The sequence below is a fragment of the Streptomyces sp. ICC4 genome (assembly GCF_003287915.1).
Taxonomy (GTDB): domain Bacteria; phylum Actinomycetota; class Actinomycetes; order Streptomycetales; family Streptomycetaceae; genus Streptomyces; species Streptomyces tritrimontium.
The window spans coordinates 3,956,031-4,184,359 of the sequence record NZ_CP030286.1 but is presented as its reverse complement, the minus strand read 5'-3'; the positions used below and the strand labels follow the sequence as shown (position 1 = coordinate 4,184,359).

At 71.3% G+C, this 228,329-nt stretch carries 193 protein-coding genes, 8 tRNA genes and 15 pseudogenes (2 of these 216 cut by a window edge); 110 read left to right on the top strand and 106 right to left on the bottom strand.

The window, feature by feature from the left end; translation table 11 throughout:
• The 10 genes from DRB89_RS19395 to DRB89_RS19350 all read right to left on the bottom strand — a co-directional run.
• On the bottom strand, window positions 1-187 hold the beginning of the coding sequence (locus DRB89_RS19395) for a DUF3616 domain-containing protein (protein WP_239516816.1). 1,151 nt of this gene lie to the left of the window's left edge; the window shows 187 of its 1,338 coding nt (coding positions 1-187); the start codon lies at window positions 185-187; its stop codon lies off the left edge, out of view.
• Between the two features lie 286 nt (window positions 188-473).
• Window positions 474-818 carry a metal-sulfur cluster assembly factor gene (locus DRB89_RS19390; protein WP_073913993.1) on the bottom strand — a complete coding sequence of 115 codons (345 nt, stop codon included), beginning with the start codon at window positions 816-818 and terminating at the stop codon, window positions 474-476.
• Window positions 815-1,276, bottom strand: coding sequence for a Fe-S cluster assembly sulfur transfer protein SufU (gene sufU / locus DRB89_RS19385; RefSeq protein ID WP_112449508.1), 462 nt, complete (start codon window positions 1,274-1,276; stop codon window positions 815-817). Before sufU ends, DRB89_RS19390 begins: the two co-directional genes overlap by 4 nt.
• Window positions 1,277-1,305: 29 nt before the next feature.
• Window positions 1,306-2,562 (bottom strand): cysteine desulfurase, encoded by a 1,257-nt coding sequence (locus DRB89_RS19380; protein ID WP_112449509.1) that lies wholly within the window; start codon window positions 2,560-2,562, stop codon window positions 1,306-1,308.
• Window positions 2,559-3,326 carry a Fe-S cluster assembly ATPase SufC gene (gene sufC, locus DRB89_RS19375; protein WP_112449510.1) on the bottom strand — a complete coding sequence of 256 codons (768 nt, stop codon included), beginning with the start codon at window positions 3,324-3,326 and terminating at the stop codon, window positions 2,559-2,561. The genes DRB89_RS19380 and sufC overlap by 4 nt, the downstream gene beginning before the upstream one ends.
• A gap of 7 nt (window positions 3,327-3,333) precedes the next feature.
• A complete protein-coding gene (locus tag DRB89_RS19370) occupies window positions 3,334-3,663 on the bottom strand; it encodes a bifunctional 3-phenylpropionate/cinnamic acid dioxygenase ferredoxin subunit (protein ID WP_112449511.1) in 330 nt (109 codons plus the stop codon).
• Window positions 3,663-4,841, bottom strand: coding sequence for a Fe-S cluster assembly protein SufD (gene sufD / locus DRB89_RS19365; RefSeq protein WP_112449512.1), 1,179 nt, complete (start codon window positions 4,839-4,841; stop codon window positions 3,663-3,665). Before sufD ends, DRB89_RS19370 begins: the two co-directional genes overlap by 1 nt.
• Before the next feature lie 59 nt (window positions 4,842-4,900).
• A complete protein-coding gene (sufB, locus tag DRB89_RS19360; protein WP_112449513.1) occupies window positions 4,901-6,316 on the bottom strand; it encodes a Fe-S cluster assembly protein SufB in 1,416 nt (471 codons plus the stop codon).
• A complete protein-coding gene (locus tag DRB89_RS19355) occupies window positions 6,313-7,074 on the bottom strand; it encodes an ArsR family transcriptional regulator (protein ID WP_112449514.1) in 762 nt (253 codons plus the stop codon). Before DRB89_RS19355 ends, sufB begins: the two co-directional genes overlap by 4 nt.
• Before the next feature lie 131 nt (window positions 7,075-7,205).
• Window positions 7,206-7,997, bottom strand: a complete 792-nt coding sequence (locus DRB89_RS19350) for a formate/nitrite transporter family protein (protein ID WP_162688649.1) — start codon at window positions 7,995-7,997, stop codon at window positions 7,206-7,208.
• Window positions 7,998-8,131: 134 nt separating this feature from the next.
• On the opposite strand from DRB89_RS19350, the gene DRB89_RS19345 reads away from it, so the two are divergent.
• The 4 genes from DRB89_RS19345 (at window position 8,132) to DRB89_RS19330 (ending at window position 12,047) form a co-directional block, all read left to right on the top strand.
• Window positions 8,132-9,058, top strand: a complete 927-nt coding sequence (locus DRB89_RS19345) for an ABC transporter ATP-binding protein (protein ID WP_112449516.1) — start codon at window positions 8,132-8,134, stop codon at window positions 9,056-9,058.
• Window positions 9,055-9,837 (top strand): ABC transporter permease, encoded by a 783-nt coding sequence (locus tag DRB89_RS19340; protein WP_112449517.1) that lies wholly within the window; start codon window positions 9,055-9,057, stop codon window positions 9,835-9,837. Before DRB89_RS19345 ends, DRB89_RS19340 begins: the two co-directional genes overlap by 4 nt.
• A 79-nt stretch (window positions 9,838-9,916) precedes the next feature.
• A complete protein-coding gene (locus DRB89_RS19335) occupies window positions 9,917-11,053 on the top strand; it encodes a hypothetical protein (protein ID WP_112449518.1) in 1,137 nt (378 codons plus the stop codon).
• Between the two features lie 4 nt (window positions 11,054-11,057).
• Window positions 11,058-12,047 carry a COX15/CtaA family protein gene (locus tag DRB89_RS19330; protein WP_239516227.1) on the top strand — a complete coding sequence of 330 codons (990 nt, stop codon included), beginning with the start codon at window positions 11,058-11,060 and terminating at the stop codon, window positions 12,045-12,047.
• A 50-nt stretch (window positions 12,048-12,097) separates the two neighbouring features.
• On the opposite strand, the pseudogene DRB89_RS19325 reads toward DRB89_RS19330, so the two are convergent.
• The 12 genes and pseudogenes from DRB89_RS19325 to dnaA all read right to left on the bottom strand — a co-directional run.
• A pseudogene (locus DRB89_RS19325) lies at window positions 12,098-12,613 on the bottom strand (amidohydrolase family protein); the annotation flags it as partial.
• A 185-nt stretch (window positions 12,614-12,798) separates the two neighbouring features.
• Window positions 12,799-14,127: a hypothetical protein gene (locus DRB89_RS19320; protein ID WP_239516226.1), complete on the bottom strand. Its 1,329-nt coding sequence runs from the start codon at window positions 14,125-14,127 to the stop codon at window positions 12,799-12,801.
• Between the two features lie 166 nt (window positions 14,128-14,293).
• Window positions 14,294-14,428, bottom strand: a complete 135-nt coding sequence (locus tag DRB89_RS19315) for a DLW-39 family protein (RefSeq protein WP_208809277.1) — start codon at window positions 14,426-14,428, stop codon at window positions 14,294-14,296.
• A 156-nt stretch (window positions 14,429-14,584) separates the two neighbouring features.
• A tRNA-Ile gene (locus DRB89_RS19310) sits at window positions 14,585-14,658 on the bottom strand.
• A gap of 118 nt (window positions 14,659-14,776) precedes the next feature.
• Window positions 14,777-15,406, bottom strand: coding sequence for a DUF3566 domain-containing protein (locus tag DRB89_RS19305; RefSeq protein WP_112447999.1), 630 nt, complete (start codon window positions 15,404-15,406; stop codon window positions 14,777-14,779).
• A 2-nt stretch (window positions 15,407-15,408) separates the two neighbouring features.
• Entirely contained in the window at window positions 15,409-18,042 is a 2,634-nt protein-coding gene (gyrA, locus tag DRB89_RS19300; RefSeq protein WP_112448000.1) for a DNA gyrase subunit A, read from the bottom strand.
• Window positions 18,043-18,082: 40 nt separating this feature from the next.
• Entirely contained in the window at window positions 18,083-20,149 is a 2,067-nt protein-coding gene (gyrB, locus tag DRB89_RS19295) for a DNA topoisomerase (ATP-hydrolyzing) subunit B (protein WP_112448001.1), read from the bottom strand.
• Between the two features lie 439 nt (window positions 20,150-20,588).
• Window positions 20,589-21,131 carry a DUF721 domain-containing protein gene (locus DRB89_RS19290; RefSeq protein WP_112448002.1) on the bottom strand — a complete coding sequence of 181 codons (543 nt, stop codon included), beginning with the start codon at window positions 21,129-21,131 and terminating at the stop codon, window positions 20,589-20,591.
• Window positions 21,128-22,264 carry a DNA replication/repair protein RecF gene (recF, locus tag DRB89_RS19285; RefSeq protein WP_112448003.1) on the bottom strand — a complete coding sequence of 379 codons (1,137 nt, stop codon included), beginning with the start codon at window positions 22,262-22,264 and terminating at the stop codon, window positions 21,128-21,130. Before recF ends, DRB89_RS19290 begins: the two co-directional genes overlap by 4 nt.
• Before the next feature lie 137 nt (window positions 22,265-22,401).
• Complete coding sequence (gnd, locus tag DRB89_RS19280) at window positions 22,402-23,277, bottom strand: phosphogluconate dehydrogenase (NAD(+)-dependent, decarboxylating) (protein WP_112448004.1); 876 nt, start codon at window positions 23,275-23,277, stop codon at window positions 22,402-22,404.
• Window positions 23,278-23,488: 211 nt separating this feature from the next.
• Complete coding sequence (gene dnaN / locus DRB89_RS19275; protein ID WP_112448005.1) at window positions 23,489-24,619, bottom strand: DNA polymerase III subunit beta; 1,131 nt, start codon at window positions 24,617-24,619, stop codon at window positions 23,489-23,491.
• Window positions 24,620-25,498: 879 nt separating this feature from the next.
• Complete coding sequence (dnaA, locus tag DRB89_RS19265; RefSeq protein WP_112448006.1) at window positions 25,499-27,310, bottom strand: chromosomal replication initiator protein DnaA; 1,812 nt, start codon at window positions 27,308-27,310, stop codon at window positions 25,499-25,501.
• A 359-nt stretch (window positions 27,311-27,669) separates the two neighbouring features.
• Between dnaA and rpmH the strand changes: the two genes are divergently transcribed.
• The 9 genes and pseudogenes from rpmH (at window position 27,670) to DRB89_RS19220 (ending at window position 34,163) form a co-directional block, all read left to right on the top strand.
• Window positions 27,670-27,807 (top strand): 50S ribosomal protein L34, encoded by a 138-nt coding sequence (rpmH, locus tag DRB89_RS19260; RefSeq protein ID WP_112448007.1) that lies wholly within the window; start codon window positions 27,670-27,672, stop codon window positions 27,805-27,807.
• A 22-nt stretch (window positions 27,808-27,829) separates the two neighbouring features.
• Window positions 27,830-28,204, top strand: a complete 375-nt coding sequence (gene rnpA / locus DRB89_RS19255; protein ID WP_112448008.1) for a ribonuclease P protein component — start codon at window positions 27,830-27,832, stop codon at window positions 28,202-28,204.
• Window positions 28,201-28,455, top strand: a pseudogene (gene yidD / locus DRB89_RS19250) (membrane protein insertion efficiency factor YidD); the annotation flags it as partial. The gene rnpA and the pseudogene yidD, both read left to right, overlap by 4 nt.
• Before the next feature lie 30 nt (window positions 28,456-28,485).
• A complete protein-coding gene (yidC, locus tag DRB89_RS19245; protein WP_112448009.1) occupies window positions 28,486-29,592 on the top strand; it encodes a membrane protein insertase YidC in 1,107 nt (368 codons plus the stop codon).
• Window positions 29,593-29,607: 15 nt separating this feature from the next.
• Window positions 29,608-30,117: a R3H domain-containing nucleic acid-binding protein gene (locus DRB89_RS19240; protein WP_112448010.1), complete on the top strand. Its 510-nt coding sequence runs from the start codon at window positions 29,608-29,610 to the stop codon at window positions 30,115-30,117.
• A 152-nt stretch (window positions 30,118-30,269) separates the two neighbouring features.
• Window positions 30,270-30,980, top strand: coding sequence for a 16S rRNA (guanine(527)-N(7))-methyltransferase RsmG (rsmG, locus tag DRB89_RS19235; RefSeq protein WP_112448011.1), 711 nt, complete (start codon window positions 30,270-30,272; stop codon window positions 30,978-30,980).
• A 284-nt stretch (window positions 30,981-31,264) separates the two neighbouring features.
• Window positions 31,265-32,356 (top strand): ParA family protein, encoded by a 1,092-nt coding sequence (locus DRB89_RS19230; RefSeq protein ID WP_112448012.1) that lies wholly within the window; start codon window positions 31,265-31,267, stop codon window positions 32,354-32,356.
• The gene (locus DRB89_RS19225; RefSeq protein WP_112448013.1) at window positions 32,353-33,444 is read left to right on the top strand and encodes a ParB/RepB/Spo0J family partition protein; all 1,092 of its coding nucleotides are present in this window, start codon (window positions 32,353-32,355) and stop codon (window positions 33,442-33,444) included. The genes DRB89_RS19230 and DRB89_RS19225 overlap by 4 nt, the downstream gene beginning before the upstream one ends.
• A 101-nt stretch (window positions 33,445-33,545) precedes the next feature.
• Window positions 33,546-34,163, top strand: coding sequence for a GNAT family N-acetyltransferase (locus tag DRB89_RS19220; RefSeq protein ID WP_112448014.1), 618 nt, complete (start codon window positions 33,546-33,548; stop codon window positions 34,161-34,163).
• Window positions 34,164-34,279: 116 nt separating this feature from the next.
• Here the strand turns inward: DRB89_RS19220 and trxA are convergent, their stop codons facing one another.
• The 5 genes from trxA to DRB89_RS19195 all read right to left on the bottom strand — a co-directional run bounded on the left by trxA (window position 34,280) and on the right by DRB89_RS19195 (window position 38,106).
• Complete coding sequence (trxA, locus tag DRB89_RS19215; RefSeq protein ID WP_112448015.1) at window positions 34,280-34,621, bottom strand: thioredoxin; 342 nt, start codon at window positions 34,619-34,621, stop codon at window positions 34,280-34,282.
• A gap of 56 nt (window positions 34,622-34,677) precedes the next feature.
• Complete coding sequence (trxB, locus tag DRB89_RS19210) at window positions 34,678-35,637, bottom strand: thioredoxin-disulfide reductase (protein ID WP_112448016.1); 960 nt, start codon at window positions 35,635-35,637, stop codon at window positions 34,678-34,680.
• 127 nt (window positions 35,638-35,764) lie between these two features.
• Window positions 35,765-36,712, bottom strand: coding sequence for a hypothetical protein (locus tag DRB89_RS19205; RefSeq protein ID WP_112448017.1), 948 nt, complete (start codon window positions 36,710-36,712; stop codon window positions 35,765-35,767).
• Window positions 36,709-37,410 (bottom strand): RNA polymerase sigma factor SigM, encoded by a 702-nt coding sequence (gene sigM, locus DRB89_RS19200; protein ID WP_112448018.1) that lies wholly within the window; start codon window positions 37,408-37,410, stop codon window positions 36,709-36,711. The genes DRB89_RS19205 and sigM overlap by 4 nt, the downstream gene beginning before the upstream one ends.
• A 24-nt stretch (window positions 37,411-37,434) precedes the next feature.
• Complete coding sequence (locus DRB89_RS19195; RefSeq protein WP_162688648.1) at window positions 37,435-38,106, bottom strand: discoidin domain-containing protein; 672 nt, start codon at window positions 38,104-38,106, stop codon at window positions 37,435-37,437.
• Between the two features lie 61 nt (window positions 38,107-38,167).
• Between DRB89_RS19195 and DRB89_RS44665 the strand changes: the two are divergent.
• From DRB89_RS44665 to DRB89_RS19175, 4 genes and pseudogenes are all read left to right on the top strand, one after another.
• Window positions 38,168-38,398 (top strand): annotated as a pseudogene (locus DRB89_RS44665) (AMP-dependent synthetase); the annotation flags it as partial.
• A gap of 115 nt (window positions 38,399-38,513) precedes the next feature.
• Window positions 38,514-39,074: a hypothetical protein gene (locus DRB89_RS19185; protein ID WP_112452349.1), complete on the top strand. Its 561-nt coding sequence runs from the start codon at window positions 38,514-38,516 to the stop codon at window positions 39,072-39,074.
• 25 nt (window positions 39,075-39,099) lie between these two features.
• Window positions 39,100-39,831 carry a response regulator transcription factor gene (locus tag DRB89_RS19180; RefSeq protein ID WP_112452350.1) on the top strand — a complete coding sequence of 244 codons (732 nt, stop codon included), beginning with the start codon at window positions 39,100-39,102 and terminating at the stop codon, window positions 39,829-39,831.
• Window positions 39,828-41,231 carry a HAMP domain-containing sensor histidine kinase gene (locus DRB89_RS19175; protein WP_112452351.1) on the top strand — a complete coding sequence of 468 codons (1,404 nt, stop codon included), beginning with the start codon at window positions 39,828-39,830 and terminating at the stop codon, window positions 41,229-41,231. The genes DRB89_RS19180 and DRB89_RS19175 overlap by 4 nt, the downstream gene beginning before the upstream one ends.
• Before the next feature lie 64 nt (window positions 41,232-41,295).
• Here DRB89_RS19175 and DRB89_RS19170 read toward each other — a convergent pair whose 3' ends face one another.
• Both DRB89_RS19170 and DRB89_RS19165 read right to left on the bottom strand, forming a co-directional pair.
• Entirely contained in the window at window positions 41,296-41,931 is a 636-nt protein-coding gene (locus tag DRB89_RS19170; RefSeq protein ID WP_112463357.1) for a TetR/AcrR family transcriptional regulator, read from the bottom strand.
• A 120-nt stretch (window positions 41,932-42,051) separates the two neighbouring features.
• Window positions 42,052-42,213, bottom strand: a pseudogene (locus DRB89_RS19165) (3-hydroxyacyl-CoA dehydrogenase family protein); the annotation flags it as partial.
• Here DRB89_RS19165 and DRB89_RS19160 point away from each other — a divergent pair.
• A pseudogene (locus tag DRB89_RS19160) lies at window positions 42,214-42,927 on the top strand (hypothetical protein); the annotation flags it as partial.
• A gap of 83 nt (window positions 42,928-43,010) precedes the next feature.
• The gene (locus tag DRB89_RS19155; protein WP_162688647.1) at window positions 43,011-43,283 is read left to right on the top strand and encodes a hypothetical protein; all 273 of its coding nucleotides are present in this window, start codon (window positions 43,011-43,013) and stop codon (window positions 43,281-43,283) included.
• Between the two features lie 93 nt (window positions 43,284-43,376).
• Here the strand turns inward: DRB89_RS19155 and DRB89_RS19150 are convergent, their stop codons facing one another.
• The gene (locus DRB89_RS19150) at window positions 43,377-45,872 is read right to left on the bottom strand and encodes a SpoIIE family protein phosphatase (protein ID WP_112463356.1); all 2,496 of its coding nucleotides are present in this window, start codon (window positions 45,870-45,872) and stop codon (window positions 43,377-43,379) included.
• 235 nt (window positions 45,873-46,107) lie between these two features.
• Between DRB89_RS19150 and DRB89_RS44660 the strand changes: the two are divergent.
• Window positions 46,108-46,247, top strand: a pseudogene (locus tag DRB89_RS44660) (alpha/beta hydrolase); the annotation flags it as partial.
• 84 nt (window positions 46,248-46,331) lie between these two features.
• Here the strand turns inward: DRB89_RS44660 and xdhC are convergent.
• The 3 genes from xdhC to DRB89_RS19125 are packed head-to-tail and all read right to left on the bottom strand — an operon-like array spanning window position 46,332 to window position 51,113.
• A complete protein-coding gene (gene xdhC / locus DRB89_RS19135; protein ID WP_112450621.1) occupies window positions 46,332-47,198 on the bottom strand; it encodes a xanthine dehydrogenase accessory protein XdhC in 867 nt (288 codons plus the stop codon).
• Window position 47,199: 1 nt separating this feature from the next.
• Window positions 47,200-49,599, bottom strand: a complete 2,400-nt coding sequence (xdhB, locus tag DRB89_RS19130) for a xanthine dehydrogenase molybdopterin binding subunit (protein ID WP_112450620.1) — start codon at window positions 49,597-49,599, stop codon at window positions 47,200-47,202.
• Window positions 49,596-51,113: an FAD binding domain-containing protein gene (locus tag DRB89_RS19125; protein WP_112450619.1), complete on the bottom strand. Its 1,518-nt coding sequence runs from the start codon at window positions 51,111-51,113 to the stop codon at window positions 49,596-49,598. The genes xdhB and DRB89_RS19125 overlap by 4 nt, the downstream gene beginning before the upstream one ends.
• A 388-nt stretch (window positions 51,114-51,501) precedes the next feature.
• Between DRB89_RS19125 and DRB89_RS44655 the strand changes: the two are divergent.
• Window positions 51,502-51,594, top strand: a pseudogene (locus tag DRB89_RS44655) (TIGR00730 family Rossman fold protein); the annotation flags it as partial.
• Here DRB89_RS44655 and DRB89_RS19115 read toward each other — a convergent pair.
• Window positions 51,561-52,355, bottom strand: a complete 795-nt coding sequence (locus DRB89_RS19115; protein ID WP_112453710.1) for a helix-turn-helix transcriptional regulator — start codon at window positions 52,353-52,355, stop codon at window positions 51,561-51,563. The pseudogene DRB89_RS44655 and the gene DRB89_RS19115 sit on opposite strands and share 34 nt — an antisense overlap.
• A gap of 144 nt (window positions 52,356-52,499) precedes the next feature.
• Between DRB89_RS19115 and DRB89_RS19110 the strand changes: the two genes are divergently transcribed.
• On the top strand, window positions 52,500-53,234 hold the full coding sequence (locus DRB89_RS19110; protein WP_112450618.1) for an SDR family oxidoreductase: 735 nt from the start codon (window positions 52,500-52,502) through the stop codon (window positions 53,232-53,234).
• Between the two features lie 486 nt (window positions 53,235-53,720).
• Here DRB89_RS19110 and DRB89_RS19105 read toward each other — a convergent pair whose 3' ends face one another.
• Complete coding sequence (locus DRB89_RS19105) at window positions 53,721-54,476, bottom strand: restriction endonuclease (protein WP_112450617.1); 756 nt, start codon at window positions 54,474-54,476, stop codon at window positions 53,721-53,723.
• A gap of 142 nt (window positions 54,477-54,618) precedes the next feature.
• On the opposite strand from DRB89_RS19105, the gene DRB89_RS19100 reads away from it, so the two are divergent.
• Window positions 54,619-55,764, top strand: coding sequence for a glutamate--cysteine ligase (locus DRB89_RS19100; protein WP_204358149.1), 1,146 nt, complete (start codon window positions 54,619-54,621; stop codon window positions 55,762-55,764).
• Window positions 55,765-55,997: 233 nt separating this feature from the next.
• Here DRB89_RS19100 and DRB89_RS19095 read toward each other — a convergent pair whose 3' ends face one another.
• From DRB89_RS19095 to DRB89_RS19060, 8 genes are all read right to left on the bottom strand, one after another.
• Window positions 55,998-57,659, bottom strand: a complete 1,662-nt coding sequence (locus DRB89_RS19095) for a BCCT family transporter (RefSeq protein WP_112450615.1) — start codon at window positions 57,657-57,659, stop codon at window positions 55,998-56,000.
• 199 nt (window positions 57,660-57,858) lie between these two features.
• Window positions 57,859-58,806, bottom strand: a complete 948-nt coding sequence (locus DRB89_RS19090) for a nitrilase-related carbon-nitrogen hydrolase (RefSeq protein ID WP_112450614.1) — start codon at window positions 58,804-58,806, stop codon at window positions 57,859-57,861.
• 108 nt (window positions 58,807-58,914) lie between these two features.
• A complete protein-coding gene (locus DRB89_RS19085; protein ID WP_112450613.1) occupies window positions 58,915-59,652 on the bottom strand; it encodes a class I SAM-dependent methyltransferase in 738 nt (245 codons plus the stop codon).
• Window positions 59,653-59,695: 43 nt separating this feature from the next.
• Window positions 59,696-60,550 (bottom strand): ECF transporter S component, encoded by an 855-nt coding sequence (locus DRB89_RS19080; protein WP_112450612.1) that lies wholly within the window; start codon window positions 60,548-60,550, stop codon window positions 59,696-59,698.
• Window positions 60,547-62,205, bottom strand: a complete 1,659-nt coding sequence (locus tag DRB89_RS19075; protein ID WP_112450611.1) for an ABC transporter ATP-binding protein — start codon at window positions 62,203-62,205, stop codon at window positions 60,547-60,549. The genes DRB89_RS19080 and DRB89_RS19075 overlap by 4 nt, the downstream gene beginning before the upstream one ends.
• Window positions 62,202-63,386, bottom strand: a complete 1,185-nt coding sequence (locus tag DRB89_RS19070) for an energy-coupling factor transporter transmembrane component T (RefSeq protein ID WP_112450610.1) — start codon at window positions 63,384-63,386, stop codon at window positions 62,202-62,204. Before DRB89_RS19070 ends, DRB89_RS19075 begins: the two co-directional genes overlap by 4 nt.
• A gap of 4 nt (window positions 63,387-63,390) precedes the next feature.
• Complete coding sequence (locus DRB89_RS19065) at window positions 63,391-63,555, bottom strand: hypothetical protein (RefSeq protein WP_275435583.1); 165 nt, start codon at window positions 63,553-63,555, stop codon at window positions 63,391-63,393.
• Window positions 63,556-63,620: 65 nt separating this feature from the next.
• Complete coding sequence (locus DRB89_RS19060) at window positions 63,621-63,818, bottom strand: Arc family DNA-binding protein (RefSeq protein ID WP_112463354.1); 198 nt, start codon at window positions 63,816-63,818, stop codon at window positions 63,621-63,623.
• Between the two features lie 547 nt (window positions 63,819-64,365).
• Between DRB89_RS19060 and DRB89_RS46345 the strand changes: the two are divergent.
• Both DRB89_RS46345 and DRB89_RS44650 read left to right on the top strand, forming a co-directional pair.
• Window positions 64,366-64,950: pseudogene (locus DRB89_RS46345) on the top strand (bifunctional metallophosphatase/5'-nucleotidase); the annotation flags it as partial.
• Window positions 64,951-65,099: 149 nt separating this feature from the next.
• Window positions 65,100-65,831 carry a 5'-nucleotidase gene (locus DRB89_RS44650; protein ID WP_239516224.1) on the top strand — a complete coding sequence of 244 codons (732 nt, stop codon included), beginning with the start codon at window positions 65,100-65,102 and terminating at the stop codon, window positions 65,829-65,831.
• Window positions 65,832-65,890: 59 nt separating this feature from the next.
• Here the strand turns inward: DRB89_RS44650 and DRB89_RS19050 are convergent, their stop codons facing one another.
• Both DRB89_RS19050 and DRB89_RS19045 read right to left on the bottom strand, forming a co-directional pair.
• Window positions 65,891-67,237 carry a HAMP domain-containing sensor histidine kinase gene (locus tag DRB89_RS19050; protein ID WP_112463872.1) on the bottom strand — a complete coding sequence of 449 codons (1,347 nt, stop codon included), beginning with the start codon at window positions 67,235-67,237 and terminating at the stop codon, window positions 65,891-65,893.
• Between the two features lie 124 nt (window positions 67,238-67,361).
• Complete coding sequence (locus DRB89_RS19045) at window positions 67,362-68,039, bottom strand: response regulator transcription factor (RefSeq protein WP_112449728.1); 678 nt, start codon at window positions 68,037-68,039, stop codon at window positions 67,362-67,364.
• 132 nt (window positions 68,040-68,171) lie between these two features.
• On the opposite strand from DRB89_RS19045, the gene DRB89_RS19040 reads away from it, so the two are divergent.
• Complete coding sequence (locus DRB89_RS19040) at window positions 68,172-68,846, top strand: PepSY domain-containing protein (RefSeq protein ID WP_112449729.1); 675 nt, start codon at window positions 68,172-68,174, stop codon at window positions 68,844-68,846.
• A gap of 184 nt (window positions 68,847-69,030) precedes the next feature.
• Here the strand turns inward: DRB89_RS19040 and DRB89_RS19035 are convergent, their stop codons facing one another.
• The 3 genes from DRB89_RS19035 to sigK all read right to left on the bottom strand — a co-directional run bounded on the left by DRB89_RS19035 (window position 69,031) and on the right by sigK (window position 72,102).
• Complete coding sequence (locus DRB89_RS19035) at window positions 69,031-70,674, bottom strand: AMP-binding protein (protein ID WP_112449730.1); 1,644 nt, start codon at window positions 70,672-70,674, stop codon at window positions 69,031-69,033.
• 160 nt (window positions 70,675-70,834) lie between these two features.
• Window positions 70,835-71,581, bottom strand: a complete 747-nt coding sequence (locus tag DRB89_RS19030; protein ID WP_112449731.1) for an anti-sigma factor — start codon at window positions 71,579-71,581, stop codon at window positions 70,835-70,837.
• Complete coding sequence (sigK, locus tag DRB89_RS19025) at window positions 71,578-72,102, bottom strand: ECF RNA polymerase sigma factor SigK (RefSeq protein WP_239516813.1); 525 nt, start codon at window positions 72,100-72,102, stop codon at window positions 71,578-71,580. Before sigK ends, DRB89_RS19030 begins: the two co-directional genes overlap by 4 nt.
• Before the next feature lie 470 nt (window positions 72,103-72,572).
• Between sigK and DRB89_RS19020 the strand changes: the two genes are divergently transcribed.
• From DRB89_RS19020 to DRB89_RS19000, 5 genes are all read left to right on the top strand, one after another.
• Entirely contained in the window at window positions 72,573-72,812 is a 240-nt protein-coding gene (locus tag DRB89_RS19020; protein WP_112449733.1) for a chaplin, read from the top strand.
• Window positions 72,813-73,087: 275 nt separating this feature from the next.
• On the top strand, window positions 73,088-74,758 hold the full coding sequence (locus DRB89_RS19015) for a molybdopterin-dependent oxidoreductase (protein ID WP_112449734.1): 1,671 nt from the start codon (window positions 73,088-73,090) through the stop codon (window positions 74,756-74,758).
• Between the two features lie 85 nt (window positions 74,759-74,843).
• Window positions 74,844-75,497 carry a fasciclin domain-containing protein gene (locus DRB89_RS19010; protein WP_112449735.1) on the top strand — a complete coding sequence of 218 codons (654 nt, stop codon included), beginning with the start codon at window positions 74,844-74,846 and terminating at the stop codon, window positions 75,495-75,497.
• An 82-nt stretch (window positions 75,498-75,579) separates the two neighbouring features.
• Window positions 75,580-75,906: a hypothetical protein gene (locus DRB89_RS19005; RefSeq protein WP_162688645.1), complete on the top strand. Its 327-nt coding sequence runs from the start codon at window positions 75,580-75,582 to the stop codon at window positions 75,904-75,906.
• Between the two features lie 213 nt (window positions 75,907-76,119).
• Window positions 76,120-76,773: an RDD family protein gene (locus DRB89_RS19000; protein ID WP_112449737.1), complete on the top strand. Its 654-nt coding sequence runs from the start codon at window positions 76,120-76,122 to the stop codon at window positions 76,771-76,773.
• A gap of 55 nt (window positions 76,774-76,828) precedes the next feature.
• Here DRB89_RS19000 and DRB89_RS18995 read toward each other — a convergent pair whose 3' ends face one another.
• The gene (locus DRB89_RS18995) at window positions 76,829-77,665 is read right to left on the bottom strand and encodes a trypsin-like peptidase domain-containing protein (RefSeq protein ID WP_112453588.1); all 837 of its coding nucleotides are present in this window, start codon (window positions 77,663-77,665) and stop codon (window positions 76,829-76,831) included.
• Window positions 77,666-78,101: 436 nt separating this feature from the next.
• Between DRB89_RS18995 and DRB89_RS18990 the strand changes: the two genes are divergently transcribed.
• The 7 genes from DRB89_RS18990 to DRB89_RS18960 all read left to right on the top strand — a co-directional run bounded on the left by DRB89_RS18990 (window position 78,102) and on the right by DRB89_RS18960 (window position 87,000).
• Window positions 78,102-79,493: a glycoside hydrolase family 16 protein gene (locus tag DRB89_RS18990; RefSeq protein ID WP_239516223.1), complete on the top strand. Its 1,392-nt coding sequence runs from the start codon at window positions 78,102-78,104 to the stop codon at window positions 79,491-79,493.
• 20 nt (window positions 79,494-79,513) lie between these two features.
• Window positions 79,514-81,073 carry a glycoside hydrolase family 64 protein gene (locus DRB89_RS18985; RefSeq protein WP_112452062.1) on the top strand — a complete coding sequence of 520 codons (1,560 nt, stop codon included), beginning with the start codon at window positions 79,514-79,516 and terminating at the stop codon, window positions 81,071-81,073.
• 130 nt (window positions 81,074-81,203) lie between these two features.
• The gene (locus tag DRB89_RS18980) at window positions 81,204-82,262 is read left to right on the top strand and encodes a LacI family DNA-binding transcriptional regulator (RefSeq protein ID WP_112452061.1); all 1,059 of its coding nucleotides are present in this window, start codon (window positions 81,204-81,206) and stop codon (window positions 82,260-82,262) included.
• A 164-nt stretch (window positions 82,263-82,426) separates the two neighbouring features.
• Window positions 82,427-83,731 (top strand): extracellular solute-binding protein, encoded by a 1,305-nt coding sequence (locus tag DRB89_RS18975; protein ID WP_112452060.1) that lies wholly within the window; start codon window positions 82,427-82,429, stop codon window positions 83,729-83,731.
• Between the two features lie 60 nt (window positions 83,732-83,791).
• The gene (locus tag DRB89_RS18970; protein ID WP_239516812.1) at window positions 83,792-84,667 is read left to right on the top strand and encodes a sugar ABC transporter permease; all 876 of its coding nucleotides are present in this window, start codon (window positions 83,792-83,794) and stop codon (window positions 84,665-84,667) included.
• Window positions 84,664-85,497, top strand: coding sequence for a carbohydrate ABC transporter permease (locus DRB89_RS18965; RefSeq protein WP_112452058.1), 834 nt, complete (start codon window positions 84,664-84,666; stop codon window positions 85,495-85,497). Before DRB89_RS18970 ends, DRB89_RS18965 begins: the two co-directional genes overlap by 4 nt.
• Window positions 85,498-85,551: 54 nt before the next feature.
• Complete coding sequence (locus tag DRB89_RS18960; RefSeq protein ID WP_112452057.1) at window positions 85,552-87,000, top strand: beta-glucosidase; 1,449 nt, start codon at window positions 85,552-85,554, stop codon at window positions 86,998-87,000.
• Between the two features lie 3 nt (window positions 87,001-87,003).
• Here DRB89_RS18960 and DRB89_RS18955 read toward each other — a convergent pair whose 3' ends face one another.
• The 5 genes from DRB89_RS18955 to DRB89_RS18940 all read right to left on the bottom strand — a co-directional run bounded on the left by DRB89_RS18955 (window position 87,004) and on the right by DRB89_RS18940 (window position 100,665).
• On the bottom strand, window positions 87,004-87,855 hold the full coding sequence (locus DRB89_RS18955) for a hypothetical protein (RefSeq protein ID WP_112463352.1): 852 nt from the start codon (window positions 87,853-87,855) through the stop codon (window positions 87,004-87,006).
• Window positions 87,852-88,508, bottom strand: coding sequence for a response regulator transcription factor (locus DRB89_RS18950; RefSeq protein ID WP_204357959.1), 657 nt, complete (start codon window positions 88,506-88,508; stop codon window positions 87,852-87,854). The genes DRB89_RS18955 and DRB89_RS18950 overlap by 4 nt, the downstream gene beginning before the upstream one ends.
• On the bottom strand, window positions 88,496-89,563 hold the full coding sequence (locus tag DRB89_RS18945; protein ID WP_343234716.1) for a sensor histidine kinase: 1,068 nt from the start codon (window positions 89,561-89,563) through the stop codon (window positions 88,496-88,498). Before DRB89_RS18945 ends, DRB89_RS18950 begins: the two co-directional genes overlap by 13 nt.
• A gap of 419 nt (window positions 89,564-89,982) precedes the next feature.
• A complete protein-coding gene (locus DRB89_RS43030; RefSeq protein ID WP_162688644.1) occupies window positions 89,983-90,504 on the bottom strand; it encodes an SMI1/KNR4 family protein in 522 nt (173 codons plus the stop codon).
• A 24-nt stretch (window positions 90,505-90,528) separates the two neighbouring features.
• A complete protein-coding gene (locus tag DRB89_RS18940; RefSeq protein ID WP_239516222.1) occupies window positions 90,529-100,665 on the bottom strand; it encodes a LamG-like jellyroll fold domain-containing protein in 10,137 nt (3,378 codons plus the stop codon).
• Window positions 100,666-102,057: 1,392 nt separating this feature from the next.
• On the opposite strand from DRB89_RS18940, the gene DRB89_RS44645 reads away from it, so the two are divergent.
• Window positions 102,058-102,933: a transposase gene (locus DRB89_RS44645; RefSeq protein ID WP_239516221.1), complete on the top strand. Its 876-nt coding sequence runs from the start codon at window positions 102,058-102,060 to the stop codon at window positions 102,931-102,933.
• An 80-nt stretch (window positions 102,934-103,013) separates the two neighbouring features.
• Here DRB89_RS44645 and DRB89_RS18925 read toward each other — a convergent pair whose 3' ends face one another.
• Window positions 103,014-103,355: a hypothetical protein gene (locus DRB89_RS18925; RefSeq protein WP_239516220.1), complete on the bottom strand. Its 342-nt coding sequence runs from the start codon at window positions 103,353-103,355 to the stop codon at window positions 103,014-103,016.
• A 365-nt stretch (window positions 103,356-103,720) separates the two neighbouring features.
• Between DRB89_RS18925 and DRB89_RS18915 the strand changes: the two genes are divergently transcribed.
• The 3 genes from DRB89_RS18915 (at window position 103,721) to DRB89_RS18905 (ending at window position 107,493) form a co-directional block, all read left to right on the top strand.
• Window positions 103,721-104,785, top strand: a complete 1,065-nt coding sequence (locus DRB89_RS18915) for an IS110 family transposase (protein WP_112450532.1) — start codon at window positions 103,721-103,723, stop codon at window positions 104,783-104,785.
• 1,281 nt (window positions 104,786-106,066) lie between these two features.
• On the top strand, window positions 106,067-106,327 hold the full coding sequence (locus DRB89_RS18910; protein ID WP_112450531.1) for a hypothetical protein: 261 nt from the start codon (window positions 106,067-106,069) through the stop codon (window positions 106,325-106,327).
• A 77-nt stretch (window positions 106,328-106,404) separates the two neighbouring features.
• The gene (locus DRB89_RS18905) at window positions 106,405-107,493 is read left to right on the top strand and encodes a DUF4238 domain-containing protein (protein ID WP_162688641.1); all 1,089 of its coding nucleotides are present in this window, start codon (window positions 106,405-106,407) and stop codon (window positions 107,491-107,493) included.
• A 132-nt stretch (window positions 107,494-107,625) separates the two neighbouring features.
• Here the strand turns inward: DRB89_RS18905 and DRB89_RS18900 are convergent, their stop codons facing one another.
• A complete protein-coding gene (locus tag DRB89_RS18900; RefSeq protein ID WP_112450529.1) occupies window positions 107,626-108,831 on the bottom strand; it encodes a VWA domain-containing protein in 1,206 nt (401 codons plus the stop codon).
• A 480-nt stretch (window positions 108,832-109,311) separates the two neighbouring features.
• Here DRB89_RS18900 and DRB89_RS18895 point away from each other — a divergent pair, with 480 nt between their 5' ends.
• Window positions 109,312-110,883, top strand: a complete 1,572-nt coding sequence (locus DRB89_RS18895) for a hypothetical protein (RefSeq protein WP_162688640.1) — start codon at window positions 109,312-109,314, stop codon at window positions 110,881-110,883.
• A gap of 248 nt (window positions 110,884-111,131) precedes the next feature.
• Here the strand turns inward: DRB89_RS18895 and DRB89_RS43020 are convergent, their stop codons facing one another.
• Entirely contained in the window at window positions 111,132-111,290 is a 159-nt protein-coding gene (locus DRB89_RS43020) for a hypothetical protein (RefSeq protein ID WP_162688639.1), read from the bottom strand.
• A 12-nt stretch (window positions 111,291-111,302) separates the two neighbouring features.
• Between DRB89_RS43020 and DRB89_RS18890 the strand changes: the two genes are divergently transcribed.
• Together DRB89_RS18890 and DRB89_RS18885 are read left to right on the top strand one after the other, a co-directional pair.
• Window positions 111,303-111,671: a hypothetical protein gene (locus tag DRB89_RS18890; RefSeq protein WP_239516219.1), complete on the top strand. Its 369-nt coding sequence runs from the start codon at window positions 111,303-111,305 to the stop codon at window positions 111,669-111,671.
• A 260-nt stretch (window positions 111,672-111,931) separates the two neighbouring features.
• A pseudogene (locus DRB89_RS18885) lies at window positions 111,932-113,146 on the top strand (IS256 family transposase).
• Here DRB89_RS18885 and DRB89_RS18880 read toward each other — a convergent pair.
• Both DRB89_RS18880 and DRB89_RS18875 read right to left on the bottom strand, forming a co-directional pair.
• On the bottom strand, window positions 113,127-114,344 hold the full coding sequence (locus tag DRB89_RS18880) for an IS256 family transposase (RefSeq protein WP_239516218.1): 1,218 nt from the start codon (window positions 114,342-114,344) through the stop codon (window positions 113,127-113,129). The pseudogene DRB89_RS18885 and the gene DRB89_RS18880 sit on opposite strands and share 20 nt — an antisense overlap.
• 299 nt (window positions 114,345-114,643) lie before the next feature.
• Window positions 114,644-115,366 (bottom strand): hypothetical protein, encoded by a 723-nt coding sequence (locus tag DRB89_RS18875; protein WP_112463350.1) that lies wholly within the window; start codon window positions 115,364-115,366, stop codon window positions 114,644-114,646.
• Window positions 115,367-115,463: 97 nt separating this feature from the next.
• Between DRB89_RS18875 and DRB89_RS18870 the strand changes: the two genes are divergently transcribed.
• Window positions 115,464-116,825: an aspartate aminotransferase family protein gene (locus DRB89_RS18870; protein ID WP_112450119.1), complete on the top strand. Its 1,362-nt coding sequence runs from the start codon at window positions 115,464-115,466 to the stop codon at window positions 116,823-116,825.
• Window positions 116,826-117,082: 257 nt separating this feature from the next.
• Window positions 117,083-118,027: a factor-independent urate hydroxylase gene (gene pucL / locus DRB89_RS18865; RefSeq protein WP_112450120.1), complete on the top strand. Its 945-nt coding sequence runs from the start codon at window positions 117,083-117,085 to the stop codon at window positions 118,025-118,027.
• A 63-nt stretch (window positions 118,028-118,090) separates the two neighbouring features.
• On the opposite strand, the gene DRB89_RS18860 is transcribed toward pucL, so the two are convergent.
• Entirely contained in the window at window positions 118,091-118,528 is a 438-nt protein-coding gene (locus DRB89_RS18860) for a histidine phosphatase family protein (RefSeq protein ID WP_239516217.1), read from the bottom strand.
• A gap of 211 nt (window positions 118,529-118,739) precedes the next feature.
• On the opposite strand from DRB89_RS18860, the gene DRB89_RS18855 reads away from it, so the two are divergent.
• The 4 genes from DRB89_RS18855 to DRB89_RS18840 all read left to right on the top strand — a co-directional run bounded on the left by DRB89_RS18855 (window position 118,740) and on the right by DRB89_RS18840 (window position 121,730).
• Window positions 118,740-118,958, top strand: coding sequence for a CbtB-domain containing protein (locus tag DRB89_RS18855; protein WP_112450122.1), 219 nt, complete (start codon window positions 118,740-118,742; stop codon window positions 118,956-118,958).
• A 31-nt stretch (window positions 118,959-118,989) separates the two neighbouring features.
• Window positions 118,990-119,742 (top strand): CbtA family protein, encoded by a 753-nt coding sequence (locus tag DRB89_RS18850; protein WP_112450123.1) that lies wholly within the window; start codon window positions 118,990-118,992, stop codon window positions 119,740-119,742.
• A 47-nt stretch (window positions 119,743-119,789) separates the two neighbouring features.
• Window positions 119,790-120,089 carry a hypothetical protein gene (locus DRB89_RS18845; protein ID WP_239516216.1) on the top strand — a complete coding sequence of 100 codons (300 nt, stop codon included), beginning with the start codon at window positions 119,790-119,792 and terminating at the stop codon, window positions 120,087-120,089.
• Window positions 120,090-120,221: 132 nt separating this feature from the next.
• Window positions 120,222-121,730, top strand: coding sequence for an alpha/beta hydrolase (locus tag DRB89_RS18840; RefSeq protein WP_112450124.1), 1,509 nt, complete (start codon window positions 120,222-120,224; stop codon window positions 121,728-121,730).
• Between the two features lie 4 nt (window positions 121,731-121,734).
• Here the strand turns inward: DRB89_RS18840 and DRB89_RS18835 are convergent, their stop codons facing one another.
• Window positions 121,735-121,953, bottom strand: a complete 219-nt coding sequence (locus tag DRB89_RS18835; RefSeq protein WP_112453648.1) for a hypothetical protein — start codon at window positions 121,951-121,953, stop codon at window positions 121,735-121,737.
• 148 nt (window positions 121,954-122,101) lie between these two features.
• Between DRB89_RS18835 and DRB89_RS18830 the strand changes: the two genes are divergently transcribed.
• Window positions 122,102-123,433: a WD40 repeat domain-containing protein gene (locus DRB89_RS18830; protein WP_162688638.1), complete on the top strand. Its 1,332-nt coding sequence runs from the start codon at window positions 122,102-122,104 to the stop codon at window positions 123,431-123,433.
• 28 nt (window positions 123,434-123,461) lie between these two features.
• Here the strand turns inward: DRB89_RS18830 and DRB89_RS18825 are convergent, their stop codons facing one another.
• Window positions 123,462-123,851, bottom strand: a complete 390-nt coding sequence (locus DRB89_RS18825; RefSeq protein WP_112450126.1) for a MazG nucleotide pyrophosphohydrolase domain-containing protein — start codon at window positions 123,849-123,851, stop codon at window positions 123,462-123,464.
• A 79-nt stretch (window positions 123,852-123,930) separates the two neighbouring features.
• Window positions 123,931-125,253, bottom strand: a complete 1,323-nt coding sequence (locus tag DRB89_RS18820; protein ID WP_343234591.1) for a beta-ketoacyl-[acyl-carrier-protein] synthase family protein — start codon at window positions 125,251-125,253, stop codon at window positions 123,931-123,933.
• 266 nt (window positions 125,254-125,519) lie between these two features.
• On the opposite strand from DRB89_RS18820, the gene DRB89_RS18815 reads away from it, so the two are divergent.
• The 10 genes from DRB89_RS18815 (at window position 125,520) to DRB89_RS18770 (ending at window position 135,873) form a co-directional block, all read left to right on the top strand.
• Window positions 125,520-126,218: an XRE family transcriptional regulator gene (locus DRB89_RS18815; protein ID WP_112463348.1), complete on the top strand. Its 699-nt coding sequence runs from the start codon at window positions 125,520-125,522 to the stop codon at window positions 126,216-126,218.
• Window positions 126,219-126,467: 249 nt separating this feature from the next.
• Window positions 126,468-127,469 (top strand): diiron oxygenase, encoded by a 1,002-nt coding sequence (locus tag DRB89_RS18810; RefSeq protein WP_112450743.1) that lies wholly within the window; start codon window positions 126,468-126,470, stop codon window positions 127,467-127,469.
• On the top strand, window positions 127,466-128,398 hold the full coding sequence (locus DRB89_RS18805; RefSeq protein WP_112450744.1) for an iron-sulfur cluster-binding domain-containing protein: 933 nt from the start codon (window positions 127,466-127,468) through the stop codon (window positions 128,396-128,398). Before DRB89_RS18810 ends, DRB89_RS18805 begins: the two co-directional genes overlap by 4 nt.
• A 65-nt stretch (window positions 128,399-128,463) precedes the next feature.
• The gene (locus DRB89_RS18800) at window positions 128,464-129,264 is read left to right on the top strand and encodes an arylamine N-acetyltransferase (RefSeq protein WP_162688637.1); all 801 of its coding nucleotides are present in this window, start codon (window positions 128,464-128,466) and stop codon (window positions 129,262-129,264) included.
• Window positions 129,265-129,268: 4 nt separating this feature from the next.
• On the top strand, window positions 129,269-129,838 hold the full coding sequence (locus DRB89_RS18795) for an alpha/beta hydrolase (protein WP_112450746.1): 570 nt from the start codon (window positions 129,269-129,271) through the stop codon (window positions 129,836-129,838).
• Window positions 129,828-131,066: an MFS transporter gene (locus tag DRB89_RS18790; protein ID WP_112450747.1), complete on the top strand. Its 1,239-nt coding sequence runs from the start codon at window positions 129,828-129,830 to the stop codon at window positions 131,064-131,066. The genes DRB89_RS18795 and DRB89_RS18790 overlap by 11 nt, the downstream gene beginning before the upstream one ends.
• Window positions 131,059-132,381: an ATP-grasp domain-containing protein gene (locus tag DRB89_RS18785; RefSeq protein ID WP_112450748.1), complete on the top strand. Its 1,323-nt coding sequence runs from the start codon at window positions 131,059-131,061 to the stop codon at window positions 132,379-132,381. Before DRB89_RS18790 ends, DRB89_RS18785 begins: the two co-directional genes overlap by 8 nt.
• Before the next feature lie 159 nt (window positions 132,382-132,540).
• Window positions 132,541-132,960, top strand: coding sequence for a helix-turn-helix transcriptional regulator (locus tag DRB89_RS18780; protein WP_112453728.1), 420 nt, complete (start codon window positions 132,541-132,543; stop codon window positions 132,958-132,960).
• Window positions 132,961-132,970: 10 nt separating this feature from the next.
• Window positions 132,971-133,387: a VOC family protein gene (locus DRB89_RS18775; protein ID WP_112450749.1), complete on the top strand. Its 417-nt coding sequence runs from the start codon at window positions 132,971-132,973 to the stop codon at window positions 133,385-133,387.
• 80 nt (window positions 133,388-133,467) lie between these two features.
• Window positions 133,468-135,873 (top strand): excinuclease ABC subunit UvrA, encoded by a 2,406-nt coding sequence (locus DRB89_RS18770; protein ID WP_112450750.1) that lies wholly within the window; start codon window positions 133,468-133,470, stop codon window positions 135,871-135,873.
• An 83-nt stretch (window positions 135,874-135,956) separates the two neighbouring features.
• Here the strand turns inward: DRB89_RS18770 and DRB89_RS18765 are convergent, their stop codons facing one another.
• Entirely contained in the window at window positions 135,957-136,367 is a 411-nt protein-coding gene (locus DRB89_RS18765; protein ID WP_112450751.1) for a hypothetical protein, read from the bottom strand.
• Window positions 136,368-136,582: 215 nt separating this feature from the next.
• Between DRB89_RS18765 and DRB89_RS18760 the strand changes: the two genes are divergently transcribed.
• A complete protein-coding gene (locus DRB89_RS18760) occupies window positions 136,583-137,782 on the top strand; it encodes a hypothetical protein (protein ID WP_112463347.1) in 1,200 nt (399 codons plus the stop codon).
• Window positions 137,779-139,242, top strand: a complete 1,464-nt coding sequence (locus tag DRB89_RS18755; RefSeq protein WP_112450753.1) for a hypothetical protein — start codon at window positions 137,779-137,781, stop codon at window positions 139,240-139,242. The genes DRB89_RS18760 and DRB89_RS18755 overlap by 4 nt, the downstream gene beginning before the upstream one ends.
• A gap of 30 nt (window positions 139,243-139,272) precedes the next feature.
• Here DRB89_RS18755 and DRB89_RS18750 read toward each other — a convergent pair whose 3' ends face one another.
• Complete coding sequence (locus DRB89_RS18750) at window positions 139,273-139,614, bottom strand: MerR family transcriptional regulator (protein ID WP_112450754.1); 342 nt, start codon at window positions 139,612-139,614, stop codon at window positions 139,273-139,275.
• Between the two features lie 615 nt (window positions 139,615-140,229).
• On the opposite strand from DRB89_RS18750, the gene DRB89_RS18745 reads away from it, so the two are divergent.
• Together DRB89_RS18745 and DRB89_RS44640 are read left to right on the top strand one after the other, a co-directional pair.
• On the top strand, window positions 140,230-140,670 hold the full coding sequence (locus tag DRB89_RS18745) for an STAS domain-containing protein (protein WP_112450755.1): 441 nt from the start codon (window positions 140,230-140,232) through the stop codon (window positions 140,668-140,670).
• A gap of 108 nt (window positions 140,671-140,778) precedes the next feature.
• Window positions 140,779-141,168, top strand: a complete 390-nt coding sequence (locus tag DRB89_RS44640) for a hypothetical protein (protein ID WP_112450756.1) — start codon at window positions 140,779-140,781, stop codon at window positions 141,166-141,168.
• Between the two features lie 421 nt (window positions 141,169-141,589).
• On the opposite strand, the pseudogene DRB89_RS18735 reads toward DRB89_RS44640, so the two are convergent.
• Window positions 141,590-142,720 (bottom strand): annotated as a pseudogene (locus tag DRB89_RS18735) (glycoside hydrolase family 27 protein); the annotation flags it as partial.
• A 381-nt stretch (window positions 142,721-143,101) separates the two neighbouring features.
• Here DRB89_RS18735 and DRB89_RS18730 point away from each other — a divergent pair.
• Both DRB89_RS18730 and DRB89_RS18725 read left to right on the top strand, forming a co-directional pair.
• On the top strand, window positions 143,102-143,743 hold the full coding sequence (locus DRB89_RS18730; protein WP_112450677.1) for a TetR/AcrR family transcriptional regulator C-terminal domain-containing protein: 642 nt from the start codon (window positions 143,102-143,104) through the stop codon (window positions 143,741-143,743).
• Between the two features lie 69 nt (window positions 143,744-143,812).
• A complete protein-coding gene (locus DRB89_RS18725) occupies window positions 143,813-144,751 on the top strand; it encodes a serine/threonine dehydratase (RefSeq protein WP_112450676.1) in 939 nt (312 codons plus the stop codon).
• A gap of 63 nt (window positions 144,752-144,814) precedes the next feature.
• On the opposite strand, the gene DRB89_RS18720 is transcribed toward DRB89_RS18725, so the two are convergent.
• Window positions 144,815-145,264 carry a universal stress protein gene (locus DRB89_RS18720; protein ID WP_112450675.1) on the bottom strand — a complete coding sequence of 150 codons (450 nt, stop codon included), beginning with the start codon at window positions 145,262-145,264 and terminating at the stop codon, window positions 144,815-144,817.
• Window positions 145,265-145,453: 189 nt separating this feature from the next.
• Here DRB89_RS18720 and DRB89_RS18715 point away from each other — a divergent pair, with 189 nt between their 5' ends.
• The gene (locus tag DRB89_RS18715) at window positions 145,454-145,810 is read left to right on the top strand and encodes a hypothetical protein (protein ID WP_112450674.1); all 357 of its coding nucleotides are present in this window, start codon (window positions 145,454-145,456) and stop codon (window positions 145,808-145,810) included.
• A 53-nt stretch (window positions 145,811-145,863) separates the two neighbouring features.
• Here the strand turns inward: DRB89_RS18715 and DRB89_RS18710 are convergent, their stop codons facing one another.
• The gene (locus tag DRB89_RS18710) at window positions 145,864-147,741 is read right to left on the bottom strand and encodes a hypothetical protein (RefSeq protein ID WP_162688636.1); all 1,878 of its coding nucleotides are present in this window, start codon (window positions 147,739-147,741) and stop codon (window positions 145,864-145,866) included.
• Window positions 147,742-148,211: 470 nt separating this feature from the next.
• Between DRB89_RS18710 and DRB89_RS18700 the strand changes: the two genes are divergently transcribed.
• The 5 genes from DRB89_RS18700 to DRB89_RS18680 all read left to right on the top strand — a co-directional run bounded on the left by DRB89_RS18700 (window position 148,212) and on the right by DRB89_RS18680 (window position 155,249).
• Window positions 148,212-149,552, top strand: a complete 1,341-nt coding sequence (locus tag DRB89_RS18700; protein WP_239516215.1) for a sugar ABC transporter substrate-binding protein — start codon at window positions 148,212-148,214, stop codon at window positions 149,550-149,552.
• A 50-nt stretch (window positions 149,553-149,602) separates the two neighbouring features.
• Window positions 149,603-150,496 (top strand): sugar ABC transporter permease, encoded by an 894-nt coding sequence (locus DRB89_RS18695; RefSeq protein WP_204358071.1) that lies wholly within the window; start codon window positions 149,603-149,605, stop codon window positions 150,494-150,496.
• Window positions 150,493-151,320, top strand: a complete 828-nt coding sequence (locus tag DRB89_RS18690; protein WP_239516214.1) for a carbohydrate ABC transporter permease — start codon at window positions 150,493-150,495, stop codon at window positions 151,318-151,320. The genes DRB89_RS18695 and DRB89_RS18690 overlap by 4 nt, the downstream gene beginning before the upstream one ends.
• 98 nt (window positions 151,321-151,418) lie before the next feature.
• Window positions 151,419-154,442 (top strand): glycoside hydrolase family 38 C-terminal domain-containing protein, encoded by a 3,024-nt coding sequence (locus DRB89_RS18685; RefSeq protein WP_112450671.1) that lies wholly within the window; start codon window positions 151,419-151,421, stop codon window positions 154,440-154,442.
• 126 nt (window positions 154,443-154,568) lie between these two features.
• Window positions 154,569-155,249, top strand: a complete 681-nt coding sequence (locus DRB89_RS18680; protein ID WP_112450670.1) for a DUF4328 domain-containing protein — start codon at window positions 154,569-154,571, stop codon at window positions 155,247-155,249.
• A 41-nt stretch (window positions 155,250-155,290) separates the two neighbouring features.
• Here DRB89_RS18680 and DRB89_RS18675 read toward each other — a convergent pair whose 3' ends face one another.
• Window positions 155,291-156,058, bottom strand: a complete 768-nt coding sequence (locus DRB89_RS18675) for a hypothetical protein (protein WP_112450669.1) — start codon at window positions 156,056-156,058, stop codon at window positions 155,291-155,293.
• Between the two features lie 176 nt (window positions 156,059-156,234).
• Between DRB89_RS18675 and DRB89_RS18670 the strand changes: the two genes are divergently transcribed.
• Window positions 156,235-157,272: a methyltransferase gene (locus DRB89_RS18670; RefSeq protein ID WP_239516213.1), complete on the top strand. Its 1,038-nt coding sequence runs from the start codon at window positions 156,235-156,237 to the stop codon at window positions 157,270-157,272.
• Here the strand turns inward: DRB89_RS18670 and DRB89_RS18665 are convergent.
• Window positions 157,269-158,129 carry a helix-turn-helix transcriptional regulator gene (locus tag DRB89_RS18665; RefSeq protein WP_112450668.1) on the bottom strand — a complete coding sequence of 287 codons (861 nt, stop codon included), beginning with the start codon at window positions 158,127-158,129 and terminating at the stop codon, window positions 157,269-157,271. The two genes, DRB89_RS18670 and DRB89_RS18665, sit on opposite strands and share 4 nt — an antisense overlap.
• A 150-nt stretch (window positions 158,130-158,279) precedes the next feature.
• Here DRB89_RS18665 and DRB89_RS18660 point away from each other — a divergent pair, with 150 nt between their 5' ends.
• The 3 genes from DRB89_RS18660 to DRB89_RS18650 all read left to right on the top strand — a co-directional run bounded on the left by DRB89_RS18660 (window position 158,280) and on the right by DRB89_RS18650 (window position 161,889).
• On the top strand, window positions 158,280-159,059 hold the full coding sequence (locus DRB89_RS18660) for an NAD(P)H-dependent oxidoreductase (protein WP_112450667.1): 780 nt from the start codon (window positions 158,280-158,282) through the stop codon (window positions 159,057-159,059).
• 273 nt (window positions 159,060-159,332) lie between these two features.
• Entirely contained in the window at window positions 159,333-161,357 is a 2,025-nt protein-coding gene (locus DRB89_RS18655) for an NADPH-dependent 2,4-dienoyl-CoA reductase (protein WP_112452972.1), read from the top strand.
• A 118-nt stretch (window positions 161,358-161,475) separates the two neighbouring features.
• Window positions 161,476-161,889 (top strand): PaaI family thioesterase, encoded by a 414-nt coding sequence (locus DRB89_RS18650; RefSeq protein WP_112463346.1) that lies wholly within the window; start codon window positions 161,476-161,478, stop codon window positions 161,887-161,889.
• 105 nt (window positions 161,890-161,994) lie between these two features.
• On the opposite strand, the gene DRB89_RS18645 is transcribed toward DRB89_RS18650, so the two are convergent.
• On the bottom strand, window positions 161,995-162,936 hold the full coding sequence (locus tag DRB89_RS18645; protein WP_112452594.1) for an SDR family oxidoreductase: 942 nt from the start codon (window positions 162,934-162,936) through the stop codon (window positions 161,995-161,997).
• Window positions 162,937-163,120: 184 nt separating this feature from the next.
• Here DRB89_RS18645 and DRB89_RS18640 point away from each other — a divergent pair, with 184 nt between their 5' ends.
• Both DRB89_RS18640 and DRB89_RS18635 read left to right on the top strand, forming a co-directional pair.
• Window positions 163,121-163,858: a TetR family transcriptional regulator gene (locus DRB89_RS18640; RefSeq protein WP_112452595.1), complete on the top strand. Its 738-nt coding sequence runs from the start codon at window positions 163,121-163,123 to the stop codon at window positions 163,856-163,858.
• A gap of 45 nt (window positions 163,859-163,903) precedes the next feature.
• Window positions 163,904-164,359 (top strand): SRPBCC family protein, encoded by a 456-nt coding sequence (locus tag DRB89_RS18635; RefSeq protein ID WP_112452596.1) that lies wholly within the window; start codon window positions 163,904-163,906, stop codon window positions 164,357-164,359.
• Window positions 164,360-164,427: 68 nt separating this feature from the next.
• On the opposite strand, the gene DRB89_RS18630 is transcribed toward DRB89_RS18635, so the two are convergent.
• Window positions 164,428-166,056: an alpha/beta hydrolase gene (locus tag DRB89_RS18630; protein ID WP_112452597.1), complete on the bottom strand. Its 1,629-nt coding sequence runs from the start codon at window positions 166,054-166,056 to the stop codon at window positions 164,428-164,430.
• A gap of 387 nt (window positions 166,057-166,443) precedes the next feature.
• Between DRB89_RS18630 and DRB89_RS18625 the strand changes: the two are divergent.
• A pseudogene (locus tag DRB89_RS18625) lies at window positions 166,444-166,968 on the top strand (DUF4142 domain-containing protein); the annotation flags it as partial.
• Between the two features lie 196 nt (window positions 166,969-167,164).
• On the opposite strand, the gene DRB89_RS43015 reads toward DRB89_RS18625, so the two are convergent.
• The 17 genes from DRB89_RS43015 to DRB89_RS18540 all read right to left on the bottom strand — a co-directional run bounded on the left by DRB89_RS43015 (window position 167,165) and on the right by DRB89_RS18540 (window position 187,898).
• Window positions 167,165-167,890, bottom strand: coding sequence for a hypothetical protein (locus DRB89_RS43015; protein WP_162688405.1), 726 nt, complete (start codon window positions 167,888-167,890; stop codon window positions 167,165-167,167).
• Between the two features lie 353 nt (window positions 167,891-168,243).
• Window positions 168,244-168,627, bottom strand: a complete 384-nt coding sequence (locus DRB89_RS18615) for a DUF6113 family protein (protein WP_112449408.1) — start codon at window positions 168,625-168,627, stop codon at window positions 168,244-168,246.
• Window positions 168,624-169,532 (bottom strand): N-acetyl-1-D-myo-inositol-2-amino-2-deoxy-alpha-D-glucopyranoside deacetylase, encoded by a 909-nt coding sequence (gene mshB, locus DRB89_RS18610; protein ID WP_112449409.1) that lies wholly within the window; start codon window positions 169,530-169,532, stop codon window positions 168,624-168,626. The genes DRB89_RS18615 and mshB overlap by 4 nt, the downstream gene beginning before the upstream one ends.
• An 81-nt stretch (window positions 169,533-169,613) precedes the next feature.
• On the bottom strand, window positions 169,614-169,808 hold the full coding sequence (locus DRB89_RS18605) for a hypothetical protein (protein ID WP_112449410.1): 195 nt from the start codon (window positions 169,806-169,808) through the stop codon (window positions 169,614-169,616).
• 347 nt (window positions 169,809-170,155) lie between these two features.
• Window positions 170,156-171,226, bottom strand: coding sequence for a dipeptide ABC transporter ATP-binding protein (locus DRB89_RS18600; RefSeq protein ID WP_112449411.1), 1,071 nt, complete (start codon window positions 171,224-171,226; stop codon window positions 170,156-170,158).
• Window positions 171,210-172,193, bottom strand: coding sequence for an ABC transporter ATP-binding protein (locus DRB89_RS18595; RefSeq protein WP_112449412.1), 984 nt, complete (start codon window positions 172,191-172,193; stop codon window positions 171,210-171,212). The genes DRB89_RS18600 and DRB89_RS18595 overlap by 17 nt, the downstream gene beginning before the upstream one ends.
• Window positions 172,194-172,205: 12 nt before the next feature.
• Entirely contained in the window at window positions 172,206-173,216 is a 1,011-nt protein-coding gene (locus tag DRB89_RS18590) for an ABC transporter permease (protein WP_112449413.1), read from the bottom strand.
• Window positions 173,209-174,132 carry an ABC transporter permease gene (locus DRB89_RS18585; RefSeq protein ID WP_112449414.1) on the bottom strand — a complete coding sequence of 308 codons (924 nt, stop codon included), beginning with the start codon at window positions 174,130-174,132 and terminating at the stop codon, window positions 173,209-173,211. The genes DRB89_RS18590 and DRB89_RS18585 overlap by 8 nt, the downstream gene beginning before the upstream one ends.
• Before the next feature lie 31 nt (window positions 174,133-174,163).
• Window positions 174,164-175,792: an ABC transporter substrate-binding protein gene (locus DRB89_RS18580; protein WP_112449415.1), complete on the bottom strand. Its 1,629-nt coding sequence runs from the start codon at window positions 175,790-175,792 to the stop codon at window positions 174,164-174,166.
• Window positions 175,793-175,953: 161 nt separating this feature from the next.
• On the bottom strand, window positions 175,954-176,877 hold the full coding sequence (locus DRB89_RS18575; RefSeq protein ID WP_112449416.1) for a GNAT family N-acetyltransferase: 924 nt from the start codon (window positions 176,875-176,877) through the stop codon (window positions 175,954-175,956).
• Window positions 176,878-177,000: 123 nt separating this feature from the next.
• A complete protein-coding gene (locus tag DRB89_RS18570) occupies window positions 177,001-178,053 on the bottom strand; it encodes a dipeptide ABC transporter ATP-binding protein (RefSeq protein ID WP_112449417.1) in 1,053 nt (350 codons plus the stop codon).
• Entirely contained in the window at window positions 178,046-179,101 is a 1,056-nt protein-coding gene (locus DRB89_RS18565; RefSeq protein ID WP_112449418.1) for an ABC transporter ATP-binding protein, read from the bottom strand. The genes DRB89_RS18570 and DRB89_RS18565 overlap by 8 nt, the downstream gene beginning before the upstream one ends.
• 11 nt (window positions 179,102-179,112) lie before the next feature.
• The gene (locus DRB89_RS18560; RefSeq protein ID WP_112449419.1) at window positions 179,113-180,060 is read right to left on the bottom strand and encodes an ABC transporter permease; all 948 of its coding nucleotides are present in this window, start codon (window positions 180,058-180,060) and stop codon (window positions 179,113-179,115) included.
• Window positions 180,053-180,985, bottom strand: coding sequence for an ABC transporter permease (locus DRB89_RS18555; RefSeq protein ID WP_112449420.1), 933 nt, complete (start codon window positions 180,983-180,985; stop codon window positions 180,053-180,055). Before DRB89_RS18555 ends, DRB89_RS18560 begins: the two co-directional genes overlap by 8 nt.
• A gap of 179 nt (window positions 180,986-181,164) precedes the next feature.
• Entirely contained in the window at window positions 181,165-182,805 is a 1,641-nt protein-coding gene (locus tag DRB89_RS18550; RefSeq protein ID WP_112449421.1) for an ABC transporter substrate-binding protein, read from the bottom strand.
• A gap of 451 nt (window positions 182,806-183,256) precedes the next feature.
• Window positions 183,257-185,161: a translational GTPase TypA gene (gene typA, locus DRB89_RS18545; RefSeq protein ID WP_112449422.1), complete on the bottom strand. Its 1,905-nt coding sequence runs from the start codon at window positions 185,159-185,161 to the stop codon at window positions 183,257-183,259.
• 331 nt (window positions 185,162-185,492) lie between these two features.
• Entirely contained in the window at window positions 185,493-187,898 is a 2,406-nt protein-coding gene (locus DRB89_RS18540; protein ID WP_112449423.1) for an ABC transporter family substrate-binding protein, read from the bottom strand.
• 368 nt (window positions 187,899-188,266) lie between these two features.
• On the opposite strand from DRB89_RS18540, the gene DRB89_RS18535 reads away from it, so the two are divergent.
• The 5 genes and pseudogenes from DRB89_RS18535 to DRB89_RS44635 form a co-directional block, all read left to right on the top strand.
• Window positions 188,267-188,488 carry a hypothetical protein gene (locus tag DRB89_RS18535; RefSeq protein WP_112449424.1) on the top strand — a complete coding sequence of 74 codons (222 nt, stop codon included), beginning with the start codon at window positions 188,267-188,269 and terminating at the stop codon, window positions 188,486-188,488.
• A gap of 96 nt (window positions 188,489-188,584) precedes the next feature.
• Window positions 188,585-189,409 carry a hypothetical protein gene (locus DRB89_RS18530; protein ID WP_112449425.1) on the top strand — a complete coding sequence of 275 codons (825 nt, stop codon included), beginning with the start codon at window positions 188,585-188,587 and terminating at the stop codon, window positions 189,407-189,409.
• A 1-nt stretch (window position 189,410) separates the two neighbouring features.
• Window positions 189,411-191,345, top strand: a complete 1,935-nt coding sequence (locus DRB89_RS18525; RefSeq protein ID WP_112449426.1) for a fumarate reductase/succinate dehydrogenase flavoprotein subunit — start codon at window positions 189,411-189,413, stop codon at window positions 191,343-191,345.
• Window positions 191,342-192,115 carry a succinate dehydrogenase/fumarate reductase iron-sulfur subunit gene (locus DRB89_RS18520; RefSeq protein WP_112449427.1) on the top strand — a complete coding sequence of 258 codons (774 nt, stop codon included), beginning with the start codon at window positions 191,342-191,344 and terminating at the stop codon, window positions 192,113-192,115. The genes DRB89_RS18525 and DRB89_RS18520 overlap by 4 nt, the downstream gene beginning before the upstream one ends.
• A gap of 78 nt (window positions 192,116-192,193) precedes the next feature.
• Window positions 192,194-192,979: pseudogene (locus DRB89_RS44635) on the top strand (serine/threonine-protein kinase); the annotation flags it as partial.
• A gap of 165 nt (window positions 192,980-193,144) precedes the next feature.
• Here DRB89_RS44635 and DRB89_RS44630 read toward each other — a convergent pair.
• Window positions 193,145-193,294 (bottom strand): annotated as a pseudogene (locus DRB89_RS44630) (transcriptional regulator); the annotation flags it as partial.
• Window positions 193,295-193,720: 426 nt separating this feature from the next.
• Here DRB89_RS44630 and cobA point away from each other — a divergent pair.
• Window positions 193,721-194,935: a uroporphyrinogen-III C-methyltransferase gene (gene cobA, locus DRB89_RS18505; RefSeq protein ID WP_112448043.1), complete on the top strand. Its 1,215-nt coding sequence runs from the start codon at window positions 193,721-193,723 to the stop codon at window positions 194,933-194,935.
• A 78-nt stretch (window positions 194,936-195,013) separates the two neighbouring features.
• The gene (locus DRB89_RS18500; RefSeq protein WP_112448042.1) at window positions 195,014-195,826 is read left to right on the top strand and encodes an RNA methyltransferase; all 813 of its coding nucleotides are present in this window, start codon (window positions 195,014-195,016) and stop codon (window positions 195,824-195,826) included.
• Window positions 195,827-195,902: 76 nt separating this feature from the next.
• On the opposite strand, the gene DRB89_RS18495 is transcribed toward DRB89_RS18500, so the two are convergent.
• Window positions 195,903-197,150, bottom strand: a complete 1,248-nt coding sequence (locus DRB89_RS18495; RefSeq protein ID WP_112453310.1) for a serine/threonine-protein kinase — start codon at window positions 197,148-197,150, stop codon at window positions 195,903-195,905.
• A gap of 552 nt (window positions 197,151-197,702) precedes the next feature.
• On the opposite strand from DRB89_RS18495, the gene DRB89_RS18490 reads away from it, so the two are divergent.
• The 3 genes from DRB89_RS18490 (at window position 197,703) to DRB89_RS18480 (ending at window position 199,528) form a co-directional block, all read left to right on the top strand.
• Window positions 197,703-197,888, top strand: a complete 186-nt coding sequence (locus DRB89_RS18490; protein WP_112448041.1) for a hypothetical protein — start codon at window positions 197,703-197,705, stop codon at window positions 197,886-197,888.
• Between the two features lie 291 nt (window positions 197,889-198,179).
• Window positions 198,180-199,154 (top strand): aminoglycoside phosphotransferase family protein, encoded by a 975-nt coding sequence (locus DRB89_RS18485; protein ID WP_239516811.1) that lies wholly within the window; start codon window positions 198,180-198,182, stop codon window positions 199,152-199,154.
• Window positions 199,155-199,219: 65 nt separating this feature from the next.
• Window positions 199,220-199,528, top strand: coding sequence for a zf-TFIIB domain-containing protein (locus DRB89_RS18480; protein WP_112448039.1), 309 nt, complete (start codon window positions 199,220-199,222; stop codon window positions 199,526-199,528).
• 128 nt (window positions 199,529-199,656) lie between these two features.
• On the opposite strand, the gene DRB89_RS18475 is transcribed toward DRB89_RS18480, so the two are convergent.
• The 5 genes from DRB89_RS18475 to DRB89_RS18455 form a co-directional block, all read right to left on the bottom strand.
• Window positions 199,657-199,728 (bottom strand) — tRNA-Val (locus tag DRB89_RS18475).
• 52 nt (window positions 199,729-199,780) lie between these two features.
• Window positions 199,781-199,852, bottom strand: a tRNA-Val gene (locus tag DRB89_RS18470).
• Between the two features lie 19 nt (window positions 199,853-199,871).
• Window positions 199,872-199,943: transfer RNA gene (locus tag DRB89_RS18465), tRNA-Val, on the bottom strand.
• Window position 199,944: 1 nt separating this feature from the next.
• Window positions 199,945-200,018: transfer RNA gene (locus DRB89_RS18460), tRNA-Cys, on the bottom strand.
• A 44-nt stretch (window positions 200,019-200,062) separates the two neighbouring features.
• A tRNA-Gly gene (locus DRB89_RS18455) sits at window positions 200,063-200,135 on the bottom strand.
• A 180-nt stretch (window positions 200,136-200,315) separates the two neighbouring features.
• Between DRB89_RS18455 and DRB89_RS18450 the strand changes: the two genes are divergently transcribed.
• Genes DRB89_RS18450 through DRB89_RS18440 form a run of 3 tightly spaced genes read left to right on the top strand, consistent with a single transcriptional unit; the run spans window position 200,316 to window position 203,105 of the window.
• Window positions 200,316-201,398, top strand: coding sequence for a chorismate-binding protein (locus DRB89_RS18450; protein WP_162688635.1), 1,083 nt, complete (start codon window positions 200,316-200,318; stop codon window positions 201,396-201,398).
• Window positions 201,395-202,222 carry an aminodeoxychorismate lyase gene (locus tag DRB89_RS18445; RefSeq protein ID WP_112448037.1) on the top strand — a complete coding sequence of 276 codons (828 nt, stop codon included), beginning with the start codon at window positions 201,395-201,397 and terminating at the stop codon, window positions 202,220-202,222. The genes DRB89_RS18450 and DRB89_RS18445 overlap by 4 nt, the downstream gene beginning before the upstream one ends.
• A gap of 58 nt (window positions 202,223-202,280) precedes the next feature.
• Entirely contained in the window at window positions 202,281-203,105 is an 825-nt protein-coding gene (locus DRB89_RS18440; RefSeq protein ID WP_112448036.1) for a GNAT family N-acetyltransferase, read from the top strand.
• Here the strand turns inward: DRB89_RS18440 and DRB89_RS18435 are convergent.
• Window positions 203,102-203,602, bottom strand: coding sequence for a DsbA family protein (locus DRB89_RS18435; RefSeq protein WP_112448035.1), 501 nt, complete (start codon window positions 203,600-203,602; stop codon window positions 203,102-203,104). The two genes, DRB89_RS18440 and DRB89_RS18435, sit on opposite strands and share 4 nt — an antisense overlap.
• 198 nt (window positions 203,603-203,800) lie before the next feature.
• Between DRB89_RS18435 and DRB89_RS18430 the strand changes: the two genes are divergently transcribed.
• A complete protein-coding gene (locus tag DRB89_RS18430; RefSeq protein ID WP_112448034.1) occupies window positions 203,801-204,244 on the top strand; it encodes a hypothetical protein in 444 nt (147 codons plus the stop codon).
• Between the two features lie 141 nt (window positions 204,245-204,385).
• On the top strand, window positions 204,386-204,556 hold the full coding sequence (locus DRB89_RS43740) for a hypothetical protein (protein ID WP_204357683.1): 171 nt from the start codon (window positions 204,386-204,388) through the stop codon (window positions 204,554-204,556).
• A 51-nt stretch (window positions 204,557-204,607) separates the two neighbouring features.
• Here DRB89_RS43740 and DRB89_RS18425 read toward each other — a convergent pair.
• Together DRB89_RS18425 and DRB89_RS18420 are read right to left on the bottom strand one after the other, a co-directional pair.
• A pseudogene (locus tag DRB89_RS18425) lies at window positions 204,608-205,162 on the bottom strand (CGNR zinc finger domain-containing protein); the annotation flags it as partial.
• Window positions 205,163-205,391: 229 nt separating this feature from the next.
• A complete protein-coding gene (locus tag DRB89_RS18420) occupies window positions 205,392-205,805 on the bottom strand; it encodes an SsgA family sporulation/cell division regulator (protein ID WP_030011909.1) in 414 nt (137 codons plus the stop codon).
• 177 nt (window positions 205,806-205,982) lie between these two features.
• On the opposite strand from DRB89_RS18420, the gene DRB89_RS18415 reads away from it, so the two are divergent.
• Both DRB89_RS18415 and DRB89_RS18410 read left to right on the top strand, forming a co-directional pair.
• The gene (locus DRB89_RS18415; RefSeq protein WP_112448032.1) at window positions 205,983-206,456 is read left to right on the top strand and encodes a TIGR02611 family protein; all 474 of its coding nucleotides are present in this window, start codon (window positions 205,983-205,985) and stop codon (window positions 206,454-206,456) included.
• Between the two features lie 58 nt (window positions 206,457-206,514).
• A tRNA-Val gene (locus DRB89_RS18410) sits at window positions 206,515-206,586 on the top strand.
• Window positions 206,587-206,664: 78 nt separating this feature from the next.
• On the opposite strand, the gene DRB89_RS18405 is transcribed toward DRB89_RS18410, so the two are convergent.
• Window positions 206,665-209,025 carry a hypothetical protein gene (locus DRB89_RS18405; RefSeq protein ID WP_112463870.1) on the bottom strand — a complete coding sequence of 787 codons (2,361 nt, stop codon included), beginning with the start codon at window positions 209,023-209,025 and terminating at the stop codon, window positions 206,665-206,667.
• Window positions 209,026-209,319: 294 nt separating this feature from the next.
• Between DRB89_RS18405 and DRB89_RS18400 the strand changes: the two genes are divergently transcribed.
• Both DRB89_RS18400 and DRB89_RS18395 read left to right on the top strand, forming a co-directional pair.
• Complete coding sequence (locus DRB89_RS18400; protein WP_239516212.1) at window positions 209,320-209,751, top strand: SRPBCC family protein; 432 nt, start codon at window positions 209,320-209,322, stop codon at window positions 209,749-209,751.
• Between the two features lie 38 nt (window positions 209,752-209,789).
• Window positions 209,790-209,861: transfer RNA gene (locus tag DRB89_RS18395), tRNA-Val, on the top strand.
• An 89-nt stretch (window positions 209,862-209,950) separates the two neighbouring features.
• On the opposite strand, the gene DRB89_RS18390 is transcribed toward DRB89_RS18395, so the two are convergent.
• Window positions 209,951-210,676, bottom strand: coding sequence for a 3'-5' exonuclease (locus DRB89_RS18390; protein WP_112448029.1), 726 nt, complete (start codon window positions 210,674-210,676; stop codon window positions 209,951-209,953).
• A 257-nt stretch (window positions 210,677-210,933) separates the two neighbouring features.
• On the opposite strand from DRB89_RS18390, the gene DRB89_RS18385 reads away from it, so the two are divergent.
• The 3 genes from DRB89_RS18385 (at window position 210,934) to thrS (ending at window position 214,898) form a co-directional block, all read left to right on the top strand.
• On the top strand, window positions 210,934-211,524 hold the full coding sequence (locus DRB89_RS18385; protein WP_112448028.1) for a DUF4365 domain-containing protein: 591 nt from the start codon (window positions 210,934-210,936) through the stop codon (window positions 211,522-211,524).
• The gene (locus DRB89_RS18380) at window positions 211,524-212,744 is read left to right on the top strand and encodes a hypothetical protein (RefSeq protein ID WP_239516211.1); all 1,221 of its coding nucleotides are present in this window, start codon (window positions 211,524-211,526) and stop codon (window positions 212,742-212,744) included. Before DRB89_RS18385 ends, DRB89_RS18380 begins: the two co-directional genes overlap by 1 nt.
• A 177-nt stretch (window positions 212,745-212,921) precedes the next feature.
• Window positions 212,922-214,898, top strand: coding sequence for a threonine--tRNA ligase (gene thrS / locus DRB89_RS18375; protein WP_112448027.1), 1,977 nt, complete (start codon window positions 212,922-212,924; stop codon window positions 214,896-214,898).
• Window positions 214,899-214,967: 69 nt separating this feature from the next.
• Here the strand turns inward: thrS and DRB89_RS18370 are convergent, their stop codons facing one another.
• A complete protein-coding gene (locus tag DRB89_RS18370; RefSeq protein WP_112448026.1) occupies window positions 214,968-215,633 on the bottom strand; it encodes a potassium channel family protein in 666 nt (221 codons plus the stop codon).
• A 67-nt stretch (window positions 215,634-215,700) separates the two neighbouring features.
• Here DRB89_RS18370 and DRB89_RS18365 point away from each other — a divergent pair, with 67 nt between their 5' ends.
• Window positions 215,701-216,261, top strand: a complete 561-nt coding sequence (locus DRB89_RS18365) for an HIT domain-containing protein (RefSeq protein ID WP_112448025.1) — start codon at window positions 215,701-215,703, stop codon at window positions 216,259-216,261.
• Between the two features lie 71 nt (window positions 216,262-216,332).
• Here the strand turns inward: DRB89_RS18365 and DRB89_RS18360 are convergent, their stop codons facing one another.
• Complete coding sequence (locus DRB89_RS18360) at window positions 216,333-218,003, bottom strand: hypothetical protein (protein ID WP_112448024.1); 1,671 nt, start codon at window positions 218,001-218,003, stop codon at window positions 216,333-216,335.
• A 220-nt stretch (window positions 218,004-218,223) separates the two neighbouring features.
• Window positions 218,224-219,510 (bottom strand): annotated as a pseudogene (locus DRB89_RS18355) (EF-Tu/IF-2/RF-3 family GTPase); the annotation flags it as partial.
• A 154-nt stretch (window positions 219,511-219,664) separates the two neighbouring features.
• Here DRB89_RS18355 and DRB89_RS18350 point away from each other — a divergent pair.
• Complete coding sequence (locus DRB89_RS18350; protein ID WP_112451174.1) at window positions 219,665-220,876, top strand: pyridoxal phosphate-dependent aminotransferase; 1,212 nt, start codon at window positions 219,665-219,667, stop codon at window positions 220,874-220,876.
• A gap of 101 nt (window positions 220,877-220,977) precedes the next feature.
• On the top strand, window positions 220,978-221,370 hold the full coding sequence (locus DRB89_RS18345; RefSeq protein WP_112463344.1) for a hypothetical protein: 393 nt from the start codon (window positions 220,978-220,980) through the stop codon (window positions 221,368-221,370).
• Between the two features lie 123 nt (window positions 221,371-221,493).
• On the opposite strand, the gene DRB89_RS18340 is transcribed toward DRB89_RS18345, so the two are convergent.
• Window positions 221,494-221,946, bottom strand: coding sequence for a hypothetical protein (locus tag DRB89_RS18340; RefSeq protein ID WP_162688634.1), 453 nt, complete (start codon window positions 221,944-221,946; stop codon window positions 221,494-221,496).
• Between the two features lie 143 nt (window positions 221,947-222,089).
• Between DRB89_RS18340 and DRB89_RS18335 the strand changes: the two genes are divergently transcribed.
• Genes DRB89_RS18335 through DRB89_RS18320 form a run of 4 tightly spaced genes read left to right on the top strand, consistent with a single transcriptional unit; the run spans window position 222,090 to window position 226,601 of the window.
• Entirely contained in the window at window positions 222,090-223,178 is a 1,089-nt protein-coding gene (locus DRB89_RS18335) for a substrate-binding domain-containing protein (protein ID WP_239516210.1), read from the top strand.
• Window positions 223,179-223,190: 12 nt separating this feature from the next.
• A complete protein-coding gene (locus DRB89_RS18330) occupies window positions 223,191-224,381 on the top strand; it encodes a toxic anion resistance protein (protein ID WP_112451178.1) in 1,191 nt (396 codons plus the stop codon).
• Window positions 224,378-226,000, top strand: a complete 1,623-nt coding sequence (locus DRB89_RS18325) for a VWA domain-containing protein (protein ID WP_112451179.1) — start codon at window positions 224,378-224,380, stop codon at window positions 225,998-226,000. Before DRB89_RS18330 ends, DRB89_RS18325 begins: the two co-directional genes overlap by 4 nt.
• Window positions 225,987-226,601 carry a hypothetical protein gene (locus DRB89_RS18320; protein ID WP_112451180.1) on the top strand — a complete coding sequence of 205 codons (615 nt, stop codon included), beginning with the start codon at window positions 225,987-225,989 and terminating at the stop codon, window positions 226,599-226,601. Before DRB89_RS18325 ends, DRB89_RS18320 begins: the two co-directional genes overlap by 14 nt.
• Window positions 226,602-226,671: 70 nt before the next feature.
• On the opposite strand, the gene DRB89_RS18315 is transcribed toward DRB89_RS18320, so the two are convergent.
• Window positions 226,672-228,329: the 3' portion of a phosphoenolpyruvate carboxykinase (GTP) gene (locus DRB89_RS18315; protein WP_112451181.1), read on the bottom strand. The gene runs 217 nt beyond the window's last position; only the last 1,658 of its 1,875 coding nucleotides appear in the window; its start codon lies beyond the right edge, outside the window; the stop codon is at window positions 226,672-226,674.

Here is a 228,329-nt window from a genome sequence, read left to right as displayed (position 1 = left end):
TGGAGGAGACGACGGTGACCCTGAGGAAGGCGGCGGACGTCCCGTCCTGCGCGATGTCCAGGGTCACGCCGGGGTCCGCGAAGGCGCCGACGGCCCCGGACAGGTGGCCGGCGGAGAGCGCGATGGTCGGATCGGCGGCGGCGTCCTGGGCGGCGTACGCGGGCGCGGTCAGCCCGGCGACGAGCAGGGCGGCGGCCCCGGCGGCTCCCACGGCACCCAGGCGGCGTGCCGGTGAAAGGCGAACGGTCACAGAAGGTCCTCTCGAGTGCGCCGTCGCGTTGTGACGGCCGTCGAGAAGATTCGGCCACCGTGGCCAACTCCCGGTGCACGCCGCCCGTCGGAGGGGAAAACAGAGGACCCCCGGCACACCCGTGCCGGGGGTCCTGTGTTCACTCGCCCGCTGACCGCGGTCCATCTCGGATCATCCGAAGATCGCCGGGGTCAGCTCGGATCAGCTGGTGATCAGCTGGTGATCAGACGTTGAAGCCGAGGGCGCGCAGCTGCTCGCGGCCGTCGTCGGTGATCTTGTCCGGGCCCCACGGGGGCATCCAGACCCAGTTGATGCGCAGTTCGCTGACGATGCCGTCCGTCGCCGACTTCGCCTGGTCCTCGATGACGTCCGTCAGCGGGCAGGCCGCGGACGTGAGCGTCATGTCGAGGGTGGCGATGTTCGCGTCGTCGACGTGGATGCCGTAGATCAGGCCCAGGTTGACGACGTCGATGCCCAGCTCGGGGTCGACCACGTCGTAGAGGGCCTCGCGGACCTCTTCCTCGGTGGCCGGCTTGATCGACGCCTCGGGCGTCGCGTTCTCGGTCATGCCGTCTTCCTCTCGGCGTCGCCCAGTGCCTGGGCGGTCGCGTCCTTCCACGCCATCCAGCTCAGCAGAGCACACTTCACCCGGGCCGGATATTTGGAGACGCCGGCGAACGCGACCGCGTCCTCCAGCACCTCCTCCATGGCCTCGTCGGGCTCCATCTTGCCCTTGGACTGCATCAGTTCCAGGAAGACTTCCTGGATCTTCCGCGCCTCGCCCAGCTCCTTGCCGACGAGCAGTTCGTTCAGTATCGACGCGCCGGCCTGGCTGATGGAGCAGCCCTGGCCCTCGTACGAGATGTCCGTGAGGGTCTCGCCGTCGTACTTCACGCGCAGGGTGATCTCGTCACCGCACGTCGGGTTGACGTGGTGCACCTCGGCGTCGCCGTCGCGCAGGCCACGCCCGCGCGGGTGCTTGTAGTGGTCCAGGATCAGTTCCTGGTACATCGATTCCAGCTTCACTGCGCCCTCGTCGCCTTCGTCGCTTCGTCTTATCCGAAGAAGTTCCGTACGTGCTCCAGCCCGTCGATCAGCGCGTCGACCTCGGCCGGAGAGGAGTACAGGTAGAAAGACGCTCGCGTCGTCGCCGGAATTCCGTACCGGAGGCAGACCGGGCGGGCGCAGTGGTGTCCCACGCGGACCGCGATGCCCTGCTCGTCCAGTACCTGGCCGACGTCGTGCGGGTGGATGTCGCCGAGCACGAAGGAGATCGCGGCGCCGCGGTCCTCGGCCGTGGTGGGGCCGATGATCCGCAGGTCCGGGACCTCCGAGAGACGCTTGATCGCGTACTCGGTGATCGCGTGCTCGTGCGCGGCGATCTTGTCCATGCCGATCGCGGTCAGGTAGTCCACGGCCGCGCCGAGGCCGATGGCCTGGGCGATCGGGGGCGTGCCGGCCTCGAACTTGTGCGGCGCCGGGGCGTACGTCGAGGAGTGCATCGAGACGGTTTCGATCATCTCGCCGCCGCCCAGGAAGGGCGGCAGGTCCTCGAGCAGCTCCTGGCGGCCCCACAGGACGCCGATGCCGGTCGGGCCGCACATCTTGTGGCCGGTGAAGGCCACGAAGTCGGCGCCGAGTGCCTGGACGTCGAGCGGCATGTGCGGAGCGGCCTGCGAGGCGTCGATCAGCACCAGCGCGCCGACCTCCTGCGCCCGCCGGACGATCGCGTCGGTCGGGTTGACCGTGCCCATGATGTTGGAGACCAGCGTGAAGGAGACGATCTTCGTCTTCTCCGTGATGACCTCTTCGATGTTGGACAGGTCCAGGCGGCCGTCATCGGTCAGGCCGAACCACTTCAGCTTCGCACCGGTGCGCTGCGCGAGCAGCTGCCACGGGACGATGTTGGAGTGGTGCTCCATCTCCGTGATGGCGATCTCGGTCTCGCGGTCGACCCGGTAGGGCTCGTCCGCCCAGCCGAGCATGTTCGCGACCAGGTTGAGCGACTCCGAGGCGTTCTTGGTGAAGATCACCTCGTTGCGGCTCGGTGCGTTGATGAAGGCGGCGACCTTGTCGCGGGCACCCTCGTACAGCGCCGTGGCCTCCTCGGCCAGCACGTGCACGCCACGGTGGACGTTGGCGTTGTGCTGCTCGTAGTACTCGTTCAGCGCGTCGAGCACCTGGCGCGGCTTCTGCGAGGTCGCCGCGTTGTCCAGGTAAACGATCTTCTTCCCGTCGTGGACCACACGATCCAGCAGGGGGAAGTCCTTGCGGATCGCCTCGATGTCGAGGAGGCCAGGCAGCTGTGTCACGCGGTCGCGCCACCCTTCGTGCTGTAGGACTCGTAGCCCTCGGCCTCCAGCTTGTCGGCGAGCTCGGCGCCGCCGGACTCGACGATGCGGCCCTCGGAGAAGACGTGGACGAAGTCGGGCTTGATGTAGCGGAGGATCCGCGTGTAGTGCGTGATCAGCAGGGTGCCGGTGTCGCCGGTGTCGCGGACGCGGTTGACGCCCTCGGAGACCTGGCGCAGGGCGTCGACGTCGAGGCCGGAGTCGGTCTCGTCGAGGATCGCGATCTTCGGCTTCAGGAGCTCCAGCTGCAGGATCTCGTGGCGCTTCTTCTCACCGCCGGAGAAGCCCTCGTTGACGTTGCGCTCGGCGAAGGCCGGGTCCATCTGGAGCTGCTCCATCGCGGACTTGACCTCCTTCACCCAGGTACGCAGCTTCGGCGCCTCGCCGCGGATGGCGGTGGCCGAGGTGCGCAGGAAGTTGGAGACCGAGACGCCGGGGATCTCGACCGGGTACTGCATCGCGAGGAACATGCCGGCGCGGGCGCGCTCGTCGACGGACATCTCCAGGACGTCTTCGCCGTCGAGGGTCACGGTGCCGCTGGTGATGGTGTACTTCGGGTGACCGGCGAGGGCGTAGGCGAGGGTGGACTTGCCGGAGCCGTTCGGACCCATGATGGCGTGCGTCTCACCCTGCTTGATGGTGAGCTCGACGCCCTTGAGGATCTCGCGGGCGCCGTTCTCGGCCTCGACGGAGACGTGCAGGTCGTGGATTTCAAGCGTTGCCATGGATACCTCAGGACTCCTGGGTGAGGGAGGCGCGTACGTCAACGAGGACGCTGCCCCCTTCGATCTTTACGGGGTATACGGGGACGGGGCGCGTCGCGGGCAGACCGGACGGCTTGCCGGTGCGCAGGTCGAAGGACGACCCGTGCAGCCAGCACTCGATCATGCAGTCTTCCACCTCGCCCTCCGAGAGCGAGACGTTCGCGTGCGAGCAGATGTCGTTGATCGCGAACACCTCCCCCCCGGTGGAGACGAGGGACACCGGCGTGCCGTCGAGTTCCACCCGCTTGGGGGTGTTCTCCTCCAGCTCGCTCAGCGCGCAGGCCTTGACGTAGGCCATCAGACGGACGCCTGCAGCTCGGTTTCGATCTTCGCGAGCAGGCGCTCCTCGATGTCGGGGACACCGATCTGCTGGACGAGCTCGCCGAAGAAGCCGCGGACGACCAGCCGGCGGGCCGTGTCGGCCGGGATGCCGCGGGACTGGAGGTAGAAGAGCTGCTCATCGTCGAAGCGGCCGGTCGCCGAGGCGTGGCCGGCGCCGACGATCTCGCCGGTCTCGATCTCCAGGTTCGGCACCGAGTCGACCCGCGCGCCGTCCGTGAGGACGAGGTTGCGGTTCATCTCGTAGGTGTCGGTGCCCTCGGCGGTCTTCTCGATGAGCACGTCACCGATCCAGACGGCGTGGGCGTCCTGGCCCTGCAGCGCGCCCTTGTAGACCACGTGCGACTTGCAGTGCGGGGCCTTGTGGTCGACCAGGAGGCGGTGCTCCTGGTGCTGGCCGGCGTCCGTGAAGTACAGGCCGAAGAGCTCGGCCTCGCCGCCGGGGCCCGCGTAGTTCACGCGCGGGTGGAGGCGTACGAGGTCGCCGCCGAAGGTGACGATGATCGACTTGAAGGTCGCGTCGCGGCCGATCAGGGCGTTGTGCTGGGAGACGTGGACGGCGGTGTCGTCCCAGTCCTGCACGGACACCACGGTGAGCTTGGCGCCGTCGCCGACGAGGAAGTCGACGTTGGCGGCGCGCACGCCGTCACCGGTGTGGTCGATGACGATGACAGCCTCGGCGAAGGCCTGGACGTCGAAGACGGTGTGGCCGAAGGTCGTGCCGCCCTCGCCGTGCAGCGAGACGCGCACGGGCTCGGTCAGCACGGTCTCCTTGGGCACGGTGACGACCGTGGCCTTGGCGAAGGACGAGAACGCCTGGGCGGCGATCCGGTCCACCGGGGTGCCCGCCTTGCCGATGCGCGCGTCGCCGCGCTCCACCGACTCGACCGTGACGCCCTCGGGCGCGTCGATCTGGGCCTTCATCGTGCCGTTGGCGACCGCGGTGCCGTCGTGCAGGCCCTTGAGCCGGGCGAGCGGCGTGAAGCGCCACTCCTCCTCGCGGCCGTTGGGCACGGGGAAGTCCGCCACGTCGAAGGACGGGGGGGCACTCATCCGGGTGGCGACGGTGGACTCGGCGGCCACCGCGATCGCGCCGGCGGTGGTCGAACCCGCCGGAATGTTCTGAGCCTCAGCCATGGCTGTCGTGTTGCTCTCTTCCTTAAAGAATCTGCTGCGGGACGTCGGGCGGGCCGGGACTATCCGACCGAGCCCTCCATCTGCAGCTCGATCAGCCGGTTCAGCTCCAGCGCGTACTCCATCGGCAGCTCGCGGGCGATCGGCTCGACGAAGCCGCGCACGATCATCGCCATGGCCTCGAACTCCGTCAGACCGCGGCTCATCAGGTAGAAGAGCTGGTCGTCGGAGACCTTGGAGACGGTCGCCTCGTGGCCCATGGACACGTCGTCCTCGCGGACGTCCACGTAGGGGTAGGTGTCCGAGCGGGAGATGGTGTCGACCAGGAGCGCGTCGCACAGCACGTTGGACTTGGAGCCGTGGGCGCCTTCGCCGATCTCGACCAGGCCGCGGTACGAGGTGCGGCCGCCGCCTCGCGCCACCGACTTGGAGACGATGTTGGAGGAGGTGTTCGGCGCCATGTGGACCATCTTGGAGCCGGCGTCCTGGTGCTGGCCCTCGCCCGCGAAGGCGATGGAGAGGGTCTCGCCCTTGGCGTGCTCGCCCATCAGGTAGACGGCCGGGTACTTCATGGTGACCTTGGAACCGATGTTGCCGTCGATCCACTCCATGGTCGCGCCCTCGTACGCCACGGCGCGCTTGGTGACCAGGTTGTAGACGTTGTTCGACCAGTTCTGGATCGTCGTGTAGCGGCAGCGGCCGCCCTTCTTCACGATGATCTCGACCACGGCGCTGTGCAGCGAGTCCGAGGAGTAGATCGGGGCGGTGCAGCCCTCGACGTAGTGGACGTAGGCGTCCTCGTCGACGATGATCAGCGTCCGCTCGAACTGGCCCATGTTCTCCGTGTTGATACGGAAGTAGGCCTGGAGCGGGATGTCGACCTTGACGCCCTTGGGGACGTAGATGAACGAGCCGCCCGACCACACGGCGGTGTTCAGCGAGGCGAACTTGTTGTCGCCGACCGGGATGACCGTGCCGAAGTACTCCTGGAAGAGCTCCGGGTGCGTCTTCAGCGCGGTGTCCGTGTCGAGGAAGATGACGCCCTGCTCCTCCAGGTCCTCACGGATCTGGTGGTAGACGACCTCGGACTCGTACTGGGCCGCGACACCGGCGACGAGGCGCTGCTTCTCTGCCTCCGGGATGCCGAGCCTGTCGTACGTGTTCTTGATGTCCTCCGGCAGGTCCTCCCAAGAAGCGGCCTGCTTCTCGGTGGAACGCACGAAGTACTTGATGTTGTCGAAGTCGATGCCGCTGAGGTCGGAACCCCAGTTGGGCATGGGCTTCTTGCCGAACAGCTTGAGGCCCTTGAGGCGGAGGTTCAGCATCCACTCCGGCTCGGACTTCTTCGCCGAGATGTCGCGGACGACCTCTTCGGACAGACCCCGCTTGGCCGTGGCACCGGCCGCGTCGGAGTCGGCCCAGCCGTATTCGTAGGTGCCCAGGCCATCGAGCTCAGGGTGAGCAATCTCCGTGGTCATGCGGGGTTCCTCCCGGCCGTTCTTGCAGATACTGATGTGTCGGTCTGTGCGGCGCCTGCGGCACCGACGCCGCTTCCGCTGCGCGGAATGAACGTCGTGCACACCCCGTCGCCGTGGGCGATCGTGGCGAGACGCTGCACGTGCGTCCCGAGCAGGCGGGAGAAGATCTCGGTCTCCGCCTCGCAGAGCTGCGGGAACTGCTCGGCAACGTGTGCGACCGGGCAGTGGTGCTGGCAGAGCTGTTCACCGCTGTGCGGACCGGGAGCGCTCTTCGCCGTAGCAGCGTACCCGTCTCCGGTCAACGCCTTGGCAAGGGCCTCGGCCCGGCTTTCGGGGGCGGCCGCCTCCACGGCCTCCCGGTAAGTCTCCGCCTGCGCCGCCAGTCTCGCCTTCGCGAAGGCGGCGACCGCCGCTTCTCCCTGCACACCGCCGCCGGCGGCCTGCGCGATCCAGCGCATGGCGTCCGCGGCGAGCGTGTCGTAGGACTGGTCGAAGGCGTCCCGTCCGCAGTCGGTCAGCGCGAAGACCTTGGCGGGCCGGCCCCGGGTGCGAGCGCCGTACACGCGCTGCTCTCGGGGTGCGACCACGTCGTCGGCGACGAGCGTGTCGAGGTGGCGGCGAACGGCGGCCTGGGTGAGGCCGAGACGCAGTGCGAGGTCGGCGACGGTGGAAGGACCGTGGTCCAGGATCGACCGCGCGACCCGGTTGCGGGTTGACCGCTCGCCGGTCGCGAGTTCGCCCTGGGGGGCCTCGCTCATCCGTTCGCCGTATTTCACAACGCCATTGTTGCGTAATTAGTCGCGACCCGACAAGCCGTGATGGAGACCACCTCTGGTGGCCTCCATCACTAAGGGTTACCTTATTTATGCACGGCGCCCTAAAGGGCGGCTTAAAGGGAAGCGGTCTCCCCACCCTCGCGCACGGCCCCGCCGGTGAACCAGTAAACGGCTCCCACCAGCAGTCCTCCGCCCACGATGTTCCCCGGAACGGTGAACATCAGATTCCGGAAAAGATCACCGAAGCCCGCTGAGCCATCCAGGATCGCGAGGCTGAAAAGGGCCATGTTCGCCACGCAGTGTTCAAATCCGACGGCCACGAACACGGCCACGGGCAGCCACAGCACGAAAATCTTGGCCGCGTCGCCGCGCGCACGGGTGAACATCCAGATGGCCAGGCAGACGAGCATGTTGCAGAGCACCGCGCGCCAGAACAGCTGGCCCCCGCCGAGCTCCATCTTCGCGTGCACCATCTCGGTGAGCATGGCCCGCGCGGAGGGCGAGGAGGTCACCCCGGAGGCGTGCACCATGGCCCCGAAGGCGAAGGCCCCGGCCAGGTTGCCGCAGAGCGAGAGCGCCCAGGACAGCGCCAGGTCCTTGGCGCCGGTCCGCCCGGACAGGGCGCCGACCAGCATGACCATCACGTTGCTGGTGAAGAGCTGGGCGCCGGCGAACATCACGATCGTCAGCGCGATCGGGAAGACCGCGCCCTCCAGCAGCTTCACGGCCGCCGAGCCCTTGGCCACGAACGGGGAGATCGCCACGAGGAGCAGCACCTCGCCGATCCCGATGTAGGCGCCCGCGAGCATCGCCGACACGAAGTAGCGGGGCGGATGACCGAGGTCATGGGCCTTGTGCTCGGCCTGCCCCGAGGTGGCTTCGACGTTCTGAGCGATGCTGTTCACCATTCGACGTTAGGGCCGCGGACCCTGCCCGGGGACTCCGAAAAGGTCATGAAAGCGCAGGTCCACGACCCCTCCGGGGCGGGACCTACGGCCCCGCCCCGGGGACTTCCCGCGGCTCCGTAGACTCAGGCCCCATGAGCAACGACCCCGCCGTGGAAATCCGCGGACTGGTGAAGCGGTACGGCCCCAAAGCAGCGGTGGACGGCCTGGACCTCACCGTCCGGAGGGCCTCGGTCACCGCAGTCCTCGGTCCCAACGGCGCGGGCAAGACGACCACTGTGGAAACCTGCGAGGGATACCGCCGCCCCGACGCCGGATCCGTCCGCGTCCTCGGCCTCGACCCCGTCACCCAGGGTGACGCCCTGCGCTCCCGCATCGGCGTGATGCTCCAGTCCGGCGGGGTCTACTCCGGCGCCCGCGCCGTGGAGATGCTGCGCCACATGGCCAAGCTCTACGCCGACCCGCTCGACGTCGCCACCCTGGTGGAGCGGCTCGGCCTGGGCGGCTGCGGCCGCACCCCCTACCGCCGGCTCTCCGGCGGCCAGCAGCAGCGCCTGGCCCTCGCCATGGCCGTCGTGGGCCGCCCCGAGCTGGTCTTCCTGGACGAGCCGACCGCCGGCCTCGACCCGCAGGCCCGCCGCGCGACCTGGGAGCTCGTACGGGAGCTGCGCGCCGACGGGGTCTGCGTCGTCCTCACCACCCACCACATGGACGAGGCCGAACAGCTCGCGGACGAGGTCGCCATCGTCGACGCCGGCAAGGTCATCGCGCACGGCACCCCCGACCAGCTGTGCCGCGGCGGCGCCGAGAACACCCTGCGCTTCACCGGCCGCCCCGCCCTCGACCTCGCCTCGCTGCTCAAGGCCCTGCCCGACGGCACCCAGGCCGCGGAGCTCGTCCCCGGCGTCTACCGGGTCGTCGGCGACGTCGACCCGCAGCTGCTGGCCACCGTCGCCTCCTGGTGCGCGCAGCACGGCGTGATGCCGGACAGCCTCGCGGTGGAGCGGCACACCCTCGAAGACGTCTTCCTCGAACTGACCGGTAAGGAGCTGCGCGCATGAGCGCCGGTACGTTCACCCCCCGTCCGGGGGCCGCGCCCGTGTCCCGCATGATCCTCGCGCAGACCGCGCTGGAGACGCGGATGCTCCTGCGCAACGGCGAGCAGCTGCTGCTGACCGTGATCATCCCCGCGCTGCTGCTGGTGCTGTTCTCCGCGGTCGACATCGTCGACCTGCCCCTTCGGGAGGGGGGCGCCGAGAAGTCCGTGGACTACCTCGCCCCCGGCATCCTGGCGCTGGCCGTGATGTCCACCGCCTTCACCGGCCAGGCCATCGCCACCGGCTTCGACCGCCGGTACGGGGTCCTCAAGCGGCTCGGGGCCTCGCCGCTGCCGCGCTGGGCGCTGATGGCGGCCAAGACCCTGTCGGTGCTGGTCACCGAGGTGCTCCAGATCGCGCTGCTGACGGCGATCGCCTTCGCGCTGGGCTGGTCCCCGCACGGCGACCCGTTCTCGGTGGCCGCGCTGATCCTGCTCGGCACCGCCGCGTTCTCCGGGCTCGGCCTGCTGATGGCGGGCACGCTCCGAGCCGAGGCGACGCTGGCCGCCGCCAATCTGGTCTTCCTGCTGCTGCTGGTCGGCGGCGGGGTCATCGTGCCCCTGGAGAAGTTCCCGGCCGGGGCGCAGACCGTGCTCGGGCTGCTGCCGATCTCGGCGCTCTCCGACGGACTGCGCGAGGTGCTCCAGCACGGGGCCGCGCTGCCCTGGGGCGACGCGGCCGTCCTCGCGGTCTGGGCCGTACTCGGTCTGGGCGCCGCCGGACGCCTCTTCCGCTGGGAGTGAATCCCTTCCCCTGAGCGTTCCCCCGGCAGGAGGATGGGCGCGTCCACACGACAGCGCACCACAGACGCCGGGGGGCGGCATGGCGCAGCGGGAGGCCGTTCTGCGGCTGGACGAACAGTGGGCGCGGATCCGGTCGGGGGCGGCGCACGCGGAGCCCGCGGAGGCCGACGCCCTGCTGGCCGAGCTGATCGGCGCGCTGCGCGAGCCGGCCCGCGGCGACGCCGAGTGCACGGCCCGGCTGGGCCTGCGGCTGAGCGACCTCGCGGCCCGCCGCTTCGGCGCGGGCGACCGGGCCGGGGCACTGGCCGCCATCGAGGAGGGGCTGCGGTTCTCGCAGCAGGCCGCCGGACACGCCCCCGAGTACGCGCGCTGGTACGCCCGGGGCCTGATCAACCAGGGGGTCTGGCTGTCCTGGCCGCTCAGCGACGGGGACCGGCTGCCCAGGCACCCCCTCGGCCCCGGCGCCGAGAGCGGTCCCAGCGCCATGGAGCGGGCGGCGGGCGAGCGCGCCCGGGACCTGACGCGCGGAGCCGTGGAGGTCTGGGCGGCCCTGGACCAGGAGGATCCGGTCAACCAGCGGGGCCTCGCCCAGGCGAAGGTCTTCCTCGGCGACCGGCTCGCGGAGCTGGGCCTGGCCGAGGAGTCCGTGGGATGGGCGGTCGACGCGGAGGGCGCCTTCCGGCGGCTGCTGCTCGCCGCTCCGGGCTCCGAGGAGTCGCAGGAGGCCGAGGAGGCCCTGGACCACATCGGCCGCCAGCTCGAACTGCGCCTGCGCTTCCTCGCCTTCGGTTCCCTGGCGGGCCTGCGCGCCCGCGGGCTGCTGCCCGAACGGCTGCTGCCCCAGGCCGTGGTGGCCGCCCGGATCCAGGGCGTGGCCGAGGAGGAGATCGCCGGCCGGCTGCGGCTGGAGGCCGACCAGGTCCGCACGATGCTGGAGGTGACCCCCTGGCTCGCGGTGTGGCGGATCGAGGTGCGCGGCTCCGACGGACTGTGGAACGTACAGTCACATCCCTGGCGCAGCGGTGCGGAAGTGCGAAACAGGACAGCCGAGGACGTAGCGTCCGAATTGGTACGGAGCTTCGCGGCGTCTCCCGACTACCCGGGCGACGGCGCGCATTGGCGGATCCGCGTCTGGTGGCATGCGGAAGGCGACCCCGCCGGGGCCCGGTTCCGGCTGGTCATCGGCCCGGACGCTCCTGCCGCCACCCCCTCGTGAAACTTTGCACAAGTGTCCGCGTACGATAAGGGCCGTGTTGACCCCCCTCGCATATCTCGCCCGCCGCTGGACTCCGTCGCCCCGGACCGTCCAGCGGGCCGCGTTCGCAGCGGTGCTCATGAGCGTCGTCATCGTCGTCACCGGCGGCGCGGTACGGCTGACCGGATCCGGTCTCGGCTGCGACACATGGCCCAAGTGCACCGACGGCAGCCTGATCGTGACCCAGGAGCAGGGCTTCCACGGGGTCATCGAGTTCGGCAACCGCATGCTGACGTACGTGCTCTGCGCGGCCGTCGGCTGGGCGATCACCGCGGCCCGCTGCGCCACGCCGTGGCGGTGCTCGCTGACCCGGCTCGGCTGGCTCCAGTTCGCCATCGTGATGGGCAACGCGGTCCTCGGCGGCATCACCGTCCTGACGGGGCTCAACCCCTACAGCGTGGCCGGGCACTTCATGCTCGCCACCGCGCTGATCACCGTCACGACGATCACCTGGCAGCGCACCCGCGAGGGTGACGGCCCCGCCCGTCCGCGCGTGCCCGCTCCGGTGCGGGCCCTCTCGCGGGCGCTGATCGCGGCCACCGTCGTCCTGGTCGCGGCGGGCACCGTGGTCACCGGCTCCGGCCCGCACGCGGGCGACAGCAGCGAGATCAAGCGGATGCCGTTCGACTGGGCGACGACCGCCCACGTGCACGCGGTCTCCGCCTGGCTGGTGTGTGCGCTCGCCGTCGCGATGTGGCTGCTGCTGCGCGTGGCCGACTCCCCCGTCGACACCCGGGCCCGCGCCCGCGACCTGCTGATCGTGCTGCTCGCGCAGGGCGCCATCGGCTACGTCCAGTACTTCACCAAGGTTCCCGAGGCCCTGGTCGCCGCCCACATGCTCGGCTCCTGCCTGGTGTGGATCGCGGTGCTCCGGGTCGCGCTGAGCCTGCGCGAGCGGCCGTCGGCGCAGGCCGGCATCCCGGCCCAGGGCGACGCCCAGCTCACCAACGCCTGAGCCGTCCGCTCCCGTGCGGGGCTTGCCGCGCGGGGCTTGCCGTGCGGGCGTCAGCCCCGCTCGTCGAGCCGGTAGACGCGGCGTGCGTTGCCCGCCGCGACCATCGCCGCCACCCGCTCCGCGTCCCGCCAGGACCAGGAGCCCTCGGCGACCCAGCCGCCCAGGACCCGGCCCAGCGCCTCCCGGAAGGCCAGGGCTCCGACCGCGTGCAGTTCGGGCAGCTGCCGTCCGCCGCCGCCGAACATCAGCTTTCCGAACGGGGCGATCTCCAGGGACTCGGCGAGCACTTCGGTCGCCCGCGCCCCCGAGGGCCCGAGGGCGGCGCCCAGATCGGCGTGGACGTGCGGAAAGAGTGCCGCCAGTCGCGCGGCCTGCCGGTGGTACGGGTATCCGCCCAGCATGACCACCCGCGTACCGGGTCCCGCCGCCGCCCGCAGGAACTCCGTCAGCCGCCTCGGCTCCCCCGAGTCCCCGCCCGTGTGCAGCTGGAGCGGCAGTCCGGACGCCAGCGCGCTCCACAGCAGGTGCCGCAGGAGTACGGGATCCCGTACGGCCCCGCCCGACCGCCCCGTACCCCTCCCCGTACGGGCAGCCGCCCGCGCCGGCCCGCGCGGGCTCCCTCGCGCCGCCGAGCCCGAAGGCCACCGCCGGGTTCGTCCTCGCGGCCCTGCTCTGCTTCGCCGTCGGGATCTGGGCCCTGACCCAGATCTAGTTCCGGGTCCGGGTCTGGGTCCGGGTCCGGGTCGGGCCCTCAGCTCGGCCGGCGCCGGGACAGCAGGATCCAGCCACCGAGCACGAGCAGCAGCAGCGTCCCCGTGCCGAAGCCGGCGCCCGCGACCACGCGCATCACCGAACGGTTCTCGGCGGCGTCGGCGGCCTCCAGGGCCGTGGTGCCCTCCTTGGCGGCGGCGCGGTCCTCGGTCCCGACCCCGAAGCCCCCGGCGGCGAGGCCCTCGGCGTAGGCGGGGGCCTTGCCCGCCGCGCCGATGACCTCCAGGCGCAGGGTCAGCGGCACGGGCGCGGCGTCCTCGGTGAACTCCCCGACCTTCTTGGCCATGGTCACGCTGACGTAGTACCAGCCGGCCACCCGGACCGGCTCCACCTTCCGGTCCGAGGAGAAGCGGTTCTCGTACGCCACCGGCGCGGTCCGCGGCAGGGTGACGCTCGCCTGCTTGCCGTCGTAGGTGGCGTCCTCGTTGTCGACCAGGCCCCGGTACGGGGAGTACAGCGAGACGCTCAGCCCGGACGAGGCCGAGCCGTACTCCTTCGTCATCTTGCCGGCGGACAGCTCGGCCCCCAGGCCCAGTTGCTGCCCCCAGTCGAGCGGCACCCGGTAGTAGCGCGTCTGGCCGGGCCGCAGCTCGTCGCTCCACACCCCGCTGCCCAGGGCCCGCGCGTCGTTGAAGCCGCTCCCGCCGGTCCGCGGCGCCGGATCGGTCCCCGGCAGGGTCGGGGACGCCGACGGCCAGACGCTGGGCGCCGTGGTGGGCGCGCTGCCGCCGCCGAGCCCGGGCTCGCGCTGGACGCGCAGCTCCAGCGGCCAGGCGGCCTGGTCGGCGCCCTTGGACGCCGTGCGGGTGACCTTGACGTAGTAGGTGCCGGGCTGTTGGCAGCCCGAGTCCTCGCGCAGCATCCGGAAGCCCACGGCGCTGACGGGCACCGCGTCGTAGCCGAAGCTCCCCCGGCCCGGGTTTCCCGGGCAGTAGTGGTTCTCGGTGTTCACGACCTCCACCTCGACCCCGTCGCCGTAGGCGACCTTGGCGCCCACGGGCGGCTGGAGCACCCCGGAGACGTACATGGTCGAGCGGTCGTCTAGGTAGAGCCGGTAGTAGCGCTCGCCCGGGGCGATCGAGTCCTTGTAGAGCGACCCGGGCTCCAGCAGCGGGGAGCCCGCCGTCGACGGCTTGCCCTCGACGGCCTTCGCCCCGTCCGCGCCCCGGTAGGAGGGCACCGGCTGCGGGGTCCCCGCCGCTCCGGCGGCCCCCGGCAGGGCGGCGAGCAGCCCCAGGGCCGCCACCACCGCGCCCGCACCCGTCCGCACCCCGCGCCGGCCTGCCGGCCCGCGGCCTGCCAGACGCACGCCTGTCCGCCCCCGGCGTACCTGCCCCAGCACCTGCTCCATCACGTACATCCACCCCGAATTTGCCAGCGCAAGCCAAATCTTTGCATGTCGCAATTTTTCGTCACAGAGCAGCACAAAGCCCCGACCGCAGCGGCAGTCGGGGCTTTGGGATCAACCTTGGGTCTCACACACCGGAACCAGAAGGCACGGAGTCAGTTGCCTCCGTCCACAGGTCCTGCTCGGCGCGGTCCGCCTGGATCTGGCGGTACACGAGGAGCCCGCCGATGGCGGCCAGTGCGACCAGGAGCAGCTTCTTCACCGCGCGACCTCGTCTTTCGTTGACGTAGGAGACTTCTGGCGCCCAACAATACACACCGACCGATATCCGTTCGGCGGCCTTTCGACCAGCAGGTGGAACCCAACTGGCCCTACGACAAAGACCCCCAGGCCAAGGGCCTGGGGGTCTTCGACACTGTGGGGCTAACAGGATTTGAACCTGTGGCCTCATCCTTATCAGGGATGCGCTCTAACCAACTGAGCTATAGCCCCATCCGCGCTGCGCGCTGACTTCTGAAGGTTAGCGCACAGACCCGGTGACTCCAAAATCGGTTCCGGTGACCCGTCTGCGCAGGTCACCAGCCCGTCTGCCGACCCACCCCGCAGGGGTCTACTCGTCCTCGGCGAGGGTCAGCTCCACACCGCCGACGAAGCCCGCCGACAGGTTGTAGATGAACGCGCCCAGGGTCGCCAGCGCCGTCATGAGCACCACGTCGATGACCGAGATCACCGACGTGAAGATCAGGACGCGCGGCAGCGACAGGAAGGTCTGGAGGTCGAAGCCGTTGCTCTCGTTCGAGCCGGTGGCCTCGCTGATCGTGCCGCCGACGCTGGAGAAGATGCCCATGGCGTCCATGACCATCCACAGCACCACCGACGCGACGATCGTGCAGACGCCCAGCGCGATCGACAGCAGGAAGCTGACCTTCATCACCGACCAGGGGTCGGCCTTGGCCACCCTGAGCCGCGCCTTGCGCGTCCTGGGCGCCGTACGGGCCCCCGTGCGCGGCTTGCGCTGCGCCCCCGGGTCCCCGCCGCCGCGCGGCGCCCCGGGGCCCGAAGGCGCCGAGTACGCCTGCGGCGGGTGGTAGGGCTGCTGCGGACCGGCCGGCGGCTGGTTCGGCTGCGGCGGCTGCGATCCTCGGGTGTCCGTCACGGTTCCCCCCTGGGAGTCCGCGGCGGCGCCACGGGCACCGTTCGCTCCAGTCTCGGCCGGTCCGGCGCCCGTGGCTCCACTCACGCTTACTCCTCGTGCTCCCCAGCCGAGGGCTCCGTGCCCCCGGCAGCCTCCGCGGCCTGTCCTTCGACAGCCGCGTCGGTCCCGATCTCGTTCTCGCTGTCGTCGACCTCGTCAGCTTCCTGACCGGCCTCCGCGTTGCGGGCGATACCGACGACGGCATCCCGCTTGCCCAGGTTGATCAGCTGGACGCCCATGGTGTCACGGCCGGTCTCCCGTACTTCGTTGACGCGCGTACGAATCACACCACCGCCGAGGGTGATGGCGAGGATTTCGTCCGATTCGTCTACCACGAGCGCCCCGACGAGCGACCCGCGGTCCTCCACGATCTTCGCCGCCTTGATGCCCAGGCCGCCACGGCCCTGGACGCGGTACTCCTCGACCGGCGTCCGCTTGGCGTAGCCGCCGTCGGTCGCGGTGAAGACGAACGTACCGGGCCGGACCACGCTCATGGAGAGCAGTTCGTCCCCTCCGCGGAAACTCATGCCCTTCACGCCCGAAGTGGCGCGGCCCATCGGGCGCAGCGCGTCGTCGGTCGCCGTGAAGCGGATCGACTGCGCCTTCTTGCTGATGAGCAGCAGGTCGTCCTCGGAGGAAACCAGCTCGGCGCCGATCAGCTCGTCGGCGATGCCTTCGGCGCCGTTGTCGCTCTCCCGGAGGTTGATCGCGATGACGCCACCCGACCGGGGAGAGTCGTAGTCCTTGAGCGCCGTCTTCTTCACCAGGCCGCCCTTGGTGGCCAGGATCAGGTACGGGGCGATCTCGTAGTCGCGGATCGCGAGGATCTGGGCGATCTTCTCGTCCGGCTGGAAGGCCAGCAGGTTCGCCACGTGCTGCCCGCGGGCGTCGCGGCCGGCGTCCGGGAGCTCGTACGCCTTCGAGCGGTAGACCCGGCCCTTGTTCGTGAAGAACAGCAGCCAGTGGTGCGTGGTGGACACGAAGAAGTGGTCGACGAGGTCGTCCTGCTTCAGCTTCGTGCCGCGCACGCCCTTGCCGCCGCGCTTCTGCGAGCGGTAGTCCTCGGTCTTGGTGCGCTTGACGTACCCGCCGTGGGTGATCGTGACGACGATGTCCTCTTCGGCGATCAGGTCCTCCATGGACATGTCGCCGTCGAAGGGCACCAGCTTGGAACGCCGGTCGTCGCCGAACTTCTCGACGATGGCCGCCAGTTCCTCGCTGACGATCTGACGCTGGCGCTCCTCGGAGGCCAGGATCGCGTTGTACTCGTTGATCTTCGCCTGGAGCTCGTCGTGCTCCGCGACGATCTTCTGCCGCTCCAGGGCCGCGAGGCGGCGGAGCTGCATCTCCAGGATCGCGTTCGCCTGGATCTCGTCGATCGACAGCAGGCCCATCAGGCCCTCGCGGGCGATCTCGACCGTGTTGCTGCGCCGGATCAGCGCGATGACCTCGTCGATCGCGTCCAGCGCCTTGAGCAGACCGCGCAGGATGTGGGCGCGCTCCTCCGCCTTGCGCAGGCGGAACTTCGTGCGCCGGACGATGACCTCGATCTGGTGCGTCACCCAGTGGCGGATGAAGGCGTCGATCGACAGCGTGCGCGGCACGCCGTCCACCAGCGCCAGCATGTTCGCGCCGAAGTTCGTCTGCAGGTCGGTGTGCTTGTACAGGTTGTTCAGCACGACCTTGGCGACGGCGTCGCGCTTGAGGACGATCACCAGGCGCTGGCCGGTCCGGGACGAGGTCTCGTCGCGGACGTCGGCGATGCCGCCGACCTTGCCGTCCTTCACCAGGTCGGCGATCTTCTGCGCCAGGTTGTCGGGGTTGGTCTGGTACGGAAGCTCCGTGACCACCAGGCACTGGCGGTTCTGGATCTCCTCGACCTCGACCACCGCGCGCATCGTGATGGAGCCGCGCCCGGTCCGGTACGCCTCCTCGATGCCCTTGCGGCCCACGACCAGGGCGCCCGACGGGAAGTCCGGGCCCTTGATCCGCTCGAGGAGCGCGTCCTGGAGCTCCTCGTGCGAGGCCTCCGGGTGCTCCAGCGCCCACTGGGCGCCGGCCGCGACCTCGCGCAGGTTGTGCGGCGGGATGTTGGTGGCCATGCCGACCGCGATGCCGGCGGAGCCGTTGATCAGCAGGTTCGGGAACCGCGCCGGCAGGACGGTGGGCTCCTGGTTGCGGCCGTCGTAGTTGTCCTTGAAGTCGACGGTCTCCTCGTCGATGTCCCGGAGCATCTCCATGGCCAGCGGCATGAGCTTGCACTCGGTGTACCGCATCGCGGCCGCCGGGTCGTTGCCCGGGGAGCCGAAGTTGCCGTTGGAGTCCACGAGCGGCATGCGCAGCGACCACGGCTGGGCCAGGCGGACCAGGGCGTCGTAGATCGAGGAGTCACCGTGCGGGTGGTAGGTGCCCATGACGTCGCCGACGACGCGGGCGCACTTGTAGAAGCCCTTCTCGGGCCGGTAGCCGCCGTCGTACATCGCGTACAGCACACGGCGGTGGACCGGCTTGAGGCCGTCCCGTACGTCGGGCAGCGCGCGGGAGACGATGACGGACATCGCGTAGTCGAGGTAGGAGCGCTGCATCTCGGTCTCGAGCCCGACGGGCTCGATGCGCTGGACGGGCTGCTCCTCCGCGGAGTTCTCTGCGTTGTGAGCGGGCTGGGTGATTTCGTCGGCCATAGCTGGTCAGAAGTCCTTTCAAGCAGTCAGCTGAGCCGACTCAGATGTCGAGGAAGCGAACGTCCTTGGCGTTGCGCTGGATGAAGGAGCGCCGGGCTTCGACGTCCTCACCCATCAGCACCGAGAACAGGTCGTCGGCCTGCGCGGCGTCGTCCAGGGTGACCTGGCCGAGCACGCGGTGGTCCACGTCCATGGTGGTGATGCGCAGTTCCTCGGCGTTCATTTCGCCCAGACCCTTGAAGCGCTGGATCGAGTCTTCCTTGATCCGCTTGCCGTTCTGCTTGCCGAGCTCCACGAGCGCGTCGCGCTCGCGGTCCGAGTACGCGTACTCGAAGTCGTCCCGGCCCCACTTGATCTTGTACAGCGGCGGGCGCGACAGGTAGACGTGACCGGCCTCGACCAGCGGCCGCATGAAGCGGAACAGGAAGGTCAGCAGCAGGGTGTTGATGTGCTGGCCGTCGACGTCGGCGTCCGCCATCAGGATGATCTTGTGATAGCGGAGCTTCTCGATGTCGAAGTCCTCGTGCACGCCGGTGCCGAAGGCGCTGATCAGCGCCTGGACCTCGGTGTTCTGGAGGATCTTGTCGATCCGGGCCTTCTCGACGTTCAGGATCTTGCCGCGGATGGGCAGGATGGCCTGGTACATCGGGTTGCGGCCGGACTTCGCGGAGCCGCCGGCCGAGTCGCCCTCGACGATGAAGATCTCGCACTTGGTCGGGTCGTTCGACTGGCAGTCGGACAGCTTGCCCGGCAGCGAGGCGCTCTCCAGCAGGCCCTTGCGGCGGGTGAGGTCGCGGGCCTTGCGGGCCGCGACGCGCGCCGTGGCCGCCTGGATCGACTTGCGGATGATGTCCGCGGCCTCGTTCGGGTTGCGGTCGAACCAGTCGTTGAGGTGCTCGTGCACGACCTTCTGCACGAAGGTCTTGACCTCCGTGTTGCCCAGCTTGGTCTTCGTCTGGCCCTCGAACTGCGGCTCGCCCAGCTTCACCGAGATGATCGCGGTCAGACCCTCGCGGATGTCCTCGCCAGCGAGGTTGTCGTCCTTCTCGCGCAGGAACTTCTTCTCCCGCGCGTACCGGTTGACCAGACCCGTCATCGCCGCGCGGAAGCCCTCTTCGTGGGTGCCGCCCTCGTGCGTGTGGATCGTGTTCGCGAAGGAGTAGACGCCCTCGGTGTACTGCGAGTTCCACTGCATCGCGATCTCGACCGAGAGCGTGCGCTCCTTGTCCTCGGCCTCGACGTCGATGACCGTCGGGTGGATGAGCTCGCCCTTGCGCGAGTTCAGGTACGTCACGAAGTCGACGATGCCGCCCTCGTAGTAGTACTTGACCGTGCGCGCCTGCTGGTCGTCGGTCTCCTCGGCGGTGTCCGCCCCGACCGTGGCCTTGGCCGACTCGCGCTCGTCCGTCAGCGAGAGGGTCAGGCCCTTGTTGAGGAAGGCCATCTCCTGGAAGCGGCGCGCGAGCGTCTCGAAGGAGTACTCGGTGGTCTCGAAGATGTCGCCGTCGGCCCAGAAGGTGACCGTGGTGCCCGTCTCGGACGTCTCCTCGTTCTTGGCGAGGGGGGCCGTCGGGACACCCAGCTTGTAGTCCTGGGTCCAGCGGTAGCCGTCACGCCGGACCTCGACCGCGAGCTTCGTCGACAGGGCGTTCACGACGGAGACGCCGACACCGTGCAGACCGCCGGAGACGGCGTAGCCGCCGCCGCCGAACTTGCCGCCGGCGTGCAGGACGGTCAGCACGACCTCGACGGCCGGCTTGCCCTCGGAGGGGACGATGTCGACCGGGATGCCTCGGCCGTTGTCGATGACGCGCACGCCGCCGTCGGGCAGGATCGTGACGTCGATGGTGTCGGCGTGCCCGGCGAGGGCCTCGTCGACCGAGTTGTCGACGACCTCCTGGACGAGGTGGTGCAGGCCACGCTCGCCGGTGGAGCCGATGTACATGCCGGGCCGCTTGCGGACTGCGTCCAGGCCCTCCAGGACCTGGATCTGGCTGCCGGTGTACTCAACGGGTGCGGCGGGGTCGCCGCCGTTCCGGCCGGCTGTGGACTGGTTGTCGTTGGGGTTGCCGGAATCGGCCACGAAGCGCCCTTTCTGGCACAGCACAGGCCGTACTCCGGGCCGGCAGGCATGCAAGCGGGAGCGGCTGCGTCGATCTGCGTTGTCAGCGGTGGTCAGCTTTACTCGACTGAATCCCGCGCGTGCGCGGGATTCTCGTTCAGTCTACCGGTATCACCCCCATGAATGGGCGTTTGCCGGTACCTGAGTCCGCATGTGCCGCCCGGAAACTCCTCTCTCCGACTCCCCATATCCAGGGAGGGGCTCAAAGAGGCTCACACGGGCATTGAGCGCTTCGGGCTGTCAACCTCCCGCTACCGTGAGGGACACCACCCGCGCAGCCGTTCGCACCGGGCGCGCGGATGTCGGGTCACTCGTACGGGCGCTCGCGCGGGCGCCGCCGTACGAGCCTCGGGTACAGCCGTACGGAGCCCCGCGGGAGGCTCGCACCGCGGGGACGGGTCCGGCCCGGGCGAGGGCCGGGGGGTCACCCGTAGGTGTCGCCGGGGCCCTTGCTGCCCGGGGCCCGCAACGGGCCGTACCGCTTCGGCCCGCCGCCCGGACCGTGCACCTTGATCATCCGGACCGTGCCCTGCCCCAGGTCCCCGTTGAGCCGCGCCACCAGCTGCGGGGCCAGCAGTTTGAGCTGCGCCGCCCAGGCCGAGGAGTCGCAGCGCACGACCAGCTCGTGGTCCTCGTACCGGTCCGGCACGCAGTGCGCCGCGATGTCCGGGCCGACGATCTCCGGCCAGCGCTCCATCACGCCCGCCACCGCCATCGGCATCTCCCAGCCGCGCTCCGTGCGCAGCCGGTCCAGCGCCGCCATCAGCGGCATCGGGTCCCGGCCGTCCGCGCGGGCGCCCGAGCGCAGGCCCGGCTGCTGCTGGCGCTTCCTGCCCGTCGCCGCGTTGCCCCGGGCGCGCGCCTGCTCCCGCGCCGCCGCCAGCGCCTGGCGCGCCAGGTCCACGCCCGAGGGCTCGGGGGCCTTGCGCACGGGCTCCTGGCCGCCGTCCCGCGTCGTATCGCTCACAGCCGCGTCACCTCGCCTCCGGACACCGCGAACCGCGTCCCGACCAGCACTCCCGGGACGTCGTCGTCGACCGCCGCCGTCACCAGCACCTGCTCGCCCGGCGCCACCAGCTCCGCCAGCCGCTCCCGGCGCCGCGTGTCCAGCTCCGCGAACACGTCGTCGAGGATCAGCACCGGCTCGCTGCCCTCCGAGCGCAGCAGCTCGTAGGAGGCCAGCCGCAGCGCCAGGGCGTACGACCAGGACTCGCCGTGGCTCGCGTACCCCTTGGCCGGCAGCTCGCCCAGGCGCAGCACCAGGTCGTCGCGGTGCGGGCCCACCAGGGTCACGCCGCGCTCGATCTCCTGCTTGCGCACCTCGACCAGCGCGGCGAGGAGCACCTCGTACAGCGCCTCGCGGGTGCGCGCCTCACCCCGGTCCACGGCCTCGCCGGCGGAGGCCTTGTAGGTCAGGGCGAGCGGGCCGCCGCCGGGCGCGAGCTGCTCGTACGCCTTGTCGGCGAGCGGAAGGAGCGTCGCGATCAGGTCGAGGCGCTGGGCGAGCAGTTCGGCGCCCACGCGCGCCAGGTGCTGGTCCCACACGTCGAGGGTGGACAGGTCCATCGAGCGGCCGCCGTGCCGGCGGGCCATCGCCGCGGACTTCAGCAGGGTGTTGCGCTGCTTGAGCACCCGCTCGTAGTCCGAGCGGACCGCCGCCATGCGCGGGGAGCGCGCGGTCACGAGCTCGTCGAGGAAACGGCGCCGCTCCCCCGGGTCGCCCTTCACCAGGGCCAGGTCCTCGGGCGCGAACAGCACCGTCCGGACGATGCCCAGCACGTCCCGGGGCCTGACCTGCGAGGACCTGTTGATCCTGGCCCGGTTCGCGCGGCCCGGGTTGAGCTCCAGCTCCACCAGCTGCTGCCGCTCGCCCTGGATCACGGCGCCCCTGATGACGGCCCGCTCCGCGCCCATGCGCACGAGCGGGGCGTCCGAGGAGACGCGGTGGCTGCCGAGGGTCGCGAGGTAGCCGATGGCCTCGACGAGATTGGTCTTGCCCTGGCCGTTGGGGCCCACGAAAGCCGTGACGCCCGGGTCGAGGGGAACCTCGGCCCGGGCGTACGAGCGGAAGTCGGCCAGCGAGAGATGCGAAACGTGCATGACGGCGCCGACCTCCCCCGGCTTCCTGCTGCTGTGCTCTGCTCTGCTCCGCTCCGCTCTGTGGAGCTGTGGAGCTGCGGAGCTCTGGTGCGGTGTGCTGATCCACAGACCTGTGGATCAGCGCACCGGGTTGTGGATTACTTCTTCTCGACCGCGTGGCCGCCGAACTGGTTGCGCAGCGCGGCGATCATCTTCATCTGCGGGGAGTCGTCCTGGCGGGACGCGAAGCGCGCGAAGAGCGAGGCGGTGATCGCCGGCAGCGGGACGGCGTTGTCGATCGCCGCCTCGACCGTCCAGCGGCCCTCGCCCGAGTCCTGCGCGAACCCGCGCAGCTGCTGCAGGTGCTCGTCCTCGTCCAGCGCGTTCACGGCCAGGTCCAGCAGCCAGGAACGGATGACCGTGCCCTCCTGCCAGGACCGGAACACCTCGCGGACGTCGGTGACCGAGTCGACCTTCTCCAGGAGCTCCCAGCCCTCGGCGTAGGCCTGCATCATGGCGTACTCGATGCCGTTGTGGACCATCTTCGCGAAGTGGCCGGCGCCGACCTTGCCGGCGTGCACGGCGCCGAACTCGCCCTCGGGCTTGAGGGCGTCGAAGACCGGCTGGACGGCCGCGACGTGCTCCTTGTCGCCGCCGTACATCAGCGCGTAGCCGTTCTCCAGGCCCCACACGCCGCCGGAGACTCCGCAGTCCACGAAGCCGATGCCCTTGGCCGCCAGCTCCTCGGCGTGCTTCTCGTCGTCGGTCCAGCGCGAGTTGCCGCCGTCGACGACGATGTCGCCGGGCGAGAGCAGTTCGCCGAGCTCGTCGACGGTGGACTGGGTCGCGGCGCCCGCCGGGACCATCACCCACACCACGCGGGGGGCCTGCAGGCTGTCCACAAGTTCCGACAGGCTGTGGACATCCGCGAGGTCCGGGTTGCGGTCGTATCCGATGACGGTGTGGCCGGCGCGGCGGATGCGCTCGCGCATGTTGCCGCCCATCTTGCCGAGACCGACGAGACCAAGCTCCATCAGGTGGTTCCTTAAGCGTTGTGGCCGTCTGTACCGGGGTGGCCCCCGCTGCCCGGGGACATCCCCCCGCCGAGCCTACGCCGGGGCGCCGTCCCCGGCCCCACGGGCGCTCCGGGCGGCCGCGCAGAGCGGCGTACGGGGCCGTCGGCGGGGTCTGTGGACGCCGTCGGGCCCGGCCCCGCGGAGCAGGACCGGGCCCGACGGGACGGACTCAGCCGGAGAGGCGGACCGGCATGATCAGGTACTTGTACGCCTCGTCCGCCTCGGCGTCGACCGCGGGGCGGCCGCTGAGCAGCGCCGGCTTGGTGGACGTCGTGAAGCTCAGCTGGGCGGCGGGAGAGTCGATCGCGCTCAGGCCGTCCAGCAGGAAGGTCGGGTTGAAGGCGATCGAGATGTCGTCGCCCTCCAGCTTCGCGTCGACGCGCTCCACAGCCTGTGCGTCGTCGGAGGAGCCGGCCTCCAGGATCAGCACGCCCTGCTCGAAGCTGAGGCGGACCGGGGTGTTGCGCTCGGCGACGAGGGCCACGCGCTTGACCGCCTCGACGAACGGGGCGGTCTCGATCACGGCGACGGAGTTGAACTCGGTCGGGAAGAGCGTGCGGTACTTCGGCAGGTCGCCCTCGAGGAGGCGGGTGGTGGTGCGGCGGCCGGCGCCCTCGAAGCCGATGAGGCCCTCGCCCTGGCCGGAGCCGGACAGCGCGATGGTGACCGTGTCGCCGCTGGTGAGCGCCTTGGCGGTGTCCAGGAGCGTCTTGGCGGGGACCAGGGCCACCGCGGAGGCCTCCGGGTCCTCGGGCTTCCACAGGAACTCGCGGACCGCGAAGCGGTAGCGGTCGGTGGAGGCGAGGGTGACGCGGTCGCCCTCGATCTCGATGCGGACACCGGTCAGCACGGGCAGCGTGTCGTCGCGGCCGGCGGCGATGGCGACCTGGGCGGCGGCGGAGGCGAAGACCTCGCCGGGCACGGTGCCGGTCGCGGTCGGCATCGTCGGCAGCGCCGGGTATTCCTCCACAGGCAGGGTGTGGAGTGTGAACCGGGAGGAGCCGCAGACCACGGTCGCCCGTACACCGTCTGTGGAAATCTCCACCGGGCGGTTGGGCAGGGCGCGGCAGATGTCGGCGAGCAGCCGGCCGGAGACCAGGACGATGCCGTCCTCCTCGACGTCCGCCTCGACGGAGACGCGGGCCGAAACCTCGTAGTCGAAGCCGGAGAGGGACAGCTTGCCCTCCTCGGCCTTCAGCAGCAGGCCCGCGAGAACGGGCACCGGCGGCCGGGCCGGGAGGCTACGGGCAGCCCAGGCCACCGCCTCCGCGAGTACGTCGCGCTCCACCCGGATCTTCACCGGAAACCGCCTCCTGCTGTTGCTCGCTCGTCTGCCGGCCTTCGTCGTCGGCTCGTCGATGCCTCGACCGATGCCGGGGACCAGTCTGACGTACGGCGCCGACAGTCGTCGCTGCTGGCGGTCAAGTCGGGAGCGAGGTGTCGGGGAGGGCGATCCACCGAGTTGTGCACAGGTCCTGCTTGAAAACCGAAACCGGGCTAACTCTCTATGGGGGTAGTAGTAGGGCCTGTGGAAACGGTGCATAACAGTGTTTTTGCAGGTCAGGCCGTGTTTTTTATCCCCACACCCTGTGGGTGGAGCCGGTGGAAAACCGGGGGTGTCTGTGGAGAACAAAAAGTTCTGCACAGGCCATCCCCAGATGACCCCGACTACTCCACAGGTGCGTCCCCAGGTTTCCCCCAGTACTCCACAGCCCAAACGTCGACTTCGGTGTGACCGCTTTCACTCGGGGCGGTGACAGGGGGCTCCGGGTTGCCGAACAGTGGACAACGCTGTGGGGAAGTCATCTGATCCTGTGCACAGCACCCGGGAAGCTGTGGACCGCCGGTGGACAACGCGGTGGACGGAGCTGTGGATGAAAATTCTGTCCACAGCCTGTGGATAGTCGTTGCGCACAAATCCACAGGGGTCTGACCAGCCCTGATGGTGCCTCACGCCTGGGGCCTGTGGACAGCCTTGTGGGTGGATCCGTCCGTCCCCACCCTGTGGACGGAAGAAAGTCGGCCAATCTGTGGATGAGTTGCTCCATTGGGGGCGTATTCGAACAGATCGGGGGCGCACGCACGACGAAGGGCGCCCCCGAAGTGACCCGGGAGCGCCCTGAGAAAGCGTTTGAGGAGGCCTCGGCGACGCCCGTACGGCCCTCGATGCGCGTCGGAGTCAGCCGTTCTTGATGCGGTTGGTGAGCTCCGTGACCTGGTTGTAGATGGAGCGCCGCTCCGCCATCAGAGCGCGGATCTTGCGGTCCGCGTGCATGACCGTGGTGTGGTCGCGGCCGCCGAACTGCGCCCCGATCTTCGGCAGGGAGAGGTCCGTGAGCTCCCGGCACAGGTACATGGCGATCTGCCGGGCGGTGACGAGCACGCGGCTGCGCGAGGAGCCGCACAGGTCGTCCACGGTGAGCCCGAAGTAGTCCGCGGTGGCGGCCATGATGTCCGTCGCGGTGATCTCGGGCGCGCTGTCCTCGCCGCCGGGGATCAGGTTCTTCAGGACGTCCTCGGTCAGGCCGAGGTCGACCGGCTGCCGGTTCAGGCTCGCGAAGGCCGTGACCCGGATCAGCGCCCCCTCCAGCTCGCGGATGTTGCGCGAGATGCGGGAGGCGATGAACTCCAGCACCTCCGGCGGGGCGTTGAGCTGCTCCTGGACGGCCTTCTTGCGCAGGATCGCGATGCGGGTCTCCAGCTCGGGCGGCTGGACGTCGGTGATCAGGCCCCACTCGAAGCGGTTGCGGAGCCGGTCCTCCAGGGTGACGAGCTGCTTGGGCGGCCGGTCGGAGGAGAGCACGATCTGCTTGTTGGCGTTGTGGAGCGTGTTGAAGGTGTGGAAGAACTCCTCCTGCGTCGACTCCTTGCTCGCCAGGAACTGGATGTCGTCGACGAGCAGGATGTCCATCTCGCGGTAGCGCTTGCGGAAGGCGTCGCCCTTGCCGTCGCGGATCGAGTTGATGAACTCGTTGGTGAACTCCTCGGAGCTCACGTACCGCACCCGGGTGCCGGGGTAGAGGCTCCGCGCGTAGTGCCCGATGGCGTGCAGCAGGTGCGTCTTGCCCAGACCCGACTCCCCGTAGATGAAGAGGGGGTTGTACGCCTTCGCCGGCGCCTCGGCGACGGCCACCGCGGCGGCGTGCGCGAAGCGGTTGGAGGCGCCGATGACGAAGGTGTCGAAGAGGTACTTGGGGTTCAGCCGGGCCGTCGGCTCGAGCGGGCCCGAGGTGGAGCCGCCGGACGGGGCCGAGGGCGCGGGCCGGCTGGGCGCCTGGCGCGCGGGCTGCTGCTCGTAGCCGCCCTGCTGCTCGTACTGGCGGGACTGGCGCTGCTGCTGGCCGTCATAGCCCTGCTGCTCGTACTTCTGCTGCTCGTAGGAGCCCTGGTCATAGGAGGAGGGCTCGGGCTGCTGGAGGTAGCCCGGCTGCGGGGAGGCGTACGGATCGCGGTCGGGGAAGCCGCCGAGGCGGGGCTGCTGCCAGCCGTAGTCGTCCTGCTGGCCGCCGCGGGGCCAGGCGCCGGGCTCGGGGCGCGGCTGCTGGTAGTCCGGGTAGGCGGGGCGGGCGTTCGGGAGCTGGTCGTCGCCGGGGCCCGTGTGGCCCGTGTGACCGGTGTGGCCCCCCGGCCCGGTGTGGCCTCCGGGGCGCTGGCTTCCGTACGGCTCGTAGGCGTCGCGCGCGGAGGGAGCGGACGGGGCCTGGGGCGCGGGCTCGCCGGCGGAATCGTCCACGGTGATGGCGATCCGGATGGGGCGGCCGCACTCGCGGCTGAGCGCGTCGCTGATGAGGGGGGCGAGGCGGCCCTCGAGGACGCGCTTGCCGTATTCGTTGGGGACGGCGAGCAGAGCGGTGTCGGCGACGAGGGCGAGCGGCTGGCAGCGCTCGACCCACTGCTTGTCCTTGGGCTCGATGCTGTTCTGTCCCTCCCCGAGGAGCTTCTCGAGCACCCTTGGCCACACTGCGGCAAGATCGGCAGGTACGTCAGCCACAGAGCACGCTCTCTCAGAGGGGGTCCCACGAATGTGTGGTTCTTTGGGACGGTCGGGACAAAAAATCCGGGGTCAGGCAACGGTAGTCAGGCCGACGGGTACGGTTCAAGTCGTTGTCCACAGCCTGTGCACAGTGTGGGGCACCGCAGCCTCGGTTTGACCGGATGGCGTAGCCGCGCGTACCGTAACGAGGTCGAGTTGTCGATGGCTGCTGCCGCCTGCCTACCGATGGGCGAAGATCACTGGTCGTGATCGTTTTGCGGTGCCACTCGGGCGAACACGCGAGTTTTCTCCTCGTGGGCGCACGGTGACAGCCAGGCGATGTCCCGCCTAAACGATTTATTCTCTGGAGCCCTCGAGTGAGCAAGCGCACCTTCCAGCCGAACAACCGCCGTCGTGCCAAGACCCACGGCTTCCGTCTCCGGATGCGTACCCGTGCCGGTCGCGCGATCCTCGCGAACCGTCGTGGCAAGGGCCGCAGCGCCCTCTCCGCGTAACTGACGGGCGGATCGTGACGTCGTGCTGTCTCCCGAAAATCGGCTGAGGCGGCGCGAGGACTTCGCGAGCGCGGTACGTCGAGGTCGTCGGGCTGGTCGCCCGCTCCTCGTCGTCCACCTACGTACAAGCGGTGCAACGGACCCGCACGAGCCGGGGGAGATCGATCCCTCGACGCGTGCGGGTTTCGTCGTCAGCAAGGCTGTCGGCGGCGCCGTCGTACGCACCCGGGTCAAGCGCCGGTTGCGCCATCTCATCCGCGATCGGCTGTCCGGGTTGCCCGAAGGTAGCCTGGTGGTGGTACGGGCTCTGCCCGGAGCGGGTGATGCCGGTTACGACGACCTGGCCCGGGACCTTGATGCCGCACTGCTGCGGCTCTCGGGAGGCGAGGCTCGATGAAGTACCCGCTGCTCGCATTGATCAAGCTGTACCAGTGGACCATCAGTCCGCTGCTCGGGCCGGTGTGCCGCTACTACCCCTCGTGTTCGCACTACGGGTACACGGCCATCGACCGGCATGGTGCGGTGAAGGGGACGGCTCTGACCGCCTGGCGGATCCTGCGGTGCAATCCGTGGTCCCCGGGTGGCGTGGACCACGTCCCACCCCGGAAACGCCCGCGTTGGCACGAGCAGCTGCGCAGTGCGTTGCGTAGATCTCGCAATGCTCAAGGAGCCTGATTAGTGGACACGATTGCCAGTTTTTTCAGCTTTATTACCACGCCTGTCTCGTGGATCATCGTCCAGTTCCACAAGGTGTACGGCGCCATGTTCGGCGCGGACAGTGGTTGGGCCTGGGGCCTGTCCATCGTCTCCCTGGTGATCTTGATCCGCATCTGCCTGATCCCGCTCTTCGTGAAGCAGATCAAGGCGACGCGCGGCATGCAGGCGATCCAGCCGAAGATGAAGGCGATCCAGGAGCGCTACAAGAACGACAAGCAGCGCCAGTCCGAAGAGATGATGAAGCTGTACAAGGAGACGGGTACCAACCCGCTCTCCTCGTGCCTTCCCATCCTGGCGCAGTCCCCGTTCTTCTTCGCGCTCTACCACGTGCTCGCCTCCATCGCCAACGGCACCCCGATCGGCAAGATCGACGGCCCGCTGCTGGAGAGCGCGCGTAACGCGCACATCTTCGGCGCCCCGCTGGCGTCCAAGTTCACGGACAGCGCGGACAAGGTCGCCGCTCTCGGCGCCTCGATCACCGACGTGCGGATCGTCACCGCGATCATGATCGTGATGATGTCGCTGTCGCAGTTCTACACGCAGCGCCAGCTGATGCAGAAGAACGTCGACCTCTCGGTCAAGACGCCGTTCATGCAGCAGCAGAAGATGCTGATGTACGTCTTCCCCCTGATCTTCGCGGTCATGGGCATCAACTTCCCCGTCGGCGTCCTCGTCTACTGGCTGACCACGAACCTGTGGACCATGGGCCAGCAGATGTTCGTGATCAGCCGGAACCCCACCCCGGGCAGCATGGCCCAGGACCAGTACCTGACGCGTCTGCTGAAGCAGGTCTCCTCGCACGGCGAGCTCAAGGGCCGGGGCAAGAAGAAGATCGTCGCGGGGATCGTGGCCAAGGGCCCGGACCGCAACGACAACGAGCGCAAGTTCATCACCGCTCTGACCAAGCAGGGCTTGGCCGCGCAGGCGGACGGCTCCGTGGCGAAGAGCGTCGAGGCGACCGTCGACGCCGATGCGGCAGGCGGCGGTCTCCAGAAGCGGCAGCAGCCCAAGAGGCAGTCGAAGTCGCAGCGCCAGACGCCCCCCAGCAAGCCCTCTCCCAAGAAGTAAGAAGGAGTCCCTCCCGTGACGGAAGGCACCACCACCGCCGCCGCTGAGAGTGGCGACACCCTGACCCGCCTCGAGCAGGAGGGTGAGATCGCGGCTGACTACCTTGAGGGTCTGCTGGACATCGCCGACCTGGACGGCGACATCGACATGGACGTCGAGGCGGACCGCGCCTCGGTCTCCATCGTCAGTGAGTCCGCGCGCGACCTGCAGAAGCTCGTGGGCCGCGACGGAGAGGTGCTGGAGGCTCTGCAGGAGCTGACCCGCCTCGCCGTGCACCGCGAGACCGGGGACCGCAGCCGGCTGATGCTGGACATCGGCGGGTTCCGGGCGAAGAAGCGCGAGGAGCTGGCGGCGCTCGGCGCCCAGGCCTCGGCGGACGTGAAGGCGTCCGGCGAGCCCCTGAAGCTGGCCCCGATGACCCCGTTCGAGCGGAAGGTCGTCCACGATGCGGTGGCGGCCGCCGGTCTGCGGAGCGAGTCGGAGGGCGAGGAGCCGCAGCGCTTCGTCGTCGTGCTCCCGGCCTGACCGGAAGCTTGAGTGTTCGGCCCCGTCTGTCTCGCAGGCGGGGCCGATGTTTGTCAGCCTGGCAGTGACGACGTGGCCCGCGGCACGGCACGGCCACAACCATGCGGTACGGAAGGACGGTCCCCGTGACGGAGGCAGCTGAGCTTCCCCCGATGCCTGAAGAAGCGCCCCCGGCACCCGAAGAGGCGCGCGCGGTGTTCGGTGAGTTTTTCCCGGAAGCTGTGCGGTACGTGGAGCTGCTGGCGGACGCGGGCGTGAAGCGGGGTCTGATCGGGCCGCGCGAGGTGCCGCGGCTCTGGGAGCGGCACGTGCTGAACTGCGCCGTGCTCGCCGAGGTGGTGCCCGAGGGCGTCACCGTGTGCGACGTGGGCTCGGGTGCCGGCCTCCCCGGCATCCCACTGGCCCTGCTGCGCCGTGACCTGAAGATCACGCTGCTGGAGCCGCTGCTGCGCCGCACGAACTTCCTCCAGGAGGCCGTGGAGCTGCTCGGGCTCGACCACGTGACGGTGGTGCGCGGGCGGGCCGAGGAAGTCCTCGGCAAGCTGCAGCCGGTGCACGTGGTGACGGCGCGGGCGGTGGCCCCCCTCGACCGGCTCGCCGGATGGGGCGTTCCCCTGCTGCGGCCGTACGGCGAGATGCTGGCGCTCAAGGGCGACACCGCCGAGGAGGAGCTGGTGTCGGCGAAGGCCGCGCTGGCCAAGCTCGGTGTGGTGAAGACCTCGGTGCTGCACGTCGGCGAGGGCATCGTGGACCCGCTGACCACGGTGGTGCGGGTCGAGGTGGGCGAGAGCCCCGGCGGTGTGAGGTTCGCGACGAAGCGGGCCAAGGCCGCCCGGGTGAGCCGCACCCGGCGGCGCCGCTGATCCCCGGCCGCCCGGTTCTCTGTGCGGGCGGCCCCGGATCCGGCGGAGTTTCGGGGCGTGTTGCGCCCTATAGGTATGGATTTCGGAGTGTCGTAGCGGCCGGATGACTCCGTCCGGGCATCGTGTTTCACGTGAAACGTCGCTCTCTGCTGCACGGAATCATCAGCCGCGGTCGTGCGGCTGCGTCCCCCCGTCACCGCAAGCACGAAGGGGGGACGGAGTTGTCCACATCGGTGGATTCATCCACAGGAGTGCGGGCCCCGCTGGTTCGCGACCCCGGTGACATGGCAGGCTCTGTTCATCGCGAGCCTGATGCCGAGGAGAGTGACACCGTGCGGTCAGACGCCAACCTTGCGGGGCCGATGGCCGAACCGGTCCCCGGTCCCCGCTCTGAATCGCCGGGTGAAGATGTTTCACGTGAAACATCGGCCCCGCCGCTAGTGGACAACGAAGACACGCCCATCGGCCGAGCCGCGCAGATCGCGGTCGAGGCGCTGGGCCGTGCGGGTGAGGGCCTGCCCAGGCCCGCACAGACCCGGATCATGGTGGTCGCCAACCAGAAGGGCGGCGTGGGCAAGACCACGTCGACCGTGAACCTGGCCGCCTCCCTGGCCCTGCACGGTGCGCGGGTCCTGGTGGTCGACCTCGACCCGCAGGGCAACGCCTCCACGGCGCTGGGCATCGACCACCACGCCGACGTGCCGTCCATCTACGACGTGCTCGTGGACAGCCGGCCCCTGATGGAGGTCGTCCAGCCGGTCGCCGATGTGGAGGGGCTCTTCTGCGCTCCGGCCACCATCGACCTGGCCGGCGCGGAGATCGAGCTGGTCTCCCTCGTGGCGCGGGAGAGCCGCCTCCAGCGGGCCATCCAGGCGTACGAGCAGCCGCTCGACTACATCCTGATCGACTGCCCGCCCTCGCTGGGCCTGCTGACGGTGAACGCCCTGGTCGCGGGCGCCGAGGTGCTGATCCCGATCCAGTGCGAGTACTACGCGCTGGAGGGGCTGGGTCAACTGCTGCGCAACGTCGACCTGGTGCGGGCCCACCTGAACCCGACGCTGCACGTGTCCACGATCCTGCTGACGATGTACGACGGCAGGACCCGGCTGGCCTCGCAGGTGGCGGAGGAGGTGCGCACGCACTTCGGCAAGGAGGTGCTGCGCACGAGCATCCCGCGGTCGGTCCGCATCTCCGAGGCCCCGAGCTACGGGCAGACGGTGCTGACCTACGATCCGGGTTCCAGCGGTTCCCTCTCCTACCTGGAGGCGGCGCGGGAGATCGCGCTGCGCGGGGCCGGCATCCAGTACGACGCCCAGCACCCTCATCTGAGTGCGGGCCTGAACAACACGCAGAGCATGGCGGAGGGGATCCAGTGAGTGAGCGACGTAGGGGTCTGGGGCGGGGGCTCGGCGCGCTGATTCCCGCGGCTCCCCAGGAGAAGACGCCGCCGGTGATCGGCGCCGGGTCGACGTCTCCGTCGGCGGTTCCGGTGCTGCCCTCGGAGCGGGGGATCGCGGCGGCGAGGCTGGCCTCGCTGGCGCAGGCCGATGTTTCACGTGAAACATCGGTGCCGATCGTGGCGGCCGAGCCGGAGCCGGCAGCGGATCCGGCGGCCGGCGAGGTGGCGGGTGCGACGTTCGCGGAGCTCCCGATGGACTCGATCACGCCGAACCCGCGGCAGCCGCGGGAAGTGTTCGACGAGGACGCGTTGGCCGAGCTGGTGACCTCCATCCAGGAGGTGGGCCTGCTCCAGCCGGTGGTGGTCCGGCAGGCGGCCCCGGGCCGCTACGAACTCATCATGGGCGAGCGGCGCTGGCGGGCGTGCCGGGAGGCGGGCCTGCAGCGGATTCCGGCCATCATCCGTGCCACGGACGACGAGAAGCTGCTGCTGGACGCGCTGTTGGAGAACCTGCACCGGGCTCAGCTGAACCCGCTGGAGGAAGCCGCCGCGTACGACCAGCTCCTCCAGGACTTCAACTGCACGCACGACCAGCTGGCGGACCGGATCGGGCGCTCGCGCCCCCAGGTCTCGAACACGCTGCGCCTGCTGAAGCTGTCGCCGCCCGTGCAGCGCCGGGTGGCGGCGGGCGTCCTGTCGGCGGGGCACGCGCGGGCCCTGCTCTCGGTGGACAACTCCGAGGAGCAGGACCGGCTGGCGCACCGGATCGTGGCCGAGGGCCTCTCGGTGCGCGCGGTCGAGGAGATCGTCGCGCTGATGGGGTCCGAGAATCCGGGCGCGGTGAAGTCGAAGGGTCCGCGGGCCGGGGCCCGGGTCGCCCCCGCGCTGAACGAGCTGGCGACGCGGCTGTCCGACCGCTTCGAGACGCGGGTGAAGGTGGACCTGGGTCAGAAGAAGGGCAAGATCACCGTCGAGTTCGCGTCCATGGAGGACCTGGAGCGGATCCTGGGCACGCTGGCGCCGGGCGAGGGCCGGGTGCTGGACCAGGGACTCTCCGGGGAGTAGCGCCCAGCCTGGGGGCGGGTCGTGCCGGTGCGAACCGGCGCGGCCCGCCCCTTTGCCTTGTTGCGGTTTCGGGTGATTCGAGCTGTGGATACGATGCGGTCATGGGTCGTCGGCTGGTACCGCTCACGCTGGACAACCTTCAGGACCTGCCCCGGCGTTGCCGGTCCTGTGTCTTCTGGGAGCTGGATCCCGTCACCGGTGCGGCTGCGGTGAAGGCGGGCACCTCTGCCCAGGAGAAGGAGGCGTGGATCTCCGCCGTGCTGCTCGAATGGGGTTCGTGCGGCCGGGTGGTCTACGTGGACGAGGTGCCCGTCGGGTTCGTCCTGTACGCCCCGCCGGCCTATGTGGCGCGCGCGACCGCCTTCCCGACCAGTCCGGTCTCACCGGACGCCGCACAGCTCATCACGGCGTGGATCATGCCGGGGTATCAGGGGCAGGGCCTGGGGCGGGTGATGGTCCAGGCGGTGGCGAAAGACCTGCTGCGCAGGGGGTTCCGGGCGATCGAGGCGTTCGGCGACGTCCGGTGGGAGCGTCCGGCCTGTCTCCTGCCGGCCGACCACCTGCTGGCGGTGGGCTTCAAGACGGTCCGGCCGCATCCGGTCCACCCCCGGCTGCGGCTGGAGTTGCGGTCCACGCTGTCGTGGAAGGAAGACGTGGAGCTGGCCCTGGACCGGCTGCTGGGCGCGGCCCGCAAGGAGCCGGCGCTGCGGCCGCTCTGACGCGGCTGCCGTATCGCTGTGGCGCTGCCGAGCTGCGGCGCCGCTGCGCGGGACATGCGAACGGGGCCGCCCCCGGCCAGGGGCGGCCCCGTTCGCATGTCACCGGTGCGGGTGCGTCAGACGGTCTTGACCTCGACGAAGTCCGCCAGGTCGCGCAGGATGGCGGCCTTCGGCTTGGCGCCGACGATGGTCTTGGCGACCTCGCCGCCCTGGTAGACGTTCAGCGTCGGGATGGACATGACGCCGTACTTGGCGGCCGTGGCCGGGTTCTCGTCGATGTTGAGCTTGACGATCTCGATCTGGTCCCCGTACTCGGCGGCGATGGCCTCGAGGGAGGGAGCGATCTGGCGGCACGGACCGCACCAGGCGGCCCAGAAGTCCACCAGGACGGGCTTGTCGCTCCTGAGGACCTCGGCGTCGAAGTCAGCGTCGGTCACGTTCTTGAGGGTGCCGGCCACAGCGGCCTCCTTCTTTTCCTGCGGGGAGAGTGGGGTGTGGTGCTGCTGGGTGTGCGTCAGACCGTCGCGTGCGTCTTCTCGGCGTCCGCGAGGGCGGCGAGGAAGCGCTCGGCGTCGAGGGCGGCGGAGCAGCCGGTGCCCGCGGCGGTGATGGCCTGGCGGTAGGTGTGGTCGACGACGTCGCCCGCGCCGAACACACCGGTGAGGCTGGTGCGGGTGGACGGGGCGTCGACCTTGAGGTAGCCCTCGGAGTCGAGGTCCAGCTGGTCCTTGAAGAGCTCCGTGCGCGGGTCGTGGCCGACGGCGATGAAGAGGCCGGTCACGGGCAGCTCGGAGGTCTCACCGGTCTTGGTGTTGCGCAGGGTGAGTCCCGAGAGCTTCTGCTCGCCGTGGATCGCGGCGACCTCGCTGTCCCAGGCGAACTTGATCTTCGGGTCGGCGAACGCGCGGTCCTGCATGGCCTTGGAGGCGCGCAGCGAATCGCGGCGGTGCACGATCGTGACGGACTTGGCGAACCGGGAGAGGAAGGTGGCTTCCTCGATCGCGGTGTCGCCGCCGCCGACCACGACGATGTCGTGGTCCTTGAAGAAGAAGCCGTCGCAGGTGGCGCACCAGGAGACGCCGCGTCCGGAGAGGGCGTCCTCGTTCGGCAGGCCGAGCTTGCGGTGCTGCGAGCCGGTGGTCACGATCACGGCCTTGGCACGGTGCACGGTGCCGGCGGTGTCGGTGACGGTCTTGATCTCGCCGGTGAGGTCCACGGCCACCACGTCGTCCGGAACCAGCTCGGCGCCGAAACGCTCGGCCTGGCCGCGCATGTTGTCCATGAGGTCGGGCCCCATGATGCCGTCCTGGAAGCCGGGGAAGTTCTCGACCTCGGTGGTGTTCATCAGCGCGCCGCCGGCGGTGACGGCACCTTCGAAGACCAGGGGCTTGAGCGAAGCGCGTGCGGTGTACAGGGCGGCGGTGTAACCGGCCGGCCCGGAGCCGATGATGATCACGTTTCGAACGTCGCTCACGGGTTGCTTCCTCGTCTCTGGACTGCCTGCTGCCTACCGGGGGGTGGGCCGGTGTGAACCTTCACCCCACCCAACGGATCCTACGGCGCATGCATTCCCGCGCTGACCCCCTCGGCCCTGCGGGGTCTCAGCTCCGGGGGTAGGTGGCGGTCAGCAGCGGCTTCCCCGGGGCGGCCGACGGGGTGCCGACGCAGGTGGAGGGGACGAGGTAGGCGTCCACGGAGGCGGGGTCGCCGGGGTGCGGCAGGACGACGAGGAAGACTTCGGTCCCCTCGTAGGTGCCCTGCTCGGAGCCCAGCGGGCTCTCGGAGCGGCCGGTGGCCTTCTGGACGCAGGCCGGGACGGGGGGTGCCTCGCGGTCCCCCGGGGCGAGCTCCGGCGAGGTCGGGGGGCTGTTCTCCACTCCGAGGGTCTTGTTCCGGTCCCCCGCGCCCGTGTCTCCCTTCGGCTGGTCCCCGGTGGCGAGGAGCTCCCGGACCTGTCCCTGGAGCCCCTGCGCGGTGTACTCGTCCCCGCCGGGCCTGGACAGCGCGGTGGCGGCATCGCCTTGGGCGCTCCGGTCGGGGGAGGAAGCGGGGCCGGAGACCAGGTTGAACAGCAGGAGGCCGGCGGCGCAGGAAGCGAGCAGGCCGCCGGCGAGGGCGATCCGCAGGCGGGCCCGGCGCCGACCGGGGCCGGTTGGGCCGGCCGGGTGACCGGAGGGCCGCGGGGCGGCGGCCCGCGTGGGCCGGTCGGGCGGTGTTTCACGTGAAACAGCGGGGTCGGACAGGCCGCGGGCCGCGGGCCGCGGTGCGGGGGCGGCGTCCTCGCGCGGGGTGGTGGCGTCGAGGAGCGCTTCGGCGGCGAGGGCCGCGTCGATCCGGCCGGAGATGTCGGCGGGCATGCGGGCGGGCCCGGGAAGGGTGCCGAGCAGGGCCCGGATCTCCTCCAGGGAGGCGCGTACGTCGGCGCACAGGGCGCAGTCGCCGAGATGGCTGCGGACCTCCGCCGTACGGGACGGGGAGAGGAGGCCCTCCGTCAGCTCGGAGATCTCCGAGACGTCGGGGTGCCGGACCGTGCCGGTCGTGGTGCTCACGCTCGCCCACCTCCGCCCTTCACTGCGTTGGGGTCCGGGGCTGCGTCCCCGCGGTCTGCCGCCGGTGGGACGGTTGTCCCGGGTGTCCGGTTCCTTCCCCGCCCGGTGTCGGTGTTATCCCCGGTGGACGTGCGCAGATGAGTGAGGAGCGGGACCAGTTTCGCCCGGCCGCGCGCACACCGGCTCTTCACGGTGCCGACGGGGACGTCGAGCAGCCGGGCCGCCTCGGCGACGGGGTAGCCCTGCATGTCGACCAGGACGAGCGCGGCGCGCTGCTCGGCCGGCAGGGTGCCCAGGGCGGCCAGGAGCTGGCGGTGGAGGTCCTGGCGCTCCGCGGGGGCCTCGGCGGACTCGTGGGGCTCCAGGAGGCGCTCCAGGCGGTCCGTGTCGTCAAGGGGGGACGTCCTGCGGGAGGCGGCCTTGCGGGCCCGGTCCAGGCAGGCGTTCACGGTGATGCGGTGGAGCCAGGTGGTGACGGCGGACTCCCCGCGGAAGGTGTGCGCGGCCCGGTAGGCGGAGACCAGGGCGTCCTGCACGGCGTCGGCGGCCTCCTCCCGGTCGCCGAGCGTGCGCAGGGCCACCGCCCACAGCCGGTCGCGGTGGCGGCGGACGAGCTCACCGAACGCGTCGGGATCGCCGGCGGCGTGCAGCGACAGGAGTTCCTGGTCGCTGCGGCCGTCGGGTGTGGCTTCGTTCAACGGTGGGCCCTCCCCCTGCTGTCGTCAGCCCGTGAACTTCACTTCCGCGATGGCCTGCTTGTACCCGGCCCCGCTGAACGTGTCCGGGGGCGCGTCCGGCATCGCGGTGATCCAGACGAGGACGTAGCGGGCCTTGACGGGCTTCTCGGCGGCCAGCTTGAGCGTGCTGGACGAGGTCGTCTCGGTGACGATCTTCTCCATGGACGCGAGCGACGCCGACGGGGAAAGGGAGGAGGCCTTGTAGAGCGTGGCGGTGGTGTGGTCGCCCGCGTACTTCAGCGTTATCGATGCTCCGCTGACGTCCTGCTCCGAGCCGAGGTCGTAGACGATCCCGAGGCCCTCTTTGTAGGCCGGGTTCATGTCCGGGCCGTCGAGGTAGTACTTGGTGCGCCAGTAGGTGGAGTTGTCCCCGTCGAAGGTGCTCTTGGCGCCTTCGGCGTCCTGTGGCTTGCCGTCGGGGTAGTACTCGGCGGCGCCGGTGGGGGCGAGGACGACCGGGTCCTTGTTCTCCGGGGCCTCGTCGGACTTCGGGTTCGGGTTCTGGTTGCTGCCGTTGCTGCCCTGGTTGGCGCGGCCCAGCAGGGTGTCTGCGAGCTGCCAGCTGCCCAGGCCGAGGGCGGCGATCAGCAGGGCCGCCACACCCCACTTCAGGGCCCGGCCCGTCCGGCTCTGCAGGGGCGGCGGCGGGGGTGCCACGGGGAGCGGCCTGGCCCTTATACATATCTATACATCTCTCCGGGCCCACGAGATCCCGGTCCTAACACTGCTCAGCACCCCGCCGCGCGAGGTTGTCGCCGCGGTCGAATAGCTCAACCCCGAGGCTATCGACAAGGTCCGCGAGGCGTGGGGGGTGACCATCCGTGACGGCTTCGGCCAGACCGAGACCACCCTGCAGGTGGGCTATTTCGCCGGCGCACCCGACAACCCGGGACCGACGGGCCGCCTCGCCCCCGGTCACGAGATCGTGCTGCTCGCCCCGGTCAGCGGCAAGGATGTCACCGACGGGGGCGAACTGACCTTCATCGCCGGCCGCCGCGCCGCCGCCGCCCTGTGCGCCTTCTTCCCTTCCTTCCCCTCCCTCCTCCTTCACGAAGGCGCCACCGATGAACGTTTCCCTGTACGTGAGGCACTCCCGCAAGGCCCGGGTCGCGGCCGCCCTCCTCTCCCTGGCCACCCTCGCGGCATGCGGCGGGCAGCCCGCCGGGACCGGCTCCGCGCCCACGACGAGCTTCACCGAGAACGGGGTCACCGTCACGCTCTCGATCTCCGACTGGCGTCCGCCACGGGCCACCCTGACCGCGCTCTTCACCCCCGAGGAGAAGGGGTTCCACCTCTACAGCACCGATCTGCCGGCCACCGGGATCGAGGGCGTGGGGCGGCCGACCGCGATGGACGTCACCGGCGTCCTGCGGGCGGACGGGAAGCTGACGGCCGCGGCGGACGTACTCACGATCAGCGTGCCCGGGGTCGAGGCCCCGGTCCCCGTGTACCCGGACGGCCCCGTCACCACCACACTGTCGATCCGCCTGGACGGCAACGGGGACGCGACCGTACTGCTCGGGTACGCGAGCTGCAGCTCCGAGGAGGGCTGCACCATTCCGGTCTCCGACCGCCCCGTCCACCTGCGCGTCACCGAAGAGGGCCCGGCCTTCGTCGGCCACTGAACGACCGTTCACCTAAGGTGTGCCCATGCCGAGCGTCTTGGTCGTCGAAGACGACCCCAGCATCCGCCAGTCACTCATCGAAGTCCTGGCGGAGCACGGGTATGCCGTGCGCAGCGCGGGCGACGGGTTCGGCGCACTGCGCGAGGTCACCCAGACGCCCCTCGACGCGGTGGTCCTCGACCTGGGGCTGCCCGATCTGGACGGAGGAGACGCACTGCGCATGATCCGGGGCATATCCTCCGTTCCCGTCCTGGTGGCCACCGCCCGCGACGACGAAGCGGAAATCATCCGGCTCCTCAACGCGGGCGCCGACGACTACCTGGTCAAACCCTTCTCCGGGGGCCAGCTCATCGCACGCCTCTCCGCGGTTCTGAGGCGCACCAGCCGCCTTCAGCCCGCCCATGCCGCGCACGCCGCCCCCGGATCGCGGCCGGCACAGGCCGCCGAACCGCTGCGCCCCACCACCGTGGGCGAGCTGGCGGTGGACCCCGGGGCGCGCACCGCCCACCTGTCCGGCCGCGAGCTCCGCCTCACCCGACGCGAGTTCGACCTGCTGGCCTTCCTCGCCCACCACACCGGCCAGGTCGTCTCCAAACGGCGGCTGCTGACCGAGGTCTGGCGGGAGCCGTACGTGGACGACCAGACCGTCGACGTGCACCTGTCCTCACTGCGCCGCAAGCTCGGCGAACGCGCCGCGGCCCCGCGCTACCTGCTCACCGTCCGCGGCGTCGGCATCAAGCTGGTGGCACCGCGGTGAGACGATCCCTGGCCGGAGTGGCGCTCGCCGTCACGTCCATGGTCGCCCTCTCCTTCCTCATACCGCTGGCCGCACTGGTGATGTCGCTCGTCAAGGAGCAGAGCGTCACCGCGGCCGAGCAGCGGGCCGCCGCGCTGGCCCCCGTACTGGCACTGACCACGGAGCCGTCCGCCCTGCGGGAGTCCGCCGCCAGCATGGACGCGGCCGAGTACGTGGTCGTGCACCTGCCGGACGCCCCGGCCCTCGGCGAATCCAAGTCTCCCGGGGCGCTGCTCGAACGGGCCCGGCAGGGCCGCGAGTCCATCTCCCAGCGCATTCCCGGCGGCTGGATCTGCCTGCAGCCGGTGGTGCTGCCCGGCGACCAGGTGGCCGTCATCGAGAACTTCGTCCCCGAACAGGAGCTGACCCGCGGGGTCAAGGCCTCCTGGGCGGTCATGCTCCTCCTCGCCGTGGGACTGGTCGGCGGTTCCGTACTGGTCGCCGACCGCCTCGGCGCGAAGGTCGTCAGGTCCTCCAAGAGGCTCGCCCACGCCTCCCAGGCCCTGGGCCAAGGAGACCTGGACGCCCGCGTGGACCCGATGGGCCCCAGGGAACTGCGGGAGGCGGCCGTGGCCTTCAACACCATGGCCCACCGGATGACCGAGCTGCTCGCCGTCGAACGCGAGCTGGTCGCCGACCTGTCCCACCGGTTGCGCACCCCGCTGACCGCCCTGCACCTGGCATCGGAACGCATGGCCGGCTCTCCGGAGTCGGCCAGGGTCGAGGCCGCCGTGTGCGCACTGGAAACGGAACTCCAGGCCATCATCACCGCGGCCCGCACACCGCTCGCCGTGGGCCCCATGGGCCAGGGCATGCTCGGCCCGGAAGCGGGCACGGCCCATCAGGCCACGGGCCCGGGACCGGCCGGACCCCGCTGCGAGGCGGCGGACGTCGTGCGCCGCCGGACCGCCTTCTGGGCGGTCCTGGCGGAGCAGCAGGACCGGCCCTGCTCCCTCGACCTCACCCAGGAGCCCGCGGCCGTCGGCCTCTGCGAAGACGACGTCGCCGCCGTGGTGGACGCGCTCATCGGCAACGTCTTCCGGCACACCCCGCCCGGCACCCCGTTCGGCGTCCGCGTCACCCGCACCGCCCAGGCGGTGGAACTGGTCGTGGAGGACGCGGGTCCGGGCATCCCCGAACCGGACCGGGCCCTGTCCCGGGGGAGCAGCAGCGGCTCCTCGGGGCTCGGCCTCGACATCGCGCGCAGGGCCGGGGCCGTCACCGGGGGATCGGTGCGCATCGCCCGCGGGCCGCGCGGCGGCGCGCAGATCACCGTGGTCTTCGGCCTCGCCGCACCCCTGCCGTCCGGACGCGGACCGCGCGCCTCCCGACGTCGTACGGGGCGGCCGCGCGCCCGGTGAAGGCCGGTGAAGGCCGGTGAGGGCCGGGGTGGGCCCGTGGCGGACCCGGGGTGGGCCCGCGCCGTCAGGCCGCCGGGGAGACCCCCGGCGCGACCTCGGGGAAGACCGGGGCGATCCCGAGGGCCGGCGCGATCGCCCGCCAGATCGTCGACTGGGCCGTGGCGATGTCGATCCGGGGGGCCTCCAGCATCAGGCGGTTGCCCAGGCCGTCGCACAGGGCCAGCACCAGCGTGCTGACCTCGACGACGTCGCAGTCGGTGAACTCACCGGAACCGATGCCCCGTTCCACGACTCCGGCGACCCACGCGTGCAACTGGTCGTACAGGTCGACCGCGAGGTCCCGGGCCGCGCCGTCGCGCAGGGCGCGCACCCACAGCTCCTGCCAGAGCTTCCGGTCCTGGCGGAGCTCCGGATCGGTGGGCAGCATGCTCCGTACGATCCGGGCCAGGACGACGGCGGCCGGGCGCGAATCGTCGTCGCTGCCGGTGTCCGTGCCGGTCTTCGCGAAGGAGTGCGTCATCGCCTCGGCGAAGAGCTTCTCGCGGGTGTCGAAGTGGTAGTGGAGCAGGGCCTTCGAGACCCCGGCGTGCTCGGCGACCTTGCGCATGCTGACGTGCTCGAAGCCGATGTCGGCGATCACTTCGCACGCGGCCGTGAGGATTCGCTCACGCGTTTCGAGTGCGCGCTCGGCCTTGGTCACGTTGGCTGCTCCCCGTGTCGGCGCCCGTCGGACCGGGTGCGTGGGTTGGGTGGAAGGACCCCGGCGGCCCGGCCCGCCGGACCCCCCCATCCTCGCGCATGGGGCTCCCGGGTCGGGCGGTCAGGAGTAGGTGTGGAAACCCCGGCCGGTCGTGCGGCCGAGCAGGCCCGCGTCCACCATCCGGGCCAGCAGCGGCGGCGGGGCGTACAACGGCTCCCGGTACTCCGCGTACATCGACCGGGCGATCGCCTGGACGGTGTCCAGTCCGATGAGGTCGGCCAGGGCATGGCCGTCTACGTCGGCCAGTTCCTGTCGACGGGCACCTTCTGGAGCACGGAGCCCTGCCCCGGTCCCGAGCACGACAACCCGATCGGCTTCGGGCTCGCCGCCGGGGGCCAGGGTCTCCAGGAGGCGCCGGGGGCGGCGGCGCAGGCGGAGTCCCGCGTCCGGGGGGCCCTGCCCGAAGGAGTCGAACTGCCCTCGTCCGGAGCCTCCTTGCAGGCGGCGCAGTGCAACCGCCGGGGCCTGACCGCACTCGGCGAGTACGCGGTGCTGGGCATGACCAAGCGCAACATGATGCTGGAGATCGACCACATGAGCGTCAAGGCGGCCAACCAGGCGCTGCGGATGCTCGAATCCGAACGCTACTCCGGCGTGCTCTCCACCCACGGCTGGATGGACGACAACTGGACCGAGCGGGTCTACCGCCTGGGCGGCTTCGTCACCGGCCACATGTACGAGGCGCCCGCGTTCACCGCCGAGGCGCGCCGGCACGCCGCCCTGCGCGCCAAGTACGGCGCCGGGTACGGGATCGGCACCGACATGAACGGCTTCGCCTGGCTCCCCGGCCCCCGGGCCGCGGGCGCAGACCCCGTCCGCTACCCCTTCCGCAGCCCCGACGGCGGCTCGGTCCTCGACCGGCAGGTCACCGGCTCGCGCGTCTGGGACGTCAACACGGACGGCGGCGGCACCCACTACGGCCTCGTACCGGACTGGTCCGCGGCCACCGCCCCCACGCCGGACACCTGGCCTCCTCGCGCCCCCTGCCCGCCGGGTTCACCCACGAGGGGGTGTGGAAGGTGCTGAGGGACCCCGCGCCCGGCACGGTCCGGCTCTACGAGTGCAAGGCGGCCGACCACTCGCTGCTGACCGCCGACCCGGGGTGCGAGGGCCAACAGCCCCTCGGCGCGGTCGGATACGTGTACACCAAGGCGGTGCCGGGCTCGGTGCCCCTCTACCGGTGCTACGCACCTTCCGCATTCGACCACTTCGTCTCCAACAGGGCCGACTGTGAAGGGCCTTATGTGAGGGAGGGCCTGCTCGGCCACGTCATGCCGGTGGCCGCGCCGTAGCGGCACGACGCGAAGTGCCCCCGGCGCGTGCGACCCGGGGGCACCGTCGCGTTGATCCGAGGTCGGTCCAACGGACTCTTCGCGACCGGCCGGTCACGCAGGGGGCAGGCCCTGTTCGGACCAGACGGTCTTGCCTCCCGTGGTGTAGCGGCTGCCCCAGCGGTGCGAGAGCTGGGCGACGATGTACAGGCCGCGGCCGCCTTCCTCGGAGCTCCTCGCACGCCGCATCCTCGGCTGCGTGTTGCTGGAGTCCGAGACCTCGCACGTCAGGGTGTCCGCCCGGATCAGCCGGAGCCGGACCGGGCCGCCGGCGTGGCGAATGGCGTTGGTGACCAGCTCGCTGACGATGAGCTCCGTGCTGAAGGCGAGTTCGTCGAGGTCCCAAGCGGTCAGCTGCTCCAGGGCGAGACGGCGCGCGTCACCGACGATCGCCGGGTCGGCGTCGAGCCGCCATGTCGCGATGGAGTCGGCGTCCACCACCCGGGTACGGGCCAGCAGGAGGGTGACGTCGTCCCTCAGCCGGCCCGGCGGCAACCCCCGCACGATGTCATGGCGGGCCTCGCGCAGCGGCCGGCCGAGTACGTCCGCGCGCAGCAGGCGGTCCGCCAGGTCGCGCATGCCCTGGTCGATGTCCCCCTCTCCCCGTTCGATCAGGCCGTCGGTGTACAGGGCGAGGACGCTCCCCGGAGGCAGCTCGCGTTCGACCTGCTCGAAGGGCCAGCCACCGACCCCCAGGGGTGGGCCGGGGCTCAGCTCGACGTACTCCACGGTCCCGTCCGGGCTGACCACGGCCGGGGGCGGGTGTCCGGCGCTCGCCATGACGCAGCTGCGGGAGACCGGGTCGTAGACGGCGTACAGGCAGGTGGCCCCGGCCGGTCCGCTGCGCGGCGCCGTGCCCGCGTCGCCGTCTTCCCAGTCGTCGCTCTCGGCCTCGGCGACGACCTGCAGGACCATGTCGTCCACGTGCGCCAGCAGTTCCTCGGGTTCCAGCTCCAGGTCCGCCATCGCGCGTACGGCGCTGCGCAGGCGTCCCATCATGGCCGTGGCGTGCAGTCCGTGGCCGGCGACGTCCCCGGCCACCAGGGCGACACGGGCCGAGGACAGGGGGATGACGTCGAACCAGTCGCCGCCCACGCCGCTGTCCGCGTCGGCGGGCAGGTAGAGGCCGGCGGCCTCCAGTGCGGGCGTTTCCGAGGTGGCCGGCGGCAGAAGGCTGCGCTGCAGGCCCACAGCGGTACGGCGTTCCCTGGTGTACCGCCGCGCGTTGTCCACGGCGACGGCCGCACGGGTGGCGATCTCCTCCAGAAGTGCCAGGTCGTCCTCGTCCAGCGGGGGAGCGTCCCCCGTGCGCCAGAGCGTGATCCTTCCGAACCTGATGCCGCGAGCGCACAGCGGCGCCGTCACCGCCGAACGCGCACCCGGGACAGCGGTGGCCCACTCCGGGGCGGCGTCGTTCCCGGGCCCCGCGGACGGGGTTCCGAGGCCGGTGATCAGCTCTCCCCGGCACTCCCGCGCCTCGGGAGCGGCCGGTTCGGTCCCGCCCGCCCCGGGCACGGTCGGGTACGGAACGGCCGCCGCGAGAGGATCCGTGAAGTGGGCCGTACCCGTACGCAGCACGTCCGCTTCCGCACCCGCGACGGCCATGCGGATCAAGGGCTGGGTGAGGTGACCGTCAGCGGCCGGTTCACCGCCGGTCAGCACGGTCTCCGCGAGATCCACCGCGGCGCAATCGGCGAACGCGGGCGCCAGGATCTTGACCAGGTCCTCGACGGTGCGCAGGACGGACAGCGAACCGCCCAGCGCTCCGGTCGCGCGGTACAGCAGGTCGAGGCGCCCCCGCGACCGCTCGTGGTCGGTGACGTCGGTGAACACCGTCGCCACACCCATCGGATGTCCGTCGGGTTCCTGCAGCCGGAACGCCTGGATGGTCACGACCCGGCCGCCCCTCGGGTCGTCCGTGGTGCGCGCGGTCGTGTTGAAGCCGATCAGGGGGTTCCCGCTGCGCAGGACTTCCCGCAGCCGGTCGTCGATGGTCCGGGCGTCCTCGGCCCACAGGAAGTCGGCCAGGCGCCGGCCCTTCAGCTCGACGGGCACCCCGGTGTACGGCAACAGGTGCGTGTTCGTGCGCAGCAGTCGCAGGTCGGCGTCGAAGACGGCCAGGCCCACTCGGCCCTGCAGGAACAGTTCATGCGTGAAGGCGTGGTCCTGGCGCCATTGGGCGACCAGCTCCAGGGGTGCGCCGAGCACGAGGCAGCGGGCCGCGTCCCCCCGCGTGCCGTCGTTCAGCGGGATGACGCGGAAGCCGAGCTCCAGCTCGCGTCCCGAACCGTGCCGCAGGGTGGCCCGGCCCTCCCACCCCTCGTGCCGTGCCCGCTCCGCCTGCCCGCCCTGAGCCAGAACCGCTTCCCAGCCGCCCGCGTCCGCCAGGAGGTCCCGTGCCGGTCGGCGGCACACGTCCGCGGACCGGCGATCGAGGAGGGCTTCGGCGGCCGGTGTCCAGGCGACGATCGTCCCGGCACCGTCCAGCAGTGCCGCGGCCGTGTTCGTGACAGCGAAGGGATAGTCCTGGTTGCTCTCAGTGGCGCGCATGCGTGCCCATCTCGTCCGCGGGTCCCGCTCCGCCCATGCTGGTCGATGTCCGCGGCGAGGGCCAGGGGCGTTACGCCATCCGGGCTCAGGCCTCGTCGGCCGGGAGGGCGTACAGGCGAACGAGGAGGTGCGTACGCCCGGTTTCCGGATCCAGCCGGCCGCGGGCGACTTCGGCGACCGGATCTGGCAGGGGGTCTTCAAAAGGGGGGCGCCGGGCGGACGCCTACCTCAGCGCGTGGGACCAGCCGCGCCGCCCCAGGATCGGCGCGGCACCGTCATCGTGGTGCCCGGCCGGGGGAGACCCGGGCCACGTACGCGCGCTTCGGCAAGCGGCTCGCGGCCGACGCCCACCGGGTGCGGGTCGTCGACCCGCCGCGGTCCGGCGCCGAGGCCCCGGCACACCGGCTGGCCCAGGCCGTCCGGCCGTCGGCGCAGTGACCGCGCAGCCCCCGTGCCCGGTCACGGGGCGGACGCGACCGCCTGTTCCGGCAGCACGGCAACGGTGTTCGCCACCGCCCAGTGGCGGTCCTCCTCGAAGGCCCGGAGCAGGTCCGCCGCGACGCTCACCGCGATCGTGGCGGGTTCCTTGCCCGTGATCTCGGTCAGTCCGATCGGGGTCTTGATCCGGTCGATGGCCGTGGCGTCGTGGCCGCCCTCGGCGGCCAGGCGTTGGCGGAACCGCGCCCACTTCGCGGACGAGCCGATCAGACCGATCGAGCCGAGACCGGCGGTGCGCAGGGCGGCGTCGCACAGTGCGGCGTCCTCGGCGTGGTCGTGGGTCATGATCAGGACGTGGGTGCCGGGCGGCAGCTCCGCCAGCACCTCCTCCGGAAGCAACGGGGTGTGGTGGACGTGGACCTGCGCCACCGCGTCCGACAGCACGCCGAGCCGTTCGTCGGTGAGCATGTCGGGGCGGGAGTCGACGAGGTGCAGGTCGAGGTCGTGACGGGCCAGGATGCGCGCCAGTTCCAGCCCGACGTGCCCGACGCCGAAGACGGCCACCGCCTGGACCACCGGCAGCGGTTCGAGCAGCACGGTGACGGCTCCGCCGCAGCACTGCACGCCGTGCCGGCCGGTGACCTTGTCGTTCAGGGCGAACTCCATCAGCTCCGGCTCCGGATCGGCCGCGCCGGTCAGCTCGCGCGCCCGGTCGATGGCGACGGCCTCGATGTTGCCGCCGCCGATCGAACCCCACGTCCCGGTCCGGCCCACGACGAGCTTGGCACCGGCCCGGCGGGGCGCGTGGCCGCGCACGGTCGCGACGGTCACGAGCACGCCGGGTTCCCGGAGTGCTCGCAACCGCGCGACCGCGGCGACCCAGCTCATGTCAGGCATGGCTCAAAGCGCTTGAGCCGTACGGGGCTTCGCCCGCGACGGGCGGATGACCGCCGCCGGGCACGCCACCCCCGCGGACTCCCTCGATCGCCCAGTACACGGCCTCGGGCGTGGCCGGCGAGGCCAGTTCCACGCTGACTCCCGCGGGCCCGAACGCCGCGGCCGCCTGCCGCAGCGCCTCTCGCACCGAGAAGGCCAGCATCAGCGGGGGCTCACCGACCGCCTTGGACCCGTAGACCGCACCCTCCTCCGTGGCGTTCTCCAGCAGCTTGACGTTGAACTCCTCGGGCATCTCCGAGAAGCTCGGCAGCTTGTACGTGCTCGCCGCCTGGGTCAGCAGCCGGCCGCGGTTCGGCCCGTCACCGGCGTCCCAGCGCATGTCCTCGAGGGTCAGCCAGCCCGCGCCCTGCACGAATCCGCCCTCGACCTGACCGATGTCGATCATCGGCGAGAGGCTGTCGCCCACATCGTGGACGATGTCCACCCGCCGGATCCGGTACGCGCCGGTGAAGCCGTCCACCTCCACCTCGGTCGCCGCGGCGCCGTAGGAGAAGTACTTGAACGGCGAGCCGTGGAACGCCTTCGCGTCCCAGTGCAGGCCCTCGGTCCGGTAGAAACCGGCGGCCGACAACTGGACCCGCTGGAAGTACGCGGTGCGCACCAGGTCGTCCCAGGCCAGCTCCTTGTCGTTGCCGAGGACCCGTGCGACGCCCTCCACGATGCGCACGTCCGAGGCGTTCGCGCCGAGCTGGGTGCCCGCCACCTGGAGCAGCCGCTCGCGGATCTGCTCGCAGGCGTTCTTCACCGCCGCGCCGTTGAGGTCCGCCCCGGCACTGGCGGCGGTGGCGGAGGTGTTGGGCACCTTGTCGGTGCGCGTCGGGGCCAGCCGCACCTTGTGCAGCGGGATGCCCAGGGTGGTCGCGGCCACCTGCAGCATCTTGGTGTGCAGGCCCTGCCCCATCTCGGTGCCGCCGTGGTTGATCAGGACCGAGCCGTCCTTGTAGACCAGGACGAGTGCGCCGGCCTGGTTGAAGGCGGTGAGGTTGAAGGAGATCCCGAACTTGATCCCGGTGATCGCCAGCGCCCGCTTGGTGTTCGGGTGCGCGGCGTTGAAGGCCGCGATCTCGCGGCCCCGTTCGGCGACGGCGGCGTCCTCCCGGACCTGCCGCCAGATGACGGAGATGCGTTCGGGACGGGGCACCGGCTGTCCGTACGGCGTGGACTGGCCCTGCCGGTAGAAGTTGCGCTCGCGCAGCTCCATCGGATCCAGGCCGAGCAGTGGCGCGCACCGGCCCATGATGTCCTCGATCACCAGCATGCCCTGGGGTCCGCCGAAACCGCGGAAGGCGGTGTTGGAGACCTTGTTGGTCTTGGCGATGCGGCCGGCGACGCGTGCGTTGGGGATCCAGTAGGTGTTGTCGATGTGGCACAGCGCACGGGCCACCACGGGCTCGGACAGGTCCAGGCTCCAGCCGCCGTCCGCGGTCAAGGTGGCGTCCAGGGCCTGGATGCGGCCCTCGGCGTCGAAGCCGATCTTCCACGAGGCGTGGAACCCGTGGCGCTTGCCCGACATGGTCAGGTCCTGGGTCCGGTTGAGCCGTACCCGAACCGGCCGGCCGGTGAGCAGCGCGCCGAGCGCGGCGACGGCCGCGAACCCGTGCGGCTGCATCTCCTTGCCGCCGAATCCGCCACCCATCCGCAGGCACTGCACGGTCACCTCGTGGCTGTGCAGCCCGAGGACGTGGGCGACGATCTCCTGCGTCTCCGAGGGATGCTGGGTGCTGCTCTGGACGAACATCTGCCCGTTCTCGTCGACGAGCGCGAGCGCCGCGTGCGTCTCGAGATAGAAGTGTTCCTGGTCGGAGAACTGGAACTCGCCGGTGAACACGTGCGCGGAGTCCTCGAAGCCCGCGTCGACGTCGCCGGCCAGCATCAGGGGCCGGGCGCCGTGGAAGCTCCCGGTCTCGATCGCTTCCCGCAGCGTGATCACGGAGGGCTGCTCGTCGAGGTCCACCTCAACGGCCGCCGCGCCGAGCCGGGCCGCCTCCAAGGTCTCGGCCAGTACCCAGGCGACCGCGTGGCCGTGGAACATGACCGCGTCGGGGAACAGCGGTTCGTCGTGCTTCATCCCGGCGTCGTTGACGCCGGGCACGTCGGCGCCGGTCAGTACGCGGACCACACCGGGCACGGCGAGCGCGGGCTCGGTGCGCAGCGCCGTGATCCTGCCGTGGGCCTTCATGACCTGGACCGGGTAGGCGTGCAGCACGTCCTTGGTGCGGTGGACCAGGTCGTCGGTGTAGAGCGCCGCACCGGTGACGTGCAGGTTGGCACTTTCGTGCGGCATCGAAACCCCGACGACGGGCTTTTCGGGACGCTGGGACAACTGGCTCATGACGACACCGCCTCGGGGGTTCGCGCGTACAGCTTGAGCAGGCTCTGGCCGAGCATCGCGGAGCGGTAGCCGGCGCTGGCGCGGTGATCGTCCATCGGTGTGCCCTCGGCCCGCAGGACCTGGGCCGCGGCCTCGACGGTCCGCGCCGACCAGTCCCTGCCCTCCAGCGCCGCCTCGGTGGTGAGGGCGCGGATCGGGGTGGCGGCCACGCCGCCCAGGCCGATGCGCGCCTTGCGGACGATCCCGTCCTCGATGTCGAGGGCGAAGGCGACCGCCACGCTGGAGATGTCGTCGAAACGACGCTTGGCGATCTTGTGGAAGGCCGTGACCGGCGACAGCGGCAGCGGGACGCGCACCGCGCGGATCAGCTCGCCGGGACGGCGCACGCTCTGCCGGTAGCCGGTGAAGTAGTCGGCCAGGGGGACCTCGCGCTCGCCGTCGGCGTCGGCCAGCAGCAGCGAGGCCTCCAGGGCGAGCAGCACCGGAGGGCTGTCACCGATGGGGGAGCCGGTGCCCAAGTTGCCGCCGAGGGTTGCACTGTTGCGGATGAGCCGGGACGCGAACTGCGGGAACAGCTCAGCCAGGAGCGGGACGCTGCCGTCGAGGCGGCGTTCGATCTCGGTGAGCGTCTGCGCCGCCCCGATCTCGATGTGGTCGGATTCGACGCGCAGCTCACGCAGTTCGGGCAGCCGGTCGACCGCGACCACGCAACGGGCGCGGCGGGACCGGATGTTCACCTCCACCCCCCAGTCGGTGCTGCCGGCGACCACGACGGCCTCGGGCCGCTCGCGCAGCAGCCGCACCGTTTCGGCCAGGGTGCCCGGCCGCAGGAACGCGCTGTCGCCCTGGGCGTACTCGGTGGCGGCCGGCGCGGGCGGGGACTCCTCGCGCCGCTGCGCCAGTACGTCGTCCTCGGCGGGCGAGCCGACGGCGAACGCCGCGTCGCGGATCGGGCGGTAGCCGGTGCAGCGGCACAGGTTCCCGCTCAGCGCGTGCAGGTCGAAGCCGTTCGGACCGTGCTCGGAGTCGGTGCCGCCGGTCGAGTCCGAGTCCGAGTCCGAGTCCGAGTCTGAGTCCGGCTTCGACTCCGACTCCGGCTGCGCGTGCGCGCAGCGGTCGGGCCGGTAGTACTCGGAGGCCATGCTGCAGATGAACCCCGGTGTGCAGTAACCGCATTGGGAGCCGCCGCGGACGGCCATCTCCTCCTGTACGGGGTGCAGCGCGGCGGGCGCGCCGGGTGCGCCGGCGGTGGCGAGGCCCTCGGAGGTGACGACCTCCTGGCCGTCGAGCGAGGCGACCGGCACCAGGCAGGCGTTGACCGCCACCCAGTCCGTGGGCTTCTTCACCCCGGGCCGCGCCACCAGGACCGAGCACGCACCGCATTCACCCTCGGCGCAGCCCTCCTTGGTGCCGGTGAGGCCGCGCTCGCGCAGGAAGTCCAGCACCGTGGTGTGGGCGGCGGCCGGTGAAAGCGGTGCTTCTTTCCCGTTGACCGTGATCCGCGCCGCTACCATGGCAGGTCCTCGTTCCGGGGCGCGGTCGATCTGACTGTCCTAGTCGCCATTTCAGGAGCTTTCTATTTCAGTGGTCGCAGCTCGATAACGCGCAGCGCGACGAACCGGCACGCGATGAGGTGCCGTAAGTGGTGACAGAGAGGGGGGAGGTCCCGGGGCCGTGATCGGGCACGCCGGGAAGGGGGCTGTTCAGCAGCCGTGTGCTACGCGACCCGGAGCCCAGGCGATCTGGTGTGCGAGGCGAAGCGCCTTGGAGGGGGTTGACATCCGGCTTCGCCTCCTTCCAGTGCTCACGAGCGGGTGGCGTCGAAGTTACGCGGCGAAGATTGATCGGTCAAGCAGATGTCGTACCGGTCGGCCGCGCGCGACGTCACCTCCGCGCCGGCGCCTGCCCGTGCCGCTGACCGACCTGGTCTTCTTCGCCGAGGACGCCGTCACGGCATTCGCCTATCTGGAGGAGAGCGTGGGCGCGGAGGGCTGAGCCTGGTAGACGATGAGTTGTTGGCCCGGGGCGGCGCGGACGTCGAAGGACTGGTACGTCACGGTCAGCGGGCCGGCCGACGGGTGGTGCAGGCGTTTGGTGCCCTCGGTCTTGCCCAGGACGTCGTGCGTGGTCCACAGGCGGGCGAAGTCCGGGCTTTCGGCGGTCAGGGCGCGGACGAGGGACCACAGGCGCGGGTCGTCCGGTGTGATGCCGGAAGCCTGCCGCAGGTGGGCCGCGGTGGCCCGGGCCGTGGCGGTCCAGTCGGTGTAGAAGTCCCGGCCGGCCGGGTCGAGGAAGACCATGCGCGCCAGGTTGTCCGCCGGTGCGAATGGTGAATGCAGGGCCTTGGCGCGGGAGTTGGCCGCCAGGATGTCCAGGGTGGCGTCGATGACGAACGCCGGGTCGTCCGGGAAGCCGTTCAGGAGCCGGCGCAGCGCCGGGCCGATCCGGGCGGTGGCCGGGCGGTCGGCCGGCCCGTCGGCCGGGGGTGCGCCGGCCAGGCGGTGCAGGTGCGCGCGGGGCTCGGGCGCCAGGCGCAGGGCCCGGCCGAGGGCGTCGAGGACTTGGGGCGAGGGATGGCGTTCGCGGCCCTGCTCCAGCCGGGCGTAGTAGTCCGCGTTCACTCCGGCCAGGTCCGCGACCTCTTCGCGGCGCAGGCCGGCGACCCTGCGTACGCCGTGGCTCGCCATGCCGACGTCCCGCGGCCCCAGGGCCGCCCTGCGCGCGCGGAGGAACTCCCCGAGTAGATTGCCGGTCACGGTCACGGTCATGGCCACAGGCTAGGGCGTGCGGGGGCGTACTGCCTGGGTGTGCTGCGTCCTGGTTGGCCGGCCGCCGCTTGCGCAGACTCGGTCGGGCGGAGGCATCCGTGTCGAACGTTTCGAACGAGGAGTGGGGCAGGCATGAGGAACGAGGCCAAGGTCGTGGCCATTACCGGAGCGAGCAGCGGGATCGGGGAGGCGACGGCCCGTCGGCTCGCCGCCGACGGCCACCGGTTGTTCCTGGGCGCACGGCGCACCGATCGGCTCGATGCGCTGAGCCGGGAGATCGGCGGGGCGGGCGGGACCGCGGCCTTCCGGCGGCTGGATGTCACCGACGCCGTTGACGTACGGGCCTTCGTGGCCGCCGCCCGGGAGCGCTACGGCCGGGTGGACGTGATGGTCAACAACGCCGGAGTGATGCCGCTCTCGCCGCTGGACGCGCTGAAGGTCGAGGAGTGGGACCGGATGATCGACGTGAACGTACGGGGCGTGCTGCACGGGATCGCCGCAGCCCTGCCCGTGATGCGCCTCCAGGGCGGCGGGCACTTCGTGAACGTCGCCTCCGTCGGCGCGTACGAGGTGTCGCCCACCGCGGCCGTCTACTGCGCCACCAAGTTCGCCGTCCGGGCCGTGTCCGAAGGGCTGCGCCAGGAGTCGGACGGCTCCGTGCGGGTCACTCTGGTCTCCCCGGGCGTGACCGAGTCCGAGCTGGCCGAAGGGATCTCCGATCCCGACGCGAGGGAGGCGATGAAGGCCTATCGGGCCGTGGCGCTGCCGGCGTCCGCCATCGCCGACGCCATCGCCTATGCCGTCGCCCAGCCGGCCGGGGTCGACGTCAACGAGATCGTCGTCCGTCCGGCCGCGAGTGCCCGGTGACCGGCGGGACGTCCGAGGACCTGCTGCGCCGACTGCGGGTCCTGGTCGCCGCCGCCGAACGGCGGGATCCAGATCGCCCGGGGCGGCCAGAGCCGCTCCGGGCAGGGCCACGGCGAGCGCCAGGCCGAGGGCCACCGCCGCGCCGATCCGGTCGGCGCGGCGGCGGCCGCCGCCTCTCGCGACCCGTCCCCGACCCTTGCGCGCACCATCCGCGGATGTCGACATGCCAACCCCTCTGCCGCTGCTCGCCCTGCCTCCGGTCACCCTTCGTGACGGGCCACAGCTTCCGGCCAGTGCGGTGGCGGGACCTCGGCGGCTCGCCGGACTCGCGCCGCCGGAGACGACGGTTCCACCCGACCGCCGTACCTGTGCGCCGTACCCGACCGGTGAATCGAGAAGACGAGACGGTCCGGCTCGAGCTCGCCCGTCAGGGCCGCCGCCGGCTAGCCCGGGGCCCGGCCGTCGCCGGGGCCCGGGCCCCACCGGTCAGGTCGCGGACACCCGGGCGGTGTCATCAGGGCCGCCCGGTTCCCAGGGCGGGGACGAGGCCAGGCCGGTCCAGGCGGCCAGGGCTTCGCCGTCGACGCAGACGATGCCGCGGACGGCGGCGTAGTCGAGCGCCGGGGCGGTGTAGGAGCTCGTGGTGACGACGATCGCGACGTCGGCTTCGTGGACGGCGAAGCAGGTGCCGCCGAAGCGCTGCAGGTCCTGCGAGCCGACGCGGTTGGTGTCGGCGTAGTGCTTGCACTGGACGACGACGCGCAGTCCGTCCCGGGTCGTGGCGATCACGTCGGCGCCCAAGTCGCCCGCGCCGCCCACCACTTCCACGGACGTGCAGCCGTCGCGCGCGCACAGCGCCGCTATCGTGTGCTCGAAGCCGTCGGCGTCGACCGCGGCGTGGTCCAGCGCACCGGCACTGACGTCCGGTACCGGGCTCGCCCCGATCGGATCCTCCGGCTCCGTGCGCGGTGCCGGGTGGCGTACGGGACGGGCCCGGGCCCGGGCGCGGCGCCGCACGGGCGGCACGGTCCACCTGGCCAGCGCCACCCCGGCCGCGAGGACCACGGCCGTGACGACGGGTGCGACCGGGGCCCCCGCTCCGGCTCCCGCGGCCGCCTTGAGGAAGATGACCAGGCCGCCCACGCAGATCCCCGGGAGACCCACGGCCAGCACCACGTCGCGCCAGAACGCCGTGGAACCGCGCTCGGCCGTCCTCCTCGTGCCTTCCCCCGGCAACGTCATGCAGGAGCCCCCCCTCGACAGCTCCTCGTCTGACCCGGATCTCGGCCCGCAAACGCCCTGGTCGGCGGCCATCCCACCGCATGGTCGGGACGGGGCAGGGCAGGCGCGGGGCGATGGAGACGGCGAACCGATGGGCGGCGGCATGCGAACCGTGGGCGTGGAAGAGGAGCTGTTGCTGGTGGACGCCGACAGCGGCGAGCCGCTGGCCCTGTCGGGGGCCGTACTGGCGGCCGCGGACCGGTCGGCGGCCGGAGAGCGGCCGCGGGGCGGCGAACCGCCGGGGCACACCTTCGAGAAGGAACTGCAGAAGGAGCAGCTGGAGTTCGCCACCAGACCCGTGGCGGAGATGGGCGAGCTCCTGGAGGAGATCACCCGCAGCCGGGCGGCGGCCGCCCGGCACGCCGCGTCCGCCGGGGCGCTGGTCGCGGCCCTCGGCACCTCCCCGCTGCCCGTACGGCCCTCGCTGAGCACGGGCAAGCGGTACGAATGGGTCGGCGAGCAGTTCGGCCTGACCGCGCAGGAGCAGCTGACCTGCGGCTGCCACGTCCACGTGTCGGTCGAGTCGGACGAGGAGGGCGTCGCGGTCCTGGACCGGATCCGTCCGTGGCTGCCCGTCCTGACCGCGATGAGCGCGAACTCGCCGTTCTGGCAGGGCGAGGACAGCGGGTACGGCAGCTACCGCAGCCGGGTGTGGAACCGGTTGCCGTCGGCCGGGCCCACGGACGTCTTCGGGTCCGCCGACCGCTACCACGAGCAGGTGCGCGCCATGCTCGACACCGGCGTGCTGCGCGACGCGGGGATGGTGTACTTCGACGCCCGGCTGTCCGCCGCCTACCCGACGGTGGAGGTCAGGGTCGCGGACGTCTGCCTGGAGGCGTCGACCCCCGTCCTCCTGGCGGCCCTGGTGCGCGGCCTGGTCGAGACCGCCGCCCGTGCCTGGCGGGACGGACAGCCGCCGGCCAGGATCGGCACGGGACTGCTGCGGCTCGCGGCCTGGCGCGCCGGCCGCTCGGGGCTGGACGGCCCGCTCATCGACCCCGGGACGATGCGCGAGACGTCGCCCGCGGGGGCCGTCGAGGCGCTCCACGCCCACGTGCGCGAAGCCCTGGCCGACCACGGCGACGAGGAACGCGTCCGGGAGGGCATCGCCCGCCTCCTGGAGCGGGGCAACGGGGCGCGCGTCCAGCGCGGGCTGCTGCGTACGGAGGGCACCCTCGGTGCCGTGGCGACCCGCTGCGCGGAGATCACCGCCGGCGCCGCCGTCCCGCCGCGGCCGGCCGCGAGCTGACCGCACTCGGCTCCGCTCCGGCCGGCAAACCTCGCCGGCCGCACCACTAGTGCTGTGACCGGAAAGGTCCACCGGGTCGCGGCGCCCGGCACGGCACCTCGCCGCGGTGTCGGACCACACCGGTACGTCCAGTACGAGGCGTGGCCCTCCGTCCGGGGGCCCCTCCCAGCGGTAGCTGGGGGAGATGCACCGCACCGGACGCCGCGACCCGGCAAACCTCGCCGGCCGCACCACTAGGGGACGGGAGGGCCTGGCCGCGCGGCGTTCGCCTCCGGGTCGCTCGACGGGCCGATGCGGATCTCGAAGTCGCCGCCGTACTCCTCGTGCCCGGCGGCCACCGCGACGGCGACGGCTTCCTCGCCCTGTTCGTCCCGGATGATGAGCGGATCCTGCCGCAGGTCGCGCATGAGTGCCGCGCACATGCCGATCATGACCACGGTGAACGGTGCCGCCACGAGGACCGTCAGGTTCTGCAGTCCGGCGAGCGCGTCGCCCTTGCCGTTGCCGATGAGCAGCATGACGGCCGCGACGGCGCCGGTGACCACGCCCCAGAAGACGACCACGAGCCGGGAGGGTTCGAGGACGCCCTTCTGCGAGAGCGTGCCCATCACGATGGAGGCGGCGTCGGCGCCGGAGACGAAGAAGATGGCGACGAGGACCATGACCAGCAGGCTCATGGCGGTGGCGATGGGGAACTGCTGGAGCAGCCCGAAGAGCTGTCCTTCCGGGGTGCTCTCCCCGCCGAGGGCGCCGCTCTCCCGGAGCTTCATCGCCGTGCCGCCGAAGACGGCGAACCACAGCAGGCTGACCGTGCTCGGTACGAGGATGACGCCGCCGATGAACTGCCGGATGGTGCGGCCGCGGCTGATCCGGGCGATGAACATGCCGACGAACGGCGTCCAGGAGATCCACCAGGCCCAGTAGAAGACCGTCCAGCTGCCCAGCCAGTCGGCGACCTCGCCGGCGCCGGTGGCCTCGGTGCGGCCGATGAGCTGGGGGAGGTCGCCGAGGTAGGCGCCCAGGGACGTGGGCAGGAGGTCGAGCACGATGACGGTCGGCCCGGCGATGAACACGAACACGACGAGCACGAGGGCGAGCACCATGTTGATGTTCGACAGCCACTGGATGCCGCGTTCCACGCCGGAGACCGCGGAGGCGACGAAGGCGACGGTCAGGACGGCGATGACGGCGACGAGGAGCGCGGTGCTGACCGTCTCCAGCCATCCCAGCTCACGGAACCCGCTGCCGATCTGGAGGGCGCCCAGGCCGAGTGACGCGGCGGAGCCGAAGAGCGTGGCGAAGATCGCCAGGATGTCGATGACCCGGCCGGCCGCGCCGTGGGCGTGGCGGGCGCCGATGAGCGGCTCGAACACCGCGCTGATCGTCTGGCGTCGGTCGCGGCGGAACGTGCTGTAGGCGATGGCGAGCCCGACGACGGCGTAGATCGCCCACGGGTGGAGCGTCCAGTGGAACAGGGTGGTGGCCATCGAGGTCTGCATCCGCTCGGCGGAGTCGACCGGGTGGGTGCCGGGCGGGGGCGTCCCGTAGTGCGCCAGGGGCTCGCTCACACCGTAGAACATGAGCCCGATGCCCATGCCCGCGCTGAACATCATGGCGACCCAGGAGACGGTGCGGAACTCCGGCGGCTCGTCCTCACGGCCGAGGCGGATCCGGCCGTAGCGGCTGATCGCCAGCCAGAGGGCGAAGACGACGAAGGCGCTGGCGGCGAGCATGAAGGCCCAGCCGCCGTTGTGGATCAGCCCTTTGAGCAGGCTGCTCGACACGCTCTCCAGCGAATCCGTCGCCACCGCGCCCCACAGCACGAAGGCGAGGGTCAGGCCCGCGGTGACCCCGAAGACGACCTTGTCCGTGCGGGAACGTTGATCGGACGGCAACGAAGCCCCCTTCGCCGAAGGACGGGAAACGCGTGGAGTGACCGAATGTCACGTACCGCGTATTCAATCCCATATCGGCTGATAAAGGCCGTAGGCGGCAAGGTCTTCACGCGGCGGGCGTGGGTCCGGCGGGATCTCCGGCACGTCCTCGCCCGTCCCGGCGGAGGTCCTGCGGAGATCCCGGGAGCCGCTCCCGGCCTCAGAGGCCCCGCGCGGCCGGCCGCTCGGTGAGCGCGCCGTACAGCTCGGGGCGGCGGGTGCGCATCAGGCCGAACTCCAGCCAGTCGCGGCGCTGGTCGAGGTCGAGGTCGGCGACGAGGACGGCGGGCGTGTCGCGCGGGGCGCGCAGCACGACCCGGCCGTAGGGGTCGGAGATGAAGGAGGAGCCGTAGAAGGTGGAGCGGCTCTCGGTGCCGACCCGGTTGGGGACGATCATGAAGAGCGCGTTGGCGAGGCCGTTGGCGCTGATCGCTTGCTCCCACATGGGCCGGGTGTCGAAGTCCGGCAGGTCGACCTCGGAGCCGATCGCGGTGGGGTGTACGAGGATGTCGGCGCCGGCCAGGGAGTAGGCGCGGGCCAGCTCGGGGAACCACTCGTCCCAGCAGGTGGGGAAGCCGAAGCGGGCCCCGGCGTGGGCGACGACGGGGAAGCCGCTGTCGCCGGGGCGGAAGCACAGGTCCTCGCGGTAGCCGGGGAAGGCCGGGATGTGGTTCTTGCGGGTCCGGGCGATGAGCTTGCCGTCGGCGTCCACGCACACGGCGGTGTTGTAGCCGAGGCCGCCGTCCTCGGCCCGCTCGTAGAGGGAGGCGTGCACGGTGATGCCCAGGTTCGTGGCGAGCTCGGCGGCGAGTCCGACGGTGGGGCCGGTCTCGACGTCCTCCAGGTGGCGGGCGGCGCCGTCGGCCATGGGGTCGTCGGTGTTGCAGAAGTAGGGGCTGCGCGTCAGCTCGGGCAGGCAGACCACCGTGGCGCCCTGCGAGGCGGCCAGGGCGACGCCCTCGCGCAGCCGGTCGTCGTGCTCGTTCTGGTCGGCGTACCAGCGCATCTGGACGAGTCCGACGCGCAGGGGTTCGCGTTCGGCGGGCTGGGTGCGGCCCGGCGAGCCGAGCGGGGAGCCGTACGAGGTCAGCAGGGCGTACGAGGTCATGGGGGAAGGCAGCCTTCGGTCGGTGGCGCGATGGATTGACTGAATGTATTGACTGAAATTTCAGTCAGGATGCGGTACGGCAAAGGACCAGTCAAGGGGTGATCGGCCTCAGGCCGGCTTGCGCCAGACCGAGACGTGCTTCGCCGAGTCCTGGGTGAACGGCGCGCCGTCCCAGTCGGCGACGCGGCGCTCCAGCTCGAGCCCGGCGATCTTTGCCATCAGGTCGAGCTCCGCCGGCCAGGCGTACCGGTGCCGGGAGTCGTCGCGCCGGTAGCGGCCGTCGTCGTCGCGGGTGAGGTGGTGCGAGACGAGGATCTGCTCGACCAGGTCGAAGGTGTCGAAGCCGACGTGCCCCGCCGAGACGTCGAACGGCACCGCGACCTGGCCGGGCGGCAGGAACCGCAGCGGGGGTACGCCCAGTTCGATGACGAACCGGCCGCCGGGCAGCAGATGGCGTGCGGCGTTGCGGAAGCACTCGACCTGCTCGTCCTGCGTGAGCAGGTTCGTGATGGTGTTGTAGACGAGGTAGACCAGGGCGAACCCGCCGGGGACCGTGGTGGTGGCCATGTCCCCGACGGTCACCGGAAGGGTGCTCCCGTCGGTCTTGCGCCGGAGCACCGCCGCCATGTGCTCGGACAGCTCGATGCCCGCCACCGGAACACCGCGCTCCCGGAGCGGGACGCCCACGCGTCCGGTCCCGATGGCGAACTCCAGCGCCCGGCCGTCTCCGGCGAGTTCGGCGAGGAAGTCGAGGGTCGGCCCGAGGACGGCGGCCGAGGACATCGCGGTCTCCTCGGCGTCGTAGCGTTCGGCGGTCGCACGCGTCCACAGCTCACTGGTCGTCACGGGCGACCACTCTGCCGAGTGCCGGGCGGCGCTGTCGACGCATTTACCCCCTTCGGGGCCCGGGCCGCTCCGGGGCCGTGTGCCCGGCCGGGAGCGCGTGCGGCGCGAAGCGGACCGGGGCCTGGAAGCGGGCCTTGCGGGCGGCCCGGCGGAAGACGGTGAGGACGGCCGGGCCGGCCAGGCAGATGCAGACGAAGTTGGTGACGGCCCGGCCGGTGTCCCAGCCGAGGGAGGTGGCCAGGTCGAAGGCGAGGTAGCGCTGGAACTGCTCGGTGAACGGCAGCCCGGGGAGGTAGGCGATGGAGCTGTTGGGGTCGAGGGAGAACGGCCAGAAGGACAGGTTGAGCAGGAAGCCGAAGAGGTAGCCCGAGACCGAGCCGTAGACCGCGAGCATCGCGACCTCCTTGCGTCCCGAGGTCTTCGGGAGGAAGCCGGCGAGCATGCCGACGAAGGCGCAGCCGAACATCTGGTACGGCATCCAGGGCCCGACCCCGCCGGTGATGAGCGCGGAGGCGAACAGCGAGGAGCAGCCGAGGGTGAAGCCGAAGCCGGGGCCGTAGACGCGTCCGGCCAGGACGAGGATGAAGAAGACGGTCTCGATGCCCGCGGTGCCCGCGCCGAGGGGCCGGATGGCGGCGTTGACGGCGGACAGGACGCCGAGCATGGCGAGGGCCTTGGAGCTGATGCCGCCCTCGGCGATCTCGGAGATCACCACGCAGAGCACGATGACCAGCAGGACGCCGAAGATCAGCGGCGGGGCGTAGCTCGAGCCGAACTTCCCCGGAGCGACGAGGAAGGGCCAGAAGAACGCGACGATGCCGAGGAAGGCGGCCATCGCGATGACGATCCCGGCCCGCGCGTTGATCCGGATGGCGGCGGTGCGTGTGGCGGCGCTCATGAGTCCGGGCCCGTCTCGTGGTCGGGGAGGGTGGCGGCCACCTGGGCGACCGTGAGGTAGGGGAGCGGAGCGAGGATCTTGGCCGCCTGGGGGGCGAACACGGGGGAGGCGACGATGACCTCGGCCGTCGGGCCGTCGGCGACGACGTCCCCCTCCGCCATGACGACGACCCGGTCCGCGGCGCGGGCGACGAACTCCACGTCGTGGGTGGAGATCACGACCGCCCGGCCCTCGGCGGCCAGGTCGTCGACGATGCGGATCAGCTCGCTCTTGGCGCGGTAGTCGAGGCCGCGGGTGGGCTCGTCCAAGAGCAGCACCCGGGGGGCCGCGGTCAGTTGGATGGCGAGCACGAGGGCGAGCTTCTGGCCCTCGGAGAGGTCCCGGGGATGGGTGGTGTCGGGGATGCCCGGTGCCAGCCGGTCCAGGACGGCGCGGGCCCGGATCCCGTCCCCGTCGACGCCGGACTCGGCATCCGCCTGGTCGAGCTCCTGCTTGACGGACTCCAGGTAGAGGAGGTCGGTCGGGGTCTGGGGGACGAGCCCGACGAGCCGGCGGGCCTCGGCGGCGGAGAGCTTGCGGGGATCCCGCGGCCCCGGGGCGCCCGGCGCCGAGACGGCCACCGAGCCCGCCTTGCGCGGTCCCGATCCCTGGAGCGCCCAGAGCAGGGAGGACTTGCCGGATCCGTTGCGGCCCATGAGCGCGGTGACCTCGCCCCCGTGCAGGGTCAGGTCGACCTCGCGTACGGCCGGCACCCCGTGGTAGGCGACGGTGATGCCGCGCGCGGCAAGCAGCCCGGGGCGGTCCGGGGCCGCCGGCGCGGGCCGTACCGGCGGGGGAACGGTGCCGGCCAGCCGGGTGCGCAGCGGAGCCGCCGACCGGCGGGCGTCGCGGATCGACAGCGGGAGCGGGGACCAGCCCGCGGCGCGGCCGAGCTCCACGATGGGCGGGGCGATGGAGGACGTGCGGAAGATCTCGGCGGGCGGGCCGGACACGACGCGGCCGTTGCCCGGGAGGTGGATGACGCGGTCGGCGTACTGGACCACGCGCTCCAGGCGGTGTTCGGCGAGCAGCACGGTGACGCCGAGGTCGTGGACGAGGCGGGTGACGGCGGCCAGGACCTCCTCGGCGGCCGTCGGGTCCAGGGCGGACGTCGGCTCGTCGAGCACGAGCACCCGGGGATGGGCGGTGAGGACGGAGCCGATCGCGACGCGCTGCTGCTGACCGCCGGAGAGCTCGTGCAGGGCGCGGTGGCGCAGGTCGGCGAGGCCGAGGAGGTCGAGGGTCTCCTCGACGCGCTTGCGCATGGTGGCCGGGGGGACCGCCAACTGCTCCATGGCGTAGGCGAGTTCCTCCTCGACGGTGTCGGTGACGAACCCGTCGAGCGGGTCCTGCCCCACCACGCCCACCACGTCGGCGAGTTCGCGCGGCGGGTGCGCGGAGGTGTCGCGGCCGTCGACGAGGACGCGGCCGTGCAGGGTGCCGCCGGTGAAGTGCGGAACGAGGCCGTTGACGGCGCCGAGGAGGGTGGACTTGCCGACGCCGGTGTGGCCGACGACGAGGCAGAGTTCGCCCTCCTCCACGGTCAGGTCCACATCGCGCAAAACCGGATCGGCCGTGTCCTCGTACTGGACGGTGACCTGGTCGAAGGTGATCACTTGGGTTCCTCGGTGCGCTGTGCGGGGACGGCCGGCCGCGCGGGCGGGGCCGGCGGCGGGGCCAGGAAGCCGGCGGCCCCGGCGAGCAGGATCGCGACGGCCGGGACGAGCGGCAGGGTGGGCCAGCTGAGCGGATGGATGGACGGGTTCAACTCGGCGGCGTCGAAGCCGGCGTTGGCGAAGAGCAGGACGGCCGACAGGACTCCGCAGGAGGCGACGGCCCACTCGGCCGCACGCCAGGGGTCGGGCCGGTAGCTGGTCCGGGTGATCCGGCGGCCGCCGAGGCGCAGACCGGCGAAGCACAGCAGGGCGCCCGCGCCCATCGCGGGCAGGCCCAGCAGCTTCGGGGCGGTGGCGTCGAGGAGTCCGTAGGCCCCGGCGCACAGTCCGCACATGCCCAGGAGCATGAGGGCGCCGGTCAGGCGCCTGGAGCGGCGGGTGGCGGTGCCGGCCCGCCCGTAGCCGCGGGAGTCCATGGCCGCGGCGAGCCGCAGGGACCGCTCCAGGGCGTCTTCGAGGACCGGTACGACGATGCCGCGCAGGGCCCGGAGCCCCTTGGAGCGGCCGGCGCGCAGCCGCTTGGCCCGGTGCACCCGCTGGACGCTCTGCACGAGTTGGGGGGCGACGCTGATGGACACGGTGACGGCGACGCCCAGTTCGTAGAGGGCTCCGGGCAGGATCCGCAGGGCCCGCTTGGGGTTGGCGAGGGTGTTGGCGGCGCCGATGCAGCACAGCATGCAGGCGAGCCGCAGCCCGTCCGTGGCGGCGGACAGCAGTGCCTCCAGGGAGACGGGGCCGCCGAGTTGGATGCCCGCGTACCAGTCGGGCGTCGGGATGTGGGGGAGGGAGAAGAGGAAGTGGTCGCGGGGGGTGATGCCGGTGGCGAAGACGGCCCTGAAGAGCACCCGGATCGCGACGACGGTCAGCGCCAGGTAGAGGTAGTACTTGAAGCCGCGGGCCCAGGGGGCCTCGGTGCGGCGCATGGTGATGACGTAGCCGAGGACCGAGAGGACGAGGAAGAGCAGCAGCGGGTTGTTGGTGCGGCTGACCGCGGTGGCGAGGGAGAGGGCCCAGATCCACCAGGCGACGGGGTGCAGGGTGCGGGGCAGACGGCGGCCCCCCGCGTCCGGCGCGAGGCCGGACGCGGGCGGCCCCGCCGCGAGCGCGGTGGTACGTGACACGCGATTACTCCGTACGGCGGCGGCGCTTGGCGGCGAACACGGCGGCGGCACCGATCAGGAGCATCAGTGCCCCGGTGGCGACGGCGGGCAGGTACGAGCCGATGTCGTACGGGGCGTCGGCGGCGGGTGCGGCGTCCACGACCTGGGGTCCGGTGGCGGGAGCCGCCACCGCAGGCGCGCTGGACGCGGGAGGCGCCGGCAGGTTCAGCACCTCGGGCAAGGGCAGGTAGCGGGTCAGCCAAGCCTCCGGTTCAGCTCACCGCTGGCCTTCAGGACGTGCTCGGCCGCTTCGTCGAACAGCCGGGAGTGCTCGTTTACGGCTCTCATCACCGCCTCGTGCGCGAACGACTGCATGCTGCGGCCTGCAGCCTCCGCGCGCTCGCGCAGGGCGTCCAGCTCTTCTTCGGTGAACCTGACGTTGGGACCGGCCATGCGCCGATGGTACCGCGCGGTACCGCGCGGTACCAGCCGCTGTAGGGGTTGAGCGTACGGCTGGCGCCCCGGACGTTGACCAGGACGGTAGCCTCGTCGGGGATCCGGTCGAAGGGGATGCAGATGGCGCCGCGGGTCGGGCCGACTATGTGGAATTCCGCGTTTAGGACCTGGAGCTTGGACGGGGCGTCTCCGGTGAATACGGGGGTGCCGTCGCGGTGTACGACCGGGCCAGTGGGCGGGCGGGGCGGCCGGTCGACGCGGGCTGAGCGGCGGCTGGGGGAGGCGTGCTCGTCGGGCAGGGGGAGGGCCGGGGCCGCCGGGGCGACCGGGGTCAAAGCCCTCACCGGCATCGCGGCGGCCGCCACCGGCGCGGCCCGCGACGCGGCGAGCGCGGCGGGGTACGTCGAGGTGCAGCTGCTCCACATCACCGACCTGCACGGCTACCTCGGCGCTCCCCCCGCCCGGGACTCCGTCATCACCGGCGCGGGCGGCAGGAAGTACGCCGTCGGCGGGGGTCGCCTACCTGGCAACCCATCTCGCGCGGTTGCGGGAGGGCCGGGCCAACTCGATCTTCTTCGCTCCGGGCGACCTCTTCTCCGGCTGGGAGTTCCCCGCGTTCACCCTCGCCGACGAGCCGACGATCGAGGCCCTGAACCGGCTCGGACTGGACTTCGCCACGGCCGGCAACCACGAGTTCGACCGTACGCCCGGCTTCCTGCGCGGGCACATGGAGCAGGGTCTCCCCTACGAGGGGGCGGGCCGGACCAACACGTTCCCCGACTCGGGCGGCGCCCTCTTCCACGGCGCCGACTTCCGCTACGACAGCGCCAACGCCGTGTCCGCCGCGACCGGGGAGACGGTGCTCCCCCCGTACCACGTCGAGTGGGTCGACGCCCCGGGCGGGCGGCGCCTGCCCATCGGCTTCATCCACCTGACGGCCGTCGGCACCGAGTTCCTCGGGAACTCCTTCCAGCCCGGCCTCGCCACCCTCGACGAGCTGGCCTCCGCCAACCTCTGCGCGGCCCGGCTCAAGGAGCTGGGGGTCGGGGCCATCGTGCTCAGCATGCACGACGGGGCCGTGGCGGGCGCCGACTTCGACTCCGGCGAGGATCCGAGCGGTCCGGCGTACGAACTGGCGCTGCGCGTCTCCCCGGACATCGACGCGATCGTCACCGGGCACTGGCACCACGCCTTCAACATGATGCTCCCGGACCCCCTGGGGCGGGGCGCCAGCGCGCCTCCTTCAGCCGCCGCCTCTCGCCGGCCGGGGAGTCCACCATGGGCAACCTCGTCGCCGACTGGGCGCTGTGGGCCGCGGGACAGGCTCCCGACTCCTTCGACACCAGCCCCCGGCCCGCCCGCTCCGGCGCGGTCCTGGCGCTCATCGCACTCGCCCCGCGCGTCGGCCGCAGCGTCGTCAACACGGACCTGCCCGCCGGTCCCGCCCTGGACGACCCGGTCGCCTTCGAGCGGGCGTGGCGGGCCGTCGGCTACGGATGCCCGCTGGTCAGCGCCGAGGTGAGCGGACGGCAGATCCACGACGCCCTGGAGCAGCAGTGGGCCCCGGACGGAGCCGGAGTGCTGACCTACGCGCCGCTCGCCGTCTCGGCCAACGTCCGCTACTCCTTCGACGCGGCGGGGCCGGCCGGGGACCGGGTCGCGCCGGGCGACGTCCTCATCGGCGGCGCCGCGTTGCGCCCGGAGGCGTCGTACCGGGCGGTGACCACCTCGTACACGCTGACCGGGCAGGACGGCTACCCGGCTTTCGGCGGGTACCGGGAGCCGGCCCGCCACCGGCGCGACACGGACAGCTTCCCCGCGTACGTCGCGGCCCTCGGCATCCTGGAGGCCGTCTCCACGGGCCGGGTGACCGCGAAGGGCGCGGCCCTCCTCGACCCCGGGGAGGAGGCCCTGCTACTGGCGCCGGCCGATCCGGTGCCCGAGCTGCCGACGCCCGTCGCGGCGGAGGAGGAGGCCGCCCGGGACGCGGGCCGCCGGCCGGTGTGCTGACCCCGCTCAGGGGCCGCGCTCAGGGCCGGGGCCACGGGCCGGCTCTCAGGGGCCGGCTCTCAGGGGCCGAGCGGGAGGGTGGCCACCAGGCGGGCGCCCTTCGGGGAGTCCCGGACAGTGAGGGTGCCGCCCAGCCGCAGGGCGATGTCGCGGGCGATGGCCAGGCCCAGGCCGGTACCGCCCTCGTCACGGGCGCGGGCGTCGTCGAGCCGGGTGAAGCGTTCGAAGACGCGCTCGCGGTCGGCCGGCGCTATGCCCGCTCCGTCGTCGACGACCTCCAGCACGGCCTCGCCGCGCACCTCGTCCACGGCGAGCACCAGCACGACCCGGCCCTCGGCGTGCCGCCGCGCGTTGTCGAGCAGGTTGGTGACCAGCCGGGACAGCCAGTGGGTGCTGCCGCGCACCGCGATCCCCGGGGCCACGTCCGCCCGTACCGGCACCCGGTCGCCCTTGCGCGGGCGCACCGCCTCGAGGACCACCTCCGTGAGGTCGACGGCGGCGCGGGGCGGCGGTTCCGAGGTGTCGAGGCGGGCCAGCAGGAGCAGGTCGGCCGCGAGGTCCTGGAGCCGGACGGTGTCCTCCAGCGCGCCGCTGAGCAGTTCTCCCCACAGGGCCGGGTCCGGGTGGGCCTGCGCCACCTCCAGTTGGGTGCGCAGCACGGTGATCGGGCTGCGCAGCTCGTGGGAGGCGTCCGCGATGAAGCGGCGCTGGCGGATGCCGGAGGCCTCCAGCCGGTCCAGGGTGGCGTTCATGGTGACGGCGAGCCGGGCCACCTCGTCGCGGGTGTGCGGGACGGGCACTCGGCGGTGCAGTTCCCGGTCTCCGATCTCGGCGACCTCGGCGCGGATGGCCTCGACGGGGCGCAGCGCCCAGCCCGTGACCCGCCAGGTGATCGCGGCCACGACCAGGACGAGCAGCGGGACCGCGATGAACAGCGCCGCCATGATGGTGTCGTCGGCCGTGTCGGCGTCCCGGAGCGAGGTCCCGGCGTAGACGGTGACCAGGCCCTTGGACGTCACGGTGGTCACCTGGACGACGCGCTGGCGGTGTTCCTCGCGCACCCGCCCTGCCTTCCAGGTGTCCCGGACGGTGCCGGGCGTGCGCGGCGGGGCCGGGGCGAGGGCGGGGCGCCCGGCGAGGTTGGGGCTGGCCGCCAGGACCCGGCCCTGCGCGTCGACGACCTGCAGGAAGTCCGTGCCCCGGCCCGGCACGGGTGCGGGGTCCAGCCGGCCCGCGGCCACCAGCGCCGCGATGTTGACGGCCTGGGCCTCGGCATCCGCCTGGGCACCGCGCGTCAGGTTGGTCTCCAGCGCCCCCAGCAGGGCGAAGGAGGCCGCGCCGAGGGCCAGCGCCACGACGGCGGAGGCGCCGAGGGTGGCCTGGGCGCGCACGGACCTGGGGCGCAGCCGGTGCGCGGTTTCGCGCAGTCGGTACGCCGCCTCGCGCAGCCGGTACGCCGCCTCGCGCAGCCGGTACGCCGCCTCGCGCGACCGGGTCGGGGCCTGGGGGCGGTCCTGGTCGCCGTACGGCTCAGCCACCGTCGGCCGCCAGCCGGTAGCCGGCACCCCGGACGGTCTCCACGGCGGCCCGGCCGAAGGGGGCGTCTATCTTCCGGCGCAGGGCGCTGACGTGGACCTCGACGACGTTGAGGTCGCCCTCGTAGGCGGCGTCCCAGACCTGTTCGAGGATCTCCCGCTTGGGCACCACCTCTCCTGCCCGGCTCGCCAGGTGTACGAGCACGGCGAACTCGCGCGAGGTCAGCCGGGCTTCGACGCCGCCGCGCGTACAGCGGCGGCGGGCCGGGTCGACGACGAGGTCGCCGAACTCCATGACCTGCGGGCTGCGGCGGCCGGTGCGCCGGATCAGGGCGCGCAGCCGGGCCACGAGGACGACGTAGGAGAACGGCTTGGAGAGGAAGTCGTCCGCTCCGGTGTCGAGGGCCTCGGCCTCGTCGTACTCGCCGTCCTTCGCGGTGAGCATGAGGATGCCGGACTCGCAGCCGGCGGCGCGCAGCCGGGCGCAGACCCGGTAGCCGTTGAGGCCGGGCAGCATGATGTCGAGCACGATGGCGTCGTAGTCGTGCTCGCCGGCCATCCACAGGCCTTGCGGACCGTCGTGCGCCGTGTCCACGGTGAAGCCCTCGGCCATCAGACCCCGTTGCAGGGCCGCGGCCAGCCGCCGCTCGTCCTCGACTACCAGTACGCGCATGGGGCAAGGTTCTCAGGTCGCGCCGCCTGCTTGCTGAAGGGTTCTTCAGCTCGCTTCAGCGGAGCTTCAGCGTCGAGCTCGCAGGATCGGCCGAGCCGGGCACGTCGCCCGGAGAACGCGAGGAGCATCCAGATGACCGATTCCAGTCCCCAGCCGCCCGAGAACCCGGCGGGTCCGGGCGAGGGCAGTGCCCCCGAGCCGGACAAGGCGCCGGGGCGCGGTGCCCGGCTCGCCCGGTTCGCCCGTGAGGGCCGGACCCGTTGGGTGGCGCTCGGACTCGTGGTCGTGGCGGCCGGCGTCGCGGGGGCCGCGACCGCGGCCGTGGCGGACCACGAGCACGACGTACGGCGCACGCGCGCGGAGCGCGTCTGGGACCGGCACGACATCGAGCGGCAGGCGGACGGTGCGCTGACGGCGCCGCTGCCCGCGCGCCCCGGCAAGCAGGACAAGCCCGGTCAGCCGGGTCAGCCCGGGCTCAAGGGCGAGAAGGGCGGCGTGCGCAAGGACGGCGCGGAGAAGCCCGGGCTGCCGGACGGGCCGGACGGCACCGTCGTGGACCGGCCCGACCGGGCGCCCGTACCGCTTCCCGCGCTGCCGGCCGCGCAGGCCCTGGAGAAGGCGGAGGCCGCCGTGCCCGGCGGCAAGGCCGAGGCGCTGCGGGTGGTCGCCCAGGAGGGCGGCGGGAGCGCGTGGCGCGTGGTCGTCCTCGGCTCCGACGGGGTCCGGCACGCCGTGACCCTGGCCGGCGCCGACGGCGCGGTCACGAGCAACACGGTCGCGGGGAAGGGCGCCGGGGCGGGCCGCTGAGCGGCGCCGGCCGCTCGCGTCAGGTGTCCGGTGTCTGATGTCCGGTGTCCGGCCCGCTGCGGCGGGCCGTACACCGGACGACGCCGTACACCGGACGACGCCGTACATCGGACAACACCGGAGAACACCGGACACCGGACCGCGCCGGACGCGGGGCCCGTCGGCGTACGCCCGGTGCCCGCCGCTACGACCCCGCGATCGGGTCCGGCGCCAGCAGCCGGGCCGCCGCCTCCCGCATCTCGATCTTGCGGATCTTGCCCGTCACGGTCATCGGGAACTCCTCCACGACGTGGACGTAGCGCGGGATCTTGAAGTGGGCCAGCCGGCCCTCGCAGTACGCGCGGACGGCCGCCGCGGTCAGCGGCTCCGCGCCCTCGCGCATCCGTACCCACGCCATCAGCTCCTCCCCGTACTTCGGGTCGGGCACGCCGATCACCTGGACGTCCATGACGTCCGGGTGCCCGTGCAGGAACTCCTCGATCTCGCGCGGGTAGAGGTTCTCGCCGCCCCGGATCACCATGTCCTTGATCCGGCCGGTGATGCTCAGGTAGCCGTCGCCGTCCATGACGGCGAGGTCCCCCGTGTGCATCCAGCGCGCCGCGTCGACGGCCTCCGCGGTGCGCTCGGGCTGGTCCCAGTAGCCGAGCATCACGGAGTAGCCGCGGGTGCACAGCTCGCCCGGCTCGCCGCGCGGGACGGTCCTGCCGGAGGCCGGGTCGACGACCTTGACCTCCAGGTGCGGGCCGACTCGGCCCACGGTCGCGACGCGGCGCTCGACCGAGTCGTCCACGCGGGTCTGGGTCGAGACCGGCGAGGTCTCCGTCATCCCGTAGCAGATGGACACCTCGCGCATGCCCATCCGGTCGATGACCTCCTTCATCACCTCGACCGGGCAGGGCGAGCCCGCCATGATGCCGGTGCGCAGGCTGGAGAGGTCGTAGGACTCGAAGTCCGGGTGGGCCAGCTCGGCGATGAACATGGTGGGGACGCCGTAGAGCGAGGTGCAGGCCTCCGCCTGGACGGCTGCCAGGGTGGCGCCCGGTTCGAAGGCGGGCGCGGGGATGACCATGGCCGCGCCGTGGCTGGTACAGGCGAGGTTGCCCATGACCATGCCGAAGCAGTGGTAGAAGGGCACCGGGATGCAGACCCGGTCCAGTTCGGTGTAGCCGCACAGCTCGCCCACGAAGTAGGCGTTGTTCAGGATGTTGTGGTGCGAGAGCGTCGCGCCCTTCGGGAAGCCGGTGGTCCCCGAGGTGTACTGCACGTTGACGGGGTCGTCCGGGCTCAGCGCGGCCTGGGCCCGGACGAGGTCGGCCCGGTCGGCGCTCCGTCCGCGCTCCAGCAGGGAGTTCCAGAGCGGACCGTCCAGCAGGGCCACGAACTCCAGCGCCTCGCAGCGCGGCCGGACCTCCTCGATCATGGCGGCGTAGTCGGAGGTCTTGAAGCGGTCCGCGGCCGCCAGCAGCCGGATTCCGGACTGACGCAGGACGTACTCCAGCTCGTGGGAGCGGTACGCCGGGTTCACGGTGACGAGGATCGCCCCGATCCTGGCGGTGGCGTACTGCACCAGCGTCCACTCGGCGCGGTTGGGCGCCCAGATGCCGACCCGGTCCCCCTTGGCGATGCCCAGGTCCAGCAGTCCGAGGGCGAGGGCGTCGACGTCGGCGGCGAACCGCGCGTACGTCCACCGGCGCCCGGTCGCCGCCTCGACGAGGGCGTCCCGGTCGGGGAACCGGCGTACGGTGCGGTCGAAGTTCTCGCCGATGGTGTCGCCCAGCAGCGGCACCTCGCACGCCCCCGACGCGTAGCTCGACTCGACGGACGGCACATGGACCCCCTGGGCTCGGTGGCGGGCGCCGGAGCCCCTTCGCCCCGGCGCGTCCTCATGATCCCCTCGGGCCGGGCCTGGGGCCAGACCCCGGCGCGGCCGACGGGTCCCGCGCCGATCCGGCCGGCCCCGGCCACTCGCCTCGGGCCCGGCGAGCCGCCTACGCCGGGAGGGCGAGCAGGACCAGCGGGCTGGTGGTCGGCCTCGGTGAGCCCCCGGTGGGCTCCAGGGTCAGGCCGACCGCCGTGGCCGACCCGAGGCCGCCGGTCAGCACGGCGGCACCGTCACCGGTGAGGAAGCCCGCCGGCCGCATCGTCCCGCGGTCGGCGAGCCAGAGCTGGTACGTCCTTCCCGCGCCGGCGGCCGGCAGCCAGTCGGTGAGGAACACGGCCCTGTCGCGCGCCGGGGAGGTGATCACGGTCGCGGCGGCTCCGCCGCTGGTCCGGCCGTGGACGGTACGGGCGTCCGGAGCCGTGACCACGGCCCGCAGCTCCTGGCTCCGCGCGACGGCCTGCCGGGCGTCCAGGCGGGCCCGGTCCGCCTCCCCGGCCTGCCGGAGCGCCGCGCCGCCGAGGACGGCGGCCCCGACGAGGGACGCGGCGACCACGAACGCGCCGGCCTTGCGCGGGAGGCGGTCGAGGAACCCGGCCGCCCGGCGGACGCCGACCCTCGGGGGAAGGCGGCGGACCGTCTCGATGCGGGCGAGAACGGCGGCCTTCATGTGCGGCGGGGGCGCGAGGGCGACGGCGCCGGCCAGCCTGCCGGCCGTGGCGGAGAATCCGGCGACGTCCCCGGAACACGGCGCGCAGCGCACCAAGTGCCGTGCGAAGGCCTCGTGTTCGGCCGGGCCGAGCGCGTCGAGTACGTAGGCCGCGGTGAGGGTGTGCAGTTCGTCTTCGTGCTTCAAGTGGTCACCCCCATGCAGTCGCGCAGGCGGATCAGTCCGTCGCGCATCCGGGTCTTGATCGTGGGAAGAGGGGTCTGGAGGGTCTCGGCGACCTCGCGGTAGGTCAGCCCCTGGTAGTAGGCGAGGGTGACGGCCTGGCGCTGGAGCTCGGTCAGCCCGCGCAGACAGCGCTTGACCTGGTCTCGCTCCAGGCGGGTCTCCACCTGCTCGCTCACCTCGTCGAAGGGCCGGCCCTGTTCGCGCACTCCGGCTTCGTGCTCGCGGTTGGCCGAGGCTTGGGCGGAGCGGACCCGGTCGACCGCGCGGCGGTGCGCGATCGTGGCCACCCACGTCATGACGCTGCCCTGGTCGGGGCGGAACCGCGCGGCCTGGCGCCACACGTCGATCATCACTTCCTGGGCGACCTCCTCCGACTGCGCGCGGTCGCGCACCACCTTGACCGCGATGCCGAAGACGGTTCCCGCCACGGCGTCGTACAGCGCGGAGAAGGCGTCCTGGTCCCCCTGCGCGACGCGCGCCATCAACCCCGCCAGTTCGGCCCTGGCCGATGCGGGACCGGCGCCGGCGCCCGTCCCGGTGCCCGGTCCGGGTCCGGGACCGGGTCCGGGACCGCCGAAGCGCACCTTCTCGGGGTTCACCTGAGCTGCCCCCGTGCGGGGGCGGGCCCGGGCGCGCACGCCGGGGCCGAGAGCGGTTCTCGCCGGTCCATCCATCGCATGAACGATCCTTCGTGGCAGGCGTGCCAGGCCCCGTCGGCCGGGGAACCGGTGGCACCGATTCCTTGCTGTCTCGCCCCTTCTTCGGAGCCGGACGCCGTTCGGATTGGCCGCGGCACAACCGAAAAGGAATCCGTTCGGGGGAACCGCGGCCCCGGGACCAAACCGCCGCCGCGGGCGGGGCGAATGAGAGCCGCGGGCCCGCTCCAGGGACCGCGGGCGGGCTCCGGGTCCAACCCGGAGCCGGCCGCCGCCGTGCAGCAAGGAGATCTGTCATGTCGCGTGTTCTCAAGAGTGCCGCGCTCGCCCTCGCCTCGGGCGCCCTGCTCGTCGGCGGGGCCTCGACGGCCTCGGCCGACGCGGGCGCCCAGGGTGTCGCCGCCTACTCCCCGGGGGTCGGCTCGGGCAACCTGATCCAGATCCCCATCCACATCCCGATCAACGCGTGCGGGAACTCGGTCAGCGTCATCGGGCTGCTCAACCCCGCGTTCGGCAACACCTGCGTGAACGCCTGACCGATCGGCGCGACGCCGGACTCCGGCCCGCCGCCGGCAACGGGACGGCGCGGGCCGGCCGGTCCTCCGGGCGGGCGGGGAGCGGATCGCCGCTCCTGAGCGCCGCCGGGCCCGGAGGACCCGCGCGGGCGGTGGCCGTCAGCGCCGCCGCCCGCGTGCGGGGCAACGCCGCCCGTGTGCGGAGCAAAGCCGCTCGGTCGGGCGCGAAGGTCAATGCGCTGACGGATCTTCACTTGATCGGATGACTGACCCATCCGGCGGGGGCCGGGCGCCGAATCAGGGTCGTGAGCATCAACCGAAGGACAGTCGAGCGCGGCGCCCTCGCCGCGGCGAGCGGCCTGCTGGCCGGGTTCGCCGCACTGGCCGCCGCCGAGCTGACCGCGTCGCTGGTGCGGCCGCAGGCCGGTCCGGTGACGGTGATCGGCGGGGCGGCCATCGACCGCACTCCGGCGGCGCTCAAGGACTTCGCCATCCGCACCTTCGGCGAGAACGACAAGCTGGTCCTCCAGCTCGGCATCCTCGCCACCGTCGGCCTCCTGGCGGCCCTGCTGGGGATGTTCTCCCTGCGCCACCGCCGTACGGGCGCCGCCGGGGTACTGGCCTTCGGCGCCCTCGGCGCGGCGGCGGCCCTCAGCCGGCCCGACGCGGCCGGGGCGGGCGACGTCCTGCCCTCCCTGGTGGGTGGCGTGACCGGCGCGCTCGTGCTGTACCTGCTGGTGGGCAAGGTCGGTGTCCCCGCTGCCCGGCCCGCCGGCGCGACGGGCACCGCGGAGGCCACTGCGGCGGGCACGGCAGTGGGCGCCTCGGCGGGCGCCGCCGCGAGCGGAGCCGCGGACGGCGGTGCCGCTCCGACCGGCTGGAACCGGCGGGGCTTCCTCCTCGCCGCAGGGGCCACCGCCGTCCTCTCCACCGGCGCGGGCGCGCTGGGCCGGGCCCTGACCGGCCGGCGCGGCGCGGGCGCCGCAGCGTCCCGTACCGCCGTACGACTGCCCGCGCCCGCTTCGCCCGCCGCGCCGATCCCGGCCGGGGCGGCGCTGCGCACACCCGGCATCAGCTCCTTCACCACACCCAACAAGGACTTCTACCGTGTCGACACCGCACTCGTGGTCCCCAAGGTGGACGCCGAAACCTGGCGTCTGCGCATCCACGGCAAGGGCGTCTCCCGCCCGCGCTCCTACTCCTTCGCCGAGCTCCTGCAGCGCCCGCTGATCGAGCGGGACATCACCCTGACCTGCGTGTCGAACGAGGTGGGCGGCCCGTACGCGGGCTCCGCGCGCTGGCTCGGCGTACGCCTGTCGGACCTTCTGCGGGAGGCGGGGGTCACCCCGCCGTCGCGCGGCGGCCGGGCCGACCAGCTGATCGCGCGCTCGGTGGACGCGATGACGCTGGGCACGCCCGTCGAGGACGTCATGGACGGCCGGGACGCCATGCTGGCCGTCGGCATGAACGGCGAGCCGCTCCCCTTCGAACACGGCTTCCCGGTCCGGATGGTCGTCCCCGGCCTCTACGGCTACGTCTCCGCCTGCAAGTGGATCCGGGACATCGAGCTCACCACCTTCGACGCCTACGACCCCTACTGGGTCAAGCGGGGCTGGGCCCGCCGGGCTCCGATCAAGACGCAGGCCCGCATCGACACCCCCAAGCCCTTCGCCCGCACACCGGCCGGTCCGGTGACGGTCGCCGGGGTGGCGTGGGCCCAGCACCGCGGCATCGAGCGGGTCGAGGTCCGCGTCGACGACGGGCCCTGGCAGGAGGCCGACCTGGCCGCTCAGGCCACCACGGACACCTGGCGCCAGTGGTCCTTCCCCTGGCAGACCACGCCGGGCGGCCACACCCTCACCGTCCGCGCCACGGACGGCACGGGCGAGGTACAGACCGAGGAGCGCACCCGCACCATCCCGGACGGCGCGAGCGGCCGGCACAGCGTCTTCGTCACCGCGAACTGACCCGACACTCACCGGAATCCATCCGGTTCGCACACTTTCATCCCTTCCTTTCCGAGCTTCACCCACGCATTCCCTGGAGAACACCATGAACACCCTCCGTTTCCGCCGTACCGCCCTCGCCGTCGCCACGGCCGCCGTACTCCCCTTCGCGCTGGCCGCCTGCTCCGACTCCGACTCCGGCAAGGACACCGCCGCCGGTCCGGCCGCCGACGCGAGCACGGCCGCTTCCTCCCCCGCGTCGGACGCCTCCGGGTCGATGACGGCAGACGGCCCCTTCGGCCCGGCGTGCGCCGGTGTCCCGGCGCAGGGCGCGGGCAGCTTCGACGGCATGGCCAAGGACCCGGTCGCGACCGCCGCGTCCAACAACCCGGCGCTGTCCACCCTGGTGGCCGCCGTGAAGCAGGCCGGTCTGGTCGACACCCTCAACAACGCCAAGGACATCACGGTGTTCGCGCCGACCAACGCCGCCTTCGCCAAGATCCCGAAGGCCGACCTCGACAAGGTGCTCGCCGACAAGGCCACGCTGACCAAGATCCTCACCTACCACGTGGTCGGCGAGAAGCTGACCCCGAAGCAGCTGGAGAACGGCTCCTTCACCACGCTGGAGACCGGGAAGCTGACCACCGCTGGCTCGGGCGAGAGCTACAAGGTCAACGGCACGTCGAGCGTGGTCTGCGGCAACGTCCCGACCGCGAACGCGACCGTGTACATCGTGGACACCGTCCTGATGCCGAAGTAGCGAGGCCGCGAACCGGTGACCCCCTGGGTCACCGCTCGTTGAAGAGACGGTCAGCGAAGTGGCCCCGGGAGTCCCGGACCCGTTGTCAGGGTCCGGGACTCCGTGCTGCAGTGCGGCGACCACGCCTTCGGCCGGACCGAGGTTCGGCGGCATCGAACTGGCTTCGGTCGAGGTGCTGACGGGCAGCGGGCCGGGGGGCCGCATCGGAGTCGACCCGGAGCGCGGGGCCCTGCTGATCGAGGGCGACCGGCCGGGGTTGGGCGCGCTCGCCGGGGAACTGCGCTCGACGGCGTCGATGGACGACGGCGGTCACCAGCACATGGAGTACCACCCGGACCACCCCTACCTCGCCGCGGAGTCGCTTCCCCTGGTGGTCAACAGCCCCCACGGGGGCATGCCGAGCCGGTGACCGGCCACGCCGGCCCGCCCGTCCGCCCGTGCCACCTGGGGAGCAAGCCCCGCCGCACGGTCGGACGGTGGGACATTGGATTGGACAAGTGGTCGATGTTACTAACACCATGGGGCCGCAAGTTCGCGGATGCGCAGGGGGCAAAACCGCTCACGTCATGATGTCCTCCGCGCGGGCCGCCCGTCCCCGTCACACCCCTGGAGAGACTTCGCCATGAGCTTCGGCGACCCGAACAACCCCTACGGCCAGCAGCAGCCCCCGCAGGGTCAGCCCGGCTACCCGCAGCAGGCGCCTCAGGGCGTGCCCCCGCAGTACGGCTACCCGCAGCAGGCGCCGGACGCGTCCCCGCAGTACGGCTACCCCCAGCAGCCGCCGATGGGCATGCCCCCGCAGCAGCCGTACGGCGCGTACCCGCCGGCCGGGGCTCCGGGCATGCCGGGCGCCGGAATGCCGCCGCTGGCCCACTGGGGCCTGCGCCTCGGCGCGCACCTCCTCGACATGCTGATCATCTTCGGCCCGACGGTCCTCCTGAGCGTCTTCACCGCCGGCGACAGCGAGCCTTCGGCCGGCGTCGCGATCTTCAGCCTGGTCGCCACGCTCTACGCGCTCGGCATGGGCATCTTCCAGATCTACAAGGAAGGCTCGACCGGCCAGACGATCGGCAAGAAGGTCGTCGGGATCAGCCTGCGCCGCGAGATGGACGGCAACACCCTCGGCTTCGGCATGGCCTTCGTCCGCAAGCTGGCGCACTTCCTGGACAGCTTCGCCTGCTACCTCGGCTTCCTGTGGCCGCTGTGGGACGCCAAGAAGCAGACCTTCGCCGACAAGGTGTGCAGCACCGTCGTCATCGTGGTGCCCAAGCACTGACCCGCCGTACCGTCGGGGCCCGTCCGGATCTCCGGGCGGGCCCCGACGCGTCGCGCTACGGCTTCGGCAGGGTGCAGCCGGGGCGGGCCAGGTCGATCTTGTTGCCGGGGCCCACGCAGGGGACGATGGTGTAGGTCTGCTGCGCGTAGTTGATGCCCTGACGGACCGTCACGGCGCCGCTCTGGTCCACCTCGCACGGGTTGTTCAGCGTGCAGCGGCCGCCGTCCTCGTTGCCCGTGTTGTTGACGGCGACGACCTTGCCCGTCACCGTGTCGATCACGGGCGAGCCGGAGGTGCCTCCGATGGTGTTGCAGGACGGGGTGTAGCGCAGGGAGTCCTTCCAGGTCCACTCCCCCTCCTTGAGGAGGTAGGAGAACCCGTCGACGTTGCAGCTGTAGGTGCGCTTCCAGTAGCCGGACACCACCTTGATGGCGGTGCCCTGGACCGGGTGGGCGTCGTTCAGGGTCAGGGCGTTGATCCCGTACTGGCTGCTGATCTGCGCGTACGTCTTGGTCAGCTGGTAGATCGAGATGTCCGTGTCGGTCATCGTCGCGTACGAGATCTTGCTCGCGCGCAGCGTGGCGACCTTGCTCCCCGAGGCGTTCAGCAGCGAGAAGGAGCGGCTGGAGGCCTTGTCCTTGATGACCTGTCCGGCCGCCGGCATGCCGGACTCCAGACAGTGGCCGTTGGACAGGACGAGCGCGGGGTCGTTCGGCAGCGAGCCCGGCACGCGGACGACGGAGCCGGAGCAGTTGCTGAGCGCTACCGTGCCGGCGAAGTTGACCGCCACGGCCCGCGCGGCCGTGTCCCTTGGTGCCTGGGCCACGGCCGGGGCCGCCGCCGCTCCGGTGAGGAGCAGGGCGAAGACGGCGCCGGCGAGAGGCTTGTTCATGTGGGGGTTCATACGGGGGTTCATGTGGGGGTTCCCCTCTGGTGACAATGCGACCGAAGATCCTTCGGTTGTCATGCACATTGTTAAGAGCTGGGCTCCAACTCACAAGAGGGCCAGTCGAGTTGGCGACAGTTGCATGAACGGCCGTAATCAGGCTTGCCGCACGCCCCCGCGGGTGGATAGACGAGCCGGGGCTCCGCACGATTCCCGCGCCGTCCCTTGACGCCCCCCTGAGCGGGGAGCACAGTGACGACCGGCAGGCTTTGAGAGCGCTCTCAAAGCCTCTTCCCGAACTCCCCCCACCCCCTCGGAGAGGGCACCCATGCGTCTGACACCAGGCAGAGAACGACGACCGGACCGTCGCCCGACCCGTCGACCGGCCGGGCGATCGATCCGCAGGCCGGTCCGACGGGCCGTCATCGCCGCACTGAGCACCATGGCGGTGGCGGCCGCGGCCGCCGCGGTCGTCACCCTGCCCGCCAACGCCGTCGCCGCCGCCCCGCCGGTCCCGGCCGGCTGGTCCCAGGTCTTCCTGGACGATTTCAACGGGCCCTCGGGCTCGGGCGTCAACACCGCCGACTGGCAGTACACCACCGGGACCAGCTACCCCGGTGGCCCGGCGGGCTTCGGCACCGGCGAGGTCGAGACGATGACCGCGAACGCCGACAACGTCTCCCTCGACGGCTCCGGCAACCTGCGCATCACCCCGCGCAGGGACGCCGCCGGCAACTGGACCTCGGGGCGCGTCGAGACCAGGCGCTCCGACTTCCAGGCCCCGGCGGGCGGCAAGCTGCGCACGGAGGCCCGTATCCAGATGCCGAACGTCACGGGCCCGGCGGCCAAGGGGTACTGGCCCGCGTTCTGGATGCTCGGGGCTCCCTACCGGGGCAACTGGTGGAACTGGCCGGGCGTCGGCGAGCTCGACATCCTGGAGAACGTCCAGGGCATCAACAACGAGTGGGCCACGATGCACTGCGGCACGAGCCCCGGCGGCCCGTGCAACGAGAAGTCGGGCATCGGCGGCCAGCACGTGTGCACCGGCACCACCTGCCAGGGCGGCTTCCACACCTACGCGCTGGAGTGGGACCGGTCCACCCCCGTGGAGGAGATGCGCTTCTACCTCGACGGGTTCAACTTCCACACCGTGCGGGCCGACCAGATGGACGCCGTGACCTGGACGAACGCCACGAACCACGGCTACTTCATCATCCTGAACGTGGCCATGGGCGGGGAGTTCCCGGCGGCCTTCGGCGGCGGGCCCGACGCGGGGACCCAGCCCGGGCACCCGATGGTGGTCGACTACGTCTCCGTGCTCCGCTCGACGGGCGGCACGTCCACCCCGCCGACCACACCGCCGACGACCCCTCCGACCACACCCCCCACGACTCCGCCCACCACCCCGCCGGGCGGCGGCCGCGACGCGTACGCCGCCATCCAGGCCGAGTCGTACGACGAGCAGGCCGGGACGGCCAAGGAGACCACCACGGACACCGGCGGCGGCCAGGACCTGACCACGATCGGCAACGGTGACTGGGCCCTGTACAGGGGCGTCGACTTCGGCACGGCCGGTCCGGCCACACAGTTCCGCGGGCGCGTGGCCGGCGGTGCGGCCGGCGGGGTCAGCGGGCTGGTGGAGGTCCGGCTCGACAGCCGCACCAGCGCGCCGGTCGGCAGCTTCGCCGTGGCCTCCACCGGCGGCTGGCAGAGCTGGAAGACCGTGCCCGCGAACATCACGGGCGTCACGGGCAAGCACGACGTGTACCTGACCTTCACCAGCGGCCAGCCGGCCGACTACGTGAACCTCAACTGGTTCGACTTCGGGCACTGAGGGGATCGGGGAACGCGCCCATGAAGACTCCCGCGCACACTCCACGTCCACGGCCGCGACAACGACCACACCCGCGGCCGCTCCGCAGCCGTCCCCTCCTGGTCCTGCTGTCCGCGCTGATCGCCCTGGCGGGGACCCTCCTGGTGGCCCCCGCGGCCACCCGGGCGGCCGCCGCCGACTACACGCAGGGCGTCACCGCGCAGGGCTCCGGCGCGGTACGGATCCGGTTCGCGCCGAGCGCCCCGGCGGCCCTGGTGGACGTCCACTACCTGCCGGGCGGCGGGCTGGGCCAGCAGAACCTCCGGATGGCGAACGACGGCGGGACCTGGCAGCAAACCGTCTCCGGCCTGGCGGCCGGCGCCACGCTCGAGTACTGGTTCACGTACGAGAAGGGCGGACCGCTCCACGACACCCCGCACTTCACCGCCACGATCGGCTCCGGCGGGGGCGGGGGCGGAGGTGGCGGCGGGAGCGGGAGCGGCGGCTTCCCGATCACCTTCCAGAACAACACCCGCGGCGCTTACACCGACGCGCAGATCCACGTCACCGTCCTCGGCCAGGTGACCCCGGGCCAGTGGTCGTACATGAAGCCCGACGGCTCGATGGCCCACATCAACCACCTGGACGCGGCGGCCCCCGGCCACCTCGTCAAGAAGGGCGTCGCCTACCCGAACATGTCCTTCACGCTCGCCCAGACCGGCGGGACGGTGCCCTCCCCGGCCTCGATCCGCGGAGGCCGGATCTACGTCTCCCTCGGCTCGCCCGTGTACATCCCGGTCTCTCCCGACGACCAGGGCTGGGGCGGCCCCGACCTGCGCAACCCCGCCGACCCCAACAGCGACGTGTACTACGACTGGTACGAGTACACCTACGTGCGGGGCCAGGTCGCCTTCGGCGGGAACACCACCATGGTCGACCAGTTCGGCTTCCCGATGACCTCGCGGCTGCGCCAGGCCTCGAGCGGCTACGACACCACCCGGGGCATCACCCTGACCCGCGCCCAGGTCATGCAGCAGTACGCGGCGTCCGTCGGTGACGCGTTCAAGCCGCTGCAGAACACCCACCGCATCGTGGCGCCGCGTTCCTCGAGCCTCTTCCTGGAGGGCGGCAGCCGGCAGAACCACCTGAGCGCCTACATCGACCAGGTCTGGAGCCGCTTCACCACCCAGCAGTTCAGCCTGACCCGGCTCGGCGAGACCTTCTCCGGGCGGGTGAGCGGGTCCGCGCTGGTCTTCGGCAAGAACGGCGCGGGCTCCTTCGTCCTGCGCAAACCCACCTCGCCCGACGTCATGGCCTGCGCGGGCGCGCTGGCCTCGGGCAACGACACCGAGAAGCAGCTCGGCGCGGAGTTCTGCGCCGCGTTCCACCGGGGCGTCGCCCTGGACCCCGCCACCTGGTACGCCCCGTCGGCGTACTACGCCGGTCCGGCGAAGAACGACTACGCCGGCTTCTTCCACACCGTGGGCCTGGACCAGCGGGCCTACGGCTTCCCCTACGACGACGTCAACGACCAGTCCTCCGTGCAGATCCTGGGCAACGCCGACCCGCCGACCGGGCTCACCCTCGGCATCGGCTGGTAGGAGCGGTCCGTTCCGCCGGGAGCGCTCTCAGCGTTCCCGGCGGAACGGGTTACCCTGCTGTCCGACAGGGGTCGGGACCCGGGCCGACCGGGCCCGGGCCGCCGCCCCCGGACGCGCATGAGGAGTGCCCGTGGCCGAACAGCTCTCCGCCGAACAGCTCTCCGCCGCCCGGCCCACGCTGGAGGCGGTCGCGGCGCGCGCCGGGGTGTCCCGGGCCACCGCCTCGCGCGTCGTCAACGGCGGCGAAGGGGTCCGCCCGCGGCTGGTGGACAAGGTCCAGGCGGCCATCCGGGACCTCGGCTACGTGCCCAACCACGCGGCGCGCACGCTGGTGACGCGCCGCACGGGCGCCGTCGCGGTGATCATCGCCGAACCGGAGATCCGGATCTTCTCCGACCCCTTCTTCTCCCGCCAGGTCAGGGGCATCAGCAAGGAGCTGACCGCGAACGACACGCAGCTGGTGCTGCTGCTGGTGGAGGACCGCGGCGACTACGACCGCATCGAGCGGTACCTGGCGGGTGGCCACGTCGACGGCGCGCTCGCCTTCTCCCTGCACACCGACGACCCGCTGCCCGCCATCACCCGCCGCATCGGCATGCCCACGGTCTACGGCGGCCGGCCCGGCTGGACGGGCGGCGCCGGGGAGCACGGTCCGGTGTCGTACGTCGACGCCGACAACCGCGGGGGCGCGCGCGAGGCCGTACGGTACCTGGTGGAGCTGGGGCGGCGGCAGATCGCGCACATCGCCGGGCCGCTGGACCAGACTTCGGCGACCGACCGGCTGGACGGGTACCGGGACGTGCTCCTCGACGCCGACCCGGCACTGATCGCCGAGGGCGACTTCACGGCGGCGGGCGGGGCCCGGGCGATGGCCGAGCTGCTGGAGCGCAGTCCGGGGCTGGACGCGGTGTTCGCCGCGAACGACCTGATGGCCACGGGCGCGCTGGGCGTGCTGCGCGAACGGGGCCGGTCCGTGCCGGGGGACGTGGCGCTGGTCGGTTTCGACGACGCGGAGCTGGTGGCGGAGAGCGCCGAGCCGCCGCTGACGACCGTGCGCCAGGACATCGAGGGCATGGGACGCCTGATGGCGCGCCTGCTGCTGCGGACCCTGGACAAGGACCAGGGCGCTCGCGGAGTTCCCGGCTCGGTGATCACCCCGACCTCGCTGGTCCGGCGCGGCTCGGCCTGAGGGGCGAACTCGCCTTCCTCCCGCGGTGAACGGGGAGATTCCCGACTGTCCGGCGCACCCCTCTTGACGGGGCGCCGGTGTGGGGTGCACGCTCCAGTCGCGCTCTGAGAGCGCTCTCAAGACGCTCGGAAGCACCGCATCCGCCACACCGAGGAGGACCCAGCATGTCCAACCCCCGAGCCGCCCGGAGAACCACGCTCCGTCTCGGCGCCGTTGCCCTGACCGGAGCCCTCCTGGCCGCCTGCGGATCCGGTTCCGACGGCACGTCCGCGGAGGGCGGGGGCGGCCGGGTCACGCTCACCGTCGACCTGTTCGGCGCCTTCGGCTACCAGGAGGCCGGGCTCTACGCCGAGTACGAGCAGCTCCACCCGAACGTCAAGATCAAGCAGACGGACACCGAGGACGAGCAGGACTACTGGAAGTCGCTCCAGACCCGGCTGGCCGGCGGCGGCGGGCTCGCGGACGTGCAGGGCCTCGAGGTGGGCCGCATCGCGTCGGTGACCCAGAAGCAGGCCGACAAGTTCACGGACCTCAAGGAGTACGGGGCGGGCTCGCTCGAGAGCGAGTTCGCCGCCGCCAAGTGGGCGGCCGCGACCACCAAGGACGGCAAGGTGCTCGGCCTCGGCACCGATGTCGGACCCGAGGCCATGTGCTACCGCAGCGACCTGTTCGCGGCGGCGGGCCTGCCCACGGACCGTACGGAACTGGCCGCGAAGTGGGCGACCTGGGACGGCTATCTGGACCTCGGCCGCCAATACCGGGACAAGGCGCCGGCCGGCAGCTCCTGGCTGGACAGCGTCGGCAGCCTGAACGCCGTCATGGTCGGCCAGGCGAAGGAGCGGTACTACGACGCCTCGGGCACGCTGATCTACGAGAACGGCCCCGCGGTGAAGTCCGCCTGGGAGGCCTCGGTCAAGGCCGCGGCGGACGGGCTCAGCGCCAAACTGGACCAGTGGTCGCCGCCGTGGAACCAGGCCTTCGCCTCGGGCTCCTTCGCCACGATGCCCTGCCCCGCCTGGATGCTCGGCTACATCAAGGGGCAGGCGGGCGACGCGGGCAAGGGCAAGTGGGACGTGGCCAAACTGCCGGGAGGGGCGGGGAACTGGGGCGGCTCCTACCTCGCGGTCCCCCGCGCGGCCCAGCACAAGAAGGAGGCGTACGAGCTGGTCAAGTGGCTGACCGCCCCCGAGCAGCAGACCAAGCTCTTCCGCAAGCAGGGCAACTTCCCCTCCGCGGTGAAGGCCATCGGTCAGGTCGCCGACGCCAAGGACCCCTACTTCTCGGACGCGCCGATCGGCCGGATCTTCGGCGACGCCGCCGAGCAGGCGCCGGTCCAGGTGCTGGGGCTCCACGACAAGGACATCGCCGACCAGATAGCCAACGCCCTGAGCGAGGTCGAGCGCAAGGGCACACCGCCCGAGACCGCCTGGTCGAACGCGAAGAAGGCCGTCAAGAACGCCCTGGGCTGAGCCGCCGTGACCGCACCCGCCCCGCCCTCCGCACGACCGCGCCGGGCCCCGGCACCGGCCCTGGCCGCGTACGCCTTCGTCGCCCCCTTCTTCACCCTGTTCGCCGCGTTCGGGCTGTTCCCGCTCCTCTACACGGCGTACGTCTCCGTCTACCGCGTCGAGCTCCAGAACCCCGGGGAGATGGAATGGCGGGGCCTCGGCAACTACACCGCCCTGTTCACCGATCCGTTCTTCTGGACGGCCCTGCGCAACACCTTCACCATCGGCGTCCTGTCCACCGTGCCGCAGTTGCTCGTCGCCCTGGGCCTGGCCCACCTCCTCAACTACAAGTTGCGCGCGCTGACCTTCTTCCGCACCGCGCTGCTGCTGCCGTACGCGACCTCCGTCGCCGCCGCCTCGCTGATCTTCGCCCAGCTCTTCGGGCGGGACTTCGGGCTCGTCAACCAGCTGCTGGGGCTGGTCGGCTTCGACCCGGTGGACTGGCAGAGCGGTACGGCCGCCTCACAGATCGCCGTCTCGACCATCGTGGTGTGGCGGTGGACCGGCTACAACACGCTGATCTACCTGGCGGGCATGCAGTCCATTCCCGGCGAGCTGTACGAAGCGGCCGAGGTGGACGGGGCCTCGAAGTGGCGGCAGTTCCTCCACGTGACCCTGCCCGGACTGCGCCCCACCATCGTCTTCACCGTGGTGGTCTCCACCATCGGCGCCACCCAGCTCTTCGGGGAGCCGCTGCTCTTCGAGGGGTCCATGTCCGGTGGCATCTCGCACCAGTACCAGACCCTCGGCCTGTACATGTACGAGCAGGGCTGGGGCTTCTTCCACCTGGGCCGGGCGGCGGCCATCGCCTGGGTGATGTTCCTGCTGATCGTGGCGCTGGTCGGGGTCAACTCCCTGCTCCTGCGCCGACGTTCCCACAAGGAGGCCGGCCGATGAGCTCCTCCCCGGGCGCCCGGCGCGGTGGCCGGCTCACCTACGCGGTCCTGGTCTGCGCGGTGGTCGTCTCGGCGTTCCCGCTGTACTGGACCCTGGTCGCGGCGAGCCGCTCCAACGCCGATATGGCGCGGCCGATGCCCTCACTGCTGCCCGGTCCGCGACTCCTGGGCAACCTGCAGGCGGTCCTGGACGAGGCGGACATCGGCCGGGCCCTCCTCAACTCGCTGATCGTCTCGAGCGCCATCACGGTCGGTACGGTGCTGTGCTCCACCCTGGCCGGCTTTGCCTTCGCCAAACTGCGGTTCCGGGGACGCGGGGCCCTGCTGAGCGCCGTCGTGGCGTCGATGATGATCCCGCCGCAGCTGGGAGTGATCCCGCTGTTCATGCTGATCGTGAAGCTGCACTGGGTCAATCAGCTCCAGGCCGTCGTCCTGCCCGGGCTGGTCTCCGCCTTCGGCGTGTTCTTCATGCGGCAGTTCCTCGCGCAGTCCCTGCCGGACGAGCTGATCGAGGCGGCCCGGGTCGACGGGGCCTCGTACGCCCGGGTCTTCTGGTCGATCGTGGTGCCGGTGGCCCGGCCGGCCATGGCCGTCCTCGGGCTGCTCACCTTCATGACGGCCTGGAACGACTTCTTCTGGCCGGTGGTCGCACTGTCCTCGCAGGAGCCGACCGTGCAGGTCGCCCTGCGCCAGCTGGGCGGCGGCTACGTCCACGACCAGTCCGTGATCATGGCGGGCACCCTGCTCGGAACGCTGCCCGTGCTGCTGGTCTTCGGCCTGCTGGGCCGGCAGATCGTCGGCGGCATCATGCAGGGCGCGGTCAAGGGCTGAGCGCCCTTCTCCCGCGCAGCGCCGTCTCACCCCACCTTCCCCAGGAGTCCTCCCATGACCACTGTCGACGCGTCTCCCGCCACGGGGGCGGCGCTCCGCTTTCCCCCCGGTTTCCGGTGGGGCACCGCGACGGCCGCCTATCAGATCGAGGGCGCGGCAGCGCTGGACGGGCGCGCCCCCTCGATCTGGGACACCTTCAGCCGCACGCCCGGCAAGGTGCTGGGCGGCGACACCGGTGACACCGCCGCCGACCACTACCACCGGATGGCCGAGGACGTGGCCCTGATGAAGCGGTTCGGTGTGAGCGACTACCGCTTCTCGGTGGCCTGGCCGAGGGTGCAGCCCACCGGCCGGGGTCCCGCCGTACAGCGGGGGCTCGATTTCTACCGGCGGCTGGTGGACGCGCTGCTGGAGGCCGGGATCCGGCCGGTCGCGACCCTCTACCACTGGGACCTGCCGCAGGAACTGGAGGACCTCGGGGGCTGGCCGCACCGCGACACGGCCGAGCGGTTCGCCGAGTACGCCGGGCTCGTCGCGGGCGCGCTCGGGGACCGGGTGGCCAGCTGGACCACCTTCAACGAGCCGTGGTGCGCGGCCTTCCTCGGGTACGCGTCCGGGCTGCACGCCCCGGGCCGGACCGAGCCCGAGGCCGCGCTGCGGGCGGCGCACCATTTCAACCTCGCCCACGGGCTGGGCGTACGGGCGCTGCGCGCGGCGCTGCCCCGGCCGGCGGAGGTGTCGCTGACGCTCAACCTGCACGTGGTGCGGCCGCTCACGGAGTCGGCCGCCGATCTGGAGGCGGCGCGGCGGATCGACGCGGTGGGCAACCGCCTCTTCCTCGATCCGGTGTTCCACGGGCGGCTTCCGCGGGACCTGGTCCGTGACACGGCCGCGCTCACGGACTGGTCGTTCGTCCGGGACGGCGACCTGGCGGCGGCCTGCGAGCCGATCGACTGGCTGGGCCTGAACTACTACTCCCCCACGGTGGTCGCGGCCGCCGGGCCGGGCACGTCCGGCGCCGTCCCCTCGGCGGCGCTGTCGTCGTCGCTGTCGCCGTCGCCGTCGCCGTGGCCGGGGGCCGAAGGGCGCGTACGGTTCCTGCCCGCTCCCGGGCCCCGTACGGCGATGGACTGGCCGGTCGACGCGGGCGGGCTGTACGAACTGCTGACGCGGCTGCGCGACGAACTTCCCGGTGTGCCGCTGCTGGTCACCGAGAACGGCGCGGCCTACGGGGACCACGCCGATCCGCAGGGCGCGGTGCACGATCCGGAGCGGATCGCCTATCTGCGGGGCCATCTGGCCTCCGTGCACCGGGCCATCGGGGACGGGGCGGACGTGCGCGGGTACTTCCTGTGGTCGCTGCTGGACAACTTCGAGTGGACGTACGGCTACAGCCAGCGGTTCGGCATCGTCCACGTCGACTTCGCCACGCAGCGCCGCACGCCCAAGGACAGCGCGCACTGGTACGCGGACGTCATCGCCCGGGGCGGGCTCGCGCCGTGAGGCTCAGCGCAGCAGGTCGGGGTACCGGGCGTCGGCGCGGCCGGATCCGACGGTGAGGTCCAGGGTGCGCGGGGAGCCCGGGTCGGACAGCCCCGCTCCGAGGTCGATACGGCCCCGCCCGGTCCGGGAGGTGACCCGGAAGGCGGTGGCATCGGGGACGGTGAGGTCGAGCCGGCCGTCTCCGATGTCGGCGCTGACCTTCTGCGGCGGGGCGGCGAAGTCGACGGCCGCCCGGCCGGAGCCGATGGCGAGCTCGATCTCGGGCGAGGTCAGTGCCGTGGCGGCCGCCCGGCCGGAGCCCACGCGGGCGCGGATCGCGCCGCGCAGCCCGGTGAGCTGGAGCCGGCCGGAGTCGATCCGGGCGTCGACGGTGCCTCCGAGGCCGCCGATGTCGACGCTTCCGGAGGATGCGGCGACCGTGACCGGGAGGCCGGCGGGCACGCCGACACCGAGCTGGACGGAGCAGGCGAATCCTCCCGTCAGCCAGGAGTCCTCGTGGGGGCAGCGGGGGGTCAGGGTGAGGATGCTGTCCTGCCAGCTTTCCTCGATGACCGGCTGCTTGCGCGACCAGGCGACCTCGGCGCGGTAGCCGACCTCTTGGTCCCCGCGCGGGCGGACCGTGATGTTCGCGCTGCCGCCCGTGATGCGCAGGGCGGTCACCGGATGCCCCGCGCTGCCGCCGTGCAGGGTGGCGGTGCGGGTGACCCCGTGGGCCCCGGCCTGCCAGGCGGCGGGGAGGACGACGAAGACCGCGCCGAGGAGGGCGGCGAGGATCCACAGGAGGCGGCGCTTGGGACGGGGCGGAGGCGCGGTCACGGCCGGGGTGGCGGCCCGGGGCGCGGCGGCCGGGGTCACGGGGTGCCGTCCAGGAAGCGCAGGACGGCGAGGACGCGGCGGTGGTCGCCGTCGGCGACGGGCAGGTCGAGCTTGGCGAAGATGTTGTTGATGTGCTTGGCCACGGCGCTCTCGCTCACGACGAGTTCGGTGGCGATGCCGGCGTTGGAGCGGCCCTCGGCCATGAGGGCGAGCACGTCGCGTTCGCGCGGGGTGAGGCGCTCGAGCGGGTCCGGGCCGCCGCCCCGGCGCAGCAGGAGCTGGGCGACGACCTGCGGGTCGAGCGCGGTGCCGCCCGCGGCGACCCTGCGCAGGGCGTCGATGAACTCCTCCACGTCGGCGACGCGTTGTTTGAGGAGGTAGCCGATGCCGGCGCTGGTCTGGGTGGCCAGCAGATCGGCGGCGTAGCGCTCCTCCACGTACTGGGAGAGGAGCAGGACGGCGGTGTCGGGGTTCTGCTGCCGGATCATGAGGGCCGCGCGGACGCCTTCGTCGGTGAAGCCGGGCGGCATCCTGACGTCGACGAGGGCGAGTTCGGGCCGGTGTTCCTCGACGGCGGCGAGCAGGCCCTCGGCGTCCGCGGTCTCGGCGGCCACCTCGAAGCCGGCCATCTCGAGGACTTTGACCAGTCCGATGCGCAGCAGGACGGAGTCCTCGGCGATCACGGCACGCACGGCAGCTCCACGGTCAGGATCGTCGGCCCCCCGACGGGGCTGTCGATCACGATGCTTCCGTCGACCGACCCTACGCGCTTGCGCAGTCCGGTCAGTCCGGTGCCCCCCGCCGGGTCGGCGCCGCCCACTCCGTCGTCGGTGACGGTGAGCCGGAGCACTCCGCCGGCCGTCCGGGCCACGCGGACCGAACAGCGCTCGGCGCGGGCGTGTTTGGCGACGTTGGCCAGGGCCTCGGAGACGACGAAGTAGGCGACGGCCTCCACGGTGGGTCCGGGCCGGACGGCGAGGTCCACGGACAGTTCGACGGGCAGGGGCGCGCGGGCCGCGATCCCGGAGAGCGCGGCGTCGAGCCCGCGGTCCTCCAGGACGGCCGGGTGCAGGCCCCGGACGAGGCTGTTGAGCTCCTCGATGGCCTCCTTCGCCTGGCGGTGGGCCTCGTCGATGACGGCCTTGGCCTCGGCGGGCAGGCCGGGGAGGGTGGCGCGGGCTATGCCGAGGTTCATCGCGAGGGCGACCAGGCGCTGTTGGGCTCCGTCGTGCAGGTCCCGCTCGATGCGGCGGCGCTCGAGGTCGGCGGCGTCCAGTACCCCGGCGCGGCTCTCGGCGAGGTCCTCGACGCGGCGCTCGAGTTCGCGGGCCCGGTTGGGGCCCAGGAGGGCGAGGGCGGCGCCGGTGTCGAGCCGGCCCAGGAGGGCGGCGAACCAGGGGGCGGCGAGCAGGAGCAGGCCGCCGGTCGTGGTGAGCACGTCGTACTCGCGGGTCCAGCCGGGAGTGGAGGAGGCGGGCAGGGCCCAGGACCACCCGTAGACGGTGGCGCAGACGACGCCGGCGACCCAGGTGAGGACCAGCAGGCTCCCGCCGAGGGCGGCGAGCGGGCTGACCAGGAAGTGGTAGCCGTACTGCCGCCAGGTCGCCTCGGAGCGCAGCCGCTCGATGAGGCCGCGGACGCTGAGCCCAGGGTGTTCGCGGGCCACACGCGGGATGTCGATTCCCAGCAGCGACCAGCAGCGGCTGCGGTGCAGGGCGGTGAGCACCGGGGACAGCAGGACGACCAGCAGCAGGGGGACGGGGCTGTGCCTGGCTCTTATAACCCTCCTGCTCGGTCAGCCCGCGAACCCGGACCGGTTGCGCCATCCCGCCTCCCCACGCTGATTGGAGAACTCCTTTCCAACCAGCACCACGAGCAACCCGGCGAACCTTCCCGGTCACAGCACTAGACATCCTCCAGTCCCGCTCGGAGCACTTGCGCCCCGAACATTCGGACGGCTACATGATGAGCCGCGCCAGCCAAGCCACTGGGTTCGCTGAGTAGGCGTCACGACTCAATCAGACAGCACGCTCATCCTCGAACACCGCTATGACTCTCCGCGATCGCTCCCCAAGATCTGTGCCAGAACCCAGAATCTACCGACAACCGTTCCTGCTTCTGCCGTATGCAGCCAGCCTCACCTGCTGGAGACGCCACAAACCCGCCTCATGATCGTGCTACGAGCTCATAGTAAGGCGGCCCATATTCCGCAACACCAATCGGGAAATCAACTTCGACCAGAACTTTGAAAATAAACTCAGAGGCCGACATGCGGAACTCTGACCATTCCCCCTCGGAATTCTGGACAACGATCGGCCATGCACTCGACGGGCCAGGGTCGGCCAGCCAATAGATCTGACATTCCGAGTATGTATCAGCCCACGGGAGCAACCCTGCAGATCCGGGCCGATAGACACCGAACCTCAGAATGTCCGCCGCAGCAAGACTATTCACTTCGACAATTCGCTGCAACGAATACCACTGATCGCGAAGCATTGAATCGGACCCACCCGAAGAAGAGGCCACCTCAAGGAATCCGCTAAACGTTCCGCGCCCGAAAATTTCACAAACCTCCTTGAAATCCTCAGGCAGCGCGCAGCGCAATTCGCTTTCAATGTCATCCCACGCAATTCGAATCGATAGGCGGTTCCACTGAAGCGCCTCGACGACCCTATCCACCCAGTTCATAACGACATCACACCCTTCTAATCCCTAGTGTTGATAGTTTTCTATTATTGCGAAACCTGCACCTTCCCTATCTCCTATCCAGCCCAAGTAGACACGGACAGGGATGGGATTGGTTCCGACATACTTCGGAGTGACGCTGTAGTATATCGTCTCCCCACCTTCCACGCGCCTCGCCAGATCCCTTTCATAACTTGCCATATCGGGGGAATTTGATTTGTTGTACAACGGGACCAAATTCCGAGCATCCTCGCCAGAACCCCCGAGGGACTTGGCTATCAAGTGGCCACGCTGCAGCCCTCGCCCCGGCCCCCAACCTCGCGGCTGGTTATTCCAGCCAGAATTCCGATCGAAAGGGAACTCCGTCCCCGTTCCAACCAAATTTGTTTCCTGAGTGTCGAATTTCCAGTTCATTTTATCATCCAAATAATTATAATCCCCTTTATTAAGGCAAGCTCGCGCACCTTGGGCTCGGCCAAGCGCATCAAGCGGCGCGTAATATATGGCCGAATTTCCTTTCTTGCATCCGCCTCTGTCGACGGGTGAACTCCCGAAGCTTCCTTCAGTCGCTTGATCGACGGTTAGATGAAGACCCAGGCCGTAGTCTGCCGAAATATCCCCATCCGGATTAAATCCAGGACCGTCCTCGAAAAACTTGAGAAAATCGGAGGATCCGAAAACAGCCTGCCAGCCGTCATCTTCCGTCCATCGCGCGTCGTCAATAGCATCGGTGTCGATTTCGGGAACATGCACAGGTGTAATGATCGGCGGATATTTATCCTTGTTGGGATCTCCATCGCCCGGAGGGGAGTACGGAAGGGCGCACCTGGTGCGGCAGGGTCCGCCACCGCGCGATCCGCTGGCAGCGTCACCGATTATTCCCACGACGCTGGGAGCCGATCCTGTTCCGCACATCCAGTGATTGCACATCTGGCGGGGCATGGTCCAAGGCGAGGCGCCAACACTCGGGCCCGCAATGGATACGGTCTGGTAGTACCCGCCGTACTTGAGCCACCCCGGGAGCCTTTTCGACCAGCCGAAGGATCCATACGTCTTGGTGAACCTAGGCAGACTCACCCGGTCTGCCGCCGCGCTCGCTGCTCGCTGGCCCGCAGCCTTCCTCTCCAACTGATCGGTTGATTGGTGTCCTGTGGGGTCGGTTCCGTTGAGCGGGCTTGCGTTGGCGTAGGTGTAGCGGTTTGCCTGGACGGAGGGGTTCGGGTCGAGTTGCCAGGTGTCGCGGCTGGTGAAGCTGCCGATGCCGGGCTGGTACCAGCGGGCGGCCATGTTGACTTCGTCGGTGCTGGGGTCGGTCCAGCCAGACTGGTATCCGATGTTGGGGTTGGCGCCGCTGGTGGCGGTGGTCTTACCGAACGGGTCGTAGTTGCGGGAGCCGGCGAGGGCGCTGCCGTCCGGAGTGAGGCTGGCGACGAGGTCGTCGTGCTGGTCTGTGACGGCAAGGCGTGCGGTGCCGGTCTGGCCAGTTGTGGCGGTGGAGAGGACGGAGCCGGCGGGGGTGCGGGTGTAGCTGGTGGTGGCGTCGGTGACCAGGTTGTTGGAGCCGCCGTCGTAGGTGAAGGGCTTTGTGTTGTGGGTCAGGACGCGGTCGAGGCTGTCGTAGGTGAAGGTGCTGGTGCCATTGGTGATGGTGCGTTCGAAGGCATCGGACTGGATCTGCTGTGTGGCGTTGGCGTCCGCGGAGTCGGTGATGGTCTTCTCGCTGCCGCGGGCGCTGTAGGCGTAGGTTTCGGTGCCCCAGGTTTCCAGGCGGTTGCGTGCGTCATAGGTGCCTGTGAAGGCGCCGCGCTTGGTGAGGTTGCCGGCCTTGTCCCATTCGTAGGGGGTGTTGGTCGTCCCGTCGTTCCATGAGGTCATGCGGCCGGCAAGGTCGTAGGTGTAGGTGTTGGCGGCTGCGCCCGCCGTGCCGGTGGTGGTCTTCTTCACCAGCTGGTCGGAGAGGTCGTAGTCGTAGGCCTGGCCCTGGACGTCGCCACCTGCGGTGCGGGTGACGGTGTCCTTGTTAAGGCGGCCCAGACTGTCGTAGGAGTAGGTGCGGTTGGCACTGATCGTGTAGGTACCGCCGGTGGCGGGGCGGGCGTACTGCTCGACCGTGGGCCGGCCAGCCGCGTCGTAGTCGCTGCGGACCTGGGTGCCGGTCAGGGGGTCGGTGCTGGTGTCGAGGCGGCCGCCCGTGTCGTAGGTGAACGCCGTTGTGCCGGCCGCGTCGGTGCGCGAGGCCATGTTGCCGTCAGCGTCGTAGGTGTAGGCGGACTTGCCGGAGGGGCCGTCGGAGTTCAGGAGCTGGCCGCGGTCGTTGTAGGTGTAGGTGTTGGCGGCCAGGACGCTGTCAGTGCCGGAGCCCGTCATGCGGCCTGCGAGGTCGTAGGAGAGGGTGCGGGGGCGGGTGGCGACGGCTGTGCCGCTGCCGGTCTCGCCTGTGAGGCGGCCGAGGGCGTCGTAGGTGCGCTGGCGCTTGACGTTGCCGGGCAGGAGTTCGGAGACCGGCTGTCCTGCGGCGTCGTAGCTGGTGGTCCAGGTTCGGACGTCCGGGGTCCAGTGCTGGGTGGTGGCGGGTTCGATGGTCGATTCCGGCAGGCCCCAGGGGGTGAAGGTGTAGTACGTCGCCTTGCCGCGGCCGTCGGTCAGGCGGGTACGGTTGCTCGCCGCGTCGTAGCCGAAGGTGGTCGTGATGGAGTCCGTCGCTGTGACCGGTTCGATCTGCTTGGTCATGCGGCCGAGCGCGTCGTAGGTGTAGGTGCGGCGCGATCCGGTGGCCGAGGTGGATGCTGTCACGTTGCCGTCGGCGTCGTACTCGGAGGAGGCGGTACGCAGTGCGGTGGTACCCGTGCCGAAGTCGGTGGTGGCTGTGGGCTGGCCCAGGACGTTGTAGGCGGTTGTGGTCTTGCGGCCGGTGGCGTCGGTGGTTTCGGTCGTGCGGCCGAGGCCGTCGTAGGCCGACTTGGTGATGCCGCCCAGAGGGTCGGTCACTGTCAGGACCTCACCGGCCGTGTTGTGCGTGGCCGTGGTGGTGCGTCCGGCAGGGCTCTTGGAGATTGTCTGGTTGCTGGCGTCGTCCCAGGTGTAGCGGGAGACCAAGTTTTTGAGGGTGGGCTTGCGTTCGACGATGGTCGAGGTCAGGTTGCGGCCGAGCTGGTCGTAGGTGGCCTCGTTACGAGAACCGGTCGGGTCCGTCACGGAGAGCTGGAGACCGGTGGGCGTCCAGCTGTAGGTGCTGACCCCGCCTCCGGACAGGGCGGTGGCGGCCCCGTTGAGCGTGTTGGTTCCCGGAGCCTGCAGGGCCGTTGTTCCGGTAAGTGCAGGGTCGGTCTTGCTGGTCAGGTTGCCCAGCTGGTCATAGGTGAAGTACGTCGCTCGGCCCAGGGGGTCGGTTTGCGAGGCCGGGTTGCCGAGCTGGTCGTAGCTCGTGCGGGCAACGCCGGTGATCTTGGTTCCGCCGGGCGGGGTGTAGTCCGGGAGCGTGACGGCCGTGGCACGGCCCAGTTTGTCGGTCTCGGTGCGGGTCACCATGCCCCGGGCGTCACGCGTGTCGGTGGCTTCGGCGAAGGTGTTGTAGCCGGTGAGGGTCTTGGGCGTGACGGCGGTTGCCGCGGCGCCGTTCTCTTCGGCCTGGACCTGCGGGGCGGTCTGCTCGACCAGGCGGCCGAGTGCGTCGTAGCGGTTGGTGGTGGTGTTGCCGCGCGGGCTGACTTCGGTCAGCGGCAGGCCCCGCTGGTCGAAGGTGGCCGTACTGGTGCGGGTGGTAATGCCGTCGGTGACGGTCGCCTTCTTCGGGTTGCCCGCGATGTCGTACTCGGTGGTGGCGGTCAGCTTCTTGCCCGTGCCGTCGATCGACTGCGTTGCCTCGGTGACCTGGTCGTCGCTGTTGTAGGACGTGGCAGTGATCCGGTTGAGGCCGTTGGGATCTAGGACGGTTCGGGTGGTGCGTCCGGTGGCGTCGACCGTGTTGGTCACCGTGGTGCGGCCGCCGCCGGTGGTCTGGCTGGTGAGGTTGCCGGCGCCGTCGTAGTCGTTGGCCTCAAGGACGATATCGTGCGTGGTGCCGTCGGCCTGGGTGACCGCCTTGGCTGTCGTCTTGGCTTTCCGGCCGTCGTCGAAGTAGGTGAAGGTGGTGGTGGCGCCCATCGGGTCCGTGGTGGAGGCCAGGCGCCCTGCCGGGTCGTAGGCGTGGGAGACCAGGACGAGGTCACGGGTCTGGCCGGCAGGGTCGCCGGTCCAGTTCTTCAGGACCGACTCGGCCAGGTTTCCGCGCTTGGTGAAGGAGTGGGTGACGACGTTGCCCGCCGCGTCGGTCTCCTGCACCACGCGCCCCATGGGGTCGTGAGCGAAGGCGGTTACGTTGCCAACTGGATCGGTGACCTTCTCATTGAGGCCCTGGGCGTTGTACTGATAGGTGGTGGTCCGTGTGGTGTCGCCGCCGGTCGTGTCCTGGGTGGACTCGGTGAGGAGCAGGCCGTCCGGGTCGTAGGTGCGGTTGACCGCGGCGGTGTGGGTAGTGCCGGTGATCTCGTTCTTGACGCCGGGGCCCGTCTCGGATGCGACGCGGGACATGGCGTTGTAGGTGTAGGTCGTCGTGACCCCGGTCGGGGTGGCGTCGGAGGTCTGGGTCTCGGCGAGTTTGCGGCCCAGGCCGTCGTAGGTGTAGGTCGTGGCGAGGCCTGAGGGGGCTGTCGACTTGGCGAGGTCGCCGGAGGCGAAGTACACGTACGAGGCGGTCGCTCCGCCCGGGCTCTTCTTCGTCGCGACCAGGCCCGCGGGAGTGGTGCCGCCGCCGGTGGCCGGCTCGGTGCCGGTGGTGTAGGTGGTGGCTGACGTGCGGCCGTCGGCCAGGGTCACGGTGTCGGTCAGGCCAAGCGGCGTGTATGACGTGGTCGTCCGGTAGCGGTTGTCGGCCAGACCCGCAGAGCGCGCGTCACGGATGGCGGTCGGCTTGCCGTTGCGCGGATCCAGTAGATCGGCGGCGTTGTAGTAGTAGTCGATGAACGAGGTCCAGCAGGAGTCGTCGTCGCGGCAGGTGGTCGTCGACACGGTGTTGCCGCGCTCGTCGTGGCCGGTAACGGTGGCGTGCCCGTTGGGGTCGGTGACGGTGTGGAGGAATCCGCCTGTGTCGTAGGCGTAGGTCGTCACACCGCCATCCGGGTTCGTGGTGGCGGTACGGCGCTGGCCCCGCACGGCGTCATATGTGCTGCTGGTCTTGGCCCCCATGGGGTCCGTGACCGTCACTGTCGCGGTGAGAGAGGAGCCGGAGGCGCGGGTGCGGGCGTTGTAGTGCTTGGCGACCTGCTCGCCCGTGAGCGGGCTGGGGTAGACGGCGACCTCGTCCAGCTGGCCTGTGAAGTAGCTGAGGTTGCCTGGGGAGGCAGGCCAGTTTCCGGCGTAGCCGGCGCCGATGTAGGTGTAGTTGTTGGCCTGGTGATGAACAGGCACGTTGGTGGCCTCGGCGACTTGGGTGCCGTCGAGGTAGAGCGTCTGAGTGGATCCCTTGGCCGTGACGACAGCGTGGTGCCACTGATCGTCCGTCACCGTGGCGGGTGAGGTGTTGGTGGCGGTGGAGCCAACGGTGAAGTACTGGCCATGGAGCTTGTTGTCCGACCCGACGTACAGGACGGGCGTCCAGTTCACAGAGGGGTTGGGCAGTTGGCTTTCCTGGTTGCTGAGGAGCACACCCGGCTTGGTGGTCTTGAACCAGAGTTCGACGGAGAGGTCGGTGTCGGGGATGATCCCGGCGCCGGGGAGCCGTGCGTAGCCGTCGCCGGTGAATTCGGCTGCGGTGCGGTCGCCGATGCCGAAGGCGCCCGTGGTGTTCAGTTTTGTTTTGGTGTAGGTGCCGTTGCCGCCACTCGCGGTGATCTTGTTGGTGACGCGGGTGCCGGTGGTCTCGTCTAGCTGCCAGTAGCTGGTGGGGGCGTCGGCCATGACCGTGCCCTGGTACTGGTTGCCGGTTCCGGCGACGAGGCGGGTGCGGGCCTTGTAGTGGTCGGCGACGGTGGCGGCGTCCAGTTCCTTGCCGTAGAAGGCGGCCTCGTCGAGCTGTCCGGAGAAGTAGCGCACTCCGGCGGGCTGTCCGTCCCAGGCCCAGTGGGAGTAGCCGGCGCCGAGGTAGGCCTGGACCACGGTCTGCGGAGTGACCGCTCCGGCCTGGTATCCGACTTTTACGCCGTCCAGGTACATGGTCTGTCCGGTGGTGCCGCCGGTGAGGACCACGTGGTGCCAGGCGTTGTCGGTCACCGGGTTGGTGCTGGTGATGGATGTGCCCTTGATGCCGCGCCAGAGCTCGCCGCGGAGCTTGCCGTCGGCGTCGATGAGCAGGCTCGGGTTCCACTGGGTGGGTGTGGTGGCCAGGTCGGTGTTCTGTAGGCCGAGGAGGACGCCGTTGGGCTTGTCGGTGCGGAACCACATTTCGGCTGCGAGGGCGGTCGCGCCGCCGATGGTCTCGGCAGGTACGTCGACGGCTCCCTTGGTGCCGTCGAGGGTGACCGAGCCGTTGTCGCCGTCCAGGAATGTGCCGACCGAGCCGAGGGTGACGCCGTCGTGGTAGGAGCCGTTGCCGCCGCTGGATATCTCATCGGCCGCGGCGGCGCCGCTGCTGTCACCCAGGCGCCAGTAGTTGACGGGGCCGGTCGCCTGGACGGCAGTGGTGTACGCCTGTGAGCCGGAAGAGTACTGGGGCGGAGAAATCTTCCAGGTACCGCCCGACTCGTCGGTGACCTGGGTGGCACGTTCGGTGTCGTTGTCGTACGTGACCTGGGCGCCGGTGCGGCCCGAGGGCAGGATGGACTTGCTCAGCTTGGAGGTGCCAGTACGTGCGTCGTAGTGGGCGCGAACCGTTCCGGCGTCCAGGGCCCGGTGGTAGACGGCGACATCGTCCATGCTGCCGTTGAAGTAGCGGACTTCCTGGGCGGCATTGCCGTCCCAGGCCACGCTGGAGAATCCGCCGCCGAGGTAGGCGAACGTCTTGGCACTGTGGTCCACGGTCCCTGTGCGGGAACCGACAGCCTGCCCGTCGAGGTACAGCGTCTCGCCGGTTCCGCTGCTGGTGAGAACCGCGTGGTGCCACGCCCCATCGGTGACCGTGACCGTCGAGGAGATCGGGGCCTTCCACTCGCCGGCCAGCTCGAAACCACCACGGAGCTTGCCGGTCGTGTCCACGACGAGGGCCGGGTTCCACATGTACGGCTTGCCGTCGGTGATCCGCTTGTCCTGGAAACCGACCAGGACACCGGGCTTGGCCGTCTTGAACCACAGCTCCAGGGACAAGACCTTCGAGGCGGACAGGGCCGCTTCGGGGAGCTCCATGTAGGAGTTGGTTCCATTGAATGTGGCTGCCTTGTTGCCCGTCCCCGTCATGGCACCCGCGCTGGCGAGGGTGACGTCGCGGTAGCGGCCCGCGTTCAGGCCGGTACGCGAGACCGCGTCACTCTGCGCGTTCTCGCCCTCGCTCTCGTTCAGCCGCCAGTACGAGACCGGATTCGCATCCAAGACGGTGCTGCGGTACTGCGAACCGGCTGTGTACTCGTACAGCGTGCAGGCGGTCGTCGAGGTCGGCGGGCACACCTTGGCCAGCCGGCCGTTGCTGTACGTGTAGGTCCACTTCAGCGCCGGAGAGCCGGGCCCGATGGCGTCGGTGGAGACCGAGCTGACTCGGCCCACACTCCAGGTGAAGGTCAGGGCGCGCTTGGACAGCGCGTCCGTGGCCTTGGTCAGGAGCCCGCCGGTATAGGTGAGGAGCTGCTCGCGGCCGTTGCCGTCCGCGGCCTTCGTCAGCAGCCCGGCAGTGTCGAAGGTGTAGAGGGCCCCGCTCGCGTCGCGCAGCGTCCAGCCGCCGGTGACTGCGGTCAGGACACCCATGGAGCCGGAGGGTGCGCTGTAGGTGCCGTCATTGTTCCGGCCGAAGCGGATCTGGCTGCCTGCTGCGAGGGTGATGACGACGTTTCCGTCGGCCTCTGCCTTGGCCCGCATGTCCCAGCGGGTCGCCCAGCCGGTGCCGAAGGCGTTGTTCTGGCGGGGGTCCTGGGAGTTGTACGTCCGGGTGACCGCGAGATCGGGTCCGACTACGGGTACGGCGGCGTCGGTGGCGGCGGTCGTGTAGTTGCCCGCGCGCTCACCGAAGCCGTGGCTGCTGTCCGAGCCGCCGAGGTGTGAGGTGATCGCCGGCTGCGGGACCTGCGGGGTCAGGATCGACGGCTGTGTCTGGGCCGACTGGGCCTGGCCGTCGTTGGCGTATCCGTACCAGGCGTACGTCTTGGACCAGGAAAGCCAGCCTGCGGGCACGGCCCAGCTCTGCGAGGGCGCGGCTGGGGACTGCCGGCAGTTCTTGCGGGTGTCCGCCCCTTCGACCTCACATACCTCGAATGTGTACGTCAGGGCGCTGGGATAGCGGTCCTTGTCCTCTGCGGAGATCCACAGGGTCGGGGTGAGGGTGTCGCTGAGGGAGCCACTGGGCGGGGCCGCGCCGGTGAGGTAAGGCGGAATGTTGACCGCATCGACCCTGATGGGCATGCCGGGTACACCCTGATCGACGAAGCTGGTCGAGCCGTAGTCGTCCATGGTCCACACCAGCGTGTACGTCCCGGGCGTCAGCGGAGCGATCGCGGCGTCAACGGTCACCGAGCCGCCCGGGGGCACGTCCTGCGGCATATCCGTCCAGCGGACCTTGCTCCAGTCGCCATTCCGGTTGATCAGGTTGTTGTTGGCGTCGAACAGGTCGTAGCGGAGCTTGTAGTTGGCGTTCTTGGACCACGTGGCCTGGCCCTGGTTGGTCACAGTGGCCTTGAACCGGCCTTCGGACGTCGCCGTCATCGGCTGAACGAACCCGCCCGCCTGGTAGACGGCTCCATAGCTCGTCCACGTCACGTCCAGGCTGGGAGCCCCGTTGGGGTAATCGTCCGAGCCGAAGTTCTTCCAGCTCTTGGAATCCGTGTCCGAGGCCTTGACTGCGAGGCCGTAGTTCGGCTTGCGGTTGTGCGTCCAGTCATCCACGAGCTGGCGCCCATCAGGGCCGAGCGGAATTCCCTCCCAGGCCGGACCGCAGGACCAGGTGTTGGTCCCGTCGGGACGCCAGCCATGCGCGAAGCTCTTCGAACCCAGTGCGGGTCCGGTCGCCGGCCCCGGCCAGGCGGAGGTGCTGGACTCCGACCAGTTCGAGGTGATCTGGTGCACGGTCACCGGACGAGCCGTGCATGAGGAGGACCACGTGTTGTACAGCGACAGCTTCGCGGCGACCACATAGCCGTTCTTCATCGCGCCGCTGCCGAGCCCGTCGAACTTCAGGAACCCGGCCGCCTTGTGACCGCCGCCGTCGTAGGTACCGGCCTTGATGTTGGTGTCACTGGCGAAGTTCTGGTTGTACGGGTGCTCGACGTAGGTGCCCGAGGTGGATGACACGCCCGTCACGGACGGGTCCACCTTCACCGGGAAGACCCGCTCGGGCGCCGACAGCCATTGTGCGTCCAGGGTGGCGACGAGGATCTGGCGGTTGCCCGAGGTCTCCAGCGTGTAGGTCACGCCGGAGGAAATGACGCCCTCGTTGGAGTTCTCGGCGCGCTTGGAGTCCTCCATCCAGCCTGCGGGCATCCAGCCCTGCTGCTTCCCGGCCGCATCGGTGAAGGCGATCCCGCCCAGACCGTCGAGCTTCGCAGTCAGGCCGTTCAGTGCCAGGGGGAACCGCCACTGAGTGGGTGCGGACTTGTCCTTGAGGATCAGTGTCTCCTTGACGGAGTCACTGCCGGCTATCAGGACCACATCGGATGACTTGCGGACCTCGGGATAGGTGATGACGCTTCCATCCACCGTGCCTGCAGAGTGAGCGGCGCCTTCGATCCCATAGCCGATGGAGACGGTGCCACTCATGCCGAGAATGGCCAGCGATTCCGCGTCGGCGTACTCGGCGAAACGCACCACGTCTTGTGTGGACTGCGTCTCCCACCCCGCGCCGCCCACGCTCATGGTCCGCGCGCCTGCGGGCTTCGTCAGCCGCGCGTCTATGACATTCCATTTCCCGTCAGGGGCAAGGAAGTTGACCGGCTCATTGTAGAAGCGCGTCGTGTATGTGCCGTCCTTGTTGAGGAACGTCCGCGCACGTTCCGCGCGCTCCGTCGTCACCTCGGTACTGGCGTTGGAGTCGAATCCCTTCGGCTCCGGAACCACGGGAGCGGGAACCGTCGTGAACGGGACCGGCGCCGGAGGCTTCGGCTCTGTACCGAGCTCTATCTGGAGGGAACCGCCATCCGCTGGCAGCTCGCCCGGCGCCTTCTGCGCGCCACTACGCCCCCCGCCCGCTGCGGCGCCAGTCACGTTCCCGGAAGCATCGTGGCTGCGCCCGCGCGCCGAACCCCAGGCCTGACCAGGGCGCTCCCCCGCACCAGAACCCTTCGCGGCGACAACCCACTGATTCGCGGCCAGGGCGGCCTGCTCCGTGCCGGCCAACACAGCCATGACGAAAGCGATAACAACAACAGACGGACGCGCGATGCGCACGAAGAGCCCCCACAAGAACGATCAAGAGGGGGCCATTCCTATCCGCACTCACAGCAAACGCACAACAGTCGCCCAGCTTGCGATCTCGGCAGGCTCCTGAAAGCTGCACCCGGCAGATAGATCCATTTACTGACGGACCATAATCAATCTTCAGAGGTGGGCCAGACTACGCGTGACGGATATCACGACGGCCTGCGGCTGTCAGCGTTCACGTAATTCGGCTCTGTCGGGGATCTTGTGATGTCGCAGGGCTGAGCTGGGCAGTCTTCGGGTGTGCGGTTCAGGGGTGTTGGGGCGGTTGTTGCCGCATCTGTCCGGTGTTGTCATCGAGTCGATCAAGCGAACGGTCGGGGTCATCACGCTTCGCGCGGGGTGTCAGACGTCTCCGGTGAGATGCCCGGGATGCGGTATGCCGTCGTGGCGGGTGCACGGACGGTACGTCCGCCGGCTCGGCGACGCACCCGTGGCCGGCAGCCCCGTAGTCATCGAGCTGACCGTGCGCCGGTTCAAGTGTCTGAGCAGCCGGTGCCCGGCGGTGACGTTCGCCGAGCAGATCGAGGGGTTGACCAGGCCGTATGCCCGGCAGACGCAGGTGCTGCGGTCGATGCTCGCCTCGATCGCTCTGTGTCTGGCGGGCCGTCCCGGCGCCCGCCTGGCCGCGGCCCTCGGGATCCGCATTGCCAAGGACGCCCTGCTGGACCTGCTCCGCTCGGTCCCGCCACCAATCGGCGCCGTCAGATTCCTGGGAGTGGACGATTTTGCTCTGCGCAAGGGCGACTCCTACGCGACGATCCTGGTTGATCTGGAAGCCCGCCGCCCGGTCGATGTCCTGCCCGGCCGGGACGCCGAGCCACTTGCCGCGTGGCTTCGCCTGCACCCGGAGGTGGAGGTGATTTGCCGGGATCGGGCCGGCGCCTATGCGGAGGGAGCCCGAACCGGTGCCCCGCAGGCGATGCAGGTCGCCGACGCCTGGCATCTGTGGCGGAACGTCGCGGATGCGGTGGAAAGAACGGTCGGATCCCACCACGGGTGCATTCAGTCCGCGTTCGCGGCGACCCGGTCATGGCGGAGGCGACCGCGAGGGACCTGGTCACGCCGGAGCCGTCCAGGCCGGTGGCCGTGCCGTTCGTCCCGCCGGACGGCATGCTCGACGTCAACGGCCAACCCCGGCGCCTGGTGGCCCGCACGACAGAGAGATACGCGGCGGTCCAGGCCCTGCTGGCCGAGGGAAGGTCGCTGGCGGCGATCGGCCGGACGCTGCGGCTGGACCACTCCACCGTCCGCCGCTTCGTCCGAGCCGCCAGCCTCGACGAACTCCTGGTCAAAGCCACCGGCAGGCTGTCTCTCCTGGATGAGCACAAGACCTACCTCCGCGCCCGCTGGCTGGAGGGCTGTCACGACATTCCCCAGCTCCACCGGGAACTGCGCGAGCGCGGATTCACCGGGAGCGTCCAGTGCCTCCGCCGCTACTTCCGAGCCTTCAGACCTCCCCGCCAACCAGGACGGAAGCAGCAACCGGTGTCCCGGCCGCGGCCCAGGCCGGCCCCGAAGCCCCGACGCGTCGTCCGCTGGATCATGACGAACCCCCAGCACCTCGCGGCCGCCGACGCCGCGGAACTGAAGGAGATCCGTACGGCCTGCCCTCACCTCGACGCCGCCGCACGGCACGTCCACGACTTCGCTGAAATGCTCCACCACCTTCGCGGAGACCAACTTCCCGATTGGATGGAGCGAGTCCTTACTGACGACCTCCCAGCCCTCCACTCACTGGTCAGCGGCCTGCGACGCGACTTCGACGCCGTCACCGCAGGTCTCTCAACACCGTGGAGCTCCGGCCAGGTTGAGGGCCACGTCACCCGCGTCAAGCTCATCAAGCGCATGGCCTACGGACGAGCCAACCTCGACCTCCTACGCCAACGGGTACTCCTCGGCCCATAACCCTGCGACACCACGCGATCCCCGGCAGAGCCCGATTTGCCCCAGGTGCCCGTCTAGCTGGGAGCTGATGACTCGGCTCGTCAGAGGTCGACGCGCTGCTCGGCAGCCGATGTGTCATCGACGGAGCCGTAGCGCAGGACGACAAGCGCTGGCCGGAACGGCAGGTCGTTCAGGATGGGTGCCATGACAGCGAAGAGTGCATCGGCGTCCGGTCCGTAGGCGTAGAGGACCACCTTGCCTCCTCCGTACTCGTTCCCGTCGAACTCGCCGACGTCAGCTTGCTCGATCGCCTCGGTCAGCAGGGACTGAGCCTGGCGGACGGCCTCCCGTTGGCTTGGATCGCCGAGGCCGGCGTCGGCCAGTCGGTAGTGAGCGATGACGGCATGCTCAACGTCGGTTTCTGCTTCGTCTGTGTCGGTCATGCGGGAAACGCTCTCATCCCGGACCGACATCCTCGCCAGCCTGGCCCTCCGGAACGCGGTCCTAGGAGCCAAACCTCGACCTCCTACGCCAACGCGTACTGCTCGCCCCGTGACCCTGCGACATCACAAGATCCCCGACTGTGAGGATGGAGCGGCACCGCTCGAGGGTCTGACCCGATCCCCGATTGACGCTTCGGCTGTCCTCACTCTGAATCGTCGACCTTCCGAGCGGGTGCCATTGCGTGTACCGGCCGGCGATCGTGACCTCATAGAAGCTTGACTCAAGCGGTCCCATCACAGTCGTGTCCGTCTGCCGGCCGGTGCGCGCGAGCCCATTCGCCGCGCACGGAAGGAACTCGGCCACCATGTCACAGCCCATCGAGGTGATCGGCGGGATCGACACCCACACCGACGTTCACCAGGCCGCCGTCATCGACACCATCGGCCGGCACCTGGCCACCGAGGCGTTCCCCACAACACCTGCAGGCTACCGAGACCTGCTGGAATGGCTGTACTCCCACGGTCAAATACTGGTTGTGGGCATGGAGGGCACAGGCTCCTTCGGCGCCGAGCTTTCCCGTTATCTCCATGCCAACGAGATCGCTGTTATTGAGGTGGACCGACCCGACCGTCGCGCTCGTCGCGCGGCCGGGAAGTCCGACCCCATCGACGCCTATGCCGCCGCCACTGCGGTACTCGCCGGCCGCGCCACGGGCATCCCGAAGCACCGCGATGGCGCGGTCGAGGCGATCCGCGGGCTGCGCGTGGTGCGCGCCAGTGCCGTCAAGGCCCGCACCCAGACCATCAACCAGATCAGATCACTGATCATCACCGCGCCCGCTGCAGTACGCGAAGCACTGCGCTCGCTGACCACCACCGAGCTGGTCCGACGGCTAGCCGCCAGCCGTCCGGGCACCGATCTGGCTGCCCCGGCCACGGCCGTCAGAATCGCCCTCAAGCGTCTGGCCAGGCGATACCGGCACTTGAGCGAGGAGATAGCAGACGCGGACGCCGACCTGCGCGACCTGATCACTCGCACCGCACCCGGCCTGCTCGCGTTGCCGGGCGTTGGGACTGAGACCGCCGGGCAGTTGCTGGTCACCGCCGGCGACAACCCCGACAGGCTCGCTTCAGAGGCCTCCTTCGCCCACCTGTGCGCCGCCGCACCCGTGCCAGCCTCGTCCGGACGCACCGACCGTCACCGACTCAACCGTGGCGGAGACCGCCAGGCCAACCGCGCGCTGCACACAATCGTGCTGGTCCGCATGCGTCACGACCCGCGCACCCGCGACTACGTCGCTCGACGCACCCGCGAAGGACTCAAGACGAAGGACATCTTCCGATGCCTCAAACGCTTCGTCGCGCGAGACGCCTACCGCCACCTCACCAGCGCATTCAGCGGCGCAACCGCGCCCTCTCCTACAGCTTGACGATCTATAGAAGCTTCAGAGCCGAATTACGTGACCGTCCACACCAGACCGGTCACCGCGGAGAACCTGAGCCTCCGCACGAGGGGTCGTGCTCATCCCACCGAGGATGAGCACGACCCCTCTTCACACCCTGGCGCCGGTGGCCGCACGCGGTTCCCCGGCACCCCGCCCGATGGCGGACCCCACTCTCTCTGACTCTCTCGGTTCTGGACCTCCTGCCATCGCTCGCCTCCCGCTCTCTCCTCAGCCCCGAGAATCACGCCGTCTGCCGTGGGGAGTTGTCGGAACACCTGGTTGACATGGTCGTACCGGACCGGACCGGCCTCCCGGACAACGTGGTGCTCCGTCTCCCCGGCCTTGACTCTGAAGCTTCTATAGATCGTCAGGCGGTAAGAGAGGGCGCGGTTACGCTGGTGAGGTGGCGGTAGGCCTCTCGCGCGACGAAGCGTTTTACTGCGCCTCTCGCCAACGGGCCCGCAGAACTTCTGCGCAACAGCGCCCAGGAGAACTCGGCCATGGCTGTCCGTCGACCCTCGGGTCGGGCTACTGGAAAAACTCACGCGCCGGAGGGCAGCCGACTACGTAGCCTGTCGGAATGACAACCTCCTCTCGGCCTGATCCCCGTCGCCTTGGCGTGCCGAAGGAGATCGTCGATCAAGCCGCCCGTGCGCTACGCAACGCGCGGGGCTCCCTCGCTACCTTCGTTGAGGAACTCAGTCAGGCCGATCCGACGGCGGGCGTGGCGGGCACCGACGAAGCATGGATCGCGGCCTCGCATCACCGTCACCGCACGGGGCGCCGCAGGCTCCTGTCGTGGTCCGCGTTCACTGCGTCGTTGACCATCTCCCACGCGCTCGATCACGTCGTGGCCATGGAGCGAACCCTCACGGGAGAACCGGTGTCGATATGGCCCACGGTGTCCCTGTCGCGCGTCGTCCAGGAAGGCACCATCCGTATCTGCCACAGCCGACATGCAGCCGCCTCGCCGGAGGATCGGTGCGTGCGTCGCGCTGCGGCGGTGCTTGCGAGCGCATCTCACCGCGGCAAGGGAGTTCGATGCCCGGGTGCTTCCCGAGGCAGAGAAGGCGTGGGAGCGCGCTGAGCGCATCGTGACGGGTGCCGGTCTCAGCATCGACCTGGACAACAGGAACCGACCCGCCCGCGCTGTCCTGGGAGCCCACAAAGCTCCCCTCGCTCTCAACCTCACCGACCTGGCGAAGGCGCACACAACGCACCTCCCCTCCTGGGTACCGGCTCTCCTCGGGTGCAGCTCACAGCAGCATGTGGCTCGTCCAGCAGGCCGTCGGTTTCGACGACGAGGGGAATCCGTCCCTCTATGCCGACAGCGAGACCGTCAGCGCCGCCGTTCTCGCCGTCCTGGGGGCATTCGAGGACCTCACGGAGACCTTCGGTACCTACCACGGCCACGCAGGCACAGCCCAGGCGGTAGCCACCCTGCAGCGACGGACGCTGGTGGTCGTCGAACGGCAGAAGCGCTGGCGGCAGAGAGCAGCGCGCGACGCGGAAGCCCTGTTCTCCTGAACGTGCCGAGCCGGTCGGCCCGGTCCTGCCAGACGTCGTCGTGACGGCGTGTCAGTGAGATGTGCCAGGCTTTCGTCATGGACGAGTGGGACATAGCCAGCGCCGATCAAAGCCTGCAGGTAGGCGCTCGGCACCATACGGTTCCCGCCTTCTACCTTCGACGTTTCGGGAATCCCAACGAGCAGCTGTGGGTTCGAGATCGACGGTCACCGAAAGCGGGTCTTCGCAAGATAGCCGACTTGGCGATCAAGGACTTCTACACCTTCATCAACATCGACGGTGAGCCCGACGGTCGGCTGGAGCAACTACTGACGCGTGTCGAAGGATGGGCTGCGTCTGCTCTTCGCCGCGCAACGTCGAGTGTGACCTGGGGCAGCCCCGTGCACTCGCAGGATCACGCGGACATTGCCCTGTTCATGGCGTTCCAGTACGCACGAGGTCCGCGCCGACGCCGTGAGCTGGAGGTCATGTCCGACCTCTATACGCGCCTGGTCCAGCTCAACGAACCTGTCCACGGGGGACGCCGCGAGGTAGCGGAGTACCGGGCGCAGCTACGCGAGTTTCGCGAGCTGGAGTTCGCCGCACACCCCAACATGCACTTGAGCACGCTCAGCCCGTTGGCGCAGAAGCTCTACCCGTACTTCGCCGAGAGACCGCTGTGCGTGGTCTCGCTGACCGCAGGCGCGCTGGTGACCTGCGACGAGCCCATCGCCGCGTTTCGCGAGGACGGCAACCCTGCGCCCGTCCTGGCGCCTGCCCGCCAGCGCGTCCGAACCAGACGGCGGCAGGGCGCGAGGAAGGCGCGTCGGGCGACCTTGTTCCATGTCCAGAAGGCCGGCCATCACGGCCTGGCCCTGGCGGACCAGATCGCCATGCCGGTTGGACGCCGCACCATCATCGTCATGGGCGATCCGGAAATCTCTCTACCGTCGCACGTGCGCCTCAGCCCGGACGAGAGCATGATGGCCGCCGAGGCACTCAACCGGCGCCTGATCGAGCAGACGTATTTCTGCGCCTTCAGCCACCCCGAGGACCAGCACCTCCTCGCCCAGCCACTGCCCGAGCTCGGCCCTCTCTTCCATCTCGGCGGTACCCGCCCCGAAGACGGAGTGATCGCCGCGAACCCCCTTTCGCACCCACGCCCGCAACTCTTCGGTCGCAAGTAGGGAGCTGCTTCTTTGACCCGAGCAGCCACCCCGGTCCGCCCACCCCACGGCGCACAGAAGGCTCCACCAATGGAGTCAGGCAGCACGCGGATAGCCCGGGGCAGCCGCTGCTTGGGCTGAGCGCCGATTTTCCTACGTCCCCATCCAGGCGCCAAAGGACTCAAGAAGGCCGTTGTAGAACTTGTCGCCAGGGACGGAACCTGGATTCTTGCTCGCGTCGTAGAAGCCGGCGTTGGTGAATGTGGCAGACGCTGAAGCATTCAAGTTCTTGAAGAACGCAAGCTTGCCTCGGCCGAAGCCGACGAAGAGCCAGAAGACCCCCAGCGTCGCCGTGTTCTGGAGCAGTGAGCGGAACGCAGCCTTGTCCCATGGTTCGTCCCCGACCTGAACGATCACAAAGGCCGGGTCGGCGGCGCCGCTCTCCTGGTAGTGACCGACCGCACGGCGCATGGCTTCCGCGACGTTGCCCCAGCCCCAGTCCACCTGCGTATGGAGCTGGCCGATGCGTCCGCGGTAGTTGTCGAGGCTGATCTCTTCGAGGAACGGCTCTTGCCCGCTGGAGAAGATGACGGGAACCGTGCCGTCATCATCCAGGTTCGCTGACAGAGCCAGCACGCGCTCCGCGAAAGCCTGAACCGCGAATGATTCGTACATTTCCTCCATGTGCCAGTCGTGATCCAAGATCAGGTACACGGCCGCCCGCCGTCCGCCCATGCCCGTATGGACCAGGGCCTGCCCAGCCTGTCGGGCGGGTTCCAGCAATGACGGCGCCTTGCTCCCTACCTTGGACAGGTCCACTACAGCGTCCTGGCTGGGTCGACTGGTCTGCGCCGGGACTACTACTGCAGTGAGAACCGCCGGCTCATCGTCGATGGTGACGCCGTAGTCCGTTGCCAGGCCGGCCAGCCCCGAGGCATATCCCTGCCCCACAGCCCGGACTTTCCAGCCAGAACCTTTCCGGTACAGCTCGGCCAGAACGACCACCGTCTCCCCAGCAGTGAAGTCCGGGGCAGTGAATTCGATGGTCGGCGTCCCTTGCTGCGCAATGCTGAGCCGTGGGGCGGCCGCGAAGACGGCGCCGGACCGCAACGGGTCGGCGCTCGCAACCACGGCGACGGTCTCCACGTCGCCAGGTACCCGATCCAGGGAGGCACTGACGCTGTGACCGGCTACGGACACCCCGTCTTGCGCTGGATGGTTGTAGAAGACCAAGTCGTCGTCACTGCGAACCTTGCCACCAGGACCGAGGAGCAGGGCCGAGACATCCACGGAAAGACCCGTGGCAGCGACTGACAGCACAACCGAACCTGCAACCAGTTCCGTGTTCTGCCCCTTCATCAACGACCTGTTCACGAATTGCCTCTCTGGAGAACCCCGCGATCACGCGATTCTCTCCCGCGTTCCCCTCGCTCCACAGGCAAACCGGATGTTCGAGCTCCACCAGGCACTCAAGGCCAGCTTGAAACCAGCCGACGGCCTCCCGCCCATCGAGGGTCCAGGCAGGCCAGGCCCCCAACCGCCCGCTCACCCCGCCCCCCGGACAGCGGCAGGGCCACGACACGGCGCCGTACCCGGCAGGGCGTCATGGGATGGAGCGGGGGCGGTGAACCGGCCGAGGACCGGCCCAAGGAAGCGGAATCTGTCATTCACAAGCGACGACCACCCCGGGGGGAACCTGCGTCCGCAGTGCAACGCATCCCGACGCCACACCCACCCCACCCCCTCAGCACACAAGGCGACGCTCTCCCACACCGTCTGCAGCTGCCGGCAACCACTGGCTTGGCTGACACTCGGGTACGAGGCAGCCACACTGACACGGTGAACGCACGCATCCCCGGATCCGAGTCACTTCCCGCGCCGTCAAACGCCGGGCACACCCTGCTGAACAGCATTTGGGAACACCGCGCAGAGCACTCCACATGGCCGACCTTCGGAGAACTCGACCTGGCCTTCGACACCCGAGGGTGGGACATAGCCGACGTGCTCGCAGAGCTACCAGAGCACCTTGTGTACGGGCATCCGGACGGTTCACGTCCCGTGCCACCCGCGGACCTTCCGCTGGAGCTGACCATCGGCGGGGTGGCGCACTGCGGCATCAGCGACAGCGCGTTCGATACTGTCTACAGCTTCCTGAACGTGGTCCGCTTGCTAGCCAGTCCTGGTGTCCCTGGCGCTCGGCGAAACCCCTCTACCCAGGAGTACTACCACCTGGAGACGTCGACTCTGCTCAAGGCGATGACCAAGGACCGCGATGTGCCCTGCTTCGACGCAGTACTCGACCTGATCCGACGCGAACCCTGGTGTACGGGGTCTGGATTGGGTTCGGGCGGCTGGTCTGTCCCTGGCTCCTACATCGGCCCCGGCCGGTCGATCAGGCACTTCCGGAGCATCCGTGACATCGGCGACTACTGGAAGATCCGCGAGTCGCTGATGCCGCGCCGTGCGGTCCGTGGTGAACGATTCGATCCGCTCGCGGTCGCGGAGGTCTTCCTCCCGCAGCAGACCGCTGACCCTTCCCTCGAAGCGCATGCAGCCCGGCTGCTGATGAAGGTCTTCAGGCAGGCCGACGGAGACATCTCGCAGTGGACGAACCTGCACACGTATCAGCAGGAACAGGCGATCACGCAGCCGCGTCTCCGCGGGGTCCTTGAAATGTCCGAACGACACGGGACCATCGAGTTCGAGAAGACCGGTGCGGGGCTGAGGGTCCGGCTCACGCCGACTGGAGCTCAGCGCGCGGAGGCCCTGCTGCGGGCCTCAACGAGTCGGGCGGTACGGTTCGACTACACGACGAGCGCTCTGGTGGCTGCCGCCATGGAGCGGTATCCGAACTGCGTTCTCGACCTGGGTCAATTCCTGCGCCTTCCCCTGTCGCACTTCGAAGGTGAGCCGTTGTCCCTGGACGAGATTCTCGCCTGCGCGCGCTACCTCGCGGAGAAGAGGCTGGTCACGGTTGAACCTGCGAACGGGCATCCCGAAGCACTGGCGCGGCTGACGTCACTCGGTATTGAGTGTGGGCTGACCGATCCCGTCTACGTAAGGAAGTTCATGACCGATCAGCCCGGATTCAGCATCGGCACCGTCTACAACTACGGTGGCAACAACCAGTTCGGGACCGGCAACACGATGAACATCGGAGCCGACCTCAAGGACCTCGCCGAGTTCGCGCAGAAGGTTCTTGAGGCCGCCTCCACCATGGATGTGGCCGTTGCAGAACGCGAGGAAATCATCGGCCACGCTCAGGAACTCGCCGCTGCTGCCGCCGACCCCGCGCCAGAAGCTGGCTTGATCAGGCGGACCTATGAGCAACTGCGCAGCACCCTCTACCAGCGCGCCGCCGACGCAGCGGTGCAGGGCCTGTTGGACCAGATGCCTGGAATCTCTAGCTGACTTGGGATCGCCGTTAGCGAGCGGCGACGGGGACGGCACCAGCCCATTGGTGTGCTGCGATGAGCCGAAGCACGACGGTTCTCACCATCAGCGTGACAGCGGCCTACTGGGCAGGGTAAAACCGGCCCAGTCCAGGCTGTCCCCGACGATGCCCACCGTGCCGACATCCGATGTCACCGGCGCCCCATTCACAGGTTGCGGACGGCGTCTTCGTCGAGGCCTGGGCGGGCGGCCTGGCTACGAACAGATCAGGCCAGCTGCTGCGGGGGGAGAACCTGGGTGTTGATGTTGATGTAGCCGAGCTGCGCCGGAGAGTCGGCCTGACCGACGGCCTCGCCCAACTGGACGGCAATGCCAGCGGCGAGCGCGGTGAGCACAGCAGCGGCGAGCAGGCGTGAGACGCGCATACGTTCCCCCATGTGGTTGCGGCCCACCCGGTCGGCGGGATAGCAGTCGCGATAATCGCAAGCGCAAGGCCCGCACCACAAGCACGAACTTGGCACGACCCCCGGCCTCCGCGGGCGGCGCGGCGTGAGGCGTACGCGAACGACCAGAACAGCCCCGACACCCTGCTCGCGGTCTCCGCCGCCTCCAACAGGAGCAAGAGCGACAAGGACCCGGCGCAGTGGCTGCCCTCGGATGGGGCCTACCACTGCACGTACGCCGCGACATGGGTCGCCACGAAGCTGAAGTGGAACCTCGCTGCCGACGACGCCGAAGTCCAGGCACTCCTCGGGCTCGCCGAGGACTGCCCGAACACGACCATCGTCTACAAGACCGCCATGTAGACCTATGGGTTCGATGGGGTGGGCCCCGCGCCCAGGCGCAGCCTTGGCCGTCAGGTCGGGGCAAGGTTCAGGTCTGCTTGACGCGTGGGCCTTCACATGTCGGCTGGAGGCGCCACCACCTCGCCGACGCGGGTTAGCGGTGAGGGCCTGTAAAAGGAACGGTGTAACTCCGATCATGGAGGATTGCACCTGTGACCAGCGAGAACATAGCGATAGCGCCTGAGGCTGGGGCCTCGCCGACGGCTGTCGATGACCGGTTCCTGAACGAGCTCGTGGCCCGGGCCCAGGCCGAGGGCCTGCAGCTGACGGGCGAGGGCGGTCTGCTCCAGCAGCTGACGAAGCGGCTGCTGGAGTCCGCTCTGGAGGGCGAGATGACGGACCATCTCGGTTATGACCGGCACGATCCCTCGGGCAAGAACGGCGGCAACTCCAGGAACGGGAAACGTTCCAAGACCGTCATCACGGACGTCGGCCCGGTGGAGATCGAGGTGCCGCGGGACCGGGAAGGGGCCTTCGAGCCGCAGATCGTCAAGAAGCGCCAGCGTCGGCTGACTGGCGTCGACGAAATGGTGCTCTCGCTGTCCGCGAAGGGCCTGACCCACGGCGAGATCTCGGCTCATCTGGCAGAGGTCTACGGAGCCGAGGTCTCCAAGCAGACCATCTCGACGATCACCGATTCGGTGCTGGAGGGCATGGCCGAATGGCAGGCCCGCCCGCTCGACCGCGTCTACCCAGTCGTCTTCATCGACTGCATCAACGTGAAGATCCGCGACGGCCAGGTCGCCAACCGCCCCATCTATGTGGCCCTCGCGGTTACAGCCGAAGGCCACCGCGACATCCTCGGGCTGTGGGCCGGCGGCGAAGGAGGAGAAGGGGCCAAGCACTGGCTCCGTGTCCTGACCGAGCTGAAGAACCGCGGCGTCGAGGACGTGCTGATGCTGGTCTGCGACGGATTGAAGGGCCTGCCCGACGCGGTCGGCGAGGTCTGGCCCCAGACCGTCGTCCAGACCTGCGTCGTCCACCTCCTTCGGGCCTCGTTCCGCTATGCCGGCCGCCAGGACTGGGACAAGATCACCAAAGCGTTGAAGCCGGTCTATACCGCTCCGACCGAGGACGCGGCCACCAGCCGGTTCCTCGAGTTCTCTGAGGAATGGGGACAGAAGTACCCGGCGATCGTGCGGTTGTGAGAGAACGCCTGGGCCGAGTTCGTCCCGTTCCTGCAGTTCGACGCGGAGATCCGCCGGATCGTCTGCACGACCAACGCGATCGATTCCGTCAACGCCAGGATCCGCCGGGCGGTCCGGGCCCGCGGACACTTCCCCTCGGAGAACGCGGCTCTGAAGTGCGTCTACCTCGCGGTGATGTCCCTGGACCCGACCGGCGCCAGCCGCAAACGCTGGACCACCCGCTGGAAGCGAGCCCTCCAGGCCTTCGACATCGCCTTCGACGGACGCCTCACCAGCAACCGAATCTGACCCACAAACCAACCACGGTTACACCGTCTACTGGACAGACCCGCGCTTTCGGGTTGATCTGCTCGCGGACCGCGAGGTAGAGGACCTTCAACGCGGCCTGCTCCGAGGGGAAATGGCCACGATTTCGGGTGGCCTTGCGGAGCCGGGCGTTCATGGATTCGACCATGTTCGTGGAGTAGACCACGGTCCTTATCGCCGGCGGGAACGCCAGGTAGGGCGTGAACTCCGGCCAAGCCGACCGCCAGGTCCGGACGATCGCCGGATAGCGTTCGCCCAGCTCAGAGGCTGCGAACAGGTCGAGGGCCTGCTCGGCTGCGGCCTCGGTCGGGGCCGTGTAGATGGCCTTCAGGGCCGGGACCAGCTTCGGGTGGTCCCGCGACGACGAGAGCCTGAGCGAGGCTCTCGTCAGGTGGATCACGCACGTTTGGACGGTGGCTTTGGGCCAGGTCGCGGTGACCGCGTCCGGCAGGCCCTTCAACCCGTCACAGACCACGATGCAGACGTCCTCGATACCCCGATTTCGCAGCTCGGAGAGGACCGCCATCCAGGTGCTGGCGCCCTCACCCTCGGAGCCGACCCACAAGCCCAGGACGTCTTTCCTGCCGTTCATGTCGACGCCGACGGCCAGGTAGACCGGCTTCGAGGTCACCGAGCCAGAGCGGATTTTCACCCACAATGCGTCGATGTAGATGATCGGCCAGACCGCGTCGAGAGGCCGGTTCTGCCAGGTCACGAGCTCGTCGATCACGGCGTCGGTGACCTTGCTGATCAGGTCTGGGCTGACCTCGACCCCGTAGATCTGGGCGAAGTGGGAGCGGATGTCGCGCACGCTCATGCCGCGGGCGTAGAGGGAAAGGATCCGGTCGTTGAACCCAGCGAGGCGGCGGGCGTTCTTCGGTACCAGCCTCGGTTCGAAGTCGCCGTTTCGGTCCCGCGGCACCGCCAAAGTGACCGCGCCGGCGTCGGTCAGCACCGTCTTGGGCGAGGTCCCGTTGCGGGAGTTCCCAGACCCGTGACCTGCAAGATCTCCGCGTTCGTAGCCGAGGTGTTCACTCATCTCGGCTTCCAGAGCCCGCTCCAGAACGGCCTTGGTGATCTCCGTCAGCAGCCCGCCCTCACCGAGCAGGGCCGCCCCCGAGGCGTCAGCCTTGTCGAGCAGCCGCTCGACCACCTCGTCGACCGTCTTGTCGCCGGCCACGGACGCGGCCGCTTCGTTTTTGTCTGCCATGACTCGTCCGATCCGCCTGGCCCACAGGCCCGAGGCCGAGCCCCGGGCCAGGCTTCCACATCACGGACTTACACGATCTTTCAGACACGCTCTGACGGTGCGCCTGCCCTGTGTGGGCGGCCCGCGTTGGGCTGGGCCGGCAGACGGGGGCAGCCGGCCACGGTGGCGCTGTACCGGGCCGTAGAGATCGCTTCGATGATCTGCTCGTCCCCGTTGGTGGCCAGCGGGGACGCGATACGGACAGCTCTCCAAAGGAAGACTCTGGTCGGTCAGTGGTCGGCGTGTCCGTCGTTGTGGGCCGGGGACGTGGAGGCGGGGTTGGGCATTCCCGAGATGCCCGGTACGGGGGTGGTGGCCGGGGAGGAGGTAGTGGTCGGGGTGTGGTCGTCTGCGGCGGGTTCTTCGCCGGTGCCGTGACTGTGACCGCCCCCGGGCGTGGACTCCATCGATGCCGCGACTTCACGCAGGCCGAAGAAGGCGAGGGCCGCGACTGCGACAACGGTCAGGCCCAGAACGCTGAAGATGCGGCGGGTGGGGGTGTCGGCGTCCTTGATGACGTAGGCGATGAAGGAGACGACGATGCCGGCGGGGACGAGGACGGCGCCGCGGATGGGGAAGTCGTCGAAGTGCTGGAGTCCGCCGCTGAGCATGCCTATGCCGAAGGACAGCAGCAGCGAGGAGCCGATCACGATGAGCATGCGCGGCAGGCCGGGTCGTTCGCGGGTGAGGAGGAACTCGTTGAGGACGGTCGCGGCGAGGAAGACGAGCGCGCCGTAGGTGGCGATGCGGGTGTAGCGGTCGGGGTCGAAGGGGTGGTGAACGACGGCGCCGCTGATGAGGCCAGCGCCGACGAAGTAGCCGACGTAGCCGAGATAGCGGGCGGCCAGCGAACGCTTGCGGGAGGACTGGGCCTTGCGCCGGGCAGCTCGCCCTGCAGCGGGCAGGCCGGGGGTCGGCGGGGTGTGGGCGTCGAGGAGTTGGGCGGGGGGCATGGTGTGGTGGCTTGGGCTTGCTCGTATACACCTCTGACGCCGCCGGCCCCAGCCCCGCCCCAGCCGGTTCCACATCGTGGACAACTACCCTCGGAATATGAACGCAGAAGCCGATGCCCGCGCCGCCGCCAAGGCGGCAGTGAAAGAAGCCGACCGCAAGCACGTCTTCCACTCCTGGTCCGCCCAGGAGCTCATCGACCCGCTCGCCGTCGCCGGCGCCGAAGGCTCGTACTTCTGGGACTACGACGGCAACCGCTTCCTCGACTTCTCCAGCGCCCTCGTCTACACGAACATCGGCTACCAGCACCCCAAGGTCGCCGCGGCCATCGCCGAGCAGGCCGCGAAGCTCTGCACCGTCGCCCCCGGCTTCGCCGTCGACGTCCGCTCCGAGGCCGCCCGCCTCATCGCCGAGCGCACCCCGGGCGACCTCGACAAGGTCTTCTTCACCAACGCGGGCGCCGAGGCCGTCGAGAACGCCGTCCGCATGGCCCGGCTGCACACCGGCCGGACCAAGGTGCTCTCGGCCTACCGCTCGTACCACGGCGCCACCTCCACCGCGATCAACCTCACGGGCGACGCGCGCCGCTTCGGCAACGACTCCGCCACGGCCGGCGTCGTCCACTTCTGGGGGCCGTTCGCCTACCGCTCGCCCTTCTACGCGGCCACCCCCGCCGAGGAGTGCGAGCGCGCCCTGCGCCACCTCGAGGACACCATCGTCTTCGAGGGCCCGCAGTCCGTCGCCGCGATCATCCTGGAGACCGTGGGCGGCGCCCCGGGCGTGCTCGTGCACCCCGACGGCTACCTGGCCGGCGTCCGCGAGCTCTGCGACCGCTTCGGGATCGTCTTCATCCTCGACGAGATCATGGTCGGCTTCGGGCGCACCGGCACGTGGTTCGCCTCCGAGCACTGGGACGTCACCCCCGACCTCATCTGCTTCGCCAAGGGCATCACCAGCGGGTACGTCCCCCTCGGCGGCGTCGCCATCTCGGCCGCCATCGCCGAGACCTTCGCCCGCCGCCCCTACCCGGGCGGGCTGACGTACTCCGGGCACGTGCTGGCCTGCGCCGCCGCCGTCGCCACGGTCAACGTGATGGAGGAGGAGGGCATCGTCGAGCAGTCCGCCCGCACCGGCGCCGAGCTGCTCGGCCCGGGCCTGCGCGCCCTCGCCGAGCGCCACCCGTCGGTCGGCGAGGTCCGGGGGCTCGGCACCTTCTGGGCCCTGGAGCTCGTCCGCAGCAAGGAGACCCGCGAACCGCTGGTCCCGTACAACGCGGCGGGCGCCGACAACGCGCCGATGGCGGAGCTCGGGGCGGCCCTGAAGAAGAGCGGCATGTGGCCGCTGCTCGCCGGGAACCGCGTCCACGTCGCGCCGCCCTGCAACATCGCTGCCGAGGACGTCGCCAAGGGCCTGGCGATCCTCGACGAAGCCCTGACAGTGGCCGACGCGCACACGGTCTGACCTGCGCAGATCGTACGGTTGCCCAAATCGTGGGTGCCTGTTCTCGGAGGTTCCGCTCCCTTACGAACAGCATGTGAACGTGCTGGAATCAGCAGGCACCTACGGACCGGGATGCACGTCAGTCCCGGGGCGGTCCACATGATGATCCACGCGTGTGGCCGAACGGCGGGGGGCGGGCTGCGCGTCCGCCGGACGCCGGGCGTACGGGATCCGGACAACCGGACTCCGTGTTCCCGAGGACCGAAGGAAGACAGCGCATGAGCAAGCACATCCTCGCCCAGAACCAGTACGGCAAGGCCGAGAACCGCATCGTCAAGGTCACCCGCAAGGGCACCGGGGGCACCTCCCAGACGGAGTCTGGGGGAGGATCCTGGCACGAGATCCGCGACCTGAACGTGTCGGTCGCCCTGCGCGGTGAGTTCCGCGACGTCCACCTCACCGGCGACAACGCCAACTGCCTGCCCACCGACACCACCAAGAACACGGTGTACGCCTTCGGCAAGGAGCACGGCATCGCCTCCCCGGAGGCCTTCGGCATCCTGCTCGCCAAGCACTTCGTCTCCTCCCAGCAGCCGATCCGCGAGGCGCAGATCCGCATCGAGGAGTACGCCTGGGAGCGGATCCCGGTCCCGACGCGCAAGGAGCAGCACTCCTTCTCGCTCAAGGGCACCGAGGTGCGCACCGCGCAGATCACGTACAGCGAGACGACCGGCCTGCAGGTCATCTCGGGTCTGAAGGACCTGACCGTGATGAACTCGACCAACTCCGAGTTCCACGGGTTCATCAAGGACAAGTACACGACGCTGCAGGAGGCGTACGACCGCATCCTGGCGACCAAGGTCACCTCGCGCTGGGCGCACTCGGCGCTCGCCGCCGACGACCCGGAGTACGACTGGGACCAGTCGTACAAGAAGGTCCGCAAGCACATGCTGGAAGCTTTCGCGGAGACCTACTCCTACTCGCTGCAGCAGACCCTGAACCAGATGGCCGAGCGCGTGCTCGACAACTGCCCCAAGGTCAACGAGGTGCGCCTCAACCTCCCCAACAAGCACCACTTCCTCGTCGACCTGGAGCCCTTCGGCCTCAAGAACGACAACGAGGTCTACTTCGCGGCGGACCGGATGTACGGCCTGATCGAGGGCACCGTCCACCGCGACGGCGTGCAGCCGGTCATCGCGACGTCCGACTGGATCGCCGCCTGATCCCCCTCCCGCTCTGACACCCGGCCCGGCCCGCGCCACCACGCGGCCCGGGCCGCGGTGCCACTAGCGGTCCTGCCCGGTCGTGTCGGGAGCCCCGAGCAGGAGGTTCCAGCGGCCCGAGCGCCCCGTCAGGACCGTCACCGACTCCGGGCGCGCGTCGAGCCGCCAGAAGGCCGCCGCGGGCAGCTCCAGCGCCCACACCACGGCCGCCCGTACGACGCCCTGCCCGACCACCGCCCGGTGCGTCCCCGGGGCCAGCCCGGCCAGGTGCAGGCCGACCCGTGCGATCAGCGCGTCCACCGACTCCCCGCCGCCGGGCGGCGCGTACGAGGTGTCGCCCGTCCACCGCCCCAGCGCGGCCGGGTCCTCGGCCGCCACCTCGTCGAGGGTCCGCCCCGTCCAGGAGCCGTGATCCTGCCCACGCAGCCCCTCGTGCCCCGGGCACGGATCCCGGTCCGGGAACCGGTGCGGGCGCTCCGCCCCGCCCAGCGGAGGTCTCACGAGCCGGACTCGAACAACCGTCCTCTTCATAAGGGCAGCGTAAGCGCGGTACGGTCACGGACGACAAGACGACGGCAGACGGAAGAACCGGTGAGAGTCCGGCACGGTCGCGCCACTGTGAAACCTCCCGGAGGGGGAGGCGAGTCAGACCCGCCACCGTCGTCGCGAGCACCAATGACCGGGACGCGTGTTCCCCCTGGAGGTTCCTGCCATGGCCCACTCCGCCGTGCCCACGACTGCCGCCCCCCTGGCCGTCGCCCCCATCTCCCTCTCCGCACTGGCCCCTTGGGCGCTGTTCGTCGGCGTCCTGATGATGGTCCTGCTCTACCTCGTCGGCGCCGAGCAGGGCGCCACCGCGATCTTCGAAGGCGACACCATCCACGAGTGGATGCACGACGGCCGCCACCTCCTCGGCTTCCCCTGCCACTGATCTCCATCCTCAGCAAGGGAAGAACCGAACCATGAACCCCATCTCCCCCCGCGTGCTCCTCGTCCGGGGCATGCTCGCCGGCCTGCTGGCCGGAGTCGCCGCCTTCCTCGTCGCGTACGTCCTCGGTGAATCCAAGGTGGACGCGGCGATCGCCATCGAGGAGGCCGGCGCCCACGACCACGGCGGCGGCGAGGCCGCCCCGGTCAGCCGGGCCCTCCAGGCAACGGCCGGCCTCGGCACCGGAACCCTGCTCTACGGGATCGCGCTCGGCGGCATCGCCGCGCTCGTCTTCTGCTACGCGGTCGGCCGCATCGGGCGCTTCGGCCCCCGGGCCACGGCGGCGCTGGTCGCCGGCGGTCTGTTCGTCACCGTCGGCCTGGTGCCGTTCTTCAAGTACCCCGCGAACCCGCCGGCCGTCGGAGACCCCGAGACGACCGTCCAGCGGACCACCCTCTACGTCCTGATGATCGCGCTCAGCGTGCTGCTCGCCCTGGGCGCGCTGATCCTGGGCAGGCGCCTGGCGCCGGCCCTGGGCAACTGGAACGCCTCGGTCACCGCCTCCCTCGCCTTCGTGGTGGCGGTCGGCATCGCCTACGCGTCGCTGCCCGGCATCAACGAGGTGCCGGGGGACTTCCCGGCCGCGCTCGTCTGGCAGTTCCGGCTCGCCTCGCTGGCCATCCAGGCCGCGATGTGGACCACTTTCGGCCTGACTTTCGGATTTCTTGCCGAACGGGCCCTTGTCCCGACCGCCGCACCCAAGGAGTCTGTACAGCCTGCGAGTTGAGTGCTCGAGCAGGTGACTGAAGGGCCGGTGGCGGCACAATGGCGACGGTGATCCGGGAGTACCGGGAGTACCCGGGGCACCGGGAGTCCTCGTACCCGCACAGGCTGCGGGAACTGCGGGAGTGGCGCGGCTGGACGGGCGCCGCCCCGTTCTGGCTCAACTCGCTCCTGCTGCTCCCGGCCCCCTTCACCTCCGTCACCCTGCTCGCGCAGTTCGGCATCATCGGCACTCTGGCCGCCGTCGGCGGCCTGGCCCGCCACCTCTGGTCGGGTGACTACGGCCATCCGGCCATCCACACCGCCGCCGCACTCATGGGTGCGGCGGCCGTGGTGTTCGTGGTGGTGTAACCGGGGCCGTGCGACCGGGGCCGTGCGGTCGGCTGAGGGGCCGGCCGGCGGCGGCGTGGTGGGGCTGGCCCCCCTGCGAGCCGTCCCGGCTGCCGGATGGAGCGGCCGCGGCTGCCCAACCATCCTCGTTCCATGACCACTTACCGCCGCAAGGCCGCACTCCTCACCCTCTGCGCCACCTCCGTCGCCGCCGCCCTGACGGGTACCGCGCAGGCCTCACCGGCGTCCGCGAGCCCCTCCCCGCCGGCCCTGGTGTGGGCGGACTGCACGCACACCGGGCACCTGGCCGGCCAGCAGTGCGCGAAGCTGTCCGTCCCCCTCGACTACGCCGATCCGGGCGGCCCGCAGGTCTCCCTCGCCGTGTCCAGGCTACCCAGCACCCGCCCGGCCGCCCGCCGCGGCACGCTCGCGGTGATCCCCGGCGGGCCCGGCGGCTCCGGCGTGCAGCGGCTGTCGCAGAAGGGCGCCGCACTGGACCGGGAGATGGCGGGGGCCTACGACCTCGTCGCGCTCGACCCGCGCGGGGTGGGCGGCAGCGTGACCGCCCGGTGCGCCACCGACGCCGCCGACCGGCACCTGGTGACCCTGCGCTCCTGGGCCGCTCCCGACGGCGGGATCGAGGAGAACACCGCCCGCTCCCGCCGGGTGGCCGAGGCCTGCGCCGCGAACGGCGGCCCGGAGCTGCGCAGCTTCACCACGGCCAACCAGGTGCGCGACCTCGACCGGTTCCGCGAGGCGCTCGGCGAGCGCAAACTGTCGGCCTGGGGCGTCTCCTACGGGGCGTACGTGGGCGCCGTGTACGCGCAGAAGTTCCCGCGGCGCACCGACCGCGTGGTGCTGGACAGCAGCGGGGACCCCGATCCGGAGCGGGTCGCCCGGGGCTGGCTCGCGAACATGGCGCAGGGCGCCGAGGACCGCTTCCCCGACTTCGCCGCCTGGGCGGCGGACCCGGCGCGGGAAGCCGAGGGGCTGCGCCTGGCCGCGCACCCGGACGACGTACGCCCGCTGTTCCTGTCCCTCGCGGCCCGGCTGGACGGCGAGCCGCGGCCCTCGGACGTGCCGGGGGTCCCGCTGACCGGCAACGTGCTGCGCCAGGCCCTGCAGAACTCCCTCTACGGCGACGCCCTCTTCCCCGCCTTCGCCCGCCTCGTCCGCTCGGCCCAGGACCCGGCCGCCGTACCGGTGCTGCCCAAGGAGCTCGCCGGACCGCTGCCGGACACGGACGCCTCGCTGATGGTCGGGGTCATCTGCAACGACGCGGCCTGGCCGAAGGACCCGGCCCGGTACGCGAGCGCGGTCGCGGCGGACCGCGTCGCGCACCCCCTGACGGCCGGCATGCCGGTGAACATCACCCCGTGCGCCTTCTGGAAGGACGCCCCGGCGGAACGCCCGACCCGCATCACCGGCCGGGGGCCGTCGAACATCCTGATGGTCCAGAACCTCCGCGACCCGGCGACCCCGTACTCCGGGGCCCTGGAGATGCGTGCCGCCCTCGGCCCGCGGGCCCGCCTGCTCACCGTCGACCACGGCGGACACGGCGTCTACCTCGGCAACGGCAACGCCTGCGCCGACCGCACGGTCACCACGTACCTCACGACGGGCCGCCGCCCGGCCCGCGACACCGCGTGCGCGGACGGCTGAGCGGTCACTGGAGGAGCGAGTGCAGGGCCGATACGCAGGCCCCGGCGGCGGCCAGCCCGGCCAGGGCCCCCGCCGCCGGGCCGCCGCCGGCCAGGACGGCGAGCCCGCCGGTGGTCGCGCCGAGCACCGCCGAGGAGAGCAGGATGAGCGCGGTGCGCACGGTCATGAACGGGCCGGGCGGAGGGGGGACCTGGGGTTCCCGGGACTGCTGGGAGTGCGTCATGGGTCCCATGGCAGCAGAGGCGGGGCCTGTTGACCTGCACCGCACGAACGAAGTCGTAACCGGGCCGAACTTCATTGAAGTTCGGTTCCGAGCCTGGTCAACTCCCCTAATCTGGGCGCCGAAAGCGGCGAACGGCGGAGGGTCCAGCGTGTCGAACGCAACCGAATTCCAGGCGGGCCTCGACCAGTTCGCGGAGCAGTTGCGGCGGTTGAAGGAGGAGCGCGGGAACCCCGTCCTGAAGAAGATCGTCACGCGTGCGGACGGCCTGAAGGGCGCCACGCCGCTGTCGACGGCGGCCCTCAGCGAGGCGTTCAGCGGCAAGCGGCTCCAGCGGATGGACAGCCTGATGTCCCTGGTGCACACCCTGCTGTCCTACGACGAGGACGGCAGACAGCTGGCCGTCGACCGCAGGGCCCCCGAGATGGAGGCGTGGCGCACGCGCTGGCGCACCCTCGACCAGCTGCGCACGCAGGGCAGACGGACCGGCGCGGCCGCCCCCGCGGAGCCCCTGGGAAGCCCCGTGAGCCCGCTGGCGGTCCGAGCCCTCGCCGACGTCCTGGACCGGGGCCACGTCGTACCCCTGCCCCCTTTCGAGGGCCCCGTCGACTCGTACGACGCCTTGGCCTTCTCGCCGGACGGGCGCTACCTGGCTCTGGGCGGCAGCGACGGCGCGGTGTACCTGCGGGATCCCGCCACGGGGGAGGAGGCGGCCGGGCCCCTCGTCGGGCACCAGGACATCGTCCGGGACCTCGCCTTCTCCGGCGACGGGCGGTGGCTCGCGTCGGTGGCGGAGGACGAGACGGTCTGGCTGTGGGACCTGACCTACCGCCATCCCGTCGGGGGACGCCTCCCCGACGGGTCCGGGGCCCGCGACGTGGTGGCGGTCTCCCCGGACGGGAAGACCGTGGCCGCGGGCGGGCCCAAGGGGCTCGTCCACCTGTGGGACACCGCCAGCCGGGACGGGGTCAGGTCGCTGGAGACCGAATTCAGGTCGGAGGCGCTGGAGTTCTCGCCCGACGGAGCCCTGCTGGCGGCGAGCGGTTCCAGGGGAGCGCTGCGGCTGTGGTCCACGGCCACCTGGGAGATTGCCGGGGACACGATCCTCAATGGATGCTACGACCTGGCCTTCTCGCCCGACGGCACGGTGCTCGCCGCAGCCGGCTCCCCCGGAACCGTGGAGCTGTGGGACCCGCTCGACGTGCGCTCCGGAAGCCCCGTCCGCAAGGTCGCGTCCACGTCCGCGGAAGCGGTGTACGCCGTGGCGTTCTCGCCCGACGGGCGGCTCGTGGCCGGCGGGGGCCGGGACGGCAGCGTACGCGTGTGGCACGCGGCCGACGGCCTGCCGCTCACCGACCCCCTGGAGACGCCGCACAACGAGATCTACTCCGTCGCCGTCTCCCCGGACGGCGGCCTGCTGGCCGCGGTCGGCGACACCGACCTCGTCCAGGTGTGGATCCTGCCCCACGGACAACCGGGCTGATGCCGGCTGACACCGGGCTGACGCCCGGCTACGCCTGCCCGCGCAGCACTTCGGCCACGTTCGGCGGCCGGTACGACGCCCCCTTGAGGACCTTGCCGTCCGCCCGGAGCTCGGGGCGGCCGTCCGGGCCGAGCTTGGACATGTTGGCGCGGTGGACCTCGGCGAGGACCGCGTCGAGGTCGATGCCGTGCACCAGCGCGGTCCCGTACGCGATGTAGACCACGTCGGCCAGCTCGTGCGCGATGTCCGCGAGGCGGCCGGCCGCGCTCGCCTCGGCGACCTCGGCGACCTCCTCCTCCAGGAGTACCTGGCGGTGTGCGGCCAGCTCCGGCGCCACGGTGGCCGGATGGGCTCCGACGCCGAGGCCGAAGGCCCGGTGGAACTCCCGGACCATGTCCTGGGGAACGGGTGCGGTCATGCGGATCTGCCCTCTTTCACGGGGTCGGGGGATCGGGAGGTCACGGGGTCTCGGGGCCGCGGGGCCGCGGGGTCTCGGGTCACGGGGTCGCGGGGCCGGGCCCGCCCCGGCGGCGCAGCGCGAGTACCGCGTTGAGTCCGCCGAAGCCGAAGGAGTTGCTGAGGACGATGTCGCCGCAGTCCGGCAGCGGGCGCGGTGCCAGGGTGACCACGTCCAGGTCGCAGGCGTCGTCGAGGTCCTCGCAGCCGATGGTGGGCACGACGGTGCCGTGGTGCAGGGTGAGGGCCGAGACCAGGGCCTCCACCGCCCCGGCCGCGCCCTGCATGTGTCCCAGGGCGCCCTTCAGGGCCGTCACCGGGACGCGGGGTGCCCCGGCGCCGCGCTCGTCCAGCAGCCTGCGCAGTGCCGTGGCCTCGGCGAGGTCGCCCTCCACGGTGGCGGTGGCGTGCGCGTTGACGTGGACCACGTCGGCCGGGACGGATCCGGCGTCGGCGAGCGCGCGGTGCAGCGCGCGGACGATCCCGTCGCCGGAGGGGTCGGGCGCGACGATGTGGTGGGCGTCGGCCGACAGGCCCCAGCCGGCGGCCTCGCAGTAGATGCGCGCACCGCGGGCCAGGGCGTGCTCCTCCGATTCGAGGACGAGCACCGCCGCGCCCTCGCCGTTGACGAAGCCGTCGCGGTCCTTGGCGAAGGGGCGCGAGGCCCGGCCGGGGTCGTCGTTGCGGGTGGACAGGGCGCGCATGGCGGCGAAGGAGGCCATCACGGCGGGGGTGACGGCGGCTTCCGTGCCCCCGGCCAGGGCGATGTCCAGGTGCCCGAGGCGGATCCGGTCGATGGCCTGCCCGATGGCCTCGGTGCCCGAGGCGCAGGCGCTCACCACCGTGCGGGCCTCGCCGGTGACGTGCAGGTCGAGGGAGATCTGGGCGGCGGCCTGGGAGGGCACGGTCATCGCGGCGGTGAGCGGCGAGACGCCGCGCGGGCCCTTGGCGCGCAGGGCGCGGTCGCCGTCGACCAGGGCGGGGGCCCCGCCGATGATGGTGCCGAGGGACACGCCGGTCCTGGTCGGATCGATGCCGCTGGCGAGGGTCCCGGAGGGCTCGAAGCCGGCGTCCCGCCACGCCTCGCGGGCGGCGATCACGGCGAACTGGGCGGAGCGGTTCATCCGCCGCGCCTGGGCCCTGGGCAGCAGCGCGGCGGGATCGGCGGGCACGGTCGCGGCTATCCGGACCGGCTGGCCGGCGAACTCCTCGCCCTCCAGTGCCCGTACGCCGCCGCGGCCGTCGAGCAGCCCCTGCCACAGCGCGGGAACGCCGACGCCGAGCGGGGTGAGCGAGCCCAGACCGGTGATCACCACGCGGCGCGGTGCGGCGCGGTTCACTCCATCGGTCCGGCCGTCGGGCATGGGCGGATGGTGCATAGGGATCTGCTTTCCTGTCTCAGGCCCACAACTGCCGCGCTGTACACTTCGACTTCAGGCCATGAGTCTTTTTTGTGTCGTGGCGAGGGGAGTTTACGGTGGGGACAACTGGCGTTCACAATCGCGATTTCGTGCTCGATCCCGCGTCTCAGACCATGGAATTGCACCAACTCCTACGAGTATGGCGAGTGGACGCCGGTGTCAAACTGCGCCGTGGAAAGGCGATTCCACAAAAGGAAGTCGCCGAAATCATGGGTGTGAGCGAGCGCTGGTACCGCAGCCTGGAGGCCGGGGACTCCGTATCGCTTTCCAGTGACATTCTGAGCCGGATTTCCGAGGCTTTGGTTCTGGGGCCCGACGAGCGGATGGTGCTGTACAGCCGCGCGCTCGACGGCGCGGGGGTCGCGCTCGCCGACGAGGAGGGCGAGGCGCAGGGCCAGCTGGCGCTGCTGCGCGTGGTCACGGGGCAGACGCAGTTCCCCGCGTACCTCACGGACGGCTCCTGGAACATCCTGGGCTACAACACGCTCATGGCGGGCTGGTTCCCCTGGGTGCTCGAGCCGGGTGCCAACCTCATGGGCTGGGCGCTGACCGATCCGACGGCGCGCGAACAGATGGCGGACTGGCACGAGCACGCCGAGGTCTACCTGGCGATGCTGCGGTTCGCCCTGGCCACGGGCTCCAACAAGGCCGCGCTGGAAGGTGTCCTCCACCGCGTCCTGCAGGATCCCGAATGCCGCCGGCTGTGGGCTCAGGGGCCGAAGGTCATCGCCTTCCGGCAGGGACACCGGTACCGGCTCACCTTGCCGCACGTCTCGCCCGAACCGATCACCGTCACCTCCCAGGTGCTCCTCCCGGCCTACCAGCACGGGTTGCGCTGCGTCCTGCTGCTGCCGCACCAGCCCGTCCTGCCGCTCCCGCTCCCGCTGCCGCCCGAACCGGGGCGGTAGTACGGCACTTCGGCGGAATGCTCGGAACTCTACACGTTCGGCTCCGGCCGCGACCGGCAAACTTTTGCCGCTTCGCGCCCACTTCGACCGGCGACCGGCAATCATTTGCCGGTCGCCCTTCGTTTGTCTGATTCGACTCTTTCGAATACCGGCGAACCGGACAATGCCGTACAGCGGCAAACTCTTGCCGCTTGACGGTCACTTGGGCCGGTGACAGCCTTCTTGCCTCACCACATGAAGGTTTAAAGAATGGCTCTGCAATTTGCGAGCACGGCGAACCGGACCGTTCTCGCCCGCCGTCATCAGAATCGCCTCGACCAGGCAGTTCTGGAATCCGACTACCGCAGCCGCTTCCGTACGTGGGAGCGCGTCGCCACCGTCCGAAACAACCCCACACGGGTCCTGGACACCGACGGTGAACTGTTCTTCAGCCCCGAACTCGTACCCGTCCTGGCGCACCCGCTCCTCGAACGGGCCGAGCCCGAGCTCCGCGAGACGCTGCTGCTCCACCGCCTCTACGAGTACCTCAAGTTCACCATCGACCTGGAGCAGAGCGCGGTCATCCCGGTCACCGGCCACATCAGCCGCGGCATGTCCGGGCTGGACCTGCCCGAGCCCATGCGCCTGGACGCCTTCAAGATCGTGACGGACGAGGCCTGGCACGCCCAGTTCACCTACGAGATCCTGCGCCAGGTCCGCACCCGCACGGGGATCGCGCCGGCCCTCCCCGAGACGCCGACGTTCACCGCGGAGCTCGCGCGGATCCACGAGGAGCTGCCGAGCCAGATCCGCGGCCTGGACGAGATGCTGTTCGCCATCGTCAGCGAGACGCTCATCTCCTCGATCCTCGACGACCTGCCCGCGGACCGGCGGCTGCCCGAGGGCGTTCGCGAGATGGTCGCCGACCACGCGGTCGACGAAGCCAAGCACCACTCCTACTTCTCGACGCTGCTGCGGTACCTGTGGCCCGCGATGACGCCGAAGGAGCAGGAGCTGGCGGGCCCGTACATCCCGCGGCTGATCTTCGCGTTCCTGGAGCCGGACTACCCGAGCACCGCGCTGGGCCTGCTGGCCGCCGGCCTGGGCCGCCCGGAGGTGGAGCAGGTCATGACCGAGGTCTACACGCGCGAGAAGGTCGTCGCCGACGTGCGGCGCGGCGCCGCGCCCACGCTGCAGTACTTCATCGAGGCCGGCGCCCTGGAACACGGCGCCACCCTCGAGGCGTTCAGGGAATCGGGGCTGGTCGCGTGAGGGCCGCCGTCGTCCGGGCCGCGAGCGCCCTGACGCCCACCGTCACGCGGTACTGGCTCGACCGCGCGCCGGGCGCCGAGCCGCTGCCGGCCGCCGTGCCCGGCCAGCACGTCACCCTGCGCGTGGGACCCCGGCTGAAGACGTTCACCCTCCTCTCCGCCGGCGCGGAGGGGTACGAGCTGGCCGTGCGCAACCGCCACCGCGGCGACCAGGCCGACCGGCTCTCGCCCCGCCTGCACGTCGGAGCCCCGCTGCGGGTCTCCGCCCCGGGCGGCCGCTTCACCGCCGAGAGCGCGGCACCCTTCACGCACTTCCTGGCCGCCGGGGTGGGCGTCAACCCGGTCCTCGCCGTCCTGGCCGGCGGGCGGCTGCGCGACTGGCAGCTCGTCTACGTGGACCGCGGCGCGCGGGAGTTCCCGTTCCTCGGGCGGCTCCGCGAGCTGGCGCGGGAGCAGAACGGCAGCATCGTCACCCTGGACACCGCGGCGGCGGGCCGCCCGGACTGGGCCGAGGTCGTCGCGGGCACACCGGCCGGCGCCGTCATCGGCGCGTGCGGCCCGGCCGCGATGGTCGCGCAGGTGCGCGACGCCGTGGCCGGGGCACCGGAAGCCCGCACCCTGGTCAACGACGGCGCGGCGGACGGCGGTTGCGAAGACGTGGCGCCGTCCGTCGAGGTGGAGTGCGCCAAGACCGGCATCACCTTCGAGACCGCCCAGCACCAGCCGCTGCTCGACGCGCTCCACCGCAACGGCGTGCCCGTCCCGTCCTCGTGCCGGCAGGGCATCTGCGGGACGTGCGAGGTCGAGGTCCGCACGGGCCGGATCGACCACCGCGACGAGGTGCTGACCGACCAGGAGAAGGCCGAGTCCAGCTACATGATCCCGTGCGTGAGCAAGTCGATCGGCACGCGCCTCGTGCTCAACGTCTGACACCGGCGACGGCACCACGGCCACGGCCACGGCCACGGCTACGGCCACGACCAGAAAGAAAGCACGTGAACCAGCTCATCGCCGAATACGCCCGCCGGATCGGACTGGACGCTCCGCTGGAGCCGACCGCCGAGTGCCTGCGCCGGCTCCACGAGGCACACCTGTACAACGTCCCCTTCGAGAACTTCAGCATGCACGGCAACGCCGAGCGCGGCCTCGGCGAGGAGGCGCTCCACGAGGCGATCGTGGAGCGCGGCCGGGGCGGGATCTGCTTCGAGACGGGCCGGATGATGCAGTGGCTGTTCGAGGCCTGCGGATTCGACTACGGGATCCGGCTCGCCAGCGGCACCGACCCCCACCGCACCCCCGCCACCCACCAGGTCTTCGTCGTGTCCTTCGGCGAGGAGCGCTGGCTCTTCGACATCGGATACGGGGCCAGGGGTCCCCGGGGCCCGATCCTGCTGGCGGACGGGGCGCGGGCCGACCACCCCGCGCTGTCCGCCCGGGTCCGCCTCGAGAGCGCCGCCGGTACGCGGCTCTGGACGGTCTCCATCAAGGAGCACGCCACCAACTCGGCGCACTGGCAGGACATCTACCGCTTCGTCGACGCCCCGGTGGACGCGATCGACCTGGAGATGGCGCACTTCTACACGACGGCCTCGCCCCACAGCCTGCTCAACCGGCACAAGGTGGCGAGCATCCCCACCCCCACGGGCCGGGTGAGCGTCCGCGACGGGAACCTGACGATCGTGGACGACGGAAAGAGCTCCACCCTGTCCGCCGCGGACGACGAGGAGCTCCAGGAGCTGCTCGAACGACACTTCAAGCTCACCATCCCGGTGCAGGACCTCGGGATCGGAAGGTAACGCCATGCACTACTTGACCGTACCGGGATACACCGGCTCCGGCCCGGACCACTGGCAGACGCACCTGGAGAACACCTACGAGGGGTTCTCCCGCGTGGTCCAGGACGACTGGGCGCGCGTGGAGCGCGACCGCTGGGTCGCCACCCTCGACGAGGCCGTACGGGCCGTCGACGACGAGGTCCTCCTCATCGGCCACAGCTGCGGGGCGGTGACGGTCGCGCAGTGGGCCGCGACGCGCTGGGACAGCCGGGTCACCGGGGCGCTCCTGGTCGCTCCGGCCGATGTGGAAGCGGCGGACGCCCTGCCGGCCATCGCCCCGCAGGCACCGCTGCCCAAGGCCCCGCTGCCGATGAGGACGCAGCTCGTGGTGTCCGACAACGACCCGTTCCTGTCGCTGGCGCGGGCCCTGCACCTCGCGGACGTGTGGGACAGCGCCGTCGAGATCGTCCCCGGCGGCGGGCACCTGGCGACGCGGGACGGCTACGGGCCGTGGGACCACGTGGCCCGGCTGATCGAGCAGTTCTGCGGGACCGCGCTGGAAACCACCGAAGGACGTGTCCCCGATGCCCGGTAGGTTCTCCGCGGTGCCGCGGCCCGTCTACTTCTACCTGGCGGCCTCCTTCTTCATGGGGCTCGCCAACACCATGTTCGACGTGGTGTTCAACTTCTACCTCGCCGAGCGCGGCATCAGCGAGGGCGACGCCGGCGTCATCTACGCCATCGCCACCGGGGCCATGGCCGTCGCGGTCGTCCCGCTCCTGTTCCTGGGCCGGTACCTGTCGCAGCGGACCCTGCTCATCGGGGCCTCGGTGCTCTACACCCTGCCCTTCGCGGGCCTGCCGTTCGTGGCCTCGATCGCCTCGGCCTCCGTGGTCCTGAGCCTCATCCTCGCCGGCATGCTGGGCCTGCTCTCGGTGGGCAACGCGATGGCCGGCTCGCAGGTCCCGGCGGAGGCCCGGACCCGCCTGTTCAGCGGGTTCTTCATCAGCTACCTGGGCGCCGGCGTCGTCGGCTCCGCCGTGGTGTCCGTGGTCAGCGGCTGGCTCCACACGAGCGACCTGGACAAGTACCGCTTCTTCCTGCTGCTGTCCTTCCTCGCCGCCTGCGTGATGCTGGTCCTGCGCTTCCCGTCCGCCGGGGCCGTCCCGAAGGCGGCCGCCGCGGCCGCGGCGGCGGCGGCCGGGCACGGGGCCGGGCGGACGCAGGGGGAGAAGCGCAACTTCGTGGCGCTCTTCGTCGCGGCAGGCTTCCTGGGCGCGTCGATCGCGCTGTTCTTCCGCTTCGCCAACGTCCTGTTCGCGCAGATCTACGACATCTCGGTGAGCGACATCTCGCTCATCCTGGGCACCGACAAGATCGTCAGCATCTTCGGCGCCATCTTCGCGCCCGTCCTGGTCCGGCGCTTCTCGCTGCGCCCGAGCACGGCGGTGTTCGGCGTCCTCGCCGTCCTCGGCCTGGTCCTGCAGTCCCTGACCGTGCCGCTGGCCGTCTTCACCGTGCTCTACCTGCTGCGCCTGCTGTTCAACTACTGCCTGATGCCGCTCCTGGACACCGTCGCGATGTCGGGCTTCGCGCCGGCCCGCCAGATCGTCTCCATCGCCCTGCGGCAGTCCTCGTTCTACCTGGGCGGAGCCGTCGCGGCCGCCGTCTACGGAGAACTGCTCGACGGCGGGCGCTGGCAGAGCGCCCTGTGGGTCTCGGCCGGCTGCGCGCTGGTCGGATCGCTCGCGATGACCCTGGTGCGGAGCACCGAGCCCGGCCCGGCGGCCGGGCGCGAAGAGAAGGTCCTCGAACATGCCTGACACCGACACCCGCGGCACCGACACCCGCGGCACCGACATCCGCGCCACCGCCACCGCGGCCGCCCCGGCGGGCACCCTCGTCGTGGTGGACCCGTACTCCAGCGGCTCGGCCCTCGCCCGCCGGGCGCAGGAGCTCTACGGCCTGCGGTCGATCGCCGTGCTCACCTCGCGGACCCTGCCGCCCGCGCTCACCGCGTCCTACCCGGCCGAGGACTTCGCCGCCGAGGTGCGCTACACGGACGCCGAGACCACGGCCGCCGCCCTGGAGGCCCTGTGCGGCGGCCGCCCGGAGCACCTCGTCTGCGGCTCCGAACCGGGAGTGGAGGCGTTCGACGCCCTGGCCTCCCACTGGGGGATGCGCCCCAACACGGGCTCCTCCGAGGCCCGCCGGGACAAGTTCCTCATGCAGGGCCGGCTGCGCGAAGCCGGCCTGGCGCACATCCCGCACCACATGGCCTCCGACACCGCGTCCCTCCTCGACTGGTGCGCGGCGAGCGGACTGGCCGAGTACGTCGTGAAGCCGCTGCGGTCCTTCGCCACCGACGGGGTCTTCTTCTGCGCGGACCTGGACGAGGTCCGCACCGCGTGCGAGCGGCTCTTCGGCCGCGTCGACCTCGCCGGCGAGGTCATCACCGAACTCCTGGTCCAGGAACGCCTGGTGGGGCCCGAGTTCGTCGTCGACTCGGTGTCCCTCGACGGCAAGGCCTTCGTCGTCGACATGTTCCGCTACACGAAGGAGACCGTCGACGGGAACCCCGTGTACCGCGCGATGACCTCGGTGGAGGTCGGCGACCACCCCGACATCGCGGCCTACGTCGAGCGGGTCCTGTCCGCGCTGGGCATCGAGAACGGGCCCGCCCACAGCGAGCTCATCCTCACCGCGGACGGGCCGGTCCTCATCGAGACGGGCGCCCGGATGCACGGGGGTCTGGGCCCTCGGCTGGTGGAGGAGTCCTCCTCGCACTCCCTGATCGACCTCACCCTGGCCTCGCGGGTGTCCCCGGCGGACTTCCTGCGCGAGGCCGGGGTCCGGCCCGCCCTGCGGCGCGGCGTCGTCGAGTGCTTCCTGTCCTCGCCGGCGTCCGGAGTGGTCACGGCGAACCGGGTCGGGGAGTCCTGCCGGGACCTCTCCGCCTACCTCTTCGACACCTGCGGCCAGGTTCCGGGGGACCGGGTCGAGAAGACGACCGACCTGATCACCTCCTACGGCCGCGTCGTCCTCGCCCACACGGACCCCGAGGCCCTCGCCCGCGACACGGCCCGCGTCCTGGAGCTCGACCGCCGGGGCGCGCTCATGGAACTGCGCGCCGGCTGACCCGCGCGTACGGGCGCACCGCGCGGGCCGCACCACACGGCCGCGCGGTGCGCCCGCGGCGCCCGCCGAGGCCCGGTGCGGCCCGCCGAGGCCCGGTGCGGCCCGGCGAGGCCCGGTGCGGCCCGGTGCGGGCCGGGGAACGGTGCGATGCTGGTGGGCATGACGCTGGAGGACCTGGTACGCCTGCGCCGGGCACGCGACACCATGGACCGCGACTACGCGCAGCCGCTGGACGTCCCGGCCCTGGCGGCCGTCGCCCTCATGTCGGCCGGCCACTTCTCCCGCAGCTTCAAGGCCGCCTACGGGGAGACCCCGTACAACTACCTGATGACCCGCCGCGTCGAGCGGGCGAAGGCGCTCCTGCGGCGCGGCGACCTGAGCGTGACCGATGTCTGCTTCGCCGTCGGCTGCACCTCGCTGGGATCCTTCAGCTCGCGCTTCAGCGAGCTGGTCGGCGAGAGCCCCAGCGCCTACCGGGCCCGCCCCCACGAGGCCGGCGCCCCCATCCCGGCGTGCGTCGCCAAGGTCCGTACGAGACCGGTCAGGATCGGAGAAGCGGAATCCGGCCCCGCCTCGTAGCGTCGAACCCATGAACATCAACCTCTCCCAGTGCTTCATCGCCGTCGACGACCACGACAAGGCGATCGCCTTCTACCGCGACGTCCTCGGCCTGGAGGTCCGCAACGACGTCGGCTTCGAGGGGATGCGGTGGGTGACCGTCGGCTCACCCGCGCAGCCGGACGTCGAGATCGTCCTCGAACCGCCGCTCGCCGACCCCAACGCCTCGAAGGACGACCGCCAGGCGATGGCGGAACTGCTGGCCAAGGGCCTGCTGCGCGGCGTGATCTTCTCCACCGACGACGTCGACGCCACCTTCGAACGCATCCAGGCGGCCGGCGGCGAAGTGCTGCAGGAACCGGTCGACCAGCCGTACGGCGTCCGCGACTGCGCCTTCCGCGACCCGGCCGGCAACATGCTCCGCTTCAACCAGCCCCGCAAGCGGTAGGTACCCCTGCGGCAGGCAGCCGGGCAGACTCAGGCGGAGACCGTGAAGACGGCCCGTCCGACAGATGGAGGCACGACACGATGAGCAGGGCCAAGGGGACGGACACGCCGGCGCCGGCGCCGCACGCAGCGGACAGCCACGATCTGATCCGCGTACACGGCGCGCGCGTGAACAACCTCAAGGACGTCAGCGTCGAGCTTCCCAAGCGCCGGCTGACGGTGTTCACCGGCGTCTCCGGTTCGGGCAAGAGCTCGCTGGTGTTCGGCACGATCGCCGCCGAATCCCAGCGGATGATCAACGAGACCTACAGCGCCTTCGTCCAGGGCTTCATGCCGACGATGGCGCGGCCCGAGGTCGACGTGCTCGACGGGCTGACGACCGTGATCACCGTCGACCAGCAGCGCATGGGCAGCGACCCGCGCTCCACGGTCGGCACCGCCACCGACGCCAACGCGATGCTGCGCATCCTCTTCAGCCGGCTCGGCAAGCCGCACATCGGCTCGCCCAAGGCGTTCTCCTTCAACGTCGCCTCGATCAGCGGGGCGGGCGCGGTCACCGTGGAGCGCGGCGGGCAGACGGTGAAGGAGCGGCGCAGCTTCAGGATCACCGGCGGCATGTGCCCGCGCTGCGAGGGCCGGGGCTCGGTCAACGACATCGACCTCACCGCGCTGTACGACGACACGAAGTCGCTGAGCGAGGGCGCCCTGAAGGTCCCCGGCTACACCATGGAGGGCTGGTACGGCCGCATCTTCAGCGGCTCCGGCTTCTTCGACATGGACAAGCCGATCCGCAAGTACACCAAGCGCGAGCTGGCGGACCTGCTCCACAAGGAACCGACCAAGATCAAGGTCGAGGGGATCAACCTCACGTACGAGGGCATCATCCCGAAGATGCAGAAGTCGATGCTGTCCAAGGACGTCGACTCCCTGCAGCCCCACATCCGGGCGTTCGTGGACCGGGCGGTGACCTTCACCGTCTGTCCCGACTGCGCCGGCACCCGGCTCAGCGAGGGGGCCCGGTCCTCGAAGATCAAGAAGATCAGCATCGCCGACGCCTGCGCGATGCAGATCAGCGACCTGGCGAAGTGGGTCCGCGACCTCGACGAGCCCTCGGTGGCCCCGCTGCTGGCCACCCTGCGCCAGACCCTCGACTCGTTCGTGGAGATCGGGCTGGGCTACCTCTCCCTCGACCGGCCGTCCGGCACGCTGTCGGGCGGCGAGGCGCAGCGCGTCAAGATGATCCGCCACCTCGGCTCCTCGCTCACCGACGTCACCTACGTCTTCGACGAGCCCACCGTCGGCCTGCACCCCCACGACATCCAGCGGATGAACGGCCTCCTGCTGCGGTTGCGCGACAAGGGCAACACGGTGCTCGTCGTGGAGCACAAGCCCGAGACGATCGCGATCGCCGACCACGTCGTCGACCTCGGCCCCGGCGCCGGCAGCGGCGGCGGCACCATCTGCTTCGAGGGCACCGTCGAGGGGCTGCGGAAGGGCGACACCATCACCGGCCGCCACTTCGGCGACCGGGCGACCCTCAAGGAGACGGTGCGCGAGCCCAACGGCACGCTGGAGATCCGCGGCGCGAGCACGCACAACCTGCGGGGCGTCGATGTCGACGTACCGCTCGGGGTGCTCGTCGTCGTCACGGGCGTCGCCGGTTCCGGCAAGAGCTCGCTCGTGCACGGCTCGCTGGTGTCCGCCCCGGTGGCGGCCGCCGAGGGCGTCGTCGCGATCGACCAGGGCGCGATCCGCGGCTCCCGGCGGAGCAATCCGGCGACGTACACCGGGCTGCTCGACCCGATCCGCAAGGCGTTCGCCAAGGCCAACGGCGTGAAGCCGGCCCTGTTCAGCGCCAACTCCGAGGGTGCGTGCCCCGGTTGCAACGGCGCCGGCGTCATCTACACCGACCTGGCGATGATGGCGGGGGTGGCCACCACCTGCGAGGAGTGCGAGGGCAAGCGCTTCCACGCCTCGGTGCTGGAACACCACTTCGGCGGCCGCGACATCAGCGAGGTGCTCGCGATGTCGGTGTCCGAGGCGGAGGAGTTCTTCGGCGCCGGCGAGGCGCGCACCCCGGCCGCGCACCGCATCCTGGGCCGGCTCGCCGATGTCGGGCTCGGCTACCTCAGCCTCGGGCAGCCGCTGACCACGCTGTCCGGCGGCGAGCGGCAGCGGCTCAAGCTGGCCACGCACATGGGCGAGAAGGGCGGCGTCTACGTCCTCGACGAGCCGACCGCCGGTCTGCACCTCGCCGACGTGGAGCAGCTGCTCGGGCTGCTCGACCGGCTCGTCGACTCCGGGAAGTCGGTCATCGTCGTCGAGCACCACCAGGCGGTCATGGCGCACGCCGACTGGATCGTCGACCTCGGCCCCGGCGCGGGCCACGACGGCGGCCGGATCGTCTTCGAGGGCACGCCGGCGGACCTGGTCGCCGCCCGCTCCACCCTCACCGGCGAACACCTCTCGGCGTACGTGGGCGGCTGACCGGGCGACTGACCGGGCGGCGCCGTACCGGGCGGGTGGCGGGGCGGGCCGCGGTGGTGTCGGCCACCGCGGCCCGCCGTCGCTCAGCGCCAGGTGTTGGTGTCGGTGATCTCGCCGGACTCCAGGTCGATGCGGCCCTGGAAGTCGCCGCTGTTGCGCGTGGCCATGATCACGAGCGGCCGTTCGTGCTGCGGGTGGGCGGAGCCGAAGCCGTGTACGTCGTCCGGGTCGCCCAGCAGGTCGCGCGGCGGGCGCAGCCGGAAGAGCTCCGAGCCGTCGGCCCGGAAGACCACCGCGTTGTCCGAAGGAGTGAAGGGCGTGCAGTCCAGCGCCTCCACCACCAGCACCAGCGTCTCGCCGCCCTCCCGCCACGCCATGACGGACTCCGGCGGGAGCCCGCACAGCTTCGCGACGTCGCCCGCGGGTCCGCTCCACCGGATCGCGGTGTCGCCCTTCTTCCACTCGACCACGACGTCGGTCTCGTGCGCTGTCATGAGGGAACCCCCGTTGGTTCGTAAAAGCCGGTGGGAACGCCATTGTCCATGGCGGAGGCGCCGCTGATCATCGGAGCGGGGGGATGGAAATCCGCCGCCCGTTTCCGGGATCCGGCTGCTTTTCGCCTCTGTCCGGGGCCGGGGGGTGCCGCACCATGGCGTCACCCCGGAGGGCAGCCGGGTGTGTGTGCGCAAGGCCGAGGCTTGGGGGAGCCATGACGGAAACGCGCAGCGAGCAGGACCCCGTGCGCCCGGCGGACCCGGCGGATCCCGCCGAACCGCAGGCCGGGCCGGAGCCCGAGCCGGAATCCGAGCCGGGCCCCGTCTCCGAGCCGGAACCGGCCGCCGCCGAGGAAGCGACGCCTGCCGGGGCCGCCGAGCCGGCGGAGCCCGAAGCCGATGCGGAGCCCGAGCCCGTCGCGGACGCCGAGCCCGGAGCCGAGGCCGAGCCCGAAGCCGAAGCCGAGCCCGTAGCCGAGGCCGTAGCCGAGGCCGAGGCCGAGCCCGCGGCTGAGCCCGACGCCGAGCCTGTTCCCGCAGCCGCAGCCGCAGCCGGGGCCGGGGCCGCGCCCGAAACGGAGCGGGAGTCGTTCGCCACCCGGTCCCGGGGCCGGCTGGGCACGGTGCTGCTGGCCGCCGCCGGGGTGGTGCTCAGCGCCGTGGTCGCCGCGGTCGTCTCCGCGTACCTCGACATCTGGTCGGTGAGCGAACCACCGCCCGGCGCACCCAAGATCAGCGCCGACGCCGAGGTCTGGTGGGACCTGCTGAGCGACCACCACCTGGTGCGCTCCGCGCCGGGTTCGACGTACGAGAAGAGCCGCTGGCTCCACGACGACCCCCAGGCCGCGCTCGCCGGCATGGTCAGCGAGGGCGGCGTCAACGCGGGCATGATGCGGGTCCGGCTGATCCTCACGAACTTCACCCGGACCCCCGCCACCATCACCTCCGTGCGCGCCCGGATCGAGCGCCAGCACCCCGCCCCCGCCGGCCCGCTCTACGAGTGCGGTGGACCCCAGGGCGGCTCCGAGGTCAGCCGGGTGCTCCTCGACCTGTCCCACCCCGAGCGGCCCGCCGTCGAGCGGGACTCGGGGGACGGCCCGCCCAGGCAGTACCCGAGCGGCACGGTCCAGGTGGCGGCCCAGGGCGAACCGGCCTACTTCGACGTCGAGGTCAAGGCGCCCGAGGTGACGGGTCCGGCGGTCACCTACGAGTTCGTGCTCGACGTCACCTACACCCAGCAGGCGGGCGAGGGGCCGCAGCACCTCATCGTGGCCGGCGGCGAAGGTCCGTTCACCCTCGCCCAGGGGGTCCCGCCCGGGACGGGGAGGTTCCTCTGCAACGTCACCACCCACGGGTGGATGGCCCACAACCTCGAAAACCCCGCGACCCCCGAAACCCCTGCGACCACCGGATGACCAGGGCCCGCTCCGCGGCCGCCGTGACAGCCGCCGTCCTCGTCCTCGCGCTGTGCTCGGCCCTCACGGTCACGGTCCTGCGCGCGCGGTTCCCCGTACCGCCGGCCTCCGGGGTGCGCGCGACCGGCGCCGCGCTGCTTCAGGCACCCTGGACCGCGACCCTGCCCGAGCCCGGCCGGAAGCCGCCGGCCGAGCTGATGCGCGACGCGCTGGGCTGCACCCCGCTGTTCCAGTGGGCCACCGCATCGCGCGCCGTGCCCCGCGGGCAGGTCACCGTCGCCTACGCCGTCGGCGCGCCGGCCTCCCACGCCGTGGTGGTGCGCGGGATCCGGGTGGTCAAGGGGCCGCGGCTGACCGTCCCGCGGGGGGACGACGTCGGCTGCGCCGGCAGCTACGGAGACGAACGGGTCAGGGTCCTGCCCGAGGTGGGCGACAAACGGGTGAGCCCGGTTCGGCTCTCACTGGACGCCGGGGCGACCGGGGAGAGAGCCGTGCTCCCCGTCCGGGCCGGTGGTTCGGCCGGCGGCATGGTCAGCGTCACGACGAGCTCCTGCACCTGCGCCTGGTGGCTCGAACTGGACGTGGAGGAGGACGGCAAGCGGGTCACCGTACGCGTGGACGACGGCGGCCGGCCCTTCACCCTCGCACCCTCGGTGACGACCCCGCTGGCCACCCCCGCCGACGAGGCGCTCGAAGGCCCGCGCCCGCTGTCCCGGGCCTTCGGCGACCCGCGGCCGACCCGGGCGGGGGTCTCCGTGGCCGCCCTGCTCCTGCCGAAGGAGCAGAGCTGGGAAGCGGAGTCGGACACGCCCCAGGACCCGGCGTCCGCGGTCGGCGCCGAAGCGGCCCTGAGCGGCGTGGGCTGCCGCCGGATGTACGCGTCCGTGCTGAAGGGCGGGGGCGTCCCGGCGGGGGACCACCGGCTCCAACTGGAGATCAGCGGCCCGGCCCGTACGGAGGGGGCCGTGCTGGACGCACGGGTGCGGCTCGAATCGGTCCGGGGGGACGCCGGGGAGCGCCACCGCTACTCGTGCGCGCCGGCCGGTGTGGACGCCCACGAGCCGTACGAGAGGCCGGACATCAACCGGAACCTGTACCCCGACACGCTGCACGCGCTCGGCCCGTTCCCCAGCGGCTCGCTGAAGTACGACCCGGACTGGACTCCCGAGCGCGGTGTCGGCAAGTCGATGCCGCTCGCGGTGGACGAGGAGTTCGCCTTCTCGGAGGGCGCCGCGGAAGGCAGTCCGGGCGCGGCCGGGATCACCGCGGTGATCGGCCCCGAGCAGGCCACCTTCGGGTTCACGGTGGAGGTGACCGTCATCCTGCCGACGGGCGAGCACGCCGAGTTCACGCTGTCCGACCACGGCAAGCCGTTCCTCCTCGGCCCGGGCACGACCAAGCTGAGCGCCTCGCACCAGGTGGACCTCCACGAGGCGCGGGACGGCCCGTACTGGAGGTAGGCGGCGGCCTGTCCGCGGAACGCCGGGGCGTCACACGGCGGCGGGCGGCGGCTGCGGGCTGTCGCCGGCGCGGCGGTATTCGGCGTTGATCCGCTGGGCCTCCTCGAGCTGGTCTTCGAGGATGATGATGCGGCAGGCGGCCTCGATGGGGGTGCCCTGGTCGACGAGCTCGCGGGCGCGGGCGGCGATGCGCAGCTGGTAGCGCGAGTAGCGGCGGTGGCCGCCCTCGGAGCGCAGCGGGGTGATGAGGCGGGCCTCTCCGATGGCGCGGAGGAAGGACTGGGTGGTGCCGAGCATCTCCGCGGCCCGGCCCATCGTGTAGGCGGGGTAGTCGTCGTCGTCGAGACGGTCGAACGAGTCGTCTGCTGTCATCGCACCTCTCTAGGGAACGCGTGGAGGGGCCCTGGCGCCGAACGGCACCAGGGCCCCGAAGGAACTGCTACACCATCTGCCGGCCCAGTGCTGCGCCGACTTTCTGTTTTCCGCGGGCCCGGCCAGAAATCTGCCGGGGGCGCGGGGATCGCGGTTGCTTGACCGGAGACCACCTCACCATCGATGTCCTGCGGTACCCGGGCTCGGTGTTTCGACCCGGGCGATCCTGATGGCGCTCAACTCCTCCGTTCTTCCCTCTGAAACGATCACTTGCTGACGTGCTGGGTACTGCCTTGCTGGGTGCTGCTCGCGGCGGCCCCTGATCACTGCGGGCCGCCCGGTCCGGTCGCCAGTCCCGTCGCCGTCATGCACAAACCTGGCTTCGGAGCTCCGCCACCGCACCGCTCTGCGTACTGCGTGTAGATCTCGGTTACGAGACAAACCATAGTCACGCTGCACGTGAATGTCTACTCCAGCCGCGATAGATTTTCGCGTGTTTGACGAGGAGCTAATCGATCGTGAACATGACTCGTATCCGCGTGCGCGGGCAGCGGACCGCCCGGCTCGCCGCAACGCCCCCAGGCCTTGACCCGTAGAACCAAGGAGTGATCCACCGTGGTCGAACGCCCTGCCCGCGAGGCCGGCGGCAAGGACATCGCCGTGGAGGTACTGGACCGCGCCGTCGCGGTCAGGCCCGTCGGCGAGATGGACATCGAGACCGCCTCCGCCCTGCTGCTCGCCCTCACCGAAGCCCTCGCCCTCGCCCAGGCGCAGACCCACGCAGACGTGAACGCCCCCGCCTCGCCGGCCAAGGCGGTGGTGGTCGACTGCAGCCGCCTCACCTTCTGCGACTCGTCCGCCCTCAACGCGCTCCTCACCGCCCGCCGCGCGGCGCAGGAGGCCGGCACCGCGATCCGGCTGGCGGCCCCCGGCCCCCAGCTGCTCCGCCTCCTGGAGATCACGGGCGCCCTGGCCCTCTTCCCCGTGGACCCGACGCCGCCCCCGGCCCCGTCGGGCCGCCTTCCCGGAGGCGGCCCGGACGGACTCCCGCGGTAGGCCGCCGACGGATTTCCGCGCCCCACCTCACATTTCGCGGGCCCGCGTCGTCGGACTGTCGAGACACTGACGATCCACCGCCGCGAGGCAGAACAGGGGGGCCGCACCATGGCCACGCAGACGACGGCAGCACCGGGCCGACTCACGTTCCCGCAGGTCGCGATAGCTCTGCAGACCTTGGCCATCTTCTTCCAGGCGACGACCGCCGGGCTGCTGCTGTCCTCGTCGTACGGCGAGACCCTGCACGGCGTCGGGGCCCGCGTCATGTACGGCGCGACGATGCTCTACGTGCTCGCCGCGGTCCTGGCCTGGCGTCCGGGCGGCGGCTCGCCCCGTCCGATCCTGTACGCGTCCGGCTTCCTCGTCCTCGCCTCGGTCCAGGTGGTGCTGGGCATCGCGCACATGCCCACGCTCCATGTCCCCCTGGGCGTCGTGATGTTCGGCCTGAGCGTGCTGGACCTGGGCCGGGTGCTGACCACCCGCACCGGCAGGGCTTAGGCCCTGCCGGGTTGCGGGCGGCAGCCTCGGGTCGACGATCGTCGCGGCCATGCGGCGCTTCGTGACGGTCGGGCCCGCGGGGGCGGGGGAGCCCGCTCGCCTCGTCGACGAGGCTTCCGTCTCGGCGCCGGCTCCAGCCCTGCCCCGTCACGCGGCCGCGGTGGTCGGTCGGGCAGCCCGCCAGCTCCACGAGGCCGTCCGGGCCGGCCGTGAGGCAGTCGCCGGCCAGCCGCAGGTCGCCGCCCCGGCCCAGGGTCCAGCGCTGGTCGGGCGCGCCCGTACAGGCGGCCATCACGACGGCGCCGACGCCGGTGGTGTTCGCGCCGTCGGCGCAGGCGGCACCCTGGTTCGCACCCTGGCCGGCGATCTGGCCGGTGGGTACGGCCGGGGCGCAGCCGGCGCGCGGGGTCAGCCGCCAGACGGCCGTGTCGTGCGCGCCCACCGTGCCGGTCAGTGCGTCGGAGACCTGGCGCACTTGCCCGTTCCACAGGTCCTTGGCGCCGACGGTGCAGGAGGGCAGCCCGACCTCGTCGAGCGGAACGCGGACGGAGCGGGCGGCGCCGGACCGGTTGAGGACGGCGACGGCGCGGTCCCCGTTCGCGAGCGGGCGCACCAGGATGTCGAAGGTGGCGTTGGAGGAGACCACCGCGCCCTGTCGGCCCATCGGGTCCTGGTCGAGCGCGATCAGATCGGTGTTGCCGAGCGCGTCGAGCCCGGCCTGGTCGAGCTCGGAGACCTGCGAGGAGAGGATGAACGGCGCGGCCATCATGGCCCACAGGCCGACCTGGCTGCGGCTCTCGGCCGCGGTGAGACCGGGGGCGCCCGCGATCAGGAAGTCGGGGTCGTTCCAGTTGCCGGGGCCCGCGTACCGGCCGAGCCAGCGGTTGTAGCCGTAGTTGCCCATGATCGAGCTCCACCGCGAGGTGTCCGGCGCGGCCGGCTTGTACACCTTGATGTCCCGGCCCTCGCGCCACAGCTGGCCGGTCTCGCCGACCCAGTCGATCACCTTGTGCCAGTCGGAGCCGCCCCACTCGCCCTGCTGGAAGTAGGCGGGCGCGGAGGCGGAGAGCACCATGTCGCGCCCGCTGTCGCGCAGCGCGCGGGCCACGGAGTTGTAGGCGTCCCGGTAGGCCTGCTCCTTCGTGGTGCCCTCGGGCACCCACAGGTTGCAGCCGTCCATCTTGACGTAGTCGACTTCCCAGCCGGCGAACTGCCGGGCGTCGCGGGCGTAGTGGTCGGGCCCGCCGCCCACGGGGGAGCCGCTGCCGGGGTAGCGCTCGCAGGTGAGGTGGCCGGCGTCCTGGTAGATGCCGAACTTGAGGTTCCTGGCGTGCAGGTACTCGCCGAGCCAGGCCATGCCGTGCGGGAACTTCTCGGTGTCGACGACGAGGTTGCCGTCCGCGTCCCGGCTCTTGGTCATCCAGCAGTCGTCGACGGTGACCGTGTCGTAGCCCTTTGCGGCGAGGCCGGTGGACACCAGGGCGTCCGCGTTCGCCACGACCGTGGCCTCGTCGATGTCGCACATGTAGTGCGCCCAGTTGTTCCACCCCATGGGCGGGGTGAGCGCGAGCGGGGTGTCGGACGTCGCGGTGGGCTCGGCCGTCGCCGGGGCGGGGCAGAGCGCGAGGGCGAGCAGGGCGGCCGCGGTCAGACAGGGGAGCGACGCACGCAGGCGAGGCGGCACGGGGTCTCCTTGGCGAGGGGGCTTCGATCGCCTAGTGCAGCGGTGTGACTACCCGCTGTCAACATAAGTCGCGGGTTATCCGTCAATGACCAGCAATATGGCCGCAGTCGACGTCACGCGAAGGGGTGGGGGTGGAGGGTCGGCCGGGGATCGGGCCGTCATGCGCGGCGGTGTGTGCGGCGGTGTGCGGAGGTGGGTGCGATGGTGCGTGTGGCGTCGTATGTGACGATGGCTGATACGGTGTATCTCATGCCGAGAAGATCAGCCGCCCTGGACCGCGCGACACCCGGCGCGATCGCCGCCGCAGCCCTGCGGATCCTCGACGGGCAAGGGCCCTCCGCGCTCAGTTTCCGTGCGCTCGCCGACCGGCTCGAGGTCTCCCACGCCACCGTCCAGCGGCGCTGCGTCGACCTGGCCGGCCTGCTCGACCTGTGCACCGAGCACCTGGCCGCCCAACTGCCGGTGGTCCCCGCCGGGACCGGCTGGGCCGAGGCCACCGAGCAGCGGTTCACCGCCCTGTACCGGCTCCTCGCGGCCCACCCCGGGCTGCTGGCCCTGCGCGGCGGCCGCCCCTGGCTCGGCCGGGAGCTGCTGGCCCGACTCGTGGAACCCGCGCTCGCGGACAGCGTGGCCGCCGGGATGACCCCCGCCGAGGCGATGACCGTGTACAGGCGGATGTACCTGCTGACCCTGGGCAGCGCCGCCTTCGTCGACCACCGGGACCCGGCCGGAGCCACCGCCGCCTCGCGCGCCGCGCTGGCCGCGCTGGACCCGGCCGCCTTCCCGGTGCTCTCGGGGGCGCTGGCCGACGTACTGCCCCCCCTGACCGACCACGAGGTGTACTACGGCGCCCTGCGGCAGCTGATCGAAGCGGCCCGGCCCGCCGTCTGACGCCCGGATGTGCGCGACCGCGCGCCCCGGGCCGCCCCGTGGAACACGTGTGAACGAAGGAGCGATTTCGTGGAACAGCAGCTCGACTACGCCGCCGTGCGCGCCGCCGCCGACCGGATCGCCGGGGCCGTACGGCCCGTCACGGTGATACCCGCGGGCCGGGAGGGCGTCTCGTACGCGCTGGAGTACCTCCAACACACCGGCTCCTTCAAGGCCCGCGGCGCCCGCAACTTCCTCGCCGCCCACCGTGCCGCCGGCACCCTGCCCGACACCGGGGTCACCATCGCCTCGGGCGGCAACGCCGGCCTCGCCTGCGCCTGGGCGGCCCGCGCCGAATCCGTGCCCGCCACGGTCTTCCTGCCGGCCACCGCCCCGCGCGTGAAGGTGGAGCGGCTGCGGGGCTACGGCGCCGACGTACGGCTCGTCGGCGACCGGTACGCCGAAGCGCTGGCGGCCTGCCGGGAGTTCGCCGCCGGGAGCGGGGCGCTGAGCAGCCACGCCTACGACCACCCGCTCATCGCGGCGGGCGCCGGGACCCTGCTCGACGAGATCCGCACCGCCCTGCCCGGCCTGGACGCGGTCGTCGTCGCGGTCGGCGGCGGCGGGCTGTTCGCCGGGATCGCCGCCGCGGCGCGCGAACACGGCGTCCGCGTGATCGCGGCCGAACCGGAGAACTGCCGGGCCCTGAACGCGGCCCTGGAGGCGGGCCGGCCGGTGGACGTCACCGTGGACTCGGTGGCCGCCGACTCGCTCGGGGCGACCCGGGTCTCCGCGGACGCGCTGGCCGCCGTCCGGGCGGGGAACGCCGAGTCCGTGCTGGTCCCGGACGACGCGATCACCGCGGCCCGCCACGCGCTGTGGGAGGAGCACCGCATCGTGGTCGAAGCGGGCGCGGCCACCGCGCTGGCCGCTCTGCGCACCGCCCCGCGGCCCCCGGGCGAGCGGGTCGCGGTGGTGCTGTGCGGCGCGAACACCGATCCGTCGGACCTGGGCCGCGCGCCGGCCTGAGGGACGGGCACGCAGTGGCGAGGGCGGAGGCGGAGGCGGTGGCGGAGGGGACGGTCAGGCGGGTCAGGCGGAGCCGTCCTCGCGGACCACGACGACCGTGCTGGCCGCGTACTGCACCACCTGCTGACTCACCGAGCCCAGCAGCGCGCCCTTGATGCCGCCGTAGCCGCGGGTGCCGACGATCGTCAGCGCCGCCTCCTTCGAGGCCTCCACCAGCACCTGCGCGGGCGCGCCCTGCTCCACCCGGCGGAAGACCGGAACGCCCGGAGAGGTGCCGACCGCCTCCGCCACGGTGTCGGCGAGCTTCTGCCGGGCCGCTTCCTCGGCGCTGACGAGCTCGCCCTGGACGGACGGGCTGACGCCGAAGGGGTTGGTGTTCCACTCCCAGCTCATGACGGCGTGCACCCGGCCGCCGATGGCCTTGGCCTGGGCGACCCCCCAGCGCAGAGCCTGCTTCGAATGGATCGAACCGTCCACGCCGACGACGATCAGGGGCTCGGTGTTCTGACTCACGGTGGCTCCTCACAGTTCATCCCAATAGTCGTTCTTGTCTTGTCCTGTATACATGCCGCACCCGGTCCGACCTCGAAAGACGATCGTTGCGCGGACCGAAGACTTTGGAGAACAGCGCGGAGTGCCCCCCGCTTGCGAGAGTCGTGACAACGGACGGGAACCGTCCGGTGGACGCACGAGGAGCGGGACGTGGCACGGCGCAATGGATGTGTGATCGGCTGCCTGGTGGCCGTGGTTCTGGGGATCGGCCTGCTCGTCCTCCTGCTCTTCGGGATAGGCAAGGTCGCCGACGTGGCGGACAAGACCCTCGTCGACCCCAAGGTGTACGAGGCCGTCAAGGTCGGCGACGGGGAGAGCGAGGTGCGCGCCAAGCTCCCGTCGGGCGAGACCTTCGTCACGGCGGCCCTCAAGGACGGCGCCCCCGCCGAGCCCGCGGACAGCCGGTGCTCCTACTACGTGTCGAGCACCGGGGACAGCAACACGGTGCTGCGCTTCTGCTTCAAGGACGGCAAGCTCGCGGAGAAGGCCGACTACCGCATGAAGTAGGGCCTTCGTCGCGGCTGCCCGCCGGGACCCGCAGGAGACCCCTTGGCGAAGAGCTAAGGGGTCGCGCGGCGGAGCCGCGCGACCGGCGGGGCGAGCCGGGCGGCCGCGGGGGCCGGGAGGCGGGCGCTCTCGGCGCCGATCCAGTCGAGTACGGCCGAGCGCTGGTCCGGATCGCACAGGGAGAAGTGGAACAGCAGGTGCCGCCAGGCGCGGGACGTCCGCTTCGGGGTGTCCGCCCGGCGGCGCGCCGCCGCGGTGAACGCGGCCCGGGCGAGGTCGTCCCAGCCGGCCCGCGGGACGGCGCCGATCTCGTGGACCAGGGCGGCGAGGTTGCCGGCCGTGAGGATCCGGACCTGTTCGGTCAGCGGCGGACCGGCGGTGCGTTCGGGGGAGTTCCGGCCGTCGGCGCGCGGGAGGCCGGGCTCCCGGCGGCCCGCGCGCGCGGAGCACAGCAGGAGGAACCCCTCCCTGTCGCCGGCGTCGGCCATGGCCCGGACCGCCGCGTAGTCGATGCCGTGGTAGCGCTCGTACGGCGTCCCGCCCAGCAGTTCGGCGGCCACCCGCGCGGCGGCCAGGACGTGCGTGGTCACGATCCCGAAGTCGCCGTGGACGAAAGGCTCCACGGCGAAGGACGCGGGGACCCCGGACTCCCGGGCCAGCGCGGCCAGCCCCGCCACGAGCGGCGGGCTCAGGTCGGCGGCGGATCGCGCCGAGGCCTCCAGGGCGAAGTCGGCGAGGCCGCGCAACGCGGCGCCGAGCACGGCCGGATCCCGTACGGACGCTCCGGCGACGGCGCGGATCCAGGGGAGCTCCGGGAGGCGGGTGAAGTCCCACAGGTAGCAGGTGGACCGGTGGGCGCCCTGGTACAGCTTGCCCAGCAGGGTCCACAGCGCGGGGTCGCGGTCGCCGGCCTCCGGGTGGCAGCCCCGGGCGAGGGCCGTTCCCACGGAGAGCGGTACGCGGACGGCCGACAGCCCGGCCTGCCAGGGCGCCCGGGCCTCCTCCGCCGCCGCGAGGGCGGCCGGCGGTGCGGCGCCGGGTCCCGATCCGGGCGCCCCGTCCCATCCGGGCGCTCCATCCGCTCCGGATCCGGCGAACGGGCCCCGGAGCAGGGCGGCTTGGCGGACCTGCTCCTGCCGCAGCCGGGTGTGCTCCGGGGAACCGGGCCGACCGCGCTTGGCGACCATCGAGGTGACGGCGTGCCGCAGCAGCCCGGCCAGCCGGGGGTCCGGCTCGCGCCCCGCGACCTTCTCCTCCAGCGCCCGCCGCAGGATCGCCGCGTTCGACTTGGGGTCGCGGTGCCGGCCGGTCAGCGGGTGGGCCGCCGCCAGGGCCCCGTACCGCTCCAGCAGGGCCGCGCCCTCCGCGTACGGGGCGTGGGCGCCGCGCCCGTACGCGCGCAGCCAGTACGCGAGCAGCTCGTCCTCGAAGGGCCGCCATGCGGTCAGCGCCTCGCGCTGTGCGGCGACGGCGCGGTTCGGCCGCTGCCGCGCCAGCAGCCGGGCCGCCTCGCGGGCCGCCCCGGTGATCTCGGGGCCGGTGAACCCGGGACCGGCGTACTCGGGGCCCGCGGCCTCGGGGCGCGGGGTGAACGGCAGGCGGTCGGCGAACGGCTCCAGGAGCACGGCCAGTTCGGCGGCCGCCTCCAGCCGGTCGGCCCGCAGCAGCCACGCCACGCACAGCAGCGCGGCCTCCTCGGGTGAGTGGACCTCGTAGCGCCCGCTCTCCAGGAGGGACCACAGCCCGGCGATGCCGGGACCGGTGAGGCCGTGCACGAAGAGGGCGCGCCGGGTTTCCGGTACGCCGGCCAGCCGGGCGGCCTCCCGCTCGTAGGGCCGCAGCCGGGTGTGCGCCAGACCGGGGGTGGCCCAGGAGGGCAGGGCGGCGGCCCCGGGGGCGGCCCCGGACGTCGTCGTCGTGTTCACGTTCATCGCCGGCGTGGCAGGTCCTGCCCCTGCGCCCTCCGAACGTGGGTTCGGTGCTCTGGCTGCTGAGCTACACGCCGTGGCGCCGAATGTACATCGGCCGGGTTCGGGCCCACCAAGGGGTATCGACCGCACGGGGCGGTCGCGTTTCGCGGTATGCGCGATAAAGCGCGGGAGCGAAGGTTTTGATGAACAGGCGATAAGGAGTCAAACCCTGGCGGGGAAGCGGGTTCGCCATTGAATCGACATCACGCCAAACCCCTGGGTGACTAAAGCGCATCAGTACAGTTCAGAGTGGTGGTGATGGAGTGGCTTTCGGACGGGCCGAGCCATCCCGGTCGAAATTCGGGACGTACGGGTACCTGCCGCCCTCCGCCGCCCGGGACCCCGGTCGCATTGACCGGGACTTGCTTTCGGGCGAGTTTGGGCCCAGCGCTCCGGCGACGAGGCCGGAACTCCCCCCGAAGGCGGCGACGATGACCCGTGAGAACGCGACCCGCATGGCCCTCACCGCGCTCGTGGCCGGTGCTTTCCTCGCGACCACGACCTCCGCATGCGGCCTCGGCGGCGGCGCCGCCGAGGTGGAGGAGGGTGAGAGGACCGGCAAGGTGTCCGGCCGGATCACGTTCCGCACCCTCCAGTTGAAGCCGGTCCACACGTCCTACGTGCAGGGCGTCATCGACGCCTTCGAGCAGAAGTACCCGGACGCCGAGGTCGTATGGGAGGACGTGCCGGGCGACGGCTACAACGAGAAGCTCGTGGCCGACGCCCAGGCAGGTGCCCTCCCCGACGTCGTCAACCTCTCCACCGACAGCTTCCAGCTCCTCGCCGACCGGGGCATGCTCGCCGACGTGGCGAAGCTCGACCCCGGGGCGGCCGGGGAGTACGTGCCCGGCGCCTGGGAGCAGTTCAAGCTGCCCGGAAAGGGGGAGGGGGTGTTCGCGTACCCCTGGTACGTGACCCCGGAGATCCTCACGTACAACAAGAGGCTCTTCGAGAAGTCCGGCCTCGACCCGGCGAAGCCGCCGACCACCGTCGAGCAGTTCTTCGACTACGCCGAGCGGATAGCGGCCGGGTCCGGCGGGCGGTACTCCGCCTTCATGGCCGACCCCAAGGGGCGACTGCCCGGGGACTGGCAGAAGATGGGCATTCCGATCCTGAACGGCAAGCAGGACGCGTTCGCCTTCGACACCGACAAGGCCGTCGCGTGGGTCGAGCGGATGAAGGACCTGTACGACAAGGGCGCCATGCCCAAGGAGTCGCTGCTCAAGTCGGACGACGTCAACCAGCTGTACGGCGGCGGGAAGATCGCCTTCGGCCCCGGATCCCCGGGCTTCGTCAGGGACATCAAGCAGAACGCCCCGCAGGTCTACGCCGACACGCAGGTCGCCAACGCCGTCACCGGGACGCTCGGCCACATCGGGATCTACGCCCAGTCGCTCGGCATCCGCAAGGACGGCAAGCACCTGGACGCGGCGACCGAGTTCGCCAAGTGGGTCACCAACGGCCCCAACCAGGTGGAGTTCTCCAAGAAGGCGACCATCTACCCGTCGAACGCCACCGGCCTGGCCGACGCCTACTTCTCCGACAAGGGCGACGGCAAGGACGCGGAGACCCTGGCCCGCGCGGTCGGCGCCGAACAGCTGAAGGGCGCGGATCTCGACGCCAACACCCCCGTCCAGTGGACCAACCAGGTCGGCGACGCGGTCGTGCGCGAGGTGCAGAAGGCGATCAAGGGCGAGCAGGACGCCAGGACGGCCGTGAGGAAGGCCCAGGAGGAGGCGAACAAGCTGCTCGCCAGGACGGGGCAGAGGTGAGGGCGGACAGCGCGGGGATCGGCAGGAACGCCAAGAAGGCGAAGCGCGCCATGGAGGCCGAGACCGGGCTCCGCCACCGCACGTGGTGGACCCCGTACCTCTTCCTCGCCCCGGGCCTGGTCATGGTGACGATGTTCAGCCTCTGGCCGTTCGTCAACACCGTGATCCTCTCGCTCACCGACGCGCAGATCCTGCGCGGCGGCGGGTTCGTCGGCTTCGACAACTACGCCCGCGCCTTCGGCGACCCCGACTTCTGGGTCGCCACCGGCAACAGCGTGCTGTACCTCGTGGTCGTCGTCCCGTGCCTGGTGTTCCTGCCGCTGGCCCTCGCCGTCCTCGTCCAGCGGGAGGTCCCCGGGATCGGCTTCTTCCGCTCGGCGTTCTACACCCCGGTGATCGCCTCGGCCGTGGTCGTCGGCCTCATCTGGCAGTGGGTGCTGCGCAGCGACGGCCTGGTCAACACGGTGTTCCGGAAGCTGAGCATCGTCTCCGAGCCGATCCCGTTCCTGACCGACAGCACCATGCTGCTGGTCTCCGCGATGATCGTGACCGTGTGGAAGGGCCTCGGCTACTACATGGTCTTCTACCTGGCGGCCCTCGGGAACGTCTCCGCCTCCCTCCACGAGGCCGCGGCGCTCGACGGCGCGGGACCCGTACGCCGCTTCTTCAGCATCACCGTCCCCCAGGTGAAGCCGATGATGCTGCTGGTCGGCACCCTCTCCGCCATCTCCGCGCTCCGCGTCTTCACCGAGATCTACATCCTCGGCGGCGAGAGCGGCGGGCCCGGCGGCGGCGCCCGTACCCTGCCCTTCCTCATCCGCCAGGTCGGTCTCGGCTTCGCCGGCGAGACCGGTTACGCGGCCGCCATCTCCATCCTGCTGTTCCTCCTGACGCTGGTCTTCAGCCTGCTGGGCCGCCGCCTGTCCAAGGGAGACGAGAGGTGAGGGCGCCCTCCTTCCGGATCGGCCTCGCGGGCCGGTACGCCACGCTCCTCCTGATGCTCGTGGTCATGCTCGGGCCGATCGTCTGGCAGTTCCTGACCTCGATCCGCGGCCGCACGGAGAACGTGTACGACGGGGTGCTGCCCGCGCGGCCCACCCTCGACAACTACGTCCGGGTCGCGGAGTCGTTCCCGCTGCTCCAGTACGTCGGCAACACCCTGACCGTGGCGCTGCTCGCCGTCACCTCGAACCTGCTGTTCGCGGCGATGGGCGGCTACGCCCTCTCGCGCGCCGCCTGGAAGGGCCGCAGAGCCGTCTTCACCGTGCTCGTGGCGACGCTGATGTTCCCCTTCGAGTCCGTGATGATCTCGATGTTCCTCACGATCCGCGAGATGGGCCTGGTCGACACCCTCATCGGCGTCTGGCTGCCCGGCGCCGTGTCCGTCCTCAACATCATGATCATGCGATCGGCCTTCCTCGCCGTACCCGCGGAGCTGGAGGAGGCCGCGGTCCTCGACGGCGCCGGCGAGTGGACCCGCTTCACCCGGGTCTTCCTCCCGGCCGCCAAGGGGGCGCTGGCCGTCGTCTGCATCACCAGCTTCATGGGTGCGTGGGACGACTTCCTCTGGCCGCTGCTGGTGCTGACCGACAGCGAGAACCACACCCTCCAACTCGGCCTGAAGACCCTGGCCGGCGCCACCACCGTCAGCGACCAGCGCATCATCGCCGCCGGCGCGATGGCCGCGCTGATCCCGATGATGCTCCTCTTCTTCGCCCTCCAGCGCTTCTTCTTCAAGGGCGTGGGCGACGGGGCCGTCAAGACGTGACCCGCGCCCTCTCCCTCCCTCTCCGTCTCCCCTCTCGCCCCTGACCGCCTGACCGCCGGACCGCACGATCCGCTCACTCTCCACCTGGAGCAGCCGCCATGCACGACGACCGCAGCATCACCGAACACCGCCTGCGCCGCGTCCTCAAGGAACGCATCAAGCCCGCCGTGCACTCCCGTTCGGTCCCGCTGGCCATCGAACGCTGGGAGGCCCCCGGCGAGCCCGTCCCCGTCGCCGAAGGCCTCGCGGCCGCGTACGGACCCTGCGCCATCGGTGACGCGTGGGGCCCGGCCTGGGGCACCACCTGGTTCAAGGTCACGGGCACCGTCCCCGCCGGCTGGGCGGGGCGCACCGTCGAGGCCGTCCTCGACCTCGGCTTCGACCGGATGATGCCCGGCTTCCAGTGCGAGGGCCTGGTCCACCGGGCCGACGGCGGGGAGGTCAAAGCGCTCAACCCGTACAACGACTGGGTGCGCGTCGCCGACTCCGCGGTCGGCGGCGAGCGGATCGAGTGGTACGTCGAGGGCGCCTCGAACCCGGTCCTGGTCGACCACTCGGCGACGTACGAGGGCGACGTCCGGACCAGCGGAGACCAGCCCCTCTACCGGCTCGCCCGGATGGACCTCGCCGTCTTCGAGACCGAGGTCTGGGAGCTCGTACAGGACCTGGAGGTCCTCCACGACCTGATGACACAGCTCGACGGGCGCGACGCCCGGCGCTACGAGATCCTGCGCGCCCTGGACTCCGCCCTCGACGCCGTGGACCTGGACGACGTCCCCGGCACGGCGCCCGCCGCCCGCGCCCGGCTCGCCGGCGCGCTGGCGGCCCCCGCCCACGCCTCCGCCCACCGGATCAGCGCGATCGGCCACGCCCACATCGACTCGGCCTGGCTGTGGCCGCTGCGCGAGACGGTGCGCAAGGTCGCGCGGACCGCGTCCAACATGGTCAACCTGATGGACGAGCACCCCGAGTTCGTCTTCGCCATGTCGCAGGCCCAACAGCTCGACTGGATCAAGACGCACCGGCCCGAGCTCTTCGAACGGGTCAAGAAGAAGATCGCGGACGGGCAGTTCGTGCCGGTCGGCGGCATGTGGGTGGAGTCCGACACCAACATGGTCGGTGGCGAGGCCATGGCCCGACAGTTCCTCTACGGCAAGAAGTTCTTCATGGACGAGTTCGGCATCGAGACCGACAACGTCTGGCTGCCCGACTCCTTCGGCTACACCGCCGCGATGCCGCAGATCGTCAAGCTCTCCGGCTCCCAGTGGTTCCTGACCCAGAAGATCTCCTGGTCCCAGGTCAACAAGTTCCCCCACCACACCTTCTGGTGGGAGGGCATCGACGGCTCCCGCGTCTTCACGCACTTCCCGCCCGTCGACACCTACAACTCCGACCTCGGCGGAGCCCAGATGGCGCACGCCGCCCGCAACTACCAGGAGAAGGGCCGGGGTTCACGCTCACTGGTCCCCTTCGGCTGGGGCGACGGCGGCGGCGGCCCCACGCGCGAGCAGCTCGCCCGCGCCAAGCGGCAGCGGAATCTCGAAGGCTCCCCGCGCGTGGAGATCGAGCGCCCCGACGCGTTCTTCGAGAAGGCGCACGCCGAGTACGGGGACGCGCCCGTCTGGGCCGGCGAGCTCTACCTCGAGCTGCACCGGGGCACCTACACCTCGCAGGCCAAGACCAAGCAGGGCAACCGGCGCAGCGAGTCGCTGCTGCACGAGGCCGAACTGTGGGCGTCCACGGCCGCGGTGACGTTCCCCGGGTACGCGTACCCGTACGAGGAGCTGGAGCGGATCTGGAAGACCGTGCTGCTCCACCAGTTCCACGACATCCTCCCCGGCTCCTCCATCGCCTGGGTGCACCGCGAGGCGCGCGAGACGTACGCGGAGGTGGAGGAGGAGCTGACCGCCCTCACCCTGGCCGCGCAGCGCGCCCTGGCGGGCGAGGGCGAGGAAGAGCTCGTCTTCAACTGCTCCCCGCACGCCCGGCGCGGCATCGCGGCCGGCGGTGCGTCGCGGCCGGCCGCCGCCGGGCAGCCCGTCACCGTCGAGGAGCGCCGCGGCGGCGGCCACGTCCTCGCCAACGGGCGCCTGCGCGTGGAGATCGACGGCCGCGGCCTGATCGTCTCCGCCTACGACCTGGAGGCCGGACGCGAGTCGGTCGCACCGGGCGCCGCCGCGAACCTGCTCCAGATCCACCCCGACTTCCCCAACATGTGGGACGCGTGGGACATCGACGCGTTCTACCGCAACAAGGTCACCGACCTGGTGGACGTGGACGCCCTGGCGCTCGCGGAGACCGGGCCGTTCTCGGCCACGGTCCGCGCGGCCCGCTCCTTCGGCTCCTCCTCGGTCGTCCAGTCGGTCACGCTGCGGGCGGGCGCCAAGACGGTGGACATCGTCACGGACGTGGACTGGCACGAGACGGAGAAGCTCCTCAAGGCGGCCTTCCCACTGGACGTCAAGGCCGAACGAACCGCCTCGGAGACCCAGTTCGGGCACGTGTACCGGGCCACCCACACCAACACCTCTTGGGAGGCGGCCAAGTTCGAGATCTGCGCGCACCGCTGGATCCACGCGGAGGAGCCGGGCTGGGGCGTCGCCGTCCTCAACGACTCCACGTACGGCCACGACGTGACCCGCGACGTGCGCCCCGACGGCGGACAGACGACGACGATCCGCCTCTCCCTCCTGCGGGCGCCGCGCTATCCCGATCCGGAGACCGACCAGGGCGCGCACACCCTGCGCTACTCGCTCGCCCCCGGTGCGGCCCTCTCCGACGCGGTGCGCGAGGGCCACGCGCTCAACCTCCCGGAGCGGACGGTCACGGGCGCGGGCCCGGTCGCGCCGCTGGTGGCGGTGGACGGCGACGCGGTCGTGGTCGAGTCGGTCAAGCTGGCCGAGGACCGCGGCGGCGACGTCGTGGTCCGCCTCTACGAATCCGGCGGCGGCCGGGCGCGGGCCACCCTGACGGCGGGCTTCCCCCTGTCGGCGGCGGTCGAGAGCGACCTCCTGGAGCGGCCCCTGGAGGGGACGGCCGTCGGCCCGCTCACCCCGGACGGCACCGTCCCCCTGACGCTGCGCCCGTTCCAGATCGTCACACTCCGCCTCCACCGGTCCTGAAACCCCCGCGCGGCGCCCCGGCCGCCGGGGCGCCCCGCGGCGCGGGGCCGCCGGGGAGGCCTCCGTGCGGCTGCCGTATGTTGGCGGGCTTCCGCATGTCAACGCACCCGTGGGGGGTCCCTCGTCATGTCCACCGGTACCGCAAGACCGTCTCCGCCCGGCGCGCCGCCGGCCCGCTCGCCGCTCCGCTCGCTGAGGGGACTGGCGACGGCCCTGACCGTACTGCTCGGCCTGTGCGCCGCGACCCGGCTGCTGGCCGCGGCCGCCGGGGTCTACCGGTACCGGGCGCTGGACAGCTTCGCGGAGGTCATGGGGCTGGGGCATTCCCGGACGCTGCTCTCGATGGCGATGAGCCTGGTCCTGCTGGCCACGATCCCGACGGCGGTGGTCTTCATCGTCTGGTTCCACCGGGTCCGGGTCAACGCCGGCGTGTACGCGCCGGGAAGCTTCCGGGGCGGCGCCGGCTGGGCGATCGGAGTCTGGTTCATCCCGGTCCTGGGCTGGACCGTCCTGCCCTGCCTGATCGCCGCGAAGGCGTGGAAGGCCAGTGCCTCGCGGCTGCCCGGCCGGGTCGCGGCGGCCTCACCCGCGCCCGTCTTCGCCTGGGCCGGCGGACTCGGCGCGGCGATGCTCGCGTCGGGCGCTGCGAGCTGGTTCGCCGACGGCGGCACGTCCCAGGGCGCACTGCGCGAAGCGGCCCTGCTCGGCGCGGGCTCCGACCTGGTCTACGCCGCGGCGGCGGGACTGGCCGTGCTCTTCGTACGCCGCCTGTCGGCCCTGCAGCCTGCCCTGCAGCCGGCCGGCTGAGCCGCGCGGCGCCGCGCCGGCGCCGCGCCGGCCCGGTCCGGTCACCGGGGCGGGGCGTCCGCCGCCTTCCGCCATGCGTCCGGGGCGTGGCGGTGGTTCACGTGGCCGGCCGCGAGTACGGTGCGCAGCGCGGCCAGGTGCGCGGTGGCGGGCGGCAGGCGCAAGGAGTCCAGGAGGGCGAGTGCGGCGGCCGGTTCGAGGTTGCCGTAGAGGTCGTGGTAGCTGCCCAGCACGGCGCGGAACACGGCCGGACGCAGCTCCGGCACCTGTGCGGCGGCCCGGTAGGCGGGCTCCTTCGTCGCCCAGGGGACCGGCCCGGAACACGCCAGCACCCGCCGGGCCCGCAGCAGCAGGCCCTCGGGGGCGTCGGCCCGGATCCGGTGCGCGTCCTGCCCGAGCACCGCGGTGAAGGCGGCGTCGGCGCTCTGGCCGTGCTCGAACCAGTCCAGCCACAGCGCGTCGGTGACCGCCTCGGGTTCCGGCCCGGCCTCCAGCCGCCGCCGGAAACCCTCCCAGAGGACCTCGACCGGCAGCGGCCCGGCCGGTCCGAGGTGTGCCCGGTGGATCGGTCGGTGCACCAGGACGTGGCTGCCGACCAGGTCCATCAGGCCGAGCGCCACCCGGACCCGGTCGGCGGGTCCGAGCCGCTCGTCCTCGAAGACCAGGAACCCCCACGTCTCGGCGATGTCGGCCGTGCTGGTGGCCTCGGCCGGTTCGCCCGGGGCATCGACGTACCACCACGCGCCGTCGCCGTCCCGGGTCAGCCCGTCCTCGGCGAGCCAGCGCAGGGCGAGCTCGGTTTCACGCATCACCCGGCGGACGATACCGGGGGCAAGGCGCCGGTCCGGGCGTCGGGCCGGGCCCCGGGCCGGGGCTGCCCCGAATTCGCCCTTGACAGTGCGGAGTCGGGAGGAAGCGGCCCCGGCGGGGCCGTCGGGCGGGGAAGCATGGACGGCACGTGCCCCCTGACCCGAGGAGTGCAGCCGTGCCCAGTCCCACCGGCGAGCCGATCCGACCGACGACCGAGCTCTTCGAACCGCCCCCGCTGCACGACGTCATGTACGGCTACATCCACTCCGCCGCGCTGCGCGCCGTGGCCGTACACCGGATCGCCGACCACCTCGCCGAAGGCCCCCGCACGGCCGAAGAGCTCGCCGCCCGCACCGGCACCCACGGGCCCTCGCTCCACCGGGTGCTGCGCCTGCTCGCGATCCGCGGGCTGTTCCGGGAGGACGAGCGGGGCGGGTTCCGGCTCACGGAGGACGGGCAGGGGCTGCGCACCGACCTGCCGGGCTCACAGCACTCCTCGGTGCTGATGATCACCGACCCGATGTTCCGCCGCTCGGCCGACGGCCTGGAGGACACCCTGGTCACCGGGCGGCCCGGCTTCACCGAAGCGTACGGGGCCACCTTCTTCGAGTACCTCGGCAAGTCCCCGGAGGACCGGGCCACCTTCGACACCGGAATGGCCACGTTCTCCGGTCCGGTCGACGAACTCGTCGCGCAGGGCTACGACTTTCCGGCCGACTCGCGGGTGGTCGACGTGGCCGGCGGCCGCGGGGGCCTGCTGCGGGCCTTCCTGGCCCGCAATCCCACGCTGACCGGGGTGCTCTTCGATCAGCCGGCCACGGTGGCCGAACACGTTCTGGATTCACCGGGGTTGGCGAACCGCTGGGAGACCGAGGGCGGCGACTTCTTCGCCGGGGTGCCGGCAGGGGGCGACTTCTACGTCCTCAAGCACATCCTGCACGACTGGAACGACGAGGACGCGCTGCGCATCCTCGGCTCGGTCCGCCGGGCGGCGTCCGCCGGCACCCGGCTCCTCGTGGTCGACACGGTCCTGCCGGAAGCCAGCGCCCCGCACCCCGGGGTGGAGCTGGACATCGTCATGCTGATGGTCCTCAGGGGCCGTGAGCGCACCGCGCGGGAGTTCGACGACCTGCTGGCCCGCGCGGGCTTCCGGGTGGACCGGGTCCTCCCCACGCCCGCCCTCCCCTCCATCGTGGAGGCCGTCGCCGTCTAAATCCGTGAGCCGCCGCGGGCCGGGGCGGTCGCCGGGGGGTGTGTGTCCCCGCTGTCCGCGCCCAGGTCCGCGAGCAGGCGCAGTCCGTCTTCGGCGGGGCTGCCGGGGGCCGCGGACAGCACCACCAGCTCCATGCCGGACGCGTCCGGCAGGGCGAAGTTCTCCTGGTGCAGTTCCAGGGGCCCGACCAGCGGGTGGCGGTACGCCTTGCGCCCGTGGGCGCGGGCGCGCACGTCCGCGCGGGCCCAGAGGCGGCGGAAGCGCTCGCTGCCCATGGCCAGCTCGCCGATGAGCGAGGCGAGCCCGGCGTCTTCGGGGTACTTGCCGGAGGCCAGGCGCAGGTGCCCGACCAGGTCGAGGGTGCACTTCTCCCAGTCCGCGTAGAGGCCGCGCTCGGCCTCCTCGAGGAAGACGTGACGGGCGGTGTTCAGGCCCGGCAGGGGCCGGCCGAAGAGGAGTCCGGCGAGGCGGTTCCCGGCGAGCACGTCCAGCCGGTGGTCCATGATCATCGCGGGGGCGCCGGTGACCAGGCCGAGGACGCGCAGCACCTCCGGCCGGACCCTCCCGCCCGGCGCCTTCGCGGGGCGGCGGCGCTGCCGGGCGAGCCGGCCGAGGTGCCCGCGCTCGGTGTCGTCGAGGCCGAGGACGCGGGCGAGCGCGTCGAGGACCTGCTCGGAGGGCTGGGTCGCGCGGCCCTGCTCCAGGCGTACGTAGTAGTCGACGCTGACCCCGGACAGGTGCGCGACCTCCTCGCGGCGCAGCCCTTCGACTCGGCGGCGGCTGTCGGCGGGGATGCCGACGGCCGCCGGGTCGACCCGGGAGCGCCGGGTCCGGAGGAAGCCCGCAAGATCGTCCATGTCCCCAGTATGGCCACGCCGGTGCCCGCGGAGGCGGCCGCGAAGGTGGCCCTGCCAATACCAGGAAGTCCGGACCGGTGGAAGAGCCGCCCCTGAATGCCGGGCGCCGCGGCGGCCAGGATCGAAGGCATCCGATCCGGAGGAGTTCCCATGAAGACGCTCATCGTCTACGCCCACCCCGAGCCGAAGTCGCTCAACGGCTCGCTGAAGGACCTCGCGGTGTCCACCTTGGAGGCCGCCGGGCACGAGGTTCGGGTGAGCGACCTGTACGCGATGAACTGGAAGGCGGTCGTGGACGCGGAGGACTACGGCCCCGCCGCCTCGAGCCCGCTGAAGGTGGCCCTGGACTCGGGCCGGGCCTTGGGTGCCGGGACGCTCACCCCGGACGTCCTCGCCGAGCAGGAGAAGCTGCTGTGGGCGGACACGGTCATCTTCCAGTTCCCGATGTGGTGGTACTCGATGCCCGCGATCCTCAAGGGCTGGGTGGACCGGGTGTTCACCCACCGCTTCGCGTACGGCGTCGGCGAGCACAGCGGCACCAAGTACGGCGAGCGCTTCGGCGAAGGCACCCTCGCGGGCAGGAGGGCCCTGCTGTCGGTGACGGCCGGCGGCCCAGAGCCGCACTACGCCGCCCGCGGGATCAACGGCCCCATCGACGACCTGCTGTTCCCGATCCACCACGGCATCCTCTACTACCCGGGCATCGAGGCCCTGCCGCCGTTCGTGCTGTACGGCACCGACCGGATGGGCGCCGAGGAGTACGCGGACGTCGCGAAGGCCTGGGAGCAGCGCCTGCTCACCCTGGAGTCGACCGAGCCGATCGCGTTCCGGCGGCAGAACTTCGGTGACTACGAGATGCCCTCGCTGCACCTGAAGGAGGGACTGGAGCCCACGGGCCGCACGGGCTTCGGTCTGCACGTGCGCGGCTAGTACGTGCAAGGCCGGTACGCGCACGGCTGGTGCGTGCACGGCCGGTACGTGCACGGCCGGTACGTGCACGGCCGGTACGGCCGCCGCCCCCGCCGGGTCGTGCCGGGGCCGCCGTGAGCTCCGCCACACGGTCCGGCGGGCCGGGGTGCGGGGGCCGGGGAACGGGGGGTGGGCGGGCGCGGGGAACCGGGTCCGGGTTTTGCACCTAGTTGCAAAATAAGCGCCCGCTCGCTAGAACAGGTTCATCACCCCCGCGCGAGGAGGCGCCCCCTCATGAGTTCCCAGAGCCGGTACCCGCACCTGCTGAGCCCCCTGGACCTCGGCTTCACCACCCTGCCGAACCGCGTGATCATGGGCTCCATGCACACCGGCCTCGAAGAGCACGAGCGGGGCTTCGAGCGCCTCGCCGCCTTCTACGCCGAGCGCGCTCGCGGCGGAGCCGGGCTGATCGTCACCGGCGGCATAGCCCCGAACGACGCCGGCCGGCCCTTCGAGGGCGGCGCCCGCCTCACCACCGAGGAGGAGGCCGCCGAACACCGCGTGGTCACCGACGCGGTGCACGGAGCGGGCGGGAAGATCGCGATGCAGATCCTCCACTTCGGCCGCTACGCCTACCACAAGGACCTGGTGGCACCCAGCGCCATCCAGGCCCCCATCAGCCCCTTCGTCCCGAACGCCCTCACCGACGCCGAGGTCGAGCGCACGGTCGAGGACTTCGTCCGCGCCGCCCGCCTCGCCAAGCTGGCCGGCTACGACGGCGTCGAGATCATGGGCTCCGAGGGGTACCTGGTCAACGAGTTCATCGCCGCGGCCACCAACAAGCGCACCGACCGCTGGGGCGGCGCGTACGAGAACCGCATGCGCTTCCCGCTGGAGATCGTCCGGCGCACCCGTGCGGCGGTCGGCGAGGACTTCATCCTCGTCTACCGCCTCTCGATGCTCGACCTGATCCCCGGCGGCTCCACCCTCGACGAGGTCGTGCGCCTCGCCAAGGAGATCGAGGCGGCCGGCGCCACCATCATCAACACCGGCATCGGCTGGCACGAGGCCCGCATCCCCACCATCGCCACCTCCGTTCCGCGCGGCGCCTACACCTGGGTCACCAAGCGGCTGATGGGCGCGGTCTCCGTCCCCCTCGTCACCAGCAACCGCATCAACACCCCGGAGATCGCGGAGGAGTTGCTCGCCGACGGCCGCGCCGACCTGGTCTCGCTGGCCCGGCCCTTCCTCGCCGACGCCGATTTCGTCGCCAAGGCCGCCGCCGGCCGCTCCGAGACGATCAACACCTGCATCGGCTGCAACCAGGCCTGCCTCGACCACACCTTCAGCGGCAAGATCACCAGCTGCCTGGTCAACCCGCGCGCCTGCCACGAGACCGAACTGACGCTGTCCGCGACCAAGTTGAAGAAGCGCGTCGCCATCGTCGGAGCCGGCCCCGCCGGCCTCGCCTGCGCCGTCTCCGCCGCCGGCCGCGGCCACGCCGTCACCCTCTACGAAGCCTCCGGCCACATCGGCGGCCAGCTCGACGTCGCCCGCCGCATCCCGGGCAAGGAGGAGTTCGCGGAGACCATCCGCTACTACGGCACCCAGCTCGCCGAGCATGAGGTCGAGGTCAAGCTGAACACCCGCGCCGACGTCGAGACCCTGCGCGGCTACGACGAGGTGGTCGTGGCCACCGGCGTCACCCCCCGCACGCCCGAGATCGACGGCGTCGACAGCCCGAACGTCCTCAGCTACCTCGACGTGCTGCGCGACGGGGCCCCCGTCGGCGAGCGCGTCGCCGTCCTCGGTGCCGGCGGCATCGGCTTCGACGTCGCCGAGTTCCTCACCGACAGCGGCGAGGGCGCCTCCCAGGACCCCGAGGTCTACTTCCGCCACTGGGGCGTGGACACCTCGTACTCCGGCCCCGGCGGCCTCACCGCCCCCGAGCGGCCGGCCCCGCCGCGCCAGGTCCACCTGCTCCAGCGCAAGACCACCAAGGTCGGCGCGGGCCTCGGCACCACCACCGGCTGGATCCACCGCGCGGAGCTCAAGCACCGTGGGGTCGTCTCCGTCGCGGGTGCGGCGTACGACCGCATCGACGGCGAAGGCCTGCACATCACGGTGGGCGGCGAGCAGCGCCTCGTACCCGCCGACACCGTGGTGCTGTGCACCGGCCAGGAACCGCGCCGCGACCTGTACGAGGCCCTGCGCGCGGCCGGGGTCGAGGCGCACCTGATCGGCGGCGCCGACGTGGCCGCCGAACTCGACGCCAAGCGGGCCATCCGGCAGGGCACGGAACTCGCCGCGACCCTCTGACCCGCGCGGCCCGCCGTTGCCGGCCCGACGAAACGCGGCCGGGTCCGGCCGGGGTGCGTACTGCCCTGATCCGGCAGTGGAGTTGTGGCGGTCCGGGTCGGGCCGCCACAATCGGGCGGTGACGCTGACACCGGCAGACGCGGACAAGATCCTCAACGACAACTTCGCCCCGTGGGTGCTCGCCCTCGGGCTCACCGTCCAAGAGACGGGCGAGCGGCACGCCGTGCTCAGGCTGCCCTGGTCGGACGCCCTCGCCCGGGACGGCGGCGGCCTGTCCGGCCAGGCCCTGATGGCGGCCGCCGACACCGCCACCGTCATCGCGGTCTCCGCCGCGCGCGGGGCCTACGGCCCGATGACCACCGTCCAGCAGTCCACCAGCTTCCAGCGGCCGGTGGTCGGCGCCGACGTGCTGGTCGACGTGCGGATCACCAAACTCGGCAAGCGGATGGCCTTCGCCGACATCACCATGACCCCCGAGGGCGCCTCGGAGCCGGCCGCGAAGGCCTCCACGGTGTACGCCCTGCTGGGGTGAGGGGAGACCCGATCGGGGCAGGGGCAGGGTCAGGGGCAGGGGCAGGGGCCGGGGCCGGTGTCGGTGTCGGTCTCAGGAGCGGCCGCGGGCCCGGGCCGGTCTCCGTCAGCGTGCCGCCGCGACGGCCGTGGCCGGGCCGACGCCGGTGAGGGACTCCGCCCGCGCCCAGAGCCGGGCATTGGCCGCGGGGTCCAGGGCGCCGCGGGTGATGCGGGCCTCGGCGCTGGGGCCGACCAGCCCGAACCGGCCGCCCGGGCCGTAGTAGCCGCCGGCCGCCGCGTCCGGGCTGGTGGCGGCGTGGAGCAGCGGCTCCGTGCCGGGTCCGACCTCCTGCTTCGGGAGGAGGTCCACCGCGCTGACGATCCGGTGCCCGAGCGAGGGCCGGCCGGTGAGCAGGCTCGCTCCGGCGGTCTGCAGGTTGGTCTTGGTGTAGCCGGGGTGCGCGGCGGTGCTGCGCAGCGGCCAGCCGTGCTCGGCGGCGAGGACGGCCAGGTGCCGGGCCATCATCAGGTCGGCCAGTTTGGACTGCGCGTACGAGCGCATGGGACTGTAGCGCCGCCGCTCCCACTGCAGGTCGGCGAAGTCGATCCGGCCGAAGTTCGCCGTGCCGCTGCTCATCGTGGCCACGCGCGGGGCGGGGGCCGCGAGCAGGGCGGGCAGCAGCCGCACGGTCAGGGCGAGCGGGCCGAGGAAGTTGCTGCCGAACTGGAGCTCGAAGCCGTCGGACGTGGTCATCCGGGTGGGCGGGGCCATCACCCCGGCGTTGTTCACGAGCAGGTCGAGCGGGGTGCCGTCGGCGAGGATCCCGTCGGCGAAGGCCTCGACCGAGGCGAGGTCGGCCAGGTCGACGCGGCGCACCTCGACCCGGGCGCCGGGGTGGCGGGCCAGGATCTCGGCGCGGGCCCCGTCGCCCTTGGCGGGCGTACGGACGGCCAGCACCACGCGGGCTCCGGCCTCGGCGAGGCGGCGGGCGGCCTCCTTGCCCGTACCGCTGTTGGAGCCGGTCACGACGGCGAACTTTCCGGACTGGTCGGGGACGGCGTACATGGCGGGCTCCTCGAAGGCGGAAGTGGGTGGGGGACGGGCCGACGGGCCGGACGGGTGGATCCGTAGGCTCGTGGATCCCGGATCCCGATAAGAGACCGGCGGTCTGCCATCCCTCTCCGAAGCTAGCAGACCGCCGGTCTGATAACAACAGACCGCGGGTCTCTACGCTCTGTAAGCTGTCGTCGTGACCACGCCCACGAATTTCCAGCGCGCCCGCAGCGAGGAGCAGCGCGCCGCCCGCCGGCGGACCATCCTCGACGCCGCCGCCGCCATGCTCACGGAAATGCCGGTCGCTCAGGTCACCCTGAACGAGCTCGCCAGGCGGGCCGGGCTGGCCAAGTCCAACGTGCTGCGCTACTTCGAGTCCCGCGAGGACGTTCTGCTCGAACTGCTCGACGGCGCCACCCGCGAACTGCTCGCCCACCTCGACGGCGCGCTCGCCGAGGCCGTCGACAGCGCCCCGCCCGCCGAGCGGCCCGACCGGCTCGCGGCGTGCCTGGCGCGGGCGCTCGTCGAACGGCCCGTCCTGTGCGACCTGATCAGCGCCCAGGCCGCCGTCCTGGAGCGCAACGTCTCCCCGCAGGTCGCCGCCCAGTACAAGCGGGCCGCCATCGCCAACGCCACCGCGCTGGCCGAGCGGGTCGCCGCGCACCTGCCGGAGCTGGGCACGGCCGACTCCTTCCGCTTCGTCGCCGGGACGGTCATGGTCACCGGGGCCGTCTGGGCCCACGCCCATCCCTCGGCCGCCATGCTCGCCGCCTACGAGGCCGACCCCGCGCTCGCGGTGCTGCGCCTCGACTTCGGCGCCACGCTGCGCGAGACGCTGGAGGTCCTGCTGTCCGGGCTGCTGGCGCGCGCGCAGCGCGCGGCTCTGGGATCGTTGACGGCGGGGGACGATTCCGCCCGGCGCGACAGGGCATAGGACACGACAGCGCAGCATGGGACGCGACAGCGCAGAGGAGCGGTCATGTCCGGACAGTTCGAGGCGAGCGTCGAGATCGACCGCCCCGCCGAAGAGGTCTTCGCGTACCTCGCGGACGGGCGCAACGACCCGGAGTTCAGTCCGCGAGTCCAGCGGATCACCCGGATACCGGACGGCCCGACGGCCGTCGGCACGGTCTTCCGCAGCACCGTGAAGGACGCGGGGATGAAGACGGGCCGCGAGTTCGCCATCACCGTGCTCGACGCGCCGCGGCAGATCCGGTGGGCGGAGATGAGCAAGAACCTGGTCACCGCGGAAGGCGGCTACGACCTGGAGGAGCTCCCCGGCGGCCGCACCCGGGTCCGCATCTTCAACACCCTCACGGGCCACGGGTTCGGCAGACTCCTGGTCGGCCTGGCCCTGAGCGCGGCGCGCAAGGACGCCCCCGGCTTCGGCCGCCGCATCAAGGCGGCGGTGGAGGCGTCCCCGCGCACGAGCTGAAGGCAGGTCCGGTTCGGAACCGGCTCGGAACCGGATCAGAGCCGGATCAGAGCCGGATCAGAGCCGGATCAGAACCGGTTCGGTCCCGAGGGCGGGAACGGCAGCGGCTTCGGCGGCGCCGCGTCGGGTCCGGGCCGCAGGGGTGAAGTGCCGGGAACCGTCCGGCAGTTCACGTCCTTGGCCGGCAGCTTGCCCGTGACCAGATAGGCGGTGACCGGCGCGGTGGCGCAGGAGTTGGGGTCCGCCAGGTACACACCGTGGCCCTCACCGCCCAGCGCCAGCACCATCCGCGACCCCCTCAGCGCCTCGTGCAGGCCCCGGCCGCTGACCAGCGGGGTCTGTGAGTCCCACTCGTTCTGCACGGTCAGCACGGCGGCCCGCTTCTTCATCGGCGTCGCCGGCTCGAGCGGCCGCTGCCAGAAGGCGCACGGCTTGATGTTCGAGGCGAAGTCCCCGTAGAGCGGGTACGCGGCCTTGTCGCGGACCGCGTCGCGCCGGTAGCGCTCGGGGTCGCGCGGCCAGGAGTCCGTGTCCCCGCACACCACGCTCCAGAAGACGGCGATGCCGTTGTCGGCGGCCGGCTCGGCCGTGGCGGGCTTGCCGGCGGCCGGCCGGGCGGGCGCGGCCTTCCCGGAGAGCGCCCGCTTCATGTCGAAGTCCGGGCCGAGGGCGCCCGACGCGCTGCCCGGCTTCCCCTCGGCGGCTTCCTTCAGCGCCGCCACCAGCGGTGTGGCCTCCGCGGGGTAGAAGAACAGCGCGCGCGCCGCCCGGATGTCGTCGCCGCCGATCTTCTGCCCCTGGAAGTCGATCGGCTCCCGCTCGGCGCGCGCCACCAGGTCCCAGAAGGTCTTGGACACCGCTGCCGGGCTGTCGCCGAGGTGGTACTGGTCCGCGCGCTCCGCCGCCCACCGCGTCCACCGCTTGAAGGCCGGCTCGGCCTCCGTCGCCCACACCCGGATCATGTCGCGCCAGATCAAGTCCGGGTCGACCCCGCTGTCGAGCACGAACCGGTCGGTGCGGTCCGGGAACAACTGCGTGTACACCGAGCCGAGGTAGGTCCCGTACGAGTACCCCAGGTAGGAGATCTTCCGCTCGCCCAGCACCGCGCGGATCGTGTCCATGTCGCGCGCGGTGTTGCGGGTGGTGATGTACGGGAGCACGGAGCCGGCCTTCTCCCGGCACTTGTCGGCGACGGTACGGGCCCACGCCACGTCGGAGGGGAAGGTCTCGGGCCGGTACGCCCGGTCGAAGTTCTGCTCGGCGTCGGTCAGTCCGCAGCTGACCGGGCTGCTGGCGCCGACCCCTCGCGGGTCGAAGCCGATCAGGTCGTACCGCTCGCCCACCTCGCGCGGCAGCGCCTCCCCGAGGCTCAGCGGGAGGTCGAGCCCGCTGCCGCCCGGCCCGCCCGGGTTCATCAGCAGGACCCCGTGCCGCTTCGCCGGATTGGTGCTGCGCACCCGGGATATGGCGAGGTCGATCGTGCGGCCCTCGGGGCGCCGGTAGTCGAGCGGCACCTTGAGGGTGGCGCATTCGTACGAGGCGGGCTGGTCGGCGCTGCACCGGTGCCAGGCGGGCTTTTGCCGCAGGTACTCGGCGTCGGCGGGCGCGGCGGAGGCCTGGGCGGCCGCGAGCAGCGGCACGGAGCTCGCGAGGAGCCCGGCGGCGGCCACGAGGGAAGCCAGTCGTTTCTTGCGCACGGGGGCCGTTCCTTTCGGGAGGGCGGTTGTCGCTCCACCCTGGGGCACGCGGCGGCCCGGGCGAATCCCTCCGTGGTGTGGGTCGCCCTCGTTCTCGCGAATGACCGGAATTCCGGACAATCGGCCGACACGCCGGTGGTTTTGTCCCTCCGTCAGCCAGGGGAGGAGCCGTCACCGGGCAGTCGGGCGTGCGGCACCGTAGCAGCCATCCGAGGTGTTGCCCGGATGTTTGTCCAGTCGTGATGGGGCTTCAGGAAGGGGGTCCGGTCGGGCATTAGCGTCCCTTGGCACCCGGGGGTCCGGTGGAGCGGCGCGCGGCCGCTCCCGGGCCGCGCCGGGAGCAAAGGAGGCACAGTGCTGTCGATCCGCCGGTCGAGCGTCGCAGGAATGTCGGTCGCCTCGCGCCACGTGATGGGGACGGGCATCGTCATCGGCGCCCTCGCCCTCACGCTGATCGCGCTGCTGATCCCGGTGCGGAGTTTCGGCGGGAGAGCCGTGGCGGCCGCCCCGGCCCCCGCCCTGGCCGCGGACGACGACGGAGCCGGGGTCATGAGCACCGGCTTCGGGCCGCTCACCCCGCAGGACCGCGACTTCGTCCGCAAGGTCCGCCTCGCCGGGCTGTGGGAGCTGCCCGCGGGCCGCCAGGCCCAGGAGCGGGGAACCCGCCAGTCCGTGCGGACGGCGGGGGAGCACCTCGTGGAGGGGCACGCCGAACTGGACCGGCGGGTCCTGGAGGTGGGCCAGGCCCTCGGAGTCGAGCTGCCCGACCGGCCGAGCCCCCAGCAGCAGGCCTGGCTCGACCAGTTGGACCGGGCCGGGGGAGCCACGTACGAGCGGCTGTTCATCCAGCTGCTGCGCCGGGCGCACGGAAAGGTGTTCACACTCGTCGCCCAAGTGCGGGCGCAGACCCGCAACTCCATGGTCCGAGAGCTCGCCACGGACGCCAACGCCACGGTCCTGGACCACATCTCGGTCCTAGAGGCCAGCGGGTTGGTGGACTTCGACGGCTTGGCGGACACGGTGCCCGCTCCCGGCTCCCCCGGCTCCCCGGCTCCCGTCGCGGTGCCCAACGCGCACCTGGCAGCCACCATCACGCGCGTCGCCGAACTCACGGGCAAGATGGGCCGCGACCTGAACCAGGTCTTCGACCTGCGCCGCCTCTCCGGCCCTGGCCGTAGCCCGGACCGGGGCCCTGGCCGTAGCCGGGACCGGGGCCCTGGCCGTAGCCGGGGCCGACGGGGGCGCCCGGACGGGGGCCGCCGGATCCGGCCGGCGGCGCGGGGTAGCCCGCGCCGGGGCCGGCGCCCGGGCCGGTGCCGACGCCGGGGCCGCGGCCGCCGGGGTCCATGGGCGCGGGCGGGCGCTGACCCGCCGGAGCCTGGGCGAAGCCCTGCGCGGGCATGTCGTGGCGCGGCGCGCCGGGGCCGGCCGGAGCCGCAGGAGCCGGGGCCGGCGGGCGCTGACCCGCAGGAGCCTGGGCGTAGCCCTGCGCGGGCGTGTCGTGGCGCGGGGCGCCGGGCCCGCCGGCGGGTCCGGCCTCCAGGGCTGCCTGCGGCCGCGTCGGAGCGGGACCGGGCCCCGCGTTCTTGCGCGGCGCGAACCAGTTGCTCGCCGTGTCCTCGGGCCCGGGGGCGGCCGGTTCGGGCTCGGGGGCCGGCGCGGCGGCCGGGGCGGACTGCGGCTCGGCTTCGGCCTCGGGCATGGGCGTGCGGACGACCACGGGCGGAATCGGCCGCGAACCGGGGATGTTGATCCGGATCCGGGTCGTCAGGGTGGTCTCCGTCTTCGGCCCGTCGGAATCGGCCGTGGACGGCTTGGCGGGCGGTACGGTCACTGAACTCTCCTCCGGGGTGGTCGCCGCAGCGTCCGTGGACGGGTACTGGCCGGTTCCGTACGGCGGTGTACCCGAGGGGTAGGCGGCCCCACCGCGCCCGTTGGGCCCGGAGGACGAACTCTCGGTTTCACGACTCAAGGCAGGCTCTCCCGATTGGCTCCGCCGCCCGTCATACCGTGCGCGGGCAGCTCGGCGGCCCGTCCACCATACTGGCCGCCGCCCGCACGCACTCGGCCCCCGGGAGCGAACGGTTCCCCTTGGCTCCGTTCACGCCCCCCGCGAGCGCCCCCGGACCACCCGGCTGATCCGCGCCGAACGGCTCGTCAAGCCCGCCGAAGCCGTCCGACGGCACGTCACTTGGCAGGCCTGGCGGCCGAAACCGACCGGTCCCCGGGAACGCTCATCGTGGCGGACATCACAGCGAGCACGACCCCGCCCAAAAGGTAGGCGTACATGTCGATTCCGGATGAACTGAGCAGGAAGTCCCCTTCCGCCCGGGGGACGCTGAGGATCACGTAGGCGAGGAACCAGCCGACCGCGCCCGCGCCCACTCCGATCCCGGTCCCCAGGGCGAGGCGGCCGCCGAGGAACAGCCCGAAGAGGGCGAGGAGCGCCAGCACCAGCCCGGCGGGGAACCACAGGTCCACCACGAGCCAGCCGGCCGCGCCGGCCAGCACGCCCGCCGCCAACAGCCCGAGCAGGACGGCGATCCGCCCCGGTGTCCACGTACCGCTCACGCCCGCACCCCCGCGAAGAGGTCGCGCTCGCGCTCGCCCGCCGGGACGCCCGGCCGGCCCGCGGCCAACTCGTAGTACTCGTGGGTGAACAGCGGCTGCGCCAGGTCGTTGGAGAGCGCGAAGAAGGGCCCGTCCACCGCGATCTGGGTGGCGTGGGCGCGCATCGCGGCGGTCTTGGCGGCCACGAACGCCTGCTCGGCGGCCTCGTCCCCGCCGATCTCGGCGGTGATCCGCTCGTCGGCCACCACCCCCGGCACGTCGTCCGGTGCGGCCGGCGCCGGGAAGGGCACCTCGCTGCCGGCCTCGCGCAGCCGGGCGAAGCCCTCCTCGACGACGGAGCGCGGTACGCGGTTCCAGTAGAGCTTCTCGACCGCGTGCGGCTCGCCGAGGTCGCGGCGGTAGGCGGGCTCCGCGGCCAGTTCGGCCGCACGGGTGGCGACCCGGTGGGCCTGGATGTGGTCGGGGTGACCGTAGCCGCCGTCCGGGTCGTAGGTGACGAGGACCTGGGGGCGCAGTTCGCGGATCACCTCCACGAGGTACCCGGCGGCCTCGTCCACGTCCGCGGACCAGAAGGCGCCGGGCCGGGTGTTCTGCTCGGCGCCCATCATCCCGGAGTCCCGGAAGCGGCCGGGGCCGCCGAGGAACCGGTGGTCGGTGACGCCCAGTTCCCGCATGGCCTCGGCGAGCTCGCCGACGCGGTGGGCACCGAGGGTGTCGTCGCGGTCGGCCGCCAGGTGGGCGAGATCGGGCGGGATGACCTCGCCCTCCTCGCCGAGCGTGCAGGTCACCAACGCGACGTGGGCGCCCTCGGCCGCGTACTTGGCCATGGTGACGCCGTTGTTGATCGACTCGTCGTCCGGGTGCGCGTGCACGAGCAGGAGCCGACGGGCGGGAAGACCGTTCATGGGGGCAAGAGTACGAGGAGCGGCGCCCGGAGCCCCACAAGGCCTCGCCCGGGCGCCCGGCGGACGCCGCGGGGCGTCCGCTCAGAGCTTGAGGCCGCTGATCATGCTGGCCACGTTGGAGGTGAGCTGGGAGAGCGTCGGGGCCACGGTCGAGCTCGCCAGGTAGAAGCCGAGCAACACGCAGACCACCGCGTGACCCGTCTTCAGGCCCGACCTCCGGACCAGCAGGAAGACGACGATCGCCAGCAGCACCACGGCCGAGATCGATAGGGCCACGGCGTTTCACCTCCACGTCGAGCGGACATCGGTACGCGTACTCGCGACTCCGTGCACGGCAGAGTCATACCCACCGTCCGCTACGGATCATAACTATCCGTGCCAGCGCATCGATCGATTCCGGCAGCACGAGGGGCGCACGCCGCGCATGCCCGGGGTCACAGGAAGGCCGGCCGGGGAGTCTGTACGCCTCCCCGGCCGGCTGTCGGCACCCGCACGGCCGCACACAGCCCAGGCTGCCCGGCCCATATCTCGGGGCAGAAACGGTCAAGTTGCCTACATGTAAACCGAGTTGTGGTGCCGAGTGCAGCTGTGGCCGGAAATCAGCGGTGGCGGGGGCTCCGGATTCACTCCTTGGACAACCGGCCCGCCGCCGGCGGCGGGTCGTCCGACGGCGGGACCATGCGCTCCTCGGAGGCGAAGTGGCAGGCCGAGGGGTGGGCCGCCGGGCCGCCCGGGAGGAAGGCGGGGATCTCCAGCAGCGGGACCTCCGTCGCGCAGCGCTCCTCGGCCTTCCAGCAGCGGGTGCGGAAGCGGCAGCCCGAGGGCGGGTTGGCCGGGGAGGGGACGTCGCCGGAGAGGATGATGCGCTCGCGGCCCTCGCGGGCCAGCGGGTCGGGCACCGGGACGGCGGAGAGCAGCGCCTGGGTGTACGGGTGGGTCGGGTGGTCGTAGATCTGGCTGTCGGTGCCGATCTCGACGATCCGGCCGAGGTACATGACGCCGACCCGGTCGGAGATGTGCCGCACGATCGAGAGGTCGTGCGCGATGAACACGTAGGAGAGGCCGAACTCGTCCTGGAGGCGTTCCAGGAGGTTGATCACCTGGGCCTGGACGGAGACGTCGAGTGCGGAGACCGGCTCGTCGGCAACGATGATCTCCGGGTTGAGCGCGAGGCCGCGGGCGATGCCGATGCGCTGGCGCTGACCGCCGGAGAACTGGTGCGGGTACCGGTTGATGTACTCCGGGTTGAGGCCGACGACGTCCAGGAGCTCCTGCACCTTGCGGCGCCGGTCGCCCTTGGGCGCCGCGTCGGGGTGGATCTCGTACGGTTCGCCGATGATGTCGCCGACCGTCATGCGCGGGTTCAACGAGGTGTACGGGTCCTGGAACACCATCTGGATGTTGCGCCGGACGGCCTTGAGGGCCTTGGCCGACAGCTTGGCGAGGTCCTCGCCCTTGTACCTGATCGCACCCGCCGTGGGGCGTTCCAGGTTGACCAGCAGCTTGGCGACGGTGGACTTGCCGCAGCCCGACTCCCCCACGATGCCGAGGGTCTCGCCGGCCCGCAGGTCGAAGGAGACCCCGTCGACGGCCTTGACCGCGCCGACCTGCTTCCGGAAGAGGATCCCCTGGGTCAGCGGGTAGTGCTTGACCAGGTCGTCGACCACGAGGATGGATTCAGTGGACTCGGGCACCGAGGCACTCCTTCCAGAAGAAGCACGCACTGGCACGGTCCGGCGCGACCTCGGCCAGCGGCGGGACCTCGGCGGCGCAGACGGCCCGGGCCATCGGGCAGCGCGGGTTGAAGGCGCAGCCGGGCGGGATGGCGAGCAGGTTGGGCGGCAGGCCCTTGATGGCGTAGAGCTCCTGGCCCTTCTGGTCCAGGCGCGGGATCGAGTCGAGCAGGCCGCGGGTGTACGGGTGCGCCGGCGCGGCGTAGATCTCGTGGACGGGGGCCGACTCGACGATCCGGCCGGCGTACATGACCGCGATCTTGTCCGCGACGTCGGCGACGACCCCGAGGTCGTGGGTGATCAGGATCAGGCCCATGTGGAGCTCGCGCTGGAGCTCCGCGAGGAGGTCCATGACCTGGGCCTGGACGGTGACGTCGAGGGCGGTGGTCGGCTCGTCCGCGATGATGAGCGAGGGTTCCAGCGCCATCGCCATGGCGATCATGATGCGCTGGCGCATGCCGCCGGAGAACTGGTGCGGGTAGTCCCCCACCCGCTCCTTGGCGGCCGGGATCTTCACCCGGTCCATCAGCTCGACGGCCTTGGCCCGGGAGTCCTTGCGGGACATCCCGCGGTGGACCTCGTACATCTCGCCGAGCTGCGCGCCCACGCTGAGCACGGGGTTGAGGGAGGACAGGGCGTCCTGGAAGATCATGGCCATCTCGGCGCCGCGGATCTTCCTGCGCTCCTCCTCCTTCATCTTCAGCAGGTCTTTGCCCTTGAAGAGGATCTCGCCGCCCGTGATCCGGCCGGGCGGCATGTCGAGGATGCCCATGACGGCCTGCGCGGTGACCGATTTGCCCGAGCCGGACTCGCCGAGCACGGCGAGGGTCTCGCCCTCGTCCACCGAGTAGTTGACGCCGTTGACAGCCTTGGCGACTCCGTCGCGCGTCTTGAATTCCACGTGCAGATCGCGCACTTCGAGCAGCATGTGCGGGGCTCCTCAGCGCAGCTTGGGGTCGAGGGCGTCGCGCACCGCGTCGCCGAGCATGATGAACGCGAGCACGGTCACGCTGAGCGCGCCCGCCGGGTAGAGCAGCATGTGCGGGGCGTTGCGGATCTGGGAGGCGGCGTTGGAGATGTCGATGCCCCAGGAGACGGTCGGCGGGCGCAGGCCCACGCCGAGGAACGACAGGGTGGCTTCCAGGGCGATGTAGGTGCCGAGCGCGATGGTGGCGACGACGATGACGGGCGCGATCGCGTTGGGCGCCACGTGCCGCAGCAGCATCCGGGCGTTGCCGGCGCCGAGCGCCCGCGCGGCCTGGACGTAGTCGTTCTGCTTGGCGGTGATGACCGAGCCGCGGGCGATGCGGGCCAGTTGGGGCCAGCCCAGCAGCACGATGAAGCCGACGACCGGCCAGACGGTGGTGCTGGTGACGACGGACAGGAAGACCAGGCCGCCGAGGACGACGGGGATGCCGAAGAAGATGTCGGCGACCCGGGAGAGCAGGGAGTCGCCCCAGCCGCCGAAGAACCCGGCGAGCCCGCCGAGCGCGGAGCCGAGGAGGGCCGCGCCGAGGGTGGCGCAGATGCCCACGGTGATGGAGGCGCGGGCCCCGTAGACGGTACGGGTGTAGACGTCGCAGCCCTGGGTGTCGTAGCCGAAGGGGTGGCCCGGGGAGGAGCCCTGCTGCGATGTGGACAGGTCGCACTGGAGCGGGTCGCCGCTCGCGATGAGCTGGGGCCAGATCGAGATGACCACCAGGAAGAGGATCAGCAGCGAGGAGGCGATGAAGACGGGGTTGCGGCGCAGCTGGTGCCAGGCGTCGGACCACAGGGACCGGGCCTTCTCCTGCGGTCCCGCGGGGCCCGGCGTGCCGAGCTCCTTCTCCAGGCTCTCGGCCTCCTCCAGGGCGAGATCCATGGCCCCGCCCTGGCCGGTGGGGGCGACGGACTCGTGGGCGCCGGGTCGCAGCGGATCGTAGGCGGCGCGCTCGGGATCGGGCTCAGGCATAACGGATCCTCGGGTCCAGGACCGCGTAGAGCAGGTCGACGAGCAGGTTCGCCAGCAGGAAGACGATGACGAGGATGGTCACGAAGCCGACGACCGTCGGGGAGTTGTTGCGCAGGATGCCCTGGTAGAGCTGGTAGCCGACCCCGTGGATGTTGAAGATCCGCTCGGTGACGATGGCGCCGCCCATCAGGGCGCCGATGTCGGTGCCGATGAAGGTGACGACGGGGATCAGCGAGTTGCGCAGCAGGTGGCGGGTGATGACGCGGCGCCGGGGCAGGCCCTTGGCCACGGCGGTGCGCACGTAGTCGGCCTTGACGTTCTCGGCGATGGACGTGCGGGTCAGCCGGGTGACGTAGGCGAGGGAGACCAGTGCGAGGACGATGCCGGGCAGGATCAGCTCGCTGAAGGGGGCGTCCGGGGAGACCGTGGGCCGCACCCAGCCCCATTTGACGCCGAAGAGGAACTGGAGCAGGTAGCCGGTCACGAAGGTCGGCACGGAGATCACGACGAGGGTGAGCACGAGCACGCCGCTGTCGATGGACTTGCCGCGCTTGAGGCCGCTGATCACGCCGAGGCTGATGCCGACGACGATCTCGATGGCGATCGCGACGATCGTCAGGCGCAGGGTCACGGGGAACGCCGCGGCCATCAGCTCGGTGACCTTCTGGCCGTTGAAGGCGGTGCCGAAGTCGCCCTGGAAGATCTGGCCCATGTAGTGCAGGTACTGCTTCCACAGGGGCTGGTCGAGGTAGAGGTCCTTGCGGATGCGCGCGGCGGTGGCCGGGTCGGGGGCCTTGTCTCCGAAGAGGGCGGCGACCGGGTCACCGAGCGCGTACACCATGAAGAAGATCAGGAACGTGCTGCCGATGAACACGGGGATCATCTGGAGCAGTCGCCGGATCACATAACGTCCCATGGACTGCTCCAGGATCGATCCGCGAGAAGGGTCAGCTGACCTTGATCTGGTCGTAGACGGGGACGCTGAACTGGTTGAGCGCCACGTCCGAGATGCGCTCCGAGTGGCCGGCGCTGCCGTTCTGGTACCAGAGCGGGATCGACGGCATCTGCGCGGCGAGGATCTTCTGCGACTCCTGGAACTTGGCCGTCGCCTTGGCCGCGTCGCTCTCCCGGTTGGCCTCGTCGATGAGCTTGTCGAACTCCGGGTTGCTGAACTTGCCGTAGTTCGAGGAGGCGCCGGTGTAGTAGAGCGGCTCCAGGAAGTTCTGGATCAGCGGGTAGTCGGCCTGCCAGCCGGAGCGGAAGGGGCCGGTCAGCTTGAAGCTGCTCTGCTGGTTCCTGAAGTCGGCGAAGGTGCCGATGGGGTTGACCGTGCAGACCGGGCCCTCGCCCAGCGCGTTGTTGACGCTGTTGCAGACGGCGTCCATCCAGTCGCGGTGCGAGCCGGTGTCCACGTTGGACGTCAGCGTGACCTTGCCGCCGGGCAGTCCGCCGGCCTCCTGGATGAGCTTCTTGGCCTCGGTCGGGTTGAAGGAGCAGGCCTCGCCGCAGGCGGTGGCGGAGAAGCCGCCCTTGTCGCCGAGGGCCGGGGAGGTCCAGTCCTTGGCCGGGGTGCGGGTCTCCTTGAAGATCTGCTTGGTGATCTCGTCGCGGTTGATCGCCATCGAGATGCCGCGGCGGACCTTCTCCATGCCCTCCTTGTTCCACTGCGGGTCGTACAGCGGGAAGGTGAGGGTCTGGATGATGAGGGCCGGCTGGTTGATGTAGCGGTCGCCGAGGTCGTTCGCGACGTTCTTGAGCTGCTGCGCCGGGATGTCGTCGACCAGGTCGAGGTTGCCCGAGATCAGGTCGGTGTAGGCGGTGTTGTTGTCGGTGTAGACCTTCAGGTCCACGCCGCCGTTGACCGCCTTGTCCGCACCCGTGTAGGCGTCCCACTTGCGCAGCTTCATGCCCGTGCCCTTGGTGTACGAGTCCACCGTGTACGGGCCGTTGCCGACGGGCTTCTTCAGCCAGCCCTCGTGGTCGGTGAAGAAGGCCTTGGGCAGCGGGGAGAACGCCTGGTAGCCGAGGGTCTCGGGCCAGGTGGAGAACTTCTCCTTGAGGGCGACCGTGAAGGTCTTGGGGTCCTTGACCACCAGGCCGGACATGGTCTTGGACTTGGGGTCGCCCGTCGCGGGGTGCACGTCCGCGTAGCCGACGATGTCGGAGAAGAAGGGCGAGTTGTTCTGCTTCTTGGTGACGTCCGCGCCGTAGTTCCAGGCGTCCACGAAGGACTGGGCGGTGACGGGCTCGTCGTTGCTGAACTTCCAGCCGTCCTTCAGCGTGATCGTGAAGTTCTGGCTGTCGGTGGTCTCGATCTTCTCGGCGAGCATGTTGTTGGCCTCGCCGGTCTTCGGGTCGTAGCGCTTCAGACCCCGGAAGAGCATGTCGAGGACCTTGCCGCCCTGTACCTCGTTGGTGTTGGCGGGCTCCAGCGGGTTCTGCGGGTCACCCCACGAGGAGCTGACGATGCCCGTCTCGCCGCCTCCGCCGCTGTCGCTTCCGCCGCCGCAGGCCGTCGCCGCGAGGGCGACGGCCACCGCACAAGCGGCCCACTTGGCGTGGGTGGCTCCGCGCATGGAGTGCCTCCTACTGGATCCCAAGACTCACTTAGGGCCCAATGTCACCCTATGTGGGGTCCCGCACACTCCTGGTTGGACCGATTGCACCCTCGCGTCCCCCGCCTGTCACCCCTGCGAGTGCAATGTTGCGCCGGGTCCGCCCCGGCGGGCCTCCCCGGTCACAGCGCCAGCTCCCAGGTGACCACGGCGTAGTGCAGCGCCATGCCGTGCGCCTCGTACAGCGCGAGTGCTCCGGTCTCGTTGGCGGTGTCCACGCCGAGGCCCACCGTGGAGCGGCCGCGCGCCGCGTAGGCGGCGAAGCCGTGGCGCAGCAGGTGGCCGCCGACGCCCCGGCCGCGCGCCTCCCGGCGTACGCCGAGGTGACTGACCCAGCCCATGCTGGTGCGGTCGTCGCGGGTCAGCAGGACCCCTACGTCGCCCAGCGCGGGCAGGCTCGCGATCCACACCAGCGACCAGTCGAGGCCGCGGCCGTCGATGTGGTCCAGCCAGGGCTCGTACGGGCGGTCCACGTGGCCGAAGTGCTCGGCGAAGGTCTCCTCGATCAGGGTGTGGGCGCGGCGCCGCTCCGCCTCGTCCCCGTCGCAGGAGCGCAGGGTGAGCCCGCCGGGCGGGGCGGGCGGCGCCTGGTCCGGCTCCAGGGCGCGGGTCATCACCTGGTAGCGGCGCACGGTGCGGTAGCCGCGGCCGGGCAGCAGGTCGGCGTCGAGGGTGGACTCGACGTTGAGCTGGATGCGCAGGGAGGCGCGGGGCGCGCCGGCGGCGAGCTCGCGGGCCCGGACCTCCGTCAGCTCCAGCAGCCGGACGGCGGCCGCGCGGTGGCCCGGCAGGGCGTAGTGCTCGGCGTCGACGCGGCCGGGGCCCGAGTCCGCCCACACCAGGGCGTAGGCGACGAGCCGGCCGCCCTCGAAGGCGAGCCAGGAGTCGCGCGCGAGGTCGACGTCGGGGTGGTTCAGGTCGGCCTCGACGGCGGCGAGGTCGGTTTCCGGGCGGCCGATCTCGATCAGGTCGACGGCGTTGAGGAGACCGCAGATGGCCTCGGCGTCCGAGGGCCCGGCGGGCCGCGTGGTCAGCAGGTCGCTCATCGGACCACTCTCGGAGAGACGGGGGCGGGCCCGCAACCGGCTTTCCCCGCGCGGCGCACGCGAAGGCGCCCGGTACCGGGGTGATCCGGTACCGGGCGCCTTCGGTGCTTCGTCCGCGGGAGGTCAGACGGCCAGAACGGCCTTCTCCTCCGCGAAGTGGCACGCCGACTCGTGCGCGGCCAGGGACTTCACGCCCTGGAAGCGCTCCGGGATCGCGAGCAGCGGCTCCTCCACGGAGCACTTCTCCTCGGCCTTCCAGCAGCGGGTGCGGAAACGGCAGCCCGACGGCGGGTTGGCGGGCGACGGGACGTCACCGGTGAGGATGATCCGGTCGCGGTGCGCGCGGGCCTCCGGGTCCGGCACCGGCACCGCGGAGAGCAGTGCCTGCGTGTACGGGTGCGTCGGGTGCTCGTAGATCTGCTCGTCCGTACCGATCTCGGCCATCTTGCCGAGGTACATGACGCCGACGCGGTCCGAGATGTGCCGGACGATCGAGAGGTCGTGCGCGATGAAGATGTAGGAGAGGTTGAACTCCTCCTGCAGCTTCTCCATCAGGTTGATGACCTGGGCCTGCACCGACACGTCGAGCGCGGAGACCGGCTCGTCGCAGATGATGATCTCCGGGTTGAGCGCGAGGCCGCGGGCGATGCCGATGCGCTGGCGCTGGCCGCCGGAGAACTGGTGCGGGTACCGGTTGATGTACTCCGGGTTGAGGCCCACGACGTCCAGGAGCTCCTGGACCTTCCGCCGCCGGTCGCCCTTGGGGGCCACCTCGGGGTGGATGTCGTAGGTCTCGCCGATGATGTCGCCGACCGTCATGCGCGGGTTCAGCGAGGTGTACGGGTCCTGGAACACCATCTGGATGTTGCGGCGCACGGCCTTCAGGGCGCGGCCGGACAGCTTGGTGATGTCCTGGCCCTTGTAGAAGACCTCGCCGGCGGTGGCGCGCTCCAGGTTCATCAGCAGCTTGGCGACGGTGGACTTGCCGCAGCCGGACTCGCCGACGATGCCGAGGGTCTCGCCCCGGTACAGGTCGAAGGAGATGCCGTCGACGGCCTTGACCGCGCCGACCTGCCTCTTGAACAGGATGCCCTGGGTCAGCGGGAAGTGCTTGACCAGGCCCCGCACCTGGAGGATCGGCTCGCGCTCGGGGGCGTTCTTGGTGAGCTCAGCCATGGATCTGCTCCTTCCAGAAGTGGCACGCGCTGTGGCGACCGACCAGCTCGGTGCCGTCCTGCTCACTGACGGGCTGGAGCAGGGGGATGTCCGTCCGGCAGACGTCCTGCGCGGCGATGCAGCGCGGGTTGAACGAGCAGCCGGTGGGCAGGCGCAGCAGGTTCGGCGGCAGGCCCTTGATCGCGAAGAGCTCCTGGCCCTTCTGGTCCAGCCGCGGGATCGAGTCGAGCAGGCCGCGGGTGTACGGGTGCGCCGGGCGCTTGTAGATCTCGTGGACCGGAGCGGTCTCGACGATCCGGCCGGCGTACATGACCGCGATCTTGTCCGCGACGTCGGCGACGACGCCGAGGTCGTGGGTGATCAGGATCAGACCCATGTTGAGCTCGCGCTGGAGCTCGGCGAGGAGGTCCATGACCTGGGCCTGGACGGTGACGTCGAGGGCCGTGGTCGGCTCGTCCGCGATGATCAGGTCCGGCTCCAGCGCGATCGCCATGGCGATCATGATGCGCTGGCGCATACCGCCGGAGAAGTGGTGCGGGTAGTCGTCCACACGCTCCTTCGCCGCCGGGATCTTGACCTTGTCCATCAGCTCGATGGCCTTGAGGCGGGCTTCCTTCTTCGACAGCCCCCGGTGGACGCGGAACATCTCGCCCAGCTGGTAGCCGACGGTGAGGACCGGGTTCAGCGAGGACAGCGCGTCCTGGAAGATCATGGCGATCTTCTGGCCGCGCAGCTTGCGCCGCTCCTCGAAGCTCATCTTGAGCATGTCCTGGCCGCGGAAGAGGATCTCGCCCTGCGGGATCTTGCCGGGGGGCATGTCGAGGATGCCCATGATGGCCTGCGCCGTCACGGACTTGCCGGAGCCGGACTCGCCGAGGACGGCGAGGGTCTCGCCGGCGCTCACGCTGTAGTTGACGCCGTTGACTGCCTTGGCCACACCGTCGCGGGTGTGGAACTCGACGTGCAGGTCGCGCACTTCGAGGAGCGGCGTCTGCGGGTCCCCGTCACGCGGGGAGGGAACGCTGGAGGTGTTGTCCATGGTGATCACTTACGCCCTCCTCAGCGCAGCTTCGGGTCGAGGGCGTTGCGTACCGCTTCGCCGAGCATGATGAAGGCGAGCACGGTGACGCTGAGCATGATCGAGGGGTACAGCAGGATGTGCTGGGCCACTCGGATCTGCTGCGAACCGGCCGAGATGTCCACGCCCCACGAGATGGTCGGGGACGCGAGGCCCAGACCCAGGTAGGACAGGGTGGCCTCCGCCGCGATGTAGCCGCCGAGCGCGATCGTGGAGACCACGATCACCGGGGCCATGGCGTTCGGCAGGATGTGCCGGAACAGGATCCGGGTGGTGCTCGCGCCCAGTGCCTTCGCGGCGTGCACGTAGTCGGCCTGCTTCACGGTGATGACCGCGCCGCGCATGACGCGGTTGATCTGCGTCCAGCCGAGGAACGCCAGGGCGAAGACGACCGTCCACACCGTGCGCTCGGTGAAGGCCTGGAGGACGACCATCGCGCCGAGCAGGAAGGGGATGCCGAAGAAGATGTTGGTGATCCCCGAGATGAGCGTGTCCGTGAGGCCGCCGAAGTAGCCGGCGATCATGCCCGTGATGCCGCCGATGACGGTGACGATCGCCGTCACGCAGACGGCGACGATGATCGAGGCGCGGGTGCCGTAGATGAGGCGCGCGTAGACGCTGCGCCCCTGGCCGTCCCAGCCGAGCCAGTCGGGCGACCCGATCTTGGCGAGCTCCGGCTTGCCCAGGAAGTGGTTGACCAGGTCGCCCTTGGTGGGGTCGACGCTGGTGAACCAGCTCGGGAAGGCGGCGATCACCAGGAGGACGAGGATCAGCGCCGCGGAGACGACGAAGTACGGGTTGCGGCGCAGGTCGGCCCACGCGTCGCCCCAGAGGCTGCGTGCCTTCTCGGCCTTGGCCGGGGCGACCGGCGCACCGGGCGCCGACGGGGTCTCGGCCGTGACGGTTTCGGTCTGGGTCAGATCAGGCATACCGGATCCTCGGGTCCATGACCGCGTAGAGGAGGTCGACGAGCAGGCTGGCTATCAGGTAGACGACGACCAGGACCGTGACGACACCGACCACGGTCAGGCCTTCGCGGCGGATCACCGATTCGTAGATCAGACCGCCGACACCCTTGACGTTGAAGATGCCTTCGGTGATGACGGCTCCGCCCATGAGGGCGCCGATGTCGGTGCCCAGGAAGGTCACGACGGGGATCATCGAGTTGCGCATCAGGTGCACACCGATGACGCGGCGCTTGGGCAGGCCCTTGGCCACGGCGGTGCGGACGTAGTCGGCGCGCAGGTTCTCGGCCATCGAGGTGCGGGTCAGGCGGGCCACGTAGGCCAGCGACAGGGAGCCCAACACGACGGCCGGTGCGATCAGCTCGCCCCAGGTTTCCTTGGTGCTGACGTTCGGGTCGATCCAGCCGAGCTGGAAGGCGAACACCGACTTGACGATGAAGCCGAGCACGAAGACCGGCATCGAGATGATCAGCAGGGTCAGGATCAGGATCAGGTTGTCGACCAGCTTGCCGGCCTTGAGGCCGGCGACGATCCCGAGCGTGAGTCCCAAGACGATCTCGATGACGAACGCGAAGAGGGCCAGCCGGAGCGTGACCGGGAAGGCGCTGCCGATGACATCGATGATGTCGCGTCCGCTGCGGATCTGGGACCCGAAGTCGAAGTGGAACAGGATGCCGGTGATGTAGTTGTAGTACTGGTGCCACCACGGCAGATCCAGCCCGTGCTGGTGGCGGAGCGCCGCCAGCGTGGCGGGGTCAGTGCCCTTGTCCCCGAAGAGTCCGGCCACGGGATCGCCGGGCAGGCTGTACACCATCAAGAAGATGAGCAGGGTCGTCCCGAAGAAGACCGGGATCATCTGGAGCAGTCGTCGTGCGACATAGCGCCCCATCATGCCTCCGTAGAAGATGCGGCAGGCGCAGCCGGACGGGCCCTTTCGCCACGCACGCGCGTGACGGAATCGTCACTGCGTCGCGAAAGGGCCCCCCGGGTGGCGCTCTGCGTATAGGCCCGGATGTGGGCCGGCTCCCCGCCGGCCCACATCCGTCGAAAGGAATTACGCGGTAGGACTTACTTCTTGACCTCGACCAGGTCGAGGATCGGGTCGCCGTCCTGGGCGTACTTCACGTTCTGGACCTTCTCGGAGAAGCCCGCGTTGACCTTGTAGTACCAGAGCGGGATCGACGGCATGTAGTTGACGAGGTCCTTCTCGATGGCCTGGTAGGCCTTCACGGACTCGTCGAGGCTCGGGGCCGTGTCGGCCGCGGCGATCTTCGCGTCGAGCTCAGGGCTGGTGAAGCCACCCTGGTTGCCACCGGCGCCCGTACGGAACAGGTCGCTGATGAAGTTGGCGTTCACCGGGTAGTCGAGCACCCAGCCGGAGCGGTAGAACGACTTGACCTGCTTGGACTTGCGGGCCTGGAGGTCGGCCTGGAAGTCCGGCTTGGCGTCACCGGTGCACTTGACGCCCGTGGCCGAGGTGATGCTGCCGCAGACAGCCTCGACCCACTCCTTGTGACCGCCGTCCGAGTTGAACTGGATGGTGATCTCGTTGTTCGGGACGCCGCCGCCCTCGGCGATGAGGGCCTTGGCCTTCGCCGGGTCGAACTTGGCGACGTCACCGGAACCGTCGGCCGTGTAGCCGAGGACGCCCTTGGCGACCCAGCCCGTGGCGGGGTCACGGGTGCCCTGGAGCACGGTCTTGGTGATGGTGGCGCGGTCGATCGCCATCGACAGGCCCTGGATGACCTTCGGGTTGACCGGCTTCGGGGTCTTCCACTGGTCGGCGTAGAACGCGACGGCCAGCGTCTGGATCGCCGAGTACGGCTGGTCCACCGCGCGGTCACCGAGGTCGCCACGGTAGACCGGGAGGTCCTTCGGGCCGATCTGGCGCAGCACGTCGACGTTGCCGGACTTCAGGTCCTCGTAGGCGGTCTCGAGGGTGGAGTAGTTCTTGAGAATCACGCCACCGTTCTTCGCCTTGTCCGCGCCCTTGTAGTCGTCGAAGCGCGTGAGCTCGATCTGCTTCTTGTGCTCCCACGACTTGAACTTGTACGGGCCGTTGCCGACCGGCTTCTCACCGGCGGCCGCGGGGTCCTTGTAGAAGGACTCGGGCAGCGGGGAGAAGACCTCGTAGCCGAGCTTGTACCCGAAGTACGGGACCGCGTTGGCGAGCTCGATGGTGAAGGTGTTCTCGTCGACGACCTTCAGGCCCTCGAGCGCCTCGGCGGTGGGCTTGGCGCCCTCGGCCTCGGGGTGCAGGGCCTCGAAGCCCTTGATGTCCGCGTACCAGGACGCGTTGCCCTGCTTGTTGTTGATGTTCGCGGCCCAGTTCCACGCCTTGACGTAGGACTCGGCGGTCACCTTGGTGCCGTCGTGGAACGTCCAGCCCGGCTTGAGCTTGACGGTCCAGAGCTTGCTGTCCTTGGACTCGACCGACTCGGCGTTCACCATGACGAGCTTGCCGTCGGCGTCGTAGTCGACGAGCTGCGAGAACAGACCCGACATGACGATCGAGCCGTTGGACTCCATCGTGTCGGCCGGGTGCAGGAGCTTCTCCGGCTCGCCCACCTCGACCGAGTAGATGCCGTTCGGATCAACGTCACCCTTGCCGGCGTTGTCACCCTTATCGGCGCCACCACCACAGGCAGTCGCTGCCAGGGCGACGACAATCGCGCCCGCTACCCACTTGGCGCTCTTGGCACCGCGCATGGGTTTCCTCCTCATGAGTCCACTGTCTGATGTGAAGGACCCGAGTGCGTTTCGCCGACACCCCTGACGGCGATAAGGACCCGGTGTCCCGAGTGTGCTCGTGAGTCGACGCTCCCCACAGCGTGTGACCCATTGACCCGAGCTCAATGGAGCCATCCTCGGGGACGCCCTGACCGTAAACCACACTTAAGTGGTCTCGTTTTCACAACATCGCACTACGGCTAAAACCCGAAATCCGGACAAACGGATAGGAGACAGACATGAACGAAACGGACTGTTAGCACTTCTTCCGGAGTGTCACGGTCGGTATGCGGACACCGCGGACACCGGATCGAAACAATCCGCTTGACAAAAGCGAACAGCCCCTCCCGTCACGTTCACCGTGACGGGAGGGGCTGTTCACAAAAGCCCGCAGCGGGCAGGACCCAAGTGTGACCTAGGTCCTACGCGACTACTTGCCGGACTTGGCGCGCGACGCGGTGCGCGAGCGGTCCTTCTGGTCCAGGACGACCTTGCGGATGCGGACGGCCTCGGGGGTCACCTCGACGCACTCGTCGTCGCGGCAGAACTCCAGGGACTGCTCCAGGGAGAGCCTGCGCGGCGGCACCACGTTCTCGGTGTTGTCCGCGGAAGCCGCACGCATGTTGGTGAGCTTCTTCTCCTTGGTGATGTTCACGTCCATGTCGTCGGCGCGCGAGTTCTCGCCGATGATCATGCCCTCGTACACCTCGGTGCCGGGCTCGGTGAACAGGACACCGCGCTCCTGCAGGTTGATCATCGCGAACGGCGTGACCGAACCCGAGCGGTCGGCGACCAGCGAACCGTTGTTGCGGGTCACCAGCGGGCCGAACCACGGCTCCAGACCCTCGTGGATCGAGTGGGCGATGCCCGTACCGCGCGTACCGGTCAGGAACTCGGTACGGAAGCCGATGAGGCCGCGCGACGGGACGACGAACTCCATGCGGACCCAGCCGGAGCCGTGGTTCGACATGTTGTCCATGCGGCCCTTGCGGACGCCCATGAGCTGCGTGACCGCGCCCATGTGCTCCTCGGGGACGTCGACCGTCATGCGCTCGACCGGCTCGTGCACCTTGCCGTTGATCTCCTGCGTGACGACCTGCGGCTTGCCGATCGTCAGCTCGAAGCCCTCGCGGCGCATCTGCTCGACCAGGATGGCGAGCGCGAGCTCACCACGGCCCTGGACCTCCCAGGCGTCGGGACGCTCGGTCTCGAGGACGCGGAGCGAGACGTTGCCGACCAGCTCGCGGTCCAGACGGTCCTTGACCTGGCGGGCGGTGACCTTGCGGTCCTTGACCGCGGACTTGGCGTCCGCGCCCTTGCCGCTGCCGCCGCGGCCGACCATCGGGGAGGTGTTCGTACCGATGGTCATCGAGATCGCCGGCTCGTCGACCGAGATCAGCGGGAGCGCGATCGGGTTCTCCGGGTCGGCCAGGGTCTCGCCGATCATGATGTCGGGGAAACCGGCGACCGCGCAGATGTCACCCGGGCCCGCCACCTCGGCCGGCTTGCGGGTGAGCGCCTCGGTCATCATCAGCTCGGTGATGCGGACGTTGGAGATCGTGCCGTCACGCTTGATCCACGCGACGGTCTGGCCCTTGCGGAGCTCGCCCTGCTCGACGCGGACGAGCGCGATGCGGCCGAGGAAGTTGTCGGCGTCCAGGTTGGTGACGTGGGCCTGGAGGGGCGCCTCGTCGTCGTACACCGGGGCCGGCACGTGGGCCAGGATGGTGGAGAAGAACGGCTCCAGGCTGTCGCTGTCCGGGGGGACGGTGCCGTCCGCCGGCTTGGTCAGCGAGGCGACGCCGTCACGGCCGCAGGCGTAGACGATCGGGAACTCGATCTGCTCCTCGTCCGCGTCCAGGTCGAGGAAGAGGTCGTACGTCTCGTTGACGACCTCGTCGATCCGGGAGTCCGGACGGTCCGTCTTGTTGATGCAGAGGATGACCGGCAGCTTCTGCTGCAGGGCCTTGCGCAGGACGAAGCGGGTCTGGGGCAGGGGACCCTCGGAGGCGTCCACCAGCAGGACGACGGCGTCCACCATCGACAGACCGCGCTCGACCTCACCACCGAAGTCGGCGTGGCCGGGGGTGTCGATGATGTTGATCGTGATGGGCGCCCCGCCGTCCTTGGGGTGGTACTTCACCGCCGTGTTCTTGGCGAGGATCGTGATGCCCTTCTCACGCTCCAGGTCGTTCGAGTCCATCATGCGGTCGTCGAGGTGCTGGTGGGCGGCGAAGGCACCGGCCTGCTTGAGCATGGCATCGACGATGGTCGTCTTGCCATGGTCGACGTGGGCGACGATGGCGACGTTACGGATGTCGTGGCGCGTGGGCACTTCGGCGCTTCTCCCGGGATCGTGGATGGCGACGCGTACGGTCCGGCACGCGAGCCTCGACCGGGCGGAAAACCTGCCACGGCCTTACCCCATCGTACGCCGGATGGCGGGAACCGCCTGCCGGGGGGTCTGTCAAGAGGCCGGACGACTGAGCGGGGCCGAGGGTTGGGTGGGGGGCCTCGGCCCTGGGTGATGCCTGAAAACACGCGGGTCAACGGCCTGGTCAATGGGTACGGCACGACCTTGCCCGCCGGTCATCCGGCGGGCAAGGGACTTGAGTCACATCTGAGCTTGCGGACTTCGGATCAACCCGTGATGCACCTCTTCGTCATCACTTCTTCTTCTCGTCCTTGCCCTTCGCCGCCGCCGGCTTCTTCCAGCCGATGTCCTGGTAGCGGGGGGCACCGAGGCCGAAGGCGCCCGCGTTGGCCAGGCCCGGCTTCACGGCGACCAGCTCGGGGCGCTGGTAGAGGGGGATGGAGCCGGCCGTGGCCCAGATCCGGGCGTCCGCCTTGCGCATCAGGTCGCGGGCCTGCTCCTCGTCCAGCTCGCCGGCCGCCTGGTCGAAGAGCTGGTCGATGTGGTCGGTGCCGACCCGGGTGTAGTTCTGCTCGACCAGCAGCGAGCCGTCGGCGGCCGGCTCCGGCTTGGCGAAGATCGGCCGGGCGTCGGTGGCGGGGTAGGCGGTCGCGGGCCAGGAGTAGAGGGCCAGGTCGTACTGGCCCGAGGCGATGTGGTCCTTGAAGAAGCTCTCGTCGGCCACCTTGGTCAGCTCCGTCTGCACGCCGACCTTGTGGAGCATCTGGGCGATCCGCTCGCCGACCGTGCGCAGGGCCTCCGAGCCCGGACCGGACGGCAGGACGAAGCGCAGGCTCAGGGCCTTGCCGTCCTTGGCCAGCATGCTGCCGGAGTTGCGCACGGCCTGCTTGGCGGGGGCCGGGGCCGGGCTGGCCTTGGTCCCGTCGGCGTCCTCGCCGACGGCCTCGGCGTCCAGGGCCGGGCTGCGCTTGGCGTCGTCCACGGCGTCGGCCTGGGCGCGCAGGAACTGCTCCTGGCCGGCCGCGAAGGGGCCCGGGGCGAGCACCGGGGAGGGCTGGGTCCCGGCGGCGAAGGCGTCGGCGTCGACGATCTCCCCGTCCTGGCCGTACGCGCCTTCGGACAGCGGGATGCCGGCCGGGTCCTCGGGGCCCTCGGGGCGGTGGTCGGGGTGGTCGGCCTTCACCCGCGCCCCGGCCGCGGCCGCCGGCTTGTCGTCGGCCCGGCCGTCGCCGTTGCGCTCGTCGTCCTGGCCGACGATGTAGAGGCCGTCGTTGCCGGTGCCCGGGCCCGACGGGGTCTTGCCGTCGTCCGTCTCCTGGGCGGCCTCCGGGCCCGCCTTGGCGCCGGCGGGCTCGGTGAGCTTGCCGCCCCGGCGCCAGCCGGCGTCCGCGAGCAGGGCCTGCGAGGCCTGGGTGTCCTGGCCGCCGAGGGCGTCGCTGTTGTCGGCGTACGCCTGCTGCCCGGCCAGCGCCAGGTGGCTGCCGACCGGCTTCGCGGGCAGGCCCAGCGGCTTGAGGACGATGTCGGCGAGCGCCTGGCGGTCCAGGGCCCGGGCCACGGCGCGGCGCACGCGCTCGTCGGCGAGCGGGCCGGTGGCCCCGTTCATCGCGAGCTGGGTGTAGGCGGGCTCCAGGGACTTGCGGACGGTGAAGGAGCGCAGGGCGCTCTGCTCATCGGTGTAGCGCTTGACCGCCTCCGCCTGCTTCTGGCGGCTCTCCTGCGCCTCCTTCGCCTTGGCCTCGTCCGCGCCGAAGGCCAGCGCCCACGACAGGGTGGCCTGCGCGGCGGTCACCGAGGCGGCCGGCCCGTGGGCCCCGCCCGACTTCGCGGATTCCCGGCGGGCCAGGGCGATCCGGTCGGCGCCGGTGCGGTCGATCTCGGCCATGTCGAGCTTGCCGGCGGCCAGCGCGGCCGGCCGCTGCGCCCGGGGCACGGCGGTGAGCACCAGGGTGTCGAGCTTGGCGGGGCGGCCCCACCAGCGCGGGTTGCGGGTCAGGGCGGCCGTGCCGGTCTTCTTGTCGATGGCGCCCAGCGCGAAGGGGCCGGCGGTCACCTTGAGGGTGCCCCGGGCGCCCTCGTTGAAGGCTTCCGGGGTGCCCGTGACCTGCTTGGGGTAGAGGGGCGAGAAGAGGGAGCGCCAGTCCGCGTACGGCTTGACGAAGGTGACCTTGACCTCCAGGTCCGTCTTGCCGCGCTCGATCTTCTCGATCCGGTCGTAGCCGGCGTTGCGCGCCGTCCAGTACGCGGAGTCCTTGCCGTTCAGGGCCCGCCACTGGGCGACGAAGTCGGCGGCGCCGACCTCGCGGCCGTCGCTCCAGACGGCCTGCTGGTTCAGCTTGTACAGGACGACCTGCTTGGGCTCCCGCTCGACTACCTCGGCCTTCTCCAGGTAGTCGGGATTGGCCACCGGGCGTCCCTTGCCGTCCAGCACGAAGAGCTGGGGCAGCACCGCTCCGGCGATCCGGTTGGTGGTGGCGTCCGCGTCGGCCTGGAAGGTGTTGAGGGTGCCGGGCAGGGCGTCCACGGCCCAGCGCAGCACCCCGCCGTCGGCGACCTTGTCGCGGGCGGTCGTCGCGATGTCCTGCCCGGCCGCTGCCGGGCCGCCCTCGTCGTCACCCGCGCCGCAGCCCGCGAGCAGCGGCAGTGCAAGAACTCCCGAGGTCAGGAGCGCCAAGGACCTGCGCCTTCTCTGGGACATGGGTGGTACCTCCGGGGCGGGGCGTGAGGGGGGAGAGCCGTGAGAAGGAGGGGGCCTTGATCACGTTCGGCGGTATATGGAGCTGATCACACTGGGTGCCGAAACCCACTGAAATCGACACCCCGCCATACCCGCCGCAGGGGACCCTCGCCACGCCGCGAACCCCACCCGTGCGGACCAATCCGGCTTGCCTTCCGGACGAGCGTTCCCCCGTAAGAGGGATGAAAATGGGGTCAGGGAGGGGCGCACAGTTCGCGCCTGCGCGCCCGCAATAGCTGCACGTCCCTTCACAAGGGGGGACGGGAGGCGCGACACTCGCAGGCGCACATGAGCGTTGCCACCGCACCCAGCGGAAGTGAGGGCAAGTCATGTCCCTGCAAGACGATTTGACCGCCGTACGGCGCAACCTGAACGAGCTGGTCCGCTCGGTCGAGCGGCTCGAGAAGGACGTCGCCCGGCAGGCACCGGCCGCCCCCAGGCCTTCGGGCGAGGGCGGAATGGTCATCGTCCCGGACACCCCGTACGACAGCTCGCTGTGGACGGACTCCGACGACGAGGGTCTCGGCGCCCGCGACCGCCGCGCTCCCTGACCTACGCTCCGCGCACACCCCACCGGACCCGGCCACCCGCAGCGACGGCGGCCGGGTCTCCTGGGCCACCCCTCATCACTCCACCCGGAGTCCCCCTTGGCCACAGGCACCCAACCACCATCACAGCGGCCCGGCGGCGTCCACGGCGCCTCGCGGGCCGCGATCGCAGCCCGGCACCTGCGGACCGACCGGTGGTGGCTCAGCCCCGCCGGCACCGCGGCCGGGCTGCTCGCCTTCATCGTCTACTCGACCTGGCGGGCCTTCGCCAACGCCGACTACTACGCGGCGCCGTACGTCTCGCCCTTCTACTCCCCGTGTCTCGCGGAGAACTGCCAGGAGATGCGCGGCGGCCCGAACCTGGACCTCTTCGGCAGCTGGTGGGGCCTGTCCCCCGCCCTGCTGATCCTGATCTTCCCGCTCGGCTTCCGGCTGACCTGCTACTACTACCGCAAGGCCTACTACCGGGGCTTCTGGGCCTCGCCGCCCGCCTGCGCCGTCGCCGAGCCGCACGCCTCGTACAGCGGTGAGACCCGCTTCCCGCTGGTCTTCCAGAACATGCACCGCTACTTCTTCTACGCGGCGGTGCCGGTCGCGGGCATCCTGACCTACGACACCGTGCTGACCTTCCGCGACGAGCAGTACGAGTGGGGCCACATGGGCCTCGGGACGCTCCTGTTCCTCGTCAACATCGGGCTGATCTGGGCCTACACACTGTCCTGCCACTCCTGCCGGCACATCATGGGCGGCCGCCTCAAGCACTTCTCCAAGCACCCGGTGCGCTACCGCCTGTGGGGCTGGATCAGCCGCCTCAACTCCCTTCACATGCAGCTCGCGTGGGCCTCGCTGATCAGCGTCGCCGCCTGCGACTTCTACGTGTACCTGCTGGCCAGCGGCGCCTTCGACGACCCAAGGATCTTTTGAGATGGCTCAAGTGGAACGGCAGCAGTGGGACGTGGTCGTGGTCGGCGCGGGCGGCGCCGGGCTGCGGGCCGCGATCGAGGCCCGGGAGCGCGGCGCCCGTACGGCCGTGATCTGCAAGTCCCTCTTCGGCAAGGCCCACACCGTGATGGCGGAGGGCGGCATCGCCGCCTCCATGGGCAACGTCAACGACGGCGACAACTGGCAGGTGCACTTCCGCGACACCATGCGCGGCGGCAAGTTCCTCAACCAGTGGCGGATGGCGGAGCTGCACGCCAAGGAGGCCCCGGACCGGGTCTGGGAGCTGGAGACCTGGGGCGCGCTCTTCGACCGGACGCCCGACGGGAAGATCTCGCAGCGCAACTTCGGCGGGCACGAGTACCCGCGCCTCGCGCACGTCGGCGACCGGACCGGCCTGGAACTGATCCGCACCCTCCAGCAGAAGATCGTCCAACTGCAGCAGGAGGACTTCAAGGAGTTCGGGGACTACGAGGCCCGGCTCAAGGTCTTCCAGGAGTGCACGGTCACCCGAGTTTTGAAGGACGACAGCCCGAAGGACGACAGCCCGAAGGGCGGGGGCCGGGTTTCGGGGGCCTTCTGCTACGAGCGCGAGACCGGGCGGTTCTTCGTCCTGGAGGCCCCGGCGGTCGTGCTGGCCACGGGCGGCATCGGCAAGTCCTTCAAGACCACGTCCAACTCGTGGGAGTACACCGGCGACGGCCACGCGCTGGCGCTGCTCGCCGGAGCGCCCCTGCTGAACATGGAGTTCGTGCAGTTCCACCCGACCGGCATGGTCTGGCCGCCCTCCGTGAAGGGCATCCTCGTGACCGAGTCGGTGCGCGGCGACGGCGGGGTGCTGCGCAACAGCGAGGGCAAGCGGTTCATGTTCGACTACATCCCGGACGTCTTCAAGGAGAAGTACGCGCAGTCCGAAGCGGAGGGCGACCGCTGGTACGAGGACCCGGACCACAACCGGCGCCCGCCCGAGCTGCTCCCCCGCGACGAGGTGGCCCGCGCCATCAACTCCGAGGTCAAGGCGGGGCGCGGGTCCCCGCACGGCGGGGTCTTCCTGGACGTGTCCACCCGGATGCCGGCCGAGAAGATCAAGCGGCGGCTCCCGTCGATGTACCACCAGTTCAAGGAGCTGGCGGACGTGGACATCACCGCCGAGCCGATGGAGGTCGGCCCGACCTGCCACTACGTGATGGGCGGCATCGCGGTCGACTCCGACACCGCCGCCACCGTCGGGGTGCCCGGGCTCTTCGCCGCCGGTGAGGTGGCGGGCGGCATGCACGGCTCGAACCGGCTCGGCGGGAACTCCCTCTCCGACCTGCTGGTCTTCGGCCGCCGGGCCGGACTGCACGCCGCCGGGTACGCGGCCGCCGAGGCCGGCCGGCTGCCGGTCGTGGACCAGGCCCGGGTGGACGAGGCGGCCGCGGAGGCGCTGGCTCCGTTCCATGCCGCCGAGGGCGCGGAGAACCCGTACACCCTGCACCAGGAGCTCCAGACGGCCATGAACGACCTCGTCGGCATCATCCGCCGCGAGGGCGAGATGGCCGAGGCGCTGGAGCGGCTCGCGGCCCTGCGCGTACGGGCCTCTCGCGCCGGGGTCGAGGGGCACCGGCAGTTCAACCCGGGCTGGCACCTGGCGCTCGACCTGCGGAACATGCTGCTGGTCAGCGAATGCGTGGCCCGCGCGGCCCTGGAGCGCACCGAGAGCCGGGGCGGGCACACCCGCGAGGACTGCCCGGCGATGGAGCGGTCCTGGCGGCCGGTGAACCTGCTGTGCCGGCCGGTGGAGCCCGCGCCCGAGGACCCTGCCGCGGACCGGATCGAGCTGACCCGGGTGCGCACCGAACCCATCCGATCCGACCTGCTCGCGCTCTTCGAGAAGGAAGAGCTGGTCAAGTACCTCGCCGAAGAGGAGCTCTACGAGTGACTACCTACGATGCCGCGTTCCGGATCTGGCGGGGCGACGCGGAGGGCGGCGAGCTGCGGGACTTCACCGTGGAGGTGAACGACGGGGAGGTGGTCCTGGACATCGTCCACCGGCTGCAGGCGACCCAGGCCTCCGACCTCGCGGTGCGGTGGAACTGCAAGGCGGGCAAATGCGGTTCGTGCAGCGCGGAGGTCAACGGGCGGCCGCGGCTGATGTGCATGACGCGCATGTCGACCTTCTCCCGCGAGGAGACGATCACGGTGACCCCGCTGCGAGCCTTCCCGATCGTCCGCGACCTGGTGACGGACGTGTCCTTCAACTACCGGAAGGCGCGGGAGGTACCGGCGTTCGTTCCGCCGGCCGGGGTCGCGCCGGGTGAGTACCGGATGCAGCAGATGGACGTGGAGCGCTCGCAGGAGTTCAGGAAGTGCATCGAGTGCTTCCTGTGCCAGGACACCTGCCACGTGGTGCGCGACCACGAGGAGAACAAGACCGCCTTCGCCGGACCCCGCTTCCTGATGCGGGTGGCGGAGCTGGACATGCATCCGCTGGACGCGGCGGCCGAGGCGGGCCTGGACCGCAAGCGGACGGCCCAGGAGGAGCACGGGCTCGGCTACTGCAACATCACCAAGTGCTGCACGGAGGTCTGCCCCGAGGGGATCAAGATCACCGACAACGCCCTGATCCCGCTGAAGGAGCGGGCCGTGGACCGCAAGTACGACCCGCTCGTGTGGCTGGGGAACAAGATCGGACGCCGTTCCGGTCGATAGCCGCCCCCAGTCGTTCACTTGGCAGGACAGAATGCCCCCTGAGCAACGTCGTTGACGTGATGTCAGGGGGCATTCGCGGTGCGGGTGGGGGATCAGCTGGCGGGCCGGTACCGCCTCGAACAGCGGCTCGGCATGGGCGGCATGGGCGAGGTGTGGCGGGCGCACGACACGGCGCTGGACCGCGCCGTGGCGGTGAAGGTGGTACTGGAGTCCATCGCGAGCGAGGAGGCGGTCGCGCGCTTCCGGCGCGAGGCCACCATCGGGGCGCGGCTCCAGCACCCCGGCATCACGGTCGTGCACGACGTGGGCCAGGAGTCGGGGCGGCTCTTCATCGTGATGGAGCTGCTCTCGGGCGAGGACCTGCACGCGGCCCTGGCCCGGGTGCCGGGGGGCCTCCCGGTGGACGTCGCGGTGGAGCTGGCCGCGCAGACCGCCGAGGCGCTGGCCGCCGCCCACGAACTGGGGGTGGTGCACCGCGACTTGAAGCCGCCCAACCTCTTCCTGCTGCCCGGGGGCAGGCTGAAGATCTGCGACTTCGGCATCGCGCACTCGGCCGACGCCACGGCCGGCTGGACGGTCACCGGCCGGACCGGACCCGGCAGCCCGCCGTACATGGCCCCCGAGCAGTGGCGGGGCGAGCAGGTGGACGCCCGCTGCGATCTGTACGCGCTGGGGTGCGTGCTGTACGCCCTGCTGAGCGGCGAGCCGCCCTTCGGGCAGTCCGAGGGCCCCTGGGTGCTGATGCGCCGGCACATCGAGGAGCCGCCGCTGCCGCTGCGCGAGGCCGGTACGCCGGTCCCGCCGGACCTGGACCGGCTGGTGCTGCGCCTGCTGGCCAAGGATGCGGCGGACCGGCCGGAGTCGGCGGCGGCGGTGGCGGAATCCCTGCGGGGACTTCTGGACGGCTCCGCCGGCCGGGGGCGGACGGGCATCGCGGTGGCCGCGGGCGGGGCCCCAGGCGGGGCCGCAGGCGGGGCCGCAGACGGGGAGCGGGCCGGCGGTGGGACCGGCCGCGGGGCCGTTGCCGGGGGCGGGACCGGGGGCGCGGGCCAGGAACAGGGAGCCCGCCTGCGGGTCCGTCATGCCGGTGAGTCGGGTGCGGTAGCCGGCCATGAGGCGGAAGCCGCCCGCCGGCCCGCGGTCCGCCCGGACGGGCACTCCCGAGGCCCCGAGGTGCTCAGCGAGACCCCCGCGCGCCGGGCCAGCTCGCTCGTGGTGGCCCCGTCGCCGATGGCCTGGAGCACCACCGAGCGGGTGTGCCCCACGAGCTTGCCCAAGTTGCGCTGGCGGTACTGGCGCTGCTCCCCCGCCGGCCGGGTGGCCTCGCAGCCGGCCTGGGCCGAGGACAGCGCGGCCGCCGCCGGGTAGACCAGCACCGGCGGCAGCTCCGGATCGTGCAGGGTCACCGCCGGTCGCCGGCAGAGGAAGGACCGCTGGAGCGGCCGCCCGCGCCCCCGCACCCGCCGGGCCGTATCGTGGACCCGCACGAGAACCCGCACGTCAGCACCACGCGGCGCACCGCACCACCCCGCCGCACCACCCCGCCGCTCCAGTGCCGCAGCGGCAAGACAGCACGACGACCGCTGCATCAGGAGCCGCACCGCCATGGCTGAACACCCCGCGTACCCCGTCGGCCTGAGACTCGCGGGCCGCCGCGTCGTCGTCGTCGGCGGCGGCCAGGTCGCCCAGCGGCGCCTGCCCGCGCTCATCGCGGCCGGCGCCGACATCGTCTTGATCTCGCCCTCCGCGACCCCCTCCGTGGACGCCATGGCGGAGACCGGCGAGATCCGCTGGGAACGCCGCCGCTACCAGGACGGCGACCTCACCGACGCCTGGTACGCGCTGATCGCCACCCGCGACAAGGCCGCCAACGACGCCGCGTCGGCCGAAGCGGAGCGGGCCCGCGTCTGGTGCGTCCGCGCCGACGACGCCGAAGCGGCCACCGCCTGGACCCCGGCCACCGGCCGCGTCGAGGGCGTCACCGTCGCCGTGCTGACGGGCAACGACCCGCGCCGCTCCGCCGCCGTACGGGACGCGGTCGTCGAGGGCCTGCGCGACGGAAGCCTCGCCGCTCCCGGCCGCCGCCACCACACCCCCGGTGTCTCCCTCGTCGGCGGGGGTCCCGGCGACCCCGACCTGATCACGGTCCGCGGACGGCGCCTCCTCGCCGAGGCCGATGTCGTCATCGCCGACCGCCTCGGCCCCCGCGACCTCCTCGACGAGCTCCCGCCGCACGTCGAGGTCATCGACGCCGCGAAGATCCCGTACGGCCGCTTCATGGCCCAGGAGGCCATCAACAACGCCCTCATCGAGCACGCCAGGGCCGGCAAGGCCGTCGTCCGGCTCAAGGGCGGCGACCCGTACGTCTTCGGCCGCGGCATGGAGGAGCTCCAGGCCCTCGCCGAGGCGGGCATCTCCTGCACCGTCGTCCCCGGCATCTCCAGCTCCATCTCGGTGCCCGGCGCGGCCGGCATCCCGGTCACGCACCGGGGCGTCGCGCACGAGTTCACCGTGGTCAGCGGCCACGTCGGCCCCGACGACCCGCGCTCCCTGGTGGACTGGGCCTCCCTCGCCAAGCTCACCGGCACCCTGGTCATCCTCATGGGCGTCGACAAGATCGGCCTGATCGCCGAGGCGCTGGTCCGCCACGGCCGCCCCGCCGACACCGCCGTCGCCGTCATCCAGGAGGGCACCACCGCCGCCCAGCGCCGGGTGGACGCCACCTTGGCCACGGTCGGCGAGACCGTCAGGGCCCAGGAGGTGCGGCCCCCGGCCGTCATCGTCATCGGCGACGTGGTGAACGTGCACCGGCCGGCCTAGCGCCCGGCCGTCAGGCCGCCAGGACAACCCCGCAGCGGAGCCGTTGGCACCGCACCCAGGACAAGGCAGTATCACCCTGTGGCTGATCTCATCACCGTCGAGGACCCCGACGACCCGCGCCTGCGCGACTACACGGGCCTGACCGACGTCGAACTGCGGCGCAGGCGCGAGCCCGCGGAAGGTCTCTTCATCGCCGAGGGCGAGAAGGTGATCAGACGTGCCAAGGACGCCGGGTACGAGATGCGCTCGATGCTGCTCTCCGCCAAGTGGGTCGACGTCATGCGCGACGTCATCGACGAGCTCCCGGCCCCGGTCTACGCCGTCAGCCCGGAGCTCGCCGAGCGCGTCACCGGCTACCACGTGCACCGCGGCGCCCTCGCCTCGATGCAGCGCAAGCCGCTGCCCACGGCCGAGGAACTCCTCGCCACCACCCGGCGCGTGGTCATCATGGAAGCGGTGAACGACCACACCAACATCGGCGCCATCTTCCGCAGCGCGGCCGCCCTCGGGATGGACGCGGTGCTGCTCTCGCCCGACTGCGCGGACCCGCTGTACCGGCGCTCCGTCAAGGTCTCCATGGGCGCGGTGTTCTCCGTCCCCTACGCCCGCCTGGAAGCCTGGCCCAAGAGCCTGGACTCGGTCCGCGAGGCCGGCTTCAAGCTGCTCGCCCTCACCCCGCACCAGAAGGCCTCGCCGATCGACGTGGCCGCCCCGCAGACGCTGGACCGGGTCGCCCTGATGCTGGGCGCGGAGGGGGACGGGCTCTCCACGCAGGCGCTGGTCGCCGCCGACGAATGGGTGCGGATCCCCATGGCGCACGGAGTGGACTCGCTGAACGTGGGCGCGGCCGCGGCCGTCGCCTTCTACGCGGTGGCGAGCGGCCGCCCGTAGGAAGTCCCGGGGACGGGCCCGCGCGGCCCCGGGCCTCGGCTCCGGCTCGGGCCTCGGCTCCCGGTTCCGGCCTCGGCTAGAGCTTCTGGGCGAGCGCGATGCCCAGCGCCACCAGCAGCGTCACCACGACGAAGACGATCAGGCGCTGGCGCATCAGCTTCGGGTCCGGCCGCGACGGCCGCCGTCCCGTCCCCGTCGTACGGGGCGCCGGACGTCCGCCCGTGCGCCCGGCGGTGGACCCGGGTCCCCGCGAGCCGGTGCCCCGCGGCGACGAGGGCCGCGAGTGCGGCCCGCTGTGCGGCCCCTGGGCCGATCCCTGTCCTTGGCCCTGCCCCTGGCCTTGACCCTGACCGTGGCCGCCCGTTCCCGGCCCCTGGAGCCTGGACACCGGGGTGCCGTCGGTACGGCGCTCCGCGCGCTCCTCGGCGTACCCCTCGGCGAGCCGCCCCGTGGGCCGCTCCGTCCGCGCCCGCTGTGCCGGCGGCCGGCTGTCGCCCAGCCCGTGCGCCTCGCGGGCCGCGATCTCCTTGAGCCGCATCGACAGCTGGAGCGTGCTCGGCCGCTCCTCGGGGTCCTTGGCCAGGCAGGCCCGCACGAGGGGGGCCAGCGCGTCCGGGACACCCTGGAGGTGCGGCTCCTCGTGCACCACCCGGTACAGCATGACCTCGGAACTGCCGTGCCCGAAGGGCGAGTCGGCGGTGGCCGCGTAGGCGAGGGTGGCGCCGAGCGAGAAGACGTCCGTCGCGGGGGTGACGGCGGCGCCGCGCACCTGCTCGGGTGCCAGGAACCCGGGGGAGCCGACGGCGGTCCCCACGTGCGTGAGGGTGCTCGCGCCGGTGGCCCAGGCGATCCCGAAGTCGATGATGCGCGGGCCCTTGGGCGACAGCAGGATGTTCGAGGGCTTCAGGTCGCGGTGGACGACCCCGGCCTCGTGGACGGCGACCAGGCCCTCGGCGAGCGCCGCGCCGATGGAGGCGATCTGCGAGGCCGTGAGCGGGCCCTCCTCGGCCACCTTGTCGTGCAGGGAGGGGCCGGGCACGTACTGCGTGGCGAACCAGGGGCGCTCGGCCTCCAGGTCCGCGGCGACCAGGCGCGCGGTGCACCCGCCGCGGATCCGCCGGGCGGCGGAGACCTCGCGGGCGAAGCGCGAGCGGAACTCCTGGTCCTCGGCGAGGTCCGGCCGGATCACCTTGAGCGCGACGCGCTGGCCGCGCCGGTCGGATCCGAGGTAGACGACGCCCATGCCGCCGGCGCCGAGGCGCCGGTGCAGCCTGAACGAGCCGACGACACGCGGGTCCTCGCGCCGGAGCCGCATCATCGCCATGTCCACCCCGCTGACCGGTCGTCCTGTTGACGTGGCACAGCTTACGGACCATCCGGCATGCGCGCTCAGAGGCCGCGCCCTCGCCGGGAGATTCGATTGTCAGTACGGGGCAGTCCACTTGAGGGACCCTCAGGCCACCGGTCGGACGCGTGTGCGGTAGCGGGGTCCGATCCCAAAGAGCCGTCGGTCCAAGGGAATTGGGATGCCGGACCGTCCGTCCGGGACGGGCTCCCCGCCGTGCGGTCCGGCCAGGTCCGGTTGATCTTGGGACTGCCTGGTCGCCGACCATACGTGCACGGACGGTGACGGAAGTGAGCGAAGTCACCACCCTCCGGTCATCCCCTCCGGGATGACCCTCAGAGCGGGGGGCCGGTCTCCACCCAGGGGAGTACGCGCGAGGTGGCCCCGTCATCCTCCCGGAGGCCCGGCAATGGGTACGAGGGCATGAGGCCAGGGCCCTTTCCCGCGCCTAGTGTTGAAGACAAGCGGCGGGTGGAGCACTCGTCCCCCGAGGTCACAAGCCCGCCGCTGCCAAACGACAGGGAGAGGACCATGGCGGACATCGCACGGCAGGGACGCAAGGCATTCGCGTTCAACGGCCATGAGTCCGGCCACCGCCACCCGTTGGTGGCGGCGGCGATGGTGCTCCCCCTGGCCGCCCTCCTGCTCTTCCTCTTCGGAGGCTTCGACCAGGTGGTGGCACAGGCGTCGTCCGTGAGCGTGATGCTGGGGCGCTGAGCGGCGCCCCGGGTCCAGGAGAGCGGCCTGGACCGGGGCTGTCACCGGCCGAACCCCGTGGGGACGGGGGCGCGGCCAACGGACGGCAGGAGAAGGGTGTTGCCCGTACGACTGGGGAGTCGGACGGGCAGCACCCTTTTTCATGCCCCGGCGCCTCCGGTCCGACTCCGGTCCGTCGCCGGTCCGCCCCGGGTCCGCTGCGTGCGCTTGGCGGGCGCTGCGTACCCTCGTCCGGAGGACCACCCGATCGGGGTGTCACGGTGCGGGGAGGTCACGATCGACGGCGAGCGCATCGACACCGGGTACGCCGCCCTCGCCGCGTACGCGGGCGCGACGCGGTACGAGGTCCTCGCCGACCGGGACGACGGCACGGTCGTCCGCTGCGGGGACACCGTGGCCAAGGCGCACGCGGGGGACAGTGACCCCGACGCCCTGGCCGTACGGATCCGGATCGCCGGGGACGCCGCGCTGGCCGGGGTCCTGCTGACCCCGCTGCGCGCCGGGCTCGGCCGGGTCGAGGACCGGGCCGTCTCGCTGTGGCCCTACGGTGCTCCGGTCGCCCCGGACCGTCCCGAGGACGCGCCCTGGGAGGCGGCCGCCGAGCTCGTGGCGGGCCTCCACCGGACCCCGCTCCACCGGCTCCCGGCCCCGGTCCCCCCGATGCGCGGCCCCGCCAAGCTGGCCCGCGCGCTGCGCCGCCTCGCCGCGGCCCACCCGCCAGCGGCCCCCGCCACCGCGGACACCGACGCCAGTACCGACGCCAGCACCGACACGGATGCCCGTGCGATGGCACGGTTCGTGCGGTCCGCCGCGGCGACGCTCCCCGGATGGGCCCGGGGCGAAGGGGCGCAGCCGCCCGGCGGGTCGCTGTGCCACGGGGACCTGCACCTGGGCCAGCTGGTCCGTGGCCCGGCGGGGCGGTGGCGGCTGATCGACATCGACGACCTCGGGGTCGGCGCGCCCGCCTGGGACCTCGCCCGGCCCGCGGCCTGGTACGCCGCCGGACTGCTCGACACGGAGACCTGGCTGCGCTTCCTCGACGCCTACCGCGCCGCCGACGGCCCCGCCGCGGGACCGCCCGGCTGCGACCCCTGGCCGGAACTCGACGTCGCTGCCCGCGCACTCACCGTCCAGACGGCGGCGCTGGCCCTGGCCAAGGCGGCCGGCGAGGGACGCCGACTGGACGACGGGGAGCGGCTGATGGTGGACGCCTGTGCCCGAATTGCCTCCCTCCCGACCGACTTGGAGCCGGGGGCTCCGTCGTAGGGTGAGCCCCACGCCACCGGGTAGGCATCCGGTGTCGACGCAGACGGCGAGGAGTTGATCCGGTCATGCAGTGTCCGAAGTGTCACGCGATGATGCACACGTACAACCGCAACGGTGTCCAGATAGAGCAGTGCAGCGGCTGCCGCGGCATCTTCCTCGACTACGGCGAACTCGAGGCGCTGACCCGCCTGGAGTCCCAGTACACCTCCCAGTACGGCCAGGTCCCGCCGCCCGCGGCGCCGCCGGCCCCGGCGCCCTACCCGGCGCAGCACGCCGCGCCCGCGCCCGCCTGGGGCGCCCCGCAGCACGGCGGCTACGGCCACGGTCACGGCCACCGCAAGGGCGGCTTCGGCCGGATGCTCTTCTCGTCCTGACGGTGCGCGGTGGGCGGGTCGGCACGGCCCGGCCCCCGCGTCCCCCTCCGGTCCGCACGCGCGCGGTCCGCACACACCGCACACGCGAAAGCCCCGGCCGTCGAGACGGCCGGGGCTTTCGATGCGAGTGCGCGATACTGGGATTGAACCAGTGACCTCTTCCGTGTCAGGGAAGCGCTCTCCCGCTGAGCTAATCGCGCGGGACCACCAGCACGGTGCGAACACCGCGGCGGCAAGGGCAAGCGTACTGCGTGCGCGATACTGGGATTGAACCAGTGACCTCTTCCGTGTCAGGGAAGCGCTCTCCCGCTGAGCTAATCGCGCGGGGATCCTTGCGGACCAGTGGACGATACTGGGATTGAACCAGTGACCTCTTCCGTGTCAGGGAAGCGCTCTCCCGCTGAGCTAATCGTCCTTGGAGGTGGAGACGGGATTTGAACCCGTGTAGACGGCTTTGCAGGCCGTTGCCTCGCCTCTCGGCCACTCCACCATGGAGCGAGCGGGGGTCTTCGGGAAGATGATCCCCCACCACAGAGCGGACGACGAGACTCGAACTCGCGACATCCACCTTGGCAAGGTGGTGCTCTACCAACTGAGCTACGTCCGCAGGTCACCGTGTTCGCTCGGGGGTTTTCCCCCTTCGCTCCCTGGCGACGAGTTGAACTCTAGCGGATTCCGGGGCCAGCTCAAAAACGCGTTTCCGCAGCGTGCTGCCGCTCGATCACCGCCGGTCACCCGGCGGACGCCTCACCGGCGCCCGCGCGTCACCGGTCATAGACTCGCAGCCGTGCACGACCTGCCTCCCCTCGCCCGCTTCGGCGGCCTGCTCGCGACCGATCTTCGAGATGTCACCAGTGATCCCGCCGCCCTCGACTCCACCGGGTTCTGGGCGGTGACCGCCGACTTCGAGGGTCGGCTCGTCTGCGCGCGCTTCGGGGACGTACGTCCCGCCCCGGTGCCCGCGCCCGTCCCCGGCGCCTGGCGCGGCCCCGACGCCGACCAGTGGACCTCCTCGCTCGACCGCGCCGCGTACGTCGCGGGCGTACGCCGCATCCGCGAGCACATCGAGGCGGGCGAGGTCTACCAGGCCAACCTCTGCCGCGTGATGTCCGCGACGCTGCCCGATCCGGCGGGAGCCGATGTCGACGCCCTGACGTCGCTGCTCGCGCGCGGCAACCCGGCCCCCTATGCAGGAACGATTCGGCTTCCGGCCCACGGGGTCGAGATCGCCACCGCGTCCCCCGAGCTGTTCCTGCGCCGCAGGGGCCGGCACGTCGAGTCCGGCCCGATCAAGGGCACCGGACGCACCGCCGCCGACCTGCTGCCCAAGGACCACGCCGAGAACGTGATGATCGTGGACCTCGTGCGCAACGACCTCGGCCGGGTCTGCGCCACCGGCTCCGTCACCGTGCCCGAACTGTGCGCGCTCGAAGAGCACCCGGGCCTCGTCCACCTCGTCTCCACCGTCGCGGGCGAACTCGCCGACGGCGCCGGCTGGCCCCAGCTCTTCGCCGCGGCCTTCCCGCCCGGCTCCGTCACCGGCGCACCCAAGTCCTCCGCCCTGCGCATCATCGAGGCCCTGGAGACCGCCCCGCGCGGCCCCTACTGCGGCGGCATCGGCTGGGTGGACGCCGACCAGGGCACCGCCGAGCTCGCCGTCGGCATCCGGACCTTCTGGATCGACCGCGAAACCCCCGGCGGCCCCCGGCTGCTCTTCGGCACCGGCGCCGGGATCACCTGGGGCTCCGACCCCGACCGCGAGTGGGCGGAGACCGAGCTGAAGGCCGCCCGCCTGCTGCGGGTAGCGTCAGGAGCCGAAGCGAACGCGCACGAGGCGGACGCGAAGCGAAGCGGGAGGACCGTGCGGTGAGGATCTGGCTCGACGGAGAACTGCGGGACGCCGACGACGCGAAGGTGTCCGTGTTCGATCACGGTCTCACCGTCGGCGACGGGGTCTTCGAGACGCTCAAGGCGGAGCACGGCAAGACCTTCGCGCTCACCCGCCACCTGGAGCGGCTGACCCGCTCCGCCCGCGGGCTCGGCCTGCCCGACCCCGACCTGGACGAGGTCCGCCGCGCCTGCGCGGCCGTGCTGGCCGCCCACCCGCTCCCGCTCGCCCGGCTGCGCGTCACCTACACCGGGGGCGTCTCCCCGCTCGGCTCCGACCGCGGCGAGGCCGGCCCCACGCTGATCGTCGCCCTCGCGGAGACCGTCCGCCGCCCGGACACCACCGCCGTCGTCACCGTGCCGTGGGTGCGCAACGAGCGCTCGGCCGTGGCCGGCCTGAAGACCACCTCGTACGCCGAGAACGTCGTCGCGCTCGCCGCCGCCCACCGCGCCGGCGCCTCCGAGGCCCTCTTCGCCAACACCGTCGGGCGGCTCTGCGAGGGCACCGGCTCCAACGTGTTCGTCGTCCTCGACGGACAGCTGCACACCCCGCCCGTCGCCTCCGGCTGCCTGGGCGGCATCACCCGCGCCCTCGTCGCCGAGTGGGCCGGGGCCAAGGAGACCGACCTGCCCTTCGAGGCGCTGGAGCAGGCCGAGGAGGTCTTCCTGACCTCCTCGCTGCGCGACGTCCAGGCCGTCGTACGGATCGACGGGCGCGAGCTGGGCACCGCCCCCGGCCCCGTCACCGCCGAGGCCATGCGGATCTTCGACGCCCGCGCCGCCGAGGACGCCGACCCCCGGTCCTGATCGGGAGGCGGTGCGAAGCCGCTGTCCTTCGGGCCGCGGGGCGGGTAGAACTCGACTGATGACCACCACCCTGCGGCCGAGCGGGCCGCTTCAGCAGAGCACCGGCGGGGCGCGCTCGCGCCCGTACGAGATCCGCGTCAACAGCAGGCGCGTCGGCGCCCTGCTGCTGGCCTGCGACACGCCCTTCGGGCCGACGGTCGCGGAGATCCGCGACCTCGTGGTCGAGGAGCCCGACCGCCGGCGCGGCCGCGCCACGGTCGCCGCGCTCGCCGCCGAGGAGGTCCTGCGCGGCTGGGGCTGCCGGCGGATCCGTGTCTCGGTCCCCGCCGGCTCGGCGGGCGGCCTGCGCATGGCCGGCTCCCTCGGGTACGCCGAGTACAGCCGCAACATGGACAAGCGGCTCCCGGCCGAGCCGCCGGCCCTGAGCGAGGGTGCGGTCGGGCGCCCGATGTCGCAGGCCGAGTTCGAGACCTGGCTCGCCGGGGCGCGGGAGGGCTACGCGCGGAACTGGATCGACCGCGGCATGTCCGAGGAGGCCGCGCGCGCGAAGTCGGTGGCCGACCACGCGTCCCTGCTGCCCCGGGGCCTGGCCACCGAGGGCGTCAGCTTCGGCGTCCTGGAGGCGGCCGGCACCCCCGTCGGCACGGTGTGGGTCGCGCCGAGCGGGGAGGGCTCGTACGTCTTCGACGTCGCCGTCGCCGAGGAGCACCGCGGCCGCGGCCACGGCCGGGACCTGATGCTCCTCGCGGAACGCACGGCCCTCGCCGCGGGCCACCGGGTGCTCGCGCTCCACGTCTTCACCGACAACACCCCGGCCATGCGGCTCTACGAGTCCCTCGGCTACCGGCCGACGAACCTCAACTACGCCAAGGACCTGATCTAGGCTTCGGCGGCCAGGAGCCGGTCGGCGATCTCCTCGATGCGGCCGCGCAGGCCCTCCTGGCTCTTGCCGCCGTCGAGGCGCTGCCCGTCGATCACGTACGTCGGGGTGCCGGTCACGCCGATCGCCTTGCCCTCGGCCTGGTCGGCGTCCACGATCAGGATGTGCCGGCCGTCGATCAGGGCGGTGTCGAACTCCTCGGCGTCCAGGCCGAGTTCGCGCGCCACATCGACGAGCACGGACTCGCCGGCCTTGGCCAGGTCCGCGGTGCGGGCCAGGACGGCCTCCACGTACGGCCAGCCCTGCCCCTGCTCGACGGCCTCCTCGGCGGCCTGGGCGGCGGCGAAGGCGTGCTTGTGCTTCTCCAGCGGGAAGTGGCGCAGGCGGATGTCCAGCCGGTCGCCGTAGCGGGCCCGCAGGGCCCGTACGTCGTCCAGAGCGCTGTGGCAGTCCGGGCACTGGAGCTCGCACCACACGTCGAGGATCACGGAATCGGTCATGCGCACAGTCTCCCAGCCCGCCGGGTGCCCACGGACCGGGACCTGGGGAGGAGCCGCGACCCGGAGATGTCCCGGAGATCCGCCCGGGGCGGGCTCCGGCCATGGCCGCGGCGACGGTCCCCGGTGCAGGATGGATGGGGACAGAACACCCGGCCCGCCGGCCGGGTCCGACCGACCGCACCGCCCTGGAGGCCCCGCATGCTCGCCGAGACCATTTGCTCCGCGGTGTCCGCGGCGGGCCTGGGCATCGCCGCACTGACCGCCTACCGCAAGCGCTTCCTCGCCGCGACCCGGATCGCGGCGTACGCGCTGGTGCCGGTCGGCCTGGTGATGACGGGCGTCGTGCAGTGGCTGTCCGGGATCGTCTTCAAGCCGACGGTCTGGGCCGGGTTCGCCGTGCTCGGGCTGGCCTGGCTGCTCTTCCTGACCACCCGCGCGATAGAGCGGCGCGGGGTCGGGGCGGGGGACCGGCCCGCGAAGGAGCCGAAGGCCGCCAAGGGGCGCCCCGACCGGGAGGCCGTCGCCCCGGAGGCGTCCGCGCCCTCCCTGGGCGGTGGTGCCCGCCGCAAGCCGGCCGAGCCGGCCGCCCCGGGCGAGGACTTCTCCGACATCGAGGCGATCCTCAAGAAGCACGGCATATGACCCGGCATATGCCATCGGCCCGGCCCGCGGGGGGGATTCGGGCCGGGAACCACCTGATCTGACGGGATCCGGGGGCCGCGCGCCGGCGGATAGGCGTGTTGAGCGCCGGACGGGGGCGCGCTGCGCCATCATCGCCCCGACATGCTCGAGACATCGCAGGGTGAGCCGTCCGTTCCCCCGCCGGCCACCGTTCCCGCCGAGGAGCCGAGAGGCTGCCTCTTCGCGCTCTCCCAGCCGCCCCTGATGATCTTCCTAGGCGTGGTCGGAGGACTGCTGCTGCTGGCCGCCCTGCACGATCTGTTCCTGCTCTGACCGCTCCTGCGCCGGACCCTGCCCCGCCGCGAGCTCCGCCTCCTGCTCCGCCCCCTGCTCCGACTTGCGCCGGGCCCGGTACGCCGCCACGTGCAGCCGGTTCCCGCAGGTACGGCTGTCGCAGTAGCGCCGGGAGCGGTTGCGGGACAGGTCCACGAAGGCCCGCCGACAGTCCGGGGCCTCGCAGCGGCGCAGCCGCTCCTGCTCGCCGGAGACCACGATGAACGCCAGCGCCATGCCGCCGTCGGCCGCCAGGTGGTCGCCCACCGAGGCGCCCGGCGCGAAGTAGTGCACGTGCCAGTCGTAGCCGTCGTGGTTGGTCAGCTGGGGGGTGGTGCCGGCCGTCGCGACCAGCTCGTTGATCAGGACCGAGGCCGCGCGCGAACTGGGCGCCGCGAAGACCTGGGCGAATTTGCCGCGTACCGTCCGCACGCCCGCGAGGTCGCGGGCGCTGAGCTCGCCGACGTCGCTGATCGCGTACTCGTGGACGAATCCGCGCAGCGCGTGCACGTCCGCCAGCCCGTCGGAGTGGGCCGGCTCGGCCGCGGTGTTCACCAGCGCGACGACGACGTCGAGCGCGCGACGGGTGTCGTGGGGGATCTGCACGGGGTCTCCCTCATGGGCCGGGCCTGCGGTGACGGGCTGCTGCCGCCGCTGGTGGCCGACTCTAGCGGGTCCCCCGAAGCGCACCGGCGCCGTCCGCGCGGGTGGCTCCCGCGTGAACAGCGCCGGTACTTCCGTATGTGGTTGTCCGTCGCACACCGTCGCCCCGAGTCGGACGGTGTCGTACGGCTCCCGGCCGGGGCCGGGAGAAGGTTGCCTCTGTAGGCCTGGCTCAGGATTCGGCCAGGATGTGGGAGAGCTCCTTGTCGAGGTCGAAGTGCCGGTGTTCGGTTCCTGGTGGAACCGCGGCGTCCGTCCGCTTGAGGAACGACTCGAGTGCTCGGGCGGGTGCTTCGAGCAGTGCTTCTCCCTCCGGTGAGCTCAGGGCGATGCAGACGACTCCCTGACCGTGGCTGCGGGACGGCCATACGCGGACGTCGCCGGTACCGGTGGGCCGGTGAAGGCCCTCAGCGAGGAGGTCGCGGGCGAATACCCATTCGACCGTCTCCTCGGCGCCGGTGTGGAAGGTGGCGTGCACGGCGTAGGGATCGGCCGTGTCATACCGCAGGCCCGCAGGAACAGGCAGTGAGGACTCGCTCGACACAACGAGGCGCAGGTGCAGCTCGCAGCTGACCGTGGTGTTCATAAGCGCCAGGGCCTTTCGCTCAGTGTGCGCTCGGGGATTCGCACGTCGGCGAAATCGACATGCCACCTACGGTGCCGTTGTAAACCCCTCTGACCGTTTTGCGGACCTCTGGGTCCCTCGGACGGCGGATCCAAACCTCCGTTCACGTGTGCTTCGCGCTCGGGTAGATTCGACCCCATGAACACGGGGAGTGACCGCGAGGCCAATGAGTCCGCATCCGAAGCCGCATCCGAAGCCGCCGCCGATTCCGCTGCCGGTTCCGCCGCCGCGGAGGAAGCGCCGCACGTCTCCAAGGCGCCGGAATTCATCAAGGCCCGCCGGGGGCTGCACCTGAGCTGGCAGGTCGGCGTCTTCGTCGTCGGCCTCGCCGTCATCGGCGCCGGAATCGCCATGCTCGTCCTGCCCGGCCCCGGCTGGGTCGCGATCTTCGCGGGCCTCGCGATCTGGGCCACGGAATTCGCCTGGGCCCACTTCGTCCTGCGCTGGACGAAGCGCAAGGTCAGCGAGGCCGCGCAGAAGGCGCTGGACCCGCGGGTCCGCCGCCGCAACATCATCCTGACCAGTGTCGGGCTCGTCATCGCGGGCGCCCTGATCGGCTTCTACCTGTGGAAGTACGGGCTCGTCCTGCCCTGGGACATCAAGGACCAGTGAGCACGCCCGGCCATGGCGAAAGGCACCGCTGACATGGGGTAATGTTTGCGGTGCGTCCGGGCGATTAGCTCAGTGGGAGAGCACTTCGTTCACACCGAAGGGGTCACTGGTTCGAACCCAGTATCGCCCACCCGGACCAGAGGCCCGGAGACTTTCACAGTCTCCGGGCCTCTGGCGTTTCCGCCCTTCCGGGCCGGGCGGGCCGGGGCTACTTCAGCCGGCCGATCGCCTCCCGCAGCCGCCGGGCGTCGCGCAGTCGCTTCTCGTACGTCGCCCCCACCGCCAGCAGCAGCAGCCCGGCCAGCGCCGGCGGCAGCCAGCGCGGCAGCGCGTCGACCACCTGGACCACGTACGGGGTCAGCTCGTGCAGCGCCACCGCCGCCAGCGCCGCCCCGCCGAGCACCAGCGGAGCCTGGAGCCGGCGCCGGGCCCCGGCCAGGGTCACCGCGAGCGCGGCGATGCCCAGCAGCAGCGGCCGCAGCCAGTGCGGGTCGCCCCACACGGCGAGGGTGCTCGGCAGCAGGGTCGCCGCCAGCCCCGGCCCGTACGCCGTCCACGACCGGGCCTCGGGATCCCGGCGCCGCCGGGCGAACCCCACCGCCAGCGCCGCCGCGGTCACCGGCAGGGTGTACGCCTCCGGCACCGTGACCCCCGACGCCGCGAGCCGCACCCAGGTCGCCGCCAGGAACAGCACCCCGGCCGGCCAGCCCGCCGCCGCGCGGCGCTCGGACCGCACCGCCGCCCCCGCGCACACCACCCCGGCCAGCGCCAGCACCAGGGCGAGCACGGGCACGTCCCCGGTCGCCAGCGCCACCGCGAGCAGCCCCGCCCCACCCGCCGCGGCCTCCGCCGGTACCCGGGCGGAGCCCAGCCGGGGCCCGAGCGCGGCCACCGCCGCCGGGACCGCCAGCACGAGGAGCGCCCACCACGCCACGGGCCGCTCCAGCAGCGCTCCCAGCGCCACCGCCAGCAGCGCCGCGTACCCGACGGCGAGCACCGCCGCCCCCGCCCGGGCCCACGCCGGGGCGGGCCTGTACGCCGCTGCGGCGGCCCAGGCCGCCCCCAGGATCCCCAGCACCGCGAAGGTGGCCAGTCGGCCGTCCAGCGCCGCCACGGACACGCTCACGGCCCCCGCCAGCGCGCACGCCCCCGCCGCGATCCCGGGACCGGCGCCGATCGACGCCGAGCGCAGCGCGAGCGCCCCCGCCGCCAGCACCACCGCGAGCTGGGCCGCGAGGACCGCTCCGGCCGGCAGGCCGAGCACCACCGGGGCCGAGAACAGCCCCGCCCAGCCCAGGGCCACCGCGGCGACCCCGGGCTCCGTACGGCCCGGCAGCATCCGGGCCAGCCACCACGCGGCCGCCGCCGTCAGCAGCAGGGCCACCACCGGAGCCGCGCCCGCGCCGCTGTCATCCGCCGGCGGGGGAGTCGTCGCCGACCACACCTGCGCCAGCACCCGCGCCCCGCCCGCCAGCAGCGCCGCCACCCACGCCAGGGCCGACACCGCCTCCAGGGCGGCCACCCCCGCACCGGCCCAGGCGAGGCCGCGCCGGACCGCGCCGGGCAGCGCGGGCACCCGCAGGGCGCCGAACAGCGCCAGCGCCAGCACCAGGTACACCACCGCGGCCCAGGACGGCCGCAGCTCCCGCGTCAGGGGACCGCCCACCGCCGCCACCGCCGCGAGGGCGCCCGCCGCGGCGAACACCGCACCCGCCCGGGCCGCGCCCCACGCCACCGCCACGCCCAGCGCGGCCGCCGCCGCCAGCAGCGCCGACGAACCCAGCGCCATGCCCGCCGATCCGGCCGCCGCCGACTCGGCCAGGCCCGTCAGCAGCGCCGCCCCGCCCAGCACGGACCCCGCCACCGCGGCCCAGGGGGTCAGACGCCCCGGCCGGCGCAGCGCGAGCCCCGCGTCCAGCGCGGCCGTCACCAGCAGCGCCCAGCCCAGGTCCAGCCCCGCCGCCCCGGCGGCCAGCGCCGCCAGCGGCAGCGGGAGCTGGGCCGTCAGCAGCGCCGCGGGCAGCGGGGTCCGCAGCCGTGCCAGCGCCAGTCCGTAGCCGGCCCACAGCGCCGCCAGTACGGCCGCGGTGCCCGCCGCGTACGCCAGGCCGTCCACCTCCGGCATGCCGACCGCGTACAGCGCGTACGCGTCCAGCACCGTCAGCAGCAGGCCGACCGCGGCCACCGCCTCGGCGGTCGAGCGCAGCCCCCGGCGCAGCAGCGCCGCGGGGGTGCCCAGCGCGGCCGCCGTCACCGCGGCCAGTACCGCCCCGCGTCCGGCGATGCCCAGCGAACCCCAGCTGACCAGCGTGAACGCCAGCGCCGCCACGGCCAGCAGCACCGCACCGAGGACCAACAGCACGTTCTGCGCGCTCGGCGCGGAGGCCTCCGCGGCCCCGTCCGGCCGCCCCGGGCGGGCCGGCTGGACGCCGCCGCCCCAGACGAAGGGGACCTGGCCGCGCAGCAGCCACTCCCGCCGGCCCAGCAAATAATGCCGCCGGGCGTCGAGTTGGAACAGTTCTCGGTCGATGAGCGCCAGCTCTTCGGCCGGCGGCAGGGGGATCTCCATGGTGGGGAGTGTGGCGCCCGTCACGGCGTCAGGACATGGGCGCGGATACTCAGATCGGGGTGAGTCCCGTCTGAGTACGGGGTGCGCGCCCCCGCCGCGCGCGAGACTGGACGCATGGACCGAAGCAGCGCCAGTCCCGGAAGCAGCACCAGTCCCGAAAGCAGTACCAGTTCCGGAAACAGCACCAGTCCCCGAAGCCCGCGGCCTCCTCGAAGTCCGCGCCCCCACCTGAGTCCGCGCGGTCCCGGCCCCGGCGGCCCCCGCGGGCGCTGGACCCGCTACCGCTTCCGCAGCGTGTGGGACCTCGACGCCCCGGCGGCCCGCGTCTACGCCGCCCTGGAGCGCCCGGAGGCGTACCCCCTGTGGTGGCCCCAGATCCGCCCGGTCGCCCCGACCGCCGACGAGGGCGCAGGCGGCGCCCTGATCCGTTCGGCGCTGCCGTTCACCCTGCGCGTGAGCGCCGCCGAACTCCTGCGGGACCCCGCGCGCGGGGTGCTCGAGGTCGCCCTGCGCGGAGACCTGGAGGGGTGGGCGCGCTGGACCGTCCGGTCCCGGGCCGGCGGCGCGCGGGCCCTCTACGAGCAGGAGGTCGAGGTGCGCCGCCCGCTCATGCGGTGGCTCTCGCTGCCCGGACGGCCGGTGTTCCGGCTCAACCACGCCCTGATGATGCGGGCCGGCCGGCGCGGCCTGGCCGCCCATCTGGCGGCCGGACCGGAAGCGGTTTGAACGAGCCCCGGGCCTTCTGTATTGTTCAGTCCGTTCCCGGGCGATTAGCTCAGCGGGAGAGCACTTCGTTCACACCGAAGGGGTCACTGGTTCGATCCCAGTATCGCCCACCGGGACAGGCCGGTCCGTCGCGAGACGGACCGGCCTTCCGCATTCCCGGGACCCTTCGCGCCGCGACCCGTCGCGCCGGGGCCCCGCGCTACGCCGCCGCCGGCAGCTCCGGGCGCAGCGGCCAGTGCGGATCCACCGGCTCCGGCGTCCCCTGGCGCGCGAACCACGCCTGCAGGCCCCGCGCCTGGGCGGCGTGCCACACCTGCTGCAGGGTGTGCAGCTCCCCCGGGGTCAACCGCTCCAGCCGTCCCGCGAACCTGCGCCCCACCGCCCGTACGAGCTCGAGCGAGGCCAGCGCGTCCGCACCCGCGTCATGGGCCGCCTCCAGCTCTATGCCGTAGTGCGCGCACAGGTCCGTCAGCGTCCGCCGCCCCTTGCGGTAGCGGTCCAGGTGCTTGTCCAGCACCCGCGGGTCCAGCACGGTCAGCGGCCGGTTGTCCAGATACCGCGCCAGCGAGGACGCCCGGTGCCGGCGCAACTCCCGGTCCAGCAGCGTCAGATCGAACGGCGCGTTCATCACCACCACCGGCCGCCCCGCGACCTGCTGCTCACCGAGCGCGCGGGCTATCTCCTCCACCACCGGCGCGGGCCAGCGCCCGTTTCGCTGGAGGTGGTCATCGGTCAGACCGTGCACTTCCGTGGCCCCCGGCGGCACCGGCACACCGGGATTGACCAGCCAGCGCGTCGCGCGGACCCGGCCGCCCGCGCACTCCTGCACGATCAGAGCGGCGGACACGATCCGGTCCCGCTCGACGTCCACCCCGGTCGTCTCCGTGTCGAATGCGGCCAGCGGGCCCTCGTACCAGCGTGTCATGGCGAACTCCTCGTCACCCGTCGGCAGATGGGGCGCACCCGGGCACCGCAGCCTCAGGACCCGCCACCCTCGCCCGCATCGGTGATACCCGGGCTCTTTGCCCCGTACGCCGTTTGCGGCACGCCGACTGCGGAGACAACTCCAGTGGGGGGCCGCGCACATGACCGGTCGTCAACCCCGCCACCCTCACACGGACCCGACGCGGCCTGACGCGGCCGCTCGAAACGGGACAGCCCGGAAGGCACGGGGAGCCGGCCATGGCGCTCGCGCAGCCCGAACCGGGCGGGGTGCCGGCGCTGCAGATCGCTCGGCGGACCGAACCGCGGAGCGGACCGCTGCGCGGCACACTCGCCACCACCGCCTGCATGGAGACCCTCCAGGTGGGATACCTGCACGCCGTCGCCGCCGCGGCCGGCTGCTCGCTCTCCCAGCCCTTTCCGGACAACGGCATCGACTGGCACGTCAGCCACGGGGCGCCCGAGCACGTCGTCGACGACGAGGTGACCATCAAGGTGCAGCTCAAGGCGACGTACCAGGTACCACCCAGACCGGCCGGGCCCAGTTTCGGCTTCACCCTCGACAACGAGCACCTGGTGAAGCTCGCCCGCAGCCCGGTCGCCGTGCACAAGATCCTCGTCGTGATGCTCGTACCGCGTGAGCGCGAGCAGTGGCTGAGCGCCGGACACGACCGCCTCGACCTGCGGCACTGCTGCTACTGGACCAATCTCGCCGGACAGCCCGTGACCGGCCGCCGCCGCACCACCGTCAGGATCCCGACCGCGCGGATCTTCGACGACCGGGCACTCTGCGAGATCATGACCCGGGTCGGGTCGGGAGGGACACCCTGATGAACTGGCAGTCACCGCACTTGGAGCCGCTCTCCTCACCGGAGTTCGCCGCGGGCGCCCCCGATCCCGCACACGTGGATCCCCTCGTGCTCGGCGCACTGCTGCACCGGCACGGCTGGCTGCGCCGCGGCGGCGCCGCCGGACGGTACGGACGCTGGACGCCGCCCGCCCCGTACGCCACGGGCAGCGGCGGCACCAGCCTCCTCGTCCCCGAGAGCCGGGCCTTCCCCGACTGCGCCGACCTGCTCGAAGAGGCGCTCACCGCGCTCGCGCGCAGCGCGCTGCCGTCGGCGCGCGAGGTGCTGTACGGGCTGAGCGTGCCGAGCGACGAGATCCGCTGGGAGCGCGAGATCCCGCGCGGGGCGTACGGGCTCCAGGGCGAGGCCGACTGGACGGTCCAGGAACAGCTCCGCTCGGCCGCCCGCCAGCTGCTCCTCGCCGGAGCACTGGCCGACCGGGCCCGGGCCGGCTACTACGGGGCCCGCCACCGCGGCCAGGCGGAGCGGGCGCTGGACGGGGTCCTGGTCGGGCCGGCCCCGGGCGGGCGTCGGCTGACGGCGTACGTCCCCGTCGACGGGGGCCGGGGCACCGTGACCCGGCTGCACCACGCACTGCACGCCGCCCGCGAGGCCGTGGACTACCAGCGGGCCACCGGCGGCATGGACGCCTTCGACGCGGCGGTCGAGGCCGGGGTCAGCCGGGAACTGGCCGAGGCGCTCATCGCGCTGGTCCGCGGCTCGGAGGGGGCCCGGATCGCGCTCGCCTGGGCCCCGGCGGCGGGGGTGCCGGCGGGGTGCGCGGCCCGGCCGGAGCCGGTGGAGTTCTCGCCCGGCGACCTCCCGGTGCTGCGGGAGGCGGCCGCCCGGTACACGCGGGACGAGCCGGCGGTACCCGTCCGGGTGGCCGGAGCGGTGGTCCGGATGCGGAGGTCGGCCCCGGGCGGCGGGGGCACGGTCCGGCTGCGGGTCCTCGCCGGGGCGGAGATCCCTTACGTCCGGGTCGTCCTCGACGAGGAGTCGTACCGGGTCGCGGGCCACGCCCACCTGGTCGGACTGCCGATCCGGGTCAGCGGGAGCTTGCAGCGGCGGGGCGGCTTCCGCCGTCTGACGGACGCCGCGGATGTCCGTCCGGTCCCGCTGGACGAGGTCGAGCGCGACCGCCTCATGAAGTCCCTGGACGAGTCCCTGGACACCTCGGAGGTCCTCCCGTCCGACGACTGACCTGTCCCCTTGCCCGGGGACTGCCCCCGCAGGGCCGCGTCCGAGCGCTCGGACGCGGGGGCTCACAGCGGTCCCGGCGGGGGCAGTCCCCAACCGTTTAGCGGCGCGGCCACTCCGCTCGGTACGATTCAGGCGCGCAGTGTTCGCTCGCGCACCCCCTGAGTCAGGAGCAGACCGGTGTCAGACGTCCGTGTGATCATCCAACGCGATTCCGAGCGGGACGAGCGCGTGGTGGCCACGGGCACTACGGCGGCGGAGCTCTTCGCCGGCGAGCGCACCATCGTCGCCGCGCGCGTCGCGGGTGAGCTGAAGGACCTCGCGTACGAGGTGCAGGACGGCGAGACCGTCGAGCCGGTGGAGATCTCCTCCCCGGACGGCCTGGACATCCTGCGCCACTCGACCGCCCACGTCATGGCGCAGGCCGTGCAGGAGCTCTTCCCCGAGGCCAAGCTGGGCATCGGCCCGCCGGTCCGCGACGGCTTCTACTACGACTTCGACGTCGCGAAGCCCTTCACCCCCGATGACCTCAAGGCCGTCGAGAAGAAGATGCAGGAGATCCAGAAGCGCGGTCAGCGCTTCGCCCGCCGCGTCGTCACCGACGAGGCGGCCCGCGAGGAGCTCGCGAACGAGCCGTACAAGCTGGAGCTCATCGGCATCAAGGGCTCGGCCTCGTCCGACGACGGCGCGAACGTCGAGGTGGGCGGCGGCGAGCTGACCATCTACGACAACTTCGACGCGAAGACCGGCGACCTGTGCTGGAAGGACCTCTGCCGCGGTCCCCACCTGCCCACCACCCGCAACATCCCCGCGTTCAAGCTCATGCGCAACGCCGCCGCCTACTGGCGCGGCAGCGAGAAGAACCCGATGCTCCAGCGCATCTACGGCACCGCGTGGCCGTCGAAGGAGGAGCTGAAGGCCCACCTCGACTTCCTCGTCGAGGCCGAGAAGCGCGACCACCGCAAGCTCGGCACCGAGCTCGACCTGTTCTCCGTACAGGACGAGATCGGCTCCGGCCTGGCCGTCTTCCACCCCCGTGGCGGCGTCATCCGCCGCACCATGGAGGACTACTCGCGCAAGCGGCACGAGGAAGAGGGCTACGAGTTCGTCTACACCCCGCACGCCACCAAGGGCACCCTCTTCGAGAAGAGCGGCCACCTGGACTGGTACGCGGAGGGCATGTACCCCCCCATGCAGCTCGACGGTGGCACCGACTACTACCTCAAGCCCATGAACTGCCCGATGCACAACCTGATCTTCGACGCGCGCGGCCGTTCCTACCGTGAACTGCCCCTGCGCCTCTTCGAGTTCGGCACCGTGTACCGGTACGAGAAGTCGGGCGTCGTGCACGGCCTGACCCGCTCGCGCGGTTTCACCCAGGACGACGCGCACATCTACTGCACCAAGGAGCAGATGGCGGAGGAGCTCGACCGCACGCTGACCTTCGTGCTGAACCTGCTCCGCGACTACGGTCTGACCGACTTCTACCTGGAGCTGTCGACCAAGGACCCGGAGAAGTTCGTCGGCTCGGACGAGATCTGGGAGGAGGCCACCGCGACCCTCCAGCAGGTGGCCGAGAAGCAGGGCCTGCCCCTGGTCCCGGACCCGGGCGGCGCCGCGTTCTACGGCCCGAAGATCTCGGTCCAGTGCCGCGACGCGATCGGCCGCACCTGGCAGATGTCGACCGTCCAGCTCGACTTCAACCTGCCGGAGCGCTTCAACCTGGAGTACACCGGCCCGGACGGCACCAAGCAGCGCCCGGTCATGATCCACCGTGCGCTCTTCGGTTCCATCGAGCGGTTCTTCGCGGTGCTGCTGGAGCACTACGCGGGCGTCATGCCGCCGTGGCTCGCCCCGGTCCAGGCGGTCGGCATCCCGATCGGCGACTCGCACGTCGAGTACCTGCAGGAGTTCGCCGCCGAGGCGAAGAAGAAGGGCCTGCGGGTCGAGGTCGACGCCTCGTCCGACCGGATGCAGAAGAAGATCCGCAACCAGCAGAAGCTGAAGGTCCCCTTCATGATCATCGTCGGTGACGAGGACATGGCCGCGGGCACCGTCTCCTTCCGCTACCGCGACGGCTCGCAGGAGAACGGCGTCCCGCGCGACCAGGCGCTGGCCAAGATCGCCGACGTGGTGGAGCGCCGCGTACAGGTCTGACGCGCAGAGGCGCGCAGGGCCGCGCACCGGCGCGCACGGACGTGACGCGGGCGGAGCCCCCGGGGAACCTCAGTTCCCCGGGGGCTCCGCCTCGTCCTCCCGCCGGAACGCCTGGAGCATCCACGACGAGAACGAACCCGTCACCGCGCCCAGCAGGGCCAGCCCGCCCGCCATCATGAACGCCGCGATGATCCGGCCCTCCGGGGTCACCGGGGCCATGTCCCCGTAGCCCACCGTCGTCAGCGTCTCGCACACCCACCACACCGCGTCCCCGAGGGTGAGGATGGTGGCGCCCGGGGCCCGGCGCTCGAAGTGGTGGACCCCGAGGGCGCCCGCGAAGCCGAGCAGTCCGGCGGACAGGCCCGCGTACGACATGACCCGCGCGTACAGGTTCCGGCGCGGGCGGTTGTACCGGGACTGGACCGCGTCGTGCACCTTGACCATGCGCAGCGGCCGCAGCAGCGGCAGCAGCACGATCAGCGTGTCCAGCGGGTGCAGGCGTACGAAGCGCAGCGGGCGCGTGCCGCTCAGGATCAGCCTGGCCGCGTAGTCCACGACGAAGCACAGCCAGGTCAGCGCCACGAGGCCGACGCCGATGGCCCGCGGGAGCGGGTGGACCTCGTAAGCCAGGACGGCGACGGTGAAACCGGTGAGGAAGATCAGGGAAGCGAAGAACAGCGGCAGTTCGGTCCGGCGTTCCCAGGCCTCGTCGCGGGTCTCGGGTGCAGCGTGCATGGGGTCAGCATGGTGGCCCCGCCGCTGGTCTTCGCCCCGGCGACACGCCGTGCGGGGGCAAGGTCATATGCTGCATCCCATGACGATTGAGCCGGAGCAGCAGATCGGTGTGGGCACGCAGGACGCGTTCCAGCGTCTGTGGACGCCCCACCGGATGGCCTACATCCAGGGGGAGAACAAGCCGACCGGGCCGGAGGCCGGGGACGGCTGTCCCTTCTGCGGGATTCCGGACATGTCCGACCAGGACGGCCTGGTCGTGGCGCGGGGCAAGCACGTCTACGCCGTGCTCAACCTGTACCCGTACAACGGCGGCCACCTGATGGTCGTCCCGTACCGGCACGTCGCCGACTACACGGACCTGGACGCCGCTGAGACGGCCGAGCTCGCGGACCTCACGAAGCGGGCGATGGCCGCGCTGCGCAAGGCCTCCGGGGCGCACGGGTTCAACATCGGCATGAACCAGGGCCAGGCCGCGGGCGCCGGGATCGCCGCGCACCTGCACCAGCACATCGTGCCCCGCTGGGGCGGGGACACGAACTTCATGCCGGTCGTCGGCCACACCAAGGTGCTGCCCCAACTCCTCGCGGACACCCGCCAGATGCTCGCCGACGCCTGGCCGAACGGCTAGGCCGTCTCGGACGCCGCCCAGTCGTCCGGGGCCGCCGCCCGTCCCCGGGGCTCACCTGCCGGCCCCGGGGCTCACGCGTCGTAGACGTCCGCCTTGCGGGGGGCGGCGTCCTGGATCAGGCCGCTGACGATCGACGAGCGGTTGGTGAAGCGGTCGGTGTCGACGCCGTTCTCGTCCAGGACCCGCATCGCGGCGGCGTGCACCGCGCGCAGGACCGGGGTCGCGGCGCGCATCGCGTCGTCCGCCATGAAGCGGTGGCGCCACGGCTGGCCGGCCCAGACGTGGCGGACGCCGAAGGGCTCGGGCAGGACGAGCTTGCCGCCGAGGAAGTCCAGGAGCGGCGGGTACCAGGTGAACGGGGCGCGCACGGAGAGGCGTACGACCTCGGACACGTCGACCAGGGGCAGCGGGCGCTCCACGGTCTCCCAGAACCGTATGGACTTGGGGACTTCGACCACCGGGGGCTTCGACTTCGTGGTGAACAGGCCGTGCACCGGGCCGAGCGCGTGGCCGGTGACCTCCACGCGCAGGGTCTTGTAGAGCACGGTGACCGTGACCAGCATGGTGATGACGAGCTGGCCGTCCCAGAGCGGGTACTGGATGCCGAGGTAGTGCCGGTTGCCGGCGTTGAACTGCTGCTCGTTGCAGATCCGGGTGACCTCGTGCGTCTTGATCAGGAAGGTGTCGACGTCCGCTCCGGTGGGGCGGGCCACCTCCTTGGCTCCCTCGCCGACCGGGGTGACGATCCAGTGCTGGATCGAGGCGGGCGGCAGGCCGCCCGTGTGCAGCGGGCCGCGCTCCAGCTTGCGCAGCTGGGTGTCGATCGCGCGTATGACGTCCCAGCTGCGGAACGGGTGGATCTCGGCGCCCTCGGTCTTGGGGGCGAGCTCCTCCGCCATCTGCCAGCTGCCCCAGCGGGTCCCCATGCCGAGTATGCCCTTGGGCCCGGCGTAGAAGACGGAGTTGCTGCGGTCCTCGGCGGTGAGCTTGGCCAGCGAGTGGCGCAGGTCCTCGCGGGCCTTCTCGTCGGGGTTGCCGGGCACGGCCTCGGGGATCTTGGCGGCGACCCCGCCGCCGCCGGCGAGGAGGCCGTCCCAGCGGGAGCGCAGGTCCTCGGCGGTGGCCTCGCAGAGCCGCCGGGCGAAGAACCAGCCGAGGGCGGGGGCGATGACCATGGCGCGGACGTAGAGGCCGAGGAAGCCGGTGACCGGCAGCCGGAACATGAGGACGGCGACCACGAGGCCGACGCCGACCAGGAGCACGGTGCCCAGCCAGGAGGCGTGCTTGCCCGCGGAGGAGGACAGGGCCTTGCGGCCCCAGAAGAGGCCGAGCCACAGGAGCAGGCCGGGGAGGAACACGACCCCGCAGACGAGCATGATCCAGCGGAGTTTGCGGTCGCGCTCCTTGCGGATGCGGGAAGCGGCCAGGCAGTGCTCCACGACGGTCTGCGGGTCGGCGCCGAAGGACTGGATGAGGGGCTTGCGCGTGGGCGGGAGGGTGCGGGCCTCGACGGCGCGGCAGAAGGCCTCGCCGAGGTTGGGTTCGAAGAGGGAGATCTTGCCCGGCTTGACCGCCGACTCGTGGTAGTCGTTGTTGGCGTCGAGGATGGAGGGCAGCGCGGTGTCCTTCGCGCCGTCGCGGTAGGCGGCGGAGGCGAGCGCGTTGGTCGCCGCGGTCTGGCCGCCGCCCCCCTGGAGGGGGATCTGGGCCCCCGGCCTGAAGTCGAATCCGTCGTCCGCCACCGCTGCCCCCATCGCTGTGCGCCGTGCTCGTGTGCGGGTGCGCCCGCGTGGCCGCCCGCCAGGCCGCCCGCGGCGGGCGGCGTATCCGGTCTACCCGTCCTTCTACCCGCTTCACCGCGCCGATGAGCTTATCGGCGGATTGCTCCCCATGGTCATGGGACAGGCAAATGCCGCCCACCGCAAGCGGGTTGGGTGGGCAGTCGGAGTGACGTTATGTCAATTACGTTCCCTTCTCGGTCTTTTCGCGAAGCTTGTCCGCTATCTGTGGCGGCATGGGCTCGTGCCGGGCGTACGCCCGGCTGAACAGGCCCGTGCCGTGCGACACGGAGCGCAGTTCGACGGCGTACCGGCCGATCTCGATCTCGGGGATCTCGGCGAGGACGCGGGTGCGGCCCGGACCGGCCTGGTCGGAGCCGATGACGCGGCCGCGGCGGCCCGCGAGGTCGCTCATGACGGGGCCGACGTACTCGTCGGGGACGAGGACGGCGAGCTCGGCGACCGGTTCGAGGAGGTGGAGGGAGGCCTCGGCGGCGGCCTCGCGCAGGGCGAGGGCGCCGGCGGTCTGGAAGGCGGCGTCGGAGGAGTCCACCGAGTGGGCCTTGCCGTCGAGCAGGGTGACGCGTACGTCGACCAGCGGATAGCCGGCCGAGATCCCCCGGGCGGCCTGCGCGCGGACGCCCTTCTCCACGGAGGGGATGAACTGCCGGGGAACGGCTCCGCCGACGACCCGGTCGACGAACTCGATGCCGCTGCCGGGCGCCAGCGGCTCGACCTCGATCTCGCAGATGGCGAACTGGCCGTGCCCGCCGGACTGTTTGACGTGCCGGCCGCGGCCGGCGGCCTTGGCGCCGAAGGTCTCGCGGAGGCTGACCTTGTGGGGGACGGGGTCGACCTGGACCCCGTAGCGGGTGCGCAGCCGTTCGAGGGCGAGGTCCTGGTGGGCTTCGCCGAGGCACCACAGGACGAGCTGGCGGGTGTGCGGGTTCTGTTCGAGCCGCATGGTGGGGTCCTCGGCGACGAGCCGGGCCAGGCCCTGCGAGAGCTTGTCCTCGTCGGCCTTGCTGTGGGCCTCGATGGCGAGGGGGAGGAGCGGATCGGGCATCGGCCAGGCCTCCATCAGGAGGGGCCGGTCCTTGCCGGAGAGGGTGTCGCCGGTCTCGGCGCGGGTGAGTTTGGCCACGCAGGCCAGATCGCCGGCGATGCAGTGGGGGAGGCTGCGCTGCTGTTTGCCGAAGGGGGAGGTGAGGGCGCCGACGCGCTCGTCGACATCGTGGTCCTCGTGCCCCCGGTCGGTCAGCCCGTGGCCGCTGACGTGGACGGTCTCGTCGGGGCGCAGGGTCCCGGAGAAGACGCGGACGAGGGAGACGCGGCCGACGTAGGGGTCGGAGGAGGTCTTGACGACCTCGGCCACGAGGGGCCCGTCGGGGTCGCAGGTGACGGCCGGGCGGGCGGATCCGTCCGGGGCGGTGACGGCGACGGGGGCGCGCTCCAGGGGCCCTTGGAAACCGGGGCCGCGGACGTGCCCCGGCCCCGGTTTCCAAGGGCGCGCGCCGCCCGCACCGAAGCTTTGCGCGAAAGGGGACATATCGGTCCACCATCCACCCCTCGCCTCCCGGTCAAATAGCGGAGCGCACCCGCACCGGGCCCCGTAAGCTCCCGTCATGCAGGTGATCCAGTCAACGAAACTCGCCAATGTCTGCTACGAGATCCGCGGCCCCGTGCTCGAAGAGGCGATGCGGCTCGAAGCAGCAGGTCATCGCATCCTCAAGCTCAACACCGGCAACCCCGCGGCCTTCGGCTTCGAGTGCCCGCCGGAGATCCTTGAGGACATGCTCCGCAACCTGGGCACGGCCCACGGCTACGGGGACGCGAAGGGGCTGCTGTCGGCGCGCCGCGCGGTGATGCAGCACTACCAGACCAAGGGCATCGACCTGGACGTCGAGGACATCTACATCGGCAACGGCGTCTCCGAGCTGATCCAGATGTCGATGCAGGCGCTGCTCGACGACGGCGACGAGGTGCTCGTCCCCGCGCCGGACTACCCGCTGTGGACCGCCTCCGTCAGCCTGGCCGGCGGCACCGCCGTGCACTACCGCTGCGACGAGCAGGCCGACTGGATGCCGGACCTCGCCGACATCGAGCGCAAGGTCACCGACCGCACCCGCGCGATCGTGATCATCAACCCGAACAACCCGACCGGCGCCGTCTACGACGACGAGATGCTGCGCGGTCTGACGGACATCGCGCGCCGCCACAACCTGATCGTGTGCTCGGACGAGATCTACGACCGGATCCTCTACGACGGCGCCACGCACACGAACACCGCCGCCATCGCCCCGGACCTGCTGACGCTCACCTTCAACGGGCTCTCCAAGAACTACCGCGTCGCCGGCTACCGCTCCGGCTGGATGGCGGTCTGCGGGCCCAAGAAGCACGCCTCGTCCTACATCGAGGGCCTGACGATCCTGGCGAACATGCGGCTGTGCGCCAACATGCCCTCCCAGCACGCCATCGCCACCGCGCTCGGCGGGCGGCAGTCGATCAACGACCTGGTCCTGCCCGGCGGGCGGATCCTGGAACAGCGCGACACGGCGTACGACCTGCTGACCCAGATCCCCGGCATCACCTGCGTGAAGCCCAAGGGCGCGCTGTACCTCTTCCCCAAGCTGGACCCGTCCGTCTACAAGATCAAGGACGACCGCCAGATGGTCCTCGACCTGCTGCGCGAGGAGAAGATCATGGTCGTGCACGGTACGGGCTTCAACTGGCCCGAGCCCGACCACTTCCGGATCGTGACCCTGCCGGGCGCGAAGGACCTGGCCGACGCGGTGACCCGGATCGGGAACTTCCTGGACGGCTACAGCCAGCCGTAGGGGGGCCAGGGGGTTGCGCCGGCCCACAGGATCAGGATTCAGCTCAACTTTAGAACGAATCCAATGTAGGATGGTCTCCTGACCACGCAGGAGGCCACCTCATGTACGAACCGATTCGCACCAAGTCGGTCGACCCCCGCATCGGCGGCCACCGCGCGGACTACCCCCGCAGCAGCCGCTCCGAAGCCCTGGACATCCAGCTCGCCGGCCACCTCGCCGCGCTGCTCACCGTGACGGACGACCTCGGTCTCGACGAGGCGGCCGCCCGCATCGCCGCCGAGGTGGCCCGCCTGCGCGGCGCACAGCCCACCCGCGCCCCGCAGCAGCCCGGCCACGACGCCGAGGCCGCCGCCGCGCTGCACCACCGCGCCCACGACCTCGCCGCCCGCGCCCTGCTCGTCGCCGCTTCCCGCGCCGACACCACGGTCGCGATCCTCGCCGCGGAGCGCATGGACGCGCACGCGGCCGCGCTCGACCTCGTCGGCGCCCACTGACGGCCCCGGTCCGGGGCCGCGGAGGCTCCGGACCGGGTGCCCTTGTCCTGCGGGCCGCCCGGCCCGCAACCCGCCGGGTCTGCGCCCGCCCCGCCGGCGAACCCGACTCCGTCCCCGGCCCCGCTACGGGGCCGGAGCGAAGTCCGCGGCCGCGATGCCGCACCAGGGGACCGTGGCCGGCGGCCAGACCGGCCCGAGCGCGTCACCGTGCTCCGTCGCCCCCGCGCGCACGCCCGGGATCCGCACCAGCACCTGGGGCCCACGCCCCGATGAAGCCGCCGAGGCCGCAGAACCAGCCCGGTCCGGCTCCGGACCCGGCTGGTCGCGGAACTCCACGGTGACCACGTACGCCCCCGGCGCCGGATAGCGGTTCACCGCCTCGACCGAGGCCGCCACCCGCCGGCTTGCCGGATCGATTCGGCAGTCCGTGATCCGTACGTCTTCCCGCGCGGCCCCGGCCGGCCGCGCGGTCGGCGCACCGCCGGCCCACACGTACAGCCCCAGCGGGGCGAAGACCAGCAGTCCCGCCACGGACACCAGGGCGACCAGCCAGCCCTGCCACTTCAACGCACTCACGCCCATGGGACGATCCTCCCGGCCGCCCGCCCCGCCCACCAGCACCCACGGGCCCACACAGCATTTCGAAGTGGGACCGCCTCGTCACCTCGCGTTCACTCAACTCATCGCGGAATGTGGGTTTCCGCGAGCACTCTGCACCCGTGAGACGCATCCTAGGAATCGCCCTGGCGGTCCTCCTGATCGGCGGCGTGATAACCGCCATCGTCATCGGGGGCAAGAAGCCGGAGGGCACGGCAACGAAGACCGTGCGTGGCGTCATCGGTTCGGAGAAGTCCGAGTTCTTCCGCGACCCCGACGTCGTCAAGGCCCTGAAGGACAAGGGCTACACCGTGAAGGCGGAGACCTCGGGCTCCTGGGCGATGGACCAACTCGCCCTCAAGGAGTTCGACTTCGCCTTCCCCAGCAGCAGTGAACCCGCCAAGGAGATCGAGGCCTCGGCCGGGGTGAAGGGCGCCCAGAACACCAAGCCGTTCTTCTCCCCGCTCGTCGTCATCGCCCGCTCCAACGCCGCCAAGGTCCTCGCCGACCGCGGCCTCGTGAAGATGAACGGCAAGAACTCCGGCACGCTCCTCCTCGGCCCCTACCTGAAGGCCGCCGGCGAGGACAGGAAGTGGCAGGAGCTCCAGGGCGGCACCACCGCCTACCCCGAGCTGACCGGCACGGTGTTCATCAAGACCACCGACCCGGCCACCTCCAACTCGGGCGCGCTCTTCCTCGCCGCCACCTCGAACGTGGCCAACAACTCCACCGTCGTCTCCGACGACGCGGGCATCGAGCGGACCGCGCCCCTGCTGCGCAAGCTGATCTCCGTGCAGGGCGCCCTGGAGCCGAGCACCGACGACCCGTTCCGGGCCTTCATCAGCGGCAGCGGCGAACCGCTCATCCTCGCCTACGAGTCCCAGGTGGCCAGCCTGCTCCTGCAGAAGCAGACATCGGGGGACGTCGCCGGCATGGTGGTGCTCTATCCGGACACCACCGTCAACTCCCCGCACACCTTCGTGCCGATCAGCGAGAAGGCCAAGGACCTCGGCAGCCTGCTGGCCACCGACCCGAAGCTGCGCGAGCTCGCGATCCGCCACGGGTTCCGGCCGCAGGAGGGGGTGGCCGAGTTCACCGCCGCCACCGCGCCGCACGCCGCGTACCTCAACCCGGGGCTGACCGGCATCCGCCAGGTCGGCGCACCGACCGTCAAGATCCTGATGGCGCTGGCCGCGCGCACCAAGGGATAGGGGGACCACACCATGACACTGACACCACCGCAGGACGCGCCGCTCGTCCTCACCGCTCCCGAGCCCGTCGCCCCCGTCAAGCGGGAGCAGGCCGCCGGCCTCGTACCGCTCCAGGACGGGGTGCGCGAGGAGATGGCGCGCCGGGCCGGGGAGTACGTCGGCTCGCTGGCCGGCATCGACAGCCGCTCCCCCGAGTTCGCGAACCGGATCGGGGAGATCGCGGCCCTCGGCTCCGCCGACATCCGCGGCGCCGCCCAGCAGTCCAACCGGATGCTGGAGCGGGCCGTACGCTCGCTCGGCGCGGACGGCGGCGGCGACGCCCAGGCCCGCGTGGCGGGCTCGCTGGTCGAACTGCGGCGCACCGTCGAGGACCTGGACCCGAGCGAGAGCGCGGGCAGCTCGACGAAGGGCGTGCGCAAGTTCCTCTCGAAGCTGCCCGGCGGCAACAAGTTCCGCGACCACGTGGCGAAGTACGCCTCCTCGCAGGCGACCCTCAACCGGATCGTCGGCGCGCTGCGCGGCGGCCAGGACGAACTGCGCCGCGACAGCGCCGCCCTGCACACCGAGCGCGCGCGCCTGTGGGAGACCATGGGCAAGCTCCAGGAGTACGCGGTGCTCACCGAGGCCCTGGACGCGGCCGTCGAGCAGCGGATCGCCGAGCAGGGCGACCCGCAGCAGGCCGACGCGCTGCGCGTGGACGTGCTGTTCCCCGTCCGGCAGAAGCACCAGGACCTGCTGACCCAGCTGGCCGTCTGCGCGCAGGGCTACCTGGCGATGGACGTGGTGCGCCGCAACAACGAGGAGCTGATCAAGGGCGTCGACCGGGCCGCGACCACCACGGTGTCCGCGCTGCGGATCGCCGTGATGCTGGCCTCGGCGCTGAACACCCAGGACGAGGTGAGCCGCCAGATCAACACCCTGCGCGATACGACCGAGTCCCTGATCCGCGGCAACGCGGACATGCTGGCCACGCAGAGCGGGGAGATCCAGCGGATCGCCGCCGACCCCGCGGTCGGCGCGGAGACGCTGCGCACGGCCTTCGCGCAGATCTACAAGACGCTGGACACGATCGACACCTTCAAGGTGCAGGCCACCGAGAGCATGGCGGCCACCGTGGAGTCCCTGACCGGTGAACTGCGGGACGCCTCGGCGTACTTGGCGCGCACCCGCAACGCGAGCGCCCTGGAAGGCGGAGCCCGATGAACGGCACCAGGATCCGTGGCGCCGTGGTGCGCAGACGGCTGGCGGCGGCCGTGGCCCTGGCCGCGACCCTGCTCGGGGCGGGCGCGTGCACCTCCGGGGGGACGCCGGACAAGCCGAAGCAGACGGTGTACCAGGAAGGCAAGCTGCGCGTGCTGGCCTCCAGCGAGCTGGCCGACATGGACGAGGTGCTGAAGGCGGCGAAGACCGCCACGGGGGTCAGCGTGGAGCTGACCCTGTCCGGCACCCTCGACGCGGTCGAGCAGATCGCCTCCGGCGCGGCGGACGGCAAGTACGACGCCGTCTGGCTCTCCTCCAACGACTACCTGCGGCTGCGGCCCGAGGCGGCGGGGAAGCTGTCGAGCGAGACCCCGGTGATGTCCTCGCCCGTCGCCATCGGGGTGAAGCCGCAGGCGCTGGCCCGGCTGGGCTGGAAGCCCGGGGAGGTCACCTGGTCGGCGGTGCACGAGGCCGTCTCCACCGGGAAGCTGGCCTACGGGATGACCGATCCCGTGCGCTCCAACTCCGGCTTCTCCGCGCTGGTCTCCGTCGCGTCGGGGCTCTCGGGCGCGCAGGCGGCGCTGACGGACGCGGACGTGGCGAAGGCGCAGCCGAAACTGAAGGAGTTCTTCACCGGGCAGAAGCTGACCTCGGGCTCCTCGGGCTGGCTGGCGGCCGCCTACACCAAGCGCGGGGACGTCGACGCGCTGGTGAACTACGAGTCGGTGCTGCTGTCCCTGAACCGGGACGCGAAGACGGACCTGACGGTGATCCGGCCGCTCGACGGCGTGGTCACCGCCCACTACCCGCTGACCCTGCTGACCTCGGCCCCGTCCGGCGCCCGCGAGTCGGGGCGGGTGCTGACCGACTACCTGCGCGGCGCCGAGGCCCAGAAGGCGATCACCGAGAAGACCTTCCGGCGGCCCGTCGGGGCCGGCGTGGCCCCGGCGGCCCCGCTGAACGCGGACAAGCGGCGCGAGCTGCCCTTCCCGGGCACCCGGTCGGTCGCGGACGGGCTGCTGGCCAGCTACGAGAACGAGCTGCGCCGCCCCTCGCGCACGGTGTACGTCCTGGACACCTCGGGCTCGATGGCCGAGGAGGACCGCATCGGACGGCTGAAGACGGCGCTCACCGATCTGACGGGGAGCGGGACCTCGGGGACCGGGCACCGGTTCCGGGACCGCGAGGAGGTGACGCTGCTGCCCTTCGGCGACAAGGTGAAGAAGGTGCTGACGCACGTGGTCGAGCCCGGGAACCCCGGACCGGCCCTGGACGCGATCCGGGGTGACGTGAAGTCGCTGCAGCCGCAGGGGGGCACGGCCGTGTACGGCAGCCTGAAGGCGGCGTACCAGCACCTGGGGCAGGGCAACGCGGACGCCTTCACCTCGATCGTGCTGATGACGGACGGGCAGAGCGGCGACAAGGTGAAGGACTTCGACACCTTCTACGCGGGGCTGCCGGAGGCGCAGAAGCACACGCCGGTCTTCGCGGTGCTGTTCGGCGACTCGGACCGCAAGGAGCTCACCCACATCACCGAACTGACCGGCGGGCGGCTCTTCGACGCCACCGACGGCAACGGTTCCCTGGACGGAGCCTTCGAGGAGATCCGTGGCTACCAGTAGGACGTCCGGGATCCTCGGGTACCTGGAGTCGAAGAAGAACCTGGCCGGCAGCGCCTGCGGCGTGGTCGGGGTGGGCCTGACGCTGGCCGGGGTGGCCGGCACGTACTGGCCGGTCGTGGTCGGCGGACTGTACGCGGCGGGCGCGCTCATCGCCCCGCCGGACGTGCCCGCACCCCCGGTGCCCCCGGAGCCCGCCGAGCAACTGGGCTTCGTACGGGAGGACTTCGCGCGGCTGCGGGAGTACGTCGGCGAGGTGGACCTGCCGGCGGAGCCGGCCGGGATCCTGGCCGAGCTGCTGGCGCTGTACGCGGCGATGCTGGAGCCGGGCTGGGTGGCCGGCGTCCTGGCCGGCGACCCGGAGGCGGTGCACGCGCTGACGCGGGCGATCCGGACGGACGTCCCGGAGTGCGTGGACACCTACAACCGGACCCGCTGGTGGACCAGGCTCACGCCGGGCGGGGAATCGCCGGAGCGCCACCTGGAGCGGCAGCTGTCGCTGCTGCGCGAGGAGGCGGAACGCGTGACGGCGGACCTCCGTGAAACGGAGGCCCGCCGCCAGCAGACGCACACGACCTATTTGGAAGGCCGCAGGGAAACCTGAGTCGGGGAATCCCGCGTCGACCCGCGGCCGGGGACAGCCGGCCGCAGGAGCTTCATGTGAGTGGCCGGGTTCAGCCGAGGCGCTCGACCAGGGCCTCGTACTGGTCCCACAGCTCCTTCGGCGTGTGGTCGCCGTAGGTGTTCAGGTGCGCCGGGACCAGCGAGGCCTCGTCGCGCCAGACCTCCTTGTCGACCGTGAGGAGGAACTCCAGGTCGGCGGCGGGCAGGTCCAGGCCGTCGGTGTCCAGGGAGGCCACGGTCGGCAGGATGCCGATCGGGGTCTCCACGCCCTCCGCGGTGCCGTCGAGGCGCTCGACGATCCACTTCAGGACGCGGCTGTTCTCGCCGAAGCCGGGCCACACGAACTTGCCCGCGTCGTTCTTGCGGAACCAGTTCACGTAGTAGATCTTCGGGAGCTTGGACTGGTCCTTGCCCTTGGCCACGTCGACCCAGTGACCCATGTAGTCGCCCATGTTGTAGCCGCAGAACGGCAGCATGGCGAAGGGGTCGCGGCGCAGCTCGCCGACCTTGCCCTCGGCGGCGGCGGTCTTCTCGGACGCGATGTTCGAGCCGATGAAGACGCCGTGGTTCCAGTCGAAGGACTCGGTGACCAGCGGCACGGCGGAGGCGCGGCGGCCGCCGAAGAGGATCGCGGAGATCGGGACGCCCTTGGGGTCCTCCCACTCGTCGGCGATCGTCGGGCACTGGGAGGCCGGGACGGCGAAGCGGGCGTTGGGGTGGGCCGCCGGGGTGTCGCTCTCCGGGGTCCAGTCGTTGCCCTTCCAGTCGATGAGGCGGGCGGGCGCCTCTTCGGTCATGCCCTCCCACCAGACGTCGGAGCCGTCGGGGGTGAGCGCGACGTTGGTGAAGACGGTGTTGGCGTACATCGTCTTCATGGCGTTGGCGTTGGTGTGCTCGCCGGTGCCGGGCGCGACGCCGAAGAAGCCGGCCTCGGGGTTGATCGCGTACAGGCGACCGTCCTCGCCGAAGCGCATCCAGGCGATGTCGTCACCGACGGTCTCGACGGTCCAGCCGGGGATCGTGGGCTCCAGCATGGCCAGGTTCGTCTTGCCGCAGGCGCTCGGGAACGCGGCGGCGATGTACCTGGGCTCGACCGAGCCGGCGGCGGAGGCCGGCGGGGTGAGCTTGAGGATCAGCATGTGCTCGGCGAGCCAGCCCTCGTCGCGCGCCATGACGGACGCGATGCGCAGCGCGTAGCACTTCTTGCCGAGCAGGGCGTTGCCGCCGTAGCCCGATCCGTAGGACCAGATCTCGCGGGTCTCGGGGAAGTGCGAGATGTACTTGGTGGTGTTGCACGGCCACGGCACGTCGGCCTGGCCCTCGGCGAGCGGAGCGCCGAGGGTGTGGACGGCCTTGACGAAGAACCCGTCGGTGCCGAGCTCGTCGAGGACGGGCTTGCCCATGCGGGTCATGGTGCGCATGGCGACGGCGACGTAGGCGGAGTCGGTGATCTCGACGCCGATCGCGGAGAGCTCGGAGCCGAGCGGGCCCATGCAGAAGGGCACCACGTACATGGTGCGGCCCTTCATGGAGCCGCGGAAGATGCCGCCCTCCTCGCCCTTGCCGGCGAAGCCCCCCTCACCGGTAAAAAGGGCCTTCATCTCGGAGGGGGCCTTCCAGTGGTTGGTCGGGCCCGCGTCCTCCTCCTTCTCGGAGCAGATGAAGGTCCGGTCCTCGACGCGCGCGACGTCGGAGGGATCGGAGGCGG

What these genes read in the sequence shown, in the direction of transcription:
- DRB89_RS18665 (WP_112450668.1), bottom strand. Translation starts at nt 158,129, where the DNA reads ATGGACGATCTTGCGGGCTTCCTCCGGACCCGGCGCTCCCGGGTCGAC.
- DRB89_RS18775 (WP_112450749.1), top strand. Translation starts at nt 132,971, where the DNA reads ATGAACATCAACCTCTCCCAGTGCTTCATCGCCGTCGACGACCACGAC.
- DRB89_RS18405 (WP_112463870.1), bottom strand. Translation starts at nt 209,025, where the DNA reads ATGGAGATCCCCCTGCCGCCGGCCGAAGAGCTGGCGCTCATCGACCGA.
- DRB89_RS19060 (WP_112463354.1), bottom strand. Translation starts at nt 63,818, where the DNA reads ATGGCCGGTCCCAACGTCAGGTTCACCGAAGAAGAGCTGGACGCCCTG.
- sufC (WP_112449510.1), bottom strand. Translation starts at nt 3,326, where the DNA reads ATGGCAACGCTTGAAATCCACGACCTGCACGTCTCCGTCGAGGCCGAG.
- DRB89_RS18965 (WP_112452058.1), top strand. Translation starts at nt 84,664, where the DNA reads ATGAGCTCCTCCCCGGGCGCCCGGCGCGGTGGCCGGCTCACCTACGCG.
- DRB89_RS18765 (WP_112450751.1), bottom strand. Translation starts at nt 136,367, where the DNA reads ATGACAGCGCACGAGACCGACGTCGTGGTCGAGTGGAAGAAGGGCGAC.
- xdhC (WP_112450621.1), bottom strand. Translation starts at nt 47,198, where the DNA reads ATGAGCTGGGTCGCCGCGGTCGCGCGGTTGCGAGCACTCCGGGAACCC.
- DRB89_RS19020 (WP_112449733.1), top strand. Translation starts at nt 72,573, where the DNA reads ATGTCGCGTGTTCTCAAGAGTGCCGCGCTCGCCCTCGCCTCGGGCGCC.
- DRB89_RS18580 (WP_112449415.1), bottom strand. Translation starts at nt 175,792, where the DNA reads ATGCGCGGAGCCACCCACGCCAAGTGGGCCGCTTGTGCGGTGGCCGTC.
- DRB89_RS19370 (WP_112449511.1), bottom strand. Translation starts at nt 3,663, where the DNA reads ATGGCCTACGTCAAGGCCTGCGCGCTGAGCGAGCTGGAGGAGAACACC.
- gyrA (WP_112448000.1), bottom strand. Translation starts at nt 18,042, where the DNA reads ATGGCCGACGAAATCACCCAGCCCGCTCACAACGCAGAGAACTCCGCG.
- DRB89_RS18840 (WP_112450124.1), top strand. Translation starts at nt 120,222, where the DNA reads ATGACCACTTACCGCCGCAAGGCCGCACTCCTCACCCTCTGCGCCACC.
- DRB89_RS18910 (WP_112450531.1), top strand. Translation starts at nt 106,067, where the DNA reads ATGTGGCTCGTCCAGCAGGCCGTCGGTTTCGACGACGAGGGGAATCCG.
- DRB89_RS18875 (WP_112463350.1), bottom strand. Translation starts at nt 115,366, where the DNA reads ATGCCCCCCGCCCAACTCCTCGACGCCCACACCCCGCCGACCCCCGGC.
- DRB89_RS19150 (WP_112463356.1), bottom strand. Translation starts at nt 45,872, where the DNA reads ATGCGCGCCACTGAGAGCAACCAGGACTATCCCTTCGCTGTCACGAAC.
- DRB89_RS18345 (WP_112463344.1), top strand. Translation starts at nt 220,978, where the DNA reads ATGTACGAACCGATTCGCACCAAGTCGGTCGACCCCCGCATCGGCGGC.
- sufD (WP_112449512.1), bottom strand. Translation starts at nt 4,841, where the DNA reads ATGGCTGAGGCTCAGAACATTCCGGCGGGTTCGACCACCGCCGGCGCG.
- DRB89_RS18535 (WP_112449424.1), top strand. Translation starts at nt 188,267, where the DNA reads ATGTCCCTGCAAGACGATTTGACCGCCGTACGGCGCAACCTGAACGAG.
- DRB89_RS43030 (WP_162688644.1), bottom strand. Translation starts at nt 90,504, where the DNA reads ATGAACTGGGTGGATAGGGTCGTCGAGGCGCTTCAGTGGAACCGCCTA.
- DRB89_RS18385 (WP_112448028.1), top strand. Translation starts at nt 210,934, where the DNA reads ATGGCGCTCGCGCAGCCCGAACCGGGCGGGGTGCCGGCGCTGCAGATC.
- DRB89_RS18850 (WP_112450123.1), top strand. Translation starts at nt 118,990, where the DNA reads ATGAACCCCATCTCCCCCCGCGTGCTCCTCGTCCGGGGCATGCTCGCC.
- DRB89_RS18820 (WP_343234591.1), bottom strand. Translation starts at nt 125,253, where the DNA reads ATGCCCGACGGCCGGACCGATGGAGTGAACCGCGCCGCACCGCGCCGC.
- DRB89_RS18645 (WP_112452594.1), bottom strand. Translation starts at nt 162,936, where the DNA reads ATGTACGCCGTCCCCGACCAGTCCGGAAAGTTCGCCGTCGTGACCGGC.
- DRB89_RS18855 (WP_112450122.1), top strand. Translation starts at nt 118,740, where the DNA reads ATGGCCCACTCCGCCGTGCCCACGACTGCCGCCCCCCTGGCCGTCGCC.
- DRB89_RS18810 (WP_112450743.1), top strand. Translation starts at nt 126,468, where the DNA reads ATGGCTCTGCAATTTGCGAGCACGGCGAACCGGACCGTTCTCGCCCGC.
- DRB89_RS19340 (WP_112449517.1), top strand. Translation starts at nt 9,055, where the DNA reads ATGAGCGCCGGTACGTTCACCCCCCGTCCGGGGGCCGCGCCCGTGTCC.
- DRB89_RS19185 (WP_112452349.1), top strand. Translation starts at nt 38,514, where the DNA reads ATGAACGTTTCCCTGTACGTGAGGCACTCCCGCAAGGCCCGGGTCGCG.
- DRB89_RS18585 (WP_112449414.1), bottom strand. Translation starts at nt 174,132, where the DNA reads ATGGGACGTTATGTGATCCGGCGACTGCTCCAGATGATCCCCGTGTTC.
- DRB89_RS18490 (WP_112448041.1), top strand. Translation starts at nt 197,703, where the DNA reads ATGGCGGACATCGCACGGCAGGGACGCAAGGCATTCGCGTTCAACGGC.
- DRB89_RS18560 (WP_112449419.1), bottom strand. Translation starts at nt 180,060, where the DNA reads ATGCCTGATCTGACCCAGACCGAAACCGTCACGGCCGAGACCCCGTCG.
- DRB89_RS18795 (WP_112450746.1), top strand. Translation starts at nt 129,269, where the DNA reads ATGCACTACTTGACCGTACCGGGATACACCGGCTCCGGCCCGGACCAC.
- DRB89_RS18415 (WP_112448032.1), top strand. Translation starts at nt 205,983, where the DNA reads ATGAACACGGGGAGTGACCGCGAGGCCAATGAGTCCGCATCCGAAGCC.
- DRB89_RS18960 (WP_112452057.1), top strand. Translation starts at nt 85,552, where the DNA reads ATGACCACTGTCGACGCGTCTCCCGCCACGGGGGCGGCGCTCCGCTTT.
- DRB89_RS18420 (WP_030011909.1), bottom strand. Translation starts at nt 205,805, where the DNA reads ATGAACACCACGGTCAGCTGCGAGCTGCACCTGCGCCTCGTTGTGTCG.
- DRB89_RS18495 (WP_112453310.1), bottom strand. Translation starts at nt 197,150, where the DNA reads ATGGCGATGATGCGGCTCCGGCGCGAGGACCCGCGTGTCGTCGGCTCG.
- rsmG (WP_112448011.1), top strand. Translation starts at nt 30,270, where the DNA reads ATGCCTGAAGAAGCGCCCCCGGCACCCGAAGAGGCGCGCGCGGTGTTC.
- DRB89_RS19180 (WP_112452350.1), top strand. Translation starts at nt 39,100, where the DNA reads ATGCCGAGCGTCTTGGTCGTCGAAGACGACCCCAGCATCCGCCAGTCA.
- DRB89_RS19105 (WP_112450617.1), bottom strand. Translation starts at nt 54,476, where the DNA reads ATGACGTTGCCGGGGGAAGGCACGAGGAGGACGGCCGAGCGCGGTTCC.
- sigK (WP_239516813.1), bottom strand. Translation starts at nt 72,102, where the DNA reads ATGGCGCGCGTCGCGCAGGGGGACCAGGACGCCTTCTCCGCGCTGTAC.
- DRB89_RS44640 (WP_112450756.1), top strand. Translation starts at nt 140,779, where the DNA reads ATGGCCACGCAGACGACGGCAGCACCGGGCCGACTCACGTTCCCGCAG.
- xdhB (WP_112450620.1), bottom strand. Translation starts at nt 49,599, where the DNA reads ATGAGCCAGTTGTCCCAGCGTCCCGAAAAGCCCGTCGTCGGGGTTTCG.
- DRB89_RS18700 (WP_239516215.1), top strand. Translation starts at nt 148,212, where the DNA reads ATGACCCGTGAGAACGCGACCCGCATGGCCCTCACCGCGCTCGTGGCC.
- DRB89_RS18330 (WP_112451178.1), top strand. Translation starts at nt 223,191, where the DNA reads ATGACACTGACACCACCGCAGGACGCGCCGCTCGTCCTCACCGCTCCC.
- DRB89_RS18660 (WP_112450667.1), top strand. Translation starts at nt 158,280, where the DNA reads ATGAAGACGCTCATCGTCTACGCCCACCCCGAGCCGAAGTCGCTCAAC.
- DRB89_RS18390 (WP_112448029.1), bottom strand. Translation starts at nt 210,676, where the DNA reads ATGACACGCTGGTACGAGGGCCCGCTGGCCGCATTCGACACGGAGACG.
- cobA (WP_112448043.1), top strand. Translation starts at nt 193,721, where the DNA reads ATGGCTGAACACCCCGCGTACCCCGTCGGCCTGAGACTCGCGGGCCGC.
- DRB89_RS19230 (WP_112448012.1), top strand. Translation starts at nt 31,265, where the DNA reads ATGGCAGGCTCTGTTCATCGCGAGCCTGATGCCGAGGAGAGTGACACC.
- DRB89_RS18575 (WP_112449416.1), bottom strand. Translation starts at nt 176,877, where the DNA reads ATGAGCGACCTGCTGACCACGCGGCCCGCCGGGCCCTCGGACGCCGAG.
- DRB89_RS18685 (WP_112450671.1), top strand. Translation starts at nt 151,419, where the DNA reads ATGCACGACGACCGCAGCATCACCGAACACCGCCTGCGCCGCGTCCTC.
- DRB89_RS18925 (WP_239516220.1), bottom strand. Translation starts at nt 103,355, where the DNA reads ATGACCGACACAGACGAAGCAGAAACCGACGTTGAGCATGCCGTCATC.
- DRB89_RS19355 (WP_112449514.1), bottom strand. Translation starts at nt 7,074, where the DNA reads ATGAGCGAGGCCCCCCAGGGCGAACTCGCGACCGGCGAGCGGTCAACC.
- DRB89_RS18835 (WP_112453648.1), bottom strand. Translation starts at nt 121,953, where the DNA reads ATGACGCACTCCCAGCAGTCCCGGGAACCCCAGGTCCCCCCTCCGCCC.
- DRB89_RS18350 (WP_112451174.1), top strand. Translation starts at nt 219,665, where the DNA reads ATGCAGGTGATCCAGTCAACGAAACTCGCCAATGTCTGCTACGAGATC.
- DRB89_RS19090 (WP_112450614.1), bottom strand. Translation starts at nt 58,806, where the DNA reads ATGACCTCGTACGCCCTGCTGACCTCGTACGGCTCCCCGCTCGGCTCG.
- DRB89_RS19040 (WP_112449729.1), top strand. Translation starts at nt 68,172, where the DNA reads ATGACCGATTCCAGTCCCCAGCCGCCCGAGAACCCGGCGGGTCCGGGC.
- DRB89_RS18430 (WP_112448034.1), top strand. Translation starts at nt 203,801, where the DNA reads ATGCTCGCCGAGACCATTTGCTCCGCGGTGTCCGCGGCGGGCCTGGGC.
- DRB89_RS18905 (WP_162688641.1), top strand. Translation starts at nt 106,405, where the DNA reads ATGGACGAGTGGGACATAGCCAGCGCCGATCAAAGCCTGCAGGTAGGC.
- DRB89_RS18380 (WP_239516211.1), top strand. Translation starts at nt 211,524, where the DNA reads ATGAACTGGCAGTCACCGCACTTGGAGCCGCTCTCCTCACCGGAGTTC.
- DRB89_RS18440 (WP_112448036.1), top strand. Translation starts at nt 202,281, where the DNA reads ATGACCACCACCCTGCGGCCGAGCGGGCCGCTTCAGCAGAGCACCGGC.
- DRB89_RS18900 (WP_112450529.1), bottom strand. Translation starts at nt 108,831, where the DNA reads ATGAAGGGGCAGAACACGGAACTGGTTGCAGGTTCGGTTGTGCTGTCA.
- DRB89_RS18780 (WP_112453728.1), top strand. Translation starts at nt 132,541, where the DNA reads ATGACGCTGGAGGACCTGGTACGCCTGCGCCGGGCACGCGACACCATG.
- DRB89_RS19080 (WP_112450612.1), bottom strand. Translation starts at nt 60,550, where the DNA reads ATGAGCGCCGCCACACGCACCGCCGCCATCCGGATCAACGCGCGGGCC.
- DRB89_RS18985 (WP_112452062.1), top strand. Translation starts at nt 79,514, where the DNA reads ATGAAGACTCCCGCGCACACTCCACGTCCACGGCCGCGACAACGACCA.
- DRB89_RS18365 (WP_112448025.1), top strand. Translation starts at nt 215,701, where the DNA reads ATGCTGCATCCCATGACGATTGAGCCGGAGCAGCAGATCGGTGTGGGC.
- DRB89_RS18995 (WP_112453588.1), bottom strand. Translation starts at nt 77,665, where the DNA reads ATGAACAAGCCTCTCGCCGGCGCCGTCTTCGCCCTGCTCCTCACCGGA.
- DRB89_RS18480 (WP_112448039.1), top strand. Translation starts at nt 199,220, where the DNA reads ATGCAGTGTCCGAAGTGTCACGCGATGATGCACACGTACAACCGCAAC.
- DRB89_RS44645 (WP_239516221.1), top strand. Translation starts at nt 102,058, where the DNA reads ATGGCGGAGGCGACCGCGAGGGACCTGGTCACGCCGGAGCCGTCCAGG.
- DRB89_RS18915 (WP_112450532.1), top strand. Translation starts at nt 103,721, where the DNA reads ATGTCACAGCCCATCGAGGTGATCGGCGGGATCGACACCCACACCGAC.
- DRB89_RS18730 (WP_112450677.1), top strand. Translation starts at nt 143,102, where the DNA reads ATGCCGAGAAGATCAGCCGCCCTGGACCGCGCGACACCCGGCGCGATC.
- pucL (WP_112450120.1), top strand. Translation starts at nt 117,083, where the DNA reads ATGAGCAAGCACATCCTCGCCCAGAACCAGTACGGCAAGGCCGAGAAC.
- DRB89_RS19390 (WP_073913993.1), bottom strand. Translation starts at nt 818, where the DNA reads ATGACCGAGAACGCGACGCCCGAGGCGTCGATCAAGCCGGCCACCGAG.
- DRB89_RS19045 (WP_112449728.1), bottom strand. Translation starts at nt 68,039, where the DNA reads ATGCGCGTACTGGTAGTCGAGGACGAGCGGCGGCTGGCCGCGGCCCTG.
- DRB89_RS18975 (WP_112452060.1), top strand. Translation starts at nt 82,427, where the DNA reads ATGTCCAACCCCCGAGCCGCCCGGAGAACCACGCTCCGTCTCGGCGCC.
- DRB89_RS18825 (WP_112450126.1), bottom strand. Translation starts at nt 123,851, where the DNA reads ATGACCGCACCCGTTCCCCAGGACATGGTCCGGGAGTTCCACCGGGCC.
- DRB89_RS18550 (WP_112449421.1), bottom strand. Translation starts at nt 182,805, where the DNA reads ATGCGCGGTGCCAAGAGCGCCAAGTGGGTAGCGGGCGCGATTGTCGTC.
- DRB89_RS19000 (WP_112449737.1), top strand. Translation starts at nt 76,120, where the DNA reads ATGAGCTTCGGCGACCCGAACAACCCCTACGGCCAGCAGCAGCCCCCG.
- DRB89_RS18325 (WP_112451179.1), top strand. Translation starts at nt 224,378, where the DNA reads ATGAACGGCACCAGGATCCGTGGCGCCGTGGTGCGCAGACGGCTGGCG.
- DRB89_RS18370 (WP_112448026.1), bottom strand. Translation starts at nt 215,633, where the DNA reads ATGCACGCTGCACCCGAGACCCGCGACGAGGCCTGGGAACGCCGGACC.
- recF (WP_112448003.1), bottom strand. Translation starts at nt 22,264, where the DNA reads ATGCACGTTTCGCATCTCTCGCTGGCCGACTTCCGCTCGTACGCCCGG.
- DRB89_RS18655 (WP_112452972.1), top strand. Translation starts at nt 159,333, where the DNA reads ATGAGTTCCCAGAGCCGGTACCCGCACCTGCTGAGCCCCCTGGACCTC.
- DRB89_RS19125 (WP_112450619.1), bottom strand. Translation starts at nt 51,113, where the DNA reads ATGGTAGCGGCGCGGATCACGGTCAACGGGAAAGAAGCACCGCTTTCA.
- DRB89_RS43740 (WP_204357683.1), top strand. Translation starts at nt 204,386, where the DNA reads ATGCTCGAGACATCGCAGGGTGAGCCGTCCGTTCCCCCGCCGGCCACC.
- DRB89_RS18790 (WP_112450747.1), top strand. Translation starts at nt 129,828, where the DNA reads ATGCCCGGTAGGTTCTCCGCGGTGCCGCGGCCCGTCTACTTCTACCTG.
- DRB89_RS18540 (WP_112449423.1), bottom strand. Translation starts at nt 187,898, where the DNA reads ATGTCCCAGAGAAGGCGCAGGTCCTTGGCGCTCCTGACCTCGGGAGTT.
- DRB89_RS44650 (WP_239516224.1), top strand. Translation starts at nt 65,100, where the DNA reads ATGGGCAACCTCGTCGCCGACTGGGCGCTGTGGGCCGCGGGACAGGCT.
- DRB89_RS18680 (WP_112450670.1), top strand. Translation starts at nt 154,569, where the DNA reads ATGTCCACCGGTACCGCAAGACCGTCTCCGCCCGGCGCGCCGCCGGCC.
- sufB (WP_112449513.1), bottom strand. Translation starts at nt 6,316, where the DNA reads ATGACCACGGAGATTGCTCACCCTGAGCTCGATGGCCTGGGCACCTAC.
- DRB89_RS18595 (WP_112449412.1), bottom strand. Translation starts at nt 172,193, where the DNA reads ATGCTGCTCGAAGTGCGCGATCTGCACGTGGAATTCAAGACGCGCGAC.
- DRB89_RS18755 (WP_112450753.1), top strand. Translation starts at nt 137,779, where the DNA reads ATGACCAGGGCCCGCTCCGCGGCCGCCGTGACAGCCGCCGTCCTCGTC.
- DRB89_RS18760 (WP_112463347.1), top strand. Translation starts at nt 136,583, where the DNA reads ATGACGGAAACGCGCAGCGAGCAGGACCCCGTGCGCCCGGCGGACCCG.
- mshB (WP_112449409.1), bottom strand. Translation starts at nt 169,532, where the DNA reads ATGAACGGTCTTCCCGCCCGTCGGCTCCTGCTCGTGCACGCGCACCCG.
- DRB89_RS43020 (WP_162688639.1), bottom strand. Translation starts at nt 111,290, where the DNA reads ATGCGCGTCTCACGCCTGCTCGCCGCTGCTGTGCTCACCGCGCTCGCC.
- DRB89_RS19220 (WP_112448014.1), top strand. Translation starts at nt 33,546, where the DNA reads ATGGGTCGTCGGCTGGTACCGCTCACGCTGGACAACCTTCAGGACCTG.
- DRB89_RS18770 (WP_112450750.1), top strand. Translation starts at nt 133,468, where the DNA reads ATGAGCAGGGCCAAGGGGACGGACACGCCGGCGCCGGCGCCGCACGCA.
- DRB89_RS18785 (WP_112450748.1), top strand. Translation starts at nt 131,059, where the DNA reads ATGCCTGACACCGACACCCGCGGCACCGACACCCGCGGCACCGACATC.
- DRB89_RS18675 (WP_112450669.1), bottom strand. Translation starts at nt 156,058, where the DNA reads ATGCGTGAAACCGAGCTCGCCCTGCGCTGGCTCGCCGAGGACGGGCTG.
- DRB89_RS18525 (WP_112449426.1), top strand. Translation starts at nt 189,411, where the DNA reads ATGGCTCAAGTGGAACGGCAGCAGTGGGACGTGGTCGTGGTCGGCGCG.
- DRB89_RS18870 (WP_112450119.1), top strand. Translation starts at nt 115,464, where the DNA reads ATGAACGCAGAAGCCGATGCCCGCGCCGCCGCCAAGGCGGCAGTGAAA.
- DRB89_RS18815 (WP_112463348.1), top strand. Translation starts at nt 125,520, where the DNA reads ATGGGTGTGAGCGAGCGCTGGTACCGCAGCCTGGAGGCCGGGGACTCC.
- DRB89_RS19345 (WP_112449516.1), top strand. Translation starts at nt 8,132, where the DNA reads ATGAGCAACGACCCCGCCGTGGAAATCCGCGGACTGGTGAAGCGGTAC.
- DRB89_RS18590 (WP_112449413.1), bottom strand. Translation starts at nt 173,216, where the DNA reads ATGCCTGAGCCCGATCCCGAGCGCGCCGCCTACGATCCGCTGCGACCC.
- DRB89_RS19335 (WP_112449518.1), top strand. Translation starts at nt 9,917, where the DNA reads ATGGCGCAGCGGGAGGCCGTTCTGCGGCTGGACGAACAGTGGGCGCGG.
- DRB89_RS19010 (WP_112449735.1), top strand. Translation starts at nt 74,844, where the DNA reads ATGAACACCCTCCGTTTCCGCCGTACCGCCCTCGCCGTCGCCACGGCC.
- DRB89_RS18990 (WP_239516223.1), top strand. Translation starts at nt 78,102, where the DNA reads ATGGCGGTGGCGGCCGCGGCCGCCGCGGTCGTCACCCTGCCCGCCAAC.
- DRB89_RS18710 (WP_162688636.1), bottom strand. Translation starts at nt 147,741, where the DNA reads ATGAACGTGAACACGACGACGACGTCCGGGGCCGCCCCCGGGGCCGCC.
- DRB89_RS18435 (WP_112448035.1), bottom strand. Translation starts at nt 203,602, where the DNA reads ATGACCGATTCCGTGATCCTCGACGTGTGGTGCGAGCTCCAGTGCCCG.
- DRB89_RS18635 (WP_112452596.1), top strand. Translation starts at nt 163,904, where the DNA reads ATGTCCGGACAGTTCGAGGCGAGCGTCGAGATCGACCGCCCCGCCGAA.
- DRB89_RS19110 (WP_112450618.1), top strand. Translation starts at nt 52,500, where the DNA reads ATGAGGAACGAGGCCAAGGTCGTGGCCATTACCGGAGCGAGCAGCGGG.
- DRB89_RS19100 (WP_204358149.1), top strand. Translation starts at nt 54,619, where the DNA reads ATGCGAACCGTGGGCGTGGAAGAGGAGCTGTTGCTGGTGGACGCCGAC.
- gnd (WP_112448004.1), bottom strand. Translation starts at nt 23,277, where the DNA reads ATGGAGCTTGGTCTCGTCGGTCTCGGCAAGATGGGCGGCAACATGCGC.
- DRB89_RS18555 (WP_112449420.1), bottom strand. Translation starts at nt 180,985, where the DNA reads ATGGGGCGCTATGTCGCACGACGACTGCTCCAGATGATCCCGGTCTTC.
- DRB89_RS18570 (WP_112449417.1), bottom strand. Translation starts at nt 178,053, where the DNA reads ATGGCTGAGCTCACCAAGAACGCCCCCGAGCGCGAGCCGATCCTCCAG.
- DRB89_RS18695 (WP_204358071.1), top strand. Translation starts at nt 149,603, where the DNA reads ATGGAGGCCGAGACCGGGCTCCGCCACCGCACGTGGTGGACCCCGTAC.
- DRB89_RS18750 (WP_112450754.1), bottom strand. Translation starts at nt 139,614, where the DNA reads ATGACAGCAGACGACTCGTTCGACCGTCTCGACGACGACGACTACCCC.